At 71.4% G+C, this 227163-nt stretch carries 192 protein-coding genes, 2 tRNA genes, 1 other RNA gene and 2 riboswitches (1 of these 197 running past the window's edge); of the genes, 91 read left to right on the forward strand and 104 right to left on the reverse strand.

Annotation, left to right across the window (positions count from 1 at the left end; translation table 11 throughout):
- The first annotated feature begins 27 nt into the window (after positions 1-27).
- The 5 genes from IAI59_RS02065 to IAI59_RS02085 all read left to right on the forward strand — a co-directional run bounded on the left by IAI59_RS02065 (position 28) and on the right by IAI59_RS02085 (position 5108).
- Entirely contained in the window at positions 28-912 is an 885-nt protein-coding gene (locus tag IAI59_RS02065) for a lysophospholipid acyltransferase family protein (RefSeq protein ID WP_207417857.1), read from the forward strand.
- A 266-nt stretch (positions 913-1178) separates the two neighbouring features.
- Positions 1179-2555: a tRNA (N6-isopentenyl adenosine(37)-C2)-methylthiotransferase MiaB gene (gene miaB, locus IAI59_RS02070; RefSeq protein ID WP_207417859.1), complete on the forward strand. Its 1377-nt coding sequence runs from the start codon at positions 1179-1181 to the stop codon at positions 2553-2555.
- A gap of 68 nt (positions 2556-2623) precedes the next feature.
- Complete coding sequence (locus IAI59_RS02075) at positions 2624-3679, forward strand: PhoH family protein (RefSeq protein WP_237180778.1); 1056 nt, start codon at positions 2624-2626, stop codon at positions 3677-3679.
- Positions 3679-4215: an rRNA maturation RNase YbeY gene (gene ybeY, locus IAI59_RS02080; protein ID WP_237180779.1), complete on the forward strand. Its 537-nt coding sequence runs from the start codon at positions 3679-3681 to the stop codon at positions 4213-4215. Before IAI59_RS02075 ends, ybeY begins: the two co-directional genes overlap by 1 nt.
- Entirely contained in the window at positions 4212-5108 is an 897-nt protein-coding gene (locus tag IAI59_RS02085) for a hemolysin family protein (protein WP_207417862.1), read from the forward strand. Before ybeY ends, IAI59_RS02085 begins: the two co-directional genes overlap by 4 nt.
- Positions 5109-5260: 152 nt before the next feature.
- Here IAI59_RS02085 and IAI59_RS02090 read toward each other — a convergent pair whose 3' ends face one another.
- The 5 genes from IAI59_RS02090 to IAI59_RS02110 all read right to left on the reverse strand — a co-directional run bounded on the left by IAI59_RS02090 (position 5261) and on the right by IAI59_RS02110 (position 11445).
- A complete protein-coding gene (locus IAI59_RS02090; RefSeq protein WP_336512474.1) occupies positions 5261-6022 on the reverse strand; it encodes an RluA family pseudouridine synthase in 762 nt (253 codons plus the stop codon).
- Entirely contained in the window at positions 6019-6888 is an 870-nt protein-coding gene (locus IAI59_RS02095) for a branched-chain amino acid aminotransferase (RefSeq protein ID WP_207417863.1), read from the reverse strand. The genes IAI59_RS02090 and IAI59_RS02095 overlap by 4 nt, the downstream gene beginning before the upstream one ends.
- A gap of 354 nt (positions 6889-7242) precedes the next feature.
- The gene (polA, locus tag IAI59_RS02100) at positions 7243-10110 is read right to left on the reverse strand and encodes a DNA polymerase I (RefSeq protein ID WP_408887616.1); all 2868 of its coding nucleotides are present in this window, start codon (positions 10108-10110) and stop codon (positions 7243-7245) included.
- A gap of 3 nt (positions 10111-10113) precedes the next feature.
- On the reverse strand, positions 10114-10338 hold the full coding sequence (locus IAI59_RS02105; protein WP_207417864.1) for a zinc-finger domain-containing protein: 225 nt from the start codon (positions 10336-10338) through the stop codon (positions 10114-10116).
- Positions 10339-10446: 108 nt separating this feature from the next.
- Positions 10447-11445: a TerC family protein gene (locus IAI59_RS02110; RefSeq protein ID WP_207417865.1), complete on the reverse strand. Its 999-nt coding sequence runs from the start codon at positions 11443-11445 to the stop codon at positions 10447-10449.
- 317 nt (positions 11446-11762) lie between these two features.
- Between IAI59_RS02110 and IAI59_RS02115 the strand changes: the two genes are divergently transcribed.
- The 5 genes from IAI59_RS02115 (at position 11763) to IAI59_RS02135 (ending at position 17404) form a co-directional block, all read left to right on the forward strand.
- Positions 11763-12794 carry an alpha/beta hydrolase gene (locus tag IAI59_RS02115; RefSeq protein WP_207417866.1) on the forward strand — a complete coding sequence of 344 codons (1032 nt, stop codon included), beginning with the start codon at positions 11763-11765 and terminating at the stop codon, positions 12792-12794.
- A gap of 14 nt (positions 12795-12808) precedes the next feature.
- The gene (locus IAI59_RS02120) at positions 12809-13699 is read left to right on the forward strand and encodes an alpha/beta hydrolase (protein ID WP_207417867.1); all 891 of its coding nucleotides are present in this window, start codon (positions 12809-12811) and stop codon (positions 13697-13699) included.
- A gap of 104 nt (positions 13700-13803) precedes the next feature.
- Positions 13804-15381: a bifunctional phosphoribosylaminoimidazolecarboxamide formyltransferase/IMP cyclohydrolase gene (purH, locus tag IAI59_RS02125; RefSeq protein ID WP_207417868.1), complete on the forward strand. Its 1578-nt coding sequence runs from the start codon at positions 13804-13806 to the stop codon at positions 15379-15381.
- A 294-nt stretch (positions 15382-15675) separates the two neighbouring features.
- Positions 15676-16887, forward strand: a complete 1212-nt coding sequence (locus IAI59_RS02130) for a DNA recombination protein RmuC (protein WP_207417871.1) — start codon at positions 15676-15678, stop codon at positions 16885-16887.
- An 88-nt stretch (positions 16888-16975) separates the two neighbouring features.
- A complete protein-coding gene (locus IAI59_RS02135; protein WP_207417872.1) occupies positions 16976-17404 on the forward strand; it encodes an organic hydroperoxide resistance protein in 429 nt (142 codons plus the stop codon).
- Positions 17405-17418: 14 nt separating this feature from the next.
- Here the strand turns inward: IAI59_RS02135 and IAI59_RS02140 are convergent, their stop codons facing one another.
- The 5 genes from IAI59_RS02140 to IAI59_RS02160 form a co-directional block, all read right to left on the reverse strand.
- Positions 17419-18378 (reverse strand): Bug family tripartite tricarboxylate transporter substrate binding protein, encoded by a 960-nt coding sequence (locus IAI59_RS02140; RefSeq protein WP_207417873.1) that lies wholly within the window; start codon positions 18376-18378, stop codon positions 17419-17421.
- A 216-nt stretch (positions 18379-18594) separates the two neighbouring features.
- Positions 18595-19170, reverse strand: a complete 576-nt coding sequence (locus tag IAI59_RS02145) for a peroxidase-related enzyme (RefSeq protein ID WP_237181179.1) — start codon at positions 19168-19170, stop codon at positions 18595-18597.
- Entirely contained in the window at positions 19167-19652 is a 486-nt protein-coding gene (locus tag IAI59_RS02150) for a CMD domain-containing protein (RefSeq protein WP_207417874.1), read from the reverse strand. Before IAI59_RS02150 ends, IAI59_RS02145 begins: the two co-directional genes overlap by 4 nt.
- An 11-nt stretch (positions 19653-19663) precedes the next feature.
- Positions 19664-21256 (reverse strand): ABC transporter substrate-binding protein, encoded by a 1593-nt coding sequence (locus IAI59_RS02155; protein ID WP_207417875.1) that lies wholly within the window; start codon positions 21254-21256, stop codon positions 19664-19666.
- Positions 21243-22694 (reverse strand): FAD-dependent oxidoreductase, encoded by a 1452-nt coding sequence (locus IAI59_RS02160; protein ID WP_237180781.1) that lies wholly within the window; start codon positions 22692-22694, stop codon positions 21243-21245. Before IAI59_RS02160 ends, IAI59_RS02155 begins: the two co-directional genes overlap by 14 nt.
- A 174-nt stretch (positions 22695-22868) precedes the next feature.
- On the opposite strand from IAI59_RS02160, the gene IAI59_RS02165 reads away from it, so the two are divergent.
- Together IAI59_RS02165 and glgX are read left to right on the forward strand one after the other, a co-directional pair.
- Positions 22869-23774, forward strand: coding sequence for a DnaJ C-terminal domain-containing protein (locus tag IAI59_RS02165; RefSeq protein ID WP_207417876.1), 906 nt, complete (start codon positions 22869-22871; stop codon positions 23772-23774).
- Between the two features lie 191 nt (positions 23775-23965).
- Positions 23966-26374 (forward strand): glycogen debranching protein GlgX, encoded by a 2409-nt coding sequence (gene glgX / locus IAI59_RS02170; protein WP_408887617.1) that lies wholly within the window; start codon positions 23966-23968, stop codon positions 26372-26374.
- Between the two features lie 120 nt (positions 26375-26494).
- On the opposite strand, the gene IAI59_RS02175 is transcribed toward glgX, so the two are convergent.
- The 4 genes from IAI59_RS02175 to IAI59_RS02190 all read right to left on the reverse strand — a co-directional run bounded on the left by IAI59_RS02175 (position 26495) and on the right by IAI59_RS02190 (position 30138).
- Entirely contained in the window at positions 26495-27295 is an 801-nt protein-coding gene (locus IAI59_RS02175; RefSeq protein WP_207417877.1) for a hypothetical protein, read from the reverse strand.
- 26 nt (positions 27296-27321) lie between these two features.
- Positions 27322-27735, reverse strand: a complete 414-nt coding sequence (locus IAI59_RS02180; RefSeq protein ID WP_207417879.1) for a DUF350 domain-containing protein — start codon at positions 27733-27735, stop codon at positions 27322-27324.
- Between the two features lie 40 nt (positions 27736-27775).
- Positions 27776-29437 carry a DUF2491 family protein gene (locus IAI59_RS02185; protein WP_207417880.1) on the reverse strand — a complete coding sequence of 554 codons (1662 nt, stop codon included), beginning with the start codon at positions 29435-29437 and terminating at the stop codon, positions 27776-27778.
- 185 nt (positions 29438-29622) lie between these two features.
- The gene (locus IAI59_RS02190) at positions 29623-30138 is read right to left on the reverse strand and encodes a YciE/YciF ferroxidase family protein (RefSeq protein ID WP_207417881.1); all 516 of its coding nucleotides are present in this window, start codon (positions 30136-30138) and stop codon (positions 29623-29625) included.
- Between the two features lie 225 nt (positions 30139-30363).
- Between IAI59_RS02190 and IAI59_RS02195 the strand changes: the two genes are divergently transcribed.
- The 3 genes from IAI59_RS02195 to IAI59_RS02205 all read left to right on the forward strand — a co-directional run bounded on the left by IAI59_RS02195 (position 30364) and on the right by IAI59_RS02205 (position 36039).
- A complete protein-coding gene (locus IAI59_RS02195) occupies positions 30364-31632 on the forward strand; it encodes a metallophosphoesterase family protein (RefSeq protein WP_207417883.1) in 1269 nt (422 codons plus the stop codon).
- 4 nt (positions 31633-31636) lie between these two features.
- The gene (locus IAI59_RS02200) at positions 31637-35119 is read left to right on the forward strand and encodes an AAA family ATPase (protein WP_207417885.1); all 3483 of its coding nucleotides are present in this window, start codon (positions 31637-31639) and stop codon (positions 35117-35119) included.
- 62 nt (positions 35120-35181) lie between these two features.
- Positions 35182-36039, forward strand: coding sequence for an SDR family NAD(P)-dependent oxidoreductase (locus IAI59_RS02205; RefSeq protein WP_207417887.1), 858 nt, complete (start codon positions 35182-35184; stop codon positions 36037-36039).
- Positions 36040-36083: 44 nt separating this feature from the next.
- On the opposite strand, the gene IAI59_RS02210 is transcribed toward IAI59_RS02205, so the two are convergent.
- Both IAI59_RS02210 and IAI59_RS02215 read right to left on the reverse strand, forming a co-directional pair.
- Complete coding sequence (locus tag IAI59_RS02210; protein WP_207417889.1) at positions 36084-38513, reverse strand: bifunctional diguanylate cyclase/phosphodiesterase; 2430 nt, start codon at positions 38511-38513, stop codon at positions 36084-36086.
- Positions 38514-38952: 439 nt separating this feature from the next.
- Entirely contained in the window at positions 38953-39750 is a 798-nt protein-coding gene (locus IAI59_RS02215) for an NAD(P)H-binding protein (protein WP_207417890.1), read from the reverse strand.
- Positions 39751-39821: 71 nt separating this feature from the next.
- On the opposite strand from IAI59_RS02215, the gene IAI59_RS02220 reads away from it, so the two are divergent.
- Positions 39822-40229, forward strand: coding sequence for a winged helix-turn-helix transcriptional regulator (locus IAI59_RS02220; protein ID WP_272877394.1), 408 nt, complete (start codon positions 39822-39824; stop codon positions 40227-40229).
- A gap of 244 nt (positions 40230-40473) precedes the next feature.
- Here IAI59_RS02220 and IAI59_RS02225 read toward each other — a convergent pair whose 3' ends face one another.
- A complete protein-coding gene (locus tag IAI59_RS02225) occupies positions 40474-42069 on the reverse strand; it encodes an ABC transporter substrate-binding protein (RefSeq protein ID WP_207417891.1) in 1596 nt (531 codons plus the stop codon).
- Positions 42070-42233: 164 nt separating this feature from the next.
- Between IAI59_RS02225 and IAI59_RS02230 the strand changes: the two genes are divergently transcribed.
- The 6 genes from IAI59_RS02230 to uraD all read left to right on the forward strand — a co-directional run bounded on the left by IAI59_RS02230 (position 42234) and on the right by uraD (position 48931).
- Positions 42234-42941: a hypothetical protein gene (locus tag IAI59_RS02230; RefSeq protein ID WP_207417892.1), complete on the forward strand. Its 708-nt coding sequence runs from the start codon at positions 42234-42236 to the stop codon at positions 42939-42941.
- A gap of 6 nt (positions 42942-42947) precedes the next feature.
- Positions 42948-44540: an ABC transporter substrate-binding protein gene (locus IAI59_RS02235; RefSeq protein ID WP_207417893.1), complete on the forward strand. Its 1593-nt coding sequence runs from the start codon at positions 42948-42950 to the stop codon at positions 44538-44540.
- Positions 44541-44603: 63 nt separating this feature from the next.
- Positions 44604-45614 (forward strand): ABC transporter permease, encoded by a 1011-nt coding sequence (locus tag IAI59_RS02240; RefSeq protein ID WP_207417894.1) that lies wholly within the window; start codon positions 44604-44606, stop codon positions 45612-45614.
- Positions 45611-46495 (forward strand): ABC transporter permease, encoded by an 885-nt coding sequence (locus tag IAI59_RS02245; RefSeq protein WP_207417895.1) that lies wholly within the window; start codon positions 45611-45613, stop codon positions 46493-46495. Before IAI59_RS02240 ends, IAI59_RS02245 begins: the two co-directional genes overlap by 4 nt.
- A gap of 7 nt (positions 46496-46502) precedes the next feature.
- Positions 46503-48191 carry a dipeptide ABC transporter ATP-binding protein gene (locus IAI59_RS02250; protein ID WP_237180782.1) on the forward strand — a complete coding sequence of 563 codons (1689 nt, stop codon included), beginning with the start codon at positions 46503-46505 and terminating at the stop codon, positions 48189-48191.
- The gene (uraD, locus tag IAI59_RS02255; RefSeq protein WP_207417896.1) at positions 48188-48931 is read left to right on the forward strand and encodes a 2-oxo-4-hydroxy-4-carboxy-5-ureidoimidazoline decarboxylase; all 744 of its coding nucleotides are present in this window, start codon (positions 48188-48190) and stop codon (positions 48929-48931) included. The genes IAI59_RS02250 and uraD overlap by 4 nt, the downstream gene beginning before the upstream one ends.
- Here the strand turns inward: uraD and hpxZ are convergent.
- Both hpxZ and IAI59_RS02265 read right to left on the reverse strand, forming a co-directional pair.
- Positions 48909-49310 (reverse strand): oxalurate catabolism protein HpxZ, encoded by a 402-nt coding sequence (hpxZ, locus tag IAI59_RS02260; protein ID WP_207417898.1) that lies wholly within the window; start codon positions 49308-49310, stop codon positions 48909-48911. The two genes, uraD and hpxZ, sit on opposite strands and share 23 nt — an antisense overlap.
- Before the next feature lie 16 nt (positions 49311-49326).
- Positions 49327-50514, reverse strand: coding sequence for an amidase (locus IAI59_RS02265; protein ID WP_207417899.1), 1188 nt, complete (start codon positions 50512-50514; stop codon positions 49327-49329).
- A 327-nt stretch (positions 50515-50841) separates the two neighbouring features.
- Here IAI59_RS02265 and IAI59_RS02270 point away from each other — a divergent pair, with 327 nt between their 5' ends.
- On the forward strand, positions 50842-52200 hold the full coding sequence (locus IAI59_RS02270; RefSeq protein ID WP_207417900.1) for an LLM class flavin-dependent oxidoreductase: 1359 nt from the start codon (positions 50842-50844) through the stop codon (positions 52198-52200).
- A gap of 157 nt (positions 52201-52357) precedes the next feature.
- Here IAI59_RS02270 and IAI59_RS02275 read toward each other — a convergent pair whose 3' ends face one another.
- Positions 52358-52957 carry a TetR/AcrR family transcriptional regulator gene (locus IAI59_RS02275; RefSeq protein ID WP_207417901.1) on the reverse strand — a complete coding sequence of 200 codons (600 nt, stop codon included), beginning with the start codon at positions 52955-52957 and terminating at the stop codon, positions 52358-52360.
- A gap of 75 nt (positions 52958-53032) precedes the next feature.
- Here IAI59_RS02275 and bdcA point away from each other — a divergent pair, with 75 nt between their 5' ends.
- Entirely contained in the window at positions 53033-53746 is a 714-nt protein-coding gene (bdcA, locus tag IAI59_RS02280; protein ID WP_207417902.1) for an SDR family oxidoreductase, read from the forward strand.
- 156 nt (positions 53747-53902) lie between these two features.
- Here the strand turns inward: bdcA and hydA are convergent, their stop codons facing one another.
- Genes hydA through IAI59_RS02300 form a run of 4 tightly spaced genes read right to left on the reverse strand, consistent with a single transcriptional unit; the run spans position 53903 to position 57800 of the window.
- Complete coding sequence (gene hydA / locus IAI59_RS02285; protein WP_207417903.1) at positions 53903-55390, reverse strand: dihydropyrimidinase; 1488 nt, start codon at positions 55388-55390, stop codon at positions 53903-53905.
- A gap of 22 nt (positions 55391-55412) precedes the next feature.
- Positions 55413-56204 (reverse strand): aspartate dehydrogenase domain-containing protein, encoded by a 792-nt coding sequence (locus tag IAI59_RS02290; protein ID WP_207417904.1) that lies wholly within the window; start codon positions 56202-56204, stop codon positions 55413-55415.
- Positions 56194-56901, reverse strand: a complete 708-nt coding sequence (locus IAI59_RS02295; RefSeq protein WP_207417905.1) for an amino acid ABC transporter permease — start codon at positions 56899-56901, stop codon at positions 56194-56196. The genes IAI59_RS02290 and IAI59_RS02295 overlap by 11 nt, the downstream gene beginning before the upstream one ends.
- Positions 56902-56942: 41 nt before the next feature.
- Positions 56943-57800: an ABC transporter substrate-binding protein gene (locus IAI59_RS02300; RefSeq protein ID WP_207417906.1), complete on the reverse strand. Its 858-nt coding sequence runs from the start codon at positions 57798-57800 to the stop codon at positions 56943-56945.
- A gap of 120 nt (positions 57801-57920) precedes the next feature.
- On the opposite strand from IAI59_RS02300, the gene IAI59_RS02305 reads away from it, so the two are divergent.
- Complete coding sequence (locus IAI59_RS02305; protein WP_207417908.1) at positions 57921-58934, forward strand: phosphotriesterase family protein; 1014 nt, start codon at positions 57921-57923, stop codon at positions 58932-58934.
- Positions 58935-59080: 146 nt separating this feature from the next.
- Here IAI59_RS02305 and IAI59_RS02310 read toward each other — a convergent pair whose 3' ends face one another.
- Together IAI59_RS02310 and dapA are read right to left on the reverse strand one after the other, a co-directional pair.
- On the reverse strand, positions 59081-59725 hold the full coding sequence (locus IAI59_RS02310) for a GntR family transcriptional regulator (RefSeq protein WP_207417910.1): 645 nt from the start codon (positions 59723-59725) through the stop codon (positions 59081-59083).
- 33 nt (positions 59726-59758) lie between these two features.
- On the reverse strand, positions 59759-60652 hold the full coding sequence (gene dapA, locus IAI59_RS02315; RefSeq protein WP_237180783.1) for a 4-hydroxy-tetrahydrodipicolinate synthase: 894 nt from the start codon (positions 60650-60652) through the stop codon (positions 59759-59761).
- Between the two features lie 107 nt (positions 60653-60759).
- On the opposite strand from dapA, the gene IAI59_RS02320 reads away from it, so the two are divergent.
- Positions 60760-63675, forward strand: a complete 2916-nt coding sequence (locus IAI59_RS02320) for an FAD-dependent oxidoreductase (protein ID WP_207417912.1) — start codon at positions 60760-60762, stop codon at positions 63673-63675.
- A gap of 312 nt (positions 63676-63987) precedes the next feature.
- On the forward strand, positions 63988-65247 hold the full coding sequence (locus tag IAI59_RS02325) for a M20 family metallopeptidase (RefSeq protein ID WP_207417913.1): 1260 nt from the start codon (positions 63988-63990) through the stop codon (positions 65245-65247).
- A gap of 65 nt (positions 65248-65312) precedes the next feature.
- Here IAI59_RS02325 and IAI59_RS02330 read toward each other — a convergent pair whose 3' ends face one another.
- Positions 65313-66242 (reverse strand): polysaccharide deacetylase family protein, encoded by a 930-nt coding sequence (locus IAI59_RS02330; RefSeq protein ID WP_207417914.1) that lies wholly within the window; start codon positions 66240-66242, stop codon positions 65313-65315.
- Positions 66243-66615: 373 nt separating this feature from the next.
- Between IAI59_RS02330 and IAI59_RS02335 the strand changes: the two genes are divergently transcribed.
- The 13 genes from IAI59_RS02335 (at position 66616) to IAI59_RS02395 (ending at position 80597) form a co-directional block, all read left to right on the forward strand.
- The gene (locus tag IAI59_RS02335; protein ID WP_237181180.1) at positions 66616-67677 is read left to right on the forward strand and encodes an ABC transporter ATP-binding protein; all 1062 of its coding nucleotides are present in this window, start codon (positions 66616-66618) and stop codon (positions 67675-67677) included.
- Positions 67674-68702, forward strand: a complete 1029-nt coding sequence (locus tag IAI59_RS02340) for an extracellular solute-binding protein (protein WP_207417916.1) — start codon at positions 67674-67676, stop codon at positions 68700-68702. The genes IAI59_RS02335 and IAI59_RS02340 overlap by 4 nt, the downstream gene beginning before the upstream one ends.
- Entirely contained in the window at positions 68699-69529 is an 831-nt protein-coding gene (locus tag IAI59_RS02345) for an ABC transporter permease (protein WP_207417918.1), read from the forward strand. The genes IAI59_RS02340 and IAI59_RS02345 overlap by 4 nt, the downstream gene beginning before the upstream one ends.
- Complete coding sequence (locus IAI59_RS02350) at positions 69522-70340, forward strand: ABC transporter permease (RefSeq protein ID WP_207417920.1); 819 nt, start codon at positions 69522-69524, stop codon at positions 70338-70340. The genes IAI59_RS02345 and IAI59_RS02350 overlap by 8 nt, the downstream gene beginning before the upstream one ends.
- Positions 70337-70819 (forward strand): ureidoglycolate lyase, encoded by a 483-nt coding sequence (locus tag IAI59_RS02355; RefSeq protein WP_207417922.1) that lies wholly within the window; start codon positions 70337-70339, stop codon positions 70817-70819. The genes IAI59_RS02350 and IAI59_RS02355 overlap by 4 nt, the downstream gene beginning before the upstream one ends.
- A 197-nt stretch (positions 70820-71016) precedes the next feature.
- The gene (locus IAI59_RS02360; RefSeq protein WP_207417923.1) at positions 71017-71940 is read left to right on the forward strand and encodes an allantoinase PuuE; all 924 of its coding nucleotides are present in this window, start codon (positions 71017-71019) and stop codon (positions 71938-71940) included.
- A gap of 211 nt (positions 71941-72151) precedes the next feature.
- Positions 72152-73162, forward strand: coding sequence for an NAD-dependent epimerase/dehydratase family protein (locus IAI59_RS02365; protein ID WP_207417924.1), 1011 nt, complete (start codon positions 72152-72154; stop codon positions 73160-73162).
- Complete coding sequence (locus tag IAI59_RS02370) at positions 73159-73935, forward strand: SDR family oxidoreductase (protein ID WP_237180785.1); 777 nt, start codon at positions 73159-73161, stop codon at positions 73933-73935. Before IAI59_RS02365 ends, IAI59_RS02370 begins: the two co-directional genes overlap by 4 nt.
- Positions 73936-73940: 5 nt before the next feature.
- Positions 73941-75362, forward strand: coding sequence for a flavin-containing monooxygenase (locus IAI59_RS02375; protein WP_207417926.1), 1422 nt, complete (start codon positions 73941-73943; stop codon positions 75360-75362).
- A 79-nt stretch (positions 75363-75441) separates the two neighbouring features.
- A complete protein-coding gene (locus IAI59_RS02380; RefSeq protein WP_207417927.1) occupies positions 75442-77055 on the forward strand; it encodes an ABC transporter substrate-binding protein in 1614 nt (537 codons plus the stop codon).
- A 4-nt stretch (positions 77056-77059) separates the two neighbouring features.
- Entirely contained in the window at positions 77060-78091 is a 1032-nt protein-coding gene (locus IAI59_RS02385) for an ABC transporter permease (RefSeq protein WP_207417928.1), read from the forward strand.
- Positions 78088-78951: an ABC transporter permease gene (locus IAI59_RS02390; RefSeq protein WP_207417929.1), complete on the forward strand. Its 864-nt coding sequence runs from the start codon at positions 78088-78090 to the stop codon at positions 78949-78951. The genes IAI59_RS02385 and IAI59_RS02390 overlap by 4 nt, the downstream gene beginning before the upstream one ends.
- A complete protein-coding gene (locus tag IAI59_RS02395) occupies positions 78948-80597 on the forward strand; it encodes an ATP-binding cassette domain-containing protein (RefSeq protein ID WP_207417930.1) in 1650 nt (549 codons plus the stop codon). Before IAI59_RS02390 ends, IAI59_RS02395 begins: the two co-directional genes overlap by 4 nt.
- 24 nt (positions 80598-80621) lie before the next feature.
- Here the strand turns inward: IAI59_RS02395 and IAI59_RS02400 are convergent, their stop codons facing one another.
- The 6 genes from IAI59_RS02400 to paoA all read right to left on the reverse strand — a co-directional run bounded on the left by IAI59_RS02400 (position 80622) and on the right by paoA (position 89791).
- Positions 80622-81281, reverse strand: a complete 660-nt coding sequence (locus tag IAI59_RS02400) for a GntR family transcriptional regulator (protein WP_207417933.1) — start codon at positions 81279-81281, stop codon at positions 80622-80624.
- Positions 81282-81731: 450 nt separating this feature from the next.
- Positions 81732-83483 (reverse strand): ATP-binding protein, encoded by a 1752-nt coding sequence (locus IAI59_RS02405; RefSeq protein ID WP_237180788.1) that lies wholly within the window; start codon positions 83481-83483, stop codon positions 81732-81734.
- 174 nt (positions 83484-83657) lie between these two features.
- Positions 83658-85823, reverse strand: a complete 2166-nt coding sequence (locus IAI59_RS02410; protein ID WP_207417934.1) for a M48 family metalloprotease — start codon at positions 85821-85823, stop codon at positions 83658-83660.
- Positions 85824-85993: 170 nt separating this feature from the next.
- Positions 85994-88192 (reverse strand): aldehyde oxidoreductase molybdenum-binding subunit PaoC, encoded by a 2199-nt coding sequence (gene paoC, locus IAI59_RS02415; RefSeq protein WP_207417935.1) that lies wholly within the window; start codon positions 88190-88192, stop codon positions 85994-85996.
- Positions 88193-88196: 4 nt separating this feature from the next.
- Positions 88197-89147 (reverse strand): FAD binding domain-containing protein, encoded by a 951-nt coding sequence (locus IAI59_RS02420; protein ID WP_207417936.1) that lies wholly within the window; start codon positions 89145-89147, stop codon positions 88197-88199.
- Positions 89144-89791, reverse strand: coding sequence for an aldehyde dehydrogenase iron-sulfur subunit PaoA (gene paoA, locus IAI59_RS02425; RefSeq protein WP_207417937.1), 648 nt, complete (start codon positions 89789-89791; stop codon positions 89144-89146). Before paoA ends, IAI59_RS02420 begins: the two co-directional genes overlap by 4 nt.
- A 324-nt stretch (positions 89792-90115) precedes the next feature.
- Between paoA and IAI59_RS02430 the strand changes: the two genes are divergently transcribed.
- Positions 90116-90793, forward strand: coding sequence for an isochorismatase family protein (locus tag IAI59_RS02430; protein WP_207417938.1), 678 nt, complete (start codon positions 90116-90118; stop codon positions 90791-90793).
- Between the two features lie 71 nt (positions 90794-90864).
- A complete protein-coding gene (locus tag IAI59_RS02435) occupies positions 90865-91977 on the forward strand; it encodes a glycosyltransferase family 2 protein (protein ID WP_207417939.1) in 1113 nt (370 codons plus the stop codon).
- 271 nt (positions 91978-92248) lie between these two features.
- Here the strand turns inward: IAI59_RS02435 and hemW are convergent, their stop codons facing one another.
- The 7 genes from hemW to ffs form a co-directional block, all read right to left on the reverse strand.
- Complete coding sequence (hemW, locus tag IAI59_RS02440; RefSeq protein ID WP_207417941.1) at positions 92249-93421, reverse strand: radical SAM family heme chaperone HemW; 1173 nt, start codon at positions 93419-93421, stop codon at positions 92249-92251.
- A 49-nt stretch (positions 93422-93470) separates the two neighbouring features.
- A complete protein-coding gene (locus IAI59_RS02445; protein WP_207417942.1) occupies positions 93471-93932 on the reverse strand; it encodes a helix-turn-helix domain-containing protein in 462 nt (153 codons plus the stop codon).
- Positions 93933-94029: 97 nt separating this feature from the next.
- On the reverse strand, positions 94030-95583 hold the full coding sequence (lnt, locus tag IAI59_RS02450) for an apolipoprotein N-acyltransferase (protein ID WP_237181181.1): 1554 nt from the start codon (positions 95581-95583) through the stop codon (positions 94030-94032).
- Between the two features lie 167 nt (positions 95584-95750).
- Positions 95751-96368 (reverse strand): recombination mediator RecR, encoded by a 618-nt coding sequence (gene recR, locus IAI59_RS02455; protein WP_207417943.1) that lies wholly within the window; start codon positions 96366-96368, stop codon positions 95751-95753.
- Positions 96369-96375: 7 nt separating this feature from the next.
- Positions 96376-96720, reverse strand: coding sequence for a YbaB/EbfC family nucleoid-associated protein (locus IAI59_RS02460; protein WP_207417944.1), 345 nt, complete (start codon positions 96718-96720; stop codon positions 96376-96378).
- Between the two features lie 18 nt (positions 96721-96738).
- Positions 96739-98607, reverse strand: a complete 1869-nt coding sequence (locus tag IAI59_RS02465) for a DNA polymerase III subunit gamma/tau (protein WP_207417945.1) — start codon at positions 98605-98607, stop codon at positions 96739-96741.
- A gap of 84 nt (positions 98608-98691) precedes the next feature.
- Positions 98692-98788: signal recognition particle sRNA small type (gene ffs / locus IAI59_RS02470), an RNA gene on the reverse strand.
- A 115-nt stretch (positions 98789-98903) separates the two neighbouring features.
- Between ffs and nudC the strand changes: the two genes are divergently transcribed.
- Positions 98904-99827: an NAD(+) diphosphatase gene (gene nudC, locus IAI59_RS02475; RefSeq protein ID WP_207417946.1), complete on the forward strand. Its 924-nt coding sequence runs from the start codon at positions 98904-98906 to the stop codon at positions 99825-99827.
- A complete protein-coding gene (locus IAI59_RS02480) occupies positions 99824-100126 on the forward strand; it encodes a phosphoribosylamine--glycine ligase (RefSeq protein ID WP_237180790.1) in 303 nt (100 codons plus the stop codon). Before nudC ends, IAI59_RS02480 begins: the two co-directional genes overlap by 4 nt.
- Positions 100127-100233: 107 nt before the next feature.
- Here IAI59_RS02480 and IAI59_RS02485 read toward each other — a convergent pair whose 3' ends face one another.
- The 4 genes from IAI59_RS02485 to IAI59_RS02500 all read right to left on the reverse strand — a co-directional run bounded on the left by IAI59_RS02485 (position 100234) and on the right by IAI59_RS02500 (position 104861).
- Positions 100234-101052 carry an EcsC family protein gene (locus IAI59_RS02485; protein ID WP_207417947.1) on the reverse strand — a complete coding sequence of 273 codons (819 nt, stop codon included), beginning with the start codon at positions 101050-101052 and terminating at the stop codon, positions 100234-100236.
- 15 nt (positions 101053-101067) lie between these two features.
- Complete coding sequence (hslU, locus tag IAI59_RS02490; protein WP_207417949.1) at positions 101068-102387, reverse strand: ATP-dependent protease ATPase subunit HslU; 1320 nt, start codon at positions 102385-102387, stop codon at positions 101068-101070.
- Positions 102388-102389: 2 nt separating this feature from the next.
- A complete protein-coding gene (gene hslV, locus IAI59_RS02495; protein ID WP_207417951.1) occupies positions 102390-102947 on the reverse strand; it encodes an ATP-dependent protease subunit HslV in 558 nt (185 codons plus the stop codon).
- A gap of 315 nt (positions 102948-103262) precedes the next feature.
- Entirely contained in the window at positions 103263-104861 is a 1599-nt protein-coding gene (locus tag IAI59_RS02500; protein WP_207417953.1) for a bifunctional metallophosphatase/5'-nucleotidase, read from the reverse strand.
- 170 nt (positions 104862-105031) lie between these two features.
- On the opposite strand from IAI59_RS02500, the gene IAI59_RS02505 reads away from it, so the two are divergent.
- The 8 genes from IAI59_RS02505 (at position 105032) to IAI59_RS02540 (ending at position 112755) form a co-directional block, all read left to right on the forward strand.
- The gene (locus tag IAI59_RS02505) at positions 105032-105946 is read left to right on the forward strand and encodes a sulfite exporter TauE/SafE family protein (RefSeq protein WP_207417954.1); all 915 of its coding nucleotides are present in this window, start codon (positions 105032-105034) and stop codon (positions 105944-105946) included.
- Positions 105943-106881, forward strand: coding sequence for a TIGR02186 family protein (locus tag IAI59_RS02510; protein ID WP_207417955.1), 939 nt, complete (start codon positions 105943-105945; stop codon positions 106879-106881). Before IAI59_RS02505 ends, IAI59_RS02510 begins: the two co-directional genes overlap by 4 nt.
- On the forward strand, positions 106881-107363 hold the full coding sequence (locus tag IAI59_RS02515; RefSeq protein WP_207417956.1) for a universal stress protein: 483 nt from the start codon (positions 106881-106883) through the stop codon (positions 107361-107363). The genes IAI59_RS02510 and IAI59_RS02515 overlap by 1 nt, the downstream gene beginning before the upstream one ends.
- A gap of 133 nt (positions 107364-107496) precedes the next feature.
- A complete protein-coding gene (locus IAI59_RS02520; protein ID WP_207417957.1) occupies positions 107497-108774 on the forward strand; it encodes a glycosyltransferase family 4 protein in 1278 nt (425 codons plus the stop codon).
- A 142-nt stretch (positions 108775-108916) separates the two neighbouring features.
- Positions 108917-109483 carry a NifU family protein gene (locus IAI59_RS02525; RefSeq protein ID WP_207417958.1) on the forward strand — a complete coding sequence of 189 codons (567 nt, stop codon included), beginning with the start codon at positions 108917-108919 and terminating at the stop codon, positions 109481-109483.
- Between the two features lie 106 nt (positions 109484-109589).
- Positions 109590-110180 (forward strand): malonic semialdehyde reductase, encoded by a 591-nt coding sequence (locus tag IAI59_RS02530; protein ID WP_207417959.1) that lies wholly within the window; start codon positions 109590-109592, stop codon positions 110178-110180.
- 56 nt (positions 110181-110236) lie between these two features.
- A complete protein-coding gene (locus IAI59_RS02535) occupies positions 110237-111844 on the forward strand; it encodes an ABC transporter substrate-binding protein (protein WP_207417961.1) in 1608 nt (535 codons plus the stop codon).
- Positions 111841-112755: an alpha/beta hydrolase family protein gene (locus tag IAI59_RS02540; RefSeq protein WP_237180791.1), complete on the forward strand. Its 915-nt coding sequence runs from the start codon at positions 111841-111843 to the stop codon at positions 112753-112755. The genes IAI59_RS02535 and IAI59_RS02540 overlap by 4 nt, the downstream gene beginning before the upstream one ends.
- 49 nt (positions 112756-112804) lie before the next feature.
- Here the strand turns inward: IAI59_RS02540 and IAI59_RS02545 are convergent, their stop codons facing one another.
- Positions 112805-113521, reverse strand: coding sequence for a response regulator transcription factor (locus tag IAI59_RS02545; RefSeq protein ID WP_207417963.1), 717 nt, complete (start codon positions 113519-113521; stop codon positions 112805-112807).
- Positions 113522-113812: 291 nt separating this feature from the next.
- On the opposite strand from IAI59_RS02545, the gene IAI59_RS02550 reads away from it, so the two are divergent.
- A complete protein-coding gene (locus tag IAI59_RS02550; RefSeq protein WP_237180792.1) occupies positions 113813-115057 on the forward strand; it encodes a GTP cyclohydrolase II in 1245 nt (414 codons plus the stop codon).
- Positions 115058-115107: 50 nt separating this feature from the next.
- On the forward strand, positions 115108-115572 hold the full coding sequence (locus IAI59_RS02555) for a L,D-transpeptidase family protein (protein ID WP_237181219.1): 465 nt from the start codon (positions 115108-115110) through the stop codon (positions 115570-115572).
- Between the two features lie 211 nt (positions 115573-115783).
- On the opposite strand, the gene IAI59_RS02560 is transcribed toward IAI59_RS02555, so the two are convergent.
- Positions 115784-117172: a glycosyltransferase family 4 protein gene (locus IAI59_RS02560; RefSeq protein WP_207417965.1), complete on the reverse strand. Its 1389-nt coding sequence runs from the start codon at positions 117170-117172 to the stop codon at positions 115784-115786.
- Positions 117173-117336: 164 nt separating this feature from the next.
- Here IAI59_RS02560 and IAI59_RS02565 point away from each other — a divergent pair, with 164 nt between their 5' ends.
- Both IAI59_RS02565 and IAI59_RS02570 read left to right on the forward strand, forming a co-directional pair.
- Positions 117337-117978 carry an acetyltransferase gene (locus IAI59_RS02565; RefSeq protein WP_207417966.1) on the forward strand — a complete coding sequence of 214 codons (642 nt, stop codon included), beginning with the start codon at positions 117337-117339 and terminating at the stop codon, positions 117976-117978.
- Positions 117979-118080: 102 nt separating this feature from the next.
- The gene (locus tag IAI59_RS02570; protein WP_207417967.1) at positions 118081-119085 is read left to right on the forward strand and encodes a Bug family tripartite tricarboxylate transporter substrate binding protein; all 1005 of its coding nucleotides are present in this window, start codon (positions 118081-118083) and stop codon (positions 119083-119085) included.
- A 46-nt stretch (positions 119086-119131) separates the two neighbouring features.
- Here the strand turns inward: IAI59_RS02570 and IAI59_RS02575 are convergent, their stop codons facing one another.
- The 10 genes from IAI59_RS02575 to IAI59_RS02620 all read right to left on the reverse strand — a co-directional run bounded on the left by IAI59_RS02575 (position 119132) and on the right by IAI59_RS02620 (position 128062).
- Positions 119132-120370, reverse strand: a complete 1239-nt coding sequence (locus IAI59_RS02575) for an FAD-dependent oxidoreductase (protein WP_237181182.1) — start codon at positions 120368-120370, stop codon at positions 119132-119134.
- A 37-nt stretch (positions 120371-120407) separates the two neighbouring features.
- Positions 120408-121127, reverse strand: coding sequence for an SDR family NAD(P)-dependent oxidoreductase (locus tag IAI59_RS02580; RefSeq protein WP_207417968.1), 720 nt, complete (start codon positions 121125-121127; stop codon positions 120408-120410).
- Positions 121124-121918 (reverse strand): SDR family NAD(P)-dependent oxidoreductase, encoded by a 795-nt coding sequence (locus IAI59_RS02585; RefSeq protein WP_207417969.1) that lies wholly within the window; start codon positions 121916-121918, stop codon positions 121124-121126. The genes IAI59_RS02580 and IAI59_RS02585 overlap by 4 nt, the downstream gene beginning before the upstream one ends.
- A 5-nt stretch (positions 121919-121923) precedes the next feature.
- On the reverse strand, positions 121924-123120 hold the full coding sequence (locus IAI59_RS02590) for an ABC transporter substrate-binding protein (protein WP_207417971.1): 1197 nt from the start codon (positions 123118-123120) through the stop codon (positions 121924-121926).
- A gap of 24 nt (positions 123121-123144) precedes the next feature.
- Positions 123145-123855, reverse strand: coding sequence for an ABC transporter ATP-binding protein (locus IAI59_RS02595; protein ID WP_207417973.1), 711 nt, complete (start codon positions 123853-123855; stop codon positions 123145-123147).
- Positions 123845-124615, reverse strand: coding sequence for an ABC transporter ATP-binding protein (locus IAI59_RS02600; protein WP_207417974.1), 771 nt, complete (start codon positions 124613-124615; stop codon positions 123845-123847). The genes IAI59_RS02595 and IAI59_RS02600 overlap by 11 nt, the downstream gene beginning before the upstream one ends.
- Positions 124615-125451 carry a branched-chain amino acid ABC transporter permease gene (locus IAI59_RS02605; protein WP_207417975.1) on the reverse strand — a complete coding sequence of 279 codons (837 nt, stop codon included), beginning with the start codon at positions 125449-125451 and terminating at the stop codon, positions 124615-124617. Before IAI59_RS02605 ends, IAI59_RS02600 begins: the two co-directional genes overlap by 1 nt.
- A gap of 3 nt (positions 125452-125454) precedes the next feature.
- A complete protein-coding gene (locus IAI59_RS02610) occupies positions 125455-126351 on the reverse strand; it encodes a branched-chain amino acid ABC transporter permease (RefSeq protein WP_207417976.1) in 897 nt (298 codons plus the stop codon).
- Positions 126348-127253: a polysaccharide deacetylase family protein gene (locus IAI59_RS02615; RefSeq protein ID WP_207417977.1), complete on the reverse strand. Its 906-nt coding sequence runs from the start codon at positions 127251-127253 to the stop codon at positions 126348-126350. The genes IAI59_RS02610 and IAI59_RS02615 overlap by 4 nt, the downstream gene beginning before the upstream one ends.
- Before the next feature lie 149 nt (positions 127254-127402).
- Positions 127403-128062, reverse strand: coding sequence for a GntR family transcriptional regulator (locus IAI59_RS02620; RefSeq protein WP_207417978.1), 660 nt, complete (start codon positions 128060-128062; stop codon positions 127403-127405).
- 37 nt (positions 128063-128099) lie between these two features.
- On the opposite strand from IAI59_RS02620, the gene IAI59_RS02625 reads away from it, so the two are divergent.
- Together IAI59_RS02625 and IAI59_RS02630 are read left to right on the forward strand one after the other, a co-directional pair.
- Positions 128100-128894 carry an SDR family NAD(P)-dependent oxidoreductase gene (locus IAI59_RS02625; protein WP_207417980.1) on the forward strand — a complete coding sequence of 265 codons (795 nt, stop codon included), beginning with the start codon at positions 128100-128102 and terminating at the stop codon, positions 128892-128894.
- A gap of 166 nt (positions 128895-129060) precedes the next feature.
- A complete protein-coding gene (locus tag IAI59_RS02630) occupies positions 129061-129873 on the forward strand; it encodes an HpcH/HpaI aldolase/citrate lyase family protein (protein ID WP_207417981.1) in 813 nt (270 codons plus the stop codon).
- Here the strand turns inward: IAI59_RS02630 and IAI59_RS02635 are convergent.
- The gene (locus IAI59_RS02635; protein WP_207417982.1) at positions 129870-130739 is read right to left on the reverse strand and encodes an MBL fold metallo-hydrolase; all 870 of its coding nucleotides are present in this window, start codon (positions 130737-130739) and stop codon (positions 129870-129872) included. The genes IAI59_RS02630 and IAI59_RS02635 overlap by 4 nt on opposite strands.
- 60 nt (positions 130740-130799) lie before the next feature.
- The gene (locus tag IAI59_RS02640; protein ID WP_207417983.1) at positions 130800-131759 is read right to left on the reverse strand and encodes a Bug family tripartite tricarboxylate transporter substrate binding protein; all 960 of its coding nucleotides are present in this window, start codon (positions 131757-131759) and stop codon (positions 130800-130802) included.
- 171 nt (positions 131760-131930) lie between these two features.
- A riboswitch (glycine riboswitch) is annotated at positions 131931-132019 on the forward strand.
- A gap of 3 nt (positions 132020-132022) precedes the next feature.
- A riboswitch (glycine riboswitch) is annotated at positions 132023-132104 on the forward strand.
- Positions 132105-132154: 50 nt separating this feature from the next.
- On the opposite strand from IAI59_RS02640, the gene IAI59_RS02645 reads away from it, so the two are divergent.
- On the forward strand, positions 132155-133408 hold the full coding sequence (locus IAI59_RS02645; RefSeq protein WP_207417984.1) for a D-amino acid dehydrogenase: 1254 nt from the start codon (positions 132155-132157) through the stop codon (positions 133406-133408).
- Between the two features lie 36 nt (positions 133409-133444).
- Here the strand turns inward: IAI59_RS02645 and IAI59_RS02650 are convergent, their stop codons facing one another.
- The 3 genes from IAI59_RS02650 to IAI59_RS02660 all read right to left on the reverse strand — a co-directional run bounded on the left by IAI59_RS02650 (position 133445) and on the right by IAI59_RS02660 (position 138824).
- Positions 133445-134425 carry a S1C family serine protease gene (locus tag IAI59_RS02650; protein ID WP_207417985.1) on the reverse strand — a complete coding sequence of 327 codons (981 nt, stop codon included), beginning with the start codon at positions 134423-134425 and terminating at the stop codon, positions 133445-133447.
- Positions 134426-134506: 81 nt separating this feature from the next.
- Complete coding sequence (locus tag IAI59_RS02655; protein ID WP_207417986.1) at positions 134507-137686, reverse strand: efflux RND transporter permease subunit; 3180 nt, start codon at positions 137684-137686, stop codon at positions 134507-134509.
- A 10-nt stretch (positions 137687-137696) separates the two neighbouring features.
- Positions 137697-138824: an efflux RND transporter periplasmic adaptor subunit gene (locus tag IAI59_RS02660; RefSeq protein ID WP_237180794.1), complete on the reverse strand. Its 1128-nt coding sequence runs from the start codon at positions 138822-138824 to the stop codon at positions 137697-137699.
- 121 nt (positions 138825-138945) lie between these two features.
- Here IAI59_RS02660 and IAI59_RS02665 point away from each other — a divergent pair, with 121 nt between their 5' ends.
- The gene (locus IAI59_RS02665; protein WP_207417988.1) at positions 138946-139551 is read left to right on the forward strand and encodes a TetR/AcrR family transcriptional regulator; all 606 of its coding nucleotides are present in this window, start codon (positions 138946-138948) and stop codon (positions 139549-139551) included.
- Between the two features lie 142 nt (positions 139552-139693).
- Here IAI59_RS02665 and IAI59_RS02670 read toward each other — a convergent pair whose 3' ends face one another.
- Positions 139694-140131, reverse strand: a complete 438-nt coding sequence (locus tag IAI59_RS02670) for a helix-turn-helix domain-containing protein (protein ID WP_207417989.1) — start codon at positions 140129-140131, stop codon at positions 139694-139696.
- Between the two features lie 569 nt (positions 140132-140700).
- Here IAI59_RS02670 and IAI59_RS02675 point away from each other — a divergent pair.
- The 5 genes from IAI59_RS02675 to IAI59_RS02695 all read left to right on the forward strand — a co-directional run bounded on the left by IAI59_RS02675 (position 140701) and on the right by IAI59_RS02695 (position 146472).
- A complete protein-coding gene (locus IAI59_RS02675) occupies positions 140701-140982 on the forward strand; it encodes a hypothetical protein (RefSeq protein WP_207417990.1) in 282 nt (93 codons plus the stop codon).
- 225 nt (positions 140983-141207) lie between these two features.
- On the forward strand, positions 141208-142206 hold the full coding sequence (locus IAI59_RS02680) for a Bug family tripartite tricarboxylate transporter substrate binding protein (RefSeq protein WP_207417992.1): 999 nt from the start codon (positions 141208-141210) through the stop codon (positions 142204-142206).
- 37 nt (positions 142207-142243) lie between these two features.
- Positions 142244-143677 carry a chlorohydrolase family protein gene (locus IAI59_RS02685; protein ID WP_207417994.1) on the forward strand — a complete coding sequence of 478 codons (1434 nt, stop codon included), beginning with the start codon at positions 142244-142246 and terminating at the stop codon, positions 143675-143677.
- A gap of 57 nt (positions 143678-143734) precedes the next feature.
- Positions 143735-145339: an ABC transporter substrate-binding protein gene (locus IAI59_RS02690; protein WP_207417995.1), complete on the forward strand. Its 1605-nt coding sequence runs from the start codon at positions 143735-143737 to the stop codon at positions 145337-145339.
- Positions 145340-145497: 158 nt separating this feature from the next.
- Positions 145498-146472 carry a Bug family tripartite tricarboxylate transporter substrate binding protein gene (locus IAI59_RS02695; protein WP_207417996.1) on the forward strand — a complete coding sequence of 325 codons (975 nt, stop codon included), beginning with the start codon at positions 145498-145500 and terminating at the stop codon, positions 146470-146472.
- Here IAI59_RS02695 and IAI59_RS02700 read toward each other — a convergent pair whose 3' ends face one another.
- The 4 genes from IAI59_RS02700 to IAI59_RS02715 all read right to left on the reverse strand — a co-directional run bounded on the left by IAI59_RS02700 (position 146473) and on the right by IAI59_RS02715 (position 150514).
- Positions 146473-147381, reverse strand: coding sequence for a LysR family transcriptional regulator (locus tag IAI59_RS02700; protein WP_207417997.1), 909 nt, complete (start codon positions 147379-147381; stop codon positions 146473-146475).
- 81 nt (positions 147382-147462) lie between these two features.
- On the reverse strand, positions 147463-147774 hold the full coding sequence (locus IAI59_RS02705; protein WP_207417998.1) for a DUF4387 domain-containing protein: 312 nt from the start codon (positions 147772-147774) through the stop codon (positions 147463-147465).
- Positions 147774-149132: an acyclic terpene utilization AtuA family protein gene (locus IAI59_RS02710; protein ID WP_237180795.1), complete on the reverse strand. Its 1359-nt coding sequence runs from the start codon at positions 149130-149132 to the stop codon at positions 147774-147776. Before IAI59_RS02710 ends, IAI59_RS02705 begins: the two co-directional genes overlap by 1 nt.
- An 11-nt stretch (positions 149133-149143) precedes the next feature.
- A complete protein-coding gene (locus tag IAI59_RS02715) occupies positions 149144-150514 on the reverse strand; it encodes an LLM class flavin-dependent oxidoreductase (RefSeq protein ID WP_237181183.1) in 1371 nt (456 codons plus the stop codon).
- Positions 150515-150689: 175 nt separating this feature from the next.
- Here IAI59_RS02715 and IAI59_RS02720 point away from each other — a divergent pair, with 175 nt between their 5' ends.
- Entirely contained in the window at positions 150690-151433 is a 744-nt protein-coding gene (locus tag IAI59_RS02720) for an SDR family NAD(P)-dependent oxidoreductase (RefSeq protein WP_207417999.1), read from the forward strand.
- On the opposite strand, the gene IAI59_RS02725 is transcribed toward IAI59_RS02720, so the two are convergent.
- On the reverse strand, positions 151430-152191 hold the full coding sequence (locus IAI59_RS02725; RefSeq protein ID WP_207418000.1) for an SDR family oxidoreductase: 762 nt from the start codon (positions 152189-152191) through the stop codon (positions 151430-151432). The genes IAI59_RS02720 and IAI59_RS02725 overlap by 4 nt on opposite strands.
- Positions 152192-152301: 110 nt before the next feature.
- On the opposite strand from IAI59_RS02725, the gene IAI59_RS02730 reads away from it, so the two are divergent.
- Both IAI59_RS02730 and IAI59_RS02735 read left to right on the forward strand, forming a co-directional pair.
- The gene (locus IAI59_RS02730; RefSeq protein ID WP_207418002.1) at positions 152302-153291 is read left to right on the forward strand and encodes a Bug family tripartite tricarboxylate transporter substrate binding protein; all 990 of its coding nucleotides are present in this window, start codon (positions 152302-152304) and stop codon (positions 153289-153291) included.
- A gap of 2 nt (positions 153292-153293) precedes the next feature.
- Positions 153294-154595 carry an MmgE/PrpD family protein gene (locus IAI59_RS02735; protein ID WP_207418003.1) on the forward strand — a complete coding sequence of 434 codons (1302 nt, stop codon included), beginning with the start codon at positions 153294-153296 and terminating at the stop codon, positions 154593-154595.
- Here the strand turns inward: IAI59_RS02735 and IAI59_RS02740 are convergent.
- Positions 154592-156886: a penicillin acylase family protein gene (locus IAI59_RS02740; protein WP_207418004.1), complete on the reverse strand. Its 2295-nt coding sequence runs from the start codon at positions 156884-156886 to the stop codon at positions 154592-154594. The genes IAI59_RS02735 and IAI59_RS02740 overlap by 4 nt on opposite strands.
- Positions 156886-158463, reverse strand: coding sequence for an ABC transporter substrate-binding protein (locus IAI59_RS02745; RefSeq protein WP_207418005.1), 1578 nt, complete (start codon positions 158461-158463; stop codon positions 156886-156888). Before IAI59_RS02745 ends, IAI59_RS02740 begins: the two co-directional genes overlap by 1 nt.
- 118 nt (positions 158464-158581) lie before the next feature.
- Between IAI59_RS02745 and IAI59_RS02750 the strand changes: the two genes are divergently transcribed.
- Positions 158582-160021 (forward strand): amidase, encoded by a 1440-nt coding sequence (locus tag IAI59_RS02750; RefSeq protein ID WP_207418006.1) that lies wholly within the window; start codon positions 158582-158584, stop codon positions 160019-160021.
- Here the strand turns inward: IAI59_RS02750 and IAI59_RS02755 are convergent.
- On the reverse strand, positions 160018-160758 hold the full coding sequence (locus tag IAI59_RS02755; protein WP_207418007.1) for a GntR family transcriptional regulator: 741 nt from the start codon (positions 160756-160758) through the stop codon (positions 160018-160020). The two genes, IAI59_RS02750 and IAI59_RS02755, sit on opposite strands and share 4 nt — an antisense overlap.
- Positions 160759-160858: 100 nt before the next feature.
- On the opposite strand from IAI59_RS02755, the gene IAI59_RS02760 reads away from it, so the two are divergent.
- Genes IAI59_RS02760 through IAI59_RS02775 form a run of 4 tightly spaced genes read left to right on the forward strand, consistent with a single transcriptional unit; the run spans position 160859 to position 166511 of the window.
- Positions 160859-162097, forward strand: coding sequence for an aminotransferase class III-fold pyridoxal phosphate-dependent enzyme (locus IAI59_RS02760; RefSeq protein ID WP_207418008.1), 1239 nt, complete (start codon positions 160859-160861; stop codon positions 162095-162097).
- The gene (locus IAI59_RS02765; protein WP_207418009.1) at positions 162084-163895 is read left to right on the forward strand and encodes a flavin-containing monooxygenase; all 1812 of its coding nucleotides are present in this window, start codon (positions 162084-162086) and stop codon (positions 163893-163895) included. The genes IAI59_RS02760 and IAI59_RS02765 overlap by 14 nt, the downstream gene beginning before the upstream one ends.
- Positions 163896-163911: 16 nt before the next feature.
- On the forward strand, positions 163912-164256 hold the full coding sequence (locus tag IAI59_RS02770) for a N,N-dimethylformamidase alpha subunit family protein (RefSeq protein WP_207418011.1): 345 nt from the start codon (positions 163912-163914) through the stop codon (positions 164254-164256).
- A complete protein-coding gene (locus IAI59_RS02775; RefSeq protein WP_207418012.1) occupies positions 164253-166511 on the forward strand; it encodes a N,N-dimethylformamidase beta subunit family domain-containing protein in 2259 nt (752 codons plus the stop codon). The genes IAI59_RS02770 and IAI59_RS02775 overlap by 4 nt, the downstream gene beginning before the upstream one ends.
- Before the next feature lie 143 nt (positions 166512-166654).
- Here the strand turns inward: IAI59_RS02775 and IAI59_RS02780 are convergent, their stop codons facing one another.
- Together IAI59_RS02780 and IAI59_RS02785 are read right to left on the reverse strand one after the other, a co-directional pair.
- Positions 166655-168064: an amidase gene (locus tag IAI59_RS02780; RefSeq protein ID WP_207418013.1), complete on the reverse strand. Its 1410-nt coding sequence runs from the start codon at positions 168062-168064 to the stop codon at positions 166655-166657.
- 8 nt (positions 168065-168072) lie between these two features.
- Positions 168073-169650: an ABC transporter substrate-binding protein gene (locus IAI59_RS02785; RefSeq protein ID WP_207418014.1), complete on the reverse strand. Its 1578-nt coding sequence runs from the start codon at positions 169648-169650 to the stop codon at positions 168073-168075.
- Between the two features lie 182 nt (positions 169651-169832).
- Between IAI59_RS02785 and otnK the strand changes: the two genes are divergently transcribed.
- Positions 169833-171110: a 3-oxo-tetronate kinase gene (gene otnK, locus IAI59_RS02790; protein ID WP_207418015.1), complete on the forward strand. Its 1278-nt coding sequence runs from the start codon at positions 169833-169835 to the stop codon at positions 171108-171110.
- Positions 171103-171762, forward strand: coding sequence for a class II aldolase/adducin family protein (locus IAI59_RS02795; RefSeq protein WP_207418016.1), 660 nt, complete (start codon positions 171103-171105; stop codon positions 171760-171762). The genes otnK and IAI59_RS02795 overlap by 8 nt, the downstream gene beginning before the upstream one ends.
- Positions 171763-171858: 96 nt before the next feature.
- Here the strand turns inward: IAI59_RS02795 and IAI59_RS02800 are convergent, their stop codons facing one another.
- The 3 genes from IAI59_RS02800 to pip form a co-directional block, all read right to left on the reverse strand.
- Positions 171859-172593, reverse strand: a complete 735-nt coding sequence (locus tag IAI59_RS02800) for a PEP-CTERM sorting domain-containing protein (protein ID WP_207418018.1) — start codon at positions 172591-172593, stop codon at positions 171859-171861.
- A gap of 299 nt (positions 172594-172892) precedes the next feature.
- Positions 172893-172966: transfer RNA gene (locus IAI59_RS02805), tRNA-Arg, on the reverse strand.
- Positions 172967-173018: 52 nt separating this feature from the next.
- Entirely contained in the window at positions 173019-173969 is a 951-nt protein-coding gene (pip, locus tag IAI59_RS02810) for a prolyl aminopeptidase (protein ID WP_207418019.1), read from the reverse strand.
- A 129-nt stretch (positions 173970-174098) separates the two neighbouring features.
- On the opposite strand from pip, the gene IAI59_RS02815 reads away from it, so the two are divergent.
- Together IAI59_RS02815 and IAI59_RS02820 are read left to right on the forward strand one after the other, a co-directional pair.
- Positions 174099-174863 carry a hypothetical protein gene (locus tag IAI59_RS02815; RefSeq protein ID WP_207418020.1) on the forward strand — a complete coding sequence of 255 codons (765 nt, stop codon included), beginning with the start codon at positions 174099-174101 and terminating at the stop codon, positions 174861-174863.
- A gap of 199 nt (positions 174864-175062) precedes the next feature.
- Positions 175063-175671: a YjbF family lipoprotein gene (locus tag IAI59_RS02820; RefSeq protein WP_237181184.1), complete on the forward strand. Its 609-nt coding sequence runs from the start codon at positions 175063-175065 to the stop codon at positions 175669-175671.
- Here the strand turns inward: IAI59_RS02820 and IAI59_RS02825 are convergent.
- The 4 genes from IAI59_RS02825 to IAI59_RS02840 all read right to left on the reverse strand — a co-directional run bounded on the left by IAI59_RS02825 (position 175652) and on the right by IAI59_RS02840 (position 179068).
- A complete protein-coding gene (locus IAI59_RS02825) occupies positions 175652-176710 on the reverse strand; it encodes a glycosyltransferase family 4 protein (RefSeq protein WP_207418022.1) in 1059 nt (352 codons plus the stop codon). The genes IAI59_RS02820 and IAI59_RS02825 overlap by 20 nt on opposite strands.
- 119 nt (positions 176711-176829) lie before the next feature.
- Complete coding sequence (locus IAI59_RS02830; RefSeq protein ID WP_207418023.1) at positions 176830-177570, reverse strand: FkbM family methyltransferase; 741 nt, start codon at positions 177568-177570, stop codon at positions 176830-176832.
- Complete coding sequence (locus IAI59_RS02835; RefSeq protein WP_207418024.1) at positions 177567-178424, reverse strand: VOC family protein; 858 nt, start codon at positions 178422-178424, stop codon at positions 177567-177569. Before IAI59_RS02835 ends, IAI59_RS02830 begins: the two co-directional genes overlap by 4 nt.
- Entirely contained in the window at positions 178421-179068 is a 648-nt protein-coding gene (locus tag IAI59_RS02840; RefSeq protein WP_207418026.1) for a glutathione S-transferase, read from the reverse strand. Before IAI59_RS02840 ends, IAI59_RS02835 begins: the two co-directional genes overlap by 4 nt.
- Positions 179069-179331: 263 nt before the next feature.
- Between IAI59_RS02840 and IAI59_RS02845 the strand changes: the two genes are divergently transcribed.
- On the forward strand, positions 179332-180930 hold the full coding sequence (locus IAI59_RS02845) for an ABC transporter substrate-binding protein (RefSeq protein WP_207418028.1): 1599 nt from the start codon (positions 179332-179334) through the stop codon (positions 180928-180930).
- A 236-nt stretch (positions 180931-181166) separates the two neighbouring features.
- Here IAI59_RS02845 and IAI59_RS02850 read toward each other — a convergent pair whose 3' ends face one another.
- The 4 genes from IAI59_RS02850 to IAI59_RS02865 all read right to left on the reverse strand — a co-directional run bounded on the left by IAI59_RS02850 (position 181167) and on the right by IAI59_RS02865 (position 187778).
- Positions 181167-182600 (reverse strand): amidohydrolase, encoded by a 1434-nt coding sequence (locus IAI59_RS02850; protein ID WP_207418031.1) that lies wholly within the window; start codon positions 182598-182600, stop codon positions 181167-181169.
- Between the two features lie 287 nt (positions 182601-182887).
- Positions 182888-185527 (reverse strand): FtsK/SpoIIIE family DNA translocase, encoded by a 2640-nt coding sequence (locus tag IAI59_RS02855; RefSeq protein ID WP_207418033.1) that lies wholly within the window; start codon positions 185525-185527, stop codon positions 182888-182890.
- A 248-nt stretch (positions 185528-185775) separates the two neighbouring features.
- Positions 185776-186399: an OmpA family protein gene (locus tag IAI59_RS02860; protein ID WP_207418035.1), complete on the reverse strand. Its 624-nt coding sequence runs from the start codon at positions 186397-186399 to the stop codon at positions 185776-185778.
- A 152-nt stretch (positions 186400-186551) separates the two neighbouring features.
- A complete protein-coding gene (locus IAI59_RS02865; protein WP_207418036.1) occupies positions 186552-187778 on the reverse strand; it encodes a cupin domain-containing protein in 1227 nt (408 codons plus the stop codon).
- Between the two features lie 276 nt (positions 187779-188054).
- On the opposite strand from IAI59_RS02865, the gene IAI59_RS02870 reads away from it, so the two are divergent.
- The 3 genes from IAI59_RS02870 (at position 188055) to IAI59_RS02880 (ending at position 194801) form a co-directional block, all read left to right on the forward strand.
- Positions 188055-192743: an NAD-glutamate dehydrogenase gene (locus IAI59_RS02870; RefSeq protein WP_207418037.1), complete on the forward strand. Its 4689-nt coding sequence runs from the start codon at positions 188055-188057 to the stop codon at positions 192741-192743.
- A gap of 324 nt (positions 192744-193067) precedes the next feature.
- Positions 193068-194339, forward strand: coding sequence for an MFS transporter (locus tag IAI59_RS02875; protein ID WP_336512475.1), 1272 nt, complete (start codon positions 193068-193070; stop codon positions 194337-194339).
- A 108-nt stretch (positions 194340-194447) separates the two neighbouring features.
- Entirely contained in the window at positions 194448-194801 is a 354-nt protein-coding gene (locus IAI59_RS02880; protein ID WP_207418038.1) for a DMT family protein, read from the forward strand.
- Between the two features lie 45 nt (positions 194802-194846).
- Here IAI59_RS02880 and IAI59_RS02885 read toward each other — a convergent pair whose 3' ends face one another.
- On the reverse strand, positions 194847-195758 hold the full coding sequence (locus tag IAI59_RS02885) for a metal ABC transporter solute-binding protein, Zn/Mn family (RefSeq protein WP_207418039.1): 912 nt from the start codon (positions 195756-195758) through the stop codon (positions 194847-194849).
- Positions 195759-195884: 126 nt separating this feature from the next.
- Between IAI59_RS02885 and IAI59_RS02890 the strand changes: the two genes are divergently transcribed.
- Positions 195885-196412, forward strand: coding sequence for an AAA family ATPase (locus IAI59_RS02890; RefSeq protein WP_207418040.1), 528 nt, complete (start codon positions 195885-195887; stop codon positions 196410-196412).
- On the opposite strand, the gene IAI59_RS02895 is transcribed toward IAI59_RS02890, so the two are convergent.
- From IAI59_RS02895 to IAI59_RS02905, 3 genes are all read right to left on the reverse strand, one after another.
- Positions 196409-197215 (reverse strand): exodeoxyribonuclease III, encoded by an 807-nt coding sequence (locus IAI59_RS02895; RefSeq protein WP_207418042.1) that lies wholly within the window; start codon positions 197213-197215, stop codon positions 196409-196411. The genes IAI59_RS02890 and IAI59_RS02895 overlap by 4 nt on opposite strands.
- A gap of 304 nt (positions 197216-197519) precedes the next feature.
- Complete coding sequence (locus IAI59_RS02900) at positions 197520-198569, reverse strand: NAD(P)/FAD-dependent oxidoreductase (protein ID WP_207418044.1); 1050 nt, start codon at positions 198567-198569, stop codon at positions 197520-197522.
- Positions 198570-198766: 197 nt separating this feature from the next.
- The gene (locus tag IAI59_RS02905) at positions 198767-199183 is read right to left on the reverse strand and encodes a hypothetical protein (protein WP_207418047.1); all 417 of its coding nucleotides are present in this window, start codon (positions 199181-199183) and stop codon (positions 198767-198769) included.
- 233 nt (positions 199184-199416) lie between these two features.
- On the opposite strand from IAI59_RS02905, the gene IAI59_RS02910 reads away from it, so the two are divergent.
- The 3 genes from IAI59_RS02910 (at position 199417) to IAI59_RS02920 (ending at position 202967) form a co-directional block, all read left to right on the forward strand.
- Complete coding sequence (locus IAI59_RS02910) at positions 199417-200016, forward strand: fasciclin domain-containing protein (RefSeq protein WP_207418050.1); 600 nt, start codon at positions 199417-199419, stop codon at positions 200014-200016.
- A 137-nt stretch (positions 200017-200153) separates the two neighbouring features.
- Positions 200154-202445 (forward strand): NADP-dependent malic enzyme, encoded by a 2292-nt coding sequence (locus IAI59_RS02915; RefSeq protein WP_207418052.1) that lies wholly within the window; start codon positions 200154-200156, stop codon positions 202443-202445.
- 204 nt (positions 202446-202649) lie between these two features.
- Positions 202650-202967 carry a hypothetical protein gene (locus IAI59_RS02920; RefSeq protein ID WP_207418053.1) on the forward strand — a complete coding sequence of 106 codons (318 nt, stop codon included), beginning with the start codon at positions 202650-202652 and terminating at the stop codon, positions 202965-202967.
- Positions 202968-203013: 46 nt separating this feature from the next.
- On the opposite strand, the gene IAI59_RS02925 is transcribed toward IAI59_RS02920, so the two are convergent.
- The 8 genes from IAI59_RS02925 to IAI59_RS02960 form a co-directional block, all read right to left on the reverse strand.
- Complete coding sequence (locus IAI59_RS02925) at positions 203014-203934, reverse strand: SAM-dependent methyltransferase (RefSeq protein WP_207418054.1); 921 nt, start codon at positions 203932-203934, stop codon at positions 203014-203016.
- On the reverse strand, positions 203931-204287 hold the full coding sequence (locus IAI59_RS02930; RefSeq protein WP_207418055.1) for a DUF423 domain-containing protein: 357 nt from the start codon (positions 204285-204287) through the stop codon (positions 203931-203933). The genes IAI59_RS02925 and IAI59_RS02930 overlap by 4 nt, the downstream gene beginning before the upstream one ends.
- Positions 204287-204964, reverse strand: a complete 678-nt coding sequence (locus tag IAI59_RS02935) for a phosphoribosyltransferase (RefSeq protein WP_207418056.1) — start codon at positions 204962-204964, stop codon at positions 204287-204289. Before IAI59_RS02935 ends, IAI59_RS02930 begins: the two co-directional genes overlap by 1 nt.
- 201 nt (positions 204965-205165) lie before the next feature.
- A complete protein-coding gene (locus tag IAI59_RS02940) occupies positions 205166-205600 on the reverse strand; it encodes a DoxX family protein (RefSeq protein ID WP_207418057.1) in 435 nt (144 codons plus the stop codon).
- Between the two features lie 87 nt (positions 205601-205687).
- The gene (locus IAI59_RS02945) at positions 205688-207088 is read right to left on the reverse strand and encodes an NAD(P)H-dependent flavin oxidoreductase (protein WP_207418061.1); all 1401 of its coding nucleotides are present in this window, start codon (positions 207086-207088) and stop codon (positions 205688-205690) included.
- 311 nt (positions 207089-207399) lie between these two features.
- Positions 207400-209598 (reverse strand): polyribonucleotide nucleotidyltransferase, encoded by a 2199-nt coding sequence (gene pnp, locus IAI59_RS02950; protein WP_207418063.1) that lies wholly within the window; start codon positions 209596-209598, stop codon positions 207400-207402.
- A gap of 586 nt (positions 209599-210184) precedes the next feature.
- Positions 210185-210835, reverse strand: coding sequence for a CoA transferase subunit B (locus tag IAI59_RS02955; protein WP_207443833.1), 651 nt, complete (start codon positions 210833-210835; stop codon positions 210185-210187).
- Between the two features lie 11 nt (positions 210836-210846).
- Positions 210847-211584 (reverse strand): CoA transferase subunit A, encoded by a 738-nt coding sequence (locus IAI59_RS02960; protein WP_207418864.1) that lies wholly within the window; start codon positions 211582-211584, stop codon positions 210847-210849.
- Positions 211585-211746: 162 nt separating this feature from the next.
- On the opposite strand from IAI59_RS02960, the gene IAI59_RS02965 reads away from it, so the two are divergent.
- Both IAI59_RS02965 and IAI59_RS02970 read left to right on the forward strand, forming a co-directional pair.
- Positions 211747-211822: transfer RNA gene (locus IAI59_RS02965), tRNA-Ala, on the forward strand.
- 64 nt (positions 211823-211886) lie between these two features.
- Positions 211887-213659: an adenine deaminase gene (locus tag IAI59_RS02970; protein WP_207418863.1), complete on the forward strand. Its 1773-nt coding sequence runs from the start codon at positions 211887-211889 to the stop codon at positions 213657-213659.
- Between the two features lie 273 nt (positions 213660-213932).
- Here IAI59_RS02970 and IAI59_RS02975 read toward each other — a convergent pair whose 3' ends face one another.
- The 4 genes from IAI59_RS02975 to IAI59_RS02990 form a co-directional block, all read right to left on the reverse strand.
- The gene (locus IAI59_RS02975; protein WP_207418862.1) at positions 213933-214763 is read right to left on the reverse strand and encodes an aldo/keto reductase; all 831 of its coding nucleotides are present in this window, start codon (positions 214761-214763) and stop codon (positions 213933-213935) included.
- A 4-nt stretch (positions 214764-214767) separates the two neighbouring features.
- Positions 214768-215805 carry a WD40 repeat domain-containing protein gene (locus tag IAI59_RS02980; RefSeq protein ID WP_207418861.1) on the reverse strand — a complete coding sequence of 346 codons (1038 nt, stop codon included), beginning with the start codon at positions 215803-215805 and terminating at the stop codon, positions 214768-214770.
- The gene (locus IAI59_RS02985; protein WP_207418860.1) at positions 215802-216794 is read right to left on the reverse strand and encodes a CobW family GTP-binding protein; all 993 of its coding nucleotides are present in this window, start codon (positions 216792-216794) and stop codon (positions 215802-215804) included. The genes IAI59_RS02980 and IAI59_RS02985 overlap by 4 nt, the downstream gene beginning before the upstream one ends.
- Before the next feature lie 292 nt (positions 216795-217086).
- Positions 217087-218034, reverse strand: coding sequence for a LysR substrate-binding domain-containing protein (locus IAI59_RS02990; protein ID WP_207418859.1), 948 nt, complete (start codon positions 218032-218034; stop codon positions 217087-217089).
- 111 nt (positions 218035-218145) lie between these two features.
- Between IAI59_RS02990 and IAI59_RS02995 the strand changes: the two genes are divergently transcribed.
- Both IAI59_RS02995 and IAI59_RS03000 read left to right on the forward strand, forming a co-directional pair.
- The gene (locus tag IAI59_RS02995; RefSeq protein WP_207418858.1) at positions 218146-219138 is read left to right on the forward strand and encodes a Bug family tripartite tricarboxylate transporter substrate binding protein; all 993 of its coding nucleotides are present in this window, start codon (positions 218146-218148) and stop codon (positions 219136-219138) included.
- Positions 219135-220172: an Ldh family oxidoreductase gene (locus IAI59_RS03000; RefSeq protein ID WP_207418857.1), complete on the forward strand. Its 1038-nt coding sequence runs from the start codon at positions 219135-219137 to the stop codon at positions 220170-220172. The genes IAI59_RS02995 and IAI59_RS03000 overlap by 4 nt, the downstream gene beginning before the upstream one ends.
- A 257-nt stretch (positions 220173-220429) precedes the next feature.
- Here the strand turns inward: IAI59_RS03000 and IAI59_RS03005 are convergent, their stop codons facing one another.
- On the reverse strand, positions 220430-221062 hold the full coding sequence (locus tag IAI59_RS03005; RefSeq protein WP_207418855.1) for a glutathione S-transferase family protein: 633 nt from the start codon (positions 221060-221062) through the stop codon (positions 220430-220432).
- Between the two features lie 19 nt (positions 221063-221081).
- Positions 221082-222140: a heat-inducible transcriptional repressor HrcA gene (gene hrcA / locus IAI59_RS03010; protein ID WP_408887622.1), complete on the reverse strand. Its 1059-nt coding sequence runs from the start codon at positions 222138-222140 to the stop codon at positions 221082-221084.
- A 255-nt stretch (positions 222141-222395) separates the two neighbouring features.
- Between hrcA and IAI59_RS03015 the strand changes: the two genes are divergently transcribed.
- On the forward strand, positions 222396-222608 hold the full coding sequence (locus IAI59_RS03015) for a hypothetical protein (RefSeq protein ID WP_207418853.1): 213 nt from the start codon (positions 222396-222398) through the stop codon (positions 222606-222608).
- Entirely contained in the window at positions 222605-222781 is a 177-nt protein-coding gene (locus IAI59_RS03020) for a hypothetical protein (protein ID WP_207418851.1), read from the forward strand. Before IAI59_RS03015 ends, IAI59_RS03020 begins: the two co-directional genes overlap by 4 nt.
- Positions 222782-222903: 122 nt before the next feature.
- Here IAI59_RS03020 and IAI59_RS03025 read toward each other — a convergent pair whose 3' ends face one another.
- The 3 genes in view from IAI59_RS03025 to IAI59_RS03035 are tightly spaced (at most 36 nt apart) and all read right to left on the reverse strand, a layout consistent with a single transcriptional unit that may run on beyond the window.
- Positions 222904-224073: a DegT/DnrJ/EryC1/StrS family aminotransferase gene (locus tag IAI59_RS03025; RefSeq protein WP_207418849.1), complete on the reverse strand. Its 1170-nt coding sequence runs from the start codon at positions 224071-224073 to the stop codon at positions 222904-222906.
- A gap of 36 nt (positions 224074-224109) precedes the next feature.
- The gene (locus tag IAI59_RS03030; RefSeq protein WP_207418847.1) at positions 224110-225477 is read right to left on the reverse strand and encodes a nucleotide sugar dehydrogenase; all 1368 of its coding nucleotides are present in this window, start codon (positions 225475-225477) and stop codon (positions 224110-224112) included.
- Between the two features lie 5 nt (positions 225478-225482).
- Positions 225483-227163: the 3' portion of a polysaccharide biosynthesis protein gene (locus IAI59_RS03035; protein ID WP_207418843.1), read on the reverse strand. The gene runs 233 nt beyond the window's last position; only the last 1681 of its 1914 coding nucleotides appear in the window; its start codon lies beyond the right edge, outside the window; its stop codon occupies positions 225483-225485.

The raw sequence follows: 227163 nt of genomic DNA on the forward strand, positions 1-227163 counted from the left end.
CCGGGCCGCCTCCGGTATCGCTGCCCCATGGCATCCCCTTCGGACGAGACCCGACGCCCCCTGCTGGTGGGCCCGCCCGACGATTCCCCCATCTCCGGCGGCAGCGCCCTGCGCGCCGCCGGGCGGCTGGCGCTGGTGACGCTCTGGACCCTCGGCTGCCTGCCGGTGCAGGCGGTGCTGGTGGCCTTGCCCGGGCGGGCCGACGTGCGCTTCGGCGGCCTGTACCACCGCGGCCTGTGCCGCATCCTGGGCCTGCGGCTGCGGGTGGTGGGGCAGCAGGCGGCGGGCGCCTCGGTGCTATACCTGTCCAACCACTCCTCCTGGCTCGACATCCCGGTGCTGGGCGGCACCCTGCGCGCGCCCTTCGTGTCCAAGGCCGAGGTGGGCACCTGGCCGGTCATCCGCCTGGTGGCCCGGCTGGGCCGCACCGTTTATGTGAGCCGCGCCCGCGGCCGCACCGGCGAGGAAGCCGCGGCGATGCGCGAGCGGCTGCAGGCCGGCGGCTCGCTGGTGCTGTTCCCCGAAGGCACCAGCGACGACGGCACCCGCGTGCTGCCGTTCCGCTCCTCCTTTCTGGCGGTGGCCGAGGCGGCGGCCGCCGTGCAGCCCGTCACGGTGGTGTACGACCGGCTGGGCCCGCTGCCCGCCACCCGCCGGGACCGCGCCATCTTCGCCTGGTATGGCGACATGGACATCGGCAGCCACTTCTGGCGCCTGGCCCGGCGCACCGGCGGGCAGGCCACCGTGGTGCTGCACCCGCCGCTGGACCCGCGCGCCTTTGGCCACCGCAAGCAGCTGACGGCGGCGGTGGAGAAGGTGGTGGCGGACTGCGCCGCCACGTTGCGGCAAGGCCGGGCGGCGATGCCGCTGGCCGCGCAGGCGCCGCCGCCGGCCGCCACGAAGCCGGAATAGCCGGGCGGTTCCGGCGCGCGGCGCCGGGCTGCCCTGACTTGGCGGCGCATGCCGGATTGCACGAAACGGTCACCACGCTTTGCCTTGACCCTGGCCCCCGGCATCCACAACTCTGTGGGGCATGGACCGGCTCGATTCGACCCTCATGGCTGGGCGGCGGTCTCCTGGGGCAGGCTTCGCTTGACCTTGGCCACCGTGCGCCGCACATCGCCCACCCGCCCTGCCGGGCGGGTGACCCGCTTCGCCGCGCCAGGGCTTTTCAGCACATGACCGAGACCACCCCGCAGCCCCGCAAGCGGCTGTACATCCGCACCTTCGGCTGCCAGATGAACGTCTATGACAGCGACCGCATGGCCGATGTCCTGGCGCCGCTCGGCTATGGCCCCGCGCCATCGCCGGAGGAGGCCGACATGGTCATCCTCAACACCTGCCACATCCGCGAGCGGGCTTCGGAAAAGGTGTTTTCCGACCTCGGCCGCCTGCGGGTGCTGAAGGACGCCAAGGCCGAGCGGGGCGAGCAGATGGTGCTGGCCGTGGCCGGTTGCGTGGCGCAGGCGGAAGGCAAGGAGATCGTGTCCCGCGCGCCGTGGGTGGACATCGTGCTCGGCCCGCAGACCTACCACCGCCTGCCGGAGATGGTGGCGCGCGCCGCGCGCGCCGCCGGCGCGCAGATCGACACCGACTTCCCCGTGGAACAGAAGTTCGACCTCCTGCCCGAGGTGCGGGCCAGCCAGGGGCCGATCGCCTTTCTGACCATCCAGGAAGGCTGCGACAAGTTCTGCTCCTTCTGCGTGGTGCCCTACACGCGTGGCGCCGAGTTCTCCCGCCCCGTGGCGGCCATCCTGGCCGAGGCCCGGCGGCTTGTGGCCAGCGGCGCGCGGGAGATCGCGCTGCTGGGGCAGAACGTGAATGCCTGGCACGGCGAGGCGCCGGACGGCGCCACCTGGGACCTGACCCGGCTGCTCTACGCCCTGGCGGAGATCGATGGCCTGCCGCGCATCCGCTACACCACCAGCCACCCGCGCGACATGGATGCCGGGCTGATCCGCGCCCATGGCGCCATTCCGCAGCTGATGCCGTTCCTGCACCTGCCGGTGCAAAGCGGTTCGGACCGCGTGCTGGCCGCCATGAACCGCGGCCACAAGGCCGACCTGTTCCTGCGCATCTGCGACGAGCTGCGCGCGGCGCGGCCCGACATCGCCCTGTCGTCCGACTTCATCGTCGGCCACCCCGGCGAAACGGCGGCCGACCACGCGGCCACCATGGCGCTGGTGGAACGGGTGGGCTTCGCGCTGGCGTATTCCTTCACCTATTCGCAGCGCCCGGGCACGCCCGCCGCCGGCCAGCCCCTGCAGGTGGCCCAGGCCGAGAAGGACGCCCGGCTGCAGGAATTGCAGGCCCTGCTGCGCCAGCAGCAGGATGCCTTCAACGAGGCCTGCGTCGGCCAGGACTGCGCGGTGCTGTTCACCGGGCCCGGGCGCCACCCCGGCCAGGTGATGGGCCGCACCCCGTGGCTGCAGCCGGTGCACGCGATGGGCCCGCTGTCGCTGGTCGGCCAGACCGCGCCGGTTCGCATCGCGGAGCGTTACCCCAATTCCTTGTCCGCCATCCTGCTGGACCAGAAGGAGCTTGCCTGCGCTTGACCGTACCCCGCTCCGCGCCCATCGCCCTCCGCACCCGGCCCCCGGGTCCCTCCATGGAACGTCCGCTGATGGCTGACACGGTTTCGGCCGCCCGCACCGTGACGCTGCAGTTCGACGACAACGCCCTGCTGCCGCTGCTCTACGGCGAGCACGACCGCCACCTGGCGCAGATCGAGCAGCGCATCGGCGTCCGCCTCGCCAGCCGCGGCAACCGGCTGACCATCACCGGCTCGGCCGAGGCCTCAGGCATCGCCGAGGCGGCGCTGCGCGCCTTGTGGAAACGGCTGGAACGGGGCGAGCCCACGGGCATCGCGGAGGTGGAGGCGGCGTTGCGGCTGTCGGAAAGCGCGGCCCGCGTCGCCGACGGGCCGGAGCCCCGCCTGCCCTTGTCCGACCTGCCGGCGATCCGCACCCGCAAGGGCGCCATCGCGCCGCGCAGCGCCGCGCAGACGGGCTACATGGACCTGCTGGGCAAGCATGAGATGGTCTTTGGCGTCGGCCCCGCCGGCACCGGCAAGACCTACCTCGCCGTCGCGCAGGGCGTGGCGCTGCTGATGGCCGGCCGCGTCGACCGCATCGTGCTGTCGCGCCCGGCGGTGGAAGCGGGCGAGCGGCTGGGCTTCCTGCCCGGCGACATGAAGGAGAAGGTCGATCCCTATCTCCGCCCGCTTTACGACGCGCTGCACGACATGATGCCGGCCGAGCAGGTGGCGCGCCGCATCACCTCCGGCGAGATCGAGATCGCGCCGCTGGCCTTCATGCGCGGCCGCACGCTGGCGCACTGCTTCGCCATCCTGGACGAGGCGCAGAACACCACGCCCGCCCAGATCAAGATGTTCCTGACCCGCATGGGCGAGGGCACGCGCATGGTGATCACCGGCGACCCGTCGCAGGTGGACCTGCCGCCGGGGCAGAAATCCGGGCTGGTGGAAGCGCTGTCGGTGCTGGACGGCGTGCCCGGCATCGGCGTCACCCGCTTCGCGGAACAGGACGTGGTGCGACATCCGCTGGTGGGGCGCATCGTCGCCGCGTATAACCGCGCCGACGAACAGGCGACCGCGGTCCGGCAGGACCGGGCCGCGCGCCGAGGCGGGGATCCCCTCGCCCGGCAGGAAGGGAATTGATGGAACCGGGAAGTAGACCGCCCGGCCGCACCGTCGCGGCCGGGCTTTCTGAGGACGATCTGGACCGGGACGAGCCTTCCGGACCTGAGATCGAGGTCATCGTCGCCGCCCCCGGGTGGCGCGCCGCCGTGCCGCGCGTCGAGGCCATGGCCCGCCGCGCGGCGCTGGCCGCCTGGGCCGAGGCCGGGCTGGAGGCCGAGGGCGGCTTCACCGTGCTGCTGGCGGACGACGCCAGCATCAAGCGGCTGAACACCGACCACCGCGGCAAGGTGAAGCCCACCAACGTGCTGTCCTTTCCCGGCGAGATGCCCGGGCACCTGGGCGACATCGCGCTGGCGCTCGGCGTCGTGCGGCGGGAGGCACGCGCCAACAAGCGCCGTGTCGCCGCCCATCTGGCGCATCTGGTGGCCCATGGCACGCTGCATCTGGCGGGCCATGACCACCTGCAAGCCGGCGAGGCCCGCCGGATGGAACAGGCCGAGGCGCGCATCATGCGCCGGCTGAACCTGCCCAACCCCTGGCGAGGCATGACATGAGCGGCACCGAACCCCGCGACGGGTTGATGTGGCGGCTGCAAAGCCTGCTGCGCAAGAAAAGCGCGGACAGCGTGCGCGGCCAGATGGAAGCCCTGGTCGAGGGCCGCGAATACAACGGCGAGGAGGACGGCGACAGCCGCATCCCCGAGCTGGACGCGCAGGAACGCGCGCTGCTCACCAACGTGCTGAAGCTGCGCGGCAAGACCGCCGCCGACGTCATGGTGCCCCGCGCCGACATCGTGGCCATGCCAGAGGACCTGACGCTCGAACAGGCCATCCGCCTGATCCAGCGCGAAGGCCACAGCCGCTTTCCCGTCTACCGGGAGCAGCTGGACGAGGTGGTGGGCATGGTCCACATCAAGGACGTCTTCGCCAGCGTGGGCCGCGAGGCGCCCTTCTCCATGGCCGCCGTGCTGCGCCGGCCGCTGTTCGTCGTCCCCTCCATCCCGGTGCTGGACCTGCTCCTGCAGATGCGGCAGGCCCGCATGCACCTGGCGCTGGTGGTGGACGAGTACGGCGGCATCGACGGCCTCGTCACCATCGAGGACCTGGTCGAGACCATCGTCGGCGACATCTCCGACGAGCACGACGAGGACCGCCCGGCACAGATCGTCGAGCGGCCTGACGGGTTGATCGACCTCGACGCCCGCACGCCCATCGAGCTGTTCGAGACCCGCCTCGGCACCGTGCTGACCGATGACGAGCGGGACCAGGACATCGACACCGTGGGCGGGCTGGTCTTCACCCTGGCCGGGCGCGTGCCGGCCAAGGGGGAGCTGGTGTCGCATTCCTCCGGCCTGGAATTCCGCGTGCTGGAAGCCGACCCGCGCCGCATCCGCCGGCTGCGGGTGCGGCGGCCGGGCGTGACGGCGGCCAAGGCGGCGGCGGAGTAAGCAAGGCTGGGGGAAGGAATTCCCCCAGACCCCCATCTTTTTTCTGAGTCATATGCAGTCCCGCGGGCGGCGCCGGTGCATTGCCAGCGGCAGCGTTCCACAGACGAACTCTTCCAGACGAAAACAAAAGAAGTGGGGGTCTGGGGGAGAATTCATTCTCCCCCGGTTCCACCCCCAGGCAGCACGGCACCCACCCGCCGGAACGCCGCCGCCATCGCCTCCGGCACCGCCGCCTCGGCCTCGACCGGCGGCGTCATCGGCAGTGACAGGGCGCGGGCCAGCAGATGCAGCCCGCCCGGTGCGGCGGTGCCGTAGAAGGGGTCACCCAGGATGGGAAAGCCCAGCGCCGCGCAATGCACCCGCAGCTGGTGGGTGCGGCCGGTGCGGGGGCGCAGCTCCACCCAGCACAGCCCCCCGCCCCGTCCCAGCACCCGCCATTCGGTGAGCGCCGGCTGGCCGTCCGAATGGGGTTCCATGCGCCAGCCAGCGGCGGCGGTGCTGGTCTTGCGCAGCGGCAGGTCGATGCGCCCGCGCGCTTCCGCCGGCCCCGTGCCGCGAAGCACCGCCCAGTAAGTCTTGCGGGCGCGGTGCTGCGCGAAGATCGCGCCCAGCTCGGCCAGTGCCGGCTGGGTGCGGCCGAGGGCCAGGCAACCGGCGGTGTCGGTATCCAGGCGGTGGGCGGGCTGGGGCATGCGCTTCTTGCCGAAGGCGAGCAACGGCAGCCAGTCCTCCAGGCTCGCCCCGCCGCGTGGGCCGGCATGGACGGGCAGGCCGGCAGGCTTGTCCAGCACCAGCACGGCGTCGGTCTTCAGGATGATGCGGGCGGCGATCTCGGGCGGCGGCGCGGCCGCCAGCCGGGGCGGAGCGGGGCGCCGCGCGGCGGGCTGCGCCCGGCCGCGCGGCGGGGCCCTCACGCCGCCTTCGGCAACAGGCGGGAAGTGCTTTCCGCCCAGGCGAAGTACAGGTCGCGCGCCTTGGTGCCAAGCGGGCCGATCGGCAGCGCCCGGCCCTCGAAGTTGGTGCAGAACTGCACCTTGCCGAAGTTGCCGGTCGCGAAGATCTCGTCCGCCCCGCGCAGCATCTCGGGCGTCACCTGGCATTCGCGAGCGTCGATGCCCGCCTCGCGCAGCAGGGTCAGCACGCGGGTGCGAGTGATGCCGGCGAGGAAGGTGTTGTTGGCCACCGGGGTCATCACCACCCCGTCCTTGACCATCATCAGGTTGGAGGTGGCGAATTCCGCCACGTTGCCCTCGAAGTCGCACAGCACGGCATTCTGGAAGCCCTTGTCCCGCGCGGCGCCGGCGGCGCGCGAGGAGTTGGGATACAGCGCCGAGGCCTTGGCGTTGGTCGGCGCCATGTCCGGCGCCGGTCGGCGCTGCGGCACCAGGCAGGCGGAGAAGCCCTGGCTGGCATCGGGCATCGGCGCGTCATAGATGGCGAGCACGAACTCGGTGCTGTCCGGGTCCGGGAAGGCGGCGCCGATACCACGGCGGATAAAGAACTGCGGGCGGATGTAGAGCTCGGCATCGCCCGGCATCTTGCTCACGCCCTCGCGGCACAGCGCCTCGATGGCGCGGGCGTCGATGCCCGGCTGCATCATCATGTTCTTCGCGCTCTGGATCACGCGGTCGCAATGCAGGTCCAGATCCGGCACCAAGCCGCGAATGGCACGCGCCCCGTCGAACACGATGGAGCCAAGCCAGAAGGCATGGTCCATCGGGCCCAGCAGCTTGGGCTCCTCAGTGGACCACTTGCCATCATACCAGAACACGCCGGCCATTCGCCGATCCTTCCTTGTCGTCACGGTTCACCCAGCGTGACACGGGAAGGCGTGAAAATGAAGGGCGGCGCGCGCAGTGGTGAAGGCCAGGGGCGCTGCCCCTGGACCCCGCCGGGGTGGCTGAGCCACCCCGGACCCCGGCATCTCCGGCTGTTGCGGGACCTGCGCGCCGGGGGTTTGGAAACTCCCGGCGACTGACACGCCGGTCCCTGCCGCTTTTCTATAAAAATTCCTCGCCTGCGGCCGGCACCGCTCCATGCCATGAGGGCCAAGGTCGCTTTCTGCCGGCGGGGTCTGGGGTGGCACTGCCACCCCAGCGGGGGTCCAGGGGGCAGCGCCCCCTGGCCTGTCTCCTCAGTGGGCTTCCGCCCAGTTCCCCCCGTGCCCCAGCTCCGCCCGCAGTGGCACACGCAGTTCGGCCACGCTTTCCATGACCTCCTTCACCGCCTGGGACGTGGCAGTGAGCTGCCCCTGCGGCACCTCGAACAGCAGCTCGTCATGCACCTGCAGCAGCATTTTCGCGTCCAGGCCGGCGTCGCGCAGGGCCTTGGGCATCCGCACCATGGCGCGTTTGATGATCTCGGCCGCACCCCCCTGGAAGGGGGCGTTGATCGCCGCACGCTCGGCGTTGCCGCGGCGGGACATGTCCTTGGACGCGATGCCGTCGATCCACAGCTTGCGGCCGAAGGGGGTGAGGACGAAGCCGTTGATGCGGGCTTCCTCCTTCAGCCGTTCCATCTCGGCGCGGATGCCGGGGTATTGGGCGAAGTAGGCGTCGATGATGCCCTTGGCCTCGCCGGCGCCGATGCCGAGGCGCGCGGCCAGCCCGAAGGCGGACATGCCGTAGATGATGCCGAAGTTGATGGTCTTGGCGCGGCGGCGCGCCTCGCGGTCCACCTTGCCCGGCTCGATCTTGAAGATCTCGCTGGCGGTGCGGCTGTGGATGTCCTCGTCGTTGGCGAAGGCCTCGCGCAGGCTGGGCACGTCGGCCAGGTGCGCCAGCAGCCGCAGCTCGATCTGCGAGTAGTCGGCGGCCAGCAGCACGTGGCCGGGGCTGGCCACGAAGGCGCGGCGGATGCGCACGCCTTCTTCCGAGCGGATCGGGATGTTCTGCAGGTTGGGCTCGGTGGAGGACAACCGGCCGGTGGAGGTGATGGCCATGGAGAAGTCGGTGTGCACCCGGCCGTCGCGCGGGTCGAGCTGGGCGGCCAGCCCTTCCACGTAGGTCGATTTCAGCTTGGACAGCTGGCGCCAGTGCATGACGGTCTTGGGCAACGCGTGGCCGCGGGCCGAGAGGTCCTCCAGCACGGCGGCGTCGGTGCCCCAGGCGCCGGCCTTGCCGCGCTTGCCGCCGGGCAGCTTCATCTCGTCGAACAGGATCTCGCCGAGCTGCTTGGGCGAGCCGACGTTGAAGGGCTTGCCCGCCAGCTCGTGGATCTGCTGCTCCAGCGTCGTCATGCGGCCGGAGAAGTCCTCGCCGATGCGGGCCAGCTCCACGCCGTCCACACGGATGCCGGCTTCCTCCATTTCCTTGAGCACGCCGATCATGCGGCGCTCCACCTGCTCGTAGGTGGCGAGCGCGCCGTCCGTGCGCAGGCGGGGCTTCAGGAGGCGCCACAGGCGCAGCGTGACGTCCGCGTCCTCGGCGGCATAGGCGGTGGCCTTTTCCAGCTCCACCTGCGCGAAGGGGATGCGGGCGCGGCCGGTGCCGGTCACCTGGTCATAGGTCATCGGGCTGTGGCCGAGGTGGCGGAGCGACAGCTCGTCCATGCCGTGGCCGTGCCGCCCGGCATCCATGCTGTAGGAGATCAGCATGGTGTCATCGACCGGCGACACGTCGATGCCGCTGTTGGCCCCTTCCGCCTGCGGGCGGCCCAGCACCTCCAGGTCGTATTTGGCGTTGTGCAGGATCTTCAGCGTGCCGGGGTCTTCCAGCATCGGCTGCAGGGCGGACAGCGCCTCGCGCAGCGGGATCTGCGCGGGGGCCTCGGGCGCCGCTTCCAGCATGTCGCCGGTGCCGGGCTTGGGTCCGTGGGCAAGCGGGATGTAGCAGGCGCGGCCGGGGGCGATGGCCAGCGACACGCCGACCAGCTTGGCATGCAGCGCGTCCAGGCTGTCCGTTTCGGTGTCCACGGCCACGGTGCCGGCGGCCTGCGCCTCGGCCACCCAGCGCTCCAGCGTGGCGAGGTCGGTGACCGTCTCGTAGGGGCCGAAGGGCGCGGCGTCGTCCAGCGTCGCGGCCGGCTCGGCCTTCATCAGGATGGCCGGCGGCGGGGCGAAGCGCGGGGCGCTGGTGGGGGGCGCCGTGGCGCCGTCGCCATCCAGCCCCAGCCGGTGCTGCAGGCTGCGGAACCCCTGGTCGCGCAGGAAACCGGACAGGCGGCCGGGCTCCGGCGCGCGGGCCAGCAGGCTGTCGATCGGCGCGGGCAAGGGCGCGTCGGCGTCCAGCTGCACCAGCCGGCGGCTGATGCGCGCCTGCTCGGCGAAGTTGACCAGCGACTCGCGGCGCTTGGGCTGCTTGATCTGTTCCGCCGAGGCCAGCAGCGTCTCCAGGTCACCGTATTCCTGGATCAGCTGGGCGGCGGTCTTCAGGCCGATGCCGGGCACGCCGGGCACGTTGTCCGTACTGTCGCCGGCGAGCGCCTGCACCTCCACCACCTTGTCCGGCGTCACGCCGAACTTCTCGAAGACCTCCGGCTCGCGGATCGGCTTCTGCTTGATGGGGTCCAGCAGCTGCACCAGCGGCCCGACCAGCTGCATCAGGTCTTTGTCGGAGGACACGATGGTGACCTTGCCGCCCTCGGCCGAGAAGGCCTTGGCGTAGGCGGCGATCAGGTCGTCGGCCTCGAAATTCTCCAGCTCCAGGCAGGCGACGCCGAAGGCGGCCGTCGCCTCGCGGATCAGCGCGAACTGCGGCACCAGCTCGGGCGGCGGCTCGGGGCGGTGGGCCTTGTAGTCGGCGTAGATGGTGTTGCGGAAGGTGTTGCGCGAATGGTCGAACACCACCGCGATGTGGCTGCCGGCGTGGCGGGTCAGGAAGTTGCCCAGCATGCCGGTGAAGCCGAACACGGCGTTGACCGGCACGCCGTCCGGCCGCGTCATCGGCGGCAGGGCGTGAAAGGCGCGGAAGATATAGCCCGAGCCGTCGACGAGGATCAGGTGGGGCTGGTCCGCCACCACCACTTCGGGCGGCAGGTCGGCAGGGCCCTTGGGGTCGGCCACCTCTTAGTGGTGCCCGTCGTCGCCGGCGCCCTCGGCCAGCACGTAGGTGCGCGAGCAGTAGGGGCAGGTGATCTGACGGTCCTCGATGCGCAGATAAACCAGCGGGTGGCCCAGGGCGCCGCCGCCGTTGTCGCAGCCGACCACGCGGGTGGAAACGGTGATGGTGTCGTCCGGGGTCACGCCGGGCGTGGCCTTGGGGGCATAGCCGGTCAGCTTGGCGTCGCGCATGGGGTGTTCGGTCCTGGCCTTGAAGTCAGGACCGAACATAAGGGCTGGACGGGGGCCGGCAAAGGGGAGGGCGTGGCAGATGCCACGCCCCAGCCGGGCCCCGGCCGGTTACTTGCCCTGCTCGATCACCTTCGGGTGCTCTTCCACCACCGGCTCGCCGCGGGTCTTCCACAGCGACAGGGCGATGGAGCCGGCGATGATGCCGCCCGTGACCATCAGCGCATATTCCACCGGCACCGCCTTGCCGCCGAAGTACCAGTTGGCCAGCATCTTCACACCCACGATCATCAGCACGATCGACAGGCCATGCTTCAGGTACTTGAAGCGGTGGATCACGCCGGCCAGCGCGAAATACATCGCCCGCAGGCCCAGGATGGCGAAGACGTTGGCGGTGTAGACAATGAACGGGTCGGTCGAGACGGCGAAGATGGCCGGGATGCTGTCCAGCGCGAAGAACAGGTCCGTCAGCTCGATCAGCACCAGCACCAGCAGCAGGGGCGTGACCATCAGCTTGCCCGCCTCGCGCACCGTGAAGGCATTGCCGCGGTAGCCGTCGGTCACCGGCAGGCGCTTCTTCATCCAGGCCAGGATCGGGCTTTCGCCCATGTCCTCTTCCTCGCCGGCCGAGCGCAGCATCTTGTAGCCGGACCAGATCAGGAAGGCGCCGAACAGCACCATCAGCCAGTCGAACTCGCGCATCAGCGCGGTGCCCACCAGGATCATGATGCCGCGCATCACCAGCGCGCCGATGATGCCCCAGAACAGCACCCGGTGCTGATAGGCGGCCGGCACGCCGAACTTGGCGAACAGCAGCACGAAGACGAAGATGTTGTCGACCGACAGCGACCACTCGATCACGTAGCCGGTCAGGAACTCCAGGCTGTTCTCGGCCCGCTCCTCCGGCGTCGCGCCGTAATTGAAGCGCATCCACACGAAAAACGCGCCGGCCAGCGCGATATAGGCGGCGGACTTGATCAGCGCGGTCTTGACCGGCACCTGCGCCGGCTCGCCATTCGGCAGCTTCTTGGCGAAGACGCCGAGGTCCAGCAGCAGCAGCGCCAGCACCGCCACGTTGAACACGACCCAGAAGGTCGGTGATGCCTCCATGCCGGAAGGCTCCTCTCAATCGGGGGCCCGGCCACGCGGATGCCGCGAGGGGAGGAGGCGCGCCGGGCCCAGTTGCGCGAAAGTCATCCGACATCGCGCAAGCGGGCCACGCGGGCCCGCCGGCGCCAGAGGGGCCCGGATACGCGTATAAGATGAACATTCGGCCATGTTTGGCAAGCGGCAAGGCACAGATTTTCTGCGAAGCCCGGGAGAATCCTGCCAGCCTTCCCGGCTCCGCCTTTTTCGTGGACCGCTGCGCCCCGCTGCCGCTATGCCGCCACGGCATGCCGCACCGCACCCCGTGTTCCAGGATGCTGTTGCTCGCCGGTCTGGCCCTGCTGGCGGGCTGCGCGCCGCAGGTGGTGGCAACCGGCCGCGCCGCCCTGGGCTTCGGGCTGGACCCGGCGGACGTGGCCACCCCCGTGCCCCGGGGCGACGCGCCGGACCAGGCGGCCCCCCTGGCGGAACCCTTCCGTGCGGAAGACGGTGCCCTGCTGCCGCACCGCGCCTGGCCGGCGCAGGGCGGGCCGCCGCGCGCCCTGCTGCTGGCGCTGCATGGCTTCAACGAGCATTCCGGCAACTTCCTGCTGGACAGCGTGGGGCGCTTCACTGCCGCCGGCATCGCCGTGCATGCCTATGACCAGCGCGGCTTCGGGCTGGCGCCGGCGCGGGGCTATTGGGCCGGCACCGACCGCATGGTGGCCGACGCACGCGTGGCGGTGCGGGCGCTGCGCGCCGCCCACCCGGGCGTGCCGCTGTTCCTGATGGGCGAAAGCATGGGCGCCGCGGTCGCCCTGCTGGCCGCGACAGGCCCGGACCCCGCGCCGGTGGACGGGCTGGTGCTGCTGGCGCCGGCCTTCTGGTCGCGCGCCGCCATCGGGCCGGTGGGCGTCGGGCTGTTCTGGCTGGTGGCGCATGCCGTGCCGGCGCTGGGCTTTCCGGCCAGCGCCGGCGGCATCGCCGCCAGCGACAACATCGATGCCCTGCGCCGCAACGGCCGCGATCCGCTGGTGATCAAGGCCGGGCGGGTGGATGCCGCCTGGGGCCTGCTGGACCTCATGGACCGTGCCACCGCCGCCCTGCCCGGCTGCTGCGCGGTGCCGGTGCTGATCCTGCAGGGCGCGCAGGATGGCGTGGTGCCGCCGCGCGTGACACGCGGCGCTTTGCGCGGCATGCCACCGGGGCCGCGCCTGGCGCGTTACCCCGAGGGCCAGCACCTGCTGCTCCGCGACAACGTGCGGCAACAGGTGGCCGACGACATCCTGGCGTGGCTGGACGACCCGCGCGCGGCGCTGCCTTCGGGCGCCGACGCCACCGGGGCCGTCTGGCTGGCGCAACCAGACCCGTGACGGAGGCGGCCTGCATGCTGATACCCCCCTGGACCCGGCGCGGCGCCCTGGCCAGCCTTTTGGCGGCGCCGCTGCTGGCCGCCGGCGCCGCGCGGGCCGAGCCCGCCTGGCCGCGCGCCGCCTATGCCCCGCGCAACGAGGAGGAATGGCAGGTCACGCTGCGCGACGGCCGCCGCTACCGCGTGCTGCTGTCCTGGCCGCTGGGCGAGGTGCCGGAAGAAGGCTGGCCCTCGATCTTCGCGCTGGACGGCAACGCCATGTTCCCGCTGCTGAACGGCGCCTGCCGCCTGTTGCCGGACGGGCAGCAGGGCGTGGTGGTGGCGATCGACTTTCCGCTGGACGAGGCGGTGCCGGACCGCCGCGACTATGAATACACCCTGGCCGGCGGCGAAACCGCCGCCCGCCACGGCGGTGCCGACGCCCTGCTGGACGGCATCACCGGCGAGATCCGCCCGGCGGTCGAGGCCGCGCTGCGGCTGGACCCGGGGCGGCGCGCGCTGTTCGGCCATTCCTATGGCGGGCTGTTCACGCTGCATGCCCTGTTCGCGCGCGACAGCGGCTTTTCCACCTTTCTGGCCGCCAGCCCTTCCATCTGGTGGGGCAACGGCGTGCTGCTGCGCGAGGCCGACGCCTTTGCCGCCCGCGTTCCGGCGGCGGAGGCGCCGCGGCCGCGGCTGCTGATGACCTATGGCTCGCTGGAAGGCCGCCAGCCGCGCCCGCCCGGGCCGGAGCCCGAGGCGCCGCGCCGCGTCATGGGCGACAACGTGCGGGCCATGGGCGACCGGCTGGCGGCGCTGGACAACCGCCTGGCGGCGCTGGAGGTGCAGGGCTTTCAGGGTGAGAACCACGGCAGCGTGCGCGCCGCCGCCGCCGGGCGGGCGGTGCCCTTCGCCTTCGCGCCATAGGCCGCCCCGCGGCGGGGCAGCCCTGCGCCGCAGCCGGTTGAGCGTCGGGGCCTGACGGTCTATCCCGGCGCCGAACGCGCCCTGGCCCGGAAGGTAATGCCGCCATGACCGATTCCATCAAGATCCGCCGCGCCCTGATGTCGGTGCACGACAAATCCGGGCTGGTGGACTTCGCCCGCTTTCTGGCCGGCACGGGGGCCGAGATCCTGTCCACCGGCGGCTCGGCCAAGCTGCTGCGGGACGCCGGCATCCCCGTCACCGAGGTGTCCGACCACACCGGCTTCCCCGAGATCCTGGACGGCCGGGTGAAGACCCTGGTGCCGCAGATCCACGGCGGGCTGCTCGGCCGCCGCGACGACCCGAAGCACGTAGCGCAGATGGCCGAGCACAACATCGCGCCGATCGACCTGCTGGTGTCCAACCTCTACCCCTTCGAGGCCACGGTCGCGAAGCGCGCCTCCTACGAGGACACGGTGGAGGAGATCGACATCGGTGGCCCGGCGCTCACCCGCGCCGCCGCCAAGAACCACGCCGATGTCGCGGTGGTGACCGATGCCGCGCAGCTCGCCGAATTGCGGGCCGAGATCGAGAGCACGGGGGGCACCAGCCTCGCCACCCGCAAGCGCCTGGCCGCCGCCGCCTTTGCGCGCACCGCGGCCTATGACGCCGCCATCTCCGCCTGGTTCGCGCAAAGCCTGGAGCAGGAGTTCCCGCCGCGCCTCAGCATGGCGGGCGTGCTGCGGCAAACGCTGCGCTACGGCGAGAACCCGCACCAGCGCGCCGCCTTCTACGCCGACGGCACGCACCGCCCGGGCATCGCCACCGCCACGCAGGTGCAGGGCAAGGAACTGTCCTTCAACAACCTGAACGACACGGACGCGGCCTTCGAATGCGTGGCCGAGTTCGACCAGCCCGCCATCGTCATCGTCAAGCACGCCAACCCCTGCGGCGTCGCCAGCGGCGCCAGCATGGCCGAGGCCTGGGACCTGGCGCTGCGCTGCGACCCGGTGTCCGCCTTCGGCGGCATCGTCGCCGCCAACCGCACGCTGGACGCGGCGGCGGCCGAGCGCATCTCGGCCATCTTCACCGAGGTGGTGGTGGCCCCGGATGCGGACGAGGCAGCGCGCGCCATCTTCGCCCGCAAAAAGAACCTGCGCCTGTTGCTGACCGGCGGCCTGCCCGACCCGGCCTCGCCCGGCCAGATCATCCGCAGCGTGTCCGGCGGCTTCCTGGCGCAATCGCGCGACGCCGGCCGCGTGGCCGAGGCCGACCTCAAGGTGGTCACCAAGCGCGCGCCCACGCCGCAAGAGATGGCCGACCTGCTGTTCGCCTTCCGCGTGTGCAAGCACGTCAAGTCCAACGCCATCGTCTACGTCAAGGGCGGCGCCACGGTGGGCATCGGCGCCGGGCAGATGAGCCGGGTGGACAGCGCCCGCATCGCCGCCTGGAAGTCCGCCGAGGCCGCCAAGGCCGCCGGGCTCGGCGCCCCCCTGGCGCATGGCTCAGTGGTGGCGTCCGACGCCTTCTTCCCCTTCGCGGACGGCCTGCAGGCGGCGGCGGCGGCCGGCGCCACGGCCGTCATCCAGCCCGGCGGCTCGATGCGCGACAACGAGGTGATCGCGGCGGCGGACGAGGCCGGGCTGGCGATGGTGCTGACCGGGATGCGGCATTTCCGGCACTGAACGTCAGAAAAAGGCTGGGGGAATGAATTCCCCCGGACCCCCTTCTTCTTTCTGATTCACGGGCGTTCAGCCATCCGGTCCAGGCGCGGCACTTTATGATGTGAAAGGCCGCGTGAGCTGAACCCGCAGTCGCCGGAGGTCCATGACCTCCGGCGCATCCCGTCGTGGCAAAGGCGCCACCACTCCACGGTCATTCCGGAAAACAGAACAAAAAGAAGATGGGGGTCCGGGGGAATTCTTTCCCCCGGCCTTGCTTGCCGCCATAGGTCACAAAGAGAACGAAGAGGGACCGCGATGACCACCGAATCGATGCTGCTGGCGGGTGCGGTGGTGCTGTTGCTTTTCGTGGTCGCCGTGCTCGCTTTGCGTCGCCCGTCATCCTCCGACGCCGGCGAGGCCTTTGCCCTGCTCGCTGGCAAGCTGGAATCGCTGGCTGCCACGCAGGAGCGGCTGGCGGACGGCACGCTGGACCGGCTGGAGCGGCAGGACCGTGCCCTGGCCGACCGGCTGGACCGCAGCGCCCGGCGGCTGGACGAGGCGCTGGCCGCGCAGGACCGCCGCATGGCCGCCGAACGTCTGGCCGCCGCCGAGCGGCTGGCGGCGCAGGAAAAGGCGCTGGTGGAGGCGCTGGCACGGCAGAACGAGAAGCTGTCCCGCAGCCTGGCAGAATCCTCGCAGCGGCAACAGGACACGGCGGGGCAGATCCATGAGCGGCTGGCGGTGATCGACGCCGCGCGGCAGAACATGGAGGCGCTGGGCGGGCAGGTGGGCAACCTGGCCGCCATCCTGGGCAACAAGCAGTCGCGCGGCGCCTTTGGCGAGATGCAGCTGCGGCAGTTGATCGAGGACCGGCTGCCGCCGGAGGGCTTCGCCTGGCAGCACGTGCTGTCCAACGGCACGCGCTGCGACTGCCTGATCCGCCTGCCTTATCCGCCCGGCCCGGTGGTGGTGGACAGCAAGTTCCCGCTGGAGGCGTGGCAGGGGCTGCGCGAGGCGGGGGAGGACGTGGCCGCCCGCAAGGTGGCCGCCGCGCAGTTCGGCGGTGACATGCGCAAGCACGTGGACGACATCGCGAAGAAGTATCTGATCGCCGGCGAGACGGCCGAGGCCGCGATCATGTTCGTGCCGTCCGAGGCGATCTTCGCGGAATTGCACACCGGCTTCGGGGCGGTGGTGGACGAGGCGCAGCGTCGGCGCGTCTACATCGCCTCCCCCACCACGCTTTGGGCGATGCTGTCCGCCATGCGTTCGCTGATGCAGGACGTGCGGATGCGTGCCCAGGCAGGGCGCATCCAGGAGGAGGTGGGCCGGCTGGTGGAGGACGTGACACGGCTGAACCAGCGCGTCGGCGGGCTGAAGCGGCATTTCGACCAGGCGCAGGACGACATCCGGCAGATCGACATCAGCACGGACAAGATCGTCCGCCGCGGCAGCCGGATCGAGCAGGTGGAGCTGGAGGACCAGCCGGCCCTGCCCGCCTCGTCCGCGCCGGGCCTGACGGGGTGACGAGCCGCCCGCATCCCTCGCCGCCGCGCGGCGTTGACCCGGCATCCGTCCCGCTCAGACTGCGGGACGCAAGCAGGAGAACACGCAGATGACCGTTGACGTGAAGTACACGACGACCGCGACCGCGACGGGTGGCCGCGACGGCCGCGCCACCACCAAGGACGGGGCGCTGGACGTGAAGCTGGGCGTGCCCAAGGAGATGGGCGGCAACGGCCAGGGCAACAATCCGGAGCAGCTGTTCGCGGCCGGCTACTCGGCCTGCTTTCTGGGTGCCATCAAGGCCGTGGCGGCCAGCGACAAGACCGGCCCCAAGGTGCCGCAGGACGCGACGGTGACGGCGACGGTGGGCATTGGCCCGCGCTCGGAAGGCGGCTTCGGCATCACCGCGGCGCTGGACGTGGCGCTGCCCGGGCTGGACCGCGCGCAGGCCCAGGCGCTGGTCGACAAGGCCCACCAGGTGTGCCCGTATTCCAACGCCACCCGCAACAACGTCGACGTGCAGATCACCCTCGTCTGACGCAGCGGCGCCGCTCAATCCAGCTGGATGTCGAGCGGCCCCGCCACTTTTTCCCACCGCTGCAGGTCGGCCCGCAGCATGGCCCCGAAGGCCGCGCCGTCAGCACCATTGGGCGTCACGCCCAGGGTGCCGAAGCGCGAGGTCAGCAGGTCGCTCCGCAGCGCGGCGGCGAAGGCGGCCCGCAGCCGGTCCACGACCGGCGCGGGCGTGCGCGCCGGGGCGGACAGCCCGGTCCAGATGCTGGCCTCGAAGCCCGGGACGCCGGACTCCGCCAGCGTCGGCACATCCGGCGTTGCCGGAAACCGCTGGGGCGAGGTGACGGCCAGCACCTTGAACTGCCCGCCCGAGGCCGCCAGCACCGAGGGCACGGACACCAGCATCAGCTTCACCCGCCCCGCCTGCAGGTCGTTGAAGGCCGCCGCGGCGCCACGGTAGGGCACATGCTCCAGCTTCAGCCCTTCCCGCGCCTTCAGCTCCTCCATGATCAGGTGCGTGTTGGTGCCGATGCCGGTGGAGGCATAGGGCAGCGGCGCGGGGGTGGTGCGCGCCAGCGCCAGCAGCGCCTGCGCGCTGTCCACCGCGAGGTCCGGTGCCGCCAGCAGCGCCACGGGGCTGTCGGTCAGGTAGATGACAGGCGTGAAGTCGGCGATCGGGTCGTAGCTCAGCTTGCGGCCGATCGCCTTGGCGATGGTCAGCTGCCCGGCGGTGGCCAGCAGCAGCGTGGTGCCGTCCGGTGCCGCGCGCGCCACCGTCTCGGCCCCCAGCACGCCACCGGCGCCGGCGCGGTTTTCCACCACCACCTGCTGCCCGAGCTCCGCCGCCGCGGCCTGCGCCAGCAGCCGCCCCTGCACGTCCTGCGAGCCGCCGGGCGCGAAGGGCACGATCAGCCGGAGCGGCCGGTCGGGCGACCAGCCCTGGGCCCGGGCGGACAGCGGCGCGAGGGCGGCGAGGGCGAGAAGGTGGCGGCGGTTCATGGGGCGGGCCGATCGGATGTTGCCTGCGCAGCGCATCATGGATCGGGTGGAAGAAAAAGGCCGGGGGGAAGGAAATCCCCCCGGACCCCCATCTTTTTCTGGTCTGCCCTGCGGCTGCGGCTGATGCGTCACGAGGCTTCACGTCGCAGCAGCCGCAACCGGAAAGCTGACAAAAGAAAGATGGGAGCTCGGGGGAATGCCTTCCCCCGACCTTGCTTACTCCACTTCCGCCGGCACCACCGACTTGCCCAAGGACTGCATCAGCCGGTTGGCATTGGCGAACATCGCGATGGCGTGGATCAGGTCCAGCACCTCCAGGTCCGTCAGCCCCGCGGCGCGCAGCGGCGCCAGGTCGGCGGCGGTGGCCTCGCCCGGCGCCGCGGTCATCTTGGCCGCGAAGTCGACGATGGCGCGGGGGCGCGGATCCAGCGGCGTGTCCAGGCCTTCTTCCAGCAGTCGGCGCATGGCGTCCTCCTGCTTGGTCAGCTCCACGTAGCGGCGGGCGTGCACGGAGGTGCAGTAGACGCAGCCGTTGACGATGGAGACGGCGGCGGTTGCAAGCTCCCGCTCGGCGCGCGGCAGGCCGCGCGGCGCGTACATGACGCTGGTGAACAGCGCGCCGCGCTCGCCCAGCGAGGCCGGGTCGTGCACCAGCGTGCGGAAATAGGTGCTGCGGCGCTGCGCCGGCGGGCAGGCTTCCAGCGCCGCGAGCTGCGCGGGGGTGGCGGTTTCGGCATCGACCGGCGGCAGGCGGGGTTCCCAGCCGACCTCCTGCATGGTGAAGCGGCTCACGCGGCATGCTCCTGCTGCATCAGGCGCAGGCCGGCGAGCAGCCGCGTCTGAAAGGGGACGAAGGACACCAGCTGCGTCAGCGCCACGATTTCCTGCGCGCCGAGGCCGAGCGCCGAAAGGCGGTCGATGTCGGCCTGGGTGCAGCGCTCCGGCTCGCGCGCCACCATGTCGGCGTAGCGGAACAGCACGGCGGTGCGGCCTTCGCCGGCGGGTGCGGGAAAGAGGCGGGCCTCGGCGCGCTCCGCCTCGGGCACCAGCGCCTCGAAGCGCGCGGCCAGCGCGGCATCGCCTTCGATCAGCGCGCCGCGGAGCGCCAGCGCCGCGCGCTCGGCGTGGCTCAGCGCGCCGGGCTCGGCGGGGGTGACCAGCTCGCGGAAGGCGCCTTCCGTGTGGCGCAGGATGTCGGCGCGCTGGCGGCGCAGCGCGCCCAGCCTGTCGTCGGGCGCGATGCTGAGGATGTCCTCGACGAGGTCTGCGGGCATGGGCAGCTCCTTCAAGCGGGGGAAACCATCATGGCGACGGTGCGGTCGCTCGACAGCGGCTCGACCTTGAGCGCGCGGCGCGAGGCCCAGACGTTCTGGTAGTGCAGCAGCGGGATGATGCCGACGTCGCGGGCGGCGGTGACGACCGCGCCCTTGACGATGGCCTCGCGCTTGGTGTCGTCGAATTCCTGCATCGCCGCGTCCAGCGCCGCGTCCATCTCGTCGCTCTTGTAGCGGCCCCAGTTGGACACGCCGCGCCCGAGCTTGGCGTCGAAGCTGCCCAGCACATTGGTCATGGCATAGGTGCCCTCACCGGTGCCGTTGCCCCAGGCGAGGGTGGACATGGCGTATTCGTTCTTGGTGACGGCGGCGGCGTAGACCGCCCAGGGCTGCGCCTCCACGCTGGTCCTGACGCCGATGCGGCTCCACATCTGGCCGATCGCCTGGATGGTCTGCGGGCCCAGGATGTAGCGGTCGTTGGGCACATGGACCGTGATCTGGAAGCCGTTGGGGAAGCCGGCCTCGGCCAGCAGCTTCTTCGCGCCGTCCGGATCGTAGCCGGGCACGGGAACGTCGGGGTTGTAGCCGAAGGTGCCTTCCGGCATCCATTGCCCAGTCGGGTTGGCGGTGCCCAAAAGCAGCCGCTCGCACAGCGCCTGCCGGTTGATGGCGACCGACAGCGCCTGCCGCACCCGCTGGTCCGTGAGCGGGCTTTTCTCGAAGGTCTTGCCGTCGTTGTCGGTGATGAAACGGTTCGGCCCGGGCGCGAAGCTCGGCTGCAGCAGCAGCATGCGCAGGCCGGGATAGGCGTGCACCGCCACCTCCGGCCGCGCGCGCAGCTGCGCCAGGTCGGACACCGAGACCTTGTCGATCACGTCCACGTCGCCGGCCAGCAGCGCCGCGGTACGCGACGCGGCGTTGGCCACGTAGCGGTAGTCCACCTCCGTCCAATAGGGCGCGCCGTCCCAGTAGTCGGGGTTGGCGCGCAACAGGGTGCGCTCACCCTGGGTGTAGGACACCATGCGATAGGGGCCGGTGCCGATCAGCGCCTTGCCGGTGTTGAAGTCGTTGCTGGTGGCGCCTTCCGTGCCGTGGCGGCTGACGATGTGGACCGAGGCGAGGTTCAGCGGCAGCAGCGGGTTGGGCTCGCGCGTCTTGACCCGCAGTTGCAGCGGCCCCAGCGCCTCGACGCTGGCCACCGTGCGCAGGTAGCCGCCGAAATTGGCGACGCTGCCGGGCACGCTGGGCGCGCGGGCGTAGGAGAACACGACGTCGTCCGCCGTGAAGGGGCGCCCGTCGCTCCATTTGACATCGGGGCGCAGCACGAAGTCCCAGGTGGTGGGGTCCACCAGCGTCCAGCTCAGCGCCAGCCCCGGCTGCAGCTCGTTGTACTGGTTGCGCACCAGCAGGTCGAAGAAGTGGAGATCGGAGGAACGGTCGCCCGGCAGGTTGTTGAGCTGCGGGTCCAGCGACGACACCAGGTCGCCGAAGGCGATGGTCAGCTTGCGGTTGCCCGCCGGGGCCGCCTGGCCATGGCTTGCGGCGGGCAGCAGGGCGGGCAGGCCAAGGGCCGCCGCGCCGGCGAGCAGGTCACGACGCTTCATGCAGGAACTCCGGAACAGGGGTGGTGGCGGGCCATTCGTCGCCCAGCAGCTCGGGCGTGTCGAAGGCCTTCAGGCGCTCGAAATGGGTTTCCTTGTCCGCCACGAACAGGTGGCGCGCGATGGAGCGCGTCAGGCGCTGCGCCCCGGCGCTGACGGCGGGGATGTCGCCGGTCAGCTTGCCGTGGCTGAGCGTCGAGGGATAGTTGAAGCTGTGGATGCGGGCCAGCGCCGGGCAGGCGCCGGGCACCTTCTCTTGGAAGGCGAAGTCGGGCGCGAGGTCGGGGGAGGATGCCAGTTCCTCATTGTCCTCGCCCGGCGGGGTGGGAAAGCGGTCGCGCCAGAAGCGGATGTGCTCCGCCACCAGCGCGAGTTCCGGCCGCAGCGACAGGTCCACCCGGAAGCCGGTGCCGAAGATGATGAAATCCACCTCGTAGCTGCCGTGCGGCGTTTGCACGCGCAGCGCATCCCCCACCGGCTCCAGCGCCCGGATGGGGCTGGACAGGTGCAGCCGCGCGCCGGGGTGGCGCGCCACGCGCAGCGTGCTGTCGCGCGGCGGCGGCGTCTGCACGCTCAGCGCATGATGCAGGAAGCGCCACTTCCAGGCGTCCGGCAGCGCCTGGAAGCCGTGCACCACGCCCTGGGAACCAATGCCGGTGAAGGCGTTGACGCGCGGCAGGCTGGCGCGGCGGACAAACATGTCCAGGCTGGCGGCCCCGGCTTCCAGCGCCGTGGCCGCGTTGTCCATGGCGGAAGCGCCCGCCCCCACCACCGCCACCCGCTTGCCACGCAACGCCGCGAAGTCGATGTCGTCGCGCGAATGCGCCCACAGGTGGCGGGGCAGCGCCGCCGCCATCTCCGGCGCCCAGGCGCCGCCCAGCCCGTCTCGCCCGCTGGCCAGCACCACGTGGCGGGCCAGGATCGCGCCCTCGCCGGTTTCCACCGCCAGCAGGCCGTCCCCGCGCGGGCGCAGCAGTTCCACCGCCACGCCGTTCTCCACCGGCACGGCCATGACGCGGCGAAACCAGACCAGGTATTCCATCCATTGCGCGCGCGGGATCTTGCCCAGCCGCTCCCACGCCTGCGCACCGAACTGCGCCTGGAACCAGGCGCGGAAGGTCAGCGCCGGCAGGCCCAGCGCCGGGCCGGCCAGGGTCTTGGGCGAGCGCAGGGTTTCCATGCGCGCGAAGGTGACCCACGGCCCTTCCTGCCCGGCGGGGGCGCGGTCCAGCACGCGGATGTTGCTGATGCCGTGCAGCCGCAGGCAGGCGGCGGCGGCCAGCCCGCACATGCCGGCGCCGACCACCACCACGTCTGTCACCGGCTGGCCGTCCGCCTGATGCGGCGGCACCCAGGGCTTGGCCGGCAGTTCCAGGAAGTCCAGGTCTTCTCGCAGCCGGGCTTCCAGAGCCGCGAGGCCGGGGGGATTCATGGCGTTCATGGAGGGGGCTTCCGCGCGTCGATCATGCATTCACCGCATGATGAGCCTGTTTTGTTGCGAATCAAGGAAAATCGATGTCCCCTTCCCGCGACCATGCCTTGAAACAAACGCCCAATCGCGCCCACCTGTGGGGCGCCGGCCAAGCGGAGCCGGTGCAAGGAGCGGCGGATACGGATGGCAAGGGACCCCTACGAGGCTTTGGGACTGGCGCGCGGCGCCAGCGAGGCGGAGATCCGCAGCGCCTACCGCAAGCTCGCCAAGCGCGACCACCCCGACCGCAACCCGGGTGACGCGGCGGCCGAGGAACGCTTCAAGGAAGCGTCCGCCGCCCACAGCCTCCTGTCCGACCCCGAGAAGCGCGCCCGCTTCGACCGCGGCGAGATCGATGCCGGCGGGCAAGAGCAGTCGCCCTTCGGCTTCGGCACGCGCGGCAGCGGCAGCAACGCGCGCTACAGCTACGACAGCCGCAGCGCCGGCGGCGGGGCCGAGGACTTTTCCGACATCTTCTCCGAGTTGTTCGGCCGGGCCCGTGCGGGCGGCGAGCCGCGCCGCGCGCGCGGCCAGGACCAGAACTTCCGCCTGGCGGTGGACTTCGTGGACGCCGTGCGCGGCGCCACCCAGCGCCTGACCCTGCCGGACGGCCGCAACCTGGAGGTCAAGGTGCCGCCCGGCATCGAGGATGGCCAGACCATGCGGCTGAAGGGCCAGGGCGGGGCCGGGCTGAACGGCGGCCCGGCCGGCGACGCGCTGATCGAGATCCAGGTCCGGCCCCATCCGCAGTTCCGCCGCGACGGCGACGACATCCTGGTGGAAGTGCCGGTGACGCTGGCCGAGGCGGTGCTGGGCGCCAAGATCCCCGTGCCCACCGTGACCGGCGCCGTGACCGTGACGGTACCCAAGCACGCCGACAGCGGCACCCGGCTGCGGCTGCGCGGCAAGGGCGTCGCCGCGCATGGCGGCCGGCCGGCGGGCGATGCCTATGTGACGCTGCGCCTGGTGTCCGGACCGGTGGACGCGGAGCTGGAAGCGGCGCTCACGGCATGGCGCGGCCGGCATCCGGATTTCGACCCGCGCGCCTGACGCGCGGTTCCGGCGAACGTCCTTTCGCCCCGTCCTGGCCGGGGCCGGAAGCGGGCTGGAAAAGGCAGGCCCTGCCCCTGCTCGGCGGCGGGGTTTCAAAACATCCTTTGGCATCGCGCGGGAATTCGGCGGCAACCGCGAAACGGAATGGCCCGGCCCATGTTCTCCCTGACGCTCCAGGGAAGGCCTTGATGATGGACGGACAGTTCGCGATGCCGGCGCCGCGGGTGATGCGCCGTGCCCGCATCCGGGAAGGACAGAACTTCCCCCTCGGCGCGACGTGGGACGGGACGGGCGTCAACTTCGCGCTGTTTTCCGCCAATGCCACGAAGGTGGAGCTGTGCCTGTTCGACGAAGCCGGCGAGCGGGAGCTGGAGCGGATCGAGCTTCCGGAATACTCGGACGAGGTCTGGCACGGCTACCTGCCGGACGCCGGGCCAGGCACCATCTACGGTTACCGGGTGCATGGTCCCTACGAGCCGCTGGCCGGCCACCGCTTCAATCCCAACAAGCTCCTGCTCGACCCCTATGCCCGCACGGTGGTGGGCGATCTGACCTGGGGCCCCGAGGTCTTCGGCTACAAGCTGGAAACCGGCGACGACCTGACCTTCGATACGCGCGACAGCGCGCGGTTGATGCCCAAGTGCCGGGTGATCGACCCCGCCTTTACCTGGGGCCGCGACCGACCGCCGGCCGTGCCCTGGGACCGCACCGTGATCTACGAGGCGCATGTGAAGGGCTTCACCCAGCGCCATCCCGACCTGCCGGACGCGATGCGCGGCACCTATTCCGGCATGGCCTCGCCGGAGGCGATCGCCTATCTGCGCGGCCTCGGCATCACCTCGGTCGAGCTGCTGCCGGTGCATACCTTCGTCAACGACGACTTCCTGCTGCAAAAGGGCCTGACCAACTACTGGGGGTACAACAGCATCTCCTTCTTCTCGCCCGCGCGGCGCTATGCGCGCAACCCGGGCAACGCCACGGCGGAATTCAAGGAGATGGTCGCCCGCCTGCACGAGGCCGGGCTGGAGGTGATCCTCGACGTCGTCTACAACCACACCGCCGAAGGCAACGAGCGCGGACCTACCCTGTCCTTCAAGGGCATCGACAACAGCAGCTACTACCGCCTGCTGCCGGACCAGCCGCGTTACTTCATCAACGACACCGGCACCGGCAACACGCTGAACATTTCCCACCCCCGCGTGCTGCAGATGGTCACCGACAGCCTGCGCTACTGGGCCACTGAGATGCGGGTGGACGGGTTCCGCTTCGACCTCGCCACCATTCTGGGCCGCGAGCCCTACGGCTTCGACGAAGGCGGCGGCTTTCTGGATTCCTGCCGGCAGGACCCCGTGCTGTCGCGCGCCAAGCTGCTGGCCGAACCCTGGGACTGCGGCCCCGGCGGCTATCAGGTGGGCGGCTTTCCGCCCGGCTGGGCGGAATGGAACGACCGCTTCCGCGACACGGTGCGTGCCTTCTGGCGCGGCGACGCGGGGCAGGCGGCGGAGCTCGCCACGCGGCTGACCGGCTCGGGCGACAAGTTCAACCGCCGTGGCCGCAAGCCCTGGGCCAGCGTCAACTTCGTCACCGCGCATGACGGCTTCACGCTCAACGACCTCGTATCCTACGACAACAAGCACAACGAGGCGAATGGCGAGGGCAACCGCGACGGCCATTCCCACAACCTGTCGTGGAACCACGGCGCCGAGGGTCGCACCGCCGACCCCGCCATCACCGCGCTGCGCGAGCGGCAGAAGCGCAACATGATGGCCATGCTGCTGCTGTCCCAGGGCACGCCGATGATCCTGGGCGGTGACGAGATCGGCCGCACGCAGCACGGCAACAACAACACCTATTGCCAGGACAACGAGATCAACTGGCTGGACTGGCCCGGCATCGACGAGGACGGCGAGGCGCTGGCCGCCTTCACCCGCAAGATGATCGCGCTGCGCCAGTCCTTTCCCGTCCTGCGCCGCAACCGCTTCTTCACGGGCGAATGGAACGAGGCGATCGGCGTGCGGGATGTGTCCTGGCTGACGCCGGCCGGGCAGCCGATGGAGCCGGTGCACTGGCAGGACCCGGGCACCCGCTGCTTCGGCATGCTGCTGGACGGCCGCGCGCAGACCAGTGGCATCCGCCGCCCCGCCGCCGACGCCACGCTGCTGATCGTCGCCAACGCGCATCACGACGCCGTGCCCTTCTCGCTGCCCAAGGCGACCGGCGGGCGGCACTGGCTGCTGCTGGTGGATACCAACAGGCCGGACCTGGACGAGCCGGAGAACTTCGCGCTCGGCCACGCCTATCTGGTGACCGGCCGCTCGCTCCTGTTGTTCGTGCTGGTGCCGGAGCAGGAAAGCAACGCGATCCTGGCCGCGGCCCATTCGGCGCTGCTTGCCGGCATGGAGCCGCCCCCGATGCCGGGCGACGACCTGGAGGACCATCCCCTGGTCCGGCCGGCGGCGGCGGAATGGCAGGCCGGCGACCGCGCCACGTCCTTCCAGCCGGAAGGTCCCGCCGCGATGCGCCCGCGGTCGCGCACGGCGGCATCCATCAAGCGTGCCTGGCAGCGCCTGACGCGGCGCCGCCCGCCGCAGAACTGACTGGCGCCGGCGGGCAATGGACCCGGAAGGGTCCATCGCCCGCCCGGGCATTCCCCGGCGAATGGGTTGTCGCGCGGCGGCCGGAACCGCCGCGCGGCTTCGTGTTCTGTCAGGCGGGCTTCAGTTGGGGCCGGCCAGCCGCTTGGGCGCCGCGCTCTTGTCCCGCAGCGCGTTGAGGCGGTCGCTCAGGCTCGCCTGCGCGGAGGGGCCGCCCGACACCTGCGCCATGGCGGCGGCGATGTTGGCATCATCCTGCTCCGGCTGCGTGGGCTTCAACAGCCGGGCCTTGGCGTTGGCCGCCTCGGCATGCGCCAGATCCTTGGCCGCGGCGTCCTGCATCGCCTTCAGTGCGACGCTGAGACCGCTGGTGGCGCCGGTCAGGCCGGCGGCCTGGCGCGCGGCCTCGGCGCGCTGCTCGGCCACCTGGCGCTGCTGGTCGGCGCGCGTCATGTCGCGCTGCGCGCGTTGCAGCGCCTCGCGCGCCGTGCGCAGCTTCTGCCCGGCCTGGTCGTAGGCGTCCTGCAGCATGGTCACGAAGTCCTGCGCGTCCACCGCGTCCTGCTTTTCGCGCTCCAGCTCCGGCGCCATCTGCTCCAGCATGGTCACCAGCGTGCCGAGCGAGCGCTCCAGTTCCGCCTTCCTGGCGGGGTCGGGCTGCGCATCGAGCTGTTTCTGCAGCATCTCGGCGGCGGCCATGCGCTGCATGGACAGCTTCTGGATCGCCTCGGCCTCCTGCGCTTCCTTGTTGTAGGCTTGGCGCGCCTGGGCCACCTGCATCCCGACCTTGTCGAGGTGCTGCTCCATGGTGCGCAGCTCCGCCTCGGTCGCGGATTTGGGGTCCCAGCGGACGATGGCCTCGACGGCATTGTTGACGGCTTGGTCGGCCTTCACGCCGGCGAGGTTCCTGATAAAGGCAAGCATGGTCGTTCTCCCGAATGAATCGTGGTTCAGCCGCCCATCGCGCCGGCATTCAGCATCGCGACGGCGAGCTGCGCGCCCACCAGGGCGATGGCGGCGGACAGGTTGCCGTTCTCGATCGCCTTCCGCAGGTCGCGGAACAGGGCCGAAACGGCGACAAAGCACAACAGCTGCAGCACGAGTGCCACCAGCCCCCAGACCAGGATGTCGAGCGTCACCCGGCTGGTGGCCAGCGTCGCCGCCAGCGGCATCGCCAGCGCCACCAGCGTGCCGCCCAGCACCACGCCCGCGGCGGTGTTGCCGGCGCGGATCATGGTGATCTCGCGGAACGGCGTCAGCGCCATGTAACAGGCGGCGCCGACCGCCAGCAGGATCAGCGTCAGGCCCAGCTGCACCACCAGCACGGGCAGGCCGGTGCCCAGGGTGCTCAGGATCGCGTCCATGCGCGCCCTCCTTCTCGATCAGCGTCTGTCATGGGGTTTCCTAGCCGTTCAACCCGAGCGAGGCCGGGTTCAGGTCGATGCCCGCCCAGACCTCGACCCAGGCGCGGCTGCCGTCCTCGGTGGTCTGCACCAGCACGTATTCCGTGGCCGGCGCCGGGTCGGCGGCGCCGGTCGGCGCGGCGTAGAGCATGGCCTCGTGCCGCAGTTCGCGCACGGTGCCGCCTTCGTCCAGCTGCTCCAGCATCACCCGAGGCGGGACCTTGCCGCTGCCGGGCGACCAGACGCGGGCATAGGTCTTGCCATCCCGCGTCTGGAACTCGGGCCAGCCGATCATGCCCTCGGCCGGGTGCAGCCAGGCGTCCCATTCCGCCTCGTCGGCGGGGTTGACCTCGTCCAGGCGCGAAAAGTAGCGGCATTCCGCCGGCACAGAGGAGGCACCGTCGCCTTCGCCCGCGCCGGGATGCACCTGCAGCATGGCATCGCCCGGAAGGTACAACCGCACCAGCCGCGCCGCGCTGCCGCCCGCGCCGTCCGCCACGCGTCCCAGCGCCGCAACGCTGACCCGCTCGGCACCGGCCGCCAGCGTCGCCTTGCCGGCGCCACCGAGCAGCAGAAACGGCGTGGGGTCCAGCGTCACGCTCATGCCGACGCGAAACCGCTCCGGCGCGTAGCCTTCGCCGGATGCCTTGTGGCGCAGCATCGCCCCGGCGGAGGCCAGCGTGCCGCCCGTGCCTGTGTGCATGCTTCCCGTCCTCGCCGTGTTGCGCCGCATCCGCCGCCACGCCAGCAACCCCAGCAGGCCGCCGCCGACCACCACAACGCCGCCGACCATCCCGGCCGATGCGCCGCCCGCCGCCGGCGCCTGCGAAGCCTCGGCACGGTCGGCCACAGCGATGTCGGGCGGCACGTCGGGCGGCAGGTAGTTGGGATCGCGCGGTTGGTCGGCGCGGCTGGCCAGCTCGCGGTCCAGCTGATCGAGCTGCTGCTGCACGGCCGGGTCGCTGCGCGCCGTGTCCTGCACCTGCGCGCGCCACGCGCCGAAGCCGGGGTCGTTGGCGTGGTTGTGAAAGAAGTCGCCATGGCCTGGCCGGTTCAAGGTGGACAGCATGAACCAGAGAAAGGCCGCGTCCCACACGCCGAAGCCCCGCGCGCCGTTCAGCACGGAACCCGGCGGGTTCCAGCCGCGCTGGCGGTACCAGTCCGGCCCGCCGGCGCTGCGCCCGCCGATCCGCCCGGTGTTCCAGTTGCCGCCCCAGGAACCGCCCCAGCCCCCGCCGGACTGCGCCGGCGCGCCGAAGCCGCCACCTGCGGACGGCGTTTCCGCCTGGCGGCGCAGAGCGGCATCGCGTTCCCGCACGCGCCGCAGCGCATCGCCCGAGGCTTCGCGGTTGAAGGCACGGTCGGACCCCGTGGCGACCGACGGGCTGCGGCCGTAGGTGGCGCCCGAGGACGGAAAGCCGGGCCGCGCGTAGCCGCCGCTGGACGGCGTGCGGACCGGCGGCGCGCTGGGCCGGATGGAAGGCGTGCGGGAATAGCCGCCGCTGCTTGGCCGCGAATAGCCGCCGGACGAACTGCGGGGCCGCGCCTCCGCCTCCATCGCCGGCAGGGCCGTGAACAGGGTGACGGTGACGCAGGCCAGGGCAAAGCCGACGCGACGCGTGGCCGCGTGCCATGGCGCGCGACGCTCGGGCACCACCGTCATGGCAGGCCGCATGAGCCGGCGCGGACAAGCCGGACGAAAGGTTGCAACCGCTGCTCCATCGCTCACGAAACGCCGGCCACGGTGCCTTGTGCGCCCCGTGCCGGAACGACAACTCGCCGCCCGGGGCAAAGTTACGGCAACGCCCACGGCGGGGGCCGGGGCGGAACGGCCCGCCCCGGTCGCGGTTACTTTTTGCGCGCGCGGGGGGCCGGCGCGGCGTCCGCCGCCACTGCGCCACCTCCGGCAAGCTGCGTCAGCAGCGTGTCCGTGCGCTTTTCCTCGTCCAGCGTTTGGCCGAGCAGCTCCGCCGCCTCGGTGTAGCCCAGCTTCTGCGCCCAGGACTTCAAGGTGCCGTAGCGTGCGATCTCGTAATGCTCGATCGCCTGCGCGCAGCCGATCAGCACGTCGTCGGACGCTTCCGTGCCGCCAAAGTCCTCCAGGTCCTCTTCCATCTCGCTGGTGAGGCCCTGCATGGCCTCGCAGGTCTTGCCACGCGCCGTCTTCTCGATGCTTTCGAAGACCTGCACCAGGCGCTCCACCTGGGTGGCGCTTTCCTCGGCATGGGTGGTGAAGGCCGATTTCAGCTCCGGTGCCTGGGCCGCGCGGGCGGATTTCTTGAGGGCCTGCACCGATTTCTTTTCGGCGTAGTACACGTCCTTCAAGGTCTCGTAGAACGCGTCCTTGAGCGTCTTTTCCGCCATGGCGATGTCTCCTGCCCATGCTACCTGGTGGCACGTCCACGGGGGCAACGCCCCGGCCGCAGGCTCGGTCGGTCCGGAGCGGATGAATTCTTCGCGGATGCCCCCCCCCACCCCGCCCGGACCCGGCCGGCGCTTTACCCACCCCGTCGCTTTACCCGCCCCGCCGCGGGCGGGTATGCCAGGGCGGGCACGCTTCGCCATTCCCGCACCGGAGCCCCGCAACGCTTGAGCAGCTTCCGCTTTCTCCACGCCGCCGACCTGCACCTGGACAGTCCCTTGCGCGGACTGGGCGCGGATGCGCCCGCCGCCCGCATCCGGCAGGCCACGCGCGACGCCCTGGGCAACCTGGTCGACCTCGCGATCCGTGAGCGGGTGGATTTCATGGTGGTCGCCGGCGACCTGTATGACGGCGACTGGCAGGACTTCCGCACCGGCCAGGCCCTGGTCGCGGCCTTTGCGCGGCTGACCCGCGCGGGCATCCGCGTTGTCGCCATCCGCGGCAACCACGACGCGGAAAGCGTGCTGACCCGGTCGCTGCGCCTGCCCGACGGTGCCGCGCTGCTGCGCGCCGACCGGCCGGACAGCCTGGACTGGCCCGAGCTTTCCGTCACCCTGCACGGGCAAAGCTTCGGCACGCGCGACGTGCAGCAGAACCTGGCGCAGGGCTATCCGGCGCCGCTGTCCAACCGCTTCAACATCGGCCTGCTGCACACCGCCGCCACCGGCCGCCCGGGCCATGCCGCCTATGCACCCTGCACGGTGGGGCAGCTCGCCGCACATGGCTACGACTACTGGGCGCTGGGCCACATCCATGCGCGCGAGGAACTGCTGCGAAACCCCTGGATCGTGTTTCCCGGCAACCTGCAGGGCCGCCACGTGAACGAGGCCGGGGCCAAGGGCGCCAGCCTGGTCACGGTGCAACACGGCCGGGTGGCGGCGGTGGAGCACCGGGCGGTCGATGCCGTGCGCTGGGCGCGCGCCACGGTGGACTGCGGCGGCGCGGCCGACGAGGCGGCGGTGCTGGACCGCGCCCGCCGCGCCATCGGCACGGCGGTGGACGCGGCGGAAGGCCGGCTGCTGGCATTGCGGCTGCGCCTTGAAGGCGACTGCGCCGCGCATGACGCCCTGGCGCGCGACCCCGCCGCGCTGCGCCAGAAGCTGCTGTCCGCCATGCTGGAAGTCGCGGACGCCGATGCCGTCTGGCTGGAGGACCTGCGCCTGGCCACCCGACCTGCGGGCGACGACGCCGGCCCGCTGCGCCTGCGCGACGACGCGGTGGGCCGCCTGGCGCGGGCGATCGACAGCCTGGCCGAGCAACCGGCGGCCATGCCGGCGGTGGAAAGCTATGCGGCCACCCTGCTGGACCGCGCCGGCGGGCTGCGCCAGCTGCTCGGGCCCGACCACCCCGCCGTGCGCGCCGCCGCCGGCGACCTGCCGCCCGAATTGCTGCTGCGGGCGCGCGACCTGCTGCTTGCCCGCCTGGCGCAGCGGTGACGCCATGCGGCTGACCGGCCTGACCCTGCGGCGCTACGGCCCGTTCCAGGACGCCGCCTTGCGCTTCGACCCGGCGCCGGGGCGGATCAACCTGGTGCTGGCGCCCAACGGCGCCGGCAAGTCAGTGCTGCGCCATGCCTTCAGCGAGCTGTTGTTCGGCATCGCGGGGCAAACGCCCATGGGGTTCCGCCATGGCTACAGCGGCATGCAGCTGTCCGCCACCGGGCTGGCGGCCGATGGCACCGCCTTTGCCGTCACCCGCCGCAAGGGCCTGCGCAACACCCTGACCGGCGCGGACGACGTGGCACTGGATGCCGCCTGGATGGACCGCCTGCTGGGCCGCGCCGATGCACGCCTGTTGCAGCAGCTTTTCGCGCTGGACACGGACCGGCTGCGGCAAGGCGGGCGCGACCTGCTGTCTTCCGGCGGCGCGCTGGCCGACGCGCTGTTGGCCGCGGCCGGCGGGCTGCGCGAGGCCTCGGCCCTGCGGCGGGAGCTGGAAGAGGAGCGCGACCGGCTGGCACCGCCCCGCCGCGTGGCGGCCCGGCCGTTTCACGCGGCGCTGGACCGCTGGACCGACAGCCGCCGCGCGCTGCGGCAAAGCCTGGTGCGCCCGCAGGAATGGGCGGGGCGCGAGCAGGCGCTGCGCGACGCCGCCCTGGCGCGAGACGCCAGCGGCCAGGCGGCGGCCGAGGCGGCCACGGCCCTACGCCGGCTGGAACGCATCCGCCGCACCCGCCCGCAGTTGCTGCGCCATGCCGCCGCCGCCGGCTGGCTGGCCGCGCATCCGCAGGCGCCACACCTGCCACCCGGCCTGGCCGCGCGCCTGCCCGCCGCGCGCGGCGCCGTTGCCCTGGCGGCGCATGGCGTGGGCACCCTGCAAGGCGCCCTGCACCGCCTGGACGCCGACATCGCCGCCATCAGCACGGACGACGCCCTGCTGGCCCACGCCGGCGCGATCGCCGCGCTGACCAGGGAAACCGGGCTGGTGGAACAGGCGGACGCGGCGCTGCCGGAGGTGGAGGCGGCCCTGGCGGCGGCGCAAGCCCGCGTCGCGGCCGCGCTGGCGGCGCTGGGCCAGCCGCCCGGGGCCGCCGAGCCGGATGCCCCGCTGCCTTCCGCCGCCTTGCGCGGCGAGTTGCGCCGGTTGCTGGCCGAGCACACGGCGGGGCAGGACACGCGCGCCCGCCTGCCCCGCCGCCTGGCGGAAGGCGCCGCGCGGCTGCGGCACGCCGAGGCGGCGCTGGCCGCGCTGCCGCCTTCCGCCGATGCCCCGCGGCTGGACGAGCTGCTGGCCGCCATCCGCCGGGACGGCGACCCCGCCGCCGCGCTGGCCGCCGCCCGGCGCGGCGTGGCCGAAGCGGAGGCGCGCCTGGCCAGTCTGGTGGCGACGCTGCCCGCCCCGCTGCGCGACCCCGCCGTGCTGGCGGCGCTGGACCCGCACCCGGCGCCAAACCGACTGGCCGATGCCCGCGATGCCGCCGGAGCCGCGCTGGCCCGGGCCGAGGACATGCTGGCACGCGCCGCCGAGGCGCTGCAAAGCCTGCGGCAACAACGATCGGCGCTGCTGGCCGCCGGCGTGCCACCGACGCGGGAAGCCCTGGCCGCCGCCCGCGCCCGGCGAGACAGCGGCTGGGCACTGTTGTTCCGCCGGCTGACCGGCGAGCCGGATGGCGCCGGGGAAGCCGCCCATGCCGGCGGCCAGCCGCTGCCGCTGGCTTATGCCGAGGCCGTCGCCACCGCCGACCGGCTGGCGGACGCCCGCTGGAGCGAGGCCGAGCGCGCCGCGACTGCGGAGCGGCTGGCGCGCGACCTGCCCAGCCAGGAAGCCGCCCATGCCGCCGCACTGGACGGGCACGCCGCCGCCGCCCGGGCGCTGGACGCCGCCCAGCAGCATTGGGACGCGGCGCTGCGCCCGCTCGGGCTCGCGGCCGGCAGCGGGCTGGCCGAGGCGCAGCGCGTGCTGGCCACGCGCGACGCCGCGCTGGCGGCGGCCGAGGCCCTGGCCCGGCTGCGGGCAGGGTTGGACGAACTGCAAGCACGGCAGGAGACGGCGGCGGCACGGCTGGCCCAGGCGCTGGGCGAGGCCACCGCGGCGCTGCCGCTGCTGCTGGACCGGGCAGAAGAGCGGCTGCGGGACCTGCGTTTGGCGGACAACCGGCGGCAAAGCTGCGAGGCAGCCCTTGCCGCCGCCCGCGATGCCCAGCGCGAAGCCACCGGGGAACAGGCCGAGGCAACCGACCGCCACGCCCGCTGGCAACGAGCCTGGGATGCCGCGCTGGCACGGCTGGGCCTGGCACCGGGCCTGCCGCCGGACGCGCTGGAGGAACGGCTGCGGCTGTGCGACGCCCTGGGCGACGCGCTGCGCGAGGTGGCGGCGCTGCAAAGCCAGGCGGCCGGCTGGCAGGCGGCGGTCGCGCGCTTCCGCGCCGGCTACGACGACCTTTGCCGGGCGCTGGGGCTGGCCCCGGATGCGGTGCCGCTGGCCGGGCTGCGGGCGCTGGACCGGCGCCAGCGAGGCGAGGCCGCGCTGGCCGAGCGCCGCGCCGCGTTGCGCGACGGCCGGGCGCGGGACGCCACCGCGCTGCGCGATGCCGAGACGGCGCTGGCCGGAGCCGAGGCGGCGTTGCAGACCGTGCTGGCCGAGGCCGGCGCCGACACGCCCGAGCAGGCCGAGGCGCGCATCGCCCTGGGTACCGAGCGGGCGCGGCAGGAGGCTTCCCGCGCGGTGGCCGAGGACGCGCTGCTCGCCGGCGGCGATGGCCTCGGCCTGGATGCGCTGCGCGCCGAGGCCGGGGAAGCACCGGACGACCTGGAACCGGCGCTGGCAGAGGCGGAAGCCACCCGGGCCCGACATGCCGCCGACGCCGAGCGAGGCGTCGCCCTGGTGGCGCGGCTGGAACTGGAAATGCAGCAGCTGGCCGGCGACGACGCGGCGCTGCGCGCCGCGGCCGAGGAAGCCGCCGCCGCAGGAATGCTGGGGCAGACACTCGACGACGCCCTCTTGCTGCAGGTGGCGGCCGGCCTGCTGGACGCGGCGCTGGCCACGGTGCAGGACGGCGCGGATGACCGCCTGCTGCGGCGCATCGGCGACGCCTTCGCCATGCTGACCGACGGCGGCTACACCGGAGTGTCCTCGCAGCCGGACGAACGCGGCACGGCGCGGCTGGTGCTCCGTTCACGGGCCTTTCCGGACGAGGAATGCGGCGTGGACGGGCTGTCGGAAGGCACGCGCGACGCGCTGTTCCTGGCGCTGCGGCTGGTGGCGATCGAGGACCAGGCCGCCTCTGGCACCGTGCTGCCGTTTCTTGGCGACGACATCCTGCAAAGCTTCGACGACCACCGCGCCGCCGCCGCCTTCCGGGCGCTGCTGGCGCTCAGCCAGACCGCCCAGGTGATCCTGCTGAGCCACCACGAGCACCTGCTGCCGGTGCTGCGGGCGGCGGTGCCGGACACCGCCGTGCATGTGCAGCGGCTGGACGGCTGACGCACGGCGAACCAGCGGCCGCCACGCGCGTTGAAGCATTGTCCAGCCCAGGGAGACACGCGATGGCCGACCTCAACAGCATGCCAGGCGCGGTGGCCGTGGTGACGGGCGGTGCTTCCGGCATCGGCCTGGCGGCGGCCACGCGCTTCGCCGCCATGGGCCTCAAGGTCTGCATAGCCGACTTGGCCGGGGAAGGGCTGGAACAGGCCGGGACGGCGCTGGCCGCCGTGGCGCCGGGCGGCGCCGCGGACATCCTGGCCGCCGCCGTGAACGTCAGCCGGCCGGAAGAGATGGAACGGCTGGAAGCCGCCGTCACCACGCATTTCGGCGGCACCGACATCCTGATGAACAATGCCGGCATCCAGCCCGGCAGCGCCATCTTCGGCCCGCGCGAGAACTGGGAACGGGTGATGGGCGTCAACCTGTGGGGCCCGATCAACGGCACCCGCGCCTTTGGACCCAACATGGTGGCGCGCGGCCGGCCGGGCATGATCATCAACACCGGCTCCAAGCAGGGCATCACCACGCCGCCGGGCGACCCGGCCTACAACATGTCCAAGGCGGGGCTGAAGGCCTTCACGGAAGCGCTGGCCCATGAGCTGCGCAACACGCCGGGGTGCCGCGTCACGGCGCATCTGCTGATCCCGGGCTTCGTGTTCACGCCGCTGGCCGCCGGCGGCCGCACCAGCAAGCCGGATGCTGCCTGGACGGCCGAGCAGACCGTGGACTTCATGCTGCAACGCTTGGCGGCCGGCGATTTCTATATCCTGTGCCCGGACAACGACGTTCCGCGCGCGCTGGACGAGCGGCGCATCCTGTGGGCAGCGGGCGATATCGTGGAGAACCGCCCTGCCCTGTCACGCTGGCACCCCGACCATGCCGAGGCCTTCACGGCCTTCGCGGCGCAGCCGAAGGATTAAGGCCGCCGCCGTAGCATAGGGAGACGATCCCGCCGCGCCACGTTTCACATTTCGCCAGCACGCCGCTGCCGCCCCTTGGCGAACAGCGCGGACACCCTGGCGCGGTTCAACTCGGTGAAGGCGCCCATCGGGGCGGGACGGGCCACAAGAAAGCCCTGGATCTGATCGCACCCGAGCGTTTGCAGCATATCGAGCTGCGTCTGTGTTTCGACGCCTTCCGCCGTGACGTGCAGGCCCAGGTTGTGTCCAAGATTGACGATGGCTCTGGTCAGTGTCAGCGCATCCTCGTTCTGACCCAGCTTCCTGATGAAGGATTTGTCGATCTTGATCTTGTCGAAGCGAAAAAGCTGCAGGTAGCTTAGGCTCGAGTATCCGGTCCCGAAATCATCCAGCGCGATGCGAACGCCAAGGTCACGCAGCCGGTTCAATGTCATCACCGCCTTGGCCGTGTCTTCGATCAGCACGCCCTCCGTCACCTCCACGACGATCCGTTCCGGATTGAGCGCGTTGACGCGAAGGCCGTTCGCGATGATGCCGGTGAGATCCGAGCGGCGGAACTGCGAGGGCGAAACGTTCAAGGACACCCGCCACGGCTGTTCCCAGGCAGCCGCGTCCCGGCAGGCCTGCTCGACAACCCAGCGCCCGATGCCGTCGATGAGCCCCGTCCCTTCCGCCAAGGGAATAAAGTCGGAGGGTGGGATCATGCCGCGCGAGGGATGCTGCCAGCGGATCAAGGCCTCAAAGGTCTCGACTTCGCCAGTGATGCCATTCACCAGGGGCTGATAATGCAGGATGAGCTCGCCTCGCTCGATCGCACCGGCGAGTTCCTGTTCGAGCTGGAGCCTGAGCTGCAACGAGGCGTTCATTGATGCCTCATAGAAGCGCAGCCCGCAGCGGCCCTCCTGCTTCACCCGATACATCGCCGCGTCGGCAGCGCGCAGCAGTGTATCCCGGGTGGCGCCGTCGTCAGGGTAGAAGGCGATCCCGATCGATGCGCCGATCTCGATCCGGTGCCCCTCGATCTGAAACGCGCGGCCAAGCGCCTCAACGATCCGATTGGCTACGGCTGACACCCTTTCGGGCTGCGGGTCGCCCGTCAGGATAAGGGCGAACTCATCCCCGCCGATGCGTGCGAAGGTGTCGGACGGCCCGATCTCGGCGAGCACGCGCTTGGATGCCTGTATCAGGAGGGCGTCGCCGGCGGCATGCCCATAAAGGTCGTTGACCACCTTGAACCGGTCGAGGTCGATATAGGCAATGGCGACGGACCCCCGGTGCTGCGCCGCGCTATCGAGCGCGATGTCGAGGCGTTCCAGGAGGGTGTGGCGGTTCGGCAGGTCCGTCAGCGTGTCGACACGCGCCAGGTAACGCATCCGCGCTTCGTCACGCTTGGCCTCGCTCAAATCGCGCAGGGCCACCGCGATGGCGGCACTGCCCAGATACTGAATGGGCTGGCACGACAGCTCCGCGGGGCCCTGGGTCCCGTCGACGGCCTGGAACGTCACCTCCTCGGGCTCCCGTTCCTGCAGCGGGCAGCGGCTGCGGCGGACCAGGAGTGGGGTGGTCTGCTCGGTGAAGAGGCTCAGTACGGGGCGGCCGATCAATTCGCCTGCCGAAGCCTTGAACAGGCGCTCGCCGGCACGGTTGACCTCGAGCACTATGCCATCGCGATGGATGAACAGAACCTCTTTGGCCAGGTTGCTGAGCAGGCGCATGCGATCGAGATCCTGCAGCGCCTGTTGCGTCAAGCGCCGCTCCACCATGATCGCCGCCAGGCTTGCGAGCAGGATGATGACGCTGACGCTGCCGACCGCTATCGCCAGGGTGGTTGTGCCGAGCACCGTTCCGGCACTCGCCTGCGTGTTCGCGAAGCCGGGAACCACGGTGATCGCCGTCATGCCGGTGAAATGCAGGCCGCAGATCGCCAGCGACAGCCAGCCCGCAACCTCGAGGCGGCGGGGCAGGGAGTCCAGGCGGTCGGCCCGGGCCAGGGCGAAGGTCGCGAAGACGACGCTGACAGCCACGGACGCCGCGACGTAGTTCCAGTCGAGGAGCAGAAAGCCGGCAAAGCTCATCGCTGCCACGCCGATATAGTGCATCCCCGTGATGGCGAGGCCAATCAGCAGGCCGCCCAGGGCAATGCGCTTCGGACCTGCCAGGAGGTGCCACGCCATCAGGGCGAGCATCGTGCCGCCGGCGGCGACAACGATCGATATGGACGTCAGCCCGAGATCATAAGCCATCTCCTGAGCCGGCTCGAAGGCCAGCATGGCCACGAAGTGCAACGACCAGATGCTGCAGCCGAAGATGACCGCCGCAAAAGCGATCCAGCGGCGCCGATGCGTTGTGTCGACATCCCGCACCCTTGCCAGGAGCATGGTTTTTGTCACGCACCCCAAAAGACAGATGAACGCGGAGACGGCGACCAGCCAGAGATTGTGGTCGTACGTGATACAACTCAGCACATTCATCATGGCGTCTGCCTGACCGCAAAGAGATCAATCTATCAGTCAATAAAACAGCAGAAAGTAATAATATTATATAAATATAGTTTTAGAAATTACTAAACTTGGGCAATTTAATCTATGAGCCAAGGACAGGTGTCGCTTCCACAGGCAAGCATTGGTCTGGCGATACAGATCTCAATATGGCTCCCAGGCTCCGTCGCAAGAGCACCCCCGGCGCTCCCCTGAAGTCCGACAACCCAGGCAGTCTTTGATATGCGCCAGCTTGAGTATCGCTCTTTCTGGTAGCGGCTGGCTGCACCGGCGTTCGCGAACACGCGGCCCACTGACTGAATAGGCCAAGTCCCTGAACCATGGTGGCGCTTAGCCCGGTTGTAATTGGCGGTTCCTGGCTGTGCGCCGGTCGGCTCGCTCTCAGCGCCGACCAGCTGGCTTGGCGGCGCTTGCTTCATCCCGTTTGGCGGGCCGCCTCACATGCGACCTCAAGCGCATCGCGTGGTCTGGCCACAAGCTGGGCAAGATCGCTGGCCCGCGTGCTCAGAAAGCCGGCCATGGTGGCCGAGGAGATCGACAAGAGCATGGCCGGTTGAAATGGCAGAAGAGACAGCGCGGACAGTCGCTCGCGCTCCTCGCGCAGACTGGCCGGCTCGTAGGCGACGCCCAGACGCGCCGCGAGGTCGGGGATCGAGAAGGAGCTCGTGCCCGACAGTTCGTAGACGCAGCCGCGGTGAGATGCCGGATCACCGAGGACCACCATGGCGGCATCGGCCAGGTCGGCCCGGGCCACCGCCGAAATCGGCTGGGTGCCGAATGGCGCTGTGATGCGCTTGCCACGCGGGGCGGCCAGCGCCCCAATCAGCTCGGCGTAGAGACCGTTGCGCAAGATCGTCCAGGCAAGGCCGGTGTCCCGAATGGCCCGCTCGGTCCAGCGATGGGCCAGCGCGAAGCCCAGATGATCGCTGGCTGCCAACAGGCTCGTGTAGATCACATGGGCAACCCCCTGCCGGCGGGCGGCTTCCAGCACCGCGCCATGCCGCCGTATCACGACATCGTCTTCCGCATAGCCCGCCGACAGGAGGAACAGCGTCGAGATACCGGAGAAGTTCAGCGTCTCGGGCTGGTCGAAGTCCATCGGCCGGTCCGCCGCGGCCGAGCGGCTGGCGGTCAGGAACGAGAGTCCCGCAGCGCGCGCCCTGGCAGCCACGAGCGAGGACAGGTGGCCCGAAGCACCGGTGATCAGGATCATGATACGCCCCTTTTCGTCAGGATCGCTCACGGCCTAGAAGGATCGCCGGGTCCGCGGAAGGAGGCACAACCGTGTCGGAAACGCACATCGATGTTCGCGACGCCGGGGTACTGGAGCCTTGCGGCATGCCGGATCATGAGGATTGCGGCCTGCGTCTCGCACTGGACCGGCTGGGCGAGCAGTGGACCGTCATGGCCCTCGCCGGACTTGTGCCCGGACCACGCCGCTACCGGGAACTGGAACGCTCGCTCACCGGCATCTCGCAGCGCATGATGACGCTGACGCTGCGCCGGCTGGAACGCGACGGTCACGTTCGGCGTCATGTCGAGCCGACGGTGCCGCCGAGCGTGACCTACGAACTGACCGAGCTGGGCCGCTCCTTCGCGGACCAGGTGGCGGCGCTGGTCGCCTGGACCCGCGTTCGAAAGCAAGAGATCGAAGCCTCGCAGGCGCGCTTCGACGCCGAAACGCGACGCTGACCGGCAAAGCTTCGCCGCTTATCACGATCGACCGCCGCCACCTGCCGGCTTTCCACTTGAGGCGCCCATCTTTCGACAGGCGGCGGAGCGCCTGAAGCCACCCTCCCCGGCCGCGACAAGGAAGATGTCCCCTACTGGAGCCGGCAGGCAGATGCCCCCATCTTCTCCGGACCGCCGGGATGTTCCCCGCGGGGACAGTCGCAAATCCACGAATTGCTGAAAGCAGCTTTTCCCGATGCTTCCATCAGGGCGTGGGCCGGATCGTATCGGCGAAGGTGAAGGAATCGGCGCGCGGGGTCAGCGTCAGATTGCGGCGTAGTCCCCAGATCGCCTTGGTGAAGTACACCGGGACCACGGGGGCATCCCCGATGGCCATTCGCGTCGCCTCGCGCACCAACGCGCTGCGGCGCGCGGCATCCGAATCGGTTTCCGCGGAGTCGATCAGCAGATCCAGCTTTGCATTGGAATAGCCGGTGAAGTTGTTGCCGCCGCGCCCCCGGTCCCGGTCCATGGTCTGCACCAGCGAGGACAGCGCCGAGGTCGCCAGCCCGTTGGGTGCGCCATAGCCCAGCATGAAGGCCGCCATGTCCGGCCCGCCATCAGCGCCCGCACTCCGCCGGCGGAACAGGATCGAGATCGGCACCGTATCCACCTTGGTCTGGATGCCGACCACCCCCAGCATCTGCCCCAACGCCTGGCAGACCCGCGCATCGCCCGGATAACGGTCGTTCGAGCAGGCCAGCGTCATTCCGAAGCCGCGGGGATAGCCGGCCTCCGCGAGCAGAGCGCGGGCTTTCGCGGGGTCATAGGCGAGCGGCTGCAGCGTCGCGTCGTGATTGTCGAGGCCCGGGGCCATGAACTGCCCGGCGGGCTCGGCCGCGCCTTCCATCGCACGCTCCGCGATGCCGGCCCGGTTGATGGCATGGCTCAGCGCCTGCCGCACGCGCAGGTCGCGGAACGGATTGCGCGGCAGGGGCTGCCCCTCCGGGCCGGTGACGTAGGGGGACTGCTCCCGCGCCGTATCAAGCTGCAGGTAGAGCATCATGATCGCGGTGGTCGAGAGCAGGTGGGCGTTGGGGGCGGCCTGGATGCGCTGCGTGAGCCCCGGCGGCACCGCGTCGATCACGTCGAGGTCGCCAGCCAGCAGGGATGCGACCCGGGCGCTGTCATTCGATACGAAGCGGAATTCCACGTTCTGCCAATGCGGCGCGGTGCCCCAGTAATTCGGGTTGCGCGTCAATGTCACACCTTGCCCCGGCGTCCATTGTCCCCAGCGATAGGGACCGGTGCCGATAGCCGCCCGGCCCCCACGAAACTCGTCCGGCGTCGCACCCCGGGTGGCGCGTGCCGAGACGATGCCGAAGGTGGCCAGGCTGAAGGGGAGTTGCGGCGAGGGGCCCCGCGTGCGGATGACGACGGTGCGCGACCCCTCAGCCTCGACCGACGTGACCTCGCGCAGGTCGGACTTGTAGGTCAACGGCGTTTCGGTCGCCATGTTGCGGGCAATGGTGCTGGCAATGTCCTCCGCCCCCAGGGGCGACCCGTCATGGAACGTCACCCCCTCGCGCAGGGTGAATTCCCAGGTGGTGGCATCGCGCATCCGCCAGGCCGTCGCCAGCCCCGCCACCGGCTTCAGCGCCTCATCCTGCCGCAGCAGCGGTTCGTAGATCTGCAGCGTGATGTTTCGGTTCGGAGAATAGGAGCTGGCGGGATCGGCCACGTCCAGGGCGGCGCGCACCCCGATCCGCAGGTCCTGAGCATTCGCAGGCGGCGCCGGCGCCGTGCCGGCAGCCAGAATGGCGGACAATCCGACGAGCGGGCCAAGGGTGCTGCGGTTCATGACGAACACCCAATCACGCGTCTCGCCGCTCCACAAGCCGCCGAACGAGCAATCCGGGTTCAACGCCCCAGCCATCGACGTATGGCAAGGCGAGGGGATCGTCGTAGATTTCCACGACCTTGTCGTTCCTCACTGCCTGCGAACATATTGTCTGACCAAGCCTCATGCTGATCCCGGGCTGGCGCAGCACCTGCGGTGGCACCCGTGGCCAGACAGGCGTTCCGGACGGTGCCCGCGATGCAGGTGGTATGCAGCTTGCATACGCCTTTTGTATGCATGACGCTCTCGACCTCTTGTCCAGCATGGCGGTTCCCGTGTCTTCGGGCATCGACGGGAAGATCATGGATGCCGTGCCGGCAGGGTGGCTCCGGCCGGGCGGCGGGCTTGGCAAGCATCACCCCGCGACGCTCTTTGCTGTTTCGTGCAGCTTGGTCTGGAAAGCGTCGCCGGCGGAGGCGCGCGGAAGCCCGAAGGTTCGCTGCGCGACGGAACGCGGCATGCCGGCGGGGTCCGCAGGCATGGCCGGTTTGCGTGACCACCTGCGCCATGAGCAACGTCTTCTGGACATGGCAAATGCCGCGGAGCGCGGCGTCCGGCTTGGCAATTTCCCTGGGCATCCCGCCGAGATCTTGGGCAATCCGGCCACGGCGGCAATGCTGCGCGATCCGGCCGCCCGCACCCTGCTCCATCGCAGCCCGAGGCCAGCCCCCGCGCGACGCTGCCGCTTCCGCTCAGGAACATGTACTGGTTGTCGAGGCCCTGGCCGCCGGCGAGATGCGGAAGGCGGCCGCGACCATCCGCGCCATGCCGCCGTCATGCCGCATGCTCCCGGCGCGACGGCGCCGTCGATGTCCCTCACCCCGCAGGAATAGACCGCCATGCATCGCCGCAGCCTCCTGGCCAGCGCCCTGGCCGCGCCCTTCGTGCCCAAGCCAGCCGCCGCGCAGACCGCGGCGCCGAGCCGCCGCGAGACCCTGCTGCTGGTGCAGGAATACGGCCCCAACAGCCTGGACATGCAGGGCATCGGCTCGGCGCAGCCGGTGAACGGCGTTTCGGTCAACTGCTACGACCGGCTGCTGCGCTTCAAGCCAGTGCCGCTGCCGGGCGGTGACGGCAGCACCTTCCGGATCGACCAGCTGGAGGGCGAGCTGGCGGAAAGCTGGCAGGTGGCCAGCGACGGCATGAGCGCCACCTTCCGCCTGCGGGATGCGAAGTTCCACAGCGGCCGCGCGGTGGGCGCGAAGGACGTGAAGTGGTCGCTCGACCGCGCCGTCAGCATCGGCGGCTTCGCGACAACGCAGATGGCGGCCGGATCGCTGGAAAAGGCCGAGCAGTTCGTGGTGGTGGACGACCGCACCTTCCGCATCGACTTCCTGCGGAAGGACAAGATGACGATGCCGAACCTGGCCGTCACCATCCCCTTCGTGTTCGACAGCGAGCTGGCGCAGCGCAACGGCGGCGGCGATCCCTGGGCCAAGGAATGGCTGAAGAACAATGTCGCCGGCTCCGGCGCCTTCCGCGTGGAAAGCTGGAAGCCGGGCGTCGAGACCATCTACACCCGCAACGACGACTGGACCTCCGGCCCGTTGCCGACGCTGCGCCGGGTCATCACGCGCGACATCCCCTCCCCCAGCACGCGCCGCGCATTGATCGAGCGCGGGGACGCCGACATCTCCTACGGCCTGCCGCCCAAGGACTTCAAGGACCTGGCCGAGGGCGGCAAGGTCAAGGTGGTGGGCGTGCCGGTGCCGAACGCGCTGTGGTCCGTGGCGCTGAACGCCGCGACCGGTCCCTTCACGGACGTCCGGTTGCGTCAGGCGGTGGCCTGGGCGATGCCGTACGAGAAAATCATGCAGGCCTCGCTGTTCGGCCGCGGCGTGCCGATGTGGGGCGCGACCGGGGAGGCCACCACCGCCTGGCCGCAGCCCTATCCCTATGATACCGACATCGCCCGCGCGCGCGCCCTGGTGCAGCAGGCGGCCCCGGGCGGCTTGACCACCACGCTGATTTTCGACGCCGGCGCCGCCACCATCGCGGAGCCGATGGCCGTGTTGATCAAGGAGGCGCTGGCGCCGATCGGCATCACGGTCGAGCTGCAGAAGATCCCGGGCGCCAACTTCCGCGGCGAGCTGAACAAGAAGACCGCACCCATGGCCATCAACCGCTTCGGTGGCTGGCTGGACTACCCGGACTACTACTTCTTCTGGAACTATCACGGCAACAACTCGATCTTCAACATCTCCTCCTACCAGAACCCGGAGATGGACAAGCTGATCGACGCCGCCCGCTTCACCGCCGACCCGGCGGCCTACAAGCGGGACGTGGAGGCCTTCATCGGCATGGCCATGCGCGAGGTGCCGGCCATTCCGCTGGCGCAGCCGCTGCACGACGTGGCAATGCAGAAGAACATCGGTGGCTATCAGTTCCTGCCGAGCCGCGAGCCCGACTTCCGCAGCCTGACCAAGGGCTGACGCGCCCGGCGGCGCCCGGGCCGGGCGCCGCCGTCCTGTTCCGTCCTGGGGGAGGCCACGGCCATGCGTACCGTTCTGCTGCGGCTGCTGGGTGCCCTGCCGGCGCTGGCCGGGGTGATCCTGGTCACCTTTCTGCTGACCCGCGTGCTGCCCGGGGATACCGCCAGCTACTTCGCCGGCCCCACCGCCAGCGCCGAAAGCATCGCGCAGATCCGCGCCGAGCTGGGGCTGGACCGGCCGCTGCCGGAGCAGTTCTTCCGCTACGTCACGGCGCTGGTGCAGGGCGACCTCGGCATGTCCCTGACCACCGGCCAGCCGGTGCTGCGGGACCTCGCGGCGCGGCTGCCGGCCAGCGTGGAGCTGACCCTGGCGGCGCTGCTGCTGGCCATGGGCGTCGCCATCCCGCTCGGCATCCTGGCCGCCGTGCGGCAGGGCAGTTGGGCGGACCATCTGTGCCGCATCGTGGTCACCGCCGGCGTCAGCCTGCCGGTGTTCTTCACCGGGCTGCTGCTGGTCTACGTCTTCTACTTCATCCTCGGCTGGTTCCCGGCACCGCTGGGCCGGCTGGACGCTTTTGCGAGTGCCCCGCCCACCGTGACCGGCCTCTATCTGGCCGACAGCCTGCTGGCGGGGGATATGGAAACCTTTCGCGCCTCGCTGGCGCAAATGGCGCTGCCGGTGGCCACGCTGGGACTGTTCGCCCTGGCGCCGATCGCCCGCATCAGCCGCGGCAGCATGCTGGCGGTGCTGTCGGCCGACTTCGTGCGCACGGCACGCGCCAGCGGCCTGTCGCCGCGCCGCGTCATCCTCACCTACGCCTTCCGCAACGCCATGCTGCCGGTGCTGACCACGCTTGGCATGGTGTTCTCCTTTCTGCTCGGCGCCAACGTGCTGGTGGAAAAAGTCTTCGCCTGGCCCGGCGTCGGCTCCTACGCGGTGGAGGCGCTGATCGCCTCGGACTTCGCGCCGGTGCAGGGCTTCGTGCTGACGATGGCCATCCTCTACGTGCTGCTCAACCTGATGATCGACCTGCTCTACGGCCTGATCGATCCGCGCGCGAGGATGGACGCATGAGCGCCGCCCAGGCCGCCGCCCCCCGCCCGCGAGAAGGCGCGGCGGCGTGGCGCCACGCCCGCCACGTGGTCACCGGCAACCCGGTCACGGCGCTGGCCTTCGCGCTGTTCTTTCTGCTGCTGCTTTGCGCCCTGCTGGGGCCCGCCCTGGTGCCTTACGATCCACTGGCCAGCGACACGGCCAACGCGCTGCAGGCGCCCTCCTGGGCGCATCCCTTCGGCACCGACCAGCTGGGGCGGGACATCCTGAGCCGCGTCGTCGTCGCCACGCGGCTGGACATGACGGTGGCCATCGCCTCGGTCGTGCTGGTCTTCGCGCTGGGCGGGCTGGCCGGCGTCGCCGCCGGGTATTTCGGCGGCTGGACGGACCGCGTGGTCGGCCGCATCGCCGACACCATCATGGCCTTTCCGCTGTTCGTGCTGGCCATGGGCATCGTTGCCGCGCTGGGCAACACCGTCACCAACATCGTCATCGCGACCGCCATCGTGAACTTCCCGCTCTACGCCCGGCTGGCGCGGGCGGAAGCGCGGGTGCGGCGGGACGCCGGCTTCGTGCAGGCGGCGCGGCTGACCGGCAACGGCGAGTGGCGCATCCTGCTGACGCAGATCCTGCCCAACATCCTGCCGATCATGGCGGTGCAGGTCTCGCTCACCATGGGCTACGCCATCCTCAACGCGGCGGGCCTGTCCTTTATCGGCCTCGGCGTGCGGCCACCGATGCCGGAATGGGGCATCATGGTCGCGGAGGGCGCCAGCTTCATCGTGTCCGGCGAATGGTGGGTCGCGCTGTTTCCCGGCCTCGCGCTGATGCTGGCCGTGTTCTGCTTCAACCTGCTGGGGGACGGGCTGCGCGACATCGTCGACCCGCAGCGGCGTGGCTGAAGGCCTCATGAGCATGGCCCAGGACGCTCCCCGCGTGCCCTTGCTGGACGTGCGGGACCTGACGGTGGAATTCGCGACGCGCGCCGGCCCGGTGCGGGCGGTGCGCCAGGTCTCGCTGCGCCTGATGAAGGGCGAGACGGTCGGCATCGTCGGTGAATCCGGCTCCGGCAAGTCCGTCACCTCCTATGCCGTCATGCGCATCCTCGACCGCGCGGGACGGATCGCGGAAGGCAGCATCGTCTTTTCCGGCATGCCGTTGCAGGCGGCGGCGGAAGGGGCGATGCGCGACCTGCGCGGGCGGGAGATCTCGATGATCTTCCAGAACCCCCGCGCGGCGCTGAACCCGATCCGCCCGGTGGGCCGGCAGATCGAGGACGTGATGCTGCGCCACGGCCAGGCGACGCGGCAGACCGCGCGCGGGCGGGCCATCGAGATGCTGGAGCAGGTGCGCATTTCCCGCGCCGCCGAGCGCTACCACGCCTATCCCTTCGAGCTGTCGGGCGGCATGTGCCAGCGCATCGTCATCGCGCTGGCACTCGCCTGCCGGCCGCAACTATTGATCGCCGACGAGCCGACCACCGGGCTCGACGTCACCACCCAGAAGACGGTGATGGAGCTGGTTTCCGAGCTGACGCGGGCGCGCGGCATGTCGACGCTGCTGATCACCCACGACCTCGGCCTTGCCGCCGCCTATTGCGACCGGGTGGTGGTGATGCAGCAGGGGCGCGTGGTGGAGGACGCGGCCTCCGCCAGCATCTTCCGCGCGCCCGCCCACCCCTATACCCGCCGCCTGCTGCGTGCCACGCCCCGCCCCGGCGCCGGGCTGCGCGACCTGCTGCCGGAAGGTGCCCCCGCCGGCGAGCCGGTGCGCCCGCCGCCGCCCGATGCGCCACCGCTGCTGGAAGTGACCCGGCTGGTGAAGGCCTATCCACGCCCGCTGGCGGCCGGCTGGTGGAAGCGTGGCGCGGCAGCGCCGCCGGTGCGCGCGGTGGATGGCATCTCCTTCAGCATCCGGCGCGGCGAAAGCGTCGGGCTGGTGGGGGAATCCGGCTGCGGCAAGTCCACCACCTCCACCATGCTGATGCGGCTGATCGACAGGACGGAAGGCAGCATCCGCTTCGACGGGCAGGAGATCGGCGACATTTCGCCGCGCGCCTTCACCCGCTCGCCGCTGCGTGCCCGCATCCAGATGGTGTTCCAGGACCCCACCGACAGCCTGAACCCGCGCTACACGGCCGAACGCGCCATCGCCGACCCGATCCTGCGGCTCGGCGGCCGCGCCGCGCGGGCCGGGCTGCGCGCGCGCTGCGAGGAACTGGCGGGGCTGGTCGGCCTGCCGGTGGAACTGCTCGGCCGGCTGCCGCACCAGCTGTCCGGCGGGCAGAAGGCGCGCGTCGGCATCGCCCGCGCCATCGCGCTGAACCCGGACCTGGTGGTGCTGGATGAGCCGACGGCGGCGCTGGACGTGTCCGTGCAGGCGGTGGTGCTGAACCTGTTGCAGGACCTCAAGGCCCGGCTGGGGATGAGCTATCTGTTTGTCAGCCACGACCTGCACGTGGTGCGGCTGCTGTGCGACCGCGTGATCGTCATGCGCGCCGGCCGCATCGTGGAGCAGGGGCCGACGGCCGAGGTGATGCAGCGCCCGCAACACGACTACACGCGCGAGCTGCTGGCCGCCGCGCCGGAACCGCCGTGACCACCCTGGCCGCGCTGAACGCCGCCAGCGCCGGGGGCTTCGCGTCGGCGCTGGACGGCATCTTTGAGCGCGCCCCCTGGGTGGCGGCGGACGCCGCGGCGGCGCGGCCCTTCGCGGACGCATCGGCGCTGCACACCGCGCTGATGCGGGCGCTGGAGAACGCCGGGGAGGCCGCCTTTCGCGCCTTCCTGAACGGCCACGAGCCGCTGGTGGCGGGGCCGTTGCCGGACAGCCTGACCGCGTCCTCCCGCCTGGAGCAAGGCGACCTGCCCTTGGGCGCGCTGATCGGCGCCGATGCCCTGGCCGCGCTGAACGCCGCCTACCGCCAGCGCTTCGGCTTTCCCTTCGTGGTCGCGCTGCGCCGCCGCACGGCGGCCGATGTGCTGCGGGAACTGCACCGCCGGCTGGCGGCGGAACCGGCGGCGGAATGGCCGCAGGCCCTGGCGGAAGTCGGCCACGTCACCCGCTTTCGCCTGCTGGCGCGGCTGGGGGAGCCGGTCCCCGGCGGCAGCATCAGGGTGGAGCTGGCCGGGCCGGTGCGGGCGCTGGTGCTGGAGCGGGAAGGCCAGGTGATCGCCCGGATGGCGGCGCCGGCCGGCGGCGGGGTGACGCTGTGGCGGGAAGCGCCGCTGCGGCTCGGCGCCTACCGGCTGCTGGCGGACGGCCGGCCGCACGACTTCCGACCGGAGCAGGCGGAAGGCGAGACCGTCCTGCCCCTCAGGGGTCCTGCATCAGGCTGACATGGGCGGCCACCACCTTCCAGCCGTCCGGGAAGCGCACCCAGCTCTGGCTTTGCCGCCCGCGGCGACCGCTGGCCAGCAGCACGTATTCGGTGTTCGCCACGCCGAAGTCGCGGCCAAAGGTGGTGAGCACCGTGTGCTCCAGCCGCCGCGCGCGGCTTTGGTGCTGCGTTGGCGTGCGGTTGGCGCGAAAGGCGGCGATCTCGGCATGGCCGTAAAGGTTCTCGGCCACGCCGTAGCGCAGGGTGAGGGCGTTTTCCCAGAAGCTGCCGTCCAGCACGGCCACGTTGTTCTCGTCCAGCCCACGGTCGTAGCGCTCAAAGGCGGCGCGCAGCCCGGCCAGCGCCTCGGGGTTGTCGATCTCGGTCACGTCGGTCATCGGCTTGGCTTTCCGTTCAGTGGCGGGCGCGTTCGACGGCCTCGGCGATGGCCACCAGCTTCGTATCCTGGCCGTGCCAGGCGAGGATGGACAGCCCGCAGGGCTTGCCGCCCGCGTGGCCCAGCGGCAGGCTCAGCTGCGGCAGCCCGGCGAAGCCCGCGAAGGAGGTGAGCTGGCTGATCCGCTCCGACAGCGCGTCCAGCGCCGCCAGCGGCAGGCCGAGCGGGGGTGCGGTGAAGGGCGTGGTTGGCAGGCACAGGATGGCGCCCCCTTCCAGCAGCCCGCGCGCCCGGGCCAGCACCTGCTGCCGCACGCTGGCCGCCTCCGCCGCCTGCGCGTCGGTGAAGCCGGCGGCCAGGGTCAGGTTGCGCGCCACGTTGAAGGCGAAGCGGGGGTTTGCCGCATCGATCCAGTCGCGGAAGGTGCGCCATCCCTCATGCCGCTGCAGGATGTTGCGTTGCGCGCTCCAGGCCACCAAGGCACCCGCCGGTCCCAGGTTCACGCCCTGCGGCGCATGGCCCAGCACGCGTCCCAGCAAGGCGACGGCGCCGGCCAGAGCCTCCCGCACCTCGGCATCGGCCAGCGCGAAGGCGTCCTCCGCGACCAGCAGCGGCGCCGCCATCGGGGCGGGGATCGGCTCTTGCAGCAGCACGGCGGAGGCTTTGGCGAAGGTGGCCGCATCGCGGGTGAACCAGCCGACGGTGTCGAAGCTGGGCGCCTGGGCGCAAACGCCCGCGAAGGAAATGCGCCCGTGCGTGGTGCGCAGCCCGTGCAGCCCGCACAGGCTGGCCGGCACCCGCACGGAGCCGCCCGTATCGGTGCCCAGCGCGATGTCGCATTCCCCCGCCGCGACGGCTGATGCCGAGCCGCTGGACGACCCGCCCGGCAGGCAGCCCGGCGCCGCCGGGTTGGCGGGCGTGCCGAAGAACTGGTTGAAGCCCAGAATGCCCAGCGAGATCTCGCAGGTCACGGTCTTGCCGACCAGGTCTGCCCCGGCATCGAGCAGCTTGCCAACGGCCCAGGCATGCGCCTGCGGCACGGGGTGCGTCCGCGCCCAATCCGGATTGCCGGCGCCGGTCGGCGTGCCGGCGACATCGAACAGATCCTTGGCGGCGAAGCTGAGTCCGGTCAGCGGGCCCGATGCGGCGGGTGACAGGCGATAGCGGGGGCCGGGAAGAAAAGCGTCGGTCGTGCTGTTCGTCATGCGGAAGACCTAGCAAGACCCGGGCCGGTCGCCAGCGTGGCATGGCCGGCTCCAGGTCGTGCGGGGGCCGGCTGTCCGACCCTCGCGGATGCCGGGTCCCGGCCTGCCGGATCGCGGGTCCGGGGACAGGGTCGACCGACGCTCCCGATCCAGGATGTCGCCGGCGGTGGAAAGCCAGAACCACCACACCGCGGGCGGCATGCCCGATTTGGCATGATCCTCGCTCCGATCCGGCGATAAACTCCGTATCGCGACCACGACGGTCGTTGAAACGCCTTCACGGACGGCCCGACCAGCCGCCGCACCAGCAGGATGGAACCGCGCACCATGACGCAGAAGCAGTTGAAGCTGGGCGCCTTCCTCAGCGTGCCGGGAAACCATCTCGCGGCCTGGCGGCACCCGGATGCCGTGACGGAAACGGACATGGACTTCGACTGGTACATGCGGCTGGCGCAACTGGCCGAGCGTGGCCGGTTCGACACCATCTTCTTTCAGGATACCGCGGCGGTGGGCGGCAGCGACAAGCTGGCGCGGGGCGACCTGACGCGCAGCAAGCTGTGCCGCATCGTCAAGCTGGAGCCGACCACGGCGCTGGCGGGGCTGGCTGTCGGCACCAAGCATATCGGGCTGATCGCCACGGCGACGACCACCTACAACGAGCCCTACAACATCGCCCGGCGCTTCGCGAGCATCGATCATATCAGCAAGGGCCGCGCCGGCTGGAACCTGGTGACCTCGCAGATCGAGGACGAGGCCGGCAACTTCACGGCCAACCCGCACATGGCCCATGCGCTGCGCTACGAGCGCGCCGCCGAGTTCTATGACGTCGTGGCCGGCCTTTGGGACAGTTGGGAGGACGACGCCTTCCTGCGCGACAAGGACAGCGGCCGCTACTTCGATCCCGACAAGGTGCATTTCCTGCACCACAGCGGCGAGCATTTCTCGGTGCGCGGCCCCCTCAACGTGTCACGCTCCCCGCAGGGGCGGCCGGTGGTGGCGCAGGCGGGGTCGTCGGAACCGGGGCGGGAGCTGGCGGCGCGCACGGCCGACATCGTGTTCACGGCACAAACCGAGCTGGATGACGCCCGCGCCTTCTATGCGGACGTCAAGGGCCGCATGGCGAAGTACGGCCGCCACCCGGACGAGATGAAGATCATGCCCGGCTTTTCCCCCATCATCGGCCGCACGATGGAGGAGGCGCAGGAGAAATTCCAACGCCTGCAGGACCTGCTGCCCGACGATGTCGCGCTGTCCGCGCTGGACCGCTTCACCAGGGGCATGAACATCGAGCAATACCCGCTGGACGGCCCCATGCCCGAGCTGCCGGACACCAATGCTGCCAAGGCGCAGCGCGACCTGATCATGACCATGGCGCGGCGGGACAACATGACGCTGCGGCAGGTGGCGCGCAGCGTTTCGGCCGCCCAGGGCCACCGGATGCTGGTCGGCACGCCCGCCTACATGGCGGACCAGATGCAGGAATGGCTCGAGGCGGACGCCGCCGACGGCTTCAACGTCATCTGCAACTACTACCCGGCGCCATTGGCGGAATTCGTCGATCAGGTGATTCCCGAACTGCAGCGCCGTGGATTGTTCCGCACCGAATACGAAGGCACCACGCTGCGCGAGAACCTGGGGCTGGCGCGGCCGGCCAACGCCTTTGCCCTGCGCCGCGCGGCGGAATAGCCCGCCCGCCTCCGGCGGCGGATGCCGGTCGCCTCGCATGGGGGGGTTGCCACGCGGCACCAGCGCCGGACCCCGCATCATTCCCGGATGCCCCTTTCCACCATGGCGCCTGTGGCAACCGCCTGCCTGGAGCGGACCTGGCCGCGTCAGCCAGGTTTCAGACGCTGGCTTCGCGCAGTGCCTGGGTCAGGACAATCCCGGCGAGGCGGGCCGTGTTGAGCAGCCGGTCAAGGTGCTGCCCTTCCCGGGCCTTGGCGGAAAGGCCGGCCATGGTGGTCGTCACATAGTCCGTGATCTGCGGCGCCTGTTCCGGATATTCTGCCGCAACAAAGCGCCGGATGGTTTCCTCGCCTGCGGCCACGGCGGCGGCGGCGCATTCCCGCGCGCCAGAGTCGTCGCAGCGCGTGCCTTCCAGGATCAGGCAGCCGGCCGCGGCGGGATCGGCGGCGTAGTTGCGGGCGGCGACTTCCAGCAGGGCGGCAAGGGCCTCGGCCACGGGGCGGCCGGGCCGTAGCACATCGTCCAGCATGATGGCCCCGGCGGCGTCGTAGCGGCCGACGACGCGCGCGTAGAGCCCGGCCTTGCTGCCGAAGGCCGCATAAAAGCTCGGCGGGTTGATGCCGAGGGCCGCGGTGATGTCGGCGACGCTCACCGCATCAAAGCCACGGGCGTGGAACAGGCGCTGCGCGGTCGCGACGGCCTCGTCCGGGTCGAAGCGGCGGGGGCGGCCACGCGGCCGCGCCTTATCTGTAGTCATCCCTACAATATCTCTTGACGGAGCCTTCACGCGATTTATGTAGGGAGTAATACATTTCATCGCAAGGAGGGCCGCATGGCCGGTCTCAAAGGCAAGTCCGTTCTGGTGCTCGGTGGCAGCCGGGGCATCGGGGCGGCGATCGTGCGGCGTTTCGCCGCGGACGGCGCGACAGTGGCCTTCACCTATTCCGGATCGCGCGAGGCAGCGGAGCGGCTCGCGGCCGAAACGGGCACCACGGCGGCGGCGACGGATAGCGCCGACCGGGACGCTGTGATCGCCCGGGTGCGCGACAGCGGCCCGCTGGATGTGCTGGTGGTGAATGCGGGGGTGGCCATCGTGGGCGATGCCCTGGAACTCGACGCGGACGAGGTGGACCGGATGATCCGCATCAACGTCCACGCGCCGTATCACGCGGCCGTGGAGGCGGCGCGGCAGATGCCGCAGGGCGGGCGGATCATCGTGATCGGCTCCAATGTCGGCGACCATACGGGGTTTCCGGGCATCGCGGCCTATACGCTGACCAAGGCGGCGGTGCAGGGGCTGGTGCGCGGCTTGGCGCGGGACTTCGGGCCGCGCGGGATCACGGTGAACGCCGTGCAGCCGGGGCCGGTGGATACCGACATGAACCCCGCCGACGGGCCGTTGAAGGACACGCTGCACGGGCTGATGGCGCTTCGCCGGCACGGGCGGCCGGAGGAGATCGCGGGGCTGGTGGCCTGGCTGGCAGGGCCGGAGGCGGGCTTCGCGACAGGCTCGATGCATACGATCGATGGCGGCTTCAACGCCTGACCCCAGGCGCGCCGGCACGCCGCGTTGACGGGGCGTGGGCTGAAGCGAAGAGCCTCGGCCCGCGCCAGCCATCCACGCCCCGATTCTGGCAGGCTGGGGCTGCGGCGGGCCAGCTCACAGATCCGGCCTCGGTCGGCACAGTCGCAGCCAGAGGGCTCAAAGGACACCCGCGGCATCGAACCCATCCGGCACCCGCCCGGTGGGCGTGGCCAGCGCATAGGGTCCGCGCGCCAGGAAACGGCCGGAGCCGGGCTGCGCCAGCACCTGGCCGTCGCGCACGGCGATCTCGCCACGGCGGATCGTGACCATCGGCCAGCCTTTCACGGCCAAGCCTTCCCAGGGCGTGTAGTCGATCGCGTGGTGCAGGTCGGCGTTGCGGATGGTGCGCTCGGCGTCCGGGTCCCACAGCACCAGGTCGGCGTCGGCACCGGGCATCAGGCTGCCCTTGCGACCGGCCAGGCCGAACAGCTTCGCCGCGTTGGCGGAGCTCAGGCGCACAAAGGTGGGCAGGTCGATGCGGCCCTTGGACACGCCTTCCGAGAACAGCACCGGCAAACGCGTCTCGATGCCCGGCGCACCATTGGGAATGGCGTTGAAGGCGGGCGTGCCGTCCGGCCGTGCGCTGGCGCCGCCCTGGCCGTAGCCGCCGCCCGGCGCCCGCTTGGCCGTCGCAAAGGAAAAGCCGCAATGGTCCGAGGATACCACGTCCAGCGTGCCGTCCTGGACGCGACGCCAAACCCGCTCGTTTTCCGCCTTTTCGCGCAGCGCGGGAGAGCAGACGGCCTTGGCGCCTTCGAAGCCCGGGCGGGCCAGGTCGTCATGCGACAGGGTCAGGTATTGCGGGCAGGTCTCGCCCCAGACCTTCAGCCCGCGTGCGCGGCCCCGGGCGATCTCGGCGGCGGCCTCCTCGCAGCTGACATGGAACACCTGGATCGGCTGGTCCACCAGCTCGGCCAGCGCGACGGCGCGGTGCGTCGCCTCGCGCTCCACCACCGGCGGGCGGGCCCAGGCATGGCTGATCGGGTCGGTCAGGCCGGCCTTGAGCAGCGCCGCGATGCGCCAGCCGATGGCGTCGTAGTTCTCGCAATGCACGGTGACAAAGGCGCCCAGGCGGCGCGCGGTGGCCAGCACCTCGATGAACTCGGCATCCGTCAGCCGCAGCGGGTCGTAGGTGAGAAACACCTTCAGGCTGCGGATGCCGCGGGCCACCAGCGCCGGCACTTCGCGCTGCATCACCTCGGGCGTCGGGTCCGTGATGATCTGGTGGAAGGAATAGTCGGCGCGCGACTGCGCGGCGCGCGTTTCGTAGCCCGGGGCACTGGCGGCCAGCGTGTGGCCCTTCCACTGCGGCAGAAAGCAGATGAAGGAGGTGGTGCCGCCCGCCAGCGCCGCCGCCGAGCCGCTGGAAAAGCTTTCCTCGTGCACCGAGCCGTCCTGGCCCAGCTCCTCCAGATGGCAATGCGGGTCGAGCCCGCCCGGCGTGACGATCATGCCCTTGGCGGAAACCTCCTCCGCACCGCGCGGCAGGTCGCGGCCGATGGCGGCGATGGTGCCGCCGCGGATGCCGATATCCGCCTCGAAGACCTCGGCGGCGCTGGCCAGGGTGCCACCACGCACCACCATGTCGAACTCATGCCCGCTCATCGCACGCTCCCCTTTCTGTGGTTCAGATCATGACCGCGGCCGTGCGCCGCCGCAGCAGTCGCAGGACGGAAAAGGTCGTGTAGTCCACCGGGTCGTCTTCCACCGGGTTGCCGCGTCCCTCCACCGCCAGCCGCACCGCGCCGGGGCCGGCCTGCGCCTCGACCAGGAACGCGGCCTGGGTGATGCCGGGGTCGGCGACCAGCGTGAAGCGCGTGCGGTCCAGACCCAGCCCCGCCAGCGCCACGCCGACCGAAACGTTGAGGTGGCGCGGGAACAGCGCCGCCGCCTGCCGCACCGTGCCGGAGAAGACCACGCGCGGCGCGGCGATCCCGCCCGCCTCGCCCGGCGTACCGCGCAGCCGTGCGGGCGGGTAGCGCACCGTCAGGTGGACATCGGCTAGCGCATCCTCCCGCGCCGCCGCCAGGAAGCCGAGCGAGGCCATGGCGCCGGCGGGGATCTCGATGCGGCCCGGCCCGGCCTCGGCGGCGGAAAGCAACGCGGCTTCGGTCGCCGGATCCGCGAAGGCGGCCAGCGACAGCGGGATGATGTCGATGCCGGCCGCCAGCAGGCGTGGCGCCGCCGTGGCCAGCAACCCGGCCGATGCGCATTCGGCGACGACGCCCGGGGCACGGGCAAGAAAGCCATCGAGGTCGGTGCAGACAATCCCGGCGCCAAAGCGTGCGCCCAGCGCATCCTGCTGGGCCGGGCGGCACAGCAGCGCCCCCAGCAGCGCCCCCTCCCCCAACCGTTCCGCGATGCGGCATCCGATCCGCCCGGCGCCGAGGATGCCGACGCGCAGCGGTTCAGCGCGCATCCGCCAGGTCCTGGGCCGCCAGCACGGCAGGGCGGTCGGACTTGCCGTAGTAGCGCTCGATGCGCCGCTGCACGAAGTCCCAGGCGGTGGTCATCACCAGGTAGATGATGGCGATCACCATGAAGACCTCCAGCACCTCGAAGCGCTGCTGCATCAGGATCTGGCCGCGCCGCAGCAATTCCTCGACCGAGATGACGGACACGATGGAGGTGGTCTTGAGCAGGCCGTTCACCGAATTGCCGAGCGCCGGCACGATGACGCGCAGCGCCTGCGGCGCGATGATCAGGACGAAGGTGCGGACGCGGTTGAGCCCCAGTGCATGTGCCGCATCCAGCTGCGTGCGCGGCACCGACTGGATGCCGGCGCGCAGGATCTCGGACAGGTAGGCGGCCTCGTTCAGCACCAGCCCCAGCAGCGCCGACTGCAGCACCGTGAAGCGCACCAGGCCAAGTTGCGGCAGGCCCGTGTAGATGATGATGAGCTGCACCAGCAGCGGCGTGCCGCGGAACAGCCAGACATGCGTCGCGGCGATCCAGCGCAAGACGCGGAACCTGGACGACCGCATCAGCACCAGCAGCAGGCCGAGCAGCAACCCCAGCACCAGCGTGGCGGCGGTCAGCCCCAGCGTGACCAGCGCACCGCCCAGCAGGTAGGGGTTGGCGAAGTAGCCGAAGAAACCGTCCCAGTTCCAGGCCATGCAATCCGTCTTTTCTCAGTCTGGAACAGGGCGGCCGGGGATCAGCCCGGGCCGGGGCCGCTGAGCGCGAATTGCGGCTCGGGCATCTTCAGCACGCCGTAGCGGTCGAACAACTCGTCATAGGCGCCGGCCTGCTTGATGCGGTTCATGGCACCCACCGCCTCGTTCGCCAGCACCTTGTTGGCGAAGGCGAAGGTGGCGGTCTGCGGGAACAGCCCGGCGACGGCGCGGGTGAAGTCGCCACGCCCCTGCCAGTACATGGCGGTCGCGTCGATCGAGGTCGCGGCATCGACCTGCCGCGCGCGCAGCGCCTGGAAGGCCTCGGCGAAGTTGTTGAAGGTACGGATCTCGATGCCGCGCAGGCCGGCCTTGCGCAGCATCTCGTCCACCTCGCGGGTGCGCCGCTCCTCGATGCCGCCGAGCTCGACGCCCACGGCGCGGCCCGCGAGGTCTTCCCACTTGCCGATGTTCAGCGGGTTGCCCTTGGCGGTCAGGAAGCTGATGGCCGCCTGTTCGTAAGGCAGCATGTACATCAGCTTGGCACGTTCCTCGGTGAAGAAGATGCCGGTGTTGATCATGTCCCAGCGCTTGGCGTTGAGGCCCGGCACCATGGCGGCGAACTCGATGCGCACATATTCGGGCATCAGCCCGAGTTCCTTGGCCAGCATGTTGCCGAGTTCCACGCGCATGCCTTGCAACTCGCCGCGGTCATTGACGAACTGCAGCGGCGGCAGCGTGGGGTTGATCGACATCACCAGCGTGCCCTGCTTGACGATGTTGGGTGGCGCGATCCTTGCTTGAGCCTTCGCGACCGCCGGCAGCGCCGCGGCGAGGGCTGCGGCGCCGAGCAGCACGCCGCGGCGGCGGAGGTTGGGAACCAGCGGATCAAAGGCGGTCATCGCGGCATTCCTCTCGTCGGCACCGCCCACCGGAAGGCTTGGGCTGAACGCATACACAACGTATACAAGAACCCGACGCGTCGACAAGCCGAAACATTGGCACGGCCTTGGGGGAGGATCATGATGGCGGATGGGCAGGTGACGACGGTGCTGGGCGCGGTGCCGCCCGGGGCGCTGGGCCTGGTGCTGATGCACGAGCACCTGCTGTGCGACCTTTCTCCCCCGGCCAGCCGCGCGGCACCGCCGCCCGAGGCGGAGATCACGCTGGACAACGCCTTCGACATCCACTGGCGCCCGGGCGCCTATGCCGGCAACCACCGGCTGCACGACGTGGCGCTGGCGACCCGCGAGGCCGCGCGCTTCGCCGCCGCCGGCGGCGGCACCATCGTCGAGGTCACCACCGCCGGGCTGTGCCCCGATCCCGCCGGCCTCGCTGCCATCTCCCGCGACAGCGGCGTCCATGTCGTCATGGGTGCCGGCCTCTACACCGCCGCCTACCAGGACGCCGAAGCACTGGCGCGCAGCCGTGAGGCGATGGCGCACTCCATGATCAGGCAACTGACGCAAGGCCCGATCCGCTGCGGCATCATCGGCGAGATCGGCTGTTCCTGGCCGCTGCACCCCGCCGAGCAACGCGCCCTGCAGGCCGCCGCCGACGCGCAGCGCGCCACCGGCGCCGCCATCACGGTCCATCCCGGCCGCCACCCCGCCGCCCCGCACGAGATCCTGGACATCCTGCTCGCCGCCGGGGCCGACCTGTCGCGCGTGGTGATGGGCCACATGGACCGCACCTACGACAATGAAGGGGAGGTGCTGGCCCTCGCCCATCGCGGCTGCGTGGTGGAGTTCGACTTCTTCGGCATCGAATCATCGAACTACTGGATGGGCGTGGCAGACCTGCCGACCGACTGGATGCGCCTGCGCTGCATCCGCCGCCTGTTCGACGCGGGGCTCGCCGATCGCGTCGTCGCCTCGCACGACATCTGCACCCGCTCCCGCCTGCAATCCCTCGGTGGCCACGGCTACGGCCACCTGCCGCGCAACGTGGTGCCGCTGATGCGGGACCGGGGATTTAGCGCTGGCGAGATCGAGACGCTGCTGGTGGGGACGCCGCGCCGGTTGCTGACGGTGTAAAAAGGCCGGGGGAAAGAATTTCCCCGGACCCCCATCTTCTTTTTGATTCATTGGCGCTTGGGGCGCGGCGGTGCGCCGGCGGCGCCAAGTCGTCAGAAAAAGATGAAAGATGGGGGTCCGGGGGAATTCCTTCCCCCAGCCTTTCTTCAGCTCACCACGGTCAGCGCGAAGGCATGCAGGCTCCGCAGGTGCTGCTGCGCCGCCTTGCGCGCCGCCCTGGCGTCGCCGGCCGCCAGGGCGTCGAGGATCGCGATATGCTCCAGGTTGTCCGGCTGCAGCCGGTCGCGCAGCCGGGCGATCTCGAACAGGTGGGTGGTGGCACGCAGCCCGCGGATCATCTGGGTCAGCACGGGATTGCCGCAGGCATCGATGAACAGCTCGTGCAGCCGGGCATCGACGCGCCAATGCGCCTCGCGGTCATAGGGGACGGCGGCATCGCCCAGCGCCGCGATCTCGGCGCGCACGGCGGCGATGGCGGCGGGGTCGATGCGGGGAATGGCGAGCGCCGCGGCCTCCGGCTCCAGGATCTCGCGCACCTTCAGGCTGTGCAGGTATTCGGCCAGATCGACGCCGCGCACCATGTAGGAGCGGCTGCCGTTCTTGATGACCAGCCCCTCGCCTTCCAGCCGCTGCAGCGCCTCGCGCAGCGGGGTGCGGGAGATGTTGAGCGATTCCGCCAGCCTGGCTTCCAGGATCGCCTCGCCGCCCTTCAGCTTGTGGCCCCGGATCATCAGCGACAACGCGGAATAGGCCAGGGCGGACAAGTTCTGTGGGGAGGCGGTGGTGCTCATGGCTGCCCCTTTAGGCGCGGGCGGCGCGCCGCTTCAAGCGGCGATGCCGGGCAGGTCCAGCGCCGCCACCACCCGTTGCAGTTCGGGCCGCATCGCCTCGGGCAGCGGCAGGCGGGGCGGGCGCGGCGGACCGCAGTCCAGCCCGATCATGCCGAGCGCGGCCTTGGTGCCGGCCACGTAGCGGGGGCCGCCGACCCACCACAACAGGTCCACCATGCGCTGGTGGATGGCGCGGGCCTCGGCCGGGTCGTTGCGGTCGGCGCAGGCGTTGAACAGCTCGGCCGAGATGCGCGGCGCCACGTTGGAGCAGACCGCGACCCAGCCCTGCGCGCCCAGAAAGAAGGATTCGTAGCCCAGCACGCCGGCGAAGACCGTCAGCCGGTCGCCGCACAGGCGGATGATGTCGCGCACGCGGGTGACGTCGAGCGTCGACTCCTTGATGTACTGCACCGCCTCGATCTCGGACAGGCGGGCCACCGTTTCCGGCAGCATGTCGACGTTGGCGGCGTTGGGGTTGTTGTAGATCATGATCGGGATCGCGGTGCGGTCGGCCACGGCCTTGTAGTGGACGTAGAGCTCCTCCGCGGTGGGCACCGAATAGAAGGGCGGGATGATCATCAGCCCGTCGGCGCCCATCGCCTCCGCCTCGCGCGAGTATTCCACCGCATGGGGGGTGTATTCGGCGCCGGTGCCGACCAGCACGGGCACGCGCCCGGCGGCGGTGCCCACCACCGTCTCGATCACCTGCTGCCGCTCCTCGCGCGTCAGCGACAGGAACTCGCCGGTCGAGCCGAGCGGCACCAGCCCGTGCACGCCCTCGCGGATCTGATACTCGACCAGCCGCTTCAGCGCGGCAACGTCCACCGCGCCGCCATCGGCGGTGAAGGGGGTGACCAGGACGGTGTAGGTGCCACGGAACGGATGCAAGCGCGCCTCGGAAATCATCGACGTTGAGTGCGGAGCAAGCGGCCATTGCCAAGCAGGTCCGTTTGTTTGCATACCTTATGTATATCTTCGGAAGTTGTCCATCCGCCATGCGCCTGCGCCACCCCGGCCTCGCCCCCAGCGCACCCGCCGGAAGCTTCAGCTTCGACGGCGCCGCCGTCGCGGCGCTGCCGGGCGAGACCATCGCCGCCGCGCTGGCCGCCGCCGGCACCGTGGCGCTGCGCGCGGCGCCCGACGGCACCATGCGCGGGCTGTGGTGCGGCATGGGTGCCTGCTTCGACTGCGTGGTCACGGTGGACGGCCAGGCCGGGCAGCGCGCCTGCATGGTCAAGGCCGCGCCCGGCATGGTGGTGACCAGCGCGCCCGGCGCCACTCATCCCCTGCCTGCCCTGCCGGCCGAGCCGGAAACGGTGGTGGACGTGGCGGTGATCGGCGGCGGCATCGGCGGGCTGGCGGCGGCGGCACCCCTGGCGGCGGCCGGGCTGCGGGTGGTGATGGTGGATGAGCGCGCCGAGCCGGGCGGGCAGTATCTCAAGCCCGTCGCCGCCTCCCATGCCGAAACCGGCGGGCCGATCGACCGGCAGTTCGCCGAAAGCGCCCGGCTGCGCGCCGCGGCGCGCGACGCGGGCGTCGAACTCTGGTCCGACGCCACCGCCTGGTCCGCCTTCGCGCCCGACGAGGTGGCGGTGTTCCAGGCCGGCCGCCCGCGCCTGCTGCGCCCAAGGCGCCTGCTGCTGGCCCCGGGGGCTTATGAGCGCCCGGTGCCAATCCCCGGCTGGACGCTGCCGGGCGTCATGACCACGGGCGCCGCGCAGACCCTGGCCCGCGCTTATCGCGTATTTCCCGGCCAGCGCGTGGTGATCGGCGGCAATGGCCCGCTGAACCTGCAGCTGGCGGTGGAGCTGGCGCGGGCCGGGGTGACGGTGCTGGCGGTGGTGGAGGAAGCCCCCCGCCCCGGATGGCGGGACTGGCGCGCGGCGGTTCGCGCCGCCCGCCACGCGCCGGGGCTGCTGGCGCAGGGCGCGCGCTACCTGGCCGTGCTGCGGGCGCGGGGCGTGCCGGTGCTTTGGGGCTCGCGCATTGTCGAATGCCGGGGCGGGGCGCGCGTTTCCGCCTGCCGCATCGCGACGCCGGAGGGCGAGAAGCTGGTGGAGGGGCTGGACGCCGTCACCCTCGGCCACGGCTTCATCCCTTCCACCGAGCTGGCGCGGCAACTGGGCGCGCGGCACCGCCGCGTGGACCGGCATGTCGGCTTTCTCGCCACGGACACCGCGCCGGACGGGCGCACCAGCCTGGACACCGTCTTCGCCATCGGCGATGGCGCCGGGCTGGGCGGCGCCATGGTGGCGCGGCACCGCGGCGTGCTGGCGGCCGACACCATCCTGCGAGACCTGGGGGCCGGCCCCCTGCCCGCCGCCGCCCTGGCCGCGGCCCAGAGCGGCCTCGCCCATGCGGAAGCCTTCCAGGACGCGCTGTGGCGCCTGTTCGCGCCGCCGCCCTTCGATGCCGCCACCATCGCCGACGAGACCATCGTCTGTCGCTGCGAAAGCGTCACGGCCGGCGCCATGCGCGCCGCCATCGCCACCCACGGCGCCGATGCCGGCACCGTCAAGCGGCTGACCCGCACCGGCATGGGCCGCTGCCAGGGGCGCAACTGCGCCGCCGTGCTGACCCACCTGGTCGCCGCCGCGGGCGGCGCGCGGCCGGAACCCTTCGCCTTTTTCGCCCCCCGCCCACCGGCCAAGCCGGTGCCGCTGGCCGCGCTCTCGGCCGAGCAGGCGGAATGGGCCGGCCACCGCCGTACCACGCCCCCCGCCATCGTGCCGCGTCCCACGCGCCCGCCCGCCGCCGCCCTGCCCGCCCGCACCGTGGACGTGCTGGTGGTCGGCGCCGGCATCGTCGGCGCCTGCGTGGCGCGGGAGCTGGCGCTGGCGGGGCTGGACGTGCTGGCGCTGGACCGCGACACGCCGGGGCAGCAGGCTTCCACCGCCAATGCCGGCTCGCTGCACGTGCAGCTGCTGTCCTTCGACTTCGGCGCCAAGGCCGAGGCCGGCGGTGGCCCGGCGGCGCAGACGCTGCGCCTGGGCAACCCCGCCATCGCCTTGTGGCAGGCGCTGGCGGGCGAGATCGCGCGCGCCGGCGGCACGCCCATCGACCTCGCCATCACCGGCGGGCTGATGGTGGCCGAAACGGAGCGCGACATGGCGTTCCTGCGCCAGAAGGCGGCCATCGAGGCCCGCTTCGGGGTCGAGACGCAGGTGATCGGCGGCAACGAACTGCACGCCATGGAGCCGCATCTCTCGCCCACGCTGGTCGGTGCCGCCTATTGCGCGGCCGAGGGCAAGATCAATCCGCTGACCGCCACCTTCGGCGTGCTGAACCTGGCGCGCGCCGCCGGCGCCACCGTGATCGGCGACTGCCCGGTGCTGGGGATCGAGCGGGACGCGGCGGGCTTCGCCGTTTCCACCGCCGCCGGCCCGCTGCGCGCCCGCCGCATCGTCAACTGCGCCGGGGCCTGGACGCCGCGCCTCAGCGGCATGGTCGGCCGCCCGGTGCCGGTGGCCGGCGCGCCGCTGCAGATGATGGTGACCGAGCCGGGGCCGAAGCTGGTGTCCCGGCTGATCGCCCATGCCGACCGGCACCTCAGCCTGAAGCAGGCGGCCAATGGCAGCCTGCTGATCGGCGGCGGCTGGTCCGCCGGGCTGGACGAGGCGACCGGCGCCAGCACCGCCCTGCGCTGGGCGATGCAGGGCAATGCCTGGGTGGCGCAGCGCGTGCTGCCGGCGGCGGCCCAGTTCCACCTGCTGCGCGTCTGGGCCGGCATGAACATCAACATCGACGGCGCGCCGATCCTGGGCGAGATGCCTGATGTGCCGGGGTTCTTCAACTGTGTGACGTCCAACGGCTACACGCTGGCGCCCGTGGTGGCGCGGATGACCGCGGAGGCGATGCTGCGCGGCGTGTCCGAGATCGACATGGCGCCGTTCACGCTGGATCGGTTTTGAGGCCGGAAGTCCTTCCATGCCGTCCGTCCTTCCGTGTGGCTGCGGCCATCATCGGCCAGCCCCTCAGGTCCCGGCAGCGCCTTGCGGAAACGAGATGCAGGCCCCGGGGAAGCTCCTCGGCGCAGGCGAACGGGCGCCGGGCCTGGACGTGCCACGCCTTCTGCACATGCGGCAGCGCCCGACCGCCGTTCCCATCGCCATGCCGCCATCCGCGCGACGCCGGTTGAGCACGGCTCGTTTTGCATACATCGTGTATTCCGTGATGGTGCCGGCCGGCCGGCGGGCGCCACGTCGCAGCCTGTGAGGTGTGCCATGCCAGCCGAGCCCGAACCCGGTATCAATTTCCTGCAAGCGCTGATCCGGCTGGTGCCGCGGGGCGAGGCGGCGGTGCAGGCGCATGTGGCCGGGGCCCTGCGCGCGCTGGGCTGCGAGGTGGAGGTGCTGCGCTATTCTCCAGGTGACGTCACGATGCGCGACGAATTCGCCGCCGCGCAGTCGCTGGCCGCAGAGCCGCGCGAAGCGGTGGTGGCCCGGCTGCGCGGGTCGGGCGGCGGACGCAGCGTGATGTTCTTCGCGCACCCTGACGGCGAGGCGGTGCACGGCACCGGGGGCTGGACACATCCGCCGTTCGAAGGCGTGGTTTCCAATGGCCGGCTGCACGGCTGGGGCGTGTCGGACGACCTCGCCGGCGTCGCCAACATGGTGGACTCCCTGCGGCTGGTGGTGTCGCAGGGCGGCGCGCTGCGCGGCGATGTCATCCTGGCCAGCACGCCCAGCAAGCGGCATGCGCGCGGCATGGCGGCGGTGATGCAGCATGGCTACCTGGCCGATGCCGCCGTCTACCTGCATCCCGCCGAATCCGGCGCGGGCATGCGGGAGGTGAAGACCTTTGCGGGCGGGCAGCTGTTGTTCACCATCACCATCGCCGGGCACCAGCCGCCGACCAGCGAGCCGGACCATACCGCCTTCGCGCATCTTGGGGTCAACCCGGCCGACAAGCTGGTCCTGGTGCTGCAGGCGCTGCGCGCGCTGGACGCGGCACGCGGCGCGCGGATCCGCAACCCGTCGCTGCAGGATGCGATCGGGCGTTCCACCAACCTGCTGGTCAGCGGCGTCTCGGCGCCGGGCAAGGCGGGGCGCGTGCCGCTGGAATGCGTCGTCACCTGTGCCCTGTCCTTTCCGCCCGGCGAGCCGATGGCCTCGGCGCAGGCGGAAGTGGAGGCGGCGCTGCACGAGGCGGCTGCAGGCGATGACTGGCTGCGCCGGAACCCGCCCGTGCTTGCTTGGCTGTCCGGCGTGACCGGCGCCGAGGTAGCGCCCGACCATCCGCTGTACCAGGTGGTCAGCCGCGCGGTGCAGGACGGCACCGGCGAAGCGCCGCATGTCAACGTGCTGCACACCTCCAGCGACATCCGCGTGCCGATGGTGCAGCAGGGCATCCCCTGCGTCGGCCTCGGGCCGCTGGGCGGCAACCTGACGCAGAACGGCCGGCACGACGAATGGGTGGACGTGGCCGACTACCGGCGGGGGGTCCTGGTTGTCGCTGGCATCATCAACGGTTGGTGCCGCTGAGAGTAATCTTCGGATTTCAGCGGCCGGGTCGCACAGCGATGGAACCCGCGCCGCATCGCCATGCGCTATGGCCGGGTGGTGGACGCGGTTCCGGTAAAGGCGGCAGGCGGCACCGCGGCGGCGAAGGCTTCGGCGATCTCGGCGCGGCGGGCCAGCCAGATCCGGCCACCCAGGGCAGCGAGTTGTTCCAGCACGCCCTCGAAGGCGCGGAAGCGGCCGGGGCGGCCGGCGATGCGCAGGTGGTAGCCGATGTTCAGCAGCCGCGGGCGGCCACGCTCCGCTTCCGCCAGCAGCACCGCCAGGGCGTCCGCCACGTAGTCCACCATCTCCCCGGCGCGGACGAAGCCGTTGGGGTGGAAGAACTTCATGTCGTTGGAATCCAGCGCATAGGGCACCACCAGCAGGCCAGGATGCGCCGGGTCATGATACGGCAGGTCATCGTCAAAGGCGTTGGACGTATAGCGGAAGCCCTGCTCCAGCAGCAGCCCGCGCGTCCAGGCGCTTTCCGCGCCGCGGCAGAAGAAGCCGCGCGGCCGCTGGCCGGTGGCCTGCGCGATGGCCTCGGCGCAGCGCGCCAGGTCCGCCGCCTCGGCATCGCGTGAGGCATAGTCGGCATGCGGGCGCCACAGCCAGCCATGCGCGGCTGCCTCGTGCCCCGCCGCCACGGCGGCGCGGGCCAGGGCTGGGGCGCGCTGCACGGCGCGGCCGCACATCAGAAAGGTGGCGGGCACCCTGTGCTGCTCCAGCGCCTCCAGCATCCTCCAGATGCCGGCACGGGTGCCATAAGCAAAGATCTGTTCCTGCCCCATGTCCCGCACGCCAGCAGGCACCACGCTCAGCACCTCTCCCATGCGCTCGGACTGCGGGTCACCGTCACCGACCTGCTGCTCGGCGCCCTCTTCCAGGTTCACCGCCACGGAAACCGCCAGGCGGGCCCCATTGGGCCAGCGCAGGTCCGGCCACTGGCCGCCATAGCCGATCAGGTCGCGCGCCATGCCGTTGCTCTCCTTCGCCGCGCCACATTTCCTGGCAAGGGCGGGGCCACTCGGCGCGGCGCCTGCCGCTTTCGGCCGTCTGCGCCTCGCACAAGAATGGACGCTGCCGCTGTTGCTCAAAATATGGACGAACGGCGTTCGAATGCTTGCGCCGCGATCATCTCCGATACGCCTTGCAGCAGAATGGCCGATGCCGAACGCACGGCCCGGGATGTAGCCGAGGTTCCAACGCAGCCGCCCTTCCCGGACAACGGGCCTCGGCCAGGCCGGGCAAAGCCGGCAGGCCGGAGAGTTTGCTTTCCATGGCATGCGACTTGCTCATGCAGGCCTGATGTCGGACCTCGCCGCGCGCCCCAAAGGACACCGCCTGGACATGGATGGCATCCGCGTCCGCTATGGCCAGTCCCTTGCCGTGAACGACGTGACGCTGACCGTACAGCCGGGGGAGATCCTGGCGCTGCTTGGCCCTTCCGGCTGCGGCAAGACCACGCTGCTCCGCACGGTCGCGGGCTTCATCCAGGCCGAGGCCGGGCGGGTGCTGGTGGATGGCGCGCCGGTGGACCACCTGCCGCCCGGCAAGCGCGGCGTCGGCATTGTTTTCCAGTCCTACGCACTGTTCCCGCACATGAGCGCGGCACAGAATGTCGCCTACGGGCTGGAGGCGCGCGGACAACCCAAGGCGGATATCGGGCGTCGTGTCGAGGCGGCGCTGGCGGCGGTGCGGATGGAGGGCTTCGCGGAACGCCGGCCGCGCGCGCTTTCCGGCGGGCAGCAACAGCGCGTGGCGCTGGCCCGCGCCCTGGCCATCGAACCTTCCATCCTGTTGCTGGACGAACCCTTCGCGGCGCTGGACCGCGCGCTGCGGCTGGACCTGCAGTTGGAGATCAAGCGGCTGCAACGGCGCTTCGGCGTCACCGCCGTGCTGGTCACGCACGACCAGGACGAGGCGATGAGCATGGCCGACCGCATGGCGGTGATGCGCGGCGGCCGGGTGGAACAGGTGGACGCGCCCGCCACGGTCTATGACGCGCCGGCCACCCCCTTCGTCGCCGGCTTTGTCGGGACCAGCAACCGGCTGCATGGACGTGTCGAGGCGCGGCAGGGCGCGGATTACCGCGTGCGGCTGGACGTGGGCGCCAGCGTCACGGTGGCCAGCGCGCGCGGCTTCGCGGTGGGGGAACGGGTGCTGCTCTGCGCCCGACCGGAGCACCTGACGCTGCGCGACGCCGGCACGGAGGCGCCGGACAGTTGGCCGGCGCGGCTGCGCCTGTCCCTGCCGCTCGGCCCCGCCGTTGTGCACGACGTGGAGGCCGGCTCCACCGAGCTGAAGCTGCATGCCGCGCGGCACGGCCCGCCCCCCGAGCCGGGGCCGGTGCGCATCGCGCTGCTGCCGAGTGCTTTGCCCGCCCTTTTCCCCATCGGAGACGCCGCATGACGCTTCTGACCCGCCGCACGCTGATGGGCGCCGCCCTCGGCACCTTGGGCACCGCCGGCCTGCCCTTGCGCGCGGCGAGGGCCGCCGGCAGCATGACCGCCGCCGTCTATCCCGGCGGCTGGGACGAAGGGCTGCGCGCCGTGCTGGCCCCCGCGCTGAAGCAGGCCCACGGGGTGGACGTGGCCTTCGAGCCGCTGTTCGCCGTGGACCAGATCGCCAAGGCACGCGCCGCGCGCGGCATGGCGCCATTCGACGTCTTTGTGCTGGATCCGGGCCCGCGCGTCAGCGGCATTGACCTCAACCTGTTCGAGCCGTTCGACGCCACGCGCCTGAGCAACCGCGACAAGCTGCCGGTCGGCTATGCCGATGCCTCCGGCGCCGGTGTCGCGGCGCAGGTGGTCGGCATCGCCTACAACCCCAAGAAAGTGGCCAAGCCCGCTGGCTGGCGGGACCTGTTCAAGCCGGAATTCGCCAGGCACCTGGGCCTGACCGGCTTTGGAACCACCTTCGGCACCATCTCGTTGATCGAGATGGCCAAGACCGTCGGCGGCTCGGAAACCGACGTGGAGCCGCTCTTCGCCGAGCTGCGCAAGATCCTGCCCCTGGTGCCGGCGGTGGCCCAGCCGGCGGCGATGCCCGGGCTGTTCCAGCAGGGGCAGATCGACATCATGTACACCAACACCTACACCGTGACCCTGCTGAAATCCCGTGGCGTGGACATCGAGTTCGCGGTTCCGGAAACCGGCGCCGCGGCCTTCGGCACCACCATGCACATCGCCCGCGGCAGCAAGAATATCGAGCAGTCCTACCAGTACATCGACACCATGATCAGCACGCCGGTGCAGGCGGCGCTGTCGCAGGCGCCGTATTTTTTTGTGCCGGTCAACACGGGCGTGCAGCCGGGCGCCGACGTGCCAATGCGCTCGATCGACGAGCTGAAGAATTTCGTCACGCATGACTGGAGCAAGATCAACCCGCTGCGCGCGCGCTGGATCGACCGCTTCAACCGCGAGATGGCGAAGTGAACGAGGCGGGCGCGTGGCGGCTGGCGCTGCCACTCGCCTTCGCGCAGGCGGCGTTCTTTCTGGCGCCGCTGCTGCTGCTGGCCGCCACCTCGCTGGCCACCGACGAGAACCTGGCCCGCTTCAGCGTGAGCGCCTGGACCGACGTGCTGGGGGATGGCTTCCACCTGCGCGCCATCCTCAACACGCTGCGCCTCGGCGCCTTCACGGTGCTGGCCACGCTGTTGCTGGCGGTGCCGCTGGCGCTGCTACACCTGGTGGCCGGGCCACGGCTGAAGCGCCTCATCCTGCTGGCCGCCGTGCTGCCGCTGCTGACCTCGGTGGTGGTGCGGACCTTCGCCTGGATCGTCATCCTGGGGCGGGAGGGGGTGATCAACACCGCCCTGCTGGCCACCGGTGCCGTCGCCGCGCCGGTGCCGCTGCTGCAAACCGAGCACGGGCTGGTGCTGGCGCTGACGCAGATCGAGATGCCGCTGATGCTGCTGCCGCTGATCGCCGCACTGGGGCGGATCGACCCTTCGCTGCTGGATGCCTCCTCGGCGCTCGGCGCCTCGCTGGCGCGCACGCTGCGGCGGGTGGTGCTGCCGATGGCGCTGCCCGGGCTGTTGGCGGGCTGCACCCTGGTCTTCGCCAGCGCCTGCACCGCCTTTATCTCGCAATCCGTGATCGGCGGCGGGCGGCTGGCCTACCTGCCCATGCTGGTGTGGCAGCAGGCGATGGTGGTTTTCAACTGGCCGCTGGCCGCGGCACTGGCGTTGACGCTGATGGGCTCCGTGCTCACCGTCGCCGCAGCGCTTTCCCTACTCAGCCAAAGGGCGGCGCATGCATAGGCTCGCCCCCGCCGACCGGCCGCTGGCGCTGCTGATCCTGGCGCTGGCGGCGCTCGCCCTGCTGGTGCTGGTGGGGCCGGTGCTGATCGTGCTGCTGACCTCCTTCACCACCTCGCAGGCGCTGCGCTTTCCGCCGCCGGGGCTGACGCTGCGCTGGTACGCCGCGTTGTTCGACCCCGTCCGTTCGGCGCAGATCCACCGCGCCGCCGGCAACTCCCTGCTGGTGGCCTTCTGCACGGCGGTGCTGGCGACATCGCTGGCCACCGGTGCCGCGCTGGCGCTGGCGCGCGCGCGCGGCAGCTGGGCACGGCTGGCGGAGGGCGCCTTTCTGGCGCCGCTGGTGCTGCCCGGCATCGCCTTCGGGCTGGCCTCGCTGATGTTCGTGTCCTGGCTGCGGCAGCCGCCTTCCTTCGCGCTGCTGGTAATGGGACACGCGATGATCGCGGCTCCCTTCGCGCTGCGCACCGTGGGGGCCTCGGCCGCCGGGCTCGACCCCGCGCTGCTGGAAAGCAGCGCCATCCTCGGCGCTTCGCGCTGGCGCACCTTCCGCCGCGTGGTGCTGCCGCTGATCATGCCGGGCGTGGCGGCGGGCGGCTTTCTCGCCTTCATCTCCTCGCTCGACAACGTTCCCGTCTCGCTCTTCCTTTCTTCCGCCGAGACCGACATGCTGCCGATCCGCCTGTGGGGCATGATGGAATCCTCGCTCGACGTCCGCGTCGCCGCCGCCTCGGGCGTGCTGGTCGCCGTGGCGTTCCTCTTACTCCTCGTGATGGACCGCGCCGTCGGGCTGGTCCGCAGGATGGCCGGATGACGCCCCGCCCGCTGATCCCCCAGCACCTGACCCCCGGGGCCTTTGCCCCTTATGGCGAGGTGCTGGACGTGCCCGAGCAGCCCGGGCGGCTGTATTACGAACGCACCCTGGCCAGCCACCGCGCCCACGCCTGGCCCAGCCTTTCGCTGTCCTGCAAAGACCCGCATCCTGGCGGCCCGCTGCGGGTGCGGCAGATGGAGCGGCATGCCTTTTCCTCGCAAAGCTTCGTGCCGCTCGGCCCCGTGCGCTGGCTGGTGCTGGTGGCGCCACATGCGGCCGCCGGCGGGCCGGACATGACGCGGGCGGCGGCCTTCATCGCCGCCCCCGGCCAGGGCGTGACCTATGGCGCCGATGTCTGGCACCATCCGCTGACGGTGCTGGACGCGCCAGGCCGTTTCGCCGTCATGATGTGGCGCGACGGCACCGAGGGGGACGAGGAATTCGTCGACGTCACGCCTTTTGATCTTATGTTTGACTGAAAGGTCGTGAAGCGAAGAATCTTCTTCTGAAGAAAAAGAAGCAAAAAGACTTTGCTTGCCAGGGGCGTTGCGCTGGCCGTGGTGCGCTCCCCTAACTGACAAAGTTTTTTGGTTCTTTTTTCCAAAAAAGAACGGCTTCCTCGACCTTTTCGTCGAAGCCGGCCTTGCATTCAACAGGCTCCGAGGAACCGCACCGCATGTCCTACGAGGTGAAACGCGACTTCATCGGCTACGGCGCCCATCCGCCGGACCCGCGCTGGTCGGGCGGCGCGCGGCTCGCCGTCAATTTCGTGATGAATTACGAGGAGGGTTCCGAGCCGTCCGTGCAGGATGGCGAGGGCTACACGGAATCCGGCCTGACCGAGGGGCATGCGCTCAGCCAGATGGGCACGGGGCGCGACCTGGCGGCGGAAGGGATGTTCGAATACGGCAGCCGCGTCGGCTTCTGGCGGTTGCTGCGGATGTTCCAGGAACGCGGCCTGCCGCTGACCATCTTCGGCTGCGCCCTGGCGCTGGAGCGCAATCCCGAGGCTGCCGCCGCCATCCGCGAAAGCGGCTTCGACGTGTGTTGTCACGGCTGGCGCTGGATCAAGCATTTCGAGCTGTCGGAGGCGGAGGAGCGCGAGCACATCCGCCGCGCCGTGGAATCGCTGGAGCGCACCATCGGCAGCCGTCCGCTGGGCTGGTACTGCCGCTATGGACCCAGCGTGAACACCCGCCGCCTTGTCGCCGAGGAGGGCGGCTTTCTTTACGACAGCGATTCCTACGCCGACGAGTTGCCCTGGTGGCTGACGGTGGAGGGTAAGCCGCACCTCGTTGTGCCCTATAGCCTGACCAACAACGACGGAAAGTTCGCTGGCGCTGTCGGCACGGGCGACCAGTGGTTTTCCTTTATCCGTGATGCCTTCGATACCCTTTACGCCGAAGGTGCGAAGACGCCGAAGATGATGTCCGTCGGACTGCACATGCGACTGATCGGCCACCCCGCCCGCGCCGCGGGGCTGGCGAAGCTGCTGGATCATATCCAGAAGCATGAAGGGGTATGGGTCACGCGTCGCATCGATATCGCGCGGCATTGGATGCGCGAGCATCCTTACGCTGGAAAGGGGCTCAACGAATAAGGGGAACGGCGGCGGCAGCGAGGCCGGGACAGACGCCGCTGCCCAGCAAGGCAGCAGGTTGTTCGCGTCCCGCTCCTGATATCTCAGCTTGGCGTGAATCAAGCGCAGATCGCGGGCTTCAGCGGCATGAAGCACGCTTCCGCCACGCTTCGCCGGCGACCATGCTGCCGCGATGTCGATGGTCCCTTCGGTGCGGCAAGGCGCCGCGCCAATGCCTGTCCCGATGCCTCCCCGGCGCATCCTCCTGATAGGGGGCTGTGGCTTTGTCGGGCTGAACATCGCGGAAGCGCTGCTGCGGCAAGGGCACAACGTGACCCTGCTGGACCGCCACGCCCTGCCCACCGCCGCGGCGGCCGCATTCGGTGCCCTGTCCGGACGCCTGACCACCGGCATCGTGGACGTGACGCGGCCGGACACCGTGGCTCCCTACCTGCGGGATGGCGCCGACGGCATGGTGCTCGGTGCCGCCATCACCGCCGGCCCGGCGCGCGAGGCAGCGGCACCGGAAGCCATCCTGGCCGTCAACCTGGGTGCCCTGCCCGGCTTGCTGCGCCTGGCGCGCGATGCGGCCGTGGGGCGGGTGCTGAACCTCAGCTCCGCCGCCGCCTACGGCGCTGGCCCCGGCGACACGCCCCTGGACGAGGCTGGCCCGGCCTGCCCCACGGGCCTCTACGCCATCACCAAGCTGGCCGGCGAAGGCGTCTGCGACCGCCTGGGCGCGCTGTGGGGCCTGGACGTGATCAGCCTCCGGCTCAGCGCCGTGTTCGGCCCCTGGGAACACGCGACGGGCCTGCGCGACACGCTCAGCCCGCCCTTCCAGGTGATGCGGGCGGCAGCGGCCGGCACGCCCGCGCTGCTGCCGCGCCCCGGGCTGCGGGACTGGGTCTACGCGCCGGATGTGGCGGAGGCCGTGGCGATGCTGCTGGCGGCCGAACGCCCACGGCAGCGCCTCTACAACGTCACCGGCGCCGTGCCGTGGCCGCTGCTGGGCTGGGGCCAGGCCCTGTGCCGCGTGCCGCGCCCCGGCTTCGCCTGCCGGCTGGCGGAAGGGGGCGAGGTGCCGACGATCGACCTGCACGGCACGGCGGACCGCGCGCCGCTTTCATCCTCGCGGCTGGACGGTGAATTCGGCTGGCACGCCCGCCACGGCGCGGCGGCCGCGGCGACGCATTTCGAAGCATGGTGGCTGGCGCATGGCGCGGCCCTGGAGGTGATGGCATGAGTTCGGAGGCATTGCGGCTGGAAGGCCGCGTGGCGGTGGTCACCGGCGGCGGATCGGGCATCGGCGCGGCGACGGCGCGGCTCTTCGCGCGGCACGGCGCGCGGGTCTGCATCGTGGACCGCGATGCGGAAGCGGCGGCCGCCGTCGCGGCGGAGATCGCCACGGCCGGCGGCACGGCAATGGCGCGCGTTGCCGATGTCGGTGAGCCCGGCACGGCTGACGGGGATGCTGCCGCGGTCCTGGCAGCCTGGGGGCGCATCGACGCGCTGGTCTGCGCCGCCGGCTTTTCCAGCGGCGGCACGGTGCTGAGCACGGCGCCGGAAGCCTGGGACGCGGTGATCCGCGCCAATCTTGGCGGCACCTGGCTTTGGGCGCGGGCGGTGATCCCGGCCATGCAGGCGCAGGGTGGCGGTGCCATCGTCACCCTCGCCTCGCAGCTGGCCCGGGCGGGCGGGCGCGGCAACACCGCCTATATCGCGGCCAAGGGCGCGATCCTGGCGCTGACCAGGACCATGGCGCTGGATTTCGTGGCGGACGGCATCCGCGTCAACGCCATCCTGCCCGGCGCGATCGACACGCCGCTGCTGAACCGCAGCTTCAACCGCCACCCCGACCCCGCCGTGCCGCGCGAGGCTTCCCGCATGCGCCACCCCATGCACCGCTTCGGCCGGGCGGAGGAGGTGGCGGAAGCCGCGCTCTACCTCGCCAGCGACGCCGCCAGCTTCACCACCGGCATCGAGCTGCCCGTCGATGGCGGCTGGCTCGCGGGTTGACGGCCATGGATGCCCTGCAGGCCCTGACCGGACGCGCGCGCGACGACCTCGCCCGCATTGCCCACCCTGCGCGGCCCTGGGTGCCGCCGCGCCCCGGCCCGGATGGAAACGCGGCGCTGGACGTGCTGGTGGTGGGCGCCGGGCAGTCCGGCCTGGCGACCGGCTTCGGCCTGCTGCGCGCGCAGGTGCGCAACATCCTGCTGGTGGATGGCGCGGCGCGCGGGCTGGAAGGCCCGTGGCTCACCTATGCCCGGATGCCGACGCTGCGCAGCCCGAAGGACTACACCGGCCCCGACCTCGACATCCCCAGCCTGACCTACCAGTCGTGGCACGAGGCCCGCTACGGCGCGGCGCATTGGCAGGCGCTGGACCGCATCCCGCGTGGCGACTGGGCCGCCTACCTGCTTTGGCTGCGCGACACCGTGCAGGTGCCGGTGCTGAACGAGACGGTGGTGACGGACATCGCCCCCGCCGGCGACCTGCTGGCGGTGACGCTGCGCGCAGCGGACGGCACGGAAACGCTGCGCCACGCCCGCCGCGTGGTGCTGGCCACGGGGCAGGACAGCCTGGGCCGCTGGGCGATGCCGGATTTCGTCGCCGGCCTGCCCGCCGCGCTGCGCGCCCACAGCGCGGATGCCATCAACTTCGCGCTTCTGCGCGGCAAGCGCGTGGCCGTGCTCGGCGCCGGCGCCTCGGCACTGGACAACGCGGCCAGCGCGCTGGAAGCCGGCGCGGCGGAGGTGCACCTGTTCTGCCGCCGCCCGGAGCCGCAGCTGGTGCAGCCCTACCTGTGGCTGACCTTTGCCGGCTTCCTGCGTCACCTTTCAGACCTGGACGACCGCTGGCGCTGGCGGCTGATGCGCCACATCCTGAGCTTGCGGGAAGGCTTCCCGCAGCCGACCTGGGACCGCTGCGCGCGGCATGGCCACTTCACCCTGCATGCCGGCGCCCCCTGGCGCGGCGCCCGCGCGCTGCCGGGGGGCGGCGTCGAGATCGACACGCCGCAGGGGCCGTTCCAGGCGGATTTCCTGATCTGTGGAACCGGCATCGAGATGCAGCCGGCCGCGCGGCCGGAACTCGCACGCTGCGCCGGCAACATCGCCCTCTGGGGCGACCGCTACGCCCCGCCGGAAGGCGAGCGCGACGACCGCCTGGCCCGCTTCCCATACCTCGGCGCCGACTACGCGCTGCAGGAGAAGACGGTGGGGCAGACGCCCTGGATCGCCCGGCTGCACCTGTTCTCCATCGCCTCCACCCTCAGCTTCGGTGCCTCCGGCTCCTCGATCAACGCCATGACCACGGCGGTGCCGAAGCTGGTGAACGGCCTGACCCGCGCGCTGTTCACCGAGGACGTGGAACACCACTGGGCGGAGCTGCAGGCCTGGAACACGCCCCAGTCGGTGCTGCGGCGCCCGGTGACGGCATGAGGGCACGCTTTTTGCGTATGAAGATCACGATCTCCGCGCCGCGCCCGGCCCCGGGTGCCCTTTCCGAAGGAATGCCAGCATGACCGTGACCCGACGCCAAGGCCTGATGGGCCTTGCAGCCCTCGGTGCCTCGCCGATCGCATTGAGCGCCGCGCCGGCGCTGGCCCAGGCCGCCAGCCGCGCGGAAACGCTGCGCCAGATCACCGGCGGTGCCATCAACACCCTCGACCCCACCATGCCGGGCACGACGCGCGAGTCCTTCGGGCTGAGCATGAACGTCTACGACCGGCTGGTCGCCTTCGGGCGCAAGCAGGTGAACGGCAACTGGGTGTTCGACAACACGGAGATCCGCGGCGAGCTGGCCGAGCGCTTCGAGATCAGCGCCGACGGCCTGACCATCACGCTGCACCTGCGCCCCGGCGCGCTGTGGCACGACGGCACGCCGGTGACGGCGGAGGACGTGAAGTGGTCGCTCGACCGCCACGTCAGCGCCAAGTCGCTGGCCGTGTCGCAGTTCCAGACGGGGTCGCTGACCAGCACGGAGCAGTTCCGCGTCGCCGGCCCCGGCGTGGTGGTGGTGACGCTGGACAAGCCGGACCGGCTGGCGCTGTCCAACCTCGCCGTGACCTACGCGATCATGATCAACAGTACGCTGGCGAAGAAGCACGCCACGGATGACGATCCCTGGGCGCAGAAATGGATGCAAACCAACACGGCGGCCGGCGGCGCCTACAAGGTGGAAAGCTTCCGCCCCGGCGTGCAGGCCGTGCTGACGCGCAACGAGGACTGGAAGAACGGCCCCCTGCCCTTCTTCCGCCGCGTCATCTCGCAAACCGTGCCGGAGGCGGCGACGCGCGCCAACCTGATCGAGAAGGGCGACGCCGACATCGCCATCGACCTGCAGACCAGCGACATCGCCTCGCTGGAAAGCCGTGGCCAGGTGAAGGTCGCCTCGATCCCGCAAACCAACGGCTTCACGCACATCTCGTTCAACACCCGCATGGCCCCCTTCGACAACCCGAAGGTGCGACAGGCCATCGCCGCCGCGCTGCCCTATGACGACATGTTCAAGGCCTCGTTGTTCGGGCGCGGCCGCAAGCTCTATGGCGGCGACTGGACCACGCCCCCCGGCATCGACTTCCCGCAGCCGATGCCGGTGAAGCAGGATCTCGACAAGGCCCGTGCCCTGCTGGCCGAGGCCGGCATGGCCGGCGGCTTCGCCACCACCTTTTCCTTTGGCGCCAGCACCGCAGCCACCGCCGAGCCGGTGGCCGCCCTGGTGCAGGAGGCGCTGGGGCGGATCGGCATCAAGGTGGAGATCCAGAAGCTGCCGGACGCGCAGCTCAACACGCTGCAGGCGGAAAAGAAGCTCGCCTTCTACACGGATTCCGGCACCGCCTGGCTGCCCGCCACCTACTACTTCTTCTTTCTCTACTTCACCCGCGACCAGCGCTGGAACTTCGCGAGCTGGGAGAACCCGCGCATCGCCGAGCTGGCCAACGCCGCCCGCTTCGAGCGCGACCCGGCGGCCTATGAGGCGCAGTGCCGCGAGATGATCACCATCCTGGCGGACCAGATGCCGCTACTGATGCTGTGGCAGCCCAACATGGACGCGGTGATGGGCAAGTCGATCGAGGGCTTCACCTACCAGTTCTACCGGCAGGTGGATTTCCGCGACCTGAAGCGGGCCTGAGCGAATGCGGGCGCTGGGGCGGGCCGGGCGGCACGTGGGGGGGCGGCTTCTGGCCGCCATCCCCGCGGTGCTGGGCGTGCTGGTGCTCACCTTCCTGGTGATGCGCGTGCTGCCCGGGGACCCGGCGGTGTACTTCGCCGGCGGCCCCAGCGCGGGACAGGCGGAGATTGATGCGCTGCGCGCCGAGATGGGCCTCGACAAGCCGGTGCCGGTGCAGCTGCTGTATTATTTCCGGGATATCGCGGGCGGCGACCTCGGCCGCTCGCTCACCACCGGGCAGCCGGTGCTCACTGATATCCGCCAGCGCCTGCCTGCTTCCCTGGAGCTGACCTTCAGCGCCCTGCTGATCGCGCTGCTCGCCGCCGTGCCGCTGGGCATCCTGGCGGCGCTGCGGCCGGGCTCGGCGGTCGACCACCTCGTGCGCTTTCTGTGCACCATGGGCGTCTGCATGCCGACCTTCGTCACCGGGCTGCTGCTGATCTACGTCTTCTACTACCTGCTGGGCTGGTCGCCCGACCCCACCGGGCGGCTCGACATCTTCGCCGCCACGCCGCCCGAGATCACCGGCTTCCTGCTGGTCGACTTCGCGCTCACCGGCGACGGGGAGGGCTGGCGCGCCGCCGCCACGCAGCTGCTGCTGCCCGCCGCCACCATGGCGCTGTTCGTGCTGGCGCCGCTGGCGCGGATGACGCGCGCATCGATGCTGGCGGTGCTGGGCGGCGAGTTCATCCGCACGGCACGCGCCATGGGGCTGCCGGGCTGGCGCATCATCCTGGTCTATGCGCTGCGCAACGCCATCCTGCCGGTGCTGACCATCGCCGGCATCGTCTTTTCCACGATGCTCGGCGCCAACGTGCTGGTGGAGAAGGTGTTCTCCTGGCCCGGCGTCGCCTCCTACGCGCTGGATGCGCTGCAGGCCTCGGACTACGCGCCGGTGCAGGGCTTTGTGCTGCTGATGGCCAGCATTTTCGTGGTGGTGAACCTCGTGATCGATCTGCTCTACGGCCTGGCCGACCCGCGGGCGCGCGCCGAATGAGCGCGACCACCGCACCCCCGTCCATGCTGCGCCACGCCGCCTGGGTGCTGCGCGGCAACCCGGTGACGGCGGCGGCCCTGGCGGGCACAGCGCTGCTGGTGCTGGTCGCGCTGCTGGCACCCTGGCTGGCTCCTTACGACCCCGTGGCGACAAACGTCGCCAACGCCATGCGGCCACCTTCCGCCGCCCATTGGTTCGGCACGGACCAGCTCGGGCGGGACATCCTCAGCCGGTTGATCCACGGCACGCGGCTGGACCTCGCCATCGCCGCCTCCGCCGTCGGCCTGTCCTTCGCCGTCGGCGCCGTCATCGGCGCCTTCTGCGGCTATCACGGCGGGCGGCTGGACCGCGCCGTCGGGCGCTTCGTGGACGTGCTGATGGCCTTTCCGCTGTTCGTGCTGGCGATGGCGATGGTCGCGGCCCTCGGCAACCAGGTGCAGAACATCGTCTACGCCACGGCCGTCATCAACCTGCCCTTCTACATCCGCTTCGCCCGCACCGAGGTCGCGGTGCGGCGCCAGGCAGGCTGGGTGGAGGCGGCGCGGGCCTCGGGCAACGGCGGCGGGCGCATCGTGCTCGGCTTTCTGCTGCCCAACATCCTGCCCAATGTCGCCGTGCAGATCTCGCTCAACCTGGGCTGGGCCATCCTGAATGCCGCCGGCCTGTCCTTTCTCGGCCTCGGCGTCACGGCGCCGACGCCGGAATGGGGGATCATGGTGGCGGAAGGCGCGCGCTTCATCACCGCCGGGCACTGGTGGCTGGTGGCCTTCCCCGGCCTCGCGCTGATGTTCGCCGTGCTCTGCTTCAACCTGCTGGGGGACGGGCTGCGCGACATCCTGGACCCGAGGATGCGCACGTGACGGCTCCGCTGCTGGACGTGGACAACCTGCATGTCGCCTTCGCCACGCGGCGCGGCCGGGTGGAGGCGCTGCGCGGCGTTTCCTTTGCCGTGCCGGCCGGCGGCGTGCTGGGCATCGTGGGTGAAAGCGGCTCGGGCAAGTCCGTCGCCTCGCTGGCGGTGATGGGGCTGCTGGACCGTGCGGGCGCGGTCACCGCCGGGCGCATCCGCTTTGACGGCGCCGACATCACCCGGGCCGGCGGGCACGCGCTGCGGCGGCTGCGCGGTGCCGCGCTGTCGATGATCTTCCAGAACCCGCGCGCCGCGCTGAACCCGATCCGCGCCGTCGGCGCGCAGATCGCCGACGTGCTGCGCGCCCACCGCCCGCTGTCGGCCGCCGAGGCCAAGGCGCGCGCGGTCGCGCTGCTGGAAGCCGTGCAGATCCGCGATGCCGCCCGCCGCGCCGCCGCCCTGCCGCACGAGCTTTCGGGCGGCATGTGCCAGCGCGTGATGATCGCCATGGCGATGGCCTGCGAGCCGCGCCTGATCATCGCCGACGAGCCCACCACCGGCCTCGACGTCACCACCCAGAAGGCGGTGATGGACCTGCTGTCCGGCCTGGTGCGCCAGCGCGGCATGGGATTGGTGCTGATCACCCACGACCTGGGTCTCGCTGCCCAGTACTGCGACCAAGTCACGGTGATGGAAGCCGGCCGCGTGGTGGAAAGCGCGCCCCCCGCGCGGCTGTTCGGCGCCCCGCGGGAAGCATATACGCGCCGCCTCGTCGCCGCCTGTCCCACGCCCACCTCCACCATCGCCGGCCTGACGCCCGACGCCCCGCCGCTGCCGCCGGCCGCCGCTGCCCCGCCCCGGCCGCCGGGAACACCGTTGTTGCTGGAGGTACAGAACCTCGCCAAGCGCTACCCCGACGGCACGGTGGCCGTGGACGGCGTTTCCTTCGCCATGCGCCATGGCGAGAGCCTGGGGCTGGTAGGGGAAAGCGGCTCGGGCAAGAGCACCATCTCCCGCCTGGTCACCCGGCTGGTCGATGCCACCGGCGGCGAGGTGATCTTCGAGGGCGAGTCCATCGGCGCCATCCCGGCGCGCGATTTCCACCGCGCGCCGCAACGCGGCCGCGTGCAAATCGTCTTCCAGGATGCCGGGGAAAGCCTGAACCCCCGCTTCTCGGCGTTCGACAGCATTGCCGATCCGTTGCGACGCCTGTCCCGGCTGCACGACCCCGTGTCGCTGCGCCAGGGCGTGCAGGAGGCGGCCGACGGCGTCGGCCTGCCGCGCGCCCTGCTGGACCGCTACCCGCACCAGCTGTCCGGCGGGCAGCGGGCGCGCGTCGGCATCGCCCGCGCCATTGCCGTGCAACCGCGCCTGCTGGTGCTGGACGAGCCCACCGCCGCGCTCGACGTATCCGTGCAGGCGGTGGTGCTGCAACTGCTGGAGCGGCTGCGCCGCGAAAAGGGGTTGTCCTACCTCTTCGTCAGCCACGACCTGAATGTGGTGCGGATGCTGTGCGACCGGCTGATCGTGCTGCGCCAGGGCCGCGTCGTGGAACAGGGCGAAAGCGCGCGCGTGTTCCAGGCGCCTGCCGATGCGTATACGGCGCAGCTCATCGCCGCCATCCCGCATTTCCAGCCGGAACGCGCGCTCGTTTGACGATGCTCCCTGAGCAGACAGGCATCAGGAGAAGTCGGGCTGGTGCTGCACGCTGCTGCGGAAATCCTCGATGTGGCGATTCATCGCCGCTTCCGCCGCGGTGCGGTCCCTGTGGGCCAGGGCGGCCAGGATGTCGGCATGCTGCGCGACCACGGATTGCCGTTGCGGCTGCTGCCCGGCCGCGATGAACCAGAAGCGGATGGCGCGGTCCTGCAAGTTGCGCAGGATCCCGGCCAGCACGGCATTGCCCGACATATCCGCCAGCTTCTCATGAAAGGCGCGGTCCAGCTGCATCAGCAGAGGCGTCTCGCTGACCGTCGTCACCGCGGCGCTGCGCAGGACGATATCTTCCAGCGCCACGAAGTCGGCCTGGGTGGCACGCAGGGCGGCGAGGCCCGCGGCATGCACCTCGTTGATCAGGCGGGCCTCCACGATCTCCAGCAGGTCGCGTTGTTCGAGGTCCCGGATTTCCACGCCGCGGCGTGGATGCACCAGCACCAGCCCCTCCACCCGCAGGCGGTCGAAGGCTTGCCGGACCGGGGTGCGGCCAAGCCCCAGTCTTTCCGCAACATCAGCCTCCCGCAGCCTCGCACCGGGATGGAAGCGGCAGCTGATGATCTGCGAACGGATCTCGCGATAAGCCTCCTCCTGCAGGGAAGGCGTCGGATCAGGCCTGGGGCTCACATGGCTCCCTGTGCAGCAAGACGGAAACCGCAGCATTGCGTCAGGGCCGCCCTTGTTTCAAGCCCGGGGGATGAACATCGGGGGTGAGGTTTCCGGCGCGCATGCGGGTGCCGCAGCAGGCCACCCCTTGCCGGGCGAGGCTCGAAAGCGCCGGCTGCGACGGGCGGATGGGCCAACACGGTGCCGACGGCCAGCGGAGCCTGCCCGTCGGCACCGTCAGGGGCCACTGGGGGCATAGGCCAGCGCGCTACCAAGGCACATCTTGAAGGAGAATTGCGGACGGGCCTGCAAGACCTCCGCCTTGCCGCCCAACGTCGGACGAGAACATGCCTCCGCTGCAGCGCCGCAGCCCTCGCCAAACCCGCCCCCTGTCGCACCGGCACCCCGGCCTTTTCGGTGCAACCGAAGGACAGGGGGCCGCCGCGCCCCGGTGGTGCCGGGGCTCACGGATCAAGCCTGGGCGTGACCGAAGTCCGAGGTATCGCGACCGGGGCCGATGCGCCGCCCCTGCCGCAGCGCGGCCTGGATGCGGTCGATCAGTTCGGTGCGCTTATAGGGCTTGCCCAGCACTTCCATGCTGCCGGCCTTGGGGCCATCCAACGACATCTCGTCGTTGTAGCCGGTGGTCAGCACCACCGGCGTGCCGGGCGCGCGCTCGCGCAGCTGCTCGGCCAGCACTAGCCCGTTGGCACCGCCAGGCATGATGACGTCGGAAAACACTAGGTCCACGGCATCGCCGGAAGCGGCGGCCTCGTCGAACAGCCGCAGCGCTTCTTCCGCGCTGTGCGCTTCCAGCACGCGGTAGCCGGTGTCGATCAACGCGTCGCGCGCCATCTCGGCGATCTCGCGGCTGTCATCCACCACCAGCAGCAGCGGCGCGCGCGCGGTGCCATCCACCGGGTGGGGCTGGTAGCCGATGCGCTCCCCACCATTCTCGTTCTGCTCCCCTTCCGGCACGAACTTCGGAAAGATCATGCGGATGGTGGTCCCCTGCCCGGGGATGCTGTCGATTTCCAGCCGGCCGCCCGACTGCTGCACGAAGCCATGCGTCATGGCCAGCCCGAGGCCAGTGCCGTGCTGCGGACCCTTGGTGGTGAAGAACGGCTCGATCGCCCGCGCCTGGATGTGCGGTGGCATGCCGATGCCCTCGTCGCTGACCGAAAGCATCACGTAGTCGCCGGGCTCCAGCTGGCGGGCGGCGGCATCGCCGTTCAGGTGAATGGCGCGCGTGGTGACCGTGATGGCGCCACCGTCGGGCGAGGCGTCGCGGGCGTTCACCACGATGTTGAGCAGCGCCATCTCCAGGTGCGTCGGGTCCACCCGCACCTTGGGCAGGCGCCGCTGCAGGCTGAGATGCAGGTCCGCCTTCTCGCCCACCGAGGTTTCCAGCAGCTCGGTGAAGGAATTCACCAGATGCGTCAGGTCGACGCTGCGCGGCTCCAGCCGGGTGCGGCGGGCAAAGGCCAGCAGCTGGCGCGTGAGCTTGGCGCCGCGTTCCGAGGCGGCGGCGGCGATGTCGTGGAAGCGGTCAAAGGCCTGGTCGTCGAAGCGCCGGGCCTTGAGCCGTTCCAGGCTGCCGTCGATCACGTGCAGGAGGTTGTTGAAGTCATGCGCCAGGCCGGCGGTCAGCTGGCCGATCGCCTCCATCTTCTGCGCCTGACGCAGCGACTGCTCGCTGTCGCGGCGCACGGACACGTCGAGCTGGCTGGCGAAGAAATAGATCAGCTCGCCCTGCTTGTCGAAGACCGGCCCCATGAAGATGGCGTTCCAGAACGGCGTGCCATCCCGGCGGTAATTCAGGATCTCCAGCGCCACGGCGCGCTTTTCCTGGATCGCCTCGCGCAGCTGGCGGACGGCCGTGGGGTCGGTGCCGGCGCCTTGCAGGAACCGGCAGTTGCGGCCCAGCACCTCCGCCTCCTCATAGCCCGTGAGGTCGAGAAAGGCATTGTTGGCAAAGGCGATCGGGCAGTCGTCCTGGCGCGGGTCGGCCAGGATCATCGGCATCCGGGTCATCTCGACGGCGGCGAAGAACACGCTGCCGCGGTCGTCCAGCGTGGTATCGGTGATTTCCGCCTGCCGCCAGTGGTGCATGCCCGGGCTGCCGATCGGCTCGTTGGCGCCCTGGTCCATGGCTCCCCCGGCGGGGATGCCGGTCGCCTGCGGCGATGCGGAAGGCTTGTTCTGTTCGGTCCTGTTGCTCATCGGTTTACCCTTGGTCAGGTCACCTGCCTGCCGCAGGTCGTATGGAAAGCCTTAGATAGGGGGACACCGGGTGTTGACCAGCCCGGTTCACGCTGCCGCCCCCGCCCCGGCGGGTTCAATATGCCGGGCACACGCCGCCCGGCACGGGGCCAGTATGCCACGCGGGCGTGGATGTCACGGGGGGGCCTCGTCGCTCTGCTCGTGCTCGGCCAGAACACGGCGCGCGGCATCGGCCCGGCGGTAGCGGCCCACCAGGTCGGCGAGGCCTTGCGGGCTCATGCCCCGCGGCGCACCCATGGGCACCGTGACCACCCGCCGCCGCGCATCCACCGTGACGCGGCGGCCGCCCGCCAGCCGTGCCGGAAACGGCGTCTCGGCCGAAAGCAGGAGGCGGGTTTCCACGCCGTTTCGCGTGCCCGTCATGGCGACGTCCAGCACGTGCCGCCACGCCACCGGGGCCTGCAGCCCGACCACCAGCACCTCGTCCGGCCGCAGCACCAGCACCGGCGGATTGCCCTGGCGCAGCCGGAACAGGCCGAAGGCCAGAAACAGCAGGCCGATGCCACCCGCCACCCCGCCAATGAGCCATGCCTCCCCCATGCTCAGACCGCTGAGCCCGAAGGCGGCGAGCGCCAGCCCGGCCAGCGCGAACAGCACGCCGACGCCCGTCAGCAGCAGCGCCTGCGGGCAGCGGTTCTCGGCCACCGTCACGGTTTCCGTGCCGACCTCGGTCGCCGCACTGTGCAGCGCGTCCCGCTCCTGCCGCGCGGCCTGCCGGGCGACGGCCAGGAAGTCCTCGGTCGCGGCATGGCACAGCCGGTCCGGCTCGGCGAAATAGCCGCCCAGGCGGGCCAGGGCGCCGGGCGGCGGCGGCGCCATGGCCTCGGCCAGAAGCGCGGGCCCGGGCTGCTGGCCCAGCGCCTGGATGCGCTGGCGCGTTGGCGGGTGGGTATCGGTGGGGTGCGGCTGCTCGGCTTCCAGATGCCCGGCCGGGTCGTCCAGCCCGCGCTCGGCGGCCTGTGCCAGAATGGCCGCCAGCAGGTCCGGCGGCGCGCTGCGCGGCGCCTGAAAGGCCGGGGCCAGCGTTTCGCCGATGCGCGGGTCGGCCGCCGAGGTGCGCAGCAGCGCCCGGGCGGCGGCGCCGGCCGAGGTCACCTCGGCGCCCGCCGCGTCGGCGGCGAATTCGCGCAGGCGGCTCCAATGCCGCACGGCATGGTGGAACTGGTCCATCACGAACAGCCCAAGGCGCAGCGCCGGCCGCATCAGCGGCGACACGGTGCCGTCGCCCACCCGCCCGGCTTCCACCACCGCGTCCAGCGAGCGCCCGACACCGGCATAGATCGGCAGAAAGCGCAGGCTGTATTCGGTGTCGCCGCCAGAGAAATGCGCCAGCTCATGGCCGATAATCGCCGCGACCTCGTCTTCCGGCAGCAGCGCCAGAAAGGGCAGCGGCAGGTACAGCGTGCGGCCGCCCAGCGGGGCGTCGCCCGGCTGCAGCAGCTTGGGGCCGGAACTGACAAAGAAGCCGCCGCTGAGCCCGACCACCACGTTGTCCGGCCGCAATGCGCCGAGGCGGGCCGCCAGCTTGTCCACCACACGCCACAGCCCCGGCGCCTCGGCCGGCGACACGGTGCGGCCGATGATGGCCAGCGGGTCCGGGGCAAACAGCTTTACCGTGCCGCGCAGCTGCAGCACCGCGCGCGCCGCGGTCCACAGGCTGGCACCGACGGCAATGGCCGCGATGCCCAGCAGCTTGGCGCTTTCAGTTGAGAAGCCGCCGTCCAGCACCGGGCCCGCTGCCTCAAAGATCACGGCGGCGACGAAGCCCACCGCGAGCAGCACCACCTGGGCGCCCAGCACGGGCGGCAGCAGGTGCCGCACCAGCGAAAAGCCGCGCACCAGCGCATCACGCGACCGGCGGCCGAGCCGCCCCAGGACGGCGGCCGCCAGCAACATCAGGGCCGACAGGACGCCGACCACCGCGCCGCAGCCGATCACCACCGGCGGCAGAACGCGCCTCGCCCGGGCGACGGTGACGGCGGTGTCGCGCTGGCCCAGCGCCTCGCGCGCCTTGATCAGTGCCAGCGGGCCCGCATAGTTGTGGCCGCCGTCGCGGAACACCGCGCCGCTGTCGAAGCCGCGGCTGGGCACGGGCCGGGCTTCCAGCCTGGCCACGACCTTGGCGATGCCGGCCTGGCGGGCCTCGGCTTCCTGCTGGTCGTCCAGTCCCCGTCCCTGCTGCCACAGCCCGAAGGCCAGCAATGCGAGGGGCAGCAGCACCGTGGTGGTGATCAGGCCCAGCGTCGCGCGCAGGCGGTGGGGGCGATCGGAGTTGCTCATGTCCGTCCTGTTCCTCGCAGCGGCAACGGGAGCGGAGCCGTAAAGTCGCGCGAGGCGATCATCACGTTTCAGCCAAGCCGCCCCTGGGTTGCCCCGGGCATGGCGGCCGAAACGCGACGGGCCGCGGGACATGGCCCCGCGGCCCGTTTGTCAGAAACGGCAGCCGGCGGTCAGGCCAGCTGAGGCAGGCGGTCGATCAGCTTGTCGAGCGTGATGGGATAGTCGCGCACGCGGATGCCGGTCGCGTTGTACACCGCGTTGGCGATGGCGGCGCCCACGCCGCATAGCCCCAGCTCGCCCACGCCCTTGGCCTTCATGGGCGAGGACACGGGGTCCGTCTCGTCCAGGAACACCACCTCCTGGTGGGGCACGTCGGCATGCACCGGCACCTCGTAGCCGGCGAGGTCGTGGTTGACGAAGAAGCCGTGGCGCTTGTCCACCGCCAGTTCCTCCATCAGCGCGGCGCCAAGGCCCATGGTCATGGCGCCGATCACCTGGCTGCGGGCCGACTTGGGGTTCAGGATGCGCCCTGCGGCGCAGACCGCCAGCATCCGGCGCACGCGCACCTCGCCGGTCATGCTGTGCACCGCGGCTTCCACGAAGTGCCCCGCGAAGGTGGCCTGCTGGAAGCGCTTGCCGAGGTCGCCGTATTCCATGGTGTCCTCGGCCACCAGCTCGCCCCCCGCCGCCGCGTCGCCCAGCGGCACGCTGCGGTTGCCGAGCCGCACCACGCCGTCCGCGAAGGCCGCATCGGCCGAGTTCAGGCCGACCTTCTGCGCCACCGCCTCGCGCAGCTTGACGCAGGCGGCGTAGACGCCGGCCGTGGCGCTGTTGGCACCCCACTGGCCGCCGGAGCCGGCCGACACGGGAAAGCTGGAATCGCCCAGCCGCACGACCACCTTGTCCATCCCCACGCCCATCATCTCCGCCGCCGTCTGGGCGATGATGGTGTAGGAGCCGGTGCCGATGTCGGTCATGTCCGTCTCGACGGTCACGACGCCCTGGCGGTCCAGGCGCACGCGGGCGCCCGACTTCATGACCATGTTCTTGCGGAAGCCGCTGGCCACGCCGAGCCCCACCAGCCAGTCACCTTCGCGCCGCGCGGCGGGGCGGGCGTCGCGCCGGTCCCAGCCGAAGCGCTGCGCGCCCTGGCGCAGGCATTCCACCAACTGCCGCTGGGAGAAGCGCCGGTCCGGCTGTTCCGGGTCCACCTGGGTGTCGTTGCGGATACGGAATTCCACCGGGTCCATGCCCAGCTTCTCCGCCATCTCGTCCATGGCGATTTCCAGCGCCATCAGCCCCGGCGCCTCGCCCGGCGCGCGCATGGCATTGCCTTCCGGCAGGTCCAATTCGGCGAGCCGGTTGCCGATCAGGCGGTTGGCGCCGGCATACAGCAGCTTGGTCTGGTCCACCGCGTTTTCCGGCTCGCCATCCGGCAGGTTGCCGGACCAGCCCTCATGCGCGATGGCGGTGATGCGGCCATCCTTCTCGGCGCCGATGCGGATGCGCTGGATGGTGGCGGGGCGGTGCGTGGTGTTGTTGGCCATCACCGGCCGCGTCAGCGCCACCTTGACCGGCCGGCCCGCCGCGCGGGCGCCCAGCGCGGCCAGCACCGTGTCAGCCCGCAGAAACAGCTTGCCGCCGAAGCCACCGCCGATGAAGGGCGAGATCAGCCGCACCTTCTCCTCCGGCATCTTCAGCGTCTTGGCCAGGTCTTCGGTGGTCCAGGCGATCATCTGGTTGGACGTCCAGACCACCACCTTGTCGCCATCCCAGGCGGCGATGGAAGCATGCGGCTCCATCATCGCGTGCGACTGGTCGGGCGTGGTGTAGGTGGCGTCCAGCGTCACCGGCGCGGCGGCGAAGGCGGCCGCGAAGTCGCCCACGGTGGTGTCGGGCGAAGCCTCGGACGGGCCGATCCCGGCCTGCTTGGCGGCCGACAGGTCGAAGGCCCCCTCGCCCGCCGCGTAGTCGACCTCGACCAGCTGCGCCGCGGCGCGCGCCTGCTCGAAGCTTTCCGCCACCACCAGACCGATCGCCTGGTGGTAATGGTCCACCTCCGGCCCACCCAGCAGCTTGGCGATGTTCTTGCTGCCCTTGCCGAGCGGCCCGGCATTCTCGGCCGTGACGATCGCCAGCACGCCGGGCGCGGCACGCGCGGCATCCAGCCGCATGGCCGTGATGCGGCCCTTGGCGATGCCGGCCGGGATCACGTAGCCATAGGCCTGATGCGACACCACGTCGTGCCGCTCATAGGCATAGGGCGCGCGGCCGGTGGTCTTGAGCGGACCGTCGATGCGATCGAGCGGCTGGCCGATCACCTTGAGCTGGTCGATCGGGTTGCTGCCGGCGGGTGTGTCGAACTTCATGGTCTCAGCCCCTCGCCTCGGCCAGCGCGGCGTGCAACGTGCGCTCCGCCAGCGTTACCTTGAACGCATTCTCGTGGGTGGGTTTGGCATCGGCCAGGATGGCGGCCATGGCCGGCTTGGCGCCGCGCCGCACCTCGGCTTCCGCCGCTTCCACGCGCCACGGCTTGTGCGCCACGCCGCCCAGCGCCACGCGGGCCGAGCCGTCCGGCTGCACGATGGCACCCACCGACACCAGCGCAAAGGCATAGGACGCGCGGTCACGCACCTTGCGATAGATTTGCGTGCCGCCCACCGGCTTGGGCAGGGTGACGGCGGTGATCAGCTCGCCCGTTTCCAGCGCCGTCTCGACCTGGGGCGTGTCGCCCGGCAGGCGGTGGAACTCGGCGATGGGAATGGCACGGGTGTTGCCATCGGGCTTCACCGTTTCCACCACCGCGTCCAGCACGCGCATGGCCACCGCCATGTCGGAAGGGTTGGTGGCGATGCAGTGCTCGCTTTGCCCCACCACCGCGAGTTGCTTGCTGTAGCCGCCGATGGCGGCGCAGCCCGAGCCCGGGCTGCGCTTGTTGCAGGGCTGGTTGGTGTCATAGAAATACGGGCAGCGCGTGCGCTGCAGCAGGTTGCCCGCCGTGGTGGCCTTGTTGCGCAGCTGGCCGGAAGCCCCCGCCAGCAGGGCACGGCTGAGCACGCCGTAGTCGCGCCGCACCCGGGCATCGGCCGCCAGGTCGCTGTTGCGCACCAGCGCACCGATGCGCAGCCCGCCCTCGGCGGTGGGCTCCACCTTGTCCAGCGACAGGCCATTGACGTCGATCAGATGCGCCGGGGCCTCAATCTGCAGCTTCATCAGATCCAGCAGGTTGGTGCCACCGGCGATGAACTTGGCACCGGGGCGGCGGGCGGCCGCGGCGGCGGCCTCGGCGGGTGTCGCGGCCCGCTCGTAGGTGAAGGGCTTCATGCCTGACGCTCCGCCACCTCGGTGATGGCCTCGATGATGTTGGAATAGGCACCGCAGCGGCAGATGTTGCCGCTCATCCGCTCGCGGATCTCGTCGGCCGTGACCTGCGGGGCGGCGTTGAGGTCGGCCGAGACATGGCTCGGCATACCCGCCTTGATCTCGTCCAGCACCGCGACGGAGGAGCAGATCTGCCCCGGCGTGCAATAGCCGCACTGGTAGCCGTCATGCTTCACGAAGGCGGCCTGCATGGGGTGCAGCTTGTCCGGCTGGCCCAGCCCCTCCACCGTGGTGATGCTGTCGCCCTGGTGCATCACGGCGAGCGACAGGCAGGCATTGATGCGGCGTCCACCGGCGATCACGGTGCAGGCACCGCACTGGCCGTGGTCGCAGCCCTTCTTGCTGCCCGTCAGATGCAGGTGCTCGCGCAGCGCGTCCAGCAGCGTGGTGCGGTTGTCCAGCTCCAGGGTGCGGGACTCGCCGTTGATGGTCATGGAAACACGGGTCATGGCAGTTCTTTCGGAGTCGCCGCCGGCGGGAGCAGGCTGCGCCACGGCGAAACGCGGCAACGCGCCGATGGCGGCGGCGGCTCCACCCGCCGCCATCATGCCACGACGCGAAACGTCCAGCTCATCGTGGATCTTCATGCTGCTGAGTCCTTTTTGACGAAATCCCGCTCAGGCGACGTGAAACAGGGTCGAGTGCTGAACATCTTTTTCTGGTGGTGGTTTCGTGCCAGCGGCACCCGCTTCAAGTAACAGCGGGTCCAGCTTGGCCGTTTCTTGCTGCCGTGCTCGTTGTTCGGGCAAGTGAACGACGGATTTATTGCGAATGCTTTCGCAATACCCGGCGGCTTGCGTGGCGGGCGGCAAAGGCGGAACCTCGGCCACAGATCACCGGAGAACCGCTCGCCATGCGTCTTGTGCCCGCCCACCCGCCCCGCCACCCTTCCGCCGGGGGGCACTGAGGCGATGGAACAGTCCGACATGACGGCGCGGCAGGTTTATGCCGCCCTGAAGGCCGGCCCGCAGCGCCGGCGCTTCGGCTTCGGCGACCGCGCGGCGCTGGTGAACGTGGACGTGCAATGCGCCTACACCCAGCCCGGCCAGTTCAACACGGCCTACGAAACCGACCCGCGGCAGATCGAGCACATCAACGCCATGGCGGCGCTGTGCCGCGAGGCGGGGTTTCCGGTGGTGTGGACCTATGTCGCCTACCTGGACAGCGGCGAGGATTGCGGCGTCTGGGGCACCCGGTCGGACACGCCGGATTCGCTGCAGAACATCAAGCACGGCTCGCCCCGCGCGGCGCTGGACCCGCGGTGCGAGGTGCGGCCTGCGGACGTGGTGATGCACAAGCGCATGGCCTCGGCCTTTTTTGAAACCAGCCTCGGCTCGCTGCTGACCTTCCACAAGGTGGATACGGTGATCGTCACCGGTGGCTCCACCTCCGGCTGCGTGCGCGCGACAGTGGTGGATGGCCTGTCGCGCGGCTACCGCATGATCGTGCCGGAGGAAACCACGGCGGACCTGCATGAAAGCCCGCATTTCGCGAACCTCTACGACATGGCCGTGAAATACGCCGACGTGCTGCCGGTGGCCGAGGCGCTTCAGGCCCTGCCGCGCATGGCCGGCGCCGCCCGCTGGTGACCCCGCGCCGCCCCGCGCCGGCGGGGCGGCCTCTTGCACGCCACGAAAACCCCGCCTAGCCAGGGCGCATCATGGACGCCCCCCGCCCGGTTTCCGCACCGATCATCATCTTCAGCTTCGACCGACCGCACTACCTGCGGCGCTTTTGCGAATCGCTGCGCGCGCAGCAGGGCGTGACGCTGAACGAGCGCCGCATCTACCTGGTGCAGGACGGCGCCGTTTCCCCCCGCTCCGGCGTGCGCTACGCGGAGGACGCGGTGCTGGCAGCCTCCGTCGCCGCCTTCCGGGACGTGTTCCCGCGCGGGCAGGTGGTCCCCTCGCGCGACAACCTCGGCATCGCCTTCAACATCCGCCGCGGCGAAACCCTGGCCTTCGAGGCGCTGGACGCCGGGTGGGGCTACTTCTTCGAGGACGACCTGGAGCTCGGCCCCGCCTACCTGCTGATGCTGGAACGCATCCACGACGCGGTGGCCGACCGCCCCGAGGTGTCCTACTTCGCCGCCTATGGCGAGCACCGCCGCCCCGCCGACCCGGCCGACCCGAAGTTCGTCTGGCTGGACCACCACTGGGGCTTCGCCCTGCGGCGGGAAGCCTGGGCACGCATCAGCGACTGGCTTGCCCCGTATTTCGCGATCCTGCGCCCGACGGATTACCAGCACCGCGACCACCTGGCCGTGTTCGATTTCCTGCGCCGGCAGGAGATGGCGGTGTCCACCTCCTCGCAGGACGCGCTGAAGTCGGTGGCCTCGGCCATGCTGGGGATGGTGCGGGTGATGCCCGACATCGGCTTCGCCCGCTACATCGGCGAGCGCGGCGCCTCCTTCAACCCGGAACGCTTCCGCGCACTGGGCTTCGACCGCGTGGTGCCGCTGGAGCGCACCGACATCGCCTTGCCGGCACTGGGGCGGGAGCGCGCGCAGCATTTGCTGGAGTCGCAGCAGGCCCATTACCGCCGCTTTCGCTCAGAGCAGTTCGAGCCGTTCCTAGAAAGCTATCGCCAGCGCCACTTCGCGCCCCGCCGGCTGCTGGAACGGCAGGACGTCGAGGGGTTGTACCGCCTGCTGCTGGACCGGCTGCCGGAAAGCGAGGCGGTCTTTGAGCAGAATGTCGGGCGGCGGGACCTGGCGGGGCTGCGGCGGGATATTCTGGGGAGTGCCGAGTACCGGGGGCGGAACACGGGCTGAGGGCGCGGCCAAAGGAGGCTCCGCCTCCTCTGGACTCCGCCGCCGGGGTAGCTGAGCCACCCCGGACCCCGGCATCAGAAAGCTTTCGGACCAACAGCCCGAAGGGGCGCGACAGGGCGATTTTTAAAAGGCCACCCGCGCCGTGTTCTCCAGTCCCCGAGGGTCATCGACCCTCGGGGCGCAACGCACAACAGATGTCGGGGCCTGGGGTGGTTCAACCACCCCAGCGGGGGTCCAGGGGGCCAGCGCCCCCTGGCCACGCCCGCCAGGATCAGCGCAACAGCACCGGCAGCATAGCGTCCAGCCGCAGCCGCCCTTCCCAGGTTGCCGCCAGCCGGCCGTTGGGGAGCCATTGCAGGTACTCCTCGTCCAGGCAGGCGGACAGCATGGTGGGGTTCACGGCCTCGGCCAGGGACAGGCCGGTGCGAACCCGCAGCCGGTCGGGGTCGATGCCTTCGGACAGGCGCAGCCCCATCAGCATCGCCTCGCGCGCGCGGTCGCGCGAAGACAGGGTTTCCTCGGCGGTGACGGCGTGGCCATCGGCTTCCACGCGGGCCAGCCAGGCCTCGGGGCCGCGATGGCGGCGGGCGGCGTGCAGCTCGCCGCCCAGCATCAGCCGCTGATGCGCCCCGGCGCCGATGCCGATGTAGTCGCCATACCGCCAGTAGGCGAGGTTGTGGCGGCTTTCCGCTCCCGGCTTGGCGTAGTTCGACACCTCGTAGGGGGCGAGGCCGAAGCGGGCCGCTTCCTCGCCCGTGGCGAAGTACAGCTCGGCGGCGGCATCGTCTTCCGGCAGCGCGAAGGCGCCGCGGGCATGTTCCGTGGCGAAGCGCGTGCCGGGTTCGATGGTGAGCTGGTACAGAGAAAGGTGGTCGGCGGCCAGAGCCAGGGCCTGCCGCAGCTCGGCGCGCCAGTCTTCCAGGCGCTGACCCGGGCGGGCGTAGATCAGGTCGAAGGACAGGCGGGGAAACAAACCACGCGCGGCTTCCAGCGCCGCGATGGCCTGGCCGGCATCGTGCTTGCGGCCCAGGAAGGCGAGCTGGGTGTTGTCCAGCGCCTGCACGCCGAGGCTGGCGCGGTTGACGCCGGCGGCGCGGAACTCGGCCAGCTTGGCAGCTTCCACGCTGGTGGGGTTGGCTTCCAGCGTGATCTCGATGTCGGGCGTGGGGTCGAACAGCCGGCAGGCATCGGCGATGACGTCCGCGACCACCTGGGGCGGCATCAGGCTGGGGGTGCCGCCGCCAAAGAAGATGGAAGCCAATGGGCGGCGGGCGGCGGGGTTGTCGGTCTGCAGCCGCGCGGCTTCCCGCGCCAGCTCGGCCTGCAGGGCACGGCCGAAGCGGGCAGCGTCGACGCTGTCGCGCACATGGCTGTTGAAGTCGCAATACGGGCACTTGGCGGCGCAGAAGGGCCAGTGCACGTAAAGGGCAAGCGGTTCGGTCATGATGCGCGGGGGTATGCGCCCGCACCCCCGCGGCGTCGAGTCGCGCCGCTCAGTCGGTGGGGGCGAGGCTCTTGATCAACTCGAACACGCGCTTGCGCACCGAAGGCTCGTTGATGCGGTAATAGGCCCGCACCAATTCCAGCGTTTCGCGCTTGTGCAGGGTGTCATCCTCGAACCCCTCCTGCTGCTCCGCGAAGCCGCCCATGCGGGCGCGCATCATGCTGTTGCCGCCGCCGCTGGCATTCGGCATGCCGGGCATGTCGTCGAAAAAGAAGCCGATTGGAACGTCCAGCACGCGGGACAGGTCGAACAGCCGGCTGGCGCCGATGCGGTTGACGCCACGCTCGTATTTTTGGACCTGCTGAAAGGTCAGGCCCAAGGCCTCGCCCAGCTTTTCCTGGCTGAGGCCAAGCAGCGTGCGCCGCAGCCGCACCCGGCTGCCGACATGCGTGTCGATCGGGCTGGGACGGTGCTCCTTGTCCGCCGTGGCGGCAGGCTCGGCGTTGGCCATGGAACTGAACTCCGGGGGCGAGACATCGTGGCAGGGGCGGACGCGCCCCGATCATCCCTAACAGACTATTACTATTTAGGGTTGCGCCGGCCCAGCGTCAACTCTTTCGAGAATTCCAGAAAATAATACGTTGTGTCGAACCATTTGCGCGCAACGGCATTGCGCCGGCCAGTGCGGCCGCCGCCAGAACCCCGGCGATCCAGGCGCCGAAGCGGGAATACGGAGTCGGCGGCAGCGCGCCGGGCAGCGGCGCCAACACGCTGCCGGTTTCGCCCAGCCCGATCCGCGCTGCAACCGCACCGTGTGCGTCGATCACCGCCGACACGCCGGTTTGTGCCGCCCGCGCCAGAGGCAGGCCTTCCTCCACCGCGCGCAGCCGGGCGGCAGCCAGGTGCTGAAAGGGCCCGGCCGACCAGCCGAACCAGGCATCGTTGGTGATGTTCAACAGCCAGGCCGGGCGCGATGCCGGCACCACCGCGCCGGGAAAGATCACTTCGTAGCAGATCAGCGGACTGAAGGCCGGCAGCCCGGGCACCGTCATCGCCACCGCGCCGGGCCCCGACGAGAAGTCCAGGCCACCCTGCACCACCCGGATCGGGATCAGCCCCCGCAGCGGCATGTATTCACCGAACGGCACCAGATGCGTCTTGTCGTAGAAGCCCAGCAGCGTGCCGCCGGGCCCGACGGCGGACAGGCTGTTGAACACCCGCTCCGGCCGGCCGTCCGCCCCCCAGTCCGCCCGCACGGAACCGGCCAGCAGAACGCCGCCCGGCGGCAGCGATTCGGCGGCGTAGCGGCGGGCATCGGGGTCGTTGGGCAGCAGAAAGGGGCTGGCGGTTTCCGGCCAGATCACCGCCAGCGGCACGCCGGCCGGCGCGCGCGCCACGCCATCGCGCGTCAGGTCCAGATAGCGGCGGAAGATCGGCCAGCGCTGGTCCTCACGCCACTTGGCTTCCTGCTGGATGTTGCCCTGCACCAGCAGCAGGTTGACCCCCGGCGCCGCGGGCAGCGGCTGGTTCAGCCGCCAGGCGCCCGCCCCGGCCGCCAGCAGCAGCACCCCGGCGCCGGCCGCCACCGCCCGCCGCTCCAGCGCCGGTAGCCCGGCCAGCAGCACGGTGGCCAGCGACAGTCCGAAGGTGCCGACCAGCGCCGCGCCTTGCAGGGGCAAGGGGTGAAACGCCCAGACGCTGCCCATCAGGTTCCACGAAAAACCGGTGAACAGCACGCCGCGCAGCATCTCCGCCAGGGTCCAGGCCCCGGCCAGGGCCAGCCAGCGCCGCCACCCCGGCGGCGCCCGCCAAGCGACCACCGCCACCGCCGCGACATACAGCGCCAGCGGCAGCGCCAGACCCGGCACCGCCACCGGCACCAGCCAGCCCCAGCGCCACGGGTCGGTCAGCAGCGCATGGCTGATCCAGTACAGCCCGACGATGTGGTGCCCCATGCCCCAGGCGAAGCCCAGCATCCCCGCCCGCTTCCAGCTGCCTGCCCCGTCCAGCAGCGCCAGCAGGCCGGGCACGGCCAGCAGCAGCACCGGCACCGCGTGCAGCGGCGGCAAGGCCAGCGCCGCCAGCGCGCCCAGCCCCAGGGCCGCGAGCAGCGCGCGGCGGCCGGACAGGTGGCGCAAGCCAGAAAGCAGGGCGATGGTCACGGGGCGCGGTGCTCCGGCACGGGTTGTCGGGTGCCTTAGTGAAGGCCGGGGCGCCGAGGGGCAAGGCGGGGGTTCGCACCGGTGGCACTTCAGGGGAGCGATGCCCCCTCAAACTCCCTTGCAGGAAGGTTGAAGCCCCCCGCATCCCCATGCGGCGGGGCGGTGCCTCAGGCCGGGCGGCGTGCCTTGAGCGCGGCGGCCAAAGTGCCATCGTCCATCACGTCCAGCGCACCGCCCATGGGCACGCCCTGCGCCAGACGGGTGACCGACACATTGGAACTCCGCAGCCGGTCATGCAGGTAATGCGCGGTGGTGGCGCCATCCACGGTGGCCGGCAGCGCCAGGATCACTTCATGGATCCCGCCGCCCGCCACGCGGGACAGCAGCGCATCCACCGCCAGATCCTCGGGCCCGACGCCGGACAGGGCGGACAGCACCCCGCCCAGCACATGGTACAGCCCGCGATGCACGCGGGCGCGTTCCAGCGCCCACAGGTCCGCCACGCCTTCCACCACGCACACCATTTCCTGGTCGCGGTTGGGATCGGTGCAGATGCGGCAGGGGTTGCGGGTGTCCAGATTGCCGCAAACGCGGCAGGGCGTGACGGCCTCGGCCGTGCTGCGCATGGCATCCGCCAGCGGCAGCATCAGCCCGGCCGGGTCACGCAGCAGCTTCAGCGCGGCACGGCGGGCACTGCGGCGTCCCATGCCGGGCAGCTTGGCCAGCAGCACGATCAGCCGGTCCACCTGATCGGTGGCATTGTCGCCGTGATCAGGTGGGATCACCGGCGCCTCAGAACGGCAGCTTGAAGCCGCCGGGCAGGCCGCCACCCATGCCGGGGATGTTCAGCCCGGCGGTGGCCTTCTGCATCTCCTCGGCCATCATCGCTTCCACCTTGGCGCGGGCATCGGCGTGGGCAGCCAGCACCAGATCCTCCAGCACCTCGGTTTCGGCGGGGTCGACCAGCGAGGGGTCCACCGTGAGCTTCTTCATGTCGCCCTTGCCGGTCAGCGTCACCTTCACCATGCCGCCACCGGCCGCGCCTTCCACCAGCGTGGCTTCCAGCCGGGCCTGCATCTCCTGCATCTTGGACTGCATCTGCTGGGCCTGCTTCATCATGCCGGCGAGGTTCTTCATGGCTGCTCCTGCAGAGGTCTAAAGGTCGTCGAGGTCGATGGACATGGCGTCCGGCGGGGCGAAGTCAGGACCCATATCGGCGTCCACCTCCGGAAGGTCCAGGGGGGCCAGGCCGTAATCGTCCAGGCTGTCGTCGCGCACCTCGCCCACCTGGGCGCCGGGAAAGGCCAGCAGCACGGCCTGCACCAGCGGGTGGGCGCTGGCCACCGCCAGCCGCTCGCCGGCGGCGTGGCGCCCCTGCTCGGCCAGCGTCGGCTCCCCTTCCGCGTTGGTCAGGGTGATGGTCCAGCGGCTGCCGGTCATCTCCTGCAGAAAGGCGGTGAGCTGGCCGGCGAAGTCGCGCGGCGCATGCGGGTTGGGGCGGATCTCGATGCGGCCGGGGGCGAAGGCGACCAGGTGCACGCTGTGCAGCAGGTGGGCATGCAGCATCGGCTCGACGCCCGAGGCCAGCGCCGCCACCTCGCGGAAGGCACGGGGCTGGGGGGCATAGGCGGGGGCGGGCTCGGCCAGGACGGACGCCCCGTTGGCCACGGCACGGGCGCCACCGCCGGGGTCGCCCTGGGGGGCGGCGGGCGGCAGCGACGGCAGCGGGCCGCCTTCCGTCAGCCGCTTCACCAGGTCGCCCGGGGTTGGCATGTCGGCCAGGTGGGCCAGGCGGATCAGCACCATCTCCGCCGCCGCGCGGCGGTCCGGTGCCTCGGCCACCTCCGTGATGCCCTTGAGCAGCACCTGCCACGCGCGGCCCAGCACGGGAATGGACAGGCTGGACGCCAGCGCCACGCCGCGCACCCGCTCGTTTTCCGGGATGGCAGGGTCCTGCCGCAGCGCGGGCACGGCGCGCAAGCGGGTCAGGGTATGGGTCATCTCCAGCAGGTCGGCCAGGATGACGCCGGCATCGGCGCCGCGCTCGTGCCCGTGGTCCATGGTGGCCAGCACGGCGGCGATGTCGCCCTTGAAGACGCCTTCCAGCAGGTCCAGCAGCAGGCCGCGGTCGGCCAGCCCCAGCATGTCGCGCACCATGCCGGCCTGGATGCCGCCCGAAGCCCCCGCCGCCTGGGCGATCGCCTGGTCCAGCAGCGACAGGCCGTCGCGCACCGAGCCATCGGCGGCACGGGCGATCATGGCGATGGCTTCCTCGCTGGCCGCCACGTGCTCCTCCGCCGCCAGCCGGGCGAAGTGGGCGCGCAACACGTCCTGCGGCACGCGCCTGAGGTCGAAGCGCTGGCAGCGCGACAGGATGGTGGCCGGCACCTTGCGGATTTCCGTCGTGGCGAAGATGAACTTCACCTGCGGCGGCGGCTCCTCCAGTGTCTTCAGCAACGCGTTGAAGGCCGCCGTCGACAGCATGTGTACTTCGTCGAGGATATAGACCTTGAAGCGGGCGCGGGCCGGGCGGTACCGCACGGCCTCGCGCAGTTCGCGGATGTTGTCGACCCCGTTGTTCGAGGCGGCGTCCAGCTCCAGCACGTCCGGGTGGCGGTCGGCCAGGATGGCGGTGCATTCGGCGCACACGCCGCAGGGCGTGGCGGTGGGGCCGCCCTGGCCGTCCGGCCCGATGCAGTTCAGCGCGCGGGCGATGATGCGCGCCGTGGTGGTTTTGCCCACGCCGCGCACGCCGGTGAGCATGAAGGCATGCGCCACGCGGTTCTGCGCGAAGGCATTGCGCAGGGTGCGCACCAGCGCATCCTGCCCCACCAGCTCGTCAAAGGTCTGCGGCCGGTACTTGCGGGCCAGCACGCGGTAGGGGGTGGCGTCCGGCGCGGCGGCGGGCGCGGGCGCGGCCTCGCCGAACAGGCCGGGGCCCTCCGGCGGGGGCGGCGCCTCGCCGAACAGGCCAGGGCCGTCGGGCGGCGGCAGGTCGTCTTCGGGGGACAGGTCGTCGGACATGGGGCGCGCCGGGCTCCGTCAGGGGGGCCGCGACGGGCCGGAAGAACCCGGCCGCGACCAGAAGCGCGCAAGGCCGGGTGGCGGTGGAAGGCTGATGGAACGACCCAGGCGGGAGCTCGTTACGGCTGCTTCCTTCCGGACCTGACCGGGTTGGCGAGACGCCTGTCCGCCACCAACCTTCCGCGGAGACGATACCATGGGCACCCCCCCTCCGGGCAAGGGGGCGCGCCCACTTCCCCCTCGGCATTTCCCCTGGCATTGCTCCCCTCGCCGCCGCGTGGCAGGGTCGCGCCCGCATGATGTCCGTCCCCGCCAGCCGACCCAACGTCTACACCGGCAGCCCCATCGACCGTGTGTCCGGCCAGCGGGACGACGAGGATTTCGTCGCCGCGCAGCTCGCCTCGCCCCAGGCGCTGTTCATCCCCGTGTGGCGTGGCCAAAGCCTGATGAAGGGCGTGGCCGAGGGACGGCCCGAGGCCGTGCTGTTGTCGCCCGAGGCGGCGCAGGCCGTCCGCATGGCCGAAGGCCCCTGGGCGCTGCTCGGACTGTGGGACGGCCGGCCGGTCTTCGCGGTGGATTGTTCCGCCGCCGAGGACGCCCTGCCCCTGCTGCCCGAGGGCTTCGGCGGCTTTTCCGAGATCCGCGGCGTGGCGGGCCTGCTGCCGGCGGGCGAGGCCTCCATGCTGGCGCATGCCCGCGGGCTGCTGCACTGGCGCATCCGCCACCGCTTCTGCGGCGTGTGCGGCGGCCCCTGCGCGCCCCGCAGCGCCGGCAACGCCATGGCCTGCACCCAATGCGGCACCCAGCACTTTCCGCGCACCGACCCGGCCGTGATCATGCTGGTGGTGCGCAACGGCCACGCCCTGCTGGGCCATTCCACCCGCTTTCCCAATTCCACCATGTATTCCACGCTCGCCGGCTTCGTGGAGCCGGGCGAAAGCCTGGAAGAGGCGGTGCGCCGCGAGGTGATGGAGGAAACCGGCGTGCGGGTCGGCGAGGCCCGCTACCATTCCTCGCAGCCCTGGCCCTTTCCCGCCAGCATCATGCTCGGCTTCCATGCCGAGGGGCTGTCGGACGAGATCACGGTGGACCCCACCGAACTGCGGGACGCACGCTGGTTCAGCCGGGAGGAACTGCGCGACCCCCAGGGCTTCCAGCTGCCGCGCCCGGATTCCATCGCGCGACGACTGATCGAGGACTGGCTGGAGATGGACGTTTGACGCCGAAGCTGCTGCCCCTGCTGGCCTTGCTGATGCTGCCCGCGGCCTGCGCCCAGGAGGGCCCGCCCCTGACCGAGGCGCCGCCGGAAAACCCGCTGCAGGCCACCTGCCGCGCGGAAGCCCGCCGGGACCCGGAGGTGATCAACTTCGGCCGCCAGCTGAACATGGGCAACTGGGCCAACGAGCAGCGCGTCGGCCACGACATCCGCGTGGCGGAGCTACGCGCCTTCCGCGATTGCATGCGGCGCAACGGCGCGGCCCTGCCGGGGGGCGTGGAGTCGGTTCGGCCGCCGATCTGACGCGGCAAAAATAGAAAGGCCGGGGAAGGAATTCCCCGGACCCCTTCTTTTTTCTATCTGTCAGAAAGAAGATGGGGGCCTGGGGAATTTCTTCCCCAGACTTTTTCTTATCCCATCGCCTCGGCCCGCAGCTCCACCACCGGCTTGGCGTCCGGCCGGCCCTGGGTCCAGGCCAGCCGCACCGCGGGCGCGCCGTATTCGCGTTCCAGCCGGCGCACCGTGAAATGCGCCCGGCCCAGCGCCCGGAAGTGCTCCAGAAAGGCCAGGTTCACCGTGGCCCCCGCTGCCGCGCCGAACACCGGTGCCGCCTGGGCACCCAGCTTCAGCATCAGCGGACCGGTGAAGCGCGCGGCGATGGCGCCGATGAAGCCCGGCAACAGCGCGCCGCTCATGGTCGGCAGGAACTGCGCCAGGGCCAGGCGGGTGGCGAAGTAGCTGGTTTCCGCCGCCTCGCCTTCCGCCGCCGGGCCGCCCAGGGCGAAGACCTTGAGGGCCTCGGCCCCGGTTTCCAGCGCGGCGGGGTCCTCGCCGGCGGCCTGCGCCTCGGCCAGGATCTGCCGCAGCAGCAGCGTGGTGGAGATCGGCAGCTCCACCAGCGTGCCCGGCAGGCCAAAGGCGCCGCCCACCGCGCCGCTGGTCGCCGCCATGCCCCGGTGCATCCAGGACGACGACACGCCCGGCAGCGTCCAGGCCGGCGCGCTGCGGGTCGCGGCCTTGAGCGACTGCGCCAGGGCGCGGCGCACCGTGCCGTCCAGCATGCTCTGCGCCATCTTCGGCAGCCGCTTGCGCAGCGCCTCGATGGGAGTCCCGGCCATGCCGGCGAGCTTGGAAGCCAGCGAGCTGTCTTCCAGCACCCGCCGCGCCGCGTCCAGTTCCGCCTGGGCGTGCGGGGGGATGGGCAGGGTCGCGGGCAGGTTTTCCGTCATGGCGGGGGTCTTTCCCTAGAGGATGAAGCGGCTGAGGTCGGCGTTGGCGGCCAGCGGGGCCACGCGTTCCCGCACGTAACCCGCGTCGACCGTCAGGTTTTCGCCGCGCTTGTCGCTGGCGTTGAAGGAGATCTCCTCCAGCATCTTTTCCAGCACCGTGGACAGGCGGCGGGCACCGATATTCTCCACCCGCGCATTGATGTCGGCGGCGAGGTCCGCCACCGCGTCGATCGCGTCCTCCGTCAGGTCCAGCGTCACCCCCTCGGTGCCCAGCAGCGCCACATACTGCTTGGCGAGGCTGTGCTCCGGCTCCGTCAGGATGCGGCGGAAGTCGTCGCGCGACAGCGCGGCCAGCTCCACCCGGATCGGCAGGCGCCCTTGCAGCTCCGGCAGCAGGTCGGCCGGCTTGGCGATGTGGAAGGCGCCCGAGGCGATGAACAGGATGTGGTCGGTCTTCACCGGCCCGTGCTTGGTGGTCACCGTGGTGCCCTCGATCAAGGGCAGCAGGTCGCGCTGCACGCCCTCGCGCGACACGTCGCCACCCCGGAAGCCGTTCTCCGAACGGGCGCAGACCTTGTCGATCTCGTCGATGAAGACGATGCCATGGTTCTCCGCCAGGGCCACCGCGTCGCGCGTCAGCTTTTCCTGGTCCAGCAGGCGGTCGGCCTCGTCGCGGGCCAGGGCCACGCGGGCCTCGGGCACGTGCATCTTGCGCGGCCGGGCCTGCTTGCCGAACATCTTGCCCATCATCTCCTGGATGTTCTGCATCTGCCCGGGCTGCATCCCCGGCATGTCCATGGCGCCGATGGCGGTGGGCCCGGCCTCGGCGACCTGCACCTCGACCTCCTTGTCCTCCAGCTGGCCGTCGCGCAGCATGCGGCGGAACTTCATGCGGGTTTCGCCCGAAGCCCCCTCGCCCACCAGCGCGGTCACCAGCCGCTCCTCGGCCGCCAGCTCGGCCTTGGCCTGGACCTCCTTGCGGGCGCTTTCGCGCACCCGGGTGATGGAAACCTCCACCAGGTCGCGGATGATGCTTTCCACGTCGCGGCCGACATAGCCGACCTCGGTGAACTTGGTGGCCTCCACCTTCATGAAGGGGGCGTCGGCCAGCTTGGCCAGGCGGCGGGCGATCTCGGTCTTGCCGCAGCCGGTGGGCCCGATCATCAGGATGTTCTTGGGCACCACCTCGTCGCGGATGCCCTCGGGCAGCTGCTGGCGCCGCCAGCGATTGCGCAGCGCGATGGCCACGGCCCGCTTGGCGTCATGCTGGCCGACAATGAAGCGGTCCAGCTCGGACACGATCTCGCGGGGGGACAGGTTCACGGTCTCGTCCATGGTCAAAGCGTCTCCAGCACCATGCGGCCATTCGTGTAGACGCAGATCTCCGCCGCGATCTTCATGGACTTGCGCGCCACGTCCTCCGCCGACATCCCTTCCACGTCGATCAGCGCACGGGCCGCCGCCAGCGCATAATTGCCGCCCGAGCCGATGCCGATGATGGAATCCTCGGGCTCCAGCACGTCGCCATTGCCGGTGATCAAAAGCGAGCGGTCCTTGTCCGCCACCGCCAGCAGCGCCTCCAGCCGGCGCAGATAGCGGTCGGTGCGCCAGTCCTTGGCCAGCTCCACCGCCGCGCGCTCCAACTGGTCGGGGAAGCGCTCCAGCTTCGCTTCCAGCCGCTCCAGCAGCGTGAAGGCGTCCGCCGTGGCGCCGGCGAAGCCGGTCACCACCTTGCCATTGGCGATGCGCCGTACCTTGCGCGCATTGCCCTTCACCACGGTCTGCCCAAGGCTGACCTGGCCATCGCCGGCCATGGCCACCTGGCCATTCTTGCGGACGCAGAGAATGGTGGTGCCGTGCCAGCCGATCGGATCATGGGGTGTCGTCGTATTCATGTGCGCCGAGATGGCGTTGCGGTGCACCCGGAACAAGGACGTGCGTCACGCGGGGCTGAAACGCCGGCCAAGGGGGCGCCACCCCCTTTGGAACCCCCGCCGGGGGGGACAGTGTCCCCGCAGACCCCGCCGCCAGGAAGCATCAAGACTTTCAGGACGCGGCGGGCACTCGGATTTTTTATGGAAGGCCGCCTGCGCGGCACGTCAGTCGCCGGGGGTCATCGACCCCCGGCGCACCAAACGGATGGCGGGGTCCGGGGTGGCACTGCCACCCCGGCGGGGGGTCCAGGGGGCAGCGCCCCCTGGCCTGCCCCTTCAGTTCCGCACCACCCGCCCATCCGTCGCCCAGGACCCGCGCGGGTTGCGCTCCATGTACGCCACCAGGATATCCTCCAGTGCCGGCCCGGCGTCGTAGGCTTCCAGCGCGTCCTGCTGGAATGACACGTAGCCGTCGCCGCCGCGGCGCATGAAGTTGTTGGTGACCACGCGGTAGGCGCGGTCGTTGTCGAGCGGCATGAAGCCGTTGCCGTCCCGCACCTCCACGTCCCGGATGCGCTGTCCCTTGGGGGCTGCGGCGGCGAAGGTGAAGCGCAGCCCGGCCACCTGCGGAAAGCGGCCGGCGTTCTCGCCGACCAGGGAGACGCCGTTTTCCAGCGCCTGGCGGATGGCGCCGCCGCGCAGCGTGACGTTGGCCAGGGTGTTGGAGAAGGGCAGCACGGTCAGCACGTCGCCCCAGGTGACGGTGCCGGCGGGCAGGCCGGCGCGCAGGCCGCCGCCGTTGGTGATGGCGATGTTGGCGGTGGGGTCGGCGGCCAGCATGGCTTCCGCCATCAGGCTGCCGATGGCGCATTCGCCTTCGCGGCAGCCCTGCAGGCTCAGCGCCTCGGACAGGGTGGCGACGGGGCGGCGGCGCCAGCTTTCCAGCGGTGCCGCGTATTCGGCGACAATGGCGGCGACCTTCTCGTCGGCCGGGATGTCGGGGGTGATCTCGCGCACCTGCCCGCCATGGGCGGCCACGCGGCCATCCGCCTCCAGGTCCAGGTCCAGGCGGCCGAGGTAGCGGCCGTAGCAGGCGGCCTGGACGATGCGCACGGGGCGGTCCGGGCTGTCCACCAGGGTCGGGTGCGGGCTTTCGGCGCCGGCCAGGCCGTTGGCCAGCAGGGTGTGGCTGTGCGCGCCGGCGATCACGTCGATGCCGCGCACGGCGGCGGCCAGCCGCTGGTCCTCGGCGAAGCCCAGGTGGGACAGCACCAGGATGGTGGTCGGCCCCTCGGCACGCAGCGCCGCGATGTGTCGCTCCACCGCCTCGGCCGCGTTGGTGAAGGCGACGGTGGGGCCGGGAGAGGAAAGCTGCGGCGTGGTTTCCGTGGTGACGCCGATGATGCCGATGCGGGCGCCGCCCCGCTGGATCACCGTGAAGGGCTTCACCAGACCGGCCAGCAGCGGCTCGCGCGCCGTATCCAGGTTGGCCGACAGCAGCGGGAAGGGCAGCGAGCGGGCGTAGTCGGCCAGCACGGCGGGGCCGTTGTCGAACTCGTGGTTGCCCAGCGTCATGACCTCGGTGCCGACGGCGCGCTGCACGGCCGACTCGGCGCGGCCCTTGTGGGCGGTGTAGAACAGGCTGCCCATGAACTGGTCGCCGCCGTCGATCTGCAGCACCGCGCGGCCTTCGGCTTCAGCTTCCCGCCGGCCCATGGACAAGGCGCCGGCCAGGCGCGCGCTGCCGCCCAGGCAGGGCTTGTCCATGCGGCAGGAGGCGCTGCCCGAATCGGTGCCCTCATGCTTGGAATGGAAGTCGTTCATGTGCAGCAGCGACAAGCGCGCCGCCGGGTCGGCGGCGGCGCGGCGCAAGGCCGGCAGGGCGAGCGGCAGGGCCAGGCTGGCGGACAGCAAGGCGCGGCGGGACAGGGTCATGGTGACATTTCCATAACGGTGCGGCGAAAAGCGTCCGAAAGGCACCGGCACCCCCTGCTTTAGCCCAGGACTTGCCGTAATTCGATCATCGCGTGCCGGCATCTTGCCTGAGCATCCGGGCGGGTCCCAGCCCCGTATCCATCAGAACCGAACTGCGACTGGAAACTGCGATGCAGGTCTACCTGCCGATCGCCGAGATGTCGGCCGATGCCCTGCTGCTGCTGGGCATCGGCTTCGGCGTGGGCTGGCTGTCCGGCATGTTCGGCGTTGGCGGCGGCTTTCTGCTGACCCCGATCCTGATCCTGATCGGCATCCCGGCCCCCGTGGCCGTGGCCTCGGGCGCCAACCAGACGCTGGGTGCCTCGGTGTCGGGGCTGATGGCGCAGTGGCGGCGCGGCAATGTCGACTTCAAGATGGGCGGCGTGCTGCTGGTGGGCGGCGTGCTCGGCAGCTTTCTGGGCGTGCAGCTCTTCGCCTGGTTGCGGCGGCAGGGGCAGGTCGATCTGGCCGTGGCGGTGTTCTACGTGGTGGTGCTGGGCAGCGTGGGCGGGCTGATGGTGCGCGAAAGCGTGCGCGCCATCCTGCGACGGCGGCGCAAGACCGGCCACCGCCAGCGGCTGCACGCGCATTTCTGGATGCACGGGCTGCCCTTCAAGCAACGCTTCCGCAAGTCGCGCCTCTACATCTCCGTGGTGCCGCCCGCCGCCGTCGGCTTCGGCATCGGCGTGCTGTCGGCGGTGATGGGCGTGGGCGGCGGCTTCATGCTGGTGCCGGCGATGATCTACCTGCTCGGCATGCCGACCTCGGTGGTGATCGGCACCTCGCTGTTCCAGGTGGTGTTCGTGGCCGCCAACGTCACGCTGCTGCAGGCCATCACCACGGGCAGCGTGGACATCGTGCTGACCCTGCTGCTGCTGATCGGCGGCGTGGCCGGCGCGCAGTTCGGCGCCGCCATGGGCACCCGGCTGCGGGGCGAGGAAACCCGCTTCCTGCTGGGCATGATGGTGCTGGCGGTCGCGGCCAGCCTGCTGTGGGGGCTGGTGCGCACGCCGGACAGTCCCTTCGCCATCGGGCCCATTCCGTGACGGCGGCGGCGGGCCGGCTTCGCGCGGTCCTGCTGCTGGCCGGCCTGCTGCTGGCGCCGCTGTGCGCGGCGGCGCAGGGCGTTCCGGCCAGCCCGGATGCGGGCCTGCCGGTGCTGCCGCCCCCCGCCCTGCCGCTGCCGCCCCTGACGCCGCTGCCGCCGCCCCCGGCCCCCGGCGGGGCCGATGCGCCCCCCGCGCCGCGCCCGCTGCCCACATCGCCCGAGGCCGCCGGCATCATCCGCCCCGCGCTGGTGGCCGAGCTGTCGCAATCGACTGTCGAGATCACCACCGGCTTCACCGGCACGGAGCTGCTGGTGTTCGGCGCCACCGACCGGCTGCTGGGCCCGCAGCCCGGCGGCGCGCCGCAGGACGACGTGGTGGTGATCGCCCGCAACGCCGCCGAGCCGATGATCGTGCGCCGCAAGGTCAACGTGCTGGGCTTCTGGATCAACGGCCCCTCGGCCCGCTTTCGCAGCGTGCCGGGCTACTACGCCGTCACCGCCACCCGCCCGCTGCGCGACCTGCTGCCGGCGGACGAGCTGGAAACCAAGCATATCGGCCTGTCCCACCTGCCGCTGGAAGCCACCGGCGTGCAGGACCCCGCCTACCGCCAGGCGCTGGAGCAGCTGAAGCGCGACGCGCAGTTGTGGCAGGAGCCGGAAACGCCGCTGCACATCGCCGGCTCCCGCCTGTTCCGCGCCCGCCTGCACCTGCCCGCCACGGTGCAGACCGGCGACTACGTGGTGGAGGTGCTGCTGGTGCGCGACGGCCGGGTGCGCGCCCGCCAGGCGCTGGACTTCAAGGTGGACCGCGTGGGCATGGCCGCGCGCATCGCCGATGTCGCGGCGGAGGCGCCGCTGGTGTATGGCGTGCTGTGCGTGCTGCTCGCCGCCTTTGCCGGCTGGCTGGGCAGCGTCCTGTTCCGGAGGAGTTGATGTCCGAGTCCGCGCGGCGCGACCGTGTCTTCCTGGTGGTGGTGGACGACAGCCCCGAGCGGCATGTCGCTCTGCGCTATGCCTGCCTGCGCGTGCGCGCCAGCGGCGGCCGCGTGGCGCTGCTGCGGGTGGTGGAGCCGGCCGAGATGACCGAATGGGCCGGCGTCGGCGCCCTGCTGGAGGAGGAGCGGCGCGAGGACGCGGAGAAGCTGCTGTCGGGCCTTGCCGCCGAGGTGCAGGAGATCACCGGCGGCCTGCCCATCCTGCTGATCCGCGAGGGCGACCCGCGCGACGCGCTGCTGGACCTGCTGGAAGAGGACCCGCGCATCTCCATCCTGGTGCTGGCCGCCGCCGCCGCCGGCAGCGGGCCGGGGCCGCTGATCGCGGCGCTGACCGGGCGCCACGGCCAGCGCCTGCGGGTGCCGATGACCATTGTGCCGGCCGGGCTGGACGAGGGCGACCTGCAGCGGGTGACGCTGTAGCGCCCGCCGCCCATGGCGCGCGGTGACGACAGGGTGAAGGCTCCCCGTCTTTCTCTGGCCCGGGCAGGGCGTCTATGAGGGGCCTGACACTGTTCGACACATGACGGGCCCCGGTGGCCGAGGACCTTTCCGCATGATCCTTTGTGTGATGCGCATCCCGCCGGATCAGAACGGGCATGGCGGCTCCCAGCGGGCGTGGTTCCTGCTGAACGCGCTGTGCCAGCTCGGGCCAGTGCATTTCGTGCTGATCAGCCGCAAGAACGACTGGGACGTGTCCACGACCTCCCTGAAGTCGATCGAGGGGCTGGTCGAGTCCGTCACCAAGATCGACATCCCGGAATGGGAGCCGACCAGCCGCCGGCAGATCGGCCCGCTGGAAGGCGGTTGGATCGACGTGGCCAAGATGCGTTCCCAGGATGCGCCCAAGATCTCCGCCGGCGGGTTGCAGCGCATCGCCGGGCAGCTGCCCATCCGCGCCGCGGACCTCGTCTTCGCCGGGCGGCTGCCCAGCGCGATCATCGTGCAGGCCCTGATCGACAAGGGCCTGCTGTCCGTGAAGCACCGCTTCGTCGATTTCGACGACCTGATGTCGAAGTTCAAGGTCCGACAGCTGCAGACCGAAAGCCGCAACCTGGCGCGCCAGGGACGGATGCTGTTGCAGTTTGACGCCGCCTATCTGCGGGCGGCCGAGAAGCGCATCGCCCGCGGCTGGGACGGCGCCAGCGTGTGCACGGACGAGGATGTGGACGCCCTGCGCACCGCCCACCCGGCGGCGCATATCGTCAAGATTCCCAACGTCATCGATCGCGAGCAGCTGCCCGCCCCCGCCCCGGCCGCCACCGGCAAGGTGCGGCTCCTGTTCGTCGGCAACCTGGCCTTTCTGCCCAACGTGCAGGGCTTCCAGCTGTTTCTGGAACAGGCCTGGCCGGCCATCCGCGCCGCCTTGCCGGAAGCCGAGCTCACGGTGGTCGGCCTGAACCCCTCGCCGCAGATGCTGCGGCTGGTGGCGGAGCACGACCTGCCGCTGCACCCCAACGTGCCGAGCATGGTGCCGTATTACGCGGCGGCGGACATGGTGATCGTGCCGATCCTGGTCGGCAGCGGCACCCGCATCAAGATCCTGGAAGCGATGGCCTATGGCCGCGCCATCGTGTCCACCGCCATGGGCGCCGAGGGCCTGGGGCTGGAGGACGGCCGCCACGCGCGCATCGTGGGCGGCATGGAAGACTTCGCCACGGCCGTGATCGAGCTTGCCAACGACGTGCCCGCCCGCCAGCGGATGGTGGAGGCGGCGCGCGCCTTCCAGCAGGAGAACTACGGCCCGGCCGCCATGACCAGGGCCATCGGTTCGGCCCTGGCGGACATGACCGCGGCGCCCGCCCCGCGCAGCGCGGGCGCCCAGGGCGACTGAAGCCGCCGCACAGGCCGGCATCGCGCGTGCGACCCTGCCGCCCCATGCCCGCATGGCCTTTGCGGTTGCACCGCGCGCCTGCTTCCCCCACATCCGGCACAGACGCCTGGCCACCCGACGCCCCCGCACGGAATTGGAAGCGATGTTCATCGAAACCGAAGCCACCCCCAACCCCGCCACCCTGAAGTTTCTGCCCGGCCAGGACGTGATGGGCACCCGCGGCACCGCTGACTTCGCCAATGCCGAATCGGCCGCCCGCAGCCCGCTGGCCGAGGCGCTGTTCGGCCTGGACGGCGTGGCCCGGGTGTTCCTGGGCAGCGACTTCGTCACCGTCACCAAGACCGACGCCGCCGACTGGCAGGCGCTGCGCCCGGTGGTGCTGGGCACCATCATGGAGCACAGCATGGCCGGCCGCCCCGTGCTGCTGGGCGAGGATGGCGAGGCCGACGACGTGGAGGACACCGACCCGGCGGATGCCGAGGTGGTGGCCCAGATCAAGGAGCTGCTGGACACCCGGGTGCGCCCGGCGGTGGCCGGCGATGGCGGCGACATCGTGTTCCGCGGCTTCCGCGACGGCATCGTCAAGCTGCGCATGCAGGGCGCCTGCTCGGGCTGCCCGTCGTCCCGCGCCACGCTGAAGCACGGCGTGGAGAACATGCTGCGCCACTACGTGCCGGAAGTGACGGCGGTGGAGCAGGTCGAGGCCTGACCCGTTATCACGGGCGCCCATGATGCCCATCGGCCCCGGGCCGATTGGCAGCCTGGGCGTTCCGCCCTATCCCTTCCGCGACACACAACATCGGAAGGGCCCGCGCATGGCCGATACGATCGATTCCACCGCCCTGGACCAGCTGTTCCTGGGGGCGCGCACCGCCAACAAGTGGCAGGAGCGCGATGTCCCCGAAGCCAAGCTGACCGAGCTCTACGACCTGCTGAAGATGGGCCCCACCAGCGCCAACGCGAGCCCGGCCCGCTTTGTCTTCATCCGCTCGGCCGAGGGCAAGGAGAAGCTGCGCCCCGCCCTGTCCGCCGGCAACCTCGAGAAGACCATGACGGCGCCGGTGGTGGCGATCGTCGCCTATGACCTGGCCTTCTACGACCGCCTGCCCTTTCTGTTCCCGCACGCGGATGCCAAGAGCTGGTTCACCGGCAGCCCGGCCTTTGCCGAACAGACCGCGTTCCGCAACAGCTCCCTGCAGGGCGCCTACCTGATCATGGCGGCGCGCGCGATCGGGCTGGACACCGGGGCGATGAGCGGCTTCGACAACGCCAAGGTGGATGCCGCTTTCTTCGAGGGCACGAGCTGGAAGTCCAACTTCCTGGTCAACCTCGGCTACGGCGACTTCTCCAAGGCCTTCGACCGCCTGCCGCGCCTGCCCTTCGAGGAAGCCGTCAAGGTCGTCTGACCCCGCGCCTCGCCCCCCATGGCCGAAACGGCCGGGCGGGGATAGCGTGGCGGACCATGAAGAACCGGCTCCTGTCCGCCCTGGCCGTGGCGGCGCTCGTCGCCACGGCCCCGACCGCGCGGGCGCAGACCCTGCGCATCGCCCTGTCCGCCGAAACCACGGCGGCCGACCCCCACCATTACGCGCTGGCCCCCAACGCGACGCTGCGCAACCACGTCTACGACGCGCTGACGGACGTGGACGCCAAGCTGGCCGTGCAGCCCGCCCTCGCCCAATCCTGGGAACGGCGGGACGACCGGACCTGGGTGTTCCACCTGCGGCGCGGCGTCACCTTTTCCGACGGCGCCGCCTTTGGGGCGCGGGACGTGGTCTTCACCTACTGCCGTGTGCTGAACAACAAGTCGGAGCTGGTGTCTTCCTTTTCCTCCAACATCCGCCGGCTGGCGGCGGTGGAGGCGGTGGACGACAGCACCCTGCTGATCCGCACGACGGCGCCGGAGCCGCTGCTGCTGTCCGACCTCGGCACCATCTCCATCCTGCCGCGCTCGCTGGGCCGGGCGGAAGGCGCGCGGTTCAGCGTGGCCGACAGTTGCGGCGGCGATGCCGCCGGCCCCTGGCCGCAGCAGGAGGACTTCAACAACGGCACCGCCGCCATTGGCACCGGCCCCTACCGGCAGGTGTCCTGGGCCCGCAACGCCACCACCGTGCTGAGGCGCAACGACCACTACTGGGGCCGGAAACCCCATTGGGCGGAAGTGCGGCTGACGCCCGTCACCCAGGCCGGGCCGCGCATGGCCACGCTGCTGGCCGGCGACCAGGACGTGATCGAGGCCCCCGCCACCGCCGACCTGCCGCGGCTGCGCAGCAACGGCCAGTTCAGCCTGGTCACCTCGCCCACCACCCGGCTGGTGTTCCTGCAGCTGGACACGGCGCGCGACCCTTCCCCCTTCGTGCAGGGCCCCAACGCCCTGCGGGACCCCCGGGTCCGGCAGGCGCTGTCCCTGGCGCTGGACCGCAAGGCACTGCTGGAGCGGGTGATGGACGGCGTGGCGACGCCGGCCGCGCAGTTCCTGCCGGATGCGATGTTCGGCACCATCCCCGGCCTGCCAGTGCTGCCCTACGACCCGGCCCGCGCCCGCGCGCTGCTGGCCGAGGCCGGCTACCCCAACGGCTTCAGCATGACCTTTCACGCCACCAACAACCGCTACATCAACGATTCGCGCCTGGCGCAGGCGATGGTGCAGATGTGGCAGCGCGTGGGCGTGAAGGTGGAACTGGACGCCATGCCCTCCGCCGCGTTCTTCGGCCGGCGCGGCAAGCGCGAGTTCTCCATGGCCATGGGCGGCTGGGGCACCGAGGCGGGCGAGACGCTGAACTTCTTTCGCACCTGGCTGGGCACCACGGATCCGTCGCGCGGCGTGGGCGGCAGCAACTACGGCGGCTGGTCGGACGCGGCCTTCGACCGCGACCTGAACGCGGCGCTGGTGCAGATGGACCCGCCCGCCCGCAGCACGCTGCTGCAGGCCGCCGGCCGCCGCGCGCTGGAGCAGATGCCGGTGATCCCGGTGCATTTCGAAAGCGCGACCTGGGGGCTGCGGGCCGGCCTCAGCTATCCCGGCCGCGTCAACCAGACCACCCTGGCCACCGAGATCAGCCCGAAATGACCCTGCCCGCCTCCCAAACCCCCGATGTCTTGACGCCCGGCATCCTGGCCACGGCGCTGGCCGCCCCCGGCCGCGCTTCCATCCCGTTCCTGGACCCGCACAGCCCGGACCGGCCGCTGGTGCTGGAATGCTACCGTGCCCCCGGCCACCGGCCGGAAAACCCGGTGGTGATGGTGCAGCACGGCATGCTGCGCAACGGCGACGAGTATTGCGAGGCCTGGATCCCCACGGCTGACCGGCACGGGCTGCTGATCGTCGCCCCCACCTTTCCCGCCGACACCTGGCCCGGGGCCGGCCCCTACAACGACGGCAACGTCCTGGGCGGGGACGGCGATCTGCGCCCGCGCGAAAGCTGGTCACAGGCCATTCCCGGCCGGGTCTTCGGCCTGCTGCGGCAGGCGGGGCTGGTCGCGCGAAACAAGGCTTACCTGTGGGGCCATTCCGCCGGTGGCCAATTCGTCCACCGCCTGATGGCGACGCAGGACCACGCCGCCTTCGAGGCCGTGGCCCCCGCCAATGCCGGCTGGTACACCCTGCCCACCCTGGATGCCCCCTACCCCAAGGGCCTGGGCGGCATCGGCCTGACGCGAGACGACGTGGCCAGGTTGCTGGCCTACCCCATGGTGATCTTCGCCGGCGACCAGGACACCGAAACCGAAGGCCCCAGCCTGCCCAGCCATGCCGCCGCCAGGGCGCAGGGTCCGCACCGCTTCGCCCGGGCCCATGCCTATCTGGAGCGCGGCCGGGCGGAAGCCGCGCGGCTCGGCGTGGCGTGCAACTGGCGGCTGGTGGTGGTGCCGGGCATCGGCCACGAGGGCATGCGGATGTCGGGCATCGCGGGCGACTACTGGTTCGACGGCAAGATGCCGGAGGCCCCCACGGCGCCGCGCGAGATCCGCAAGGAGCTGTGAGGCGGAACGGAAAAAGGGCCGGCGCTTCCGCCGGCCCTTTCGAACCTGTTCAGGCCGCCGCGCGTCCCGCCTGCGGGTCCAGGCGGTAGCCGCCGCCCTCGGTCAGCAGCAGCGAGGCATTGGCCGGGTCCGGCTCGATCTTCTGCCGCAGCCGGTAGATGTGCGTTTCCAGCGTGTGCGTGGTCACGGCGGCGTTGTAGCCCCAGACCTCGTTCAGCAGGATCTGCCGGGCCACCGCCCGGCCACCGGCGCGGTACAGGAACTTCAGGATCGCGGCTTCCTTCTCGGTCAGCCGGATCTTGCGGTTCTTGGCGGTTTCCAGCAGCAGCTTGGCCGAGGGGCGGAAGGTGTAGGGCCCGATCACGAAGACAGCGTCCTCGGAATTGTCGAACACGCGCAGCTGGGCCCGCAGCCGCGCCAGCAGCTCGGCCACCCGGAAGGGCTTGGCGATGTAGTCGTTGGCGCCGGCATCGAGCCCGCGCACCACGTCCTGCTCGCCATCCGCGCCGGTCAGCATGATGATCGGGATCTTGACCCCTTCGCGCCGCAGGCGTGCGCAAAGCTCGCGCCCGTCACCGTCCGGCAGCCCGATATCCAGCAGCACGGCGTCGCAACGCGACCCCGGGCCGAGGAGTTGTTCGGCGGCCTCGGCGGAGGTTTCGGCCTCGATGGGCGCGAACTCTCCGTCCAGTGCCAGCTGCTCGGACAAAGTGGCGCGCAAAGCCGCGTCATCGTCCACGATCAGGATCGGCCGCGGGCCGGTCATGAAATCTCCCGACAAAGCCAGAGCTTCAACATTTCCTCCCAACGCACCGGCAGACCAAGCGTTGCCGATGCCGTATCGGGCTGCGGCATGGTGGCGCGCGGCGCGGCCATGGGCAACCCCTTGCACCGTCCGGGTCTATCGTGAAACACCGTTTTCGCGTATCCGTCGCAGGATGGCAATCGCCCACGCGAAGCCTTATTTCTGCCCAGCCACCACGACAGGCTGGGTGATGCGGGTTTCGCCCGCCTTCAGCTCCGCGAACAGCCTGCCAGATCAAACGGAACCGATCCGATGAGCAGTCAAGGCCCGGCGGCGGCCGCCTTTCCCACGGCCGGCACCGCCATGCCTCAGTCCACCGCCACCACCGAACCCGCCATCGCCCTGGTGGCGGACCCTTTGAGCCTGGCGCTGCGTCAGGTCCACCGTGCTGCCAGCGACCTGCGGCGCGGCACGCCGGTGCTGCTGCAGCCCGCGCCCGGCAGCGGCGCGGCGGGGCTGCTGGTGGCGGCGGCGGAAACCGTGGGCGCCCGCGGCCTGGCCGAGATGGCGTCCCTGGCAACCTTGCCGGCCACGCTGCTGCTGGCGCCGAGCCGCGCCGCCGCCGTGCTGCACCGCCCGATCCCCAGCGTCGTCGGGGAAAGCCGCAACGGCCAGGAAGCGCCGGTGGCCCTGGCGCTGCCGGCCGCGCTGCTGCAGCCCGAGCAATTGCGCGGGCTGGCCGACCCGGTGGCCGAGCAGCTGATGCCGGCGCTGGCCGAGCTGGTTCCGGCGCCGCCCTTGTCCTTTGCGGCCCTGGTGCTGGCCAAGCTGGGCCGCCTGTTGCCGGCGCTGGTGGCCGTGCAGGTGCCAGATGCCGGGCTGCCGCGCGCCGCGTCGCTCGGCATCATGGCCCTGGCGGCCGAGGACGTGCTGGCCTACCCCGCCACCGCCGCCACCAGCCTGACCCGCGTGGCCGAGGCCCGCGTGCCGCTGCAGGACGCCACGGACAGCCGCATCATCGCGTTTCGGGCCGCCGACGGCGGGATCGAGCACCTGGCCATCCTGGTGGGCGACCCGGAAGGGCTGGCCGCCGCCGGCGGCGCGCCGCTGGCGCGGGTGCATTCCGAATGCTTCACCGGCGACCTGCTGGGCAGCCTGCGCTGCGACTGCGGGCCGCAGCTGCGCGGTGCCATTGCCCGCATGGCGGCGGACGGCGCCGGGGTGCTGCTGTACCTGGCGCAGGAAGGCCGCGGCATCGGCCTGGTCAACAAGCTGCGGGCCTATACCCTGCAGGACCAGGGGCTGGACACGCTGGATGCCAACCGCGCGCTGGGCTACGGCGCCGATGAGCGCGGCTTTCTGGTTGCCGCCACCATGCTGCGCGCGCTGGGCATGACCCGCGTGCGGCTGCTGACCAACAATCCGGACAAGCTGGCCGGCCTGGCCGCCTGCGGTATCGACGTCGCGGGGCGGGAGCCGCACCAGATCGCCGCCAACGGCGTCAACGATGCCTATCTGGACACCAAGGCGACCCGCTTCGGTCACCTGCTGCGGTGAGCGCCGCCCCCACTGTCGCGGCCATCACCGCCACTGGCCACAGCGAAGGCGTGCTGCGCCTGCGCGACCGGGCGTTCCGTTGCGCGCTGGGCCGCGGCGGCATCGCCGCGCACAAGATGGAAGGCGACGGCGCCACCCCCGCCGGCCTGCTGCCGCTGCGCCGCGTGCTGTACCGCGCCGACCGCCTGCCCGCCCCCGCCTGCGCCGTGCCGGTGGAGCCGATCGGCCTGCGGGACGGCTGGTGCGACGACCCGCGTGACCCTGCCTACAACCGCCCCGTGCGGCTGCCCCACGACGGCCGCCACGAGGAGCTGTGGCGCAGCGACGCGGTCTACGACATCGTCGCCGTGCTCGGCTGGAACGATGCCCCGGTGGTCCGCGACCGGGGCAGCGCGATCTTTCTGCACCTCGCCCGCCCGGGCTATCCGCCGACGGAAGGCTGCGTGGCGCTGGCGCTGGAGGATCTGCGCGCGGTGCTGGGCATGAGGCTGAGCGCGATCACCGTTCCCGGATAACCGGAGGGAGCGGGGGGGGGTGGCAGCACCCGGCGGGGGAACGCCGGGTGCTGCCGGGGAGCCTCCCGGGGGAGGAGGCCAAGCCTTGCCGATCGAGGGCGATCGTTGGCTGAGCCTTATTGTAAGGGCGTGCTCACGATCGCCCAGAGCTATTCGTCGATTCGCGCTGTCTCAATGCCACAGCGTTGCAACCAAGCCACAGTTCCGGCGTTCAGTTTTGTTCGAGCGCGCGCAGCAGGCTGCCGGCGGTATCGGTCCAGGGCGTGGGGCGGAAGTCGCGCCGCAGCCGCGCTTCCATCCCCGCCACCTCCTCCGGATGCGCGATCAGGCGCCGCAGGATCGCCACCGCTTCCGGCACGCTTTCCGGGTCGTGGTACAGGCAGAAGGCGCCGCCCGCCTCGGGCACCGAGGTGGTCGAGGACGCCACGCAGACCTTGCCGAAGCCCAGGCTTTCCGTGACCGGCAAGCCCCAGCCCTCGTAGTGGGACGGAAACAGCGTGAAGCGGCAGGCGCCGTAGAGCGCGGTCAACTCGGCATCCGTAGGGTGGTCCAGCAACACCACCTTGCCGCCCAGCCAGCCGCAGTTTTCCAGCTGCTGCATCAGGTCTTCCACCATCCAGCCGACGCGGCCGGCCAGCACCAGGGTGGGCAGTTGCTCGGGAGGCAACTGGTCCAGCAGCCGCCGCCAGGCGCGAAACGCCAGCAGGTGGTTCTTGCGGGCTTCAATGGTGGACACCAGCAGCACGAAGCCGGTGCCGAGCGCCGCCACGCGTGGCGTCACCGCCGCCGCAACCGGCGGGCCGCTATAGCCGGTGCCGACCGGCAGCACCGCCACCGGGTGCGTCAGCGGCAGCCCGGCCACGGCGGCGTAGCGTTCCAGGTCGCGGGCCGTGGCGCGGGAAATGGCGAAAAACCGGTCCACCAGCGGCATGGTGCCGGCGAACCAGGCGCGAAAGGTGCGCACCAGCCCGGGGTCGCAGAATTCCGGCCGTGTCAGCGGGATCAGATCGTAGACCAGCATGGCGACGCCGAGGCCGCAGCGTGCCCGGAGATGCTGCAGCAGCTCGGCATAGTCGGTGCGAAACCAGGGGGAGCCCAGGACCAGCAGCATGTCGCCGGGCTTGGCGACGGCCGCCACGTCCTGCCCGGGGGCGGCATGGGGCAGCGCGGCGCCGGCGGGGCGGCCCCGGTCGCGCAGCAGCCGCAGCCCGGCCTGCATCGCGCCCCGCCCAGCCCGCAGGCCGGCCCGCAGCGCGGAACCCTGGGCGCGCACCGCCTCGCCCAGCGGCAGCCGGATGTCGGCCGGCAGGCGGGACGCCAGCCGCCGCACCTGCCCCGCCTGACCAACCGGCCGCGCCACCGGTGCCGAGGCTCCGCGCGGCTCTGGCACCACCAGCGACTGGAACAACGCCGCCACTTCCGCCCATTCCACCGTGCGCATGGTGCCGCGCAGCCGGTCGTGCCGGCAAAAGCCGATCCCGTCCGGCCGGGCCGCGACCAGCGCCGTGTAAAGCTCGAAGGACAGCCGCTGGATGCCGCTCGGCCGGTTGTGCACCAGCGCGTATTCGTACAGGTCCTCGACGTCGATCCAGTAGGTCATGCGCGGCAGGCGCGCCGGAGCGCCCCGGCGGGGGCCTGAACTGGCGCCGGCAGGTCAGCGCGGCATATTGGCCCGGCGGGGGCAGCACAGCAGGCCAGGAGATAGTCGATCATGCGAAGCGCGATACGCGATGCGGGCGTTCAAGCCAAGCGAAAGCGCCGCGCGTGACGGTGCCGCGCCAGGACGGGCGGCTGTTGCTGCTGGGCGCGGGCGGCCATGGGCGCGCCGTGCTGGAGTTGATGCGCCACGCGGGCCTGCCCGACCCCGCGGGCGTGCTGGACGACGACCCCGCCTCGCCCGGCCTGCCCGGGGTCCCGCTGCTGGGCCCGCTGTCGGCGGCGGCCGGATTGCGGCAACAGGGGCTTCTGGCTGCGCATGTCGCCCTCGGCCACAACGCGCGCCGCGCGGAGCTGGGCGGCTGGCTGCGGCGGCTGGGCTTCGCGCTGCCGGTTCTGCGGCATCCTTCCGCCGTGGTGGCGGGCACCGCGCGCATCGGCGACGGCAGCGTGCTGCTGCCGCGCGTGGTGGTCGGCGCGGCGGCGACGGTGGGGGTGTCGGTCATCCTGAACACCGGCTGCATCGTGGAGCATGACGCCACCATCGGCGATGCCGCGCATGTGGCGCCCGGCGCGGTGCTGGGCGGCGGCGTGCGGGTCGGCGCGCGGGCGCTGGTCGGGCTCGGCGCCAGCCTGCGCCCCGGGGTGTGCATCGGCGCGGACGCGGTGGTGGGCGTGGGCGCCGCGGTGGTGGCGGACGTGGCACCGCAGGCACGGGTGGGCGGCGTGCCGGCGGTGCCGCTGCGCTGACCGTGTTCCGCTGCGTGGGATTCGTGCGCGGCGCCACTGCACGCTGTGAATCTGGCCCGGCTTGTGCATAGGTTTGCACACCCGAGTCAGGAATCCATCGCCATGCCTTCCGACAATTCTCGTGTCCCAGGCTTCCGAGTTTCCCGCCGCAGCCTGCTGGCTGCCACCGCCGTCGGCGCTTTGCCCATCCGCGCGGCACGCGCGCAGGACAACTGGCCGTCCCGCACCATCCGCTTCGTCAATCCCGGCCCCGCCGGCGGCGCGGGCGACGTGCTGGCGCGGTTGCTGGGGGACCGGCTGGGCGTGCGCCTCGGCCAAACCGTCGTGATCGAGGACCGGCCCGGCGCGGGCACCAACATCGGCATGACCAACGTCGCCCGCTCGGCGCCCGACGGCTACACGGTGGGCCTCGGCAACATCGCCTCCAACGCGGTCAACAAGTGGCTGTACAAGAGCCTGCCCTTCGACCCGGACAAGGATTTCGCGCCCGTGTCGCTGATGGCGCTGGTGCCCAACCTGATGGTCGTCTCACCCACCCTGCCGGCCACCACGGTCGCCGAGTTCATCGCATACGCCAAGAAGAACCCGGGCCGGATCAACTACGGCTCGGTTGGCGCAGGCTCCTCGCAGCACCTGGCGGGCGCGCAGTTCGGGCTGACCACCGGCATCGAGATGCAGCACATCCCCTATACATCCTCCGGCCAGCTCAACACCGACATGCTGGAAGGCCGCGTGCAGGTGTTGTTCCAGTCGGTATCGGCGGTGAGCGAGATGGCCAAGTCCGGCCGCATGCGCCCGCTGGCCATCACCGGCACGGAGCGCTCGCCCTCCTTTCCCGAAGTGCCGACGCTGCAGCAGGCGGGCGTCGACATCACCTCCACCGGCTGGTTCGGCATGGTAACGCCGGCGGGCGTGCCGGAGCCGATCCTGGCGCGGCTCAACAAGGAAGTGGTGGCCTGCCTGGAGGAGCCGACGCTGCGCGCCCGCTACATCGAGCTGGGCGCCATCCCCAGGCCTTCCACGCGCGAGGCCTTCGCGGCGCACATGGCCAGCGAGACGGCACGCTGGCGGGACGTGGTGCGGGCCACCGGGGCCTCGGTCGACTGACGCCGCGGGCAGGGGGCGGCGCCCCCTGCCCCTTCCGCCGGGACCGCTACGCCACCGCGTCCAGCGCCCGCAGCGACGCGATCATCGAGGTCCGCATCAGGTATTCCTTGTGCTTCGCCGGATCCTCCGCCGTCGCGCGCAGGTCCTCCAGCGAGGCGCGGCGCACCTCCGGGTCGCGCTGGTTCAGCGTCGCGCGGTTGCGCAGCGCCTGCTGCTGCACCACGTCGCGCGCCACCTTCTGCCGCTGCCGCTCGTAGCGGCCAAGCAGCGCGGGGTCGGCGCCCTGCCACACGGCGGTCAGCTTCTCGGCCAGGTTGAAGGCATCGTGGATGCCGCCGTTCATGCCCATGCCGCCAAGCGGGTTGTTGACATGCGCGGCATCGCCCGCGAGCAGCAGGCGGCCGTTGGTGTAGCGCTCGGCCACCCGCTCATGCACGCGGTAGGCGGTGCGGTGCCGGATCTCGTAGTCGCCCGCCTTGGGCAGCACCTGCTGCATGCGCTCCTGGATGCGGGCGTCGGACAGCATGACCTCTTCCGGCTCGTTCGGGTCGGTCGGCAGCAGCAGGCGCCACAGGCTGACCGTGCGCAGCAGCACGAACCATTCGTCCGGATCCGAGATATAGGCGATGTTGGTGAGGTCCGGCATCGCCTCCTGGTACTGGAAGGTGGTGGAGCAGGTCAGGTACAGCTCCGGGATCGTCTGTCCCTCGAAGCCGATGCCGGCGGCCTTGCGCACCGCGCTGCGCGCGCCGTCCGCACCGATCAGCCAGGAGCCGGACAGTTGCTCCCGCGTGCCGCCGGCGCGCTCGATGGTCAGCGTCACGCCGTCCGCCGTCTGCGTCGCGTCCACCGCGCGGGCGTCGTAGATGAAGCGCACGTCGGGGTTGTTGGCCAGCCGGTCGCGCAGCAGGCGCGTCAGGCGCCATTGCTCGCATTGCAGGCGGTAGGGATGGTTGGTTTCCCCCGACAACCGCCCGAGGTCGAAGGTGGCGACGGGGCCGAGCTTGCGGTCGCGGAACTGCCATTGCGGGCAGATCAGCCCCTGGTCCACCAGGATGGAGGACAGGCCGAAGCGGTCCAGCATGTCCAGCGTCGGCGGATGGAAGGTGGAGGCGCGCAGCCCGTCCGGCAGGTCACGTTCCGCTTCCACGATCGTGACGGGAATGCCGGCATCGGCCAGCGCGGCGGCGGCGACCAGCCCGACCGGGCCGGCGCCCGCCACCAGCACGGGTGCGCGCGGCGCGGCGGATTGCGACAGGGCGGGGGAAGCCAGATCATGCGACACGGGATTCAACCTTTTTCATTCGTTGTTCGGCGGCGCCTCAGCCGGTGAAGGCCTCGCCGCCGGAAGGGCTGAGCAGCTGCCCCGTCAGCGCGGCGGCGGCGGGCGAGGCGAGATAGGCGATGCTGCAGGCGACGTCCTCGGCCGTCGCCAGCCGGCGCAGCGGGATGACGGCTTCCCGCTGCGTGAAGAAGCTGTCGTTTCCGCCGGCGCTGTGCGCCGTCATCGGCGTGCGGACCAGGCCGGGGGCGACGGAATTGACGCGGATGCCCTGCGGGCCGAGCTCCACCGCCAGGGCCCGCGCCATGCCGACCAGCGCGCCCTTGGCCGCCGTGTAGTGCGGCATGTTGGGCGAGCCGCGCAACGCGAAGAGCGAGGACACGATGACCACCGCGGCGCCGCCCGCCATGGCCGGCAGCAGCGCCTGGATCAGAAAGAAATGCCCCTTGGCATGCACGCCGAGCATGGCGTCCCACGCCGCCTCATCCACCGCCGCGAAAGGCAGGCCATGGCCGGAGATGCCGGCGCAACAGACCAGGACGTCGAGCCTGGAAACCCCCGCCGCCAGGGCGCGGATGGCCGCCAGGTCCAGAAGGTCCAGCGGCAGGGCTTCCGCTTGCAACTCCCTGGCCACTTCGGCCAGGGCGCCCGCGTCACGGTCGCACAGCAGCAGAGCGTGGCCGGACGCGGCCAGCGCCCGCGCCGTGGCGCGGCCGATGCCGGAGGCGGCGCCGGTGACAAGTGCGACGGGCCTTGTCACGGTGCGAAGCGGCCACCGTTGACGTAGATCACTTGCCCGGTGAGGTATTGCGATGCGGGCCCGCTGAGAAACAGCATCGGCCCCGCCACGTCCTCCGGCTGCGCGATGCGGCGCAGCGGGATGGAGGACAGCACCCGCTCGGCATGCGCGTCGCCGAACTGGCGCATAAACGCACCGGGCTCGCCTTCCGTGCCGCCATGGCCGAGGCCACCGGACAGAAAGGCGGTTTCCACCGCGCCGGGCGCCACGGCATTGGCGCGCAGCGAGGGCGCGCCTTCCTTGGCCACCACCTTCATCAGCGACACCAGCCCGCCCTTGGAGGCGCTGTAGGCGGAGAAGCCCGGTTCCACGAAGGCATGCAGCCCGGACGCGACGTAAACCGCGGATGCGGCAGGCGAGCGCTTCAGATGCGGCATGGCCGCCCGGGTGGCGGTGAAGGCGGAGATCAGGTTGATCTCGATCACCCGCCGGATGTCCTCCATGGTCATCTCGGCCAGCGGGCGGATGGCCACGTTCATGCCGGTGAGAAAGGCCAGCACGTCGATGCCGCCCCAGGCTTCCGCCACGCCGTCGATCGCGCGCGTCAGCGCCCGGTCGTCCGTCGCGTCCACGGGCACGGCCTCGATGCCCGCTTCCGGCGGCCGCTCGGCCATGGAAGCCGGCAGGTCCAGCACGGCGACGCGCGCATCGGCCGCCAGCAGGCCGCTCACATAGCTCCGCCCGATGCCACCGCAGCCGCCCAGCACCAGGCAGCGCGCGCCGGGCAGCGGGCCGAGGCGGGTGAGGTCCATGCCGCTCATCCCTCGTACAGCGATTCGACCAGGGCGAGCTTGCCGCCGCGCACTTCGATCACATGCGCCGGCAGACGCGCGGCGCCGTCCGGGAAGAACCAGGTGCGGCCGAGCACGCCCTCGAAGTTCCACGATTCCATACTGAGCATCTGGTCACGGATGGCGATGCGTTCCGCGGCACGCTTGCCGGGCTCGCCCGTCACCTTGGCGCGGCGCATCGCCTCGGCGTAGATGTGCACGATGTCGAAGGCGGCGGCATCGGTGTGGTGCGGGCTGTTGCGGGTCATGCCGGCCGCCTTGGTGCCCTCCGCGAAGCGGGCGGTGAAGCGGCGGGTAAGGTCGTTCAGGTCGCTGTAGAAGAAGCTCGGGTAGAGCGTGCCCTCGCCATCCGCGCCGACCTTTTCCGGCAGCGTCGGGTCGGACATCACGCCGCTGCCGATCATGCGGCCCTTGTGGCCCTGGCGGCGCATTTCCTTGAGCACCTTGACCGCCGGCTCGATGGTGCCGCCCAGCGCCACCACGTCGGTCGGGTTGCGCACCAGCTCGGCGATCTGGGAGGAGATGTCGAAGGCCTGGATCGGGTAGCCGACGGTCTTGACCAGCGGCACGCCGGCCTCGCGCAGCGCCGCGGGAATGACGTTCTCGCCCAGGGTCTTGGAGATGAACTCGTCCGTCGCATAGGCGATGGCGGCATTGGAGACGGGCATCCCCTTGTTCTTCATCACCTTCAGCAGCCGGCGGAACTGCGTCATCTCGTCCGACGTGTTGCGGAAGGCGAACTTCATGTTGTCCGTGATGCCCGGCGCGGTGGCCGAGTTGGAGCACTGCACGATGCCCAGCCGCTCGCCCGCCGGAAACGCCACGCGGCATTCGCCGGAGGATGCGGGGCCGAGGATGCAGAGAGCCCCCTCGTCTTCCGCGAAGCGCCGCGCCGCCACCTGCGCCTGGCGCGGGTCGCCCGCCGTGTCGAAGCTCGCGATGCGCAGCTTCTTGCCGTTGACGCCACCGGCCCCGTTGATGTCCGCCAGTGCCATCTCGACGGGAATGCGGTTGGTCACCAGCAGGGATTGCAGCGGGCCGGTGGTGACGGCGGAATGGCCGATCACCAGCTCGTTGGCCTGCGCCGCCGCCGGGGTGCCCAGCGCCGGCATGGCCAGCGCGGCGGCGGTGGCCGCCATCAGATCGCGTCGCTTGATCGCCATGACCCTGATCCTTGCCTGAATGTGTCAGCCGGCGCCGAGATAGGCGCGTTGCAGCCCTTGATCGGCCAGCAGCGACGCCGCGCTGCCGGCCATCACCATGCGCCCGAGTTCCAGAACATATCCACGCGCCGCGATGGCCAGCGTCTTGCGGGTGTTCTGCTCGACCAGCAGCACGCCCATGCCGCCCGCGTTCAGCTCGCTGAGAAGAGCAAAGACGCGGTCGACCAACAGCGGGCTGAGGCCGAGCGAGGGCTCGTCCAGCATCATCAGCCGGGGCTTGGCCAGCATGGCGCGGCCGATCGCCAGCATCTGCTGCTCGCCGCCCGACAGCACCGCCGCCGGCATGTCGCGCCGCGCGGCGAGGTTGGAAAAGCGGTCGTAGATGCCGTCGATCTCGCGCGGCAGCGTCGCGCGGTCGGCGCGCAGCCCGGCCCCCAGCAGCAGGTTCTCGTGGATGGTCATGCCGACCAGGATGCGCCGCCCTTCCGGCACCAGCACCAGCCCGTCGCGGATGCGCGCGGGCACGCCCGCGCCGGTGATCTCGGCACCCTGAAAGCGGATGCTGCCGGCGGCAGGCCGGACGGTGCCGAGGATGGCCTTGAGCAACGACGACTTGCCCGCCCCGTTGGCGCCGAGTACGGCGACGATCTCGCCCTCCGCCACATTCAGCGTGGCGCCGGCCACCGCGTGGGTGCGACCGTAGCGGACGTCCAGGCCTTCCACCTCAAGCAGCATCGGCGGCGGCCCCCGTGCCCAGATAGGCTTCCAGCACCTGCGGGTCGCGCTGCACCTCCTCGGGCCGCCCCTCGGCGATCTTCTGGCCGAAGTTGAGGACGACAACGCGTTCGCAAAGGCGGCGAACGAACCCCATGTCGTGCTCCACCACCAGCAGGGCGGTGCCGTTCGCGGTCATCTTCTCGATATGCGCCACCAGCTCCTCCCGCTCGGTCGGGTTCAGGCCGGCGGCGGGCTCGTCCAGCATCAGCAGCCGGGCGCCGGCGACGGCGGCGCGCACCAGCTCCAGCCGCTTCTGCACGCCATAGGGCAGGTTGTAGACCAGGGCGGCGGCGTAGCGCGCGAGGCCCGCGGCCTCCAGCGCCGCCAGCGCGTCCGCCCGCCAGCGGTTGCGCGGCATCAGGCCCAGTGGCGCGATCTGGTCGTACCAGCGGCGGGCACGCAGGTGCTGGCCGAGCATGATGTTCTCGACCGCCGAAAGGTGGGGCATCAGGCGGATGTTCTGGAAGGAGCGCGCCATCCCGTGCCGCGCGCGCTGCCAGTCCGGCAGGCGGGTGATGTCCGCGCCGTCCATGACGATGCGGCCCGAGGTGACGGGATAAACGCCAGTGATCAGGTTGAAGATCGTGGTCTTGCCCGCGCCGTTGGGGCCGATCAACCCGATGCGCGCCCCGGGGGCCACGGACAGGGAGAAGTCCTGGATCACCTTGAGGCCGCCGAAGGCCTTGTGGACGCCATCCATGCTGAGCAGGTCGGCCATCACGAGGCTGCCTTGCGGCCGAACAGCCGCGCCAAGCCATGCCGCGTCACCACGCCTTCCGGCCGCAGCGCCATGACGGCGATGATCAGCACCGCGAAGATGACGAAGCGCCACTGCTCGCTGCCGCGCAGCGCCTCCGGCAGGATGGAGAAGATGGCGGCGCCGACCAACGGCCCGAAGGCGGTCTGCGTGCCGCCGATCAGCACATACAGCAGCGTGTAGGTGCTGAGCATCAGGTTGAAGTTGGCGACCTCGATGTAGTTGTAGTGGTGGCCGTAGAGCGCGCCCGCCAGCCCGGCGAAGCCGGCGCCGATGGTGAAGGCCATGACCTTTACCCGGCGCACGTTGATGCCGAACAGCGCCGTCGCCTGCTCGTCGTCGTGGATGGAGCGCATCGCCAGCCCGAAGCGGGTGGACAGGATGTAGACCACCAGCAGCACGCCGAGCGCCGCGAGGGCAGCGATCACCGGCATGTCGATAAAGGACGTGACCGGGAAGCCGGCGGCGCCGCCCACGGCTTCCATGTTGATCAGCGCGCCGGCGACGATCTCGCCGAAGGCCAGTGTCGCCAGCACCATGTAGACGCCCTTGGTGCGCAGGATCGGGAAGGCCACCAGGCAACCCATGACGGTGCTGGCCAGCGTGCCCGCCAGCAGGCAGACCGGCAGCGGCAGCGCGTACTGCACGTCCAGATAGGCGGAAACATAGGCGCCGATCGCCATGAAGCCGGCGGCGCCGAGGTTCAGCATGCCGGCGGCGGCCGGCAGGAACACCGCATAGGCCAGCAGGAGGTTGATGGAAAAGACGGCGAGGATACCGGCGACGTAGCCGCTCATGGCTCAGAACTTCCCCTTGCCGACGGAGGGGCGGCCGAACAGCCCCTGCGGGCGGATCAGGATCAAGAGGAACAGCGCGCCCCAGACCGCCAGCTTGATGACCTTGGCGCCGAAGAAGAAGATGGTCAGCACCTCCAGCAGTCCCAGCAAGAGCCCGCCGGCGATGGCGCCCCAAACGTTGCCGAGCCCGCCGACGACCATCGCCGCCATGGCGAAGGAAGAGATCTCGTCGCCCATGATGGGCGAGACCTGCTGGTAGTTCAGCGCGAACAGCACGCCGGCCAGCGCCGACAGCAGCCCCGCCACCACGAAGACCGCCGGGATCAGCTTGGGCAGGTCGATGCCCAGCAGCTGCGCCGTGTCCGGGCTTTCCGCCACGGCGCGCAGCTGGCGACCGAGCGCGCTGGAGCGCAGCAGCACCGTCAGCCCGAACACCAGGGCGAGGGCCAGCGCCAGGGATACGACCTGCGGGATGCTGATCAGCAATCCGCCCAGCCGCATGCTGGTGTCCTGCCAGGGCGAGGGGAAGCTGTGCAGCTCCGCCCCCCACTGGATCTGCACCAGCCCCTGGAACAGGATCAGGAAGCCGATGGAGCTGACAAGAGGAATCGCATGCTCGGTGGCATCGCCGAAGCGGGTGCGCATGTAGCGGTAGGTGAAGCGCTCCACCAGCAGCGAGGCGGCGATGCCGGCCACCAACGCGATCGGCACCGCCGCCCACCAGGGCAGGCCATAGGGGACCATCAGCGCCCAGCTCAGCATGCCGCCCAGCATGAAGAGGCCGGGGATGGAGAAGTTCAGGAAGTTCAGCATGCCGATGACGAAGGTGAAGCTGACCGCGACCAGCGCGTAGAGCCCGCCCAGCATCAGCCCGTTGATGACCTGCTGCAGCAGAATCATGCGATGTGGTCCTGGTGGTTGGCCAGGTACCAGTCCGCGATCTCCTCGCGCGTCGCCCACCAGACGCCCTCGAAGCCCTTGGCATAGTCGATGAAGTCGCGCAGCGCGCGAATACGGAAGGGCTGGCCGATGACATGCGGGTGCAGGCCGATGTTCATCAGCCGGCCGCTGGACTCGCCCTCGCGGTACAGCTCGTCGAACTGTTCACGGAACACCCGGAAGGCGCCGTCGGCATCCTTGCCCTGGCGCAGGAAGACCGTGAAGTCGTTGACCTCAGAAGTATAGGGGATCGAAACCAGCGGCCAGCCGCATTCGGTGCGGATCAGGTAGGGCTGGTCGTCGTTCAGCAGGTCGGTTAGGAAGGACAGCCCCTCCTCCGCCAGGATGTCGGCGGTGTTGGGCGTGCTGCGCAGCGAGGAGGAGAGCCAGCCGCGCGCCTTGCGGCCCACCACCTCCTCGTACACGCGCAGCGTGTCGCGGATCACCTGCCGCTCGGCCGCGATGTCGAACTGGTAGTTGGACAGCAGGTCGGTCTGCACATAGTTGTGCGCCACAAGCTCCCAGCCGCGGTCCACCGCGTGCCGCACCACCTCGCGCCGCTCCAGGCCCATCTTGGCGTTCATGGTGCAGGAGGTCGGCACGCCCGCGCGCTCGAAGGCCTCGAACATCCGCCACACGCCGACGCGGTGGCCGTATTCCCGCCACGTCCAGTTCGGGTTGTCGTAGACGTTGCCGGGCAGCGTGTCGGTGATGATGGAGGGGCCGCCCGGGTAGAAGGGCTTCTCCGTGTCCTTGGTGGGGTCCCAGTATTCCAGGTTGGTGGTCAGCATCAGCGCGATGCGTGCCCCACCCGGCCAGCGGAGCGGCTTGCGGCTCGGCATCGGCACGAAATCGTACTGCACCCGGATCACCTCCTGCGCCCTGCGATCCCTCCATTGTGTACAGTTCGTGACGCGGGGCCAGCCAAAAATCCGCAGTTCCGCGTTTTTTACAGTTACAGCACTGGGTATTGCCGGCTTAATAGGCGGCGGATGCTCCTGTTGTGTACAATCTAACCCTCCTGCTCCGCCGCCTCCGCCATCAGCGCGGTCGGGCGCGTGGCATTGAGATGCGCGCTGACGGCATAGCCGGCCCATTCGGCGTTGCCGGTGGCCAGGGCCTCGATAATGTCGCGGTGCTGGCCGTTGGAGCGCGACAGGTTGATCCATTCCTGCATGCGGTACTGCTTCAGGAGCACCAGCGGCACCTGAAAGGCCCAGCCCAGCATGCCTTCCAGCCGGCGCGACCGCGCGGCACGCACCATGGTGACGTGGAACTCCGCGTTCAGCGCATGGAAGCGCGCCACCACCTGCTCCGGCGTGCCCTGGATCGCCTCCATCCGGTCCGCGAGGCCGCGCAGCGCGTCGAGTTCACCCTGCGTGATGCGGGTGGCCGCGCGTCGTGCCGCGAAGCCCTCCAGCGCCGCGCGCAGCTGGTACACCTCCAGCAGATCGTCCGTGGTGATCTCGGCCACGAAGGTGCCGCGGTTGCGCTCGCTTTCCACCAGCCCGTCCGCCAGCAGGCGGCGCAAGGCGTCGCGCACCGGCGTGCGGCTGACGCCGATCTCGGCCGCCAGCGCTTCTTCCCGCAGCGCGGCGCCGGGCGGCACGCTGCCGTCCATGATGCGCGCGCGGATGGTCTGGTAGGCGCGCTCGGCCGCGTTGGACGACATTCTCTTTCCGCCTCGATCAACCCAGGAGGGCTTTAGCATGATGCAGGACCGTGTCGTCATCGTCACCGGCGGCGGCCGTGGCCTCGGCCTCGCGATGGCGGAGGCGCTGCTGGCTGCCGGCGCGCGCGTCACCATCACCGGCGCCCGCGCGGCCGGGGAGCTGCAGGCCGCCGCCGCCCGCTTTCCTGACGACCGGCTGCTGGCGCTGACCGCCGACGTCACCCGCCCGGAAGACTGCGCCCGCACCGCGGCCGCAACGCTGCAGCACTTCGGCGCGCTGCACGCCGTGGTCAACAACGCCGGGCGCGGCATGCGCCTGGTCAGCGAGCGCTTCACCACCGACCCGGTGCCCTTCTGGACCGTGCCGCCGGACATCTGGGCCAGCATCATCGACATCAATCTCAACGGCGCCTTCAACATGGCCGCCGCCGCCATGCCCCACCTGCTGGCGCAGCGGGACGGGCGCATCGTCAACGTGTCCACCAGCGACCAGACCATGGTGCGCCGCGGCTACGCCCCCTACGGCCCCAGCAAGGCGGGGCTGGAAGCCGCCTCCCGCTGCTGGGCGCAGGACGTGGAAGGCACGGGCGTGACGGTGAACGTGCTGCTGCCGGGCGGCGCGGCGAATACCGAGCTGTTGCCCGGCGGCGCCGACCGGCGCGGCGCCGATGGCAACCTGCTGGACCCGGCGCTGATGGGCCCGCCCGCCGTGTGGCTCTGTTCGGCGGCCTCGGCGGCGGTGAATGGCGGGCGCTTCATCGCGCGGCTGTGGGACGCGGCGGCACCGGAGGCGGCGCGCAGCCCCGGCGTGGCGAAGCCGGCGATCATGTGAAAGGCCGGGGGAAGGAATTCCCCCGAACCCCCATCGTCTTTCTGCCTGCTGGCGCCGCCGGCCGGCAGGCACGACCCCGAACGGGCAAAAAGAAGATGGGGGCCTGGGGAAATTCCTTTCCCCAGCCTACCCTCCCCGCCAACAACCGTCCGGGAGCCCTCCATCCATGAATGCCATCACCGCCGCCCGTTCCTTTCTGTTTGTCCCTGGCGACCGGCCGGAACGCTTCGGCAAGGCGCTGGCCGCCGGCGCAGACCAGGTGATCCTGGACCTGGAGGACGCCGTCGCCCTGGCGCGCAAGGACGCGGCGCGGGACGCCATCGCCGCCTGGTTGCCCCAGGCCGAACGGCCCGTGCTGCTGCGGGTGAACGCCGCCGACAGCCCGCATTTCATGGCCGACCTGGCGCTCTGCGCGCAGGCCAATGTCTGCGGCATCGTGCTGCCCAAGGCCGAGGCGCCGGAAGCCCTGGCGGAAGCGCGCCGCGCGGCGCCGCATGCCGCGCTGCTGCCGCTGATCGAGAGCGCGCGCGGCCTGCGGGCGGCCGAGGCGCTGGCCGCGGCGCCGGGCGTGGCGCGGCTGGTGTTCGGCTCGGTGGACTTCCAGCTCGACCTCGGCATCCCGGAGGAAGGCGCGCCGCTGGCGATGTTCCGCTCCGCGCTGGTGTATGCCTCGCGGCTCGGCGGCGCCGCGGCACCGGTGGATGGCGTGACCGTGGCGCTGGACGACGCGGCGCAGCTGGAGGCGGACACGGCGCGGGCGCGGGCCTTCGGCTTCGGGGCAAAGCTGTGCATCCATCCGCGCCAGGTGGCCGCCGTCAACGCCGGCTTCGCGCCCGGCGAGCGGGAGATCGCCTGGGCGCGGCGCATCATGGCGGCGGTGGAAGCCGGCGCCGACAGCGCCGCGCTCGCGGTAGATGGCGAGCTGGTGGACCGCCCGGTGATCCTGAAGGCGCAGGCGATCCTGGAGCGCGCGGCCTAGCCGGGGCCGAACAGCGGGCGGAAGTCCTCGCCCTCGCGGCGGATGCGGGTGCAGCCGCAGCGGCGGAAATGCGCGGGCACCAGCACCGTGCCGTCCTCCGCCGCGCAGTGCAGCAGGGTCCGGCGGGTTTCCGCCGCTTCCTCCGGGTCGGTGCAGAAGGCGCTGGACCAGTCGGGGCGCAGGATCTGCACCGGCGAATGGATGGCGTCGCCGCAGAAGATGGCGCGCGCGCCCGCGCGTTCCAGCCACAGCCCCATCTGCCCCACCGTGTGGCCGGGCAGCGGCTTCAGCGTCAGGCCGGGCGCCAGCTCGTATCCATCCGCCACCGCGTCCACCACGCCGGCGTCCAGCAGCGGCTGCACGCTGTCGGCGAAGGCACCGTGGCTGACGCCGGGCTCGGCGGCGGCGCGCGCCTGCCAGTATTGCAGCTCCCGCCGCCCCACCAGGTAGCGGGCGCGGGGAAAGGTCGGCACCCAGCGGCCGTCCCGCAGGCGGGTGTTCCAGCCCACGTGGTCGGCGTGCAGGTGGGTGCACAGCACCACGTCCACCGCTTCCGGCGGCACGCCCAGCGCGTCCAGAAAGCCACTGGCCGCGCGGCGGTGCCAGTGCGGGTGGGCCGGGCGCTCCTTGTGCTCGCCCACGCAGGTGTCCACCAGCACGGTCAGCCCCGGCAGCCGCAGCAGCAGCGCCTGCATGCCCAGCAGCAGGTCGCCACGCGCGAAGTCCATGTGGTCGGGCTCCAGCAGCGCCCGGTGGGGCAGCAGCTCGCCGAGGTCGCGCCCCGGCATGATGCGCGCGGCCGGCAGGGGAAAGACATCCATGTCGAGCACGAGGTCGACGCGGACGTCGCCAAGGGTGAAGTGCATGTGGCCGTCTCCTTGCCCGGAGGAGTGAAGCATGGAAGCGGGTGGGAAAGAATCCCCCCGCTATTCGGCGCGGATGCCGTTGGCCCGGATCACCTCGCCCCAGCGCTGCGTTTCCGAGCGCACCTGCTCCGCCATGCGGGCGGTGCCGCCGCCCAGCGGCACCACGCCGGCGCCCTGCATCCGCTCCCGCACCTCGGGCCGCCGCAGGGCCTCGTCGAAGGCGGCGTTCAGCGCCTCGGCCACCGCCGGCGGCGTGCGCGGCGGCGCCAGAAAGCCGAACCAGCTGTCGATCACCACGCCGGGCGCGCCGGCCTCGGCGAAGGTCGGCAGGTCGGGCAGCTCCGGCAGGCGCCCGGCCGCCAGGGTGGCGACCGGCTGCACCGCGCCCGCGCGGATCTGCGGCAGGATGGACGGCAGGTTGTCGAAGAACACGTCCACCGTGCCGGCGACGAGGTCCGTGATGGCGGGGCCGCTGCCGCGATACGGCACATGCACCCAGTCCAGCCCGAAGCGCGTGCGCAGCAGCTCCGGCCCCAGGTGGTTGGAGGCGCCGACGCCGGACGAGGCGAAGGTGACGGTACCAGGCTTGGCGCGCACCAGCGCGATCACCTCCGGCAGGGTGCGGGCGGGAAAGCCGCGGCGCGTGACCATGACGTTGCGCACCGCGCCGGTCAGGATCACGGGCACGAAGCCGTCCAGCTCGTAGCCCGGCTGCGCGTAGAGCGAGGGGTTGGCGCCGCAGGGGCCAAAGGCGCATTGCACCAGCACGGAGCCGTCCGCAGCGCCGCGCTGCGCCTCGCCCATGCCGATGTTGCCGTTGGCGCCGGCGCGGTTGTCCACCACGGCGCCGCGCGGCAGCCGGGTCGAGACGGCCTCCGCCAGCAGGCGCGCCACGATGTCGCCGGTGCCGCCCGGGGGCGAGGGGACGATGATGCGCAGCGGCCGGTCCGGCAGCTGCGCCCGGGCGGGCGGCGGGAAGGCGAGCAGGCAAAGGCCGAGCATGGCCAGGATGTGTCGCATGGAACGCGGCTTTCCTGTAATTTCCCGGGGCCGGCGGTCCGCTTGGCGCGGCTTCCGCCAGGCCCCGTCGGCAGCCTAAAGCCATGCCGCGCCGGGCGACAGCGGCGGCGGCCGGACGCGGATTCCCGTTGACGCCCGGCAGGGGAAAGGTGGATGCTTCTCCTTGTCCATGCACGGCATGCGGGAGAGCGCGGTTCCGGCCGCCGCCGACGGAGCAACCCCCCGGGAAACTCTCAGGCACCAGGGACCGCATGCCGGGGACGATCTGGAGAGAGGCGCCTCGCGCGCCCACCGAAGGGGATGCCGGCGGCAGCGCCGGTCACGCTCTCAGGTAACAGGACAGATGGGGGCGGAACGGCACGGGCCGTGCCGCAAACCCTTGCCTGGAGCCCGTCATGAGCACGGTCGCCATCATCGGAGCCGGCATCACCGGCGTCACCACCGCCTATGCGCTGCTGGAGCGCGGGCATTCCGTCATCGTGCTGGACCGCCACCGCTACGCCGCGATGGAAACCTCCTTCGCCAACGGCGGCCAGCTTTCGGCCAGCAACGCCGAGGTGTGGAACAGCGTGTCCACCATCGCCAAGGGCATGAAGTGGATGCTGCGGCGGGACGCGCCGCTGCTGCTGAACCCGCGCCCCGGGCTGCACAAATACGGCTGGCTGGGCGAGTTCGTCGGCCGCATCCCGCAGTACCGCGACAACACCATCGCCACCACGCGGCTGGCCATCGCGGCGCGGGCGCAGCTGTTCGGCATCGCCGAGCGCGAGAACATCGACTTCGACCTGCGCCGGCGCGGCATTCTGCACGTCTACCGCGACAAGGCGGGCTTCGATGCCGCCGCCCGCGTCAACGGCCTGCTGCGCGAAGGCGGCCTCGACCGCGCGGCCGTGACGCCGGAGGAGATGCGCGGGATCGAGCCGGCGCTGGGCGGGCAGTGGCACGGCGGCTTCTTCACGCCGTCCGACTCCACGGGCGACATCCACAAGTTCACCCGCGGGCTGGCCGAGGCCTGCCAGCGCCGCGGCGCGCGCTTTCTGCTGGACGCCGAGGTGACGGGCATCGCCCACCAGCAGGGCGGGCTCCGCATCGACTGGCGCCCCGCCGGCGGCCCGCAGGGCGCGGGCGAGGTGCTGGCGGTGGACCAGGTGGTGATCTGCGCCGGCGTGGCCAGCCGCCGCTTCGCCGCCATGCTGGGGGACCGGGTCAACGTCTACCCGGTGAAGGGCTATTCCATCACGGTGCAGCTGGACGATGCTGGAAGCCGGCAGGCGGCGCCACAGGTCAGCCTGCTGGACGATGCCACCAAGATCGTCACCAGCCGCCTGGGCGAGGACCGCTTCCGCGTCGCCGGCACCGCCGAGTTCAACGGCGAAAACCGCGACATCCGCGCCGACCGGGTGAAGCCGCTGGTGGACTGGGTGCAGCAGTTGTTCCCCGGCGTGTCCACCGCGCGCGTGGTGCCCTGGGCCGGACTGCGCCCGATGACGCCCAACCTGATGCCGCGCGTCGGCGCCGGCAGCCGCCCGGGCGTGTTCTACAACACCGGGCACGGCCACCTGGGCTGGACGCTGTCGGCCGCCACCGCGCAGATGGCGGCGGATGCGGTGGATGCGGCGGCCGGCACCGGCCTGCGGGCCGCCGCCTAGCGGCCCCTGGGGGCCCCTGGGGGCCGCGCTGCCGCCTCAGTGCAGCGGCGCGGCCTTCAGGAAGCTTTGCCGGTCGCCGGACGTGACGCTGACCTCGAAGCGGTCGTCCTCGCGCTCCAGCGTCAGGGGAATGCTGGCGCCGGCATCGCCCACCGCCCAAAGGGCACGGAAAAAGGCGGCGATGTCGCTCACCGGCGTTTCGTCCACCGCCAGCACCACGTCGCCCTTGCGCAACCCGGCCCGCGCCGCCGGACCGCGCGGCGTGACGCCCACCAGCACCACCTGCCCTTCGTCCGAGCTGGCGGACACGCCCAGCCACGGGCGCGGCGGGCGGGCCGGGCGGCCCAGCGTCAGCATCTCGTCCAGGATGGGCGCCAGCAGGTCCACCGGCACGCTCATGTTCAGCACCCGCACGCGGCCATCGCCGGGGTCGTGACCCAGCTGGATGGAACCGATGCCCACCACCTCGCCCGCCGGGTTGAGCAGCGCGGCGCCACCCCACAGCGGGTGCGCCGGGGCGGTGTAGAGCGCCTCGTCCAGCACGTATTCCCAGTAGCCGGTGAATTCCTGGCGCGACACCACCCGCGCCGCCAGCGCCCCGGCGCGGCCGCCGGCGCCGGCGAACACCACCTGGGCGCCCACCGGCACCTCGGAGGAGCGGCCGAGCGGCAGCGCCGGGACGCCCAGCGAGCCCAGCGCCTGCACCAGCCCGAAGCCGGTCACCTGGTCGTAGCCCAGCACATGGCCGGCCACCACGCGGCCCGTGGCGGTGGTCAGCCAGATCTCCTGCGCCTCGGTCACCAGGTAGCCGATGGTCAGCAGCAGGCCGCTGTCACGGATCAGCACGGCATTGCCCAGCCGCTCCGTGCCCAGGGTGCCGGCGGTGAAGGCGTCCTCCGGCACCCTGGCATGCAGGGTCACGACGGCAGAGAGCGCCTGGTCCAGGTCGTAGGCATAGTCCTCGGGCCGCGGGCGCAGGGGCTCCGGAACCCGGTCCTCGTCGTCTGCTGCTGCCATGGCCTTGCCTCCTGTCCTGCCTGTCGTCGCGGTCGCAGCCGGGGTAACGCCCGGCGGCGGCCTCCGGTGGCACGCCGGCCGCTATCGGGCTTCCGGGACGGCCAGCGCCTCCGGCCGCGCCGGGCGGTCGCGCCGCGCCATGGCGCGGGCGACCACGTAGAAGACCGGCGTGAAGACCAGCCCGAAGCCGGTCACGCCCAGCATGCCGGCGAACACCGCGGTGCCGAGGCTTTGCCGCATCTCCGCCCCCGCGCCCGTCGCGATGGCCAGCGGCAGCACGCCCAGGATAAAGGCCAGCGAGGTCATCAGAATCGGCCGCAGCCGGGTGCGCGCCGCCGCTTCCGCCGCCTGCCAGCGGGTCATGCCCTCGCTTTCCGCGTGGCGGGCGAACTCGACGATCAGGATGGCGTTCTTGGCCGCCAGCCCGATCAGCACCACCAGACCCACCTGCACCAGCACGTTGTTGTCGAGGCCCCGCCACACCACGCCGGCCAGCGCCGCCAGCACGGACATCGGCGCGATCAGCACCACCGCCAGCGGCAAGAGCCAGCTTTCGTACAGCGCCGCCAGCAGCAGGATAACAAAGATGACCGCCAGCCCGAAGGCGATCGGCGCCGTGTTGCCCTGGCTGGTTTCCTGCAACGCGATCTCGGTCCACTCAAAGCCGTAGCCGGGCGGCAGCTTGTCGCGCAGCAGGCGCTCCATGGCCGCGATCGCCTGGCCGGTGGACACGCCGGGGGCGGCGGCGCCCTGTACCTCGGCGGCGGGGTAGAGGTTGTAGCGCGGCACGCGGTAGGCGGCGGTATCGGCTTCCAGCGTCGCCAGCGCGCCGATCGGCACCATGTCGCCCGCCATGTTGCGGGTCCGCAGCAGCTCGACATCGCGCGGCGTCAGGCGCGCGGTTTCCTCCGCCTGCGCCGTGACGCGGAAGGTGCGGCCGAGGATGTTGAAGTCGTTGACAAAGGCCGAGCCCAGGTAGGTGGACAGCGTTTCCGACACGCGCGACAGCGGCACGCCCAGCATCTCCGCCTTGGTGCGGTCCACCTCGGCCCGCAGCGTCGGCGTGCGGGTGTTGAACAGCGTGAAGGCCATGGCGATCTCGGTCTGCCCGTTGGCGGCGGCGACGATGGAGTTCGTCACCTCCTCCAGCGCGCGGGCGCCGCGGTCACTGCGGTCCTGCACGAACAGCTTGAAGCCGCCGCCGGTGCCGATGCCCGAAACCGAGGGCGGCGGGATGACCAGCGCCAGCGCCTCGCGCTGCTGCATCAGCTTGGCCTGCACGGCCTGGGTGATGCCCCCGAAGCTCAGCCCCGCCGCCGCCCGCGCCTCGAAGGAGGCGAGGTTGACGAAGATCACGCCGGAATTGGGCGCGTTGGTGAAGGTGGCGCCGTCGAAGCCGGTGAAGGCGATGGAATTGGCGACGCCGGGGACGGATAGCACGTCCTTGGTCGCCTGCTGGATCACCGCGTCGGTGCGCGCGAAGGAGGCGCCGGGCGGCAGCTGGAAGGCGGCGATCAGGTAGCCGCGGTCCAGCGGCGGGATCAGCCCGGTGGGCGTGGTCATGACGTTGCGCCCGGTCAGCGCCAGCAGCCCGCCGAACAGCAGCAGCAGGATCACCGGCAGCCGCACCAGCCGCCGCGTCATGCTGCCGTAGCCCGACGACATGCGGTCGAACAGCCGGTTGAAGCCGCCGAAGAAGGCGCGGAACGGTGCGCCGGCCCAGCGGCGCCAGCCGGTGGGCGCCGCATGCGCGTGCGGCCGCAGCAGCAGGGCGGCGAGCGCGGGCGACAGCGTCAGCGACACCAGCGCCGACAGCAGGGTCGCCACCGCGATGGTGACGGCGAACTGGCGGTAGAAGGCGCCGGACAGCCCCTCGATAAAGGCAGTGGGCACGAACACGGCGCAGAGCACCAGCGCGATGGCCAAGAGCGCGAAACCCACCTCGTCCATGGTGCGCCGCGTGGCGGCCACGGGGTCCATGCCGGCGGCCATGTGGCGCTCGACGTTCTCCACCACCACGATGGCGTCGTCGACGACGATGCCGATGGCCAGGATCAGGCCGAACATCGACAGGCTGTTCAGCGAGATGCCGAGCGCCGCCATGAAGGCCAGCGTGCCGATGATGGACACCGGGATGGCCGCCAGCGGGATGATGGAAGCGCGCCAGGACTGCAGAAACAGGATCACCACCAGCACGACGAGCACGATGGCCTCGACGAAGGTGTGCACCACCGCCTCCATCGACTGCTCGATGAACAGGGTGGTGTCGTAGACGGCGTGGTACTCGATGCCGGGCGGGAAGTCCTGCTTGAGCTGTTCCAGCGTGGCGCGCAGCGCCTGGGCGGTGGCCAGGGCGTTGGAGCCGGGCTGCTGGAACACCGGCATGGCCACCGCGCGATCGGCGTCCAGATATGCACTGAGCGAATAGTCCTGCGCGCCCAGCTCCACCCGCGCCACGTCGCGCAGCCGCAGCGCCGCGCCGTCCGCGTTGGTGGACACCACGATGTCGGCGAATTCGTCCACGCTGCGCAGCCGGCCCAGCGCCTGGATGTTGAGCTGGAAGGCACCGTTGGAGGCGCCGGTCGGCGGGTGGTTCAGCCCGCCGGCGGCCACCTGCACGTTGGCGCGGCGGAGCGCGTCCACCACCTCGCCCGGCGTCAGCCCGCGCTCGGCCACCTTGGCGGGGTCGAGCCAGACGCGCATGGCGTAGTCGCGCGCGCCGAAGACCTGCACGTCGCCGATGCCATCGAGGCGCGCGATGCGATCCTTGACGTTCAGCATCACGTAGTTGGACAGGTACTGCTCGTCCCGGGAGCCGTCCGGCGAAGTGAAGTGCACCACCATCATGATGTCGGGCGAGGCCTTGCGGACGGTGATGCCGAGCCGGCGCACCTCCTCCGGCAGCCGCGCCTCGGCCACCGCCATGCGGTTCTGCACCAGCACCTGGGCCTGATCCACGTCCACGCCCTGGCGGAACACGACGTTGACGGACAGCCGCCCGTCGCCGGTGGCCTGCGAGGTCACGTAGAGCATGCCCTCGACGCCGTTGATCTCCTGCTCGATGGGGGCGGCCACCGTTTCGGCGATCACGGCGGCGGACGCGCCGGGATAGGTGGCGGCGATGGTCACGGTCGGCGGCGCGATCTCGGGGTATTCGCTGATCGGCAGGCGCAGGCCGGCGATGATGCCGACCAGCACGATGGCGATGGAGATGACCGAGGCGAAGACCGGCCGCGAGATGAAGAACTGGGCGAAGCGCATGGCCCTGCCCTCACTGCGCGGCGGCGAGGCGGGGGGCGGCGATCGGCCGCACCTCCGCCGTCACGCGCGCGCCGGGCCGGGCGAGGTGCAGCCCGGCGGTGATCACCTGGTCGTTCGGCAGCAGCCCGCCGCGCACCACGCGCAAGCCATCCACCACGGGGCCGAGGGTGACGGGCTTGGCCCGCACGGTGCCGTCGGCCGCCACCGTCATCACCACCCGCGCAGCCTGGTCGGCGGCGATGGCGGCATCCGGCACCAGGAGCACGTCGCCCTCCCCGGCGCGGAGCTGCAGCCGGGCGAAGCTGCCAGGGACCAGCAGCAGGTCGGGGTTGCTGACCGTGGCCCGCGCCCGGACCGTGCCGGAGCGGCGGTCGAGCGCCGTGTCCAGGAAGTCCAGCCTGCCTTCGCGGTCCCAGCCGGCCTCGTCGGCCAGGCGCAGCCGCACCGGCTCGCCGGCGGCATCCGTGCCGGGGCGGGCGCCGCCGCGGCGCTGGAAGCGCAAAAGGTCGGCCTCGCTGAGGTCGAAGCCCGCATAGATCGGGTCCAGCGCCAGGATGGTGGTCAGCAGGGTTTCGCCCGCCTGCACCAGGTTGCCGGCATCCACCCGGCGGTCGGACACGCGGCCGGGATGCGGCGCGCGCACCTCGGTCCAGCTGCGCTCCAGCTCGGCCTGCCGCAGCCGGGCGCGCGCCTCGGCAATGCCGGCCTCGGCGTCGCGCTGCGCGGCGCGGCGCGTGTCGAGCTGCGACTGCGGGGCGTAGCGGTCGCGCACCAGCGAGTTGGTGCGCTCGATCTCGCTGCGCGCCAGCTCCTGCTTGGCTTCGGCGCGCGCCACGTCGGCCCGCGCGGTTTCCACCGCGATGTCAAAGGGCCGGCGGTCGATGGTGAACAGCAGGTCGCCGGCCTGGACCAGCTGGCCGTCGCGGAAATGCACGCGCTCCACCTGGCCCGAGATGCGGGGGCGCAGCGCCACCCGGGCGGAGGGCTCGAGCCGTGCCACATGCTCCTCCCATTCCGTCACGTGCCGCTGCACCGGCTCGGACACGGTGACGGTGGGCGGCGCGGGCTGGGCGGCAAGCGGCAGCGCGGGAAGCATGGCAGCAAAGGCGAGAAGGATCTTGCGGGAAGCGGTTGGCATGGCCAATCTCCGGGGTGGCCGGATGGTACCGACCGGTTCGTACCATTGATACGAACCGGTCGGTCACATTGCAACCATCCATGGAGCGATGCTCTACGTTCCGTGATCAAGGAGACACAGCGTGAAGGATGCCCCCACCGGCACCGGACCCCGCCTCACCGCCGCGCAGCGACTGCGCGAAGTGGCGCGCGACCTGTTCTACAAGCAGGGCATCCGCGCCACGGGGGTGGAGGAGCTGTGCCGCGTGGCCGGCACCACCAAGATCAGCCTGTACCGGGCTTTTCCGTCCAAGGACGAGCTGGTGGCCGCCATCCTGCGTGACGACTGCGTCCAGGAAGCAGGCTGGTACGAGCAGGCGATGGGCAACGGCCTGCCGCCGCGCGAACGCCCCGCCGCCTTTCTGGCCGCGGCGGTCCTGGAGCTGCGCACACCGGGCTTTCGCGGCTGTTCCCTCGGCCTCGCCATCGCCGAGCTGCCCGACCCCGAGCACCCGGCCCGCCAGGTGGCGGACGCCTACAAGCGCAAGATGCGCGATGACCTGCGGCGGATTTGCGCGGAAGCCGGCGTGGCGAACCCGGACACGCTGGGAGATGCCCTGATGATGCTGACCGAGGGCGCCTTTTCCTCGGCCGCCTATCTTGGAGCCGAGCAGGCGGCCGCGTCGCTGGAGCGGGCCGGCGGCGCCTTGCTGGCGCAAGCCGACATCGAAGTGCCTCCGAAACCCTGAGCTTCGTGCACTGGCCGGCGCCCGTGGCGCCGCCGGATACCGCCCCGGCCTGCACCACAGCGGCGCTGCAGCGCGATCCTATGACTCAGGGGCCCGGCAGCCTGGACCCGCATGGTCCCGCCAACCGGCCGCCGCCGCCCCTTCAGGCGGCCAATGCCACGAACACGTCGCGCGGGTCGCGCGTGCCGTTGGCGGACACCTGCGCCGCCGGCTGCTGACCGGAAGATGACGACATCATCCGGGCCACCGCCATCAGCGCATCCCGGTGGCTCGGGTCCTTGATGGTCATGAACATTTCCAGGAACGCCGCGAAGTCCTGCGTCGCGATGCTGGCCGGGTTCACCGCCACGGGCGGCTGCTCGGATGCCGTGGCCGCGTTCAGCAGCACATCGGGGCGGATGCCCAGCGCGTTTGCGATGGCCACCAGGCGGCCGGTCGTCACGCCGGTGGTGCCCACCTCGTAGCGATGCAGCTGCACGCCCGTCACGCCGATGCGTGCCGCGACCTGCTTGAGCGTCAGCCCCGAAAGACGGCGCTGGTAGCGGATTTCCTTGCCAAGGGCGGCAGATGTGTGGTTCATCGCAACGAGCCTTCCAATTTTTGAGATGTTTTAACGTTCTCTGTCAGCTTTAACGATCGCTTTCTTGTTGGTCCTCTAAAGCCTTAATTCCTGCAAACCTATTAACTTAAACGTGATTCAAGGCCTTTCTGACAGAAACGTTTAGCTTCCCGCGTAATTGCTGCGCTGCCGTTTGAAGGCTGATCACACGCATAGGTTGTATCTCCGTTTAAAGGCTGGCCGGGGGTTAGCTGCCGACCGGCAGCAGCGACGTTCGGCGTGCCACGTGCCGCCGATTCTGCCTGCGCCCTCATGCAAAGCCGGTGGATCTCGTCCGCCCATGTCCACGGGGGCCAGAAGCAGGTTCCTCGCGGCCTCGCGAGGCGGGGCCAAGCTGAGGATGCCAGCCGCGCTTGGCGGCACAGCCCATCACGGGCGCACCGCCGCGCCGGACGCCGATGCAGCAGCCAGCCACAGCATGGCACCCTGGAACGGTTGCCGCGCCACCCGCCACGCGGGCGGGCGGCGCCTGCCCCTAGGCATCCGGCGCCAGGGCCTGCACAGTGTCGGTGAGCATCCGGAGCCGCCCGATGAACGAACCGCACGTGCATCTGTTCTACGACGATGGGCACGGCTGCCTGCGCCGCTTCGGCACCGCGCCCTTGTCATCATACGGGGGCACGGTGCCGGCTGTCGGGGATCTGATCGTCGAGCCGGGCGTTGCCAGGGGCCTGGACCGTCACGACGCCGCCAACCGCATCGTGCACACGGTCGTCGCCCGCTACTTCATTTCCGGCGAAGCGGCCCACGTTCACCTGGTGATCGAGGACCGGCCCGGCACGCGGCTGGAACGCGAAATCCTGGGCGATTGAACGCTCCCGGGCGGGCGCCGGTCCCGGAACCAGCCTCAAACCATCCGGCAGACAGAGGGACGGGCACCGTGGCCCTGCCGCGCCGCAGGCGGCGGCGACGGCCGGCCAGCGGAGCCCGGCATGGCGCCGCCGCGGTGTCCGCCGGCGGCGGGTGACGCCGCGTGCCGGTTTGGGCAGACTGCCGTTTTGACCGGTTCGCAAAGAAGCCGGCGAGGAGATCTGTCCATGCTGACCCGACGCCACCTCGGCCGCCGCACCGGCACGCTCGCCCTCGCGGCCGCCGGCCTTTCCCTTTCGCGCCCGGCCCTGGCCGCCTTTCCCGACCGGCCGATCACAGTCATCGTGCCCTTCGCCCCCGGCGGTGCCAACGACCTCGCAGGCCGCCTGCTGGCGGACCGCATGCGGCCGCTGCTGACCGCCGAGGGCCGCGCCCTGGTGGAGAACCGCCCAGGCGGCGGCAGCGCCATCGGCGCGGATTACGTGCGCCGCGCGCGGCCGGACGGCTACACGCTGCTGGTGGGCTCCGCCTCCACCCTGGCGGTGGCACCCGCCTCCGGCGCCAGCGCCGCGCGCTACCACCCGACGGAGGACTTCACGCCCATCACCCTGGTCGGCACCAGCCCGCTGGGCGTGGTGGTGCCGGCGCAATCCGGCGTCACCACCCTGCAGCAACTGGTGGACCGGCTGCGGGCCGAGCCGGGGCGGATCGCCTATGCCAGCTCCGGCGTCGGCGGGGTGGCGCATCTGGGCGCGGACTACTTGGCGAACTTGGCCGGCACCAGCGCGCAGCACATCCCCTATCGCGGCGGCTCTCAAACCGCCGAGTCGCTGATCAAGGGCGAAACGCTCTACGCCGTGGACCAGCTTGGTTCCGTGGTCGGCCAGGTGCGCGACGGCACGTTGCGGCTGCTGGCCGTCACCACCCGCCGGCGCGACCCCAACTTCCCTGACGTGCCGACGGTGGCCGAGGCCGTGCTGCCCGACTACGAGCTGACCACCTGGACGGTGATGGCCGGCCCCCGGGACATGCCAGGCGATGTCACGGACGCGCTCAGCCGGGCCGCCAACGCGGCGCTGGCCGAGCCGCGCGTGCGCGAGCGGCTGGAAAGCACCGGCACCACCCCCGTCGCGGACAGCACCCCCGCCTCCACCCGCGCCTTTCTGGACCGCGAGTTCGCGCTGTACCGCAACATCGTCCAGCGCATCGGCCTGAAGCTGGACTGATCCGCCCTTCCGTCACCAACCGCCAGGGAAACCATGCATGCCCGTGACCATGATCCGCGCGTCTCACGTGATCGCCTTTCAGGATGGCGGCCACCGCCACCTGCGCGATGGCGTGGTGGTGTATGACGGCGACACCATCCGCCATGTCGGCCACAGCTACGACGGGCCGGTGGACGAGGTGATCGAGGCGCCGGACCGCGTGGTCACGCCGGGCTTCATCAACACCCATGCGCATCTCTCGGAATCGCCGCTGGACAAGAGCTTCGTGGAGGACCGCGGCCCGCGGCAGTTCTACCTGTCCGGCCTGTTCGAGTTCCTGTCCGCGCGCGACGGCGCCATCACGGAAGCGGCGCGGCGCGCCTCCATCGCCTATTCCATGCCGGAGCTGCTGCGCACCGGCACCACCACCATCATGGAGATCGGCGGCCATGGCGACGTGGTGGCCGAGCATGCCGCGCGCTGCGGCATCCGCGCCTATATCGGCCAGGGCTACCGCTCCGGCCGCTGGTTCACGCCGGACGGCCGCGTGGTGAACTACGAATGGGCGGAGGACGACGGCGCCGCCGCCTTTGACGCCGCGGTGCGCTTCATCGAGCGCGTGGACGGGCGGGAAAACGGCCGCATCAAGGGCTTTCTCACGCCCATGCAGGTGGACACCTGTTCCGAGGCCCTGTTGCGCCGCTCGGCCGACGCGGCGCGCGACATGCGGGTGCCGCTGGCGCTGCATGTCTCGCAATCGGTGCCCGAGTTCATCGAGATGACGCACCGCAACGGCTGCACGCCGATCGAGTGGCTGCAATCCATCGGCTTTCTGTCGGAGCGCTGCATCCTCGGCCATTGCATCATTCCCGGCGAAAGCAGCTGGGCCAACTACCATGCCGACGACATCGGCATTCTAGCCGACACGGGCGCCAACGTGGCGCATGCGGTGTGGGTGTTCGCGCGGCGCGGCATCGCCATGGAAAGCTTCGCGCGCTACCAGCGGCGCGGCGTCAACATGACCATCGCCACGGACACCTGCCCGCAGAGCATGATCGAGGCCATGCGCTGGACCTCCGTGGTGTCCAAGATCGCCGACCGGCGCACGCAGGTCGCCACGGCGGCGGACGTGTTCAACGCCGCCACGCTGAACGGCGCCAAGGCGCTGGGGCGGGACGACCTCGGCCGCATCGCGCCCGGCGCCAAGGCGGACCTGCTGATCTGGCGGGGCGACAGCCTGTTCATGACGCCGCTGCGCGACCCGGTCCGCAACCTGGTGTTTTCCGCCACCGCCGAGGACCTGCAGTGCTCCATCATCGACGGCCGCGTGGTGATGCGGGACGGCGTGGTGCCGGGCTACGACCTGGTGGAGCTCGGCCGCGCCGTGCAACAGGGCGCGGAAGCGATGTGGGCCGGCATGCAAAGCCGCGACTGGGCGGGGCGCGACATCGAGCAGCTGTCCCCGTCCAGCTTTCCCGCCTTCACGGGCTGAGATACGCCGACCGGGGTTCATGGCAGGATGGCGGCGAATCGATCGGGGGTTTGCCGCATGCCTGTTCCTCAACCCGCCCGGCGCGCGGTGGCGCGCCTGCTGCTCGCCGCCGCCCTCGGCGCCGGCCTGTCTGCGGCGCCCGCCGCCGCGCAGGCGCCGGCGCAGACCCTGCGGGTGGTGCTGATCAACGACCTGACGGCCATCGACCCGGTGCTGTCCCAGGCCGCCTTCGCGCGCAACCACGGCTTCTTTGTCTACGACCAGCTCTTCGCCTTCGACAGCGCGGGCCAGGCGCGGCCGCAGATGGTGGACAGTCACACCGTATCGGCCGACGGCATGCGCCACAGCTTCACGCTGCGCGATGGATTGGCGTTCCATGACGGCCAGCCGGTGCGCGCAGCGGATGCGGTGGCCTCCATCCGGCGCTGGGGGCAACGCGACATCGTCGGCCGCGCCCTCGCCGCCGCGACGGCATCCCTGGAGGTGGTGGACGACAGGACCTTCACCCTGGTGCTGTCGCGCCCCTTTGCACTGGTGGCGGAAGCCCTGGCGCGCCCCACCGGCAGCGCGCTGTTCGTGATGCCCGAGCGCATCGCGGCCACGCCCGCCAATGTCGCGATCACCGACCCCACCGGCTCCGGCCCCTTCACCTTCGACACCCGCGAATGGCGCGCGGGGGACCGCGCCGTGTACCGCCGCAACCCCGCCTACCGCCCGCGCGCCGAGGCCGCCGACGGGCTGGCCGGCGGCAAGGTGGTGAAGGTGGACACCGTGGAATGGCTGGCGATGCCGGACCCGGCCACCGCCGCCGCGGCGCTGCAGAACGGCGAGATCGACTTCATCGAGCAGCCGGCGCCCGACGTGGTGCCGACGCTGGAGCGCAACCGCCAGGTGCGGACCATGGCCTACAACCCCGTGGGCTTCCAGGTGTGGCTGCGGCTGAATCACACCCAGCCGCCCTTCAACGACCCCCGCGCGCGCCAGGCCCTGCTGCACGTCATCAACCAGCAGGACGTGCTGGACGCCATGGGCGTGCGGCCGTCCGAGCAGGTGGCCAACTGCCCGGCCTTTTTCTTCTGCGGCACGCCGCTGGAAAGCCGTGCCGGCGCCACCGGCCTGGGCCAGCCGGATCTGGCACGGGCGCGCAGCCTGCTGCGCGAAGCCGGCTACAACGGCGGCAAGGTGGTGTTCCTGAACGCCACGGACAGCCCCTTGAACAACGCCTCCACCCTGGTGATCGCCGATGCCATGCAGCGCGCCGGGCTGAACATGGACGTGCCCGCCATGGACTGGGGCACGCTGACGCAGCGCCGCAACCGGCGCGAGGCACCGGATGCCGGCGGCTGGAACCTGTTTGTCACGGTGGCCAACGTGCTGGACGGGCAGAATCCGCTGACCAACCAGTACCTCGCAAGCCCCGGTGACACCGCGCCGGCCGGCTGGCCGCGGGACGAGCAGCTGGAAGCCCTGCGCCGCGCCTGGTGGGAGGAAGGCGACGCGGACAAGCGGCAGGCCTTGCTGGACCGCGTGCAGGCCCGCGCCTTCGAGGTGCTGCCCTATATCCCCGCCGCGCAGTTCCGCACGCTGTCCGCCTATCGCGCCAATGTGGAAGGGCTGCGCCCCACCACCGTGCCGGTGTTCTGGGGCGTATCCAAGCGATAGCGCGCGCCGGCCCGGGCGGCGCGCCATAGGCACGCGCTGTGGCTCCATAAGATTTGCGAAATGGACGCCCCCGGCGTCCGCCCGGCAACCTGGAGGTCCAAGAAAGAACAAGGCGGCCGGCTTCCGCCCCGGCCGCGAGGACCGCCAAAGGAGCCGACATGCCAGCCACGCGGCGCACCCTGATGGCCAGCGCCATCGCCCTGGCCACGCCCCGCCTCGCCCTCGCCCAGGCCGAGGACTGGCCCCGCCGCCCCATCCGCATGATCGTGCCCTATGCCCCCGGCGGCGGCGCCGACCTCACCACCCGCATCCTGTGCGAGGCGATCCGGCCCATGCTGGGCCAACCAATCATCGTGGAGAACCGGGCCGGCGCCAACGGCGTGGTCGGGTCCGAAGCCGTCGCCCGCTCGGCGCCGGACGGCTACACGCTGGTCACGGTGACCAACGGGCACCTGGCCAACCGCTACGTGATGCAAAGCCTGCCCTTTGATCCGCTGCGCGACTTCACGCCCATCGCCATGATCTCCAACTACCCGATGATGCTGGCGGCCGGCGCCGCCGCCCCGTTCGGCGACCTGAAAGGCCTGCTGGATTACGCGCGCGCCCACCCGCGGGACGTCAGCTACGGCACCTCCACCGCCGTCAGCAGCTTTGTGGGCCAGTCCTTCGCCCGGCTGTCCGGCGTCGAGATGACGGAGATCCCCTATCGCGGCGGCGGGCCGATGATGACGGACCTGATCGCGGGCGTGCTGCAGGTCGGCTGGGGCAGCCCGGAAACCGTGCTGGCGCAGATGTCGAGCGGCAGGCTGCGCATCCTAGGCATCTCCAGCACCACGCGGATGCAGGCGGCGCCCGAGGTGCCGACCATCCAGGAGGTGGGGCCCAAGGGCTTCGACCACACGGCCTGGATCGGCTTCTTTGGCCCGGCCAAGCTGCCGCCGGAGATCCCGGCCCGCATCGCGGCGGCCCTGCAGCAGGCGGTGCAGAACCCCGCCACCCGCCAACGGCTGCAGGAGATGGGCAACCTCGGCATCATCGAGGGGCCGGACGCCTTCCGGGAACGCAACATCCGGGAAGACCAGGCGTGGGACAAGGCCGCGCGCGAGGGCCTGCTGACCCGCATCACCGGCTGATCAGGCCGACAGGCGCCGCCATTCCTGCTGCAACAGCCCCGTGAAGGCCCGCGCGATGGGCGACAGCGGATGGTTGCGCAGCCGCACCGTGCTGAACTGTCGCAGCACGGGCCGCCCCTCGATCGGGACGGTGCTGAGCTCGGGCAGCCCCGCCGCGCGCACCACCGCGCTGGGCGCGATGGTGACGCCCATGCCGGCGCCCACCATGCCGAGCGCCGTGCGCACCGTGCTGGCGAACAGGGAAGGCCGGAACTCCAGCCCGCGCCGTGCCGATTCCTCGGTCACCAGCCGGGTCAGCCGCACCTGGCTGGAGGACAGCAGCACGGGAAAGCGCAGGATCTGGTCGAAGCCCACCGCCGGCGCGGCCAGCAGCGGGTGCCCGGTGCGCGCCACCACCACGCATTCGTCGCCCGGCAGGGGCTCGGCCGCGAAGCGCGGGTCGCTGCTGTCCATCACCATCACCGCGAGGTCGGCATCGCCCACGGCCAGATCCTGCAACGCCGCGCCGGCATCCTTGTCATGGATATGCACCACGGCGCCGGGCGTCTGCTCCGTCACGCGCCGCACCACCGCCGGCAGCACCACGGCGGCCAGCATGGGCGATGCGGCGACGACCAGCTCCCGCCGCCGCGCCTGCTGCTCGTCGCGGAACTCGGCCAGCATGGCATGCATCTCGGTGACGATGGGCTCGGCCCGGTCGCGCAGCCGCAGCCCGGCATGGGTCAGCTCCACCTTGCGGCCGCTGCGGTCGAACAGCCGCACGCCTAGCTCGCCTTCCAGCCGTTGCACCCGCTGGCTGACGGAAGGCTGCGACAGGCACAGCGCCCGCGCGGCCTGGGTGAAGCTGCCCGTCCGCGCGATGGTCAGAAAGGTTTCCAGCTCCGCCGGATCGAGCGAGATGCGCGCCATGCCGTTGCCCCCAACGCGGAACTGCGTCCGCTGTGGGCAACATGCTAGATCGGAAGCGGCCAGGCTGGAAGGCGCCGGAGGTCAGATCGGAATCTCGACATCCAGCAGCGGCGCGTGCTGCTGCGCGCCGTAGACATCCGTGTCGCCGATCTCGCCGGCGGGCAGCAGCCGGGGCAGCGTGGCCTTGAAGGCCCGGCCCGGCTCGTAGACGGTGAGCAGCACCTCTTCCGGCCGCACGCCGTAGAGCGTGGCGAACAGCTCGGGCCGCAGCACGCCGCTGCCTTGCACCTTCCGGAAGACCTCCTCCTCGGCGAACATCACGTCGATGGTCACGTCGAAGGGACCGGCGTTCTTGCTTTTGCAGACCTGGGCGATATCCCGGATGCGCGGCATCACACGGCCTCATGCTCGATGGGAAACAGCTCGCAGGGGTCTTCCGGCAGCACCACGTGGTTCATGCTGAAGCGGAACACCTCGCCGGCGGCCAGGTCGGACGGCGAGAAGGGGATCGCCATGTTGCCTTCCTTGCAGAGGCGGCCGGGAAAGTCGCTGTGCAGCATGCTGGTGCGCGACAGCGCGATCACCGCCTGGGCGATGTCCGGCTCCTTCGCCACCACGTCGATCAGAAAGCCCAGCTCGTGCGGCCGCGCGTTTCGCACCGGCTCCCGCGCGCCCATCACGCCGTCGCGGCCATAGGTGTGGATGGTCAGGCGGTAGTCCTCCGGCGCGATGTCGAGGTCGTCCGCCTTGCCGCGCACCAGCTCCCGCACCAGCCCGAAGAAGTGGTCCACCTGCGGGATCAGGATGGGGTCGCGCGTGCCGGCGAAGCTCACGGCGCGGTGGCCGACGAACTCGGCCGCTTCCAGCTTCACCGTGTAGTCGTCGGCCGGGGTCCAGCGCATGCCGGACACCCGCGTCGCCTTGTGGGACACCTGCTCGAACACGCAGTCGCTGGTGTCCAGCACGCCGCCCGGCTCCACATGGCGGACCGGGCTGGAATTCTCATGCAGCGAATGGTTGGCGACGGAGATGGGCGTGCAGCGCTTGTCGCCCATCGGCTCGCAGGTCACGCCGTCCTCGCGCACCGTGACATGCAGGCAGTCCGGACCCTTGGGCCAGGCGGGCAGCGCGCCGCATTCCAGCATCTTGCCGGCGTACCATGACGGCGCGGGCGGCAGTTGCGCGCTCATGGCGCAGGCGGCGAAGGGCGCGGGGTCGCTGCTGCGGCCGCCCAGGATCACCTGCGCCCCCTCCCCCAGCGCCCGCATGTAGGGTTCCGGCCCACACAACCCGACGATGCGCGTGGCGCGTCGCACCGTCTCCTCCTCCAGCGGCGCCATGCGGCCGAGCGGGCGGCTGCGGCCTTCCCGCACGAAGCGCAGCACGCGGTCCTGGCTTTGCTCCGCATGGATCAGGGCCATCTTGAAATGCAGCCCTTCGTCCCGCGCGATGTCGCGCACCATCTGCGCCACCAGCTGCAGGTGCGGCTCGCCCCCCGCGCCGCCGGCGGTGCCGATCACCAGGGGCACCTTGTGCCGGATGGCGGCGATCAGCATCAGCCGCAGGTCGCGCCGCATGGCGCGCAGCGACACAAAAGGCTTGCCGCTGCCCAGGTAATACGGCCCCGGGTCGCTGCTGCCGCCGTCGCAGCCGATCATGTCCACGCCACGCTCCATGGCGGCGTTCAGGCAGGCCTCGGGGTAGCCGTATCCGAGGATGCCGCTGGTGGAAACCAGCCGGTACTCGCGCATCTCCCCTCTCCTCACAGGCTGCGCCGCGGGGCACCCTTGGCGACCGCCTTGGGCAGGCCGAGGTTTTCGCGCAGCGTGGTGCCGGCGTATTCCTTGTGGAACACGCCGCGCCGCTGCAGCTCCGGCACCACGTAGCGGGTGAAGTCCTCGTAGGCGCCGGGGCGGTGGGTGGCCGCCACCACGAAGCCGTCGCAGGCCTCAGCCTGGTACCAGGCCTCCATCTCGTCGGCCACGTCGGCGGCCGTGCCGCAGAACACCGGCATCTCGTGGATGGTGCCGCGCTTGGAATGGGTCACGAAGTCCTGCGGCGTCGGGTTGGCCTTGCCGCTGGCCTGCACCACGCGGTCGCGCAGCGCCTGCTGGCCCGAGATGCCGGCCAGCTCGGCATCGCCGATCGGCTCGTCCATGGCGTGCTTGGAGAAGTCGAAGTTCAGGATCTCGCCCAGCAGCGACAGCGAATCCTCCGGCTGCGCCAGGGTGCGGAGAAAGGCCTCCTTTTCCCGGGCGATCTCGCGCGTCTCGCCCACCACGGCGTAGACGGGCGGCGCGATGCGCACGTGGTCCGGGTTGCGCCCCGCCGCCGCGATGGCGGCCTTGAGGTCCTTGTACTGTGCCTGGCCGGACGCCATGGACTTGTAGGCGGCGAAGACCAGCTCGCCCCACCGCGCCGCGAACTGCTTGCCGCGCCCGCTTTGCCCCGCCTGGATCACCACCGGCTGCCCTTGCGGCGAGCGCGGCACGGTGAAAGGCCCGCGCGAGCGGAAGAAGCGCCCCTGGTGGTCCAGCCGGTGCACCTTGTCCGGGTCGGCGAAGATGCCGCCGTTGCGGCGGTCCACCACCAGCGCGTCGTCTTCCCAGGAGTTCCAGTGCCCGAGCACGCATTCGATGAACTCGTCCGCGCGGTCGTAGCGCAGGTCGTGCGGCGGGTGCTGCGTCTGGCCCATGTTCAGGGCCTCGGAATCGTTGAGCGAGGTGACCACGTTCCAGGCCGCGCGGCCGCCCACCATCAGGTCCAGCGTGGCAAAGGTGCGGGCCACGTGGAAGGGCTCGTAATAGGTGGTGGAATAGGTGCCGCCGAGGCCCAGGTGGCGCGTCGCCATGCCCATGGCCGTCAGCAGCGGGATCAGGTCCAGCTTCACGGCGCGGATGCCGTATTTCACCGTGGTGCGGTAGTCGTCGCCATAGATGTCGGGCATCGCCAGGCGGTCGTCGAAGAAGGCCAGGTGGAACTTGCCTTCCTCCAGCGTGCGGGCGATGCGCACGTAGTGGTCCGCCGTCAGGAAGTCCGGAATGGCCTCGGGGTGGCGCCAGGAGCCGGGGAAGTTGGAACAGTTCTGCGCCTGCATGAAGGCGATCAGCGTCATGTCGTTGCGGCGTGCCACTGCGGATCTCCCTTTGGTTTGGAAAGGCTAGGTCCGGCCGGCGGGGCACGAAAATTCGAAGCCCCTATGGCGTGATCGCCAGCGCGAATGGATCGTGGCGCCGGCGCGGGCGTGCTATCCCGCCCCTGCGGCCGCGCGGCGGCCTTTCTCACTCCAGCCGGGGAATGTCAGCACGATGTCCAGCAAGGTCGCCCTCGTCACCGGGGCACAGCGTGGTATCGGCCGGGCCATCGCCTTGAAGGCCGGGGCACTCGGCTACGCGGTGGCCGTCAACTACGTGGAAGAGCGGGAGGAGGCCGAGGCGGTGGCGGACGCCATCCGCAGCGCCGGCGGCACCGCCATGGCGGTGCGCGGCGACCTGGGCGACGTCGCCTCCATCGAGGGCATGGTCGCGGCGGTGGATAGCGCCTGGGGCCGGATCGACGCGCTGGTCAACAACGCCGGCATCTTTCCGCGCGTGCCGCTGCTGAAGATGCGCGAAAGCGACTGGGACCCCGTGCTGGACATCAACCTCAAGGGCAGCTGCTTCGCGACCATCGCGGCGGCCAAGGTGATGATCCGCCAGGGCATCGCGGGCAGCGTGGTGAACATGGCCTCCTCCGCCATCCGCGGCGGCCCGCGCGCGGTGCACTACGCCGCCAGCAAGGGGGGCATCGTGGCCATGACGCGCGGCATGGCGGTGGAGCTGGCGCCGCACCGCATCCGCGTCAACGCCGTGGCGCCGGGGCTGACCAACACGCTGCAGCCGCGCCAGGGCATGTCGGAGGACGAGGTGAGGGAACGCTCCGCCGCCCTGCCGCTCGGCCGCATGGCGGAGCCGGAGGAGATCGCGGACGCCGTGGCCTTTCTGATGGGCGGGGCGGCCAGCATGATCACCGGCCAGACCCTGCACGTGAACAGCGGCGACTACCGGCCCTAGTTGACCAGCCAGCCGCCTTCCACAGGCACTTCCGCCCCCGTCATGAAGCTGGCCTCGTCGCTGCTCAGGAACAGCGCGGCGGCGGCCACCTCCTCGGGCAGGCCGAAGCGGCGCATGGCGTGCCGCTCGCGCGACTGGCGGCGCGCAGCGTCCTGGTCCTCCCGCCGGGCCATGGCGCGGGCCAGCATGGGCGTGTCGATGGCGCCGGGCAGCAGGGCGTTGACCCGCACGCCGTCGGCGGCGAAGTCCAGCGCCATGGTGTGCGTCAGGCTCAGCACCGCGCCCTTGGAGGCGATATAGGCGCTGTTGTTGCGCCCGCCCGCGCGGGCGAGCTGGGACGCGACGGTGACAATGGCGCCCTGCCCCTGTTGCCGCATGGCCGGCAGCACCGCGCGGCACCACAGCCAGGTGCCGCCCAGGTTGGTGCGCAGGACCGCGTCCCACCGCTCCGGCGCCACGTCCAGCACCGTGCCGCCGACCGAGATGCCGGCGGCGGTGACCAGCGCGTCGATCCGCCCCCAGCGCGCCAGCACGGCGGCGGCATCCGCATCCGCCGCCCCCGGCGCGCCCGCGTCGGAGGCCAGCGCCATGGCCGTGCCGCCCGCCGCTGCGATCTCCGCCGCCACGGCCTCCGCCGCACCGGCGTCCAGGTCCACCACGCCCACCCGCGCGCCTTCGCGCGCGAAGGCCAGCGCCGTGGCGCGGCCGATGCCGGACCCCGCCCCGGTGACGATCGCGACCTGTCCGGTAAATCTCATGCGCCCTGGTTCCTGTTCCGCTGCGGCGGGGGCATCCTGCACCGGGGGAACGGTTCTTGCACATCCGGCGCGGCCGGAACGCTGCGGACCGGCTTTTGGATGGGAACCGGATGTTGAGCAGACTGAACCTCGCGCGCCGCACGCTGCTGCTGGCCACCCCCGCGCTGCTGGCGCGCCCGGCCGCCGCCCAGGCCCCCGCCTGGCGCCCCGACCGGCCATTGCGGCTGGTGCTGCCCTTCGCCCCCGGCGGCTTCACCGACATCCTGGCGCGCGAGCTGGCGGAGCGGCTGTCGCCGGTCCTTGGCCAGTCGGTGGTGGTGGAGAACCGCGCCGGCGGCGGCGGCAACATCGCGGCCGAGGCGGTGGTCCGCGCCGCGCCCAACGGGCTGACCCTGCTGGTGGCGACCCAGGGTGTCATCGAGATCAGCAAGGCGCTGTTTTCCTCGCTGTCCTACGACCCGGACACCGATTTCGTGCCGCTCGGCATGATGGCGGCGCAGCCCAACCTGCTGGTGGTGGGCCGCGCCCGCTTTCCCGACCAGGACCTCGCGGCCGTGCTGGCGGCGGCGAAAACGCGCGAGGGCGGCCTGTCCTACGGCTCCAACGGCGCCGGCAGCTTCACGCACCTGTCCATGGAGCTGCTGCGCAGCCTGACCGGCGCCCCCCTGGTGCATGTGCCGTATCGCGGCAGCGCGCCCATGCTGACCGACCTGATGGCCGGCCACATCGACCTGGCCTTCGATGGCCTCGGCACCTCGCTGCCGCAGGTCACGGATGGCGGGCTGCGGGCCATCGCCGTGTCCTCCGCCCGGCCCACCTCGGTGCTGCCGGCGGTGCCGCCGGTGGCGGCCACCGTGCCGAGCTTCGACGCCACCCCCTGGTACGGCGTTTTCGCCGCCACCGCCGTGCCGCAGCCGGTGCGCGCCAGCCTGGAGGCCGCGGTGCAGTCTGTCCTGAAGAGCGACAGCTGGGCCAAGCTGCTGCGCGACCGGCAGGCGGAACCGTTCCCCGGCGGCTCGGCCGAGCTGGCCGGCTTCATCGCCAAGGAACGGGAAACCTGGCGCGAGGTGGTGCGCAAGACCGGCACCCGGGCGGATTGAGCATGTTCGACCCGACCATCGGCTGGGCCTGGGACGGCCCCCCACCGGGCAGTCCCGCCGCCACCCAGGCGCGGCTGCTGCTGCTGGACAGCCTGGGCTGCGCCCTGGCGGGGCTGCTGCACGACAAACCGCGCGCCATGGCGGCGGCCCTCGCCCCCGCCTTTCCCGGCCCGCTGCGGCTGCCGTTCTGCCCGCCCCTGGGGCCAGCCGGCGCCGCCGCCGTGCTGGCCGCCGCCATGCCCTGGGACGAAGCCAACGAGGGCCTGGCCCGCGCGCATGGCCGCCCCGGCCTGGCCGTCGCGCCGCTGGCGCTGGCGGCACTGCTGCAAGGCGCCACGCTGGACGAGGCGCTGGCCGCCTTTGCGCTGGGCTACGAGGTCGCGGGGCGCGCCGGCGAGGCCTGGCGCCTGCGTCCCGGCATGCATGTGGACGGCTCCTGGCACGCGCTCGGCGCCGCCGCCGCCGCCGCCCGGCTGGCGGGTGGCGACCGGGAGGCCGCGGCGCGGGCGGTGCGCGTGGCGGCATGCCAGGTGCCGTTCAGCCTGTATGCGCCCATCAAGGCGGGCATGGACGGGCGCAACAGCTACCCGGCCCATGCGGTTCTGCTGGGGCAGCTCGCGGCAGGCTCCGCGCTGGCGGGCATGGACGCGCCGGCGGGCGGCTTTCTGGAAGCGCGCGAACTGGCGCTGGGCCTCACCGAGCCGCCGCCCTGCGCGCCGGTGGGGGAATGGCTGCTGGCGCAGGCCTACATCAAGCCCTTCGCCGGCGTGCGCCACGCCCATTACGCGGCCGCCGCCGCCCTGGAGCTGCGCCAACAGATCCCGCCCGGCGTGGAGCCGGAGCGGCTGGTGCTGCACACCTATGCCGAGGCGCTGCGCTATGCCGGCAACCGGGCGCCGGGCAGCGCCATCACGGCGCAGTTCAGCCTGAGCTGGGCGGTGGCCGCCGCGCTGGCGCAAGGCGACCTCGCACCCGCCGCCTATGCCGATGCCGCGCTGGCGGACCCGGCGCTGCGCCGGCTGGAACAGCGCGTGGAACTGCTCGAAGAGCCGGAATGGACGGCGGCCGGCCGCCGCGCCGCGACGCTGTCGGCCATCCTGCCCGATGGCCGCCGCCTGAGCGGCACGGCCAGCAGCGTGGCGGGGGATGCGGAGCGGCCGATGACGCCTAGCGCGGTGGCAAACAAGCTGCGCCGCTTTCTCGCCCCCGGGTATCCGCCGGGCGTGGCGGAGGCCCTGATGGACCTGCTGCACGCCGCCGGGGATGCCCGGCCCGGCGCCGCGCTGCTGCGGGCCCTGGCCTAGCCCGGCGCGGCCCGCAGCCATTGCGTGGCGCTGGCCGCGCGCCCGATCGCCGCCCAGTCGTAGCGCATGGGCACCATGCGGCAGGCCGCCCATTCGGGCGCCTGGTCGGCGTAGTGCGGGCTGCCCGGCTGCCCGGACGCGCCGTGGAACACCGCCCAGCGGCAGTTCTCCCAGTCGCCCACGTCGAACACGTAGCGGCACAAGGCGCCATAGGTGGCGGCGGGGCCGGCGGCGGGCAACAGCCCGATCGCCATCACGGTGTCGCCGTCGCCGCCCAGCGGCATGCCGGGCGGGTCCAGCAGCGCGGCGCATTGCGGGAACATCGTGGACAGCGGGTGCTGAAAGGCCGGGCGATGCGCCTCGCCCCAGGGCAGCGGCGGCGCGGTGGCGGCCTCCTCCAGCGCGTGCAGCAGAACGTCGTCCCAGCTCCAGCCATCCAGCATGGCGGCGTCGTCGTCGCGCAGCAGCCGGGGCAGCACCCACCACAGGTTGCCGACGGCGGACACGCCGGGCGGCACCGCCGCCCAGGGATGCGACGCCATGGCGTCCAGCCCGGAACGGCGGGCCAGGATGCCGGTCATGGCTCGCCGCAGGGCGTTGTACCCCGTGGCAGCGGTGGAGCCGGCATCCATGCGGCCGTCCCAGTTCAGCAGAAGCTCGCGCAGCGCCGCCGCTTCCGGCGCCACGGGTGCTGGCAAAGCGCGCAGGCGGCGCTGAAACAACGCGCGATGCGGCGACAGCACGTCGGCATGGATGGCCGCGGCATCGGCCACCGCGAAGCGCGGCAAGGCGGCCAACAGCTCGGCGATGCGCGCGGCGCGGTAGGGCGGGTGGCAGTCGGTGCAGAGATAAGGCTCGCCATCCGCCACCACGCGGTTGTTGGCGGTGACGATGCTGCCGCCCGCCGGGTCGATCACCTCCGGCATCTGCTCATGCGGGATGTAGCCGTCCCATTCGCCCTCGCCCGTCCAGCCGGGCACGGCGAACCAGCCGTTGAGGCGCGGCCGGCGCGGCACCAGCGCGCGCACGCGGTGGCCGATGCGCCCCGCCACGTCGCCGGCGACGAGGTTGTGGTCGATCAGCCCCCAGCCGCGCGTCGCCTCGAACAGCGCCGGCACGCTTGCGGCGCGCAACATGCGCGGCAAGCAGTCAAAGGACAGGTCGGTATCGGCGAACTGCACGGAACGCAGGACCAGCGCGGCGCCGGACGCCGGGTCGCCCGCCACCACCGGGCCGTGGCGGGTTTCATGGATGGTGACCACCCGGTCGGCCTCGCCGCGCACGCGAAGGGTTTCCGTGCGGCTTCGCACCGGTTCGCGCGCGTCGCGGAACAGGCACAGGCCGTCCTCGAAGCGTTCCAGGAACAGGTCGTGGATGTCCACAAAGGCGTGGGTGACGCAGCAGGCGACCTGGCCGTTGTGCATGAAGTGCGGGAAGGCGGGCACGCCGGGCACGGTGAGGCCCACCGCGTCCCATTCATCGCAGGCCAGGTGGTGCTGCGCGTACATGCCGGGCATCTCGAAGGCCCGGTGCGGGTCGCCGGCCAGGACCGGCCGCCCGGTGGCGCTGCGCGCCGGCCCCACGGCCCAGTTGTTGCTGCCGCCGCCCGTCTCGTCCGGCCCCATGGCGTCCAGCAGCGCCGCGATGGCCGGGCGCAGCGCGGCAAGGTCCGCCGCCATGCGCGCGCCGGTGGCGCCGGGCGGGATGCACAGCAGCTCGTCCTCGCCGTCGTCGTAGCGCAGCTTGGCGGCATTCTCGGCGCCCACCACCGGCAGCGCCAGGATGCGCGCCAGCTTGAACCACACCGAGCCCATCAGCAGGCCGAGCCGGCGCATCACCGCGATGGAATGCCAGCCTTCCCACGGCTCCGGCGTGGCGCCGAGCAGCCCGTATTCCACCGGCAGCGGCGGCCGGCTGTCCAGAAAGGCGTTTACGCCCGCGGCGTAGCGGTCGAGCATCCCGCGCGCTTCCCCGCCCAGGGCGGCGTAGTCACGGCGGCAGGCGGCTTCCATGCCGAGGCGCCGGCACAGCGCGTCACCGCCGGCGGCTTCGGCGCCCAGCCATTCGGCGGCCCGGCCCAGCGCGCGGCGGCGGCACAGCTCCATCTGAAACAGCCTGTCCTGCGCGTGCACGAAGCCGAGCGCGAAATGCGCATCCGCCGCCGTGGCGGCGCGGATGTGCGGGATGCCCCATTCGTCGCGTTGCACGGAAACATCGGCATCGAGGCCGGGCAGCGCCTGCGGATTGCGCGTATCAGGCAGCGCGGCGCGCAGCGTGGCGGCGTCCAGCATCACGCGTCTCCCAGCCGCACGCCCCAGAAGATGGGAAAGGAGGATTGCACCAGCCCCTGCAGCCGGTTGCGGTAGCCGGCGGGACGGGAAAACTGGCCCCACATCACCGTGGGCGTGGTGCGGTAGGCATCCTCCTGGATGGCGACGGCGATGCGCTTGCGGGCGGCGTCGTCGGAAGCGGCGACGAAATCGCCGAGCAGGCCGGTGGTGGTGTCGCTGCAGCTCCAGCCCGGGTAGTCGCCGCAGTTGTTGGAGATGTAGAAGTGCGTCAGCGGCGATGCCATGTCGACGCCGTTGGAATACACGGGAAAGACGCTCCACCCCTCCTTGCGGCCACGGCGCTGCAGCACGGTGCCCCAGTCCATCACCTGCTCGTCCACCGTGAAGCCGGCTTCGCGCATGCGCTGCGCCAGAAGGCTGCCGGCGGCCTGGGAGATGGAGCCCGCGACCTGCAGCATCACCACCGGCTCGCCCTTGTAGCCGGTGCGGGCCAGCGCGGCCTTGCCGGCGGCGGGATCGAAGCGCACGGCACCGGCATCGGTGGCCAGCGGCGCGTCGCACATGAAGAAGGCGGCGCAATGGTCCAGCCGCAGGTCGGGGCCGATGCCGGCGGCCTGCAGCATCTCCTGCTGGTCCACCAGCTGCCACAGCACGGCGCGCACGGCAGGGTCGGCGAAGGGGCCGCTCGCGGCATTCACGCGGAAGTTGCCCTGGAACATGTCCAGCCCCTTCAGCGCCATCACCTTGACGTCGCGCGAGCGCGCCAGCATCGGCACCAGGTCGAAGGGCAGGTACTGCATGTAGTCGATCTCGCCGGCGGCCAGCGCATTGGCGCCGGTGGCGTCGTCGCCGATGGTGCGCAGCACCACCTGCGGCACCTGTACCACCTTGCCGCCGGACAGGAAGTCGGCCGGCTCGCCGCGCGGCTTGTAGCCGTCGAAGCGCAGCAGGGCCATGCTGTCGCCGACCTTCCAGCGGTCGGCGGCGAAGCGGAAGGGGCCGGAGCCGATCACGTCCTTGATGCGCCCCTCGCCGGCAGCGGCGGCCACGCGCGCCGGCATGATGGCCGGCAGCGGCGCGTTGGGCTTGCCGAGGACATTGAGCATCAGCGGAAAGGGCGTGTTGAGCGCGATGGAAAACACGCGCTCGTTGTCCGCCGTCATGCGGGCGCCGGCGGCCAGCAGCATGCGGCCGAGCGCATCGCGCGGCGCCCAGCGGCTCAGGGACGCGACGCAGTCCGCCGCCGTGACGGGAGTGTCGTCATGGAAGCGCAGGCCGGGGCGCAGGGTGAAGCGCCAGCGCAGCCCGTCGGCGGAAACCTCGTGCGCCTCGGCCATCTGCGGATGGACCTGCCCCTGCGCGTCGCTGCCGTAGAGCATGTCGAACACGTGGTAGGCGAAGGTGCGGGTGATCGCGGCGGTGGTGACATGCGGGTCGAGGATGACGACCTCGGATTCCAGCATGACGGTCAGCGGCCTGGCCTGCGCCGCCGCGGGGCGGGACCACAGCGCGGCCGGAAGGGCCAGTGCCGCCGCGCCCGCCAGAACCCCGCGCCGTGATGCCGTGATGGTGCTCATGATGCCCCTCCGGACGTGCGGCACCCTGCTTGATCGCGGTCCGCAGGCGATACACGATATATCCGATATCAAGCGGGGCAAGCAGAATCCGCCCCACCACCGCAGGAGGCTCCGCACCATGTCCGACGACGAGCTGCTGTTCATGCCCGCGACCCGCGCCGCCGCGCTGATCCGAACCGGCGCCCTGTCGCCCGTCGCGCTGCTGCAGGCGGTGCTGGCGGCGGCGCGCCGGGCGCAGCCGCGGCTCAACCCCTTCGTGGTGCTGCTGGAGCAACAGGCGATGGCCGATGCGGCGGCGGCGGAGGCGGCGGTGCGCGGCGGCCAGCCGCTCGGCCCGCTGCACGGCGTGCCGGTCAGTATCAAGGACCAGGTGGATGTGCGCGGCGTGCGCACCACCCATGGTTCCGCCATCTTCGCGAACAGCCCCGCCGCGACGGCGGATGATGTCACGGTGGCGCGGCTGCGCGCGGCGGGCGCGGTGATCTTCGGCAAGACGACGCTGCCGGAGTTCGGCCACAAGGCACTGACCGACGGCCCCGCCTTCGGCACCACGCGCAACCCCTGGGACCTGGCGCGCACCTCCGGCGGATCTTCCGGCGGCGCGGCGGTGGCGCTGGCCTGTGGGCTGGGGCCGCTGGCGCTGGGCATGGACGGCGCCGGCTCCATCCGCATTCCCGCCGCCTGCTGCGGCGTGGTGGGGTTGAAGCCGACGCTGGGCTCCATCCCGTGGCAGCAGGGGGCGGATGCCTTCGGCAACTACACCTATGCCGGGCCCATGGCGCGCAGCGTGGCGGATCTCGCCGTCATGCGGGCGGTGCTGACCGGCCCTGACGCCTCCGACCCCTGGAGCCTCGGCGCCGCGGACCGGCCGCTGTCGCCCGCCCTGGCGGGGCGGGACCTGCACGGGCTGCGCGTGGGCGTGATCGGGCTCGCGGCCAATCCGCGTCTGCAACGCGAGATGGCGGAGAACTTCCGCGCTTCCATCGCCGTCCTGGAGCAGCTGGGCGCCGTGGCCGAAGCGGCGGGCGACGGCATCGACTGGATGGAGATGCCGGGGCGCGTGATGTATCAGGCCAACTTCGCCATCTCGCAGCGCCGCCACCTGGGCGAATGGCGTGACCGGATGGACCCGACGCTGCTGGCCTTCATGCAGCGCGGCGACGGCTTCAGCCTGGAGGAATTCCGTGAAGGCCAATACGCCCGCACCCGGCTGTTCCGCGGCATCCAGGCGTTGTTCGAGCGCTTCGACGTGCTGGTGACACCGACGCTGAGCCGCACCGCGCTGCCGGCGGACTTCGACGCCGCGCATGACGAGGTGGAGGTGGAAGGCGAGCTGTGCGGCATCACGCGCCAGGGCTGGAGCAGCTACGTCTACCCCTTCAACCTGTCCGGCCACCCGGCCCTGACGGTGCCGAGCGGCTTTGACGACGCCGGGCTGCCGACCGCGGTGCAGCTGGTGGGCCGCTGGGGCGCGGAGCTGGACCTGCTGCGCCTCGGCGCCGTGCTGGAAGAGGCACGGCCCTGGGCCGGGCGCCGCCCGCCGGGGGCCGCCGTCTAGGCCACCGCAGGCAGCGGCGCGGGCTCGGCGCCGCCGGCGAAGGGCGCCTCGCTGCGCCGCCCGGCGTCGAGGTCCTCCAGCAGGCGCAGCAGCGCCGTGCCACCCTCGATCATGTCCGCCTGGATGGCGGCACGGACGGCCGCGCCGTCGCGCGCGCGCAACGCGTCCAGTACGTCCAGGTGCCGGTGGCGGCCGGGATAGCTGGGCGCCGCGTGCGGGTACAGGTAGGTCAGCAACGGGCCGTTGCGCAGCCACAGGCCCTGGATCACGTGGAACAGCTCCGGCATCGCCGCCGCCTCGTACAGGCGGGAATGGAACAGCCAGTTGCAGCGCACCGCCTCGGCCGCGTGGCCGGCCTCCTCGGCCTTCAACAGCTTCTCGTGCAGCTTGCTCAGCGCCGCGACGTCGCGGGGGGTGACGTGGTCGGCGGCGCGCGCCGCCGCCAGCCCTTCCAGCTCCAGCCGGATCTCGCGCAGCTCCAGGTACTGCCCGACGGACAGGCGCGGCACGGTCAGCGAGCGGCTGGTTTGCAGCGTCAGCGCACGCTCGCGCACCAGCTGCATCACCGCCTCGCGCACCGGGGTTTCTGACACGCCCATGGTGGCCGCCAGGTCACGGATCTTCAGCCGCTGGTGCGGGCGCAGGCGGCCTTCCAGCAGGGCGCCGCGCAGGGTCTCGTAGACGCGGTCGTTCAGGCTGGTGCGGGTCAGGACGGGCAAAGAGGCGGTCAGGGGCATGGTGCAAGGATATCCGGCGCCGCGGCGGCAAACTAGGCGTTGGCACGCCACCGATCCAGGCTATATGATATATCAGATCAGCGCGGCAAAGGAAGCAGCCATGCCCGACAGCAACGTGGTCCCGCCCCCCAACAGCCTTGACCAGGCGCTGCGCGCCAGGGCCGAGCGTGTGATCCCCGGCGGGCTTTGGGGCCACCTCACGGCGCGCAACCTGCCCGAAGGCTACCCACAGTTCTTTGACCGCGCGGAAGGCTGCCACCTGATCGATGCCGACGGCCGCCGCTTCGTGGACCTGATGTGCTCCTGGGGCCCGATCGTGCTCGGCCACCACCACCCGCTGGTCGACGCGGCGGTGGCGGAACAGGCCGCGCGCGGCGACTGCATGAACGGCCCCGCGCCCGTGCTGGTGGAGCTGGCGGAGCTGGTGGTCGAGACCATCCCGCATGCCGACTGGTGCCAGTTCGGCAAGAACGGCACGGACGCCACCACCACCTGCGTCACCGTGGCCCGCGCGGCCACCGGGCGGCGCAAGGTGCTGGTGGCGCGCGGCGCCTACCACGGCGCGGTGCCCTGGTGCTCGCCCAGCGTCGCGGGCGTGACCGCCGAGGACCGCGCGCACCTGCTGTTCTACAGCTTCAACGACATCGCCAGCCTGCACGCCGCGGCGGAACAGGCCGGCGATGACCTGGCCGCCGTCATGGCTTCCGCCTTCCGGCACGACATGGGGCAGCCCCAGTCGCTGCCGACGCCGGAATTCGCCCGCGCGGCGCGCGCCCTGTGCGACGAGACAGGCGCCGCGCTGATCCTGGACGACGTGCGCGCCGGCTTCCGCATCGACCTCGGCGGCTCGTGGGAGCCGCTGGGCGTGCAGCCCGACCTCTCAGCCTGGAGCAAGGCCATCGCCAACGGCCACCCGCTATCCGCCGTCACGGGGCGGGAGCGGTTCCGCGAGGCGGCGACGCGGGTGTTCTCCACCGGCTCCTTCTGGTGCGGCGCGGCCCCCATGGCGGCGGCGGTGGCGACGCTGCGGGAGCTGCACCGCATCGATGGCCCGGCGCGCATGCGTGCCCTCGGCCAGCGCCTGCGGGACGGGGTGGCGGAGCGTGCCGCCCGGCACGGGCTGCGGGTGGACCAGAGCGGCCCGCCGCAGATGCCCACCATCCTGTTTGCCGACGACCCTGAATGGAAGCGCGGCTTCGCCTTCTGCGCGGAAGCCTTGCGGCACGGCGCCTACCTGCACCCCAAGCACAACATGTTCCTGTCCTGCGCCCATACGGAGGCGGATATCGACCGGGTCCTGGACGCCGTGGACGCGGGCTTCCGCCATGTCGCTCGCTGAGGCCGAGGCGCCCGCCGGCGCCACGGCGGACACGGCGCTGCTGCGCGGCTGGGTGGCGCGCTTCGGCGCGGCGCTGGCGGCGGGCGACGCGGACGGCGCCGCGGCACTGTTCGGGACGGAATGCTATTGGCGCGACCTGGTGGCCTTCACCTGGACGCTGCAAACCCTGGAAGGCCGCGCGGGCATCCGCGACATGGTGGCGCGGCAGGCGCCGCTGGTGCGGCCCGGCGCCATGGCGCTGGACGGCGCGGCCAAGCGCGGCGCCGATGGCGTCGTGGAAGGCTGGATCACCTTCGAGACGGCGCTGCTGCGCGGCCGCGGCCATGTGCGGCTGCGCGACGGCCTGTGCTGGACGCTGCTGACCGCCGGGCGCGAGCTGAAGGGCTTCGAGGAACGCCAGGGCCGCAGCCGCGAGCGCGGCGCGCCGCCGCCCGAGCAGCACGACGCGCCGAGCTGGCTGGAACGGCGGCAGCGGCAACAGGCGCGGCTGGGGCGGGAAGAGCAGCCAGAGGTGCTGATCGTCGGCGGCGGCCAGGGCGGCCTCGGGCTCGGCGCGCGGCTCAAGCGGCTTGGCGTGCCAACGCTGATCGTCGACGCGCATGCGCGATCGGGGGACAACTGGCGCAGCCGCTACAAGTCGCTCTGCCTGCATGACCCGGTCTGGTACGACCACATGCCCTACCTGCCGTTTCCCGCGCACTGGCCGGTCTTCACGCCCAAGGACAAGCTGGGCGACTGGCTGGAGATGTACGCGACGGTGATGGAGCTGGACGTCTGGAACAGCACCCGCTGCACCGGCGCGAGCTTCGACGAGGCCGCCGGCCGCTGGACCGTGACGGTGGAGCGCGCAGGGGAGACGCTGACGCTGCGGCCCCGCCAGCTGGTGCTGGCCACCGGCATGGCCGGCCTGCCGCAGCTGCCGGACTTCCCCGGCATGCGCAGCTTCCGGGGCGAGCAGCACCATTCCAGCCGCCACGCCGGCGGCGGTGACCACGGCGGCAAGCGCGTGGTGGTGGTCGGCTCCAACAATTCCGCCCACGACATCTGCGCCGACCTGCTGGCGCACGGGGCGGAGGTGACCATGCTGCAGCGCTCCTCCACGCTCGTGGTACGCACGGACACGATGCTGAAGCGCGGCTGGGGCACGCTGTATTCCGAGGAAGCGGTGGAAGCCGGCATCGACACCGACACGGCGGACCTGCTGGCCGCTTCCGTCCCCTACCGCCTGCAGCCGGCCATGCAGCGGCCGGTGTGGGAGGCGATCGCGCGGGACGACGCGCCGTTCTACGACCGCCTGCGCGCCGTGGGATTTCTGCTGGACTTCGGCGAGGACGGCTCGGGCCTGTCGCAGAAGTACCTCCGTCGCGGCTCGGGCTACTACATCGACGTCGGCACCTCGGAACTGATCGCGGAAGGTCGCATCCGCCTGGCGCAGGGCGCGGTCAAGGCCATCCTGCCGGACGGCGTGCAGCTGCAGGACGGCACCGTGCTGCCCGCCGACGTGATCGTCTACGCCACGGGCTATGGTTCCATGAACGGCTGGGCGGAACAGCTCATCTCCAAGGATGTCGCCGACCGCGTGGGGCCGTGCTGGGGCCTGGGCAGCGGCACCGCGCGGGACCCCGGCCCCTGGCAGGGCGAGCTACGCAACATGTGGAAGCCCACCGCGCAGCCGAACCTGTGGTTCCACGGCGGCAACCTGGCGCAGTCGCGCCATTACTCGCGCTACCTGGCGCTGCAGCTCAAGGCCCGGGCCGAGGGACTGCCGACACCCGTCCACGATCCCGCCAGCCCCTAGGGAGGAGCCGCCGCCCGTGCTCGTGAACCGCCCCGACACCGCGCACTGGCCGGTCGACCCGGCGCGCACCGATCTGGCCGCCGAATTCATGCGCCAGCCGCGCGGGCCGCACAGCGATGCGCTGCAACGCCTGCTGCACCGCATGCGCTGGTCCGGCGCCGGCCGCCGGCACGTGCTGGTGGTGATGGAACCCGGGCGCCGCTGGATGCTGGCCCGCATGCCCGAACAGCGCGGCCAGCCGGTCGAGACCTTTCCCAACCAGGTCTTCACCAGCTTGGCGGATGCCGAGCGCCATGTGTTCCGCCTGCGCTGGGAAGCGCTGACGGGCCAGCCCCTGCCCCCCGAGCCGAGCGCCCCATGACCGATACCACCGCCGTTCTCGGCTACGCCTGGCCGCTGGTCGTTTCGCCGGGCGAGCGCATCCGCTTCCATCTGTCCAGCGCCACGCTGCAGCATGCGGAAGCGACGCTGTTGCGCGTCCGCTGCGCCGATCCCGACCCTGATGGCCCGGGCCTGCGCTTCACGGCACCGGGCGCGCCGGTGGACGGGCCGGTGGCGTTGCGCCACCAGCCGCTGCACCCCGGCTCCTGCGCCGTCGTGCCGGACGCGCCGGCCTTGCGGGGCCCCGGTTCCCTGTCCGCCGGCTGCCTGCTGTGGCCCACGGCGCCGGGGGGACGGCCGCAGGCCATCCTGTCGCGCTGGCGGGATGACCTGCAGCAGGGCTGGTGGCTGGGCCTGGATGCCGCCGGCCGGCTGGAATTCCGCGTCGGCGCCGCGGGCCAGGTCTGGCGCGCGGTCACGCCGCGCCCGCTGCTGGAACGGGAATGGGCGTTTGTGGGCGGCGTGCTGGACCTCCAGGCCGGCCTGCTGCGCGTGTTCCAGCACAGCCTGGACCCCCAGGCCGGTCGCGACACCAGCGCTGTGGCCGAGACCGCCGGACCGCAAGCCATCGTCTGGCCGGCGGAAACCGCCCTGGTGATGGCCGCCACCACCCGCGAGCCCGGCCCCGACCCGCGCACCACCGCGCATCTGGACGGCAAGATCGACCGCCCCCGCCTGGCGGCGGCCGCCTTGGCACCAGACGCGCTGCGCGCACTGTGCGAGGCGCAGGACCCGCCCGTCACCGACCCTGCGCTGGTGGCGGCGTGGGACTTTTCCCGCGACATCCCTTCCGACCGGGTGCGCGACCGCGCCGCCAACCGCCTGGACGGCCGGCTGCGCCAGTTGCCGATGCGCGCCATGACCGGTGCCAACTGGGACGGCCGCACCCAGCACTGGGTGGCGGCGCCGGAGCAATACGGCGCCATCCACTTCCACAGCGACGACATGGCCGATGCCGGCTGGGACGCCGACCTGGAGATGACCATCCCGCCTGACTGGCGCAGCGGCTTCTACGCCCTGCGGCTGCGCGCGCGCGAGGGTGGCGAGGACCCGGTGGAAAGCCACGTGGCCTTTTTCGTGCGCGCCCCGCTCGGCCAGCCGCGCGCGGCCCTGGCGGTGGTGGCCAGCACCGCCACCTTTCTGGCCTATGCCAACAGCGCGCTGCGGCTGGACCAGGTGCATGCGGAAGCCATGCTGGAAGGTCTGATCGCGCTGTCGCGCGACGATGTCTACCTGCAGCAGCACCGCGAGCTGGGGCTCTCCACCTACGACACGCACAGCGACGGCAGCGGCTGGTGTTATTCCTCCGCCAAGCGGCCGATCCTCAACATGCGGCCGCGCGGCGCCAGCTTCAACTACGGCAACGATACGCATATCCTCGACTGGCTGGAGCAGATCGGCCAGGACCACGACGTCATCACCGACGACGACATCCACCGCCACGGCGCGCAGCTCCTGGCCGGCTATCGCTGCGTGATCAGCGGGTCGCACCCCGAATACACCAGCCGCGAGATGCTGGACGCCTTCGACCACTACCAGCGCGGCGGCGGCCGGCACATCTACCTGGGCGGCAACGGGTTCTACTGGCGCATCGCCTATCACCCCACCGAGCCGCATACCATGGAGATCCGGCGCGGCATGATGGGGCTGCGCACCTGGGAAGGCGAAGCGGGCGAGAACGGCCTGTCCTTTTCCGGCGAACCGTCCGGTCTGTGGCGCGCCAATGGCCGCGCGCCGCAACGCCTGGTGGGCGTGGGCTTCGACGCGCAGGTCTTCACCCGCTCCTACCCCTACCGCTGGCGCGAGGAGGCGCGCGACCCGCGCATCGGCTGGCTGACCGAGGGCATCGACCTGGATGCGCCGCTCGGCGACTTCGGCCTGCGCGGCGGCGGCGCCGCGGGGATCGAGGTGGACCGGGTGGAACCGACGCTGGGCTCGCCCCCCGCGCTGCTCTGGCTCGCCACCGCCGACCGCCTGGACTACGGCGGCGTGCCGACGCTGGAGGAATTCCGCACCCTGCACCGCGGCGCGATGGGCGACCAGAACGCCGCCGTGCGCGCCGACATCGCCTTCTTCCCCACGGCGCGCGGCGGCGCGGTCTTCTCCACCGGTTCCATCGCCTGGTCCTGCGCGCTGTCGCATGCGGGATACGACAACAGCGTCAGCCGCCTGACCGGCAACGTGCTGCGCCGCTTCCTGGACCCGGCGCCGTTCGATGGCTTCGGAGAGACGTAGCAGGCAGCAAGCATCTTCTTTTTCTGAAGAAAAAGAAGCAAAAAGACTTTGTTAGTTTGGCGCGGCACCTGAGCTCCATGCGCCACGCCAAACTGACAAAAGTTTTTGGTTCTTTTTTTCAAAAAAGAACGCCTTGCCTGCCTTCAGACAGGCGGCCGGTGCTGCGCCCAGGGTGCCACCGCCTCGAAGGCCGCCGACATCTGCAGCACGCCCAGGTCATCGCAGCGCCGGCCGACAATCTGCAGGCCCACCGGCAGTCCCGCTTCCGTGAAGCCGCAGGGGATGGAGGCGGCCGGGTTCTGCGACAGGTTGAAGGGGTAGGAGAATTCCGCCCAGCTCATCCAGTCCCAGGGGTGCTGCGGCCAGTGGGAAGGCTGCAGCTGCTCCGCCGGAAAGGCGGCGACGGAAACGGCGGGGGTGAGCAGAAAGTCCCAGTCCTCGAAGAAGTGGTGGATCTCGGCGCAGTAGGCGTATTTCACCAGCCGCATCTTCTGGTACTCGGGCAGCGTGATGTGCAGCCCGGCCTCGATGCAGGCGACGAAGCCAGGGTCCATCTTGTCGCGCATCTCGGCCACGCGGTCGGCGTGGCGGCTGAAATGCGCGGGCCAGAAGAAGCGCGCCAGCTCCGGCCCGCGCGGGCCCCAGGGGGTTTCCACCTGCTCCACCGTGCAGCCGAGGTCCCCTTCGAAGCGCGCCACCGCCTGCCGCACCAACGCCGCCACCTCCGGGTCCACCCGGGCGTGGCCGAGGTCGGGGCTGTAGGCGATGCGCGGGCGGCGTGGCCGCTCCGGCAGCAGGCGCGGGTAGTCGGCGGGCGGGGCCTCCAGGCTGGACTGGTCATCCGGGTGCAGTCCGCTGATCACCCGCAGCATCAACGCCGCGTCGGCCACCGTGCGCGTCAGCGGGCCGAGGTGCACGGTGGAGTCGCTCGCACCCATGGGCGACTGCGGCACGCGCCCGTAGGTCGGCTTCAGCCCGTAGACGCCGCAGAAATGCGCGGGCATGCGGATGGAGCCGGCGCCGTCGCTGCCCTGGTGCAGCGGCCCATAGCCGGCCGCCGCGCCCACCCCCGCCCCGGCCGAGGAGGCGCCAGCGTTCAGCCCGTGGCCCCAGGGGTTGTGGGTGATGCCGGTCAGCGGGCTGCGGCTGACGCCGGTCCAGCCGAATTCGGGCGTCGCGGTCTTGCCCAGGATGATGGCGCCCGCCGCCCGCAGGCGGGACACCAGCACGTTGTCGGCCTTGGCCACGTCGCCCCGCCGCAGGTGGGTGCCGTATTCCACCGGCATGCCCGCCACCGCCTCATGGTCCTTGATGGTGACGGGGATGCCGTGCAGCGGGCCGAGCGGCGTGCCTTTCATGAGGGCCGCATCGGCGGCCTCGGCGGCGTCCAGCGCCTCCTGGCGCGCCAGAAAGGCAAAGGCGTTCAACTGCGGCTCAAGCGCCTCGATGCGCGCCAGCACGGCGCGCGTCACCTCGCCGGGCGAAACGCGCTTGGCACGGATGGCATCCGAAAGCTCGGTCGCCGGGGTGAAGCACAGGTCGGTATTGGTCATGCGCGGCATCAGGCCTGTTTGCGAAGGTTGTAGAACAGCGGCATGCCTTTCAGGACACCGTCGAGCGAGGTGCGGAACGCCGTCATCTGCTGGAACAGGCCGAGCGGGATGTAGGGCACGTCCGTGAAGGCCTGCTGCTGGATGTCGCGGCACAGCTGCTTCTGCTCGGCCACGTCGTCAGTATCCATCCAGCGCTGGCGCAGCTCCTCGATCCGCGGGCTGCTCGGCCAGCCGAACAGCGCGGCGTTGCCGGAACCGCGCAGATAGGAATGCGCGGCCGGCGTGCGGCAGCCGAAGCCCACCACGAAGTTGCAGTTGATGTTCCAGCCGCCCTGGTCGATCGGCGCGCGGGAATTCAGCTTCTGCGACACCGTCGCCCAGTCCAGCGCCTGGTAATCCAGGTTAAAGCCGAGCTTGCGGAACATGTCGCCCGCCACCTCGCTCATCGCGTTCATGATGGGGAAGTCGGTGGGGGCGGCCAGCACCACGCGCTCGCCCTTGTAGCCGGCCTCCTTCAGCGCGGCGCGCGCACGGTCCAGGTCGCCGGTCATGGCAGCCATGCCGGCGTCGTTGGCCATCGGTGAATCCGGCTGGAAGAAGCCGATCTTGTCGCGCCACATGCTGCTGTCGGTGCCGGCCACGGCGGTCATGTAGTCGGCCTGCACGACGGCGCCGAGCACGGCGCGGCGGATGGCCGGGTTGTCGAAGGGCGGGTGCAGGTGGTTCAGCCGCAGCACGCCCAACACGCCCTGGTCGTCGCTGACCTGCACGCGGATGTTGCGGTTGCGCCGGAGCATCGGCAGGAAGTCCGCCGGCGGCTGCTCCCACCAGTCGATCTCGCCGGCCTGCAGCGCCGCGGCGGCGGTCGCGGCGTCCGGCAGGGTGTGCCATTCCACGCGGTCGATATGCGCCACCTTCGGGCCGGACCAGAAGCTGGTTTCGCCACCCCGCGGCGCGTAGCCCGCGAACTTCTCGTAGACAGCGCGCGAGCCCGGAATGCGCTCGGAGGCCACGAAGCGGAAGGGGCCGGAGCCGATCGCCTCCGGCACCTGCTCGCTCACCGCCAGCGCCGCGTGCCGCTCCGGCATGATCACCGGCAGCTGCGGCGCGGGCTTGCCCAGCACGTCGGGCAACAGGCGGAACGGCTTCTTCAGCTGGAAGCGCACGGCCTTGTCAGACACCGGCGCGAGGTCGTCCACCTGCGAGAAAAAGGTCTGCCCGTAGGTGTCGCGCCGTCCCCAGCGCTTGATGCTGGCCACCACGTCCTCGGGCCGCACCGCCTGGCCATCGTGGAACACCAGGCCGTCGCGCAGGGTCAGCACCCATTCCAGCTTGTTGTCGCTGGTGACGGCGCTTTCGAGCATCTGCGGCAGCGGGCGGTAGCTTTCGTCCACGCCGAACAGCGTGTCGTAGACCAGCGCCGCGTGGTTGCGGCTGACATAGGCGTTGCTTTGGATCGGGTCGATGGAGGCGAGGTCGGCCTGCGGCGCGAAGCGCAGCACCGAGCGGGGGTCGGCGGCACGGGCCAGGCGCGGGGCCGCGAGCGCGGCGGCAGCCACGCCCAGCATCAGGTCACGGCGTTTCATGATCGGTCCTCCGGATAAGTGAACGGCGTCCCCGTTGTGGGCTTGGTTTTTGTTGTGGTTGAAAGCATGGCGGCCGGAGCGCTGGTCCTCGCGCGGAACCGTCCGACCACGGCGCGGGCCTTCCAAACCAGGATATTTGATATATCATATCCTGAACACCCCAGCCGCAAGGGATTTCTCGGATGGCGTCCTCCTTGGTGTTCGGCGCCGTCGCCGATGATCTGACTGGTGCCGTCGAGCTCAGCGCGATGCTGCAGGCGGGCGGCGCGCGCACGCGCCTCGTGGTCGGCGCGGGCGCGGTGCCCGCCACGCTGGACGGCACGGATGCGTTGGTCGTCGCGCTGCGCAGCCGCGTGGCCCCACCGGACGAGGCGGTGGCCGCTTCCACCCTGGCCGCGCGGCGCCTGCGCGCGCTGGGTGCCCGGCAGATCTTCCTGAAATACTGCGCGAGCTTCGACAGCCTCGACACCGGCAACATCGGCAATGTCGCGGAAGCTTTGCGCCAGGACGCCCCACCCGCGCCCGTGCTGTTCTGCCCCAGCTTTCCCGAGGCCGCCCGCACCGTGTTCCACGGGCACCTGTTCATCGGCCTGCAACTGCTGGCCGATTCGCCCAAGCGGCACGACCCGCTGACGCCGATGACCCGCTCCAACTTGGTCGACGTTCTGGCGCCGCAGACGACCCTGCGCGTCGGCGTGCTGCCGTTCGAGCGCGTGGCCGAGGGGGCCGCGGCCATCCGGCGGCACGCGGAAGCGGCACTGGCCGAGGGCACGCCCTTTCTGATCGCGGATGCCATCCTGCCGGCCGACCTGCAGCGCATCGCGGAGGCGAGCGTGGAATGGCCGGTGATGACCGGCGGCTCCTCCGTCGCGGCCTACTACCCGGCGCTGTGGGCGCAGCGGGGTTGGATGCCGCCGGAAGCCGCCCCGCCGCTGACCGCCACCGCCGGCCCTAGCGCGGTGCTCGCCGGAAGCTGCGCCGAGCGCACGCGCGAGCAGGTGGCCTGCTTCGGCCAATCCCACCCGGTGCTCAGCCTCGACCCAATGGAGCCGCAGGAAGCGGGCGTGGCCCGGGCGCTGGACTGGGCAGCGGCGCGGCTGGGCGAGGGGCCGGTCTGCATCACCACCTCGGACGACCCGTCCCGGGTGGCGGCGGCGCAGGCGGCCTACGGGGCCATCGCCGCCGGGCGCAGGGCGGAGGCGCTGCTGGGCGCGCTGGCGGCCGGGCTGGTCGGGCGCGGGGTGCGGCGCCTGCTGGTGGCCGGCGGCGAAACCTCGGGCGCCGTGGTGGAGGCGCTGGGCATCTCGCAGCTGCGGGTCGCGCCGTTCCGGGAGCTGGGCGTCGGGCTGTGCCAGGCGGAACAGCCGGTGCCGCTGGCGCTGTGCCTGAAGTCCGGCAAGCTCGGCAGCGTCGATATGTTCGCCCGCGCGCTGGCCGGGATGGAGGCCGCGCATGCCTGACGCCACCCCCGCCGATGCCGTGGTGGAGCTTTACCGCGCGCTCGCCCGGCACCGCATGAACCACGGCAGCAGCGGCAATGTCAGCCTGCGGCAGGGCGACGACATGCTGATCACGCCGACCGGCGCGACAGAGGAATCGCTTTCGGCGGAGGAGCTGGTGCGGCTGCCGCTGGCGGGGCCGCCGCTGCCGGGAACCGCGCCGTCCAGCGAATGGGAAATGCACGCGGCGGTCTACGCCGCCTGCCCAGAAGCGAATTGCGTGGTGCACACCCATGCGGACCACTGCACGGCGCTGGCCTCGCTGGGTGAGCCGCTGCCCGCCTTTCATTACATGGTGGTCGGCTTCGGTGGGCGGGAGGTGCCTTGCGCGCCCTACCGCACCTTTGGCACGCCGGCCTTGGCGGAGGCGGTGCGCGACACCATTCCCGGCTACAAGGCCTGCCTGCTGGCGAACCACGGCATGATCTGCCACGGCAAGGACCCGGCCACGGCACTGGCCACGGCGCTGCGGCTGGAAACCCTGGCCCGGCAATACCTGCTGGCGCGCGCCGCCGGCCGACCCGCCCTGCTGGACGACGAGCAGATCCGCCAGGCGCGGGACCGCTACCGGACTTATGGATCGCCCTACCGGCAAGCCGGCGCCGCCTCCTGACCCTGCCCTGGCCCGCATGGGCCACGAAGCAAAAGGGCCGGCCCTCCATGAGGGCCGGCCCTTTCCATTTCCGGCCGCGCGGGCGGCCGGGAAGCGTCAGGCGGCCTTGCGGGCGCGACGCATCAGGCCGAGGCCGACCAGGCCCGTGCCGAACAGCGCGATGCTCATCGGCTCGGGGACCGGGGTCGGATTGGGGGTGGGGTTCGGGTTGGAGGGGGTCGTCGGGGTGGTCGGGGTCGTCGGGGTGGTCGTGGACGGGCCGAAGGCCTGCGTGATGATGCTGGTCTGCGCGCGGTCGCCGGCCACAAAGGCGGACACGTTGATGTCCTTGGTCACGTACAGCGTGTCGTAGGAGCCATCGAGGCTGATGGAGGTCGAGAGGTCGCAGCCGCTGATGGAGCAGCTGACCACGCTCTGCCCCAGCAGGGTCTGGCGGCCGGCATCGGCGTAGATGCTTTCCGTCACCGCGGCGATGGCGAAGCCCATGAAGGAGCCGTCAAACGACAGGCCCACCGAGGTCAGGCCGGCGGTGCCGGTGACCATGTAGCTGACGGCCGCATCGCTGAAGCTGGCGCCCATCGGCGCGATCGCCGTGAAGCCGCCGCTGATCTGGATGCCGCTGGTGCCGGACAGGGCGCTGACGTCCACGGCGCTGCTGCCGCCGGACGGCAGCGCGGTGCCCTGGCTGGTCACGGCGACGGTGAAGTTGCTGAAGGTGTAGTTGCCCGACTGGATGGTCGGGTTGGAGGTGATCGGGGCGGCCTGGGCAGCGGCACCGAAGGTGGCGAGGGCAACAACGAGAGCTGCGCCGTAACGGATGGAAGGGCTCAAGTTACAAGATCCTGATGACTGTGCTGCGTCATCCTAGCAACGCACGTGCCAAAAGAACCAAGCCTGCAAATACAAAGGCTTACGCTGAGAGACCTGGGCATCAATAAGGCGTTGTAAAGGATTCCGGCAAGTGATCGTGGATGCGGGCACTGCGCGCTATTGCTGAACCACAACAGTTTTGATTGCGGGTATTTTACTGGCCGGCCATGCAACCCTTCCGTTGCTGGGCCGCGTTGCCAACTGCGCCAGCCAGGATTACCGGCAGCGTGGGGATGTCGTTCGGCAACAGGATGATGGCATGTCCCCGGCGGGATTCGAACCCACGGCCCCTAGATTAGGAATCTAGTGCTCTATCCGGCTGAGCTACGGAGACGCCACGCGCGTTTTACCCGCCCGGCGCCTGCCGGTCCACATCAGGCTCGCGGTCACCCCCAACGCCGGAAGCGGTCCACGGCGGCCACCAGCGCCAGCCTCACGCCGGGTTCCAGCGCCGAATGGCCGGCATCCGGCACCACCGTCAGCCGCGCCCGCGGCCACGCCGCCGCCAGGTCGAAAGCGGATTCCGGCGGGCAGACCATGTCGTAGCGGCCCTGCACGATCTCGGCCGGCAGGTGTGCCAGCCGGTCCATGCCGGCCAGCAGCCCGCCCGGACGCAGGAACAGGTCGTGCGCGAAGTAATGCGCCTCAATCCGCGCCAGCCCCAGGGCACTGCGGTCCTGCGCAAAGCTCATCACCATGTCGGGGCTGGGCAGCAGGGTGCTGCACATGCCTTCGTACTGGCTCCAGGCACGGGCTGCCGGGAGGTGGACAGCGGGGTCCGGATCGCACAGCCGGCGAAGATAGGATGCCAGCAGGTCGCCGCGCTCGGCCGGGGGCAGGTGCTCGGCAAAGTCGCGCCATGCGTCCGGAAACACCCGGCGCAGCCCGAACAGGAACCACTCCACCTCTGGCTGGCGCCCGAGGAACACCCCGCGCAGCACGCAGCCCGTGACGCGCTCGGGATGCGCCTGCGCATAGGCCAGCGCCAGGGTGGACCCCCAGGAGCCGCCGAACAGCAGCCACTGCTCCAGCCCCAGAAAGCGGCGCAACACCTCGATGTCGGCCACCAGGTGGGGCGTGGTGTTGTCCCGCAGCTCGCCCAGCGGCCGGGAGCGGCCGGCACCGCGCTGGTCGAAGATCACGATGCGCCAGTGGTGCGGGTCGAAGAACCGCCGGTGCACCGCGCCGGCACCGGCGCCCGGCCCGCCATGCAGGAACAGCACCGGCTGGCCGCGCGGGTTGCCCGCCTGTTCCCAGTACATCACATGCCCGCCGCCAAGCGGCAGCAGCCCGGTTTCATAGGGGGCGATATCGGGAAACAGGTCTCCGCGGGGCATGGCGGAGTGTGGCCCGGCCCGGCCCGGCCATGCAACAGCCGCCCGGCCCGGCGGCGCACGACCAATTATTGCAGGCCAGGCGGCGCGCGGCCCCTTCGCGCCGGGCGGCTTCGTCCTTAGTTTAACGGGATGGCGAGTTCCTCCTCCTCCACCGGCTCCCGCACCGGCCAGGCGGCCGGCACGGTGCGCTGCGCCGTGTGCGGCGCCGAAAGCCGGCAGCCACCGTTCCGCCCCGGCCCGCCCGAACAGGCGCCGGACCTCGACCTCCGGCCCGGCCAGCCCTTGCGGGGCACCATGGCGCGGTGGCTGCAGCAATGCCCGCATTGCTCCTATGCGGCGCCGGACATCGCCCGCGCCCACCCCGCCGCCGCCGACGCGGTGGCCGCCGCGCCGTTCCGGGCCCTGGTGGCCGACACCAGCCATCCGCCGCTGGCGCGCCGCTTTCTGGCCTGGGCCCATGTGCTGGAAGAAACCGGTGCGCTGCATGCCAGCGCCGAGGCCACCCTGCACGCCGCCTGGGTGGCCGACGACATGAAGCGCGACGACTTGGCCGCCGAATGGCGGCTGGATGCCGTGGCGCTGTGGCGCAGCGGCCCGCCGCTGGACGCCGAGCAGACCGTGCGCGTGATCGATGCGTTGCGCCGCGCGGGCGCGTGGCCCGACGCCGCAGCCACCGCCAGCGCCCTGGCCGCCGGCAACCCGCCCGCCGCGGTCGGCCAGGTGGTGGCGCTGGAAAGCCGGCTGATCGCCGAGCAGGACAGCAGCGGCCACAGCATGGCCTCGGCCATGCCGCCCTCCTTTCCCCGGCCGCATGTGGCGCAGCAGAAGCTGGGACGCCCGGCGCGTGGCGAAGGGCTTTGGGCCCGGGTGAAGCGGCTGTTCGGGCGCGGATGACCGGCAGGGGGCGCCTGTCCCCCTGATGCCCAGGCTTCAGGCGCTCGCAGTCTGACTTGCGGCACGGCAGAACGCCGTGCGTTTTGTGGCGAAATACCCTGCTCACGGCGACGTGATCGTCTAGGATGCGCCGATGCGCTGTCTCCCATTGCTTGTCCTGTTGCTGTCCGGCTGTGGCCCTCTGGTCCCGGAATCCTGGGTGCCGGCCTGGGCCGACATCCCAGGAGCGGAAACGCTGGGCCTGACGGACACCCTACCGGAAGCCGAGCGGGAGGAGGTGCCCGCCGCCGCCCTGGCCCAGGCGGATGGCGAGCCAGCTTTGTTTCTGCGCTGGGGCGGCCGGCAGGCGCTGGCGGTGCTGGCGCAGCAGAGCGGCGAGAACCGCATGTGGCGCAGCGCCGGCGGCGTGGTGGTGGCGACCGATGGCGCCCGCGTCGTGGCCACCGCCGGGCTGCGCACCTGGCTGGCCGCCACCCGCCTGGACGGCCCCGACCCGCTGGACGAGCCGCTGTTGCTGGACGGGCGGGAGGTGGCGCTGCGCCGGCAGGTGGATCTGATGCGATCGGACCGTTCGCCGGAAGGCATGCGCTTCGGCGTGTCGCTGAGCTGCCGGCTGCGCGGCGCGCTGGTGCAGCCCGAAGCCGGACCGGTGGCGCTGCTGATCACCGAACGCTGCCGCGGCGGCGGCGAAAGCTTCGCCAACCGCTTCTGGGCGGACCCGCAAACGGGCGGGATCTACCGTTCCGAGCAGTGGATCGGGCCGCAGGGGCCCATGTGGGTGGAGGTGGTCAACCCGCCCGCCAGCTGAGCCCGGCGCGCCGCGCGCGCCGCGCGACGTAGCCCAGCCACAGCAGCTGCAGCAGCAGGGGCGGCAGGATGACCAGCGGCTTGGCCCAGGTGGGCAGCTCCGTGAAGCCCAGCGCCAGCCCGCCCTGCAGCAGCGCGAAGCCCGCGTGCAATGCCGCCACCGCCGGCACCGGCAGGCCGCCGCGCTGCGCCATCTGGTAGATGTGCGTGCGGTGGGGGGTGCTGATGCGCTCGCCCATCCAGGCGCGGCGCAGGATGGTGAAGCCGGTGTCGAACAGCAGCGCGAACAGCAGCAGCGGCACCAGCAGGAAGGACAGCTGCGCGCTGTCGAACTGTGCCGCCGCCACCCCCAGCACCGCCAGGATGAAGCCCAGGAACTGGCTGCCGACGTCGCCCATGAAGATGCGCGCCGGCGGCAGGTTGAAGGGCAGAAAGCCCGCGATGCCGGCCGCCAGGATCAGGCATGCGGCGTAGATGAACCAGCCGCCCTGCGTGGCCGCGATCACCGCCAGCACCACCGCCGCCACCAGCGCCACGCCGCCCACCAGCGAATCCAGCCCGTCCATGAAGTTCACGGCATTGGTGCAGGCGACGATCCAGAACACCGTCAGCAGCGGGCCGAGCCAGCCCAGTTCCACCACGCCGATCCAGGGCAGCGCCACCTTGCTGACCACCAGCCCGCTGGCCACGGCCACCAGCGCCGCCCCCGCCTGGGCGCCCAGCTTCACCACGAAGCGGAAGTCCCGGACGTCGTCGGCCAGCGCCACGGCGGCGATGGCGACGCCGGCCAGAATGACGCCGATGAACTTGGTGTCCGCCACCCGCGCGAAGCGCGCGGTCAGGAACAGCACCAGCATGCCAAGGATAAAGGCACCGACGATGCCCACCCCGCCGCCCTTGGGCGTGGGCCGCGCATGCGCCTTGCGGTGGTCGGGATGGTCCAGGATGGGGCACGCGATCATCAGCCGCACCAGCAGCGCGGAGCACCCGGCCAGGACGGTGGCGAACACCAGGTGTTCCAGGATGGCTTGGCCGGTCATGGGCAGAACGTCGGGCTCCGGAAGGGCGGGAGGCGCCATGAGCCACAGGGGGGGTGGTTCGTCAAATCAGGGGGATGGGAGGCGGCCGGGGGGCATTCCTGCCGCCGGCCTTCCGCCCCTCACCGCAGCCGCCCCGCCTCCAGGCTGGCATAGATGTCGCCGCTGTTGGCCCGCATCGGCAGGCCGTTCAGCCAGTCCGCCATCGCCGCCGCCTCCACTGGCTCCGGCAAGGCGAAGCGCATGGCCTCGCCCAGGCAGGCGTTGAAGCGATAGGCACCCAGCGCCGCGACGGCCGCCAGCGCCTGCAGCCCCACGTCGCGCTGGATCAGCGTGAACTCGAAGGACAACGCGCGCACCGGGCGCGACAGGCCGGCCAGTGCCGCGGCCTCGAAGCCTTCCACGTCGATCTTCAGGAAGTCCGGCAGGCCATGGCGGCCGGCCAGCGCGTCCAGCGTGGTGACGGGCAGGGTGATGGCGCCGTCCCAGCGCTGGTCGTCCCAGCCCGGCGCGCCGGCGGCGGCGGCCAGAAAGGCGCCGGAGGCGGTGGCCACGGTGGGGTTGGCGGCGTTCAGGTGCAGCACCGCCTCGCCCGGTTCGGCCCCCACCAGCGTCTGCGCCAGCGCCACGCCGGGGTCGCGGCCGAACAGCAGGCGCAACAGCCGGGCCAGGCGCGGCTGCGGCTCCACCGCCAGCGCCCGGGCGCCGAGGCGGCGGAAGCTGGCGGTGCGGTCCCCCACATGGGCGCCCACGTCGAAGCCCAGTTCCCCCGGGGCGAGGAAGCGGGCGTGAAAGGCATCCAGCGCCTGCGCGCGGCCAGGGGCGTAGTAGGTGCGCAGCGAATGGCGCAGCGCGCCGTTCATCCGCGGAACACCAGGGCGGCGCCGCCGGCCAGCGCGGGCGGCACCAGGATGCCGCCGCCGGGAGCCTTGCCGGTGGCCATTCCGGCCAGCCGGTGCGCCGCGGCGCGGTTGCCGTCATCGGTGCGGACCACGAAGCCGGCGATGAACGGCAGCGCCGGCGGCACCACGCCAGGCAGCACGGCGTCCAGCGCCTCGGGTGGCAGGATGCGCAGGCTGCCGGTACCGAGCGGCAGGGCGAAGCCGCCCGCCGGGTCCGGCTGCAGCACGCCGCCGGTCAGGCGGGACAGCCGCGCCGCCGTCTCCGCCGGGGCGGGCACCGCCAGGATCGCCTGTTCCAGCGCCACGGCGCGGTTGGGGTGGGTCAGCCAGCGCTCCTGCCACAGCAGTTCCGGCGTGTGGTGCTGGATGAGTTGCAGGCGGCCTTCCGGCGCGGCCGGCACCGGCAGGCGGGAAAAGCGGGCCAGCGGGCCGTCCGGCGCCGCGTCGTCCAGCGGGCGCTGCAGCGGCGCGACGCCGGGGATATCCATCCCCGCGCGGCGCAGCCGGGGCAGCTCGGCCTCGGCATCGGCCACGCCGAAGGCCAGGATGTGCAATCCCTCGTAGCGCGCCAGCAGGGCAGACAGGCCGTTGTCGAACAGTGCTGGCTCGATCAGCCCCAGCAGCTCCAGGTAGCCCTGGCGCAGCATGGCGCAGCGGTTGCCGGTGCCCAGCCGTTCCGGCGGCAGGCCCGGCGCGCGCGGGCCGGACTGCCGCGCCACCGGCGTCAACAGAAAGCCCAGTCGCTCATAAGCCGCCCACAGCGCCTCGGGGCGCGACGAGCAGACGCCGACGTGGTCGAGGACCGCGCCGCTCACGGCTCGTACTTCGCCAGCTTCCACTCGGCCGGCTCGCGTGCCGCCTCGTCGTACCAGCGCTGCATCAGGGGGTGCGCCCGCACGGCGGCCATGTAGGCGCGCGCCTCGGCGGAAACCTCCGGCCCCCAGGTCAGAAAACGGCACACCACGGGGGCATACATCACGTCCGCCCCGCCGAACTCCGCGCCGAACAGGAAGGGACCACCGGAGGCCGCCAGCGCGTCCCGCCAGATGGCGTCGATGCGCGCGATGTCGGCCAGCGCCTCGGGCGGGGCGGTGCTGCCGTCGCGGGTGTTCAGGATGGTCATGGGCATGGCCATGCGCAGCGCGCGGAAGCCGGCATGCATCTCGGCCGCGATGCTGCGGGCCTGCGCCCGCGCCCTGCGGTCCGCGGGCCAAAGGTGCGGCGCGAACTCGGCGCAGTATTCCAGGATGGCGAGGCTTTCCCAGACCTTCGCCCCCTGGTGCTCCAGGTACGGCACCAGCCCCGCCGGCGTCGCGTCCTTGATGGAGCTGGTGGCGCCGCCGGCCAGCGGGATCAGCACCTCCTCGACATCCAGCTTCGCCAGGTGCACCGCCAGCCAGCCGCGCAGCGACCAGGAGGAATACATCTTGGTGCCGATCACCAGCCTGCCGTCCGCCATCGCCCTGATCCTTTTCGCGTGTCGTTCATGGAAAGGGTAGAGCAGAAGGCCGGGGGAAAGAATTCCCCTGGACCCCCATCTTTTTTCTGATTTGATTTGAATGCGGACTGGGGGGACGACCGGTGCGCTGAACCCCCAACGGCCGGAATTCAAAAGAAAGATGGGGGTCCGGGGGATTTCTTTCCCCCGGCCTTGCTTGTGCGGCCGCAGTCGCAGCGCCACCATCCGCCGCAGAGATGATCCCCTCCGGAGACTGATCCCCCATGCGTCGTCGTGACCTGGCCCGCGCGGCCCTCGCCCTGCCCTTTGCGGCCCCTGCCCTGTCCAGCACCGCGCGGGCGCAGGCGCCGGCCGCCGGGGGGCTGCTGAACATCGCCATCGGCGGCGGCATCACCTCCATCGACCCGCATTTCTTCGCGGCCTCGCCCAACCACACGGCGGCCTTCCACCTGTTCGACCGGCTGGTGAACCGCACCGCCAAGGCGGGCATCGAGCCGTGCCTTGCGGAATCCTGGACCGCGGTTTCCGACACCGTGTGGGAATTCAAGCTGCGGCCCAACGTGACGTGGCACGACGGCCAGCCCTTCACGGCGGACGACGTGGTCTTCACCTACACCCGCGCCCGCAACGTGCCGAACAGCCCGGGCGGCTTCGGCTCCTACCTCAACGCCGTGAAGACGGCCGAGGCGGTGGAGCCGCTGCTGCTGCGCATCACCACCCACAGCCCGGCGCCGGTGCTGCCGCGCCAGCTTTCCTCCGTGCACATCGTGTCCCGCCACGTGGGCGAGGGCGCGACCACGGCGGACTACAACAGCGGCAAGGCGGCCATCGGCACGGGCCCCTACAAGTTCACCCGCTACGTGCCGGGCGACCGCTTCGAGGTCGCGCGCAACGACGCGTGGTGGGGCCCGAAGCAGGACTGGGAGCGGGTGGTGATCCGCCACGTCTCCGCCCCGCCCGCGCGCGTCGCGGCGCTGCTGTCGGGCGAGGTGGCGCTGATCGACACGCCGCCGGCCAGCGACCTGCCGCGCCTGCGCTCGGCCCCCAACATCGACATGGTGCAGACCCAGGGGCTGCGCGTCATTTACCTCGGCCCCGACTTCAGCCACCCCGAGAACCCGCCCGAGGTGACGGACATCGACGGCAAGCCCTTCGGCAAGAGCCCGCTGCTGGACCGCCGCGTGCGGCAGGCCCTCAGCGTCTCGATCAACCGCTCGGCGATCGCCGAGCGCGTCATGCTCGGCATGGCCAGCCCCACCGGCCAGTGGCTCGCCCCCGGCACCTTCGGCTTTGCCCCGGACGTGAAGCCCCCCGCCTTCGACCCGGACCGCGCCAAGGCACTGCTGGCCGAGGCCGGGTTCCCGCGCGGCTTCCGCATCACCATCCGCACGCCCAACGACCGCTACCCCAACGACGCCGCCACCGCCCAGGCCGTGGCGCAGATGTGGACCCGCGTCGGCATCCAAACCAAGGTCGAGGCCATGCCCTGGAGCGCCTACGTGCCCCGTGCCGCCGGCCAGGAATACTCGATGTGCCTGTGGGGCTGGGGCAGCGGCACCGGCGAGGGCAGCAACGTCCTGAACGGCGTGATCGGCACCTATGACAAGGAAAAGGGACGCGGCGCCAGCAACGACGGCCGCTACTCCAACCCCGAGCTGGACGCGCTGACCGAGCGCGCGCTGTCGACCATCGACGACGCGGCGCGCGAGAAGCTGATCCAGCAAGGCGTGGCGATGGCGGCGGAGGACCTGCCGATCATCCCGCTGTTCATGCTGACCAACGCCTGGGCGCTGCAGAAGGGCCTGACCTACGAGGCGCGGGCGGACGAGCTGACGCTGGCGATGGGCGTGAAGCGGGTCTGAAGGGGCAGGAAGGCTGGGGGAATGAATTCCCCCCGCAAACGTATACGTTTGCGCCCCTTCTTTTTCTGTCTGTCCGCGAGCCGGAAAGGTGAGTGCGCCGAGGGTCGTTGACCCTCGGCGACTGAGGGTCCGGCACCTGCGGTGTCGTTCATAATGCTACACGCGCTGGTTGGCCGGCAGCGCCAACTGACAAAAAGAAGATGGGGGTTCGGGGGAATTCCTTCCCCCGACCTTGCTTAATGCCCCTTCGCCATATCGAACGGCGGCGCCACGCCTTTCGGGATCGGGAAGACGCTCGGCGCATCCGCCGTGCGCGCCGCGTGCTCGGCCTTCGCCGCCGCCACCGCCTCGGGCCGCGCGAACAGGTCCGCGGCCGTGCCGGCCATTACCTTGGCCACGTGCTCCAGGCCCTTGTGCGCGGCACCCGCCTTGCCCTGCGCCACGATCTGCCAGGAATGCCCGGCGGTGCCCACCGCATGCGTGGCGCCGCGCGCCTGCACCGTCGGCACCTTCCAGGACACCGAACCGACATCGGTGGAGCCGACGCCCTGGCTCAGCGGCCGGTCCAGCGGCATCAGCCGCTCGGCCAGGGCCTCGTCCTTCACGGGCGGGATGCCGCCGCGGCGATAAGCGGCGGCGATATCCTCGGCCGACAGCGTCGCCTGGATCTGCTTGGCGAAATCATGGTCCTCCGGCGCGAAGCGCGGCGGGCCGAGGCGCTGGAAGTTCGCCTCCATCAGCTCCTCCAGCGGCCGGTTGCCGACCAGTTCGGCATCGGCCGACAGCACCCGCTCCGCCACCTGCGTCTCGGTCATCAGCGCCGCACCCTGGGCGATCTTCTTGACTCGCTCCAGCAGCTCCAGCACCTCGGTCATCCGCAGCGCCCGGATCAGGTAGCGCACCCGCGCCTGCCCCTGCACCACGTTGGGCGCGATGCCGCCGGCATCCTGGATGGCGTAGTGGATGCGCGCGTGGCTCGGCATGTGCTCGCGCAGGTAGTTCACGCCGACATTCATCAGCTCCACCGCGTCCAGCGCGGAGCGGCCCAGATGCGGCGCGGCGGCGGCGTGCGAGGAGCGGCCCGTGAAGGCGAAGTCCGCCTCCAGGCAGGCCAGCGAATAGGCCTGGTTCACGCCCGAGAAATGCGACGGATGCCAGCAGATCGCGACGTCCACGTCATCGAACGCCCCGTCGCGCACCATGAAGCCCTTGGCCGAGCCGCCTTCCTCGGCGGGGCAGCCGTAGTAGCGCACGCGGCCCTTCAGCCCGTTCGCCGCCAGCCAGTCCTTCACCGCCGCCGCCGCCAGCAGCGAGGCGGAACCCAGCATGTTGTGCCCGCAGCCATGCCCGTGCCCACCCGCCTCGACGGGGCGATGCTCCGCCACGCCGGCCTCCTGGCTCAGCCCCGGCAGCGCATCGTATTCACCGAGGATCGCGATCACCGGCCCGCCCTCGCCCGCCTCGCCCATCACGGCGGTCGGGATGCCAGTGACGTTCTCCGTCACCCGGAACCCCTCCTTCTCCAGCATCGCCTTGTGCTCGGCGGCGGAACGGTGCTCCCCATAGTTCAGCTCGGGCATCGACCAGACGCGGTCGCTCAGCGCGAAGTAATCCTCGCGCCGCTGCTCGACTTCCTGCCAGATCCGCTCGGCATTGGTGCCCTGGGTCATGGGTGACGCGCTCCCTCGTTGGTTCCGGGAGTTTTAGGTCCGGCGGCGGGCGAGGGAAAAGGAAGGTCGGGGAAAGAATTCCCCGAACCCCATCTTTTTTCTGTCAGTTTGGCGTCGGGCGTTAAGGATCGGGAACAGCACTACTGGAACTGGTCCATCAGTCGCCGAGGGTCTCGGACCCTCGGCACACCCAGCCTCGCCACGGCCGGGAATCAGAAAAAAGACGGGGCGCAAACGTATACGTTTGCGGGGGGGGGTGGGGGAATTCATTCCCCCCGGTCTTGGCTTCAGTCGTCGTCGCTCCGCCGCGCCAGCACCTCGCGCTTGCCGACATGGTTGGCCGGCCCGACCACGCCTTCTTTCTCCATCTGCTCAATCAGCTTGGCCGCGCGGTTGTAGCCGATGGACAGGTGGCGCTGGATAAAGGAGGTGGAGGCCTTGCCTTCGCGGGTGACCAGGGCCACCGCCTGGTCGAACAGCCCCTTCTCGCCGTCGGACGCGGCGGCGATGCCGGACAGGCCGGAGTCGCCTTCCTCGTCCTCGGTTTCGGTGACTTCCTCGATATAGGCGGGCTCGCCCTGCTCGCGCAGGAAGTCCACCACGCGCTCCACCTCGGCGTCGGAGACGAAGGGCGCGTGCACGCGGGCCACGCGGCCACCGCCGGCCATGTGCAGCATGTCGCCCTGGCCGAGCAGCTGCTCGGCGCCCATTTCGCCCAGGATGGTGCGGCTGTCGATCTTGCTGGTCACCTGGAAGGAGATGCGGGTCGGGAAGTTGGCCTTGATGGTGCCGGTGATGACGTCCACCGACGGGCGCTGCGTCGCCATGATGACGTGGATGCCGGCGGCGCGCGCCATCTGCGCCAGCCGCTGCACCGCGCCCTCGATCTCCTTGCCGGCGACGATCATCAGATCGGCCATCTCGTCGATGACGACGACAATCATCGGCAGCGGCTCCAGCGCCAGCGGCTGGTCCTCGAAGACCGGGCGGCCGGTGTCGGGGTCGAAGCCGGTCTGCACGCGGCGGCTCAGCACCTCGCCGCGGCTTTGCGCGGCCTGCACCTTCTCGTTGTAGCCGCCGATGTTGCGGACGCCGAGCTGGCTCATCGCCTTGTAGCGGCGCTCCATCTCGCGCACCGTCCACTTCAGCGCGCCGATCGCCTTGGGCGGCTCGGTCACCACCGGCGCCAGCAGGTGCGGGATGCGGTCGTAGACCGAGAGCTCCAGCATCTTGGGGTCGATCATGATGAAGCGGCACTCGTCCGGGCTGAACCGGTAGAGCAGCGACAGGATCATGGTGTTGATGCCGACCGACTTGCCCGAGCCGGTGGTGCCGGCGATCAAGAGGTGCGGCATGCGGGCGAGGTCGGCCACCACCGGCGCGCCGCCGATGTCCTTGCCCAGCGCCAGCGGCAGCTTGCTGTTGTTGGACGCCCAGTCGCCGCTGGCCATCATCTCGGAGAAGTAGACCGTCTCCCGCTTGGCGTTGGGCAGCTCGATGCCGATGACGTTGCGGCCGGGGACGGTGGCGATGCGCACGGCCATGACGCTCATGGAACGGGCGATGTCGTCGGCCAGCCCGATCACGCGGGCGGACTTGGTGCCGGGCGCGGGTTCCAGCTCGTAGAGCGTGACCACCGGGCCGGGGCGGATCTCGACGATGCGGCCGCGCACGCCGTAATCCTCCAGCACCGATTCCAGCAGGCGGGCATTGTCCTGCAGCGCCGATTCGCTGGGGCCGTCGTTGCGGCGGGTGGGCGCCGGCACCAGCAGGTCGAGCGACGGCAGGCGGAAGCGCTCGTGCGGCGCCGGCTGCGGCAGGGCGGCGGCACGGGCCGGCTTGCGCGGCGGCTCGGCGGCCGGCGGGCGGGCGCGGATGGCGGCGGGCACCGGCGCCTCATCCTCGTCCTCGTCTTCCTCGGCCGGGCGGGGCGCCAGGCGGACGGCGGGCGCGGGGCGGCTCGGCACGTCCTCGGCCCGCGGGGCGGGGCCGGCCGGGGCGCGGTTCAGGGTGGGGGCGCGGCGGGCGGCGGGGGGCGCCTGCCCGGCGGCGGCGTCGGCGGCGCGCAGCATGGCCGAAAGCGCCGGCGACGGCACTTCCCGGTTGCGCGACAGCAGGCCGCCCACGGCGCTGCCCACCGAGCGGAACGGCGCGGCCAGGCGCTGCGCGGCGCTGGGCCCCGCGTCCTGCTCCGCTTCCGGCTCGGCGGCCCAGCTGGGCCGGGGCGGCACGGCGGGGCGGCGCAGCAGGCTGGCGGTCATGTCGGCACCGCCGCGCGCGGCGCGCCCGGCGCTGCGGCCCATGTGCAGCCAGGCCAGCAACGGCACGCCGATGGCGGCAAAGGACAGCGAGCCCGCCAGCGCGACCACGACCACTTCCGCGCCGAGCCGACCGCCCTGCCCGAGCAGCGAGCCGCCCAGGCCCAGCGCCCAGCCCGCCACCAGTTCACCCAGCGCGCCACCGGGCCCGGCCAGGGTCGGGCCGCTTTGCGCGCCGACCGGCAGCAGGTGCAGCGCGCCCGCCAGCGCCGGCAACGCCAGCAGCACCGCGACCACCCGCCCGGCGAAGGGCGCCAGCCCCTTGTGCGTCGCCAGCCGCCACGCCCAGCCGAGCGCCACGGCCGATGGCAGCATGGCCGCCCAGCCGAAGCCCTGCAGCAGCAGGTCCGACACCACCGCGCCCATCGGCCCAGCCAGGTTGGTGACGGGGCGGTTGGCCGCCGTGGACATGGAAGGGTCGGCCGGGTTGTAGGTGACCAGCGCCACCAGCAGCGCGCCGCCGGCCAGCGCCAGCGCCAGCCCCGCCAGCTCGGCGCCCCGTCGCCGCAGCGCGGACTTGACGGCGGGCGAAGCGAACTTCCGGGCCCCGGCGGCCAGGCGGCCACCGGATGAAGAGGGAACGGGACGGTCGGCAAGGGCGCGGGACATGGGCCTCGGTCGTGTGCTGCTGAGCTACGGCCTCAGGCTAGCATGACAAAGGCTTGGAACAGAACGCATAACGTGCAGAGACAAGGGGTTGTTGCAACCGCGTGCCGGACGGGCGGCAGACGCCCCGCGCCCCCCTCCCCTGCCCCGGCCGCGCCGGCACCGGATCCCGGCTCGCCTCGGCGGCCAGGGGGTGGACCGCAGCACGGCGCGGCCCTTGCCGGCCGGCGCACCATGCCGGGCCGGTTCGCTTACTCCTTGGCGGGGGCTTCCGCCGGCGGCACCGGCGGGGTGGTGGAGGGCGGGGCCGCCGGGGCCGGCGCGCTGGCCGGCGGCGTGGCCGGCACCGAGTCGCGCGGCGCGGTGGCGGGGCGCTCGGCGGGGGGCCGTTCGACGGCGGCGGGGCGTTCGGCGGCCGGGGCGGCCGGGCGGGCGCTGCCCAGGGGGGCCGGCAGCACCACGATGGTCACGCTGCGCGCTTCGCGGTTCTCGGTGCGGCGGCTGAAGCCGGGGTTGCGCGCCTCGGCCCGGATGCGGTCGCGCGCGATCCTGTGGCCCACCGCCAGCATCTCCGACACTTCCCGCGCGCGGCGGGCGGCAAGTTCCGTGGTGGTGGCCTGGCCGCCTTCGCGCGTGGCATGGCCCAGCACGCAGATGTTGCGGCTGGGGTCGGCCAGGGCCAGGGCGGCGGCGGCGGCCACGGGCGTGCGGGCGGCGGTGGGGGGCCGGGCGCTGCCGGCGGGAAAGGCCACTTCGAAGACGTCGTCCTCCAGCTGCTCGGCGCCGATGCATTTGAAGTCGCGCGGCTGCGCCTGGGCGGTGACGGCAAGGCCGGCCAGCAAGGGAAGGGCGAGAAGCAGGGCGTGGCGCATCATGAAAAGATCCGTCTTGAAGAATGACAGTTATCTCATGAAACGCCGGGGCGGGATGCGGGCAGCGTGGAAAAAGCAAGCCAGGGGAAAGAATTCCCCCACCCCCGTTCCTTTCGCCCGCTTGCGGCGCCAGGAACCTGGGGGGCTTTGGCCGGCTAGGCCGCCGCCGCCAGCACCCCGGCGCCCACCAGCCGCTGCAACAGCGTCGCCGCCTCCACCGCCGGATGCGCGGCCTGCAGTTCCAGCTCCGCCACGTCCGGGCGCGCCAGCAGCCATGCGGCGGCTTCCGCCTCGGGCGGGGTCAGCGGCAGGGTGGCGTTGGGGCCCTTGAGCTGCCATTCGGCGCCGCGCCGCACCGGCTTGGCGCCGGGGCTGAGGATGCGAAAGGCATGGCCCTCGGCGGTGGCCTCGCCGGGCGGCGCGGCGGCGGCCAGGCCGCGCGCGGCCAAAAGGTCGTTGCCGCCGCGGTTCTCGTGGTAGTCGGCCACGAACTTGGCCAGCACCTCCATCACCTTGGGGTCGCGCGTCAGCTCGGACAGCTTCTGCCCCAGTTGGGCGGCGCGGCTGGTCAGCGCGAACTTCGCGGCCGCCGAGCCGTCCTGGCGCGGCAGCGGCTGGCGGAAGGCGGGCTCGTAGATGGCGCGCTCCAGCAGCATGTTCATCAGGTCCATGCCCAGCGGCGCGTGCATGCCATAGGCGATGTGCACCGAGGTCGGCGCCTCGGCCAGCGCGTCGTGGTACCAGCCGCGCGGCAGGTAAAGCAGGTCGCCGGTCTTCACCAGCACCTTGCCGCGCAGCTTGCCGCGGGCGCGGTCGTGGTGCTCCTGCCCCAGGCCCTTGAACACGGGGTGGGCGATCGGCCATTCGGCGCGGCCTTCCCAGACGTTCCAGTACTTCTCGCCTTCCACCTGCACGGCCCAGACGTCGTGCGTGTCGAAGTGGGAATGAAACGCCTTGTGGCTTTGCCAGGAGATGTAGACGTTGGCCTGCGCCTTGCCGAGGCCGGCGGCTTCCAGCGCGTCGGACACGCCGGCCAGCCCGGGGGACAGGCTGTCCACGTCGTTCATCACGACAGAAGCGCCACGGCCGATCCATTGCGCCACCATGGCGGCGTTGGGCTGCATCACCGGCGCGCCGTCGCGGCTGGTGGCGCGGGTGCAGTACTGCTCGGGCGGCACGGCCACCCCTTCCCGCACCAGCTTCAGCGACTGGCTGGACCAGACGTGCGTCATGTCCAGCAGGCGGTTGATGCCGCGCCATGACAGCACCTGCGCGAACTTTCCCGGGCTGCCGGGAATGTGCAGCGGCTGCTTGTCGTAATACTCGGCGAAGAACTGCTCCGGCGTGATCGGCGCCAGGAGCTCGGCCAGCGTCATGCTCATGCCCGCCAGCTTGGACCGGACGGCGCGGTTTGAGAATGCGGCAAATCGGCTTCCGGGCTCGGAACCGGCGGCCCCGGGCCTTTCACCGCCACGGCCGGCGGCGGGAAACAGGCCGGAAACGCCGGGGGCCGGGGAAGGCCCCCCCCCCGGCCTGCAGCCCGCCTTGGCCAAGAATTCGCCGCGCAAAGCGCAGAGTTCTTGTGGCCATGGGTTGATTGCGGCGTCTCGCCTCGCGATCCTTGGGGCAAGGTTCAGAACCGCCAGGGGTCACGCAAAATGCCAGATGGTTTGACGGGAGACAGCGGCGGCGCCCGCGCGGAATTGCTGCGCATGGCGGCCGAGGCCCTGCGGCGGCAGGCGCCCGCCCTGCCGGCCGATGCGGAAGTGTTGCTGCACCGGCTGGCCGCCGCCCTGCCCACGGCCGAACTGGCCGCCGAGCCGCCGGACCGCCTGGCCGCCGCCGCCGCCAGCCTCTACGCCCATGCCGCCGAGCGCCGGCCGGGCGAGGCCAAGGTGCGCCTGCTGCCGCCCGGCCCGGGCCGCGGCAGCGCCGCGCTGGCCGAGATCGTCACCGACGACATGCCCTTTCTGGTGGAAAGCGTGCTGGCGGCGCTGACGCTGTCCGGCCGCACCGTGCGCCGCCTTCTGCACCCGGTGCTGCCGGCCCGGCGCGACGCCGCCGGCCGCCTGCTGGCGCTGGGCGCGGGCGAGGGCGCGCGGCCCGAAAGCCTGATGCACGTGGAGATCGCCCCGAGCCCGGTGCGGCTGACCGGCGACCACCACCCGCCGGCCGAGAACTGGGACGACGTGGCCGCCGCCCTGCGCCAGGCGATGGCCGAGGTGCGGCTGGCGGTGGCCGACTTCCCCGCCATGCGCGACCGGCTGGAAGCCGCCGCCGTGGAGATCGCGGGCGCGCCGGAAGCCGCCGCCGGCCAGGACTTCCTGCGCTGGATGGCGGACCAGAACTTCATCTGCCTGGGCCACCGCCTGTTGCGCCTGGAACCTTCCGTCAGCATGGAGGACGGCCTCGGCCTGCTGCGGGACGAAAGCCTGCCGGTGTTCGACACGCTGCGCGACCTGTCCGCCATCCCCCCCGCCGTGCTGGCGCAGCTGCAGGACGGCGTGGCGCTGACGGTGGCCAAGGCCAACATGCGCGCCCGCGTGCACCGGCCGCAGCACGCCGACGTGGTGGCGACCCGCGTGTTCGGCGCCGACGGGCGGGTGGTGGCGATCCGCCTGCATCTCGGCCTGTTCGCCGCCGGTGCCTACAACCGCAACCCGCGCTCCATCCCCTGGCTGTCGGCCAAGGTGGAGCGCATCCTGGCCACCGCCGGCATGGCGCCGGACAGCCACGACGGCCGCGCGCTCCGCAACATCCTGGACACCTGGCCGCGGGACGAGCTGTTCCAGGCCGACGAGGCGGCGGTGCTGGAAGGCGCGCGCCGGGCGCTGGACCTGTCCATCCGCCCGCGCGCGGCCCTGGTGCTGCGGCGCGACCCGTTCGAGCGCTTCGTGTCCGCCATCGCCTGGCTGCCGCGCGACACCTTCGACACCAAGCTGCGCGAGCAGGTGGGCGGCATCCTGGCCCGCGCCTTCCGCGCGCGGCTGTCGGCCTTCCACATCGCGCTGGGCGACGGGCCGCTGGCGCGCATCCACTACATCCTGGGCACCACCCCCGGCCAGGTGCCGGCGGTGGAGGACGCGGCGCTGGAAGCCGCCGTCGCCCAGGCCGCGCGCTCCTTCACCGACCGGCTGTCCGAGGCGCTGTCCGCCGAGCAGGGCGAGGCGCGCGCCGCCGACACGCTGGGCCGCTGGGCGGACGCCTTCTCGGGCTACTACGCCACCAACACCGCCACCACCACCGTGGTGGCCGACATCCAGATGGCCGAGGCGGCGCTGGCCGGCGGCCACCCCGTGTCGCGCATCGAGCGCGCGCCCGGCGCGGGGCCGCGCAGCCTGTCGCTGCGCCTCGCCAACCCCGGCGGCCCGCTGCCGCTGGCCGACGTGCTGCCCTTGTTCGAAAGCCTGGACCTGCGGGCGATCGAGGAAACCGCGCACCGCGCGGCGCTGCCCGACGGCTCGCGCGCCGTGCTGCACGTCTTCGCGCTGGAAGCCGGCACGGACATCGCCGAAAGCCGCTTCCACGCGCTGCTGGAAGCGCTGTCCGCCCTGCTGGACGGGCGCGACGAGACGGACGGCTTCAACCGGCTGGTGGCGCGCGCCGGCGTGACCTGGCGCGAGGCCTGGCTGCTGCGCGCGCTGTTCCGCTGGATGAAGCAGGTGGGCTTCGCCTTCGCGCAGGGCTCGGTCGAGGCGGCGCTGAGCAACGAGCCCCGCGCCGCGCGGCTGCTGATCGACCTGTTCCAGGCGCGCTTCGACCCCGCCGCCGCGCGCGACCCCGTGCGCGAGGCGGCGATCGAGCAGCAATGGACCGCGCTGATGGAGCAGGTGGAGGACCCGGACGCCGAGCGCATCCTGGCCCGGCTGCGGGTGGTGCTGGACGCCGTGCTGCGCACCAACTTCCACCAGGAAAAATCCTATCTGTCCTTCAAGATCGACAGCGCGGCGGCGGGCGAGATGCCCCTGCCCCGCCCGTGGCGCGAGATCTTCGTGCACGCGCCGCACATGGAGGGCTGCCACCTGCGGGCCGGGGCCGTGGCGCGCGGCGGCATCCGCTGGTCCGACCGCCGCGAGGACTTCCGCACCGAGATCCTGGGCCTGATGAAGGCGCAGCGGCTGAAGAACGTCGTCATCGTGCCGACCGGCGCCAAGGGCGGCTTCGTGCTCAAGGGCGCCGTGCCGCCGGCCACCGACCGGGAAGTCTTCATGGCCACCGGCATCGCCGCCTACAGGACGCTGATCCGCGGCATGCTGGACATCACGGACAACCTGCACGGCACGGAGGTGATCCCGCCGGAAGGCGTGGTGCGGCGCGACGGCGACGACCCCTACATCGTGGCCGCCGCCGACAAGGGCACTGCCACCTTCAGCGACATCGCCAACGGCCTCGCCCAGGAATACGGCTTCTGGCTGGACGACGCCTTCGCTTCCGGCGGCAGCCAGGGCTACGACCACAAGGCGATGGGCATCACCGCCAAGGGCGCCTGGGTGATGATCGCCCGCCACTTTTCCGAATTGGGCCACGACATCCAGGCCGAGCCCTTCACGGTGGCCGGCGTCGGCGACATGTCGGGCGACGTCTTCGGCAACGGGTTGCTGGTGTCGAAGCAGACCCGGCTGATCGCGGCCTTCGACCACCGCCACATCTTCATCGACCCCGATCCGGACCCGGCGTCGAGCTACGCGGAACGCGCCCGCGTCTTCGCGCTGCCCCGCTCCTCCTGGGCCGATTACGACGTCAGGCTGGTCAGCGAGGGCGGCGGCGTCTACCCGCGCAACGCCCGCTTCATCCCGCTGTCCCAGCGCGCCCGCGCGCTGCTGGGCATCGAGCAGGAAAAGCCCGACCCCGCCACGGTCTTGCGCGCCATCCTGCGCGCGCAGGTGGACCTGCTCTACTTCGGCGGCATCGGCACCTACATCAAAGCCAGCACCGAAACCCAAGCCGAGGCGGGCGACCGCGCCAACGACGGCATCCGCGTGGACGGCAGCGAGCTGCGCGCCCGCGTGCTGGGCGAGGGCGCCAACCTCGCTATCACCCAGGCCGGGCGGATCGAGGCGGCGCGCCACGGCGTGCACCTCAACACCGACGCGCTGGACAACTCCGCCGGCGTGTCGACCTCCGACCACGAGGTGAACATCAAGATCCTGCTGGCCGACGTGCAGGCCGCCGGCCACATCACCACCCAGCAGCGCGACATCCTGCTGAGCCAGATGACCGACGAGGTCGCGGCCCTGGTGCTGCGCGACAACACGGAGCAGTCCCTGGCCGTCAGCCTGGAGGAGGCGGCGGGCGCCGAGGCCCTGCCCGCCCACGCCACACTGATGACGCGGCTGGAACAGGCGGGGCTGCTGGACCGCGCCGTGGCCGGACTGCCGGATGCCGCTGGCATGGCCGACCGCGTCGCCGCCCGCGAGGCGCTGACCCGGCCCGAACTGGCCGCCCTGCTGCCCTTCACCAAGCTGTGGCTGACGGAAGCGATCGAGAACAGCGCCCTGCCGGACGACCCCGCCCTGCAGCCGCTGTTGCAGGACTACTTCCCGCACGCCCTGCAGCAGCAGTTCCCCGAGGCCATCGCCCGCCACCGCCTGCGGCGGGAGCTCTTGGCCACCATCCTGGCCAACACCGTGGTCAACCGCCTGGGCCCGGCGGCGCTGTCCCGCCTCGCCGCCGGCACGGAGCCGGCCGCCGCCGCCCGCGCCGCCATCCTGGCGGACCGGCTGCTGGGGCTGGACGCCGCCGCCATGGCCGCCGACGCCGCGCCGGCCCCCGCCGCCGCCCGGCGCGACGCGGCCCTGGCGCTGCGCCAGCTGCACGCCGCCGTGTCGCGCGAGCTGCTGGCCAGCCCCGATGGCACGCTGGAAGACACGCTCGCCACCCTGCGCCCGGGCATCGACGCCCTGACCCGGGCCGAAACTGAGGCCGACAGCCCCGCCGCCGACGCGCTGCGCGAGGCCGGGCTGCCGGAACAGGTGGCGCGGCTGGTGGCCGCGGCACCCGCCCTGGCCTCGGCCCCCGCCATCGTGCGGCTGGCGGCCGAGGCCAAGCTGGACCCGGCCGAGGCCGGCCGCGCCTGGCAGGCGGTGGGCGAGACCTTCCACCTGCCCGCCCTGCGGCTCGCCGCCTTGCAGTCCGACGCGGTGGGGCCCTTCGGCACCCGCGCCAAGGCGGTATTGCTGGACGACCTGGCCAGCCTGCAGGCACGCCTCGCCGCCGCCTCGCTGCGCGGGGTGGACATGTCGGGCGCCGAGCCCGCCATCCGCACGGCGCAGGAAGCGGCGCTGCGGCCGGATCTGGCCGGGGTGACGGTGGCGGTGCGCGAGTTGGGCAAGGTGGTGCCGGGGTGACGGACGGGGGCCAAAGGAGGCTCCGCCTCCTCTGGACTCCTCCGCCGGGGTGGCTGAGCCACCCCGGACCCCGGCTTCGGAAAGCCATGCGGTCCTACAGGCCGCGGTGGCCACCCGTGGGCAGCGGCGGAATTTGATTTAAACAAAAAGCCAGCGGCCCCGTCCCCTCAGTCGCCAGGGGTCATCGACCCCTGGCGCGACAAGCCCGAACAGATGTCGGGGTCCGGAGTGGTTCAATCACCCCGGCGGGGTCCAGGGGCGGCGCCCCTGGCCTGTCCCCGCCACCCAAGGCACACTCCCCGCCGCAAGCGGGGGAGCCACCGGATGATGTCGCGCAAGGCCTGGGCCTGGGCGTTCTACGACTGGGCCAACAGCGCCTTTCCGACCGTCGTATCTACCTTCGTCATCGCCGCCTATTTCGCGCAGGGGGTGGCCGCCACGCCGGCCGAGGGCCAGGCGATGTGGGGCTGGATGCAGACCCTGGCGGGCATCGCCATCGCCCTGCTGTCGCCCGTGCTGGGGGCGGTGGCGGATGCCGGCGGACGGCGGCGGCTGATGCTGCTGCTGTGCACGGTCTTCACCGCCGTCTTCACCGGGTTGATCTGGTTCGCGCATCCGCGACCGGAGGACGCGCTCTGGGCGCTGACCTGCGTCGGGCTGGCGACGGTGGGGTTCGAGCTCGGCACGGTGTTCTACAATTCCATGCTGCCGCAGGTGGCCACGCCGGACCGGCTGGGGCGGGTGTCCGGGCTGGCCTGGGGGCTGGGCTATGCCGGGGGTCTGGCCTGCCTGGGGCTGTGCCTGGTGCTGCTGGTGCAGCCCGACCCGGCGCTGTTCGGGCTGGACCGGGGGGAGGCCGAGCACCTGCGCGCCACCGCGGTGCTGTGCGCCGTCTGGACGCTGGTCTTCGGCTGGCCGGTGCTGGTGGCGCTGCCGGACCCGGACTTCACCGGGGCCGGCGCGCGCCCGGGCTGGGTGCGGGCGGCGCGGCAGGGGCTGGCCGAGATCGGCGCCGTGCTGCGTGGCCTGCCACAGCGCCCGGCCATGGCGCGCTTTCTGATCGCGCGGCTGTTCTACACGGACGGGCTGAACACGCTGTTCGCCTTTGGCGCCATCTACGCCGCCGGGGTCTTCGGCATGCCGTTCGAGGAGATTCTGCTGTTCGGCATCGCGCTCAATGTCACCGCCGGGCTGGGCGCCGCCGGCTTCGGGCTGATCGAGGACCGGCTGGGCGCCAAGCAGACCATCCTGGTGGCGCTGGCGGCCATCATCGTCATCGGGCTCGGGCTGGTGCTGGTGCAGGACAAGGGCCTGTTCTGGGGGCTGGCGGTGGTGCTGGGGCTGTTCATGGGGCCGGCGCAGTCGGCGTCGCGCAGCCTCATGGCGGCGCTGGCGCCGCCGGCCGAGGTGTCGGCGCATTTCGGGTTGTTCGCCTTGTCCGGGCGCATCACGGGCTTTCTGGGGCCGGCGGCGCTGGCCGCCGTGACAGCCGCCACGGGCAACCAGCGGGCCGGCATGGCCACCGTGCTGGTGTTCCTGGCGGTGGGGGCCGCGATCCTGGCCACGGTGCGGCCGCAGCGCGTGGATGCGATGTAATTGCCGCTTGCCGCAACGATGGCGCGCCCTGGCGTTGTGCTGGCGGCGCCAGCGTGGCCGGCCCGGGCCGGCGGGTGCCGCCGTTTTCACCGCCACGAGGCCGCCGCCATGACGCCAGCCTATTTTTTGCCGCCCCTGCTGCTGATCGGCTCCAACATTGTCATGACCTTCGCGTGGTACGGCCACCTGAAGCGACCTGGCTGGGCGATGACAACCGCCATCCTGATCAGCTGGGGCATGGCGCTGTTCGAATACTGCCTGGCCGTGCCGGCCAACCGCATCGGCTATGAAAGCGGCACCTATACCGGCCAGCAGCTCAAGGTGATGCAGGAAGTCATCACCCTGGCGGTCTTCGCCGGCTTTTCCGTGCTGGTGCTGGGCGAGCCGCTGCGCTGGACCTACGGGGCCGCCATGGTCTGCCTGCTGGCGGCGGTGGGCTTCATCTTCCTGCCGACCAAGTAGAACGGCGTCTGGGGGAGCCGCCTTCCCCCGGACATCCGCCCTGCCTCAGCCCGCCATGGCCGGCACCAGCAGCCCGACATTGTGCCGGAACATCGCCTCGTAGTCCGGCGCCGGGCCATCGGGCGGCGACAGCGCGTCGGCGTACAGGCGGCCCTGCACCGTGACGCCCGCCTCGGCCGCCAAGCGCTGCAGCGTCGCGGGGTTGGCCATGTTTTCCAGAAACAGCGCGGAAATGTTCTGCTGCTTCAACAGGCGCACCAGGCGCCCGACCTGCGCCGCCGAGGGCTCGCTTTCCGTGCTGATGCCCTGCGGCGCCAGGAACTCCACGCCATAGGCGGCGGCGAAGTAGCCGAAGGCATCGTGGCTGGTCACCACCTTGCGGCGCGCTTCCGGCACGGTGGCGATGCGCTCGCGCACCCAGGCGTCCAGCGCCGCCAGCCGGGCGTCATAGGCGCTGGCGCGGTCGCGGTAATGCCCGGCCCCCGCCGGGTCGGCCGCCGCCAGGGCCGCGGCGACGGTGCGGGCATAGCTGCGGCCGTTCGCCAGGTCCTGCCAAGCATGCGGGTCCTGGCCGTGCGCGTGGCCGTGGCCGTGGCCGTGGCCGTCATCGGCCATGGCGCGCGGCCTGATGCCGGTGCTGGCCACGGCCACCGGCCCCTTGCGCCCGGCGGAGCGCAGCATGCGGTCCAGCCACGGCTCGAAGCCCAGCCCGTTGCGCACCACCAGCGCCGCGTCCCGCACCGCCGCCGCGTCGGCCGGGCGGGGCTGAAAGGTGTGGGCATCGACATCGGGGCCGGCCAGCACGCGCACCGCCACCCGGCTGCCGCCCAGTTGCCGCACCATGTCGCCCAGGATGGAGAAGGAGGCGACGACCGGCAACGGCACCGCCTGCGCCAGCGCGGGGCGGGCCAGTGCCGGCAGCGCCAGGGCGGCGGCGAGCAGGTTGCGACGATACATGGTAAAGACCCATAACGTTATATCATAACATTAAGCGGATCGCCTGGTATCGCGCAAGCACCGCCCTTGCCCCGTGCCCGGCCTTTTGGCATGCCGCCGCCCCACCACGCGACAAGGCGGCCTGTCATGCGACTCGTCATCATCGGCTTGTCCGGCGCGGGCAAGAGCACCTTCGCCCGCCGCCTCGCCACGGCGCGCGGCATCCCGCATGTGGAGTTGGATGCGCTGTTCTGGGAAGCCGGCTGGCAGCCCGCCCGGCCCGAGGTCTTCGCCGCGCGGGTGTGCGATGCCACCGCCGGCCCCGACTGGGTGGTGGACGGCAACTACAGCGCCATGCGCCCGCATGTCTGGCACCGCGCGACGCATCTGCTGTGGCTGGACTACGCCCGTGCCCCGATCATGCTGCGCGTGATCCGCCGCTCCGCGCTGCGGGCTGTCCTCGGCACTCCGCTATGGAATGGCAACCGCGAGTCCTGGCGCCGCTGGCTGGACCGCGACCACCCCATCCGCTGGGCCTGGCGGCAATGGCGCCCCCGCCGGCGGTCGCTGGAAGCGGTGCTGGCCGAAGACACCTACCGCCACCTCGACCTGCGGCGCCTGCGCCACCCGCGCGAAGCGGAGGCCGCCTTCCGGGCCCTGGCGGCACAGGCCTAGAGCGCCAGCTCCACCAGCACCGGCACATGGTCGCTGCTTTGCGTCCAGCCGCGCGCCGGCTTCAGGATCTGGTGGCGCCGCAGGTTGGGCACGAGGTCGCCGCTGACCCAGACATGGTCCAGCCGCCGGCCGCGATCCGCCGCCTCCCAGTCGCGGGCGCGGTAGGACCACCAGGTGTAGACCTTTTCCGGCGGTGGCACGAAGTGGCGGATGGCATCGTGCCACGCGCCGGCGCGCTGCCATTCCAGCAGCGCCTCCACCTCCACCGGGGTGTGGGACACCACCTTCACCAGCTGCTTGTGGCTCCAGACATCGTCGTCCAGCGGGGCGATGTTCAGATCGCCCAACATCATGGCCCGGCGCGCGGGCCCGCGTGCCCGGTTCCAGGCGGTGGCCTCGGCGATGAAGTCCAGCTTGTGGGCGAATTTCGGGTTCAGCGCGCGATCCGCGATGTCGCCGCCGGCTGGCACGTAGAAGTCGTGCAGCTCCAGCCCGCCCGGCACGTCGAGATCCACGCCGAGATGCCGGCAATCGCCCTTGCCGCACCAGTCCGGGTCGTCATGCCGCACCCGGAAGGGCACGCGGGACAGGATGGCGACGCCGTTGTAGCCCTTCATGCCGCGCACCGCCCGGTACGGGAAGCCCAGCGCGTCCGTTCCCTCATGCGGGAAGAACTCGTCCGGGCACTTGGTTTCCTGCAGGCAGATGACGTCGGGCGCCAAGTCGCGCACCAGATCGGCCAGCAGGGAGATCCGCAGGCGGACGGAGTTGATGTTCCAGGTGACGATGCGGAGGGAGGTCATGATGGCGGCGTGCTTAGGCCATCCCGGCGGCCGTGGCCAAGGGGGCTCCGCCCCCCTGGAACCCCCGCTGGGGGGACAGTGTCTCCCCAAACCCCGCCATCAGAAAGCATGGGATCTGCGGGCCCTTGGTCAGCCCCTGTGGAGAACGAGAGTTTTTTAAAAAAGCAGCCGGCGATGGCCCCTCAGTCGCCAGGGGTCCTCGACCCCTGGCGCTCAGGTCCCGCAATGGCCGGGAATGCCGGGGTCCGGGGTGGCTCAGCCACCCCGGCGGGGGTCCAGGGGGCAGCGCCCCCTGGCCTGCGCTCTACGCCGGCACGCCCTTGGACGTGCTGTACTCGAAGTGCAGCGCCTCGCCCGGGAAGATGCGCGGGTGGATGGCGTGGGCGGCCATGGCGGCTTCCGAGAAGCCCTGCAGGATCAGCTTCAGCTTGCCCGGATAGGTGGCGATGTCGCCGATGGCGTAGATGCCGGGCCGGCTGGTGGCCAGCGTCGCCGGGTCCACCGTGATGTGGCTGCGGTCCAGGCCGAGGCCCCAGTCGGCGATGGGGCCGAGCTCCATGGACAGCCCGAAGAAGGCCAGCAGGTGGTCGGCCGGCACGCGGCGCTCCTCGCCCTTCAGCGTCGCCAGCACCACGTGGTCGAGCTGGCCGTCCGTGCCTTCCAGCGCGTGCAGCTGGTACGGGATGGCGAGGTCGATCTCGCCGCGCTCGGCGGCGGCCTCCATCTGCGCGGCGGTTTCGGGCGCCGCGCGGAACTTCGGGCGGCGGTGCACCACCGTCACGCGCGCCGCGACGTCCTTGAGCGACAGCGCCCAGTCCACCGCCGAATCACCGCCGCCCGCGATCACCACGCGCTTGCCGCGCAGTTCCTCGCGGCGGGACACCATGTAGCGCACGGCGCCGGTGGCCTCGAAGGCCTCCAGCCCGGCCAGGGGCGGGCGGTTGGGGCCGAAGGCGCCGGCACCGGCGGCGATGATGACCGCCTTGGCACGCACCTGCTCGCCTTGGCTGGTGGTCAGCGTGAAGCCGCCTTCCCCGTCCTCGGCCAGCGCGTCCACGCGGCGGCCCATCAGGTAGACGGGGGCGAAGGGCTGCGCCTGCTCCTCCAGCCGCGCGATCAGCTCGGCGCCGGCGATGGCGGGGTGGGCGGGGATGTCGAAGATCGGCTTCTCGGGGTACAGCGCGGCGCATTGGCCACCGATCGCCTCCAGCGTGTCGATCACCACGCATTTCATCCGCAGCATGCCGCATTCGAACACCGCGAAGAGCCCGGTGGGCCCGGCGCCGATCACGGCGACATCGGCGGTGATCTGCACGCCATGCGGCGCGGGAAACGGGTGGTGGGCTTCGGCCATCGGCTGCGGTCTCCGCGTTTCGGGGCCGCGTGCATAGGGCATATCGCGGCGCGCCGGAACCTGGGGGGTAAGCCCTGCAGATGAGCGCTGCCGGCGGATCGGCAAGCGGGCCGGGGCCCGGGGCCGGCGGCACATGGAAAAGGCCGCCAGGATTGCTCCTGGCGGCCCGGTCCGGCCTGTGGGGGAACAGGCTGCGCTTAGCGGGTTTCGCCCACGGCGCGGCCGATGGCGGTGCCGGGCGGGTTGCCGGGCATGCCGTCGCTCTGCATCGGGTAGGCGCCCGAGGTGTTGGTGCCGGCGGCGCGGTCGGCGGCGCGGGTCGCGGCGGTGCCGCGCGGGTTGGCGCGGGTGCCATCGCGCTGCGCCGGGTAGGCGCCGGAGGTGTTGGTGCCGGCGGCGCGGTCCAGGGCGCGCGTCGCCTCGGTGCCCGGCGGGTTGCCCGGGGTGCCGTTGGCCTGGGTCGGATAGGCGCCGGACACGTCGGTGCCCGCGGCGCGGTCGATCGCACGGGTGGTGCTGTTGTTCTCAACCGTCTGCGGGCCGCTGCAGGCCGCCAGGCCCAGCATCAGGGCGGAAACGGCGAGGGCGGACAGAATTTCGCGCTGGCGCAGCATTGGGGAACTCCCGGTTGGATACAGCCCCGCTCTAGTGACAGGGCATGTGGGCGACAACGCGGTTTGCAAGGGCGGGTTCCATGTCATTCCTCGGAAAAAAGCGCGGCTCCCGCTCGGCAACCGCGCCGAAGGACGATGCGTTGCAGCGCCGGAACAGCTCTGCCGGCGGCTTCATCAGCTGACGACGGCCGCGCCGGCCCAAGCCTGACAACCGAATTCCGAGGAGACAGACGTTGACCACGTTCAACCGCCGCACCCTGCTGGGCGCCACCATCGGCGCCGCCACCGGCCTGCTCGCCGCGCCCGCCATCCTGCGCGCCCAGGTCGCCTCCATGGGCGACATCACCACCGTGCTGGCCAGCGTGCCGCAGTTCTCCCGCTTTCTGGAGCTGGCGCAGCGCGGCGGTCAGCTGGACCGCATGCGCGGCACGCAGGACCTGACGGTCTTTGTGCCGTCCAACGCCGCGATCGACCGCCTTCCCGGCCTGATGATGAACCTGCTGGGCGGCACCACCGGCAGCCAGCAGGGCTCGGTGGACGAGTTCCGCACCACGGCGCTGCTGACGCACCACATGCTGGCCGGCGTCGTCACCACCCAGTCCTTCAACGGCCAGCAGCGCGAGGTCGCCAGCCTGAACGGCGGGCTGGTGATGCTGGACGGCACGGCGGTGCCGCCGACGGTGGCCATCGTGAAGCCCTCGGGCGGCGCGGGCAGCAACTTCGGCACCGGCGCCGGCGGCCAGAACCTGCAGCCGGCCGCGAAGATCATCATGCCCGACCTGATGGCCAGCAACGGCGTGGTGCACGGCATCGACAACATGCTGCTGCCGTAAGCAGCCTTGCCGGCGCGGCCGGGCCCTGCCCGGCCGCGCCTTTTCCCGCGCCATGTCGCAGCTGCGAAACGCCCCCCTGGTGGGCGTCCGGCGCCTAGCCCATGATGAACCTCGATTTTTTTAAGAGTCAGAGGTCCATGGACAGCAGCAAGGCGCCCGATACCCGCACCACCCGCATCACCGCCGAGGAGGCGCTGGCCCTGCATGCCGAGGGCAAGCCGGGCAAGCTGGAGATCCGGCTGACCAAGCCGCTGACCACGGCGCGCGACCTCAGCCTGGCCTATTCCCCCGGCGTCGCCGAGCCCTGCCTGCACATCCACCGCGACCCTTCGCTGGCCTACGACTACACTACCAAGGGCAACATGGTCGCCGTCATCTCCAACGGCACGGCCGTGCTGGGGCTGGGCAACCTGGGCGCGCTGGCGGGCAAGCCGGTGATGGAAGGCAAGGCGGCGCTGTTCAAGCGCTTCGCCGACGTCGATTCCATCGACCTGTGCGTGGACACCGAGGACGCGGACGCCTTTGTCAACGCCGTGCGCTACCTCGGCCCCTCCTTCGGCGGCATCAACCTGGAAGACATCAAGGCCCCGGAGTGCTTCGTCATCGAGCAGCGGCTGCGCGAGCTGATGGACATCCCCGTCTTCCACGACGACCAGCACGGCACCGCCATCGTCGCCGCCGCCGGGCTGATCAACGCCTGCCACCTGACCGGCCGGGCGCTGGCCGATACCAAGCTGGTGATCAACGGCGCGGGTTCCGCCGCCATCGCCTGCGCCGAGCTGGTCAAGGCCATGGGCATCCGCCCGCAGCACATCCTGATGTGCGACACCAAGGGCGTGCTCTACCAGGGCCGTGCCGAGGGCATGAACCAGTGGAAGTCAGCCCACGCGGTGGCCACCGACCGCCGCACGCTGGCCCAGGCGCTGGAAGGGGCGGACGCTTTCTTCGGCCTGTCGGTCAAGGGTGCGGTGACGCCGGCCATGGTCGCCTCCATGGCGCCCAATCCGATCATCTTCGCGATGGCCAACCCCGACCCCGAGATCACGCCCGACGACGCCCGCGCCGTGCGGCCGGACGTGATCATCGCCACCGGGCGCAGCGACTATCCCAACCAGGTCAACAACGTGTTGGGCTTTCCCTTCATCTTCCGCGGCGCGCTGGACGTGCGCGCCTCGACCATCAACGACGCCATGAAGGTCGCCGCCGCCGAGGCGCTGGCCATGCTGGCGCGCGAGGACGTGCCCGAGGAGGTGGCGGGCGCCGGCGGCGGCTCCGGCCTGCGCTTCGGCCCCGACTACATCATCCCGCATGCCTTCGACCCGCGCCTGATTTCCCGCGTCTCGCCCGCCGTCGCCAAGGCGGCGATGGACAGCGGCGTGGCGCGCAAGCCGCTGGACGACATGGCCCGCTATGCCCGCGGGCTGGCGGCGCGGCTTGATGTCGGCGTGTCGGCGCTGGAAGCCATCACGGAACGGCTGCGCGCGCAGCCCCGGAAGGTGGTCTTCGCCGAGGGCGAGGAGGAGAAGGTGATCCGCGCCGCCATCGCCTTCCGCAACGCCGGCTACGGCACGCCCGTGCTGGTGGGGCGCGAGGAGCGCGTGCGCGCCACCGTGGCCGCGCTCGGCATCCCGCTGCCGGAGGGCATCGAGATCCACAACGCCCGGCTGTCCGACAGCAACACCCGCTACGCCGAGGCGCTGTACAGCCGCCAGCAGCGCAACGGCCTGCTGTTCCGCGACTGCCAGCGGCTGGTCAACACGGACCGCAATGTCTTCGCGGCCTGCATGGTGGCCGCCGGCGACGCGGACGCCATGGTGACCGGCGCCACGCGCTCCTTCGGCACCACGCTGGAGAACGTCACCAAGGCGGTGGACCCGACGCCGGGCGAGGTGCTGTTCGGCCTCAGCGTCATGCTCGGCCGCCGCGCCGGCACCGTGCTGATCGCCGACACGGCCATCCACGAGCGCCCCGATGCCGCGACGCTGGCGCAGATCGCCACCGGGGCCGCCGCCGCCGCGCGCCGCATGGGCATCGAGCCGCGCGTGGCGCTGCTGTCCTTTTCCACCTTCGGCGCACCGGGCGGCACCATCGTCAACCCGGTGCGCGAGGCGGTGAAGCTGCTGGACAGCCGCGGCGCCGACTTCGAGTACGATGGCGAGATGGCGGCCGACGTGGCGCTGGACCCCCAGCTGCGCGCCCTCTACCCGTTCTGCCGCCTGAGCGGCCCGGCCAACGTGCTGGTCATGCCCGGGCTGCACGCCGCGCACATCCTGACCAAGGCCGTGCCCCGCCTGACCAGCGCCACCACCCTAGGGCCGATCCTGGTGGGGCTGGAGCAGCCGGTGCAGATCACCAGCGTCGGGGCCAGCGTCAACCAGATCCTGGACATGGCGTGCTTCGCGGCCGCCGGCGCCGTGCGCCGGGACTAGGCGGCGGACAGGGCCGGGGAACATCGTTTCCCCGGCCCTTCCCGCACCATCGGCCATGCGCTGAACTCATAACTGTTCCTGGACGCATCACCGGGGCGAATAGCCAGCATCGCCAGCCCTGATTGGCGGTGGCGCGCCCTGAAGCGCATATGGGTGTCAACGGAAGCGCCACCGCGCTTCGACATTCCATCAGGAACAAACATCATGATCCGCAATTCGATGATCGCCGCCGCCCTTCTCGCCACCGGCATGGCGCTGGGTGCCACCAGCGCGCTGCATGCGCAGGAAGCGGTGATCAACCAGGGCGAGCAGTTCCATGTGAGCTACCCCGCCGGCTACACCGGCAACATCGTGGGCGGCGGCGATACCGTGACGGTGACGTCCGGCCGCTACCCCCAGGTGACCTACACCGGCGCCTTCCATGAGAACTCGGCTGGCATCCCGGTGTTCACCGGCGGCAGCGAGGGCGGCGTGGCCTACCTGCCGGCTCCCGCCACCGCGGGCACGGTGGCGAACCGCTAAACCCGAAAGACAGGGCCGGGGCAGCAATGCCCCGGCCCTTTTTGCGTTACGCGCCGGCCAGCAGGCAGAACATCAGCTCGTGCTTGTTGTGGGCGCCGTGGAACACCCGCGCCCCGGGAATGGCGGCAAAGGCGGCGGCGGTGTCGTGGTCGGTTTCGCCCTGGAACTTCAGGGTGCACACGAAGTTCCGTGCCCGCCCGGCCTCGCGCCAGCGGTTCACCAGCCCAAGCAGCCGCGACGGGTAGCAGATGATGTCGCTGAACAGCCAGTCCACCGCGGGCTGCTGCGAAGGCTCCAGGCCAAAGGCGCTTTCGGTGCGGACGGACACGTTGGGCAGCGCCGCCACGGCCGGGTCCATCGCCGCCTTGTCCACCGCCACCACGGCGCAGCCCAGCTGCGCCAGCGCCCAGGTCCAGCCGCCGGGCGCGGCGCCGAGGTCCAGCACCGTCTCGCCCGGGCCGGGCCAGCGGCCCAGCCGAGTCAGCGCTTCCCACAGCTTCAGGTAGGCGCGCGACGGCGGGCCCTCGCGGTCCTCCTCGAAGCGCACGGCGCCGTTGACAAAGGGGCTGGACTTGGTGGGGCTGGCCAGCATGCGGTCGGCCCCCAGCAGCGTCCAGGCCCCCAGGTGCCCGGCGGGCGGCAGCTCGGGAAAGCGCAGTGCGCGTGCCTTGACCGGCGGCAGCGCGGCCTCGATCAGCGCGGCGCGGCGGTGGTGCGTGGCGGGGTAGAGCGCCCAGTTGCGCTGCAGGCCGCGCAGCAGGGTCGCGGCGCCCTTGATGGAGGGCACCTCCATCTCCCGCGGGTCGGTCCAGACGTCCAGCGCCCAGGCGGCGGGCAGCGGCGGCGCGGGGCTGAGGGCCAGAAGGCCGTGCCAGGCGGCGACCGGCGCGCCGGCGCGGCGCAGCTCCTCGGCCAGCTCGGCCTCGAAGCCCTCGGCGGCCAGATAGGCGCTGCGGACCTCGCTCACGCCCGGCGCGCCCCGGCGGCCGCCAGCAGCAGCCAGCCCAGCATCAGCAGCATGCCGCCGGTCGGCGCCACCCGCCCCAGCGAGCCGCCGGTCAGCGCGTGCCACCACAGCGCGCCGGCGAAGCCCAGCACGCCCAGAAAAAAGCAGCCGCCCGCCCAATGCACCAGCCGGCCGCCGCGGCGCTCGGCCAGCAGCCCGGTGGCCAGCAGCGCCAGCGCGTGCCAGCCCTGCATGTCCAGCGCAGGGGCGACGCGGGCCGCCTGGTCCGGCGTCAACCCATGCGCCGCCCAGGCCGCCATCCCGACCGCCACGCCGCCCATCAGGGCCCCCAGAACCAGCCAGATCCGTCCCATCACGCGTCCTTCCCCGGCAGGATCACATCGGCGCGACTGGCGAGGTCCGCCTGCCAGCTTCCGTCGTCGCCGCGCCGGAACAGCGGCGTGGCGAAGGCGGCGGCCACCGGCACGTCGCCGGGCCAGCCGGCACGCCAGCGGTCGCCCTGCGCCATGGCCACGCAAAGCCCGACCGGCCGCACCCCCGCCGTGGCCAGCAGCGCCAGGCCGGCGTGCGCGGAGCTGCCGGTGCTGACCACGTCATCCACCAGCAGCACCCGCCGGCCGCGCAGCCGGTGCAGCACGCGCGGGTCCAGCCACATCCGCCGCGCGTCCGGCGCGGTGGAGGAGGAGGTGGGCGCGGAAAAGGCGCTGTCGTACCAGTTCTTGCGGGAATAGCCGGCGGCCACCCAGTGGGGGTGGCCCAGCGCCTCGGCCACCGGCGGTCCGAACACATGCCCCAGCGTCGGCAGGCCCAGCACGGCCTCGGCCCCGAAGCCCCGCGCGGCGGCGGCCATCCAGCCGCAGATCGGCCGCAGCACGGCAAAGGAGGCCTGGTTGGCGATGAAGCCCAGCACGCCGATGGCACCGTAGTCGCGCAACGGCATTGCCAGGAAACGGCCGTCGGGCATGCGGGCAGAGGCACCGGAAGGCGGGGTGGCCTCGTAGCGCTGCCAGAAGTCGGGGAGCGGTTCCATGATAGGGGGCGGATGGCACATCGGTGGGCGTTGGAGAAGATCGGGGGACAGAATTCCCCTCAGCCCCCCGCTTTTTTCTGGCTGTTTTGCGAAGGCGGCCGGGGTGGCGCCGCGCGCCCTGGTCCGGGCGTTCAGGCGTTCCGTGGCGACCGCCCCCCACGCCGCATGCCAGTTTCTGCCGATGCCAGGGCCCGGCGTGGCTCAGCCACCCCGGCGGGCGTGTTCGGAAAGGGGGGAGGCCGTTCCGGCCCCGCGTTCCGCCAGGATGGCCGCCAAGATCAGCCCGCCGATCATCCCCACATGCTCCGTCGCGGTGTGGAAGGCCACGATGCCGCGTTCACCGTCCAGGCTCCAGAAGTGGTGCACGATGGGGATGGTCAGCGCGGTGAACACCCCCAGCGCCCCGGCCCCGAGCCAGGCGGCGCGGTTGGCGATGATCAGCGCCGAGCCGGTGAGCTGGGTGAGCGCCACCACCGCGTTGATCACGGCGGGCGGGTGCAGGCCGAACATCGCCATCTCGGCGGTGCCCCCCTGGAAGTCGATCAGCTTGGCCAGCCCGCTGCCCCAGAAGGGAAAGGTGAGCAGCACGCGGGCCACGACCAGCAGGGCGGGACGCGACAGCACAGAGCGGATCATGATGACGGTCTCCAGGCCAGAACGACAAAACCGCCCCCGGCGGGGCCGGGAGCGGTTTTGCCATGGTCAAGCCAGAGGCGGAAGCCGTTACCGGCCCGTGACGATCCGCTCGACGAGCTGCTTCACGGAAGGGATGAAGCCGTTCGAGTAGAAGGGGTCCTGCCCGAAGCGGTAGGCGTTGTGCCCGGCGAACATCAGGTTGTGGTCGATCGGCCCGTCATGCGCGATGTCCTGCAGCGTCTTCTGGATGCAGAAGGAGCGCGGATCGGCCTTCTTGCCGTTGGTGTAGTCGGGGCCGTGCTGCGTCCAGTTGCTGAAGCGGCAATGGGACAGGCAGCCCATGCAGTCCGTCTGGTCCTTCAGGATCTCGCGCGCGTTCTCGGGCGTCACGAAGACCAGGGTGTTGTCGGGGGTGCGCAGCGCCTCGGTGAAGCCGGCGGCTTCCCAGTTGTGCACGCGCTCCAGGTCGCCCGGCGCCAGCCAGACCAGCCGCTTGCGCGGACCCACGCCGTATTCGGCGGTGTGCTCGCCGATCGGCTCGGGGCTGATCGCCACCTGGCGCTCGTTGCGCGCCTCCAGGTCGCGCAGGAAGTCGTTGCGCACGGCGGAGGAATAGAAGCCGGTGGGCGAGAAGGGCTGCAAAAGCACGTCGCCCGGCGCCAGGGTCAGCAGCTTCTGCTTCCAGTCGGCGCTGATCGGGCTTTCCTGCGTCACCAGCGGGCGGGTGCCGAACTGGAAAGCGATGGGGCCAAGCTCCGGATTGTCGATCCAGTGCTCCCATTCCTCCAGCCACCAGACGCCGCCGGCCATGATGATCGGCACGTCGTCCAGGCCGAACTGCCGCATCTGCTGGCGCAGCTTCAGCACACGCTCATAGGGCGCCTCGGGCTTGTGCGGGTCCTCGGAATTGGACAGGCCGTTGTGGCCGCCGGCCAGCCAGGGGTCCTCGTAGACCACGCCGCCCAGCAGCTCGGAGACCTTGGAGTAGGAACGCTTCCACAGCGCCGTGAAGGCACGGCCCGAGGACACGATCGGGTAGTAGAAGACGTTGAACTCGCGGGCGATCTCGGCGAGCTTGTAGGGCATGCCGGCGCCACAGGTGACGCCGTTGATCAGGCCCTTGGCGCCTTCCAGCACGCCGCGCAGGATGCGCTCGGCGCCGCCCATCTCCCACAGCACGTTGATGTGCACGCGGCCGCGGCCGCCGGAGCGCTCATAAGCCTCGCGCGCCTGGGTGATGCCACCGGAAATGCCGTAGGCCACCAGCTCCTCGTGCCGCGCCACGCGGGTGCGGCCGCTGTAGGTCTGGCGGATCACATGGCCTTCGGCGTCGTAGCTGTCCGCGTTGACGCCGGAAAAGGTGCCGACGCCGCCGGCACCGGCCCATTCGCCGCAGGAGGCTCCGGTGGACACGGCGACGCCTTTGCCACCTTCCACCAGCGGCAGCACATCCACCCCACCCATCCGGATCGCGTTGATCGCTTTCAAAGCCGTTGCCGTTCCTACGGTTAGGGATCACAGAATCGTCATAACACGCGCGCGTGCACCGGCCAAAAGGGCATGACCATGCGCAAGGCGGGGGATTTGGCCCGACTAGCCAAGGGTTTCAATGCTTTTTCCCGGCGCGCCTTAATTGCGGTGCCGGGCAGGACGGGCACCCGCCCGCCCCGCGTCCCGGGGTCCAGGGAATTCCCGGCACCGGGCGCCCGGGGGCACGCCCGGGCGTCACCGGAATAAGGCAGCCTGGGCTGGGCCCTTGCCACCGGTGGCCAGGGGGTCGCCCCCCTGGCCGATCGCGATCAGTCGCGGCGCGGCCGGCGATCGCGGCGCTCGCCGCGCGGCTCGCGGTCGCCACCGCCGGCCTCGCCATCCTCGCGCGGGCGGCGGGCGCCGACCTGATCGGAGATGTCGGCGCCGGTCGCCTGGTCCACCACGCGCATGGACAGCTTGACCTTGCCGCGGTCGTCGAAGCCCAGCACCTTGACCTTTACCTTGTCGCCCATGTTGACGATGTCGGTGGTCTTGCTGACCCGCTCGTTGGCCAGCTCGGAGATGTGGACCAGGCCGTCCTTGGCGCCGAGGAAGTTCACGAAGGCGCCGAAGTCGGCGGTCTTGACCACGGTGCCGGTGTAGATGGCGCCGATCTCGGCCTCGGCCGTCAGGCCGCGGATGCGGTCGATCGCCGCCTGCGCCGCCTCGGGCGAGGTCGCCGCGATCTTGATGGTGCCGTCGTCCTCGATGTCGATCTTGGTGCCGGTGGTCTCGACGATGTCGCGGATCACCTTGCCGCCGGTGCCGATGACGTCGCGGATCTTGTCCTTGGGCACCTGGATCACGGTGATCTTGGGCGCGTTGCCGGCCACCTCGCCACGGGCGCCGGACAGGCCCTTGGCCATCTCACCCAGGATGTGCAGCCGGCCCTGCTTGGCCTGCTCCAGCGCGATCTTCATGATCTCGGGCGTGATGGAGGTGATCTTGATGTCCATCTGCAAGGCGGTGATGCCCTGCTCGGAACCGGCCACCTTGAAGTCCATGTCGCCGAGGTGATCCTCGTCGCCCAGGATGTCGGACAGCACGGCGAAGCCCTTGTCTTCCTTGATCAAGCCCATGGCGATGCCGGCGCAGGGGCGCTTCAGCGGCGCGCCCGCGTCCATCAGCGACAGCGAGGTGCCGCAGACGGTGGCCATGGAGGAGGAGCCGTTGGACTCCGTGATCTCGGACACCACGCGCATGGTGTAGGGGAAGGCCGCCTTCTCGGGCAGCAGCGGGCGGATGGCGCGCCACGCCAGCTTGCCGTGGCCGATCTCGCGCCGCCCCGGGCTGCCCATCCGGCCCGTCTCGTTCACCGAGTACGGGGGGAAGTTGTAGTGCAGCATGAAGTTCTCGCGGTACTCGCCCGCGAGCTGGTCGATGATCTGCTCGTCCTGGCCGGTGCCCAGCGTCGCCACGCAGAGCGCCTGCGTCTCGCCGCGGGTGAACAGCGCGGAGCCGTGGGCGCGGGGCAGCACGTGTACCTCGGCCACGATGGGGCGCACGGTCTTGGTGTCGCGGCCGTCGATGCGCATGCCGGTGTCGAGGATGCTGTTGCGCACCACGTCGGCTTCCAGCTCCTTGAGCAGGCCCTTGGCCATCGCGGCCTCGTCCTCGCCCAGCTGCGCCAGGATCGCCTTCTTGGCCTCGCCCACCTTCTTCTGGCGGAGCAGCTTCTGGGTTTCCTTGTAGGCCTCGCCGATGGAGGCGGTGCCGAGGCTCGCCAGCTTGGCCTTCAGCGCGGTGGTCTCGGCCGAAACCTCCGGCAGGTCCCAGGGCTCCTTGGCGGCCTTCTCGGCCAGCTCGATGATGCCCTGGATGACCGGCTGGAAGCCGGCATGGCCGAAGGTCACGGCGCCGAGCATCACTTCCTCGGTCAGCTCATGCGCCTCGGACTCGACCATCAGCACGCCTTCCTCGGTGCCGGCGAGCACCAGGTCGAGCTTCGATTCCTTGATCTGCTCCAGCGTCGGGTTCAGCACGTACTGGCCGTCGATGTAGGCGACGCGCGCGGCGGCGACGGGCCCGAAGAACGGGATGCCCGACAGCGTCAGCGCGGCGGAGCAGCCGACCAGCGCCACGATGTCCGGGCTGTTCTCCATGTCATGCGAGAGCACGGTGGCGATCACCTGCACCTCGTTGCGGAACCCTTCCGGGAACAGCGGGCGCAGCGGGCGGTCGATCAGGCGGGAGATCAGGGTCTCGGCCTCGCTCGGCCGGCCTTCGCGCTTGAAGAAGCCGCCCGGGATCTTGCCGGCCGCGAAGGCCTTTTCCTGGTAGTTCACCGTCAGCGGGAAGAAGTCCTGGCCCGGCTTGACGCTGCGGGCGCCGACCACGGTGCACAGCACGATGGTGTCGCCGAGGCGCGCCATCACGGCGCCGTCCGCCTGGCGGGCGATCTTGCCCGTCTCCAGCGTCAGGGTCTTGCCACCCCAGGAGATGTCCTTGCGGAAGTAGTTGTCGAACATGAAACGTCCTTGGCATCGCGGCCGCGCGCCAGTGGCGGCGCGGCCCTCGCTCGGCCGCCCGGATGGCGGCCCTCGTCTTGAGCGGTGCGGAACCCGAGGCCCGTCGCCCGGCCCGCCCCGGAAGGGGGCTGCAAGGACCGGCGTTTCGGGCGGCATGGATGGCCGCGGGGCTGCCCGCGGAACGCACCATGTGGCCGGAAACGCCGCCACGGCCCGATCAGGGGCCGCGCTCACGACAGGATCACCAAGGCCCCGCTCACGCTCGCGGGTCCAGCCTGCCAGTGATGGCAAACCGCGCGGGTTATGGACCGGAAGGGGCCGGCGTGGCCACTGGAAAAGTTTTCCCCGGATGAAACCTGACCTAAAAGCGGCTCCGCCCCCTCTGGACTTTCCTGCTGGGAGACAGTGTCCCCCCAGACCCCGCCATCAGGAAGCACTCGGCCGATCCTGCCGGCGATCGCCCGACGGGCGGGGGCACAGGATTCAAACGCACCACGGGCGCCGTGCCCTCAGCCCCCTGAACCGGCCCCTCAACGCGCGGCAGATGCCGGGGTCTGGGGTGGCTCAGCCACCCCAGCCTTCCGCTTCACGCCGTGACGGCGAGCTTGGTTTCGTAATCGGCTTCGGTCTTGTCGCGGATCTCGGCCTCGGTGACGCCCGGGGCCAGTTCCACCAGCGTCATCCGCCCCTGCGCGCGGTCGATGCCGAAGACGGCCAGTTCCGTGATCACCACGTCCACCACCGCCTTGCCGGTCAGCGGCAGGGTGCAGGCCTTCAGCAGCTTGGGCTTGCCGCCGGCGGTGTGCTCCATCAGCACCACCACCTTCTTGACGCCGGCTACCAGGTCCATGGCGCCGCCCATGCCCTTGACCATCTTGCCCGGGATCATCCAGTTCGCCAGGTCGCCGTTGCCCGCCACCTGCAGCGCGCCGAGGATCGACAGGTCGATATGCCCGCCGCGGATCATCGCGAAGCTGTCGGCCGAGGAAAAGAAGCTCGTGGTCGGCAGCGCGGTCACGGTCTGCTTGCCGGCGTTGATCAGGTCGGGGTCCTCGTCCCCCTCGTACGGGAAGGGGCCCATGCCGAGCATGCCGTTCTCGGATTGCAGCTGCACCGACACGCCGTCGGGGATGTGGTTGGCCACCAGCGTCGGGATGCCGATGCCGAGGTTGACGTAGAAGCCGTCCTGCAGCTCGCGCGCCGCGCGGGCCGCCATCTCATCACGGGTCCAGGCCATGGGCGGGCTCCTCAGGCGACGTTGCTGTGGGCGGGGTTGAGGTCGGTCACGCGCTTGCGGGTGGTGCGCTGCTCGATCCGCTTCTCGTAGTTGGCCGGCACGCGTACGATGCGCTTCACGTAGATGCCCGGCGTGTGGATGTGGTCGGGGTCGATCTGCCCGGGCTCCACCAGCTCCTCCACCTGCACCACCGTCATGCGCGCGGCGGTGGCCATCATCGGGTTGAAGTTGCGCGCGGTCTTGCGGAACACCAGGTTGCCCTCGGTGTCGGCCTTCCAGGCGTGGATGATGGCGAGATCCGCCATGATGCCGCGCTCCATCACATAGTGCTCGCCGTCGAACTCGCGCGTCTCCTTGCCCTCGGCCACCGCCGTGCCGTAGCCGGTCTTGGTGAAGAAGGCGGGGATGCCGGCGCCGCCGGCGCGGATGCGCTCGGCCAGCGTTCCTTGGGGGTTGAACTCGATCTCCAGCTCGCCCGCCAGGAACTGCTTGGCGAAGGTGGCATTCTCGCCGACGTAGGAGGAGATCATCTTGCGGATCTGCCGGGTCTCCAGCAGCAGGCCGAGGCCGGCGCCGTCGATGCCGGCGTTGTTCGAGACCACCGTCAGGTCCTTCACGCCGGAATCACGGATCGCCTCGATCAGCAGGGTCGGGATGCCGCTCAGCCCGAAGCCGCCCGAATGGATCAGCATGCCATCCCGCAGCACGCCCTCCAGCGCCGCCCGCGCATCGGGGTAGATCTTCCGCATGAATTCGCTCCCTGGTCCCTGGTGGGGTGCAGGCTAGCCAGCGCGGCGCGGGGCGGAAAGGGGCGGCGGGGCGCGCGTGAAAGATTCGCGCAGCAGGGGGCTTGCGTGCCCCGGGGGCCGCAGTTATACCGCGCCACCCCGTTGAAAGACGGCGGTGACTGCGGGGCCATAGCTCAGTTGGTAGAGCGCTTGAATGGCATTCAAGAGGTCAGGGGTTCGACTCCCCTTGGCTCCACCAGTATTCAGACAGGGCGTCCGGCAACGGGCGCCCTGTTCTCGTTTCCGCTGCCCGCGAGGCCCGCATGATCCGTGAACCGCAAGACCTCAACGATGTGGTGCTGCGCGACCGCGCCGTGCGCGCCGCCCGCGGGCTGGCCGCCTTCGACCGGCTGATCCTCGGTGCCCGGGTGGCGGACATGGCGACCGGCGAGCTGCGCCTCGCTGACATCGGGCTGGTCGGGCCGCTGATCGCCAGCGTGCATGCCCCCGGCACCCGCGCCGACGCGGCGGAGACGCTGGATGCCACCGGGCTGATCGCGGCGCCCGGGCTGATCGACGCGCACATGCACATCGAGAGCTCGATGGTCACGCCGCGCCGCTACGCCGCCGCCGTAGTGCCCCATGGCACCACCACCGTCTGCTGGGACCCGCATGAGCTGGGCAACGTGTCCGGCCTGCCCGGCGTGCGCTGGGCGGTGGAGGCGATGCGCGGCCTGCCGCTGCGCGCCCTGGTGCTCGCCCCCTCCTGCGTCCCTTCCGCCCCCGGGCTGGAGCGCGCGGGCGCCGATTTCGGCCCGGATGAGTTGGCCGAGATGCTGTCCTGGCCGGAGGTCGCCGGCGTTGCGGAAGTCATGGACATGCGCGGCGTACTGGACCGCACCCCCCGCATGGCCGGCATCGTCGGCGCCGGGCTGGCGTCCGGCAAGCTGGTCTGCGGCCATGCCCGCAGCCTGAGCGGCCCCGACCTGCAGGGTTTCGCCGCCGCCGGCATCGCCTCCGACCACGAGCTGGTTTCGGCAGACGATCTTCTTGAAAAACTGCGCGCCGGCTTCACGGTGGAGCTGCGCGGCAGCCACGACTACCTGTTGCCCGAGGCCGTGGCGGCGCTGGCCACCCTGTCCCACCTGCCGCAAACCCTGGTGCTCTGCACCGATGACACCTTTCCCGACGACCTGGCGGAAAAGGGCGGCATGATCGACCTGATCCGCCGCCTGGTCCGCTACGGCATGTCGCCGCTGCACGCCCTGCGCGCCGCCACGCTGCACGCGGCCACGCGCATCCAACGCCCCGACCTCGGCCTCATCGCCCCCGGGCGGCGCGCCGACCTGATGCTGCTGGACGGGCTGGACACGCTGAACGTCACGCATGTCTTCGCCTCCGGCACCCATGTGGCCAGTGGCGGCCGGCTGCTGGCGCCGCTGCCCCCCGCGCACCCCGCCGGCGCTTTGCTCGACACCATGAAGCTGGCCCCCGTGCTGCCGGAGCAGTTCCTCCTCCGCGCCCCCGGCCCCACCGCCTGGCTGCGCACCGCCGTGAACCCGCGCTTCACGCAATGGGGCGAGGCCGTGGTGCCGGTGACGGAGGGCATCGCCGCCCTGCCGGAGGACGGCATCCTGATGGCGGTGTTCCACCGCCACGGCCTCGCCCCCGCCACGCCGGTGCTGGGCGTGCTGCAGGGCTGGAGCCGCTGGCGCGGCGCGCTGGCCACCACCGTGGCGCACGACTCCCACAACCTTTGCGTCTTCGGCCGCAACCCGGCCGACCTCGCCGCCGCCGCCAACGCGGTGATCGCGGCGGGCGGCGGCATGGCGGTGGCCGCGGGTGGCGAGGTCCGCGCCGTGCTGCCGCTGCCGATCTGCGGGCTGGTGTCGGACGACGCGGTGGAAGACGTGGCAGCCGCCTTCCGCGCGTTGAAGGAGGCGGCGGACGGGATCGCGGACTGGATGCCGCCCTATCTGGTGTTCAAGGCCATCGTCGGCGCGTCGCTGGCCTGCAACGCGGGGCCGCATGTGACGGATCTCGGCGTGGCGGATGGGTCGACGGGGGAGCTGATCGCGGGGGCATTGGTCGGGTGATGGAGGGAGGCCAAAGAGGGCGCTGCCCTTTCTGGACTCTCCCGCTGAGCGGACAGTGTCCCCCCAGACCCCGCCGGAAAAAGGAATGTTGGGGCTTTGAGGCCCGGGCGGGCGCCTGCGGTATTTCTATGAAAGGGCCACCTGGTGCCCCGCCCGCAGTCCCCGGGGGCCATCGGCCCGCGGGGTGACGCGCAAAACAGACGTCGGGGCCTGGGGTGGTTCAACCACCCCAGCGGGGGTCCAGGGGGCAGCGCCCCCTGGCCTGTCCCCTCATCAGTCCCAGGCCGGCGCGAAGGCCGGGTTCACGCACCGCTTGTCCTTGGGCAGGGTGTTGATCTTCGCCAAGTCATGCTCATCCAGCTGGGATGCCAGGGCCACCGCGTCCAGGTTGGACTGCTGGCCTTCGGCGCGGCTGGAGCGGGGGATCGGCACCACCAGCGGCTGGCGCAGGAGCCAGGCCAGCGCGACCTGCGCGGCGGAGGCACCGTGCTTGCGCCCGATCTCGGCCAGTACCGGCTGGTCGTGCAGGATACCCTGGCCGAGCGGCGAATAGGCTTCCAGGACGATGTCGTGCTTGCGGCACCAGTCCAGCAGCGGCGCCTGGGACAGCTGCACGTGGTATTCCACCTGCAGCGCGGCCGGCGTCTCGCCCAACGCTTCCAGCTCCTGCATGCGCGCGACAGGGAAGTTGGCGACGCCCCAGGCGCGGATCAGGCCGCTGCCCTGCGCCGCCTTCAGCACCTTCACCGCCCCTTCCAGGTCCATGGTCGGGTTCGGCCAGTGGATCAGGAACAGGTCGAGGGAGTCCACCTGCAGCCGGGCCAGCGAGGCTTCCAGCGAGCGGTGCAGCGCCTCGGGCTCCAGCTGGTCCCACCAGACCTTGCTGGTCAGGAAGATGTCCTCGCGCGCCACGCCGCTGGCGCGGATGGCGGCGCCGACCTCGGCCTCGTTCTCATAGCGGGCGGCGGTGTCGAGGTGGCGGTAGCCCAGGCGCAACGCGCCCTCGATGGCCTTCTGGCCCTCTGCGCCGGTCAGCTTGAAGGTGCCGAGGCCGAGCTTGGGGATCGACAGGCGCGGCGTCGTCTCGACGGGGATGTTGATCATGGGTCTACCTTTTCGAGAGATCGACGATGCCGGCGAAGCCGGTCTCGGTGCCGAAGGCCAGCTGCGTGCCGCCCGGGTTCCAGCTCAGCGCCGAGATGGCGCCGCGGCCGGGGGCGGCGACAGGCACCACCTTGCCGGAGCCGATCTCGGCCATCAGCACCAGCCCGTCCTCGAAGCCGGCAGCCACCACCTCATGCTGCGGGTGGCAGGACACGCGGGTGCAAAGCACGCCGTCGCCGCCGGCCAGCTCCATCGGCGGCTTGCCCATCGGGCCACCGGCGAAGAACGGCCACAGCACGATGCAGTCGGCGCCGGCGGTGGCCAGCCAGCGGCCCTTGGCCGTGAAGCTGACGGACTTGATCTTGCTCTGGTAGCCGGACATCCGCATGTCCTGCCCGTCGGTCAGCCGCCAGCCATGCAGGGCGTTCTCCTGCATGGTGGTGACGACATGTGTGCCGTCCGGGCTGAACCAGACGCCCTGGTGGCTGCCCTTCCAGGGCAGGACGCGCGGCTTGTCCTCTTTGGAATTGACGAACCACAGGCTGGCGCCGTTGTAGTGCGCGCCCGCCACCCGCTTGCCCTTGCTGTCGAAGGCGATGCCGCCGACCGAGGACGGGTGCTCCAGCGCCTTGAGCGGCCCGCCCTTGCCGAAGACGTGCAGCTTCTTGCCGACAGACGCCGCGCGCAGCCCGTCCGGATGCGCCGCCACATGGTCCACCCACTTCATGGCACCGAGGTTGGCGATCTCCTCCACCGTGCCGTCATTGGCCGTGCGGACCAGCCGCCCGTCGTCGCCGCCGGAGAGGAAACCGCTGGCGATGTCGGCCACCATCTCCAGGCAGGAGCCGTCATGCGCCTCGGCCCGCGCCCAGTCGCCGCCGATCTCGGCGGTTTGCGCGATCCGCACCGAGCCGTCGCCCAGCGCGAAGCCGGCCGCCTTGCCGTCGCGGGAAAACACGGCGCCCATCACCCAGGCGCCGAGGTCGTGGGAACTGCCCCGCTGGCTCAACAGGAAGTCGTCGTCGGAAACGGTCTCGCTCATTCCGCCCCCCCGGCGGCCACGCAGCCCTCGAAGCCGCGGCGCAGGCGCGGGCGGTTCAGGTCGCGGCCGATGAAGACGATCTTGGACTTGCGCGCGGACCCTTCCGGCCAGGGGCCGATGAAGTCGCCATCCGCGATCATGTGCACCGCCTGGAAGGCGAAGCGCCGGTCCTCGCCCTTGTAGGCCAGGATGCCCTTGGTGCGCAGCAGGTCGGCGCCCTTGCTTTGCAGCAGCTCGCCGATCCAGGCGTTGAACTTCGCCTCGTCGATCGGCTGATCGACCTCGAAGGACAGGCTCATGATGTCCTCGTTGTGCGAGTGGTTGTCCTCGCCCGACAGGAACTCCGGCTCGCGCTCCAGGATGCGATCCAGCTTGAAGGCCTCGCGCCCCATCACCGCCTCGATCGGCACGTCGGACTTGGTGGCGCGGCGGATCTCGGCATAGGGGTTGATGGCGCGGATGCGGCGCTCCACCTCGGCCGCGCCCGCCTCGTCCACCAGGTCCATCTTGTTCAGCACGACGATGTCGGCGAAGGCGATCTGGCTCGCCGCCTCCTTGCTGTCGTCGAGGCGGGCCGCGAGGTTCTTGGCATCCACCAGCGTCACGATGGCATCCAGCCGCGTGGCGCGCTTGACGTCCTCATCCATGTAGAAGGTCTGCGCCACCGGGGCGGGGTCGGCGAGGCCGGTGGTCTCGACGATGATGCCGTCGAACTTGCGGCCCTTCTTCATCAGGCTGCCCAGAATGCGCACCAGGTCACCGCGCACGGTGCAGCAGATGCAGCCGTTGTTCATCTCGAACACTTCCTCGTCGGCATCGATGACGAGGTCGTTGTCCACGCCGAGCTCACCGAACTCGTTGATGACCACGGCGTATTTCTTGCCATGCTCCTCGGACAGGATGCGGTTCAGCAGCGTGGTCTTGCCGGCGCCGAGGTAACCGGTCAGCACGGTGACGGGGATGGTCGTGTCGATCGTCTTGTCGCTCATGGGGGGGAATCTCTGTCCTGCCTGTGGAGGCCGCGTTCGCAGTCGGTCAGGTGTTATATGATACGCTCCCCCCCCGAGGTCACGCCCCCCCGGGGGGAGAAAGGTCGGGGGAAAGAATTCCCCCGAACCCCCATCTTCTTTTTATCTGTTTTCGCTTCGCACTATCAATGCCGACGTATCTCCTCATAATAATTCATATAATCATAAAATGAATTTTTCAGAATTCAGCGCCCGTCCGCAGCAGCCACTCCCGAAAGGCAGATAAAAATAAAAGAAGGGGGCCTGGGGGAATTTATTCCCCAAGCCTCGTTTCTTCCGGCGCCGCCCCCGCCCCCGGCCATCCCGCGCAGAGCCCCGCCCAGTCCTGGCGCAGCGCCGCCAGGACCGCGGGGGCCGCCGGGTTCTCGCCCTCCTCGCGCCAAGCCAGCGCCAGTTCGGCGGCCACCGGGATGCCACCGGGCGGCGGGCGCAGCAGCACGTCCTCCGGGCACAGCCGCGCCGCCGCCTGCGGCACCAGGGCGATGCCCAGGCCGGCGCCGACCAGCGCCAGGATGGAATGGGTCTGGCTGACATATTGCACCCGCTCCGGCACGGCGCCCGCAACCTGGAACAGGCCCATCACCAGGTCGTGCAGGTAGCGGCCTTCCACGGGCGGGTAGGTGACCAGCGGCTGCTCGGCCAGCTCGGCGAGGCCGGCCTCGGGGCGGGTGGCCAGGGGGTGGGCGCGGGGCAGCGCCAGCAGCAGCGGCTCGCGCAGCAGGCGGGCGGTGCGCAGGCCCGGGCGGCGGGCCATCGGGCGCAGCAGTGCGAGGTCGATCCGCCCGGCCTGCAAGGCCTCGATCTGGTCGAGCGAAACCATCTCGCGCAGCGCCAGCTGCACCTCTGGCAGGCGGCTGCGCAGCAGGCCGACCAGGCGCGGCAGCACGCCGTAGCCCGAGGCGGCGGTGAAGCCGATGGTGAGCTGGCCGCTTTGGCCGCCGGCGATGCGGCGGGCGTGCAACGTGGCGCGCTCGGCCAGCTGCAACATGCGGCGGGCGTCGTGCAGAAAGGCCGCGCCGGCCGGGGTCAGCGCCACGGCGCGGTTGCCGCGCAGCAACAGCGTGACGCCCAGCGCGTGCTCCAGCAGCTGGATCTGCCGGCTGAGCGGTGGCTGCGTCATGTTCAGCCGGGCGGCGGCGCGATGGAAATGCAGCTCCTCGGCGACGGCCACGAAGCAGCGCAGCTGGGTGAAGGCGAACATCGATCCAGTTTCCGTATCGGCTGATGCCGAGAACAGCTTGGACCGGTATCGCCCGCGACGCCTAGAGCGGAAGCAGAAGGCCCGCCACAGGGTCCGAACGGGAGATCGACCATGCATCGCCGTGCTCTGCTGCGCGCCAGCCTCGCCGCTGGCGTGCTTTCGCCCCTCGCCGCGCCGGCGCTCCGCGCCCAAGGTTCCGCTGACGCTCGCTTCGACCATTCGCTGCGCATCGTCGTGCCGAACGCCCCGGGCGGCACCAGCGACATCCTGGCCCGCCTGCTGGCGCCGGAGCTGACCAAGGCTCTGGGACAGTCCGTGGTAGTGGAAAACCGCACGGGGGCGGCCGGCAACATCGGCGCGGACGTGGTGGCCAAGTCGGCACCGGACGGCCACACCCTGCTGCTGATGGATGTCTCGACCCTGGCCATCAACCCGTCGCTGTTCCCGCGCATGCCCTTCGACGTGCAGAAGGACCTCGCGCCGGTTTCCATGATCATCTACGCGCCCTACCTCGCGGCGGTGAAGAACGCCCTGCCGCCGAAGAACGCCGCCGAGCTGGCGGCCTACCTGAAGGGCCGCGCCGGCGGGCTGAATATGGCCAATGCCGGCGTCGGCAGCCTGACGCACCTGACCTCGGTGGAGATCGGCGCCGCGCTGGGCGGCGACGTCACCCACGTGCCCTATCGCGGCGGCGCGCCGGCGGTGCTGGCGGTGGCGTCTGGCGAGGCCGACATGATCATCAACGGCGCCACCGCCACGCAGCCCTACGTGGTCAACGGCCAGATGCGCGGCATCGCCGTTTCCGGCCCCAAGCGCCTCGCCGCCCTGCCGAACGTGCCGACCTTCCGCGAGGTCGGCTGGCCGATGGCCGATGCCGGCACCTGGCAGGGCGTCATGGTGCAGGGCAACACGCCCCCCGCGCTGATCCGCCGCCTGGAGGTGGCGCTGCGCGAGGCCGTGGCGCAGCCCGCCATGACCGCGCGTTTGGCCGAACTCGGCGGAGAGCCCCGCACCGACGGCCCCGAGGCCTTCCGCACATGGCTGGCCGCCAGCACCACGGAATTCGGCGGCGTCGTCACCAAGCACGGCATCAAGCCGGAATGAGGCGCGACCCCGCGGCGCTGGCGGCATTCGCCGGCGCCCTGTTCCGCGCCGCCGGGCTGGACGGGGACAAGGCCGAGGCCACCGGCCGCATCCTGGTGCTGACCGATATGATGGGCCGCCGCACCCACGGCCTGGCGCAATGCGGCAACTACCTGGCCGAGATCGCCAAGGGCGGCATGACGCCCGACGGCGCGCCCGAGGTGCTGCGCGACACCGGCGCCACCGTGGTCTGGGACGGCGGCTACCGCCCCGGCCTGTGGCTGGTGGAGCAGGCCATGGCGCTGGGCTTCCAGCGGCTGCCCGCGCACGGCACCTTCACGCTGGCGATGCGCCGCAGCCACCACATTGGCTGCCTCGCGGCGCTGGCCAAGCAGGCGACGGACCGCGGGCTGTTCGTGATGCTCGCCTCCTCCGGCCCGCACAGCAGGATCGTCGCCCCCTTCGGCGGCAGAAAGGCGCTGTTCAGCCCCAACCCCTTCGCGGTGGGCTTCCCCACCGGGGCGGCGCCGGTGCTGGTGGATATCTCCGCCTCCATCACCACCGTCTCGATGACCCGCCAGAAAGCCGCGGCGGGCGAGCAGTTCGACCACCCCTGGCTGCTGGACCGCGACGGCCGCCCCACCCGCGACCCCACGGCGATGGAAGCCGGCGGCGGCAGCCTGATGCTGCTGGGCGGCGAGGAGGCCGGCCACAAGGGCTTCGGCCTGGCGCTGATGGTGGAGGCACTGACCCAGGGCCTCGCCGGCCACGGGCGCCGCGACGACCCCGGCCGCTGGGGCGCCAGCGTCTACCTGCAGCTCATCGACCCCGCCGCCTTTGCCGGGCGCGAAGCCTTCGAGGACCAGATGGGCTTCCTGGCCGAGGCCTGCCGCAGCAACGACCCGATCGACCCGGCCCGGCCGGTGCGGCTGCCGGGGGAACAGGCGACGCGGCTGATCGCGGCGGCGGAACGCGATGGGCTGGAGGTGCCGGATACGGTGGCGGCATCGCTGCGGGACTGGGCGGGGCGGCTGGGGGTCGCTGCAGCGATCTAGGGCAGGCCAGGGGCGCTGCCCCTGGACCCCGCTGGGGGAATAGTATCCCCCCAGACCCCGCCGTTTGTTTGGTGTTTCACCCCGAGGGTCGAGGACCCTCGGGGACTGATGGTTCAGCTGACGGCCTTTTGTAAAAACCGACCCGGCGCCCGCTGCGGCCTTCAGGCTCCGAATGCTTCCCTGACGGCGGGGTCTGGGGGGATGCTATCCCCCCAGCGGGGGATCCAAGGGGGCAGCGCCCCCTTGGCCCAGGCCCATCACGCAGGCTCCGCATCCCGCTCCGCCCACATCGCCTGGAAGGCCGGGCGCGCGTGGCAGACGGCCAGCCAGTCGCGCACCGCGCGGTGCGTTTCGAACAGCGTGGGCACGCCGGCGGCGTAGCGCACCACCTCGGCCACGTTCAGGTCGGCCACCGTGAAGCGCCCGCCGACCAGCCAGCCGCCGCCGGCCTGCAAGGCGTCGGCCAGCACCGCGAAGGCGCGGTCGAGCACGGGCATCGCCTGGGCGATGGCGTCCGCGCCGCCGCGGGTGGAGAGCGCGGGGGTTTCCACCGTGGTCACGGCCCAGAAGCTCCACATGGTGGCCAGCGCGTCCTCGCTGCCGTCGCGCGGCGCCAGGGGGCCGCCGTGCTTGCGGGCGAGGTGCAGGGTGATGGCCATGCTTTCGTGCAGGATCAGCCCGTCATCGTCGACCGAGGGCACCAGGCCGTTGGGGTTGATGGCGCGGAATGCGGTGGACGTGGTGTTGAGTGGGGCGTCCGGCGCGCCCGGGTCGGGCAGTCGGTAGCCCTGGATGACGGGAACGTGGCGGTAGTCCAGCCCCAGTTCCTTGGCGAGCCAGACGGGGCGGGAGGCGCGCGAGCGCAGCACGCCATAGATGGTCAGGGACATTCAGGCAAGTTCCTCGGGGTTAGCCGAGCAGGCGGCCGATCACCTGCGCGGTGTAGTCCACGACCGGGATCACGCGGCCGTAGTTGATGCGCGTGGGTCCGATCACGCCGATGGCGCCGACGATCTTTTCCTCGCCGTCGCGGAAGGGGGCGACGACCATGGACAGGCCCGTGCTGTCAAACAGCCCGCTTTCGGCGCCGATGAAGATCTGCACGCCCTGGCCGCGCTGCGCCAGCTCCAGCAGGCGCAGCATGGTTTCCTGCGCTTCCAACCGCTCGAACAGCGCCTGGATCTCGTGCACCCGGGCCAGCTCGCCTAGATTTTCCAGCAGCTTGGACTGGCCGCGCAGGATCAGCGAGCCGCCGCCGCCGCCCGCCCGGGTGGCGAGGCCGGCGGCGACCACCTGCTGGCTCAGCGCGTCCAGCGCCGTGCGGTTGGCCTGGATCTCCTCGGCCACCAGGGTGCGCGTTTCTTCCAGGGTGCGGCCGGACAGGCGGGCGTTCAGGAAGTTGCTCGCCTGGGTGAAGGCGGAGGGCGGCAGGCCGGAGGGCACGTCGATGACGCGGTTCTCCACCTGCCCGTGCGCGTTGACCAGCACCACCAGCGCCCGGCCGGGCGACAGCGCCACGAACTCGATGTGGCGGATCGGCGCCTCGTTCTTGGGCGCCACCACCAGCCCGGCGGCGCCGGCGAGGCCCGACAGCATCTGCCCTGCTTCCGACAGGGTTTCCTCGTAGGACCGGCCGGTGGCGGCGCAGCGGGCGGCGATGGCCTCGCGCTCGGTTTCCGTCAGGTCGCCGAATTCCAGCAGGCCGTCGACGAACAGCCGCAGCCCCTGCTCGGTCGGCAGGCGGCCGGCGGAGGTGTGCGGGGCGTAGAGCAGCCCGGCCTCCTCCAGGTCCGCCATGGCGTTGCGGATGGTGGCCGGGGACAGCGCCTGCGGCAGGCGGCGGGACAGGGTGCGGGAGCCGACGGGCTCGCCCGTCTCGACATAAAGCTCCACCACCTGGCGCAGGATGGCGGCGCCGCGGCTGTCGAGCCCCGGCAGCAGCGCGGCGCCGCCCAGGTCGCGTGGCAAGGCGCCGCGGGAAAAGCCGGCACGGGAAAAGGGTGGCGGACCCACCGGAAAGAACCCCCAATCGTAAAGGAAAACGCTAGCACGGCCCCCCGCCGCGTCAAGCAAAGCCCAGGCCGCAGCCATGTTGGGGTATCGTGGCAGGAACGCCCTGCAACACCTTGTCACACCTTCGCCATGATGGCGTTGCAAAAGCATGGTCCAAGGTTCCCGCGGCGAAGCGCAAGCTGTGCCGAGGCACACGACCAAGGAGGCTGCATGACGGAACATCCGCCGAACCGCCTCTGGCCCCTGGCCCTGCTAGGATGGCTGGCCGCCTTTCCGCCGCAGGGGCGCGAGGCCGCCGCCCGCACGCCGGACGCACCCCGCCTGGAGCAGCCTGGCCCCGCCGGCACCCCGGCGACCCCCGCTCCCGCCGCCTTGCCGGCTGAAACGCCGCGCCGCCGCCGCCGGCGCAAGCCCGCCGCATGAGCCTGCCCGCCTTCAATGGGTTGGTGGCGGCGGTGCTGCTGTTCTCGCTGCTGGCCGGCATCGCCGCGCTGCTGCTGGACCGCGCCAGCCGGGCGCCGGGCTGGACCACGGCCGGCGTCGCGGCCGTGTTGTTCGGGCTGTCCTGGGGCGGGCTGGTTCTGCTGGGGGAGTGACGCACGGCAGGGTGCCGTGAAAGGGGCGCTGCCCCTTTCGAACTTTCCCCGGCAGCGGCTTCAATCCCCTGCCGGGGAGGTTTGCGGGGGCAGCGCCCCCTCAGGAGCCGCAGGCGACTCCCTCAAAGCCCGGAAATCAGCGCCTCCGCCACCGCCGCCACCTGTGCCTCGTCCAGATAGGGATGCATCGGCAAGGACAGCACGCGCGGACACAGCCCCTCGCTCACCGGCAATGGCGGCGCGTTGTCCAGCCCCGTGGCATGGGCGGCGGCATAGGCCGGCTGGTGGTGCAGCGACTTCGGGTAGTAGATCGCGCTCGGCACGCCGCGGGCCTTCATGCCGGCCATCAGCCGCTCGCGGTCCGTGCCATCCGGCAGGATCACGGTGTAGAGGCCCCAGGCGGATTGCGCGCCCGGGCGCTCGCGCGGCACGGTGACGTGGTTGGACAGGCGGTCGGCGTACCAGCCGGCGATGCGCGTGCGGGCGGCCAGCTCCTGTTCCATCAGCGGCAGCTTGCACAGCAGGATGGCGGCCTGCAGCGTGTCCAGGCGGCCGTTCATGCCGGTGCGCTCCACCTCGTAGCGGGTCTTGCCCTCGCCATGGGTGCGGAGCGAGCGGTACAGCTCGGCGCGCGCCGGGTCGTCGGTCAGGATGGCGCCGCCGTCGCCGTAGCAGCCCAGCGTCTTGGTCGGGTAGAAGCTCAGCGCGGTGGCATGGCCCCAGGTGCCGAGGCGCTTGCCGTCCAGCGCGCCACCGAAAGCCTGGGCGGCGTCGTCGAGCGCGAACATGCCCTCCGCCTCGCAGATCTCCAGGATCGCCGGCCAGTCGGCGGGCAGGCCGTAGAGATCGACGCCCACCACGGCGCGGGGGCGAAGCCGGCCCTGCTGCTTCACCATCGCGACGCGGCGCCTGAGGTCGGCGATGTCGAGGTTGAAGCCATCCTCGGCCACGTCCACGAAGACCGGCGTGGCGCCCAGCACCAGCGGCACCTCGGCGGTGGCGGTGTAGGTGAAGGCGGGCAGGAACACGGCGTCGCCGCGCCCGATACCCTCGGCCATCATCGCGATCTGCAGCGCGTCGGTGCCGGAGGACACGCCGACGGCGTGGCGGGCGCCGGCGAAGGCGGCGAGCTTTTCTTCCAGCTCGCGCACCTCGGGGCCGTTCACAAAGGCGCCGCTGTCCAGCACCTGGGCAATGCGGGTGTTCATTTCCGCGCGGATCAGCGCCTGCTGCGCCTTCATGTCGAAGAGGGCGATCGGGCGCGCAGTGGTCTCGGTGGTCGTGGTGGTCATGGGGGACGGATCGCTCCGGTGCGTCAGGGCAGGCGGTCAGGCCTGGATGACGCGGTGATAGGCCGGGTGGGGGTCGCTTGGGAAATCACCCGGCGTTTCAACGTGCAACCGCACGGCCGCGTCGCGGAACACGCCGCGGGTGTCCACCACCAGCGGCGCGTGGGCGCGCAGCAGCGCGTAGTCCACCCCCGGCTGCGGCGTGACGATCACCACCGCGTCCAGCGCCGCCAGCATGGCGGGCGCCAGCGGCTGGCTTTCCTGGTCCGGGGCGCTGCCGCCGAGGCGCCGCGTGGCCGGGAAGCTCGGCACCAGCGGGTCGTGGTAGCTGACCTCGGCGCCGCGCTCCTCCAGCAGCCGGAAGATCTCCACCGCCGGGCTTTCCCGCGTGTCCGGCACGCCGGGCTTGTAGGCCAGGCCGATCATCAGCACCCGCGCCCCGCGCAGCGTGACACGGCGCAGCTCCAGCGCGTCGCGCAGCCGCTCCACCACGTAGTGCGGCATGGCGTCGTTGACCCGACCGGCAAGTTCCACGAAGTCGCTCGGCACGCCCAGCTCGCGCGCCTTCCAGGCGAGGTAGTAGGGGTCCACCGGGATGCAGTGGCCGCCGAGCCCCGGGCCGGGGCGGAAGGGCATGAAGCCGAAGGGCTTGGTTTGCGCCGCGTCGATCACCTCGTGCACGTCGAGGCCGAGGGCGTGGCTGATGCGCTTGAGCTCGTTGACCAGGCCGATGTTCACGGCGCGGAAGACGTTCTCGTACAACTTGGTCAGCTCGGCGGCGGCGAGCGAGGACATCGGCACCAGCTGCGGCGTGGCGGCGCCATAAAGCGCCCGGCCCACCGCCAGGCAGGCTGGCGTCGCGCCCGCCACCAGCTTCGGCACGCGGCCGAAGGTGCCTTCGGGGTTGCCGGGGTCCTCGCGCTCGGGGCTGTACAGCGCGAAGGCGTCCAGCCCCGCGGTCAGCCCGGCGGCGGCCAGCGCCGGCAGCACGTAGTCCTGCGTGGTGCCGGGATAGGTGGTGCTTTCCAGCGCCACCGCCTGCCCGGCGCGGAGATGCGGGGCCAGGGCGGCGAGCGTCTGCGCCACCGGTTCCAGGATCGGCTCCTTGTGCGGCCCGATGGGCGTCGGCACGCAGATCAGGATGGCATCGCAGTCGCGCGCCGCCGCCATCTCCGCATGGGCCGCGATGCGCGCGGCGGCGACGCGGGCGTCCGGGATGCCATGCACCGGGCTGCGGCCGGCATTGATGGCCGTCACCTTGGCCGCGTCGATGTCGAAGCCGCTGACCGCGAAGCCGCATTCGGCGAAGCGCAGGGCTAGCGGCAGCCCGGCATAGCCGAGACCGACCACGCCGATGCGCGCCTGCCGCGCTTCCAGGCGGGCGATGAGACGCGCGGCGTGGTCCAAAGGCGTCAGCCCCCCAGGGTGTTGTGGTCGAATTCCGGCACCAGCTCGGCCAGCCGCGCCAGCGCCGCGCCGATGTCGCCGGCATGCGCGGCGGCGGCCACCTGGTCGATGGCGGCGGCCATGGCGGCGGCGTCCGTGGTGCGGGGCGTGGCCACCAGCAGGCCGGGGAACTGCGTGGGGCGCGGCGGCTCCTGGCCGTGGAACAGCTCCTCGAACAGCTTCTCGCCGGGGCGGAGGCCGGTGAAGCGGATCTCCACGTCCTCGTCCGGCCGCAGCCCGGCCAAGCGGATCATGCGCCGCGCCATGTCCACGATCTTCACGGGCTTGCCCATGTCGAGCACGAAGATGCCGCCGTCGGCCAGCTCCGGCGGCTGGTCGGCATTGTCCTCGGCGCCCACCACGGAGGCCTGCAGCACCAACCCCACGGCTTCACGCACTGTCATGAAGTAGCGGCGCATGTCGGGGTGCGTCACGGTCAGCGGCCCGCCGCGCTCCAGCTGGCGGCGGAACAGCGGCACCACCGAGCCGGTGGAGCCGAGCACGTTGCCGAAGCGCACGGTGACGCAGCGCATGCCGCCCTGCCCGTGCCGCGCCCGCACGTCCAGCGCCTGGCAATACATTTCGGCGAGTCGCTTGGACGCCCCCATGACGCTGGTGGGATTCACCGCCTTGTCGGTGGAGATGAAGACCATCGCCCGGCAGCCCACCGCCAGCGCCGCGTCGGCGATGATGCGGGTGCCGAGGGCGTTGGTCAGCAGCCCTTCCAGCGGGTCGTTCTCCACCATCGGCACGTGCTTCAGGGCCGCGGCGTGGAACACCAGCTCGGGCCGCACCGCGTCCATCACGGCGGCCACGCGCGCCACATCGCGCACGTCGGCCAGCATGGCGCGGCGCGGCACGCCGGGATGCGTCTCGGCCAATTCCAGGTCGATCGAGTAGAGCGCGAACTCGCCGTGGTCGAGCAGGGTGAGCTGCGCGGGACCGAGGGCGGCCACCTGCCGCGCCAGCTCGCCGCCGATGGTGCCGCCGGCGCCCGTCACCAGCACGCGGCGGCCCTGCACCAGGCGGGCCATGCCTTCGCGGTCCAGCGGCACCTGCGGGCGGTCCAGCAGTTCCTCGATCGCCACCGGGCGCAGGTCGAAGCGCCGGGCGCTGGCCGGGTCCTCGCGCTTGGCGGGGTCGAGGCGCGTCAGGCGCGGCGCGCGGCTGACCGGAACGCCATGGCGGTCGGCGGCGTCCAGCACGTCCTGCAGCGCCTCGCCCTGCAGGTCGGGGTCGGCCAGCACCAGGGCGGCGGGCAGCCGCTCCTCCGCGCGCAGGCGGTCGAGCAGCGCACCCGTGTCCTCGATGGCACCCAGGATCGGGTAGCCGTGGATGCGGCGCCCGGCGGCGCGCGAGCGCGGCGCCAGGATGCCCATCACCTGGTAGTGCGGCGCCCGCTGCTGGATCAGCGCGCGGATGAACAGGTCGGCCGCATCGCCGGTGCCGAGCAGCACCACCGGCTGCGCCGGCGCCTCGCTCAGCCGGCCGACGCGGTGGGTCTGGCTGAGCCGCCCCAGCACGCGCGGCACCAGCAGCGCCGCGGACAAGGCGCCGGCATGCAGCAGCGGAAAGGCCGGGTTGGGCGGCATCCAGGTGTCCAGCGCATGGGCCACCAGGGCGAACAGCACGGCGGCGGCGGTGCCA

Origin of the sequence: Roseomonas haemaphysalidis, assembly GCF_017355405.1 — a bacterium.
GTDB classification, from domain to species: domain Bacteria; phylum Pseudomonadota; class Alphaproteobacteria; order Acetobacterales; family Acetobacteraceae; genus Pseudoroseomonas; species Pseudoroseomonas haemaphysalidis.

What these genes read in the sequence shown, in the direction of transcription:
- IAI59_RS02065 (WP_207417857.1), top strand. Translation starts at nt 28, where the DNA reads ATGGCATCCCCTTCGGACGAGACCCGACGCCCCCTGCTGGTGGGCCCG.
- miaB (WP_207417859.1), top strand. Translation starts at nt 1,179, where the DNA reads ATGACCGAGACCACCCCGCAGCCCCGCAAGCGGCTGTACATCCGCACC.
- IAI59_RS02075 (WP_237180778.1), top strand. Translation starts at nt 2,624, where the DNA reads ATGGCTGACACGGTTTCGGCCGCCCGCACCGTGACGCTGCAGTTCGAC.
- ybeY (WP_237180779.1), top strand. Translation starts at nt 3,679, where the DNA reads ATGGAACCGGGAAGTAGACCGCCCGGCCGCACCGTCGCGGCCGGGCTT.
- IAI59_RS02085 (WP_207417862.1), top strand. Translation starts at nt 4,212, where the DNA reads ATGAGCGGCACCGAACCCCGCGACGGGTTGATGTGGCGGCTGCAAAGC.
- IAI59_RS02095 (WP_207417863.1), bottom strand. Translation starts at nt 6,888, where the DNA reads ATGGCCGGCGTGTTCTGGTATGATGGCAAGTGGTCCACTGAGGAGCCC.
- IAI59_RS02105 (WP_207417864.1), bottom strand. Translation starts at nt 10,338, where the DNA reads ATGCGCGACGCCAAGCTGACCGGCTATGCCCCCAAGGCCACGCCCGGC.
- IAI59_RS02110 (WP_207417865.1), bottom strand. Translation starts at nt 11,445, where the DNA reads ATGGAGGCATCACCGACCTTCTGGGTCGTGTTCAACGTGGCGGTGCTG.
- IAI59_RS02120 (WP_207417867.1), top strand. Translation starts at nt 12,809, where the DNA reads ATGCTGATACCCCCCTGGACCCGGCGCGGCGCCCTGGCCAGCCTTTTG.
- purH (WP_207417868.1), top strand. Translation starts at nt 13,804, where the DNA reads ATGACCGATTCCATCAAGATCCGCCGCGCCCTGATGTCGGTGCACGAC.
- IAI59_RS02130 (WP_207417871.1), top strand. Translation starts at nt 15,676, where the DNA reads ATGACCACCGAATCGATGCTGCTGGCGGGTGCGGTGGTGCTGTTGCTT.
- IAI59_RS02135 (WP_207417872.1), top strand. Translation starts at nt 16,976, where the DNA reads ATGACCGTTGACGTGAAGTACACGACGACCGCGACCGCGACGGGTGGC.
- IAI59_RS02140 (WP_207417873.1), bottom strand. Translation starts at nt 18,378, where the DNA reads ATGAACCGCCGCCACCTTCTCGCCCTCGCCGCCCTCGCGCCGCTGTCC.
- IAI59_RS02150 (WP_207417874.1), bottom strand. Translation starts at nt 19,652, where the DNA reads ATGCCCGCAGACCTCGTCGAGGACATCCTCAGCATCGCGCCCGACGAC.
- IAI59_RS02155 (WP_207417875.1), bottom strand. Translation starts at nt 21,256, where the DNA reads ATGAAGCGTCGTGACCTGCTCGCCGGCGCGGCGGCCCTTGGCCTGCCC.
- IAI59_RS02160 (WP_237180781.1), bottom strand. Translation starts at nt 22,694, where the DNA reads ATGAACGCCATGAATCCCCCCGGCCTCGCGGCTCTGGAAGCCCGGCTG.
- IAI59_RS02165 (WP_207417876.1), top strand. Translation starts at nt 22,869, where the DNA reads ATGGCAAGGGACCCCTACGAGGCTTTGGGACTGGCGCGCGGCGCCAGC.
- glgX (WP_408887617.1), top strand. Translation starts at nt 23,966, where the DNA reads ATGATGGACGGACAGTTCGCGATGCCGGCGCCGCGGGTGATGCGCCGT.
- IAI59_RS02175 (WP_207417877.1), bottom strand. Translation starts at nt 27,295, where the DNA reads ATGCTTGCCTTTATCAGGAACCTCGCCGGCGTGAAGGCCGACCAAGCC.
- IAI59_RS02180 (WP_207417879.1), bottom strand. Translation starts at nt 27,735, where the DNA reads ATGGACGCGATCCTGAGCACCCTGGGCACCGGCCTGCCCGTGCTGGTG.
- IAI59_RS02185 (WP_207417880.1), bottom strand. Translation starts at nt 29,437, where the DNA reads ATGACGGTGGTGCCCGAGCGTCGCGCGCCATGGCACGCGGCCACGCGT.
- IAI59_RS02190 (WP_207417881.1), bottom strand. Translation starts at nt 30,138, where the DNA reads ATGGCGGAAAAGACGCTCAAGGACGCGTTCTACGAGACCTTGAAGGAC.
- IAI59_RS02200 (WP_207417885.1), top strand. Translation starts at nt 31,637, where the DNA reads ATGCGGCTGACCGGCCTGACCCTGCGGCGCTACGGCCCGTTCCAGGAC.
- IAI59_RS02205 (WP_207417887.1), top strand. Translation starts at nt 35,182, where the DNA reads ATGGCCGACCTCAACAGCATGCCAGGCGCGGTGGCCGTGGTGACGGGC.
- IAI59_RS02210 (WP_207417889.1), bottom strand. Translation starts at nt 38,513, where the DNA reads ATGATGAATGTGCTGAGTTGTATCACGTACGACCACAATCTCTGGCTG.
- IAI59_RS02215 (WP_207417890.1), bottom strand. Translation starts at nt 39,750, where the DNA reads ATGATCCTGATCACCGGTGCTTCGGGCCACCTGTCCTCGCTCGTGGCT.
- IAI59_RS02225 (WP_207417891.1), bottom strand. Translation starts at nt 42,069, where the DNA reads ATGAACCGCAGCACCCTTGGCCCGCTCGTCGGATTGTCCGCCATTCTG.
- IAI59_RS02230 (WP_207417892.1), top strand. Translation starts at nt 42,234, where the DNA reads ATGCTGATCCCGGGCTGGCGCAGCACCTGCGGTGGCACCCGTGGCCAG.
- IAI59_RS02235 (WP_207417893.1), top strand. Translation starts at nt 42,948, where the DNA reads ATGCATCGCCGCAGCCTCCTGGCCAGCGCCCTGGCCGCGCCCTTCGTG.
- IAI59_RS02240 (WP_207417894.1), top strand. Translation starts at nt 44,604, where the DNA reads ATGCGTACCGTTCTGCTGCGGCTGCTGGGTGCCCTGCCGGCGCTGGCC.
- IAI59_RS02245 (WP_207417895.1), top strand. Translation starts at nt 45,611, where the DNA reads ATGAGCGCCGCCCAGGCCGCCGCCCCCCGCCCGCGAGAAGGCGCGGCG.
- IAI59_RS02250 (WP_237180782.1), top strand. Translation starts at nt 46,503, where the DNA reads ATGAGCATGGCCCAGGACGCTCCCCGCGTGCCCTTGCTGGACGTGCGG.
- hpxZ (WP_207417898.1), bottom strand. Translation starts at nt 49,310, where the DNA reads ATGACCGACGTGACCGAGATCGACAACCCCGAGGCGCTGGCCGGGCTG.
- IAI59_RS02265 (WP_207417899.1), bottom strand. Translation starts at nt 50,514, where the DNA reads ATGACGAACAGCACGACCGACGCTTTTCTTCCCGGCCCCCGCTATCGC.
- IAI59_RS02270 (WP_207417900.1), top strand. Translation starts at nt 50,842, where the DNA reads ATGACGCAGAAGCAGTTGAAGCTGGGCGCCTTCCTCAGCGTGCCGGGA.
- IAI59_RS02275 (WP_207417901.1), bottom strand. Translation starts at nt 52,957, where the DNA reads ATGACTACAGATAAGGCGCGGCCGCGTGGCCGCCCCCGCCGCTTCGAC.
- bdcA (WP_207417902.1), top strand. Translation starts at nt 53,033, where the DNA reads ATGGCCGGTCTCAAAGGCAAGTCCGTTCTGGTGCTCGGTGGCAGCCGG.
- hydA (WP_207417903.1), bottom strand. Translation starts at nt 55,390, where the DNA reads ATGAGCGGGCATGAGTTCGACATGGTGGTGCGTGGTGGCACCCTGGCC.
- IAI59_RS02290 (WP_207417904.1), bottom strand. Translation starts at nt 56,204, where the DNA reads ATGCGCGCTGAACCGCTGCGCGTCGGCATCCTCGGCGCCGGGCGGATC.
- IAI59_RS02295 (WP_207417905.1), bottom strand. Translation starts at nt 56,901, where the DNA reads ATGGCCTGGAACTGGGACGGTTTCTTCGGCTACTTCGCCAACCCCTAC.
- IAI59_RS02300 (WP_207417906.1), bottom strand. Translation starts at nt 57,800, where the DNA reads ATGACCGCCTTTGATCCGCTGGTTCCCAACCTCCGCCGCCGCGGCGTG.
- IAI59_RS02305 (WP_207417908.1), top strand. Translation starts at nt 57,921, where the DNA reads ATGATGGCGGATGGGCAGGTGACGACGGTGCTGGGCGCGGTGCCGCCC.
- IAI59_RS02310 (WP_207417910.1), bottom strand. Translation starts at nt 59,725, where the DNA reads ATGAGCACCACCGCCTCCCCACAGAACTTGTCCGCCCTGGCCTATTCC.
- IAI59_RS02320 (WP_207417912.1), top strand. Translation starts at nt 60,760, where the DNA reads ATGCGCCTGCGCCACCCCGGCCTCGCCCCCAGCGCACCCGCCGGAAGC.
- IAI59_RS02325 (WP_207417913.1), top strand. Translation starts at nt 63,988, where the DNA reads ATGCCAGCCGAGCCCGAACCCGGTATCAATTTCCTGCAAGCGCTGATC.
- IAI59_RS02330 (WP_207417914.1), bottom strand. Translation starts at nt 66,242, where the DNA reads ATGGCGCGCGACCTGATCGGCTATGGCGGCCAGTGGCCGGACCTGCGC.
- IAI59_RS02335 (WP_237181180.1), top strand. Translation starts at nt 66,616, where the DNA reads ATGGATGGCATCCGCGTCCGCTATGGCCAGTCCCTTGCCGTGAACGAC.
- IAI59_RS02340 (WP_207417916.1), top strand. Translation starts at nt 67,674, where the DNA reads ATGACGCTTCTGACCCGCCGCACGCTGATGGGCGCCGCCCTCGGCACC.
- IAI59_RS02350 (WP_207417920.1), top strand. Translation starts at nt 69,522, where the DNA reads ATGCATAGGCTCGCCCCCGCCGACCGGCCGCTGGCGCTGCTGATCCTG.
- IAI59_RS02355 (WP_207417922.1), top strand. Translation starts at nt 70,337, where the DNA reads ATGACGCCCCGCCCGCTGATCCCCCAGCACCTGACCCCCGGGGCCTTT.
- IAI59_RS02360 (WP_207417923.1), top strand. Translation starts at nt 71,017, where the DNA reads ATGTCCTACGAGGTGAAACGCGACTTCATCGGCTACGGCGCCCATCCG.
- IAI59_RS02365 (WP_207417924.1), top strand. Translation starts at nt 72,152, where the DNA reads ATGCCTGTCCCGATGCCTCCCCGGCGCATCCTCCTGATAGGGGGCTGT.
- IAI59_RS02370 (WP_237180785.1), top strand. Translation starts at nt 73,159, where the DNA reads ATGAGTTCGGAGGCATTGCGGCTGGAAGGCCGCGTGGCGGTGGTCACC.
- IAI59_RS02375 (WP_207417926.1), top strand. Translation starts at nt 73,941, where the DNA reads ATGGATGCCCTGCAGGCCCTGACCGGACGCGCGCGCGACGACCTCGCC.
- IAI59_RS02380 (WP_207417927.1), top strand. Translation starts at nt 75,442, where the DNA reads ATGACCGTGACCCGACGCCAAGGCCTGATGGGCCTTGCAGCCCTCGGT.
- IAI59_RS02385 (WP_207417928.1), top strand. Translation starts at nt 77,060, where the DNA reads ATGCGGGCGCTGGGGCGGGCCGGGCGGCACGTGGGGGGGCGGCTTCTG.
- IAI59_RS02390 (WP_207417929.1), top strand. Translation starts at nt 78,088, where the DNA reads ATGAGCGCGACCACCGCACCCCCGTCCATGCTGCGCCACGCCGCCTGG.
- IAI59_RS02405 (WP_237180788.1), bottom strand. Translation starts at nt 83,483, where the DNA reads ATGAGCAACAGGACCGAACAGAACAAGCCTTCCGCATCGCCGCAGGCG.
- IAI59_RS02410 (WP_207417934.1), bottom strand. Translation starts at nt 85,823, where the DNA reads ATGAGCAACTCCGATCGCCCCCACCGCCTGCGCGCGACGCTGGGCCTG.
- paoC (WP_207417935.1), bottom strand. Translation starts at nt 88,192, where the DNA reads ATGAAGTTCGACACACCCGCCGGCAGCAACCCGATCGACCAGCTCAAG.
- IAI59_RS02420 (WP_207417936.1), bottom strand. Translation starts at nt 89,147, where the DNA reads ATGAAGCCCTTCACCTACGAGCGGGCCGCGACACCCGCCGAGGCCGCC.
- paoA (WP_207417937.1), bottom strand. Translation starts at nt 89,791, where the DNA reads ATGAAGATCCACGATGAGCTGGACGTTTCGCGTCGTGGCATGATGGCG.
- IAI59_RS02430 (WP_207417938.1), top strand. Translation starts at nt 90,116, where the DNA reads ATGGAACAGTCCGACATGACGGCGCGGCAGGTTTATGCCGCCCTGAAG.
- IAI59_RS02435 (WP_207417939.1), top strand. Translation starts at nt 90,865, where the DNA reads ATGGACGCCCCCCGCCCGGTTTCCGCACCGATCATCATCTTCAGCTTC.
- hemW (WP_207417941.1), bottom strand. Translation starts at nt 93,421, where the DNA reads ATGACCGAACCGCTTGCCCTTTACGTGCACTGGCCCTTCTGCGCCGCC.
- IAI59_RS02445 (WP_207417942.1), bottom strand. Translation starts at nt 93,932, where the DNA reads ATGGCCAACGCCGAGCCTGCCGCCACGGCGGACAAGGAGCACCGTCCC.
- IAI59_RS02460 (WP_207417944.1), bottom strand. Translation starts at nt 96,720, where the DNA reads ATGAAGAACCTCGCCGGCATGATGAAGCAGGCCCAGCAGATGCAGTCC.
- IAI59_RS02465 (WP_207417945.1), bottom strand. Translation starts at nt 98,607, where the DNA reads ATGTCCGACGACCTGTCCCCCGAAGACGACCTGCCGCCGCCCGACGGC.
- nudC (WP_207417946.1), top strand. Translation starts at nt 98,904, where the DNA reads ATGATGTCCGTCCCCGCCAGCCGACCCAACGTCTACACCGGCAGCCCC.
- IAI59_RS02485 (WP_207417947.1), bottom strand. Translation starts at nt 101,052, where the DNA reads ATGACGGAAAACCTGCCCGCGACCCTGCCCATCCCCCCGCACGCCCAG.
- hslU (WP_207417949.1), bottom strand. Translation starts at nt 102,387, where the DNA reads ATGGACGAGACCGTGAACCTGTCCCCCCGCGAGATCGTGTCCGAGCTG.
- hslV (WP_207417951.1), bottom strand. Translation starts at nt 102,947, where the DNA reads ATGAATACGACGACACCCCATGATCCGATCGGCTGGCACGGCACCACC.
- IAI59_RS02500 (WP_207417953.1), bottom strand. Translation starts at nt 104,861, where the DNA reads ATGACCCTGTCCCGCCGCGCCTTGCTGTCCGCCAGCCTGGCCCTGCCG.
- IAI59_RS02505 (WP_207417954.1), top strand. Translation starts at nt 105,032, where the DNA reads ATGCAGGTCTACCTGCCGATCGCCGAGATGTCGGCCGATGCCCTGCTG.
- IAI59_RS02515 (WP_207417956.1), top strand. Translation starts at nt 106,881, where the DNA reads ATGTCCGAGTCCGCGCGGCGCGACCGTGTCTTCCTGGTGGTGGTGGAC.
- IAI59_RS02520 (WP_207417957.1), top strand. Translation starts at nt 107,497, where the DNA reads ATGATCCTTTGTGTGATGCGCATCCCGCCGGATCAGAACGGGCATGGC.
- IAI59_RS02525 (WP_207417958.1), top strand. Translation starts at nt 108,917, where the DNA reads ATGTTCATCGAAACCGAAGCCACCCCCAACCCCGCCACCCTGAAGTTT.
- IAI59_RS02530 (WP_207417959.1), top strand. Translation starts at nt 109,590, where the DNA reads ATGGCCGATACGATCGATTCCACCGCCCTGGACCAGCTGTTCCTGGGG.
- IAI59_RS02535 (WP_207417961.1), top strand. Translation starts at nt 110,237, where the DNA reads ATGAAGAACCGGCTCCTGTCCGCCCTGGCCGTGGCGGCGCTCGTCGCC.
- IAI59_RS02540 (WP_237180791.1), top strand. Translation starts at nt 111,841, where the DNA reads ATGACCCTGCCCGCCTCCCAAACCCCCGATGTCTTGACGCCCGGCATC.
- IAI59_RS02545 (WP_207417963.1), bottom strand. Translation starts at nt 113,521, where the DNA reads ATGACCGGCCCGCGGCCGATCCTGATCGTGGACGATGACGCGGCTTTG.
- IAI59_RS02550 (WP_237180792.1), top strand. Translation starts at nt 113,813, where the DNA reads ATGAGCAGTCAAGGCCCGGCGGCGGCCGCCTTTCCCACGGCCGGCACC.
- IAI59_RS02560 (WP_207417965.1), bottom strand. Translation starts at nt 117,172, where the DNA reads ATGACCTACTGGATCGACGTCGAGGACCTGTACGAATACGCGCTGGTG.
- IAI59_RS02570 (WP_207417967.1), top strand. Translation starts at nt 118,081, where the DNA reads ATGCCTTCCGACAATTCTCGTGTCCCAGGCTTCCGAGTTTCCCGCCGC.
- IAI59_RS02585 (WP_207417969.1), bottom strand. Translation starts at nt 121,918, where the DNA reads ATGGACCTCACCCGCCTCGGCCCGCTGCCCGGCGCGCGCTGCCTGGTG.
- IAI59_RS02590 (WP_207417971.1), bottom strand. Translation starts at nt 123,120, where the DNA reads ATGGCGATCAAGCGACGCGATCTGATGGCGGCCACCGCCGCCGCGCTG.
- IAI59_RS02595 (WP_207417973.1), bottom strand. Translation starts at nt 123,855, where the DNA reads ATGCTGCTTGAGGTGGAAGGCCTGGACGTCCGCTACGGTCGCACCCAC.
- IAI59_RS02600 (WP_207417974.1), bottom strand. Translation starts at nt 124,615, where the DNA reads ATGGCCGACCTGCTCAGCATGGATGGCGTCCACAAGGCCTTCGGCGGC.
- IAI59_RS02605 (WP_207417975.1), bottom strand. Translation starts at nt 125,451, where the DNA reads ATGAGCGGCTACGTCGCCGGTATCCTCGCCGTCTTTTCCATCAACCTC.
- IAI59_RS02610 (WP_207417976.1), bottom strand. Translation starts at nt 126,351, where the DNA reads ATGATTCTGCTGCAGCAGGTCATCAACGGGCTGATGCTGGGCGGGCTC.
- IAI59_RS02620 (WP_207417978.1), bottom strand. Translation starts at nt 128,062, where the DNA reads ATGTCGTCCAACGCGGCCGAGCGCGCCTACCAGACCATCCGCGCGCGC.
- IAI59_RS02625 (WP_207417980.1), top strand. Translation starts at nt 128,100, where the DNA reads ATGATGCAGGACCGTGTCGTCATCGTCACCGGCGGCGGCCGTGGCCTC.
- IAI59_RS02630 (WP_207417981.1), top strand. Translation starts at nt 129,061, where the DNA reads ATGAATGCCATCACCGCCGCCCGTTCCTTTCTGTTTGTCCCTGGCGAC.
- IAI59_RS02635 (WP_207417982.1), bottom strand. Translation starts at nt 130,739, where the DNA reads ATGCACTTCACCCTTGGCGACGTCCGCGTCGACCTCGTGCTCGACATG.
- IAI59_RS02640 (WP_207417983.1), bottom strand. Translation starts at nt 131,759, where the DNA reads ATGCGACACATCCTGGCCATGCTCGGCCTTTGCCTGCTCGCCTTCCCG.
- IAI59_RS02645 (WP_207417984.1), top strand. Translation starts at nt 132,155, where the DNA reads ATGAGCACGGTCGCCATCATCGGAGCCGGCATCACCGGCGTCACCACC.
- IAI59_RS02650 (WP_207417985.1), bottom strand. Translation starts at nt 134,425, where the DNA reads ATGGCAGCAGCAGACGACGAGGACCGGGTTCCGGAGCCCCTGCGCCCG.
- IAI59_RS02655 (WP_207417986.1), bottom strand. Translation starts at nt 137,686, where the DNA reads ATGCGCTTCGCCCAGTTCTTCATCTCGCGGCCGGTCTTCGCCTCGGTC.
- IAI59_RS02660 (WP_237180794.1), bottom strand. Translation starts at nt 138,824, where the DNA reads ATGCCAACCGCTTCCCGCAAGATCCTTCTCGCCTTTGCTGCCATGCTT.
- IAI59_RS02670 (WP_207417989.1), bottom strand. Translation starts at nt 140,131, where the DNA reads ATGAACCACACATCTGCCGCCCTTGGCAAGGAAATCCGCTACCAGCGC.
- IAI59_RS02675 (WP_207417990.1), top strand. Translation starts at nt 140,701, where the DNA reads ATGAACGAACCGCACGTGCATCTGTTCTACGACGATGGGCACGGCTGC.
- IAI59_RS02680 (WP_207417992.1), top strand. Translation starts at nt 141,208, where the DNA reads ATGCTGACCCGACGCCACCTCGGCCGCCGCACCGGCACGCTCGCCCTC.
- IAI59_RS02685 (WP_207417994.1), top strand. Translation starts at nt 142,244, where the DNA reads ATGCCCGTGACCATGATCCGCGCGTCTCACGTGATCGCCTTTCAGGAT.
- IAI59_RS02690 (WP_207417995.1), top strand. Translation starts at nt 143,735, where the DNA reads ATGCCTGTTCCTCAACCCGCCCGGCGCGCGGTGGCGCGCCTGCTGCTC.
- IAI59_RS02695 (WP_207417996.1), top strand. Translation starts at nt 145,498, where the DNA reads ATGCCAGCCACGCGGCGCACCCTGATGGCCAGCGCCATCGCCCTGGCC.
- IAI59_RS02700 (WP_207417997.1), bottom strand. Translation starts at nt 147,381, where the DNA reads ATGGCGCGCATCTCGCTCGATCCGGCGGAGCTGGAAACCTTTCTGACC.
- IAI59_RS02705 (WP_207417998.1), bottom strand. Translation starts at nt 147,774, where the DNA reads ATGCCGCGCATCCGGGATATCGCCCAGGTCTGCAAAAGCAAGAACGCC.
- IAI59_RS02710 (WP_237180795.1), bottom strand. Translation starts at nt 149,132, where the DNA reads ATGCGCGAGTACCGGCTGGTTTCCACCAGCGGCATCCTCGGATACGGC.
- IAI59_RS02720 (WP_207417999.1), top strand. Translation starts at nt 150,690, where the DNA reads ATGTCCAGCAAGGTCGCCCTCGTCACCGGGGCACAGCGTGGTATCGGC.
- IAI59_RS02725 (WP_207418000.1), bottom strand. Translation starts at nt 152,191, where the DNA reads ATGAGATTTACCGGACAGGTCGCGATCGTCACCGGGGCGGGGTCCGGC.
- IAI59_RS02730 (WP_207418002.1), top strand. Translation starts at nt 152,302, where the DNA reads ATGTTGAGCAGACTGAACCTCGCGCGCCGCACGCTGCTGCTGGCCACC.
- IAI59_RS02735 (WP_207418003.1), top strand. Translation starts at nt 153,294, where the DNA reads ATGTTCGACCCGACCATCGGCTGGGCCTGGGACGGCCCCCCACCGGGC.
- IAI59_RS02740 (WP_207418004.1), bottom strand. Translation starts at nt 156,886, where the DNA reads ATGCTGGACGCCGCCACGCTGCGCGCCGCGCTGCCTGATACGCGCAAT.
- IAI59_RS02745 (WP_207418005.1), bottom strand. Translation starts at nt 158,463, where the DNA reads ATGAGCACCATCACGGCATCACGGCGCGGGGTTCTGGCGGGCGCGGCG.
- IAI59_RS02750 (WP_207418006.1), top strand. Translation starts at nt 158,582, where the DNA reads ATGTCCGACGACGAGCTGCTGTTCATGCCCGCGACCCGCGCCGCCGCG.
- IAI59_RS02755 (WP_207418007.1), bottom strand. Translation starts at nt 160,758, where the DNA reads ATGCCCCTGACCGCCTCTTTGCCCGTCCTGACCCGCACCAGCCTGAAC.
- IAI59_RS02760 (WP_207418008.1), top strand. Translation starts at nt 160,859, where the DNA reads ATGCCCGACAGCAACGTGGTCCCGCCCCCCAACAGCCTTGACCAGGCG.
- IAI59_RS02765 (WP_207418009.1), top strand. Translation starts at nt 162,084, where the DNA reads ATGTCGCTCGCTGAGGCCGAGGCGCCCGCCGGCGCCACGGCGGACACG.
- IAI59_RS02775 (WP_207418012.1), top strand. Translation starts at nt 164,253, where the DNA reads ATGACCGATACCACCGCCGTTCTCGGCTACGCCTGGCCGCTGGTCGTT.
- IAI59_RS02780 (WP_207418013.1), bottom strand. Translation starts at nt 168,064, where the DNA reads ATGACCAATACCGACCTGTGCTTCACCCCGGCGACCGAGCTTTCGGAT.
- IAI59_RS02785 (WP_207418014.1), bottom strand. Translation starts at nt 169,650, where the DNA reads ATGAAACGCCGTGACCTGATGCTGGGCGTGGCTGCCGCCGCGCTCGCG.
- otnK (WP_207418015.1), top strand. Translation starts at nt 169,833, where the DNA reads ATGGCGTCCTCCTTGGTGTTCGGCGCCGTCGCCGATGATCTGACTGGT.
- IAI59_RS02795 (WP_207418016.1), top strand. Translation starts at nt 171,103, where the DNA reads ATGCCTGACGCCACCCCCGCCGATGCCGTGGTGGAGCTTTACCGCGCG.
- pip (WP_207418019.1), bottom strand. Translation starts at nt 173,969, where the DNA reads ATGCCCCGCGGAGACCTGTTTCCCGATATCGCCCCCTATGAAACCGGG.
- IAI59_RS02815 (WP_207418020.1), top strand. Translation starts at nt 174,099, where the DNA reads ATGGCGAGTTCCTCCTCCTCCACCGGCTCCCGCACCGGCCAGGCGGCC.
- IAI59_RS02825 (WP_207418022.1), bottom strand. Translation starts at nt 176,710, where the DNA reads ATGACCGGCCAAGCCATCCTGGAACACCTGGTGTTCGCCACCGTCCTG.
- IAI59_RS02830 (WP_207418023.1), bottom strand. Translation starts at nt 177,570, where the DNA reads ATGAACGGCGCGCTGCGCCATTCGCTGCGCACCTACTACGCCCCTGGC.
- IAI59_RS02840 (WP_207418026.1), bottom strand. Translation starts at nt 179,068, where the DNA reads ATGGCGGACGGCAGGCTGGTGATCGGCACCAAGATGTATTCCTCCTGG.
- IAI59_RS02845 (WP_207418028.1), top strand. Translation starts at nt 179,332, where the DNA reads ATGCGTCGTCGTGACCTGGCCCGCGCGGCCCTCGCCCTGCCCTTTGCG.
- IAI59_RS02850 (WP_207418031.1), bottom strand. Translation starts at nt 182,600, where the DNA reads ATGACCCAGGGCACCAATGCCGAGCGGATCTGGCAGGAAGTCGAGCAG.
- IAI59_RS02855 (WP_207418033.1), bottom strand. Translation starts at nt 185,527, where the DNA reads ATGTCCCGCGCCCTTGCCGACCGTCCCGTTCCCTCTTCATCCGGTGGC.
- IAI59_RS02860 (WP_207418035.1), bottom strand. Translation starts at nt 186,399, where the DNA reads ATGATGCGCCACGCCCTGCTTCTCGCCCTTCCCTTGCTGGCCGGCCTT.
- IAI59_RS02865 (WP_207418036.1), bottom strand. Translation starts at nt 187,778, where the DNA reads ATGAGCATGACGCTGGCCGAGCTCCTGGCGCCGATCACGCCGGAGCAG.
- IAI59_RS02870 (WP_207418037.1), top strand. Translation starts at nt 188,055, where the DNA reads ATGCCAGATGGTTTGACGGGAGACAGCGGCGGCGCCCGCGCGGAATTG.
- IAI59_RS02875 (WP_336512475.1), top strand. Translation starts at nt 193,068, where the DNA reads ATGATGTCGCGCAAGGCCTGGGCCTGGGCGTTCTACGACTGGGCCAAC.
- IAI59_RS02880 (WP_207418038.1), top strand. Translation starts at nt 194,448, where the DNA reads ATGACGCCAGCCTATTTTTTGCCGCCCCTGCTGCTGATCGGCTCCAAC.
- IAI59_RS02885 (WP_207418039.1), bottom strand. Translation starts at nt 195,758, where the DNA reads ATGTATCGTCGCAACCTGCTCGCCGCCGCCCTGGCGCTGCCGGCACTG.
- IAI59_RS02890 (WP_207418040.1), top strand. Translation starts at nt 195,885, where the DNA reads ATGCGACTCGTCATCATCGGCTTGTCCGGCGCGGGCAAGAGCACCTTC.
- IAI59_RS02895 (WP_207418042.1), bottom strand. Translation starts at nt 197,215, where the DNA reads ATGACCTCCCTCCGCATCGTCACCTGGAACATCAACTCCGTCCGCCTG.
- IAI59_RS02900 (WP_207418044.1), bottom strand. Translation starts at nt 198,569, where the DNA reads ATGGCCGAAGCCCACCACCCGTTTCCCGCGCCGCATGGCGTGCAGATC.
- IAI59_RS02905 (WP_207418047.1), bottom strand. Translation starts at nt 199,183, where the DNA reads ATGCTGCGCCAGCGCGAAATTCTGTCCGCCCTCGCCGTTTCCGCCCTG.
- IAI59_RS02915 (WP_207418052.1), top strand. Translation starts at nt 200,154, where the DNA reads ATGGACAGCAGCAAGGCGCCCGATACCCGCACCACCCGCATCACCGCC.
- IAI59_RS02920 (WP_207418053.1), top strand. Translation starts at nt 202,650, where the DNA reads ATGATCCGCAATTCGATGATCGCCGCCGCCCTTCTCGCCACCGGCATG.
- IAI59_RS02930 (WP_207418055.1), bottom strand. Translation starts at nt 204,287, where the DNA reads ATGGGACGGATCTGGCTGGTTCTGGGGGCCCTGATGGGCGGCGTGGCG.
- IAI59_RS02935 (WP_207418056.1), bottom strand. Translation starts at nt 204,964, where the DNA reads ATGGAACCGCTCCCCGACTTCTGGCAGCGCTACGAGGCCACCCCGCCT.
- IAI59_RS02940 (WP_207418057.1), bottom strand. Translation starts at nt 205,600, where the DNA reads ATGATCCGCTCTGTGCTGTCGCGTCCCGCCCTGCTGGTCGTGGCCCGC.
- pnp (WP_207418063.1), bottom strand. Translation starts at nt 209,598, where the DNA reads ATGTTCGACAACTACTTCCGCAAGGACATCTCCTGGGGTGGCAAGACC.
- IAI59_RS02955 (WP_207443833.1), bottom strand. Translation starts at nt 210,835, where the DNA reads ATGGCCTGGACCCGTGATGAGATGGCGGCCCGCGCGGCGCGCGAGCTG.
- IAI59_RS02960 (WP_207418864.1), bottom strand. Translation starts at nt 211,584, where the DNA reads ATGCGGAAGATCTACCCCGATGCGCGGGCGGCGCTGGAGGGCGTGCTG.
- IAI59_RS02970 (WP_207418863.1), top strand. Translation starts at nt 211,887, where the DNA reads ATGATCCGTGAACCGCAAGACCTCAACGATGTGGTGCTGCGCGACCGC.
- IAI59_RS02975 (WP_207418862.1), bottom strand. Translation starts at nt 214,763, where the DNA reads ATGATCAACATCCCCGTCGAGACGACGCCGCGCCTGTCGATCCCCAAG.
- IAI59_RS02980 (WP_207418861.1), bottom strand. Translation starts at nt 215,805, where the DNA reads ATGAGCGAGACCGTTTCCGACGACGACTTCCTGTTGAGCCAGCGGGGC.
- IAI59_RS02985 (WP_207418860.1), bottom strand. Translation starts at nt 216,794, where the DNA reads ATGAGCGACAAGACGATCGACACGACCATCCCCGTCACCGTGCTGACC.
- IAI59_RS02990 (WP_207418859.1), bottom strand. Translation starts at nt 218,034, where the DNA reads ATGTTCGCCTTCACCCAGCTGCGCTGCTTCGTGGCCGTCGCCGAGGAG.
- IAI59_RS02995 (WP_207418858.1), top strand. Translation starts at nt 218,146, where the DNA reads ATGCATCGCCGTGCTCTGCTGCGCGCCAGCCTCGCCGCTGGCGTGCTT.
- IAI59_RS03000 (WP_207418857.1), top strand. Translation starts at nt 219,135, where the DNA reads ATGAGGCGCGACCCCGCGGCGCTGGCGGCATTCGCCGGCGCCCTGTTC.
- IAI59_RS03005 (WP_207418855.1), bottom strand. Translation starts at nt 221,062, where the DNA reads ATGTCCCTGACCATCTATGGCGTGCTGCGCTCGCGCGCCTCCCGCCCC.
- IAI59_RS03015 (WP_207418853.1), top strand. Translation starts at nt 222,396, where the DNA reads ATGACGGAACATCCGCCGAACCGCCTCTGGCCCCTGGCCCTGCTAGGA.
- IAI59_RS03020 (WP_207418851.1), top strand. Translation starts at nt 222,605, where the DNA reads ATGAGCCTGCCCGCCTTCAATGGGTTGGTGGCGGCGGTGCTGCTGTTC.
- IAI59_RS03025 (WP_207418849.1), bottom strand. Translation starts at nt 224,073, where the DNA reads ATGACCACCACGACCACCGAGACCACTGCGCGCCCGATCGCCCTCTTC.